Annotated in this window: 212 protein-coding genes, 6 tRNA genes and 1 other RNA gene (2 of these 219 running past the window's edge); 141 read left to right on the top strand and 78 right to left on the bottom strand. The window is 55.1% G+C overall.

What is annotated here, in order from left to right; genetic code table 11:
- A protein-coding gene (locus ABJ205_RS05645) for a protein adenylyltransferase SelO family protein (protein ID WP_348158670.1) crosses the window boundary here: on the bottom strand, positions 1-404 show its 5' portion. The gene continues 1,033 nt to the left of window position 1, outside the view; only the first 404 of its 1,437 coding nucleotides appear in the window; its start codon is at positions 402-404; its stop codon lies beyond the left edge, outside the window.
- 69 nt (positions 405-473) lie between these two features.
- On the opposite strand from ABJ205_RS05645, the gene ABJ205_RS05650 reads away from it, so the two are divergent.
- The 5 genes from ABJ205_RS05650 to ABJ205_RS05670 all read left to right on the top strand — a co-directional run bounded on the left by ABJ205_RS05650 (position 474) and on the right by ABJ205_RS05670 (position 6,417).
- The gene (locus ABJ205_RS05650) at positions 474-1,337 is read left to right on the top strand and encodes an alpha/beta hydrolase (protein WP_348158669.1); all 864 of its coding nucleotides are present in this window, start codon (positions 474-476) and stop codon (positions 1,335-1,337) included.
- Between the two features lie 10 nt (positions 1,338-1,347).
- Positions 1,348-2,487, top strand: coding sequence for a glycosyltransferase family 4 protein (locus ABJ205_RS05655; RefSeq protein WP_348158667.1), 1,140 nt, complete (start codon positions 1,348-1,350; stop codon positions 2,485-2,487).
- Positions 2,488-2,686: 199 nt separating this feature from the next.
- Positions 2,687-3,460, top strand: coding sequence for a tetratricopeptide repeat protein (locus tag ABJ205_RS05660; RefSeq protein ID WP_348158665.1), 774 nt, complete (start codon positions 2,687-2,689; stop codon positions 3,458-3,460).
- Between the two features lie 57 nt (positions 3,461-3,517).
- Complete coding sequence (locus tag ABJ205_RS05665) at positions 3,518-4,852, top strand: PQQ-binding-like beta-propeller repeat protein (RefSeq protein WP_348158663.1); 1,335 nt, start codon at positions 3,518-3,520, stop codon at positions 4,850-4,852.
- A gap of 92 nt (positions 4,853-4,944) precedes the next feature.
- Positions 4,945-6,417, top strand: coding sequence for a protein-S-isoprenylcysteine methyltransferase (locus ABJ205_RS05670; RefSeq protein ID WP_348158661.1), 1,473 nt, complete (start codon positions 4,945-4,947; stop codon positions 6,415-6,417).
- Between the two features lie 42 nt (positions 6,418-6,459).
- Here the strand turns inward: ABJ205_RS05670 and ABJ205_RS05675 are convergent, their stop codons facing one another.
- The 5 genes from ABJ205_RS05675 to ABJ205_RS05695 all read right to left on the bottom strand — a co-directional run bounded on the left by ABJ205_RS05675 (position 6,460) and on the right by ABJ205_RS05695 (position 10,784).
- Positions 6,460-7,686 (bottom strand): cytochrome c peroxidase, encoded by a 1,227-nt coding sequence (locus tag ABJ205_RS05675; protein ID WP_348158659.1) that lies wholly within the window; start codon positions 7,684-7,686, stop codon positions 6,460-6,462.
- A 147-nt stretch (positions 7,687-7,833) separates the two neighbouring features.
- Complete coding sequence (locus ABJ205_RS05680) at positions 7,834-8,136, bottom strand: putative quinol monooxygenase (RefSeq protein WP_348158658.1); 303 nt, start codon at positions 8,134-8,136, stop codon at positions 7,834-7,836.
- A gap of 18 nt (positions 8,137-8,154) precedes the next feature.
- Positions 8,155-8,457: a putative quinol monooxygenase gene (locus tag ABJ205_RS05685; RefSeq protein WP_348158656.1), complete on the bottom strand. Its 303-nt coding sequence runs from the start codon at positions 8,455-8,457 to the stop codon at positions 8,155-8,157.
- A gap of 78 nt (positions 8,458-8,535) precedes the next feature.
- Positions 8,536-9,918, bottom strand: a complete 1,383-nt coding sequence (locus ABJ205_RS05690; protein ID WP_348158655.1) for a glutamate--cysteine ligase — start codon at positions 9,916-9,918, stop codon at positions 8,536-8,538.
- Between the two features lie 80 nt (positions 9,919-9,998).
- On the bottom strand, positions 9,999-10,784 hold the full coding sequence (locus ABJ205_RS05695; protein ID WP_348158654.1) for a 16S rRNA (uracil(1498)-N(3))-methyltransferase: 786 nt from the start codon (positions 10,782-10,784) through the stop codon (positions 9,999-10,001).
- A gap of 38 nt (positions 10,785-10,822) precedes the next feature.
- On the opposite strand from ABJ205_RS05695, the gene ABJ205_RS05700 reads away from it, so the two are divergent.
- Genes ABJ205_RS05700 through ABJ205_RS05710 form a run of 3 tightly spaced genes read left to right on the top strand, consistent with a single transcriptional unit; the run spans position 10,823 to position 12,797 of the window.
- Complete coding sequence (locus tag ABJ205_RS05700) at positions 10,823-11,227, top strand: hypothetical protein (protein WP_348158652.1); 405 nt, start codon at positions 10,823-10,825, stop codon at positions 11,225-11,227.
- Complete coding sequence (gene ubiA / locus ABJ205_RS05705; protein WP_348158650.1) at positions 11,224-12,144, top strand: 4-hydroxybenzoate octaprenyltransferase; 921 nt, start codon at positions 11,224-11,226, stop codon at positions 12,142-12,144. Before ABJ205_RS05700 ends, ubiA begins: the two co-directional genes overlap by 4 nt.
- Positions 12,145-12,152: 8 nt before the next feature.
- Entirely contained in the window at positions 12,153-12,797 is a 645-nt protein-coding gene (locus ABJ205_RS05710) for an SOS response-associated peptidase family protein (protein ID WP_348158648.1), read from the top strand.
- Positions 12,798-12,852: 55 nt separating this feature from the next.
- Here ABJ205_RS05710 and ABJ205_RS05715 read toward each other — a convergent pair whose 3' ends face one another.
- Positions 12,853-13,254 (bottom strand): VOC family protein, encoded by a 402-nt coding sequence (locus ABJ205_RS05715; RefSeq protein ID WP_348158646.1) that lies wholly within the window; start codon positions 13,252-13,254, stop codon positions 12,853-12,855.
- A gap of 112 nt (positions 13,255-13,366) precedes the next feature.
- Here ABJ205_RS05715 and soxR point away from each other — a divergent pair, with 112 nt between their 5' ends.
- Positions 13,367-13,864: a redox-sensitive transcriptional activator SoxR gene (gene soxR / locus ABJ205_RS05720; RefSeq protein WP_348158644.1), complete on the top strand. Its 498-nt coding sequence runs from the start codon at positions 13,367-13,369 to the stop codon at positions 13,862-13,864.
- Between the two features lie 8 nt (positions 13,865-13,872).
- On the opposite strand, the gene ABJ205_RS05725 is transcribed toward soxR, so the two are convergent.
- The 6 genes from ABJ205_RS05725 to ABJ205_RS05750 form a co-directional block, all read right to left on the bottom strand.
- Complete coding sequence (locus ABJ205_RS05725; RefSeq protein ID WP_348158642.1) at positions 13,873-14,406, bottom strand: histidine phosphatase family protein; 534 nt, start codon at positions 14,404-14,406, stop codon at positions 13,873-13,875.
- A gap of 204 nt (positions 14,407-14,610) precedes the next feature.
- Entirely contained in the window at positions 14,611-15,567 is a 957-nt protein-coding gene (locus ABJ205_RS05730; protein ID WP_348158641.1) for a sterol desaturase family protein, read from the bottom strand.
- Positions 15,568-15,674: 107 nt separating this feature from the next.
- Positions 15,675-16,766 carry a helix-turn-helix domain-containing protein gene (locus tag ABJ205_RS05735; protein ID WP_348158639.1) on the bottom strand — a complete coding sequence of 364 codons (1,092 nt, stop codon included), beginning with the start codon at positions 16,764-16,766 and terminating at the stop codon, positions 15,675-15,677.
- Positions 16,763-19,423, bottom strand: a complete 2,661-nt coding sequence (locus tag ABJ205_RS05740) for an ATP-dependent DNA helicase (protein ID WP_348158638.1) — start codon at positions 19,421-19,423, stop codon at positions 16,763-16,765. Before ABJ205_RS05740 ends, ABJ205_RS05735 begins: the two co-directional genes overlap by 4 nt.
- Positions 19,424-19,787: 364 nt before the next feature.
- The gene (locus ABJ205_RS05745) at positions 19,788-20,858 is read right to left on the bottom strand and encodes a transporter (RefSeq protein ID WP_348158636.1); all 1,071 of its coding nucleotides are present in this window, start codon (positions 20,856-20,858) and stop codon (positions 19,788-19,790) included.
- A 36-nt stretch (positions 20,859-20,894) separates the two neighbouring features.
- Complete coding sequence (locus ABJ205_RS05750) at positions 20,895-21,269, bottom strand: hypothetical protein (protein ID WP_348158635.1); 375 nt, start codon at positions 21,267-21,269, stop codon at positions 20,895-20,897.
- A 192-nt stretch (positions 21,270-21,461) separates the two neighbouring features.
- On the opposite strand from ABJ205_RS05750, the gene ABJ205_RS05755 reads away from it, so the two are divergent.
- Complete coding sequence (locus tag ABJ205_RS05755) at positions 21,462-23,081, top strand: lysine--tRNA ligase (protein WP_348510018.1); 1,620 nt, start codon at positions 21,462-21,464, stop codon at positions 23,079-23,081.
- Between the two features lie 15 nt (positions 23,082-23,096).
- Here ABJ205_RS05755 and ABJ205_RS05760 read toward each other — a convergent pair whose 3' ends face one another.
- Positions 23,097-23,765, bottom strand: a complete 669-nt coding sequence (locus ABJ205_RS05760) for a 2OG-Fe(II) oxygenase (protein ID WP_348510019.1) — start codon at positions 23,763-23,765, stop codon at positions 23,097-23,099.
- Positions 23,766-23,867: 102 nt separating this feature from the next.
- The gene (locus ABJ205_RS05765) at positions 23,868-24,932 is read right to left on the bottom strand and encodes an RcnB family protein (RefSeq protein ID WP_348156487.1); all 1,065 of its coding nucleotides are present in this window, start codon (positions 24,930-24,932) and stop codon (positions 23,868-23,870) included.
- Positions 24,933-25,128: 196 nt separating this feature from the next.
- On the opposite strand from ABJ205_RS05765, the gene ABJ205_RS05770 reads away from it, so the two are divergent.
- On the top strand, positions 25,129-25,713 hold the full coding sequence (locus ABJ205_RS05770; RefSeq protein ID WP_348156485.1) for a pyridoxamine 5'-phosphate oxidase family protein: 585 nt from the start codon (positions 25,129-25,131) through the stop codon (positions 25,711-25,713).
- Here ABJ205_RS05770 and ABJ205_RS05775 read toward each other — a convergent pair.
- Complete coding sequence (locus ABJ205_RS05775; protein WP_348156482.1) at positions 25,710-26,204, bottom strand: hypothetical protein; 495 nt, start codon at positions 26,202-26,204, stop codon at positions 25,710-25,712. The two genes, ABJ205_RS05770 and ABJ205_RS05775, sit on opposite strands and share 4 nt — an antisense overlap.
- A gap of 52 nt (positions 26,205-26,256) precedes the next feature.
- Entirely contained in the window at positions 26,257-27,540 is a 1,284-nt protein-coding gene (locus ABJ205_RS05780) for a GGDEF domain-containing protein (protein ID WP_348156480.1), read from the bottom strand.
- Positions 27,541-27,746: 206 nt separating this feature from the next.
- Here ABJ205_RS05780 and ABJ205_RS05785 point away from each other — a divergent pair, with 206 nt between their 5' ends.
- Positions 27,747-28,079, top strand: a complete 333-nt coding sequence (locus tag ABJ205_RS05785) for a hypothetical protein (RefSeq protein ID WP_348156477.1) — start codon at positions 27,747-27,749, stop codon at positions 28,077-28,079.
- Positions 28,080-28,113: 34 nt separating this feature from the next.
- On the opposite strand, the gene ABJ205_RS05790 is transcribed toward ABJ205_RS05785, so the two are convergent.
- On the bottom strand, positions 28,114-28,248 hold the full coding sequence (locus ABJ205_RS05790; protein WP_348156475.1) for a hypothetical protein: 135 nt from the start codon (positions 28,246-28,248) through the stop codon (positions 28,114-28,116).
- Positions 28,249-28,500: 252 nt separating this feature from the next.
- On the bottom strand, positions 28,501-30,174 hold the full coding sequence (ettA, locus tag ABJ205_RS05795) for an energy-dependent translational throttle protein EttA (protein WP_348156472.1): 1,674 nt from the start codon (positions 30,172-30,174) through the stop codon (positions 28,501-28,503).
- Positions 30,175-30,405: 231 nt separating this feature from the next.
- On the opposite strand from ettA, the gene ABJ205_RS05800 reads away from it, so the two are divergent.
- Positions 30,406-31,623 carry a diguanylate cyclase gene (locus tag ABJ205_RS05800; protein WP_348156469.1) on the top strand — a complete coding sequence of 406 codons (1,218 nt, stop codon included), beginning with the start codon at positions 30,406-30,408 and terminating at the stop codon, positions 31,621-31,623.
- A gap of 215 nt (positions 31,624-31,838) precedes the next feature.
- Here the strand turns inward: ABJ205_RS05800 and ABJ205_RS05805 are convergent, their stop codons facing one another.
- Positions 31,839-33,458, bottom strand: coding sequence for a ShlB/FhaC/HecB family hemolysin secretion/activation protein (locus ABJ205_RS05805; RefSeq protein ID WP_348156467.1), 1,620 nt, complete (start codon positions 33,456-33,458; stop codon positions 31,839-31,841).
- 204 nt (positions 33,459-33,662) lie between these two features.
- On the opposite strand from ABJ205_RS05805, the gene ABJ205_RS05810 reads away from it, so the two are divergent.
- Together ABJ205_RS05810 and ABJ205_RS05815 are read left to right on the top strand one after the other, a co-directional pair.
- Entirely contained in the window at positions 33,663-35,294 is a 1,632-nt protein-coding gene (locus ABJ205_RS05810) for a FecR domain-containing protein (protein ID WP_348156464.1), read from the top strand.
- A 40-nt stretch (positions 35,295-35,334) separates the two neighbouring features.
- Positions 35,335-37,683 carry an EAL domain-containing protein gene (locus ABJ205_RS05815; protein WP_348156461.1) on the top strand — a complete coding sequence of 783 codons (2,349 nt, stop codon included), beginning with the start codon at positions 35,335-35,337 and terminating at the stop codon, positions 37,681-37,683.
- A 5-nt stretch (positions 37,684-37,688) separates the two neighbouring features.
- Here ABJ205_RS05815 and ABJ205_RS05820 read toward each other — a convergent pair.
- From ABJ205_RS05820 to ABJ205_RS05835, 4 genes are all read right to left on the bottom strand, one after another.
- Positions 37,689-37,765 (bottom strand) — tRNA-Pro (locus tag ABJ205_RS05820).
- Positions 37,766-37,840: 75 nt separating this feature from the next.
- Positions 37,841-37,916 (bottom strand) — tRNA-Ile (locus ABJ205_RS05825).
- 117 nt (positions 37,917-38,033) lie between these two features.
- A complete protein-coding gene (locus ABJ205_RS05830) occupies positions 38,034-39,020 on the bottom strand; it encodes a polysaccharide deacetylase family protein (RefSeq protein WP_348156458.1) in 987 nt (328 codons plus the stop codon).
- Positions 39,021-39,179: 159 nt separating this feature from the next.
- The gene (locus ABJ205_RS05835) at positions 39,180-41,288 is read right to left on the bottom strand and encodes a histidine kinase dimerization/phospho-acceptor domain-containing protein (RefSeq protein ID WP_348156456.1); all 2,109 of its coding nucleotides are present in this window, start codon (positions 41,286-41,288) and stop codon (positions 39,180-39,182) included.
- A 397-nt stretch (positions 41,289-41,685) separates the two neighbouring features.
- Here ABJ205_RS05835 and ABJ205_RS05840 point away from each other — a divergent pair, with 397 nt between their 5' ends.
- From ABJ205_RS05840 to ABJ205_RS05850, 3 genes are read left to right on the top strand one after another with little or no spacing between them, the layout of a single operon-like run.
- Positions 41,686-42,147 carry an Lrp/AsnC family transcriptional regulator gene (locus ABJ205_RS05840; RefSeq protein WP_348156454.1) on the top strand — a complete coding sequence of 154 codons (462 nt, stop codon included), beginning with the start codon at positions 41,686-41,688 and terminating at the stop codon, positions 42,145-42,147.
- Positions 42,148-42,171: 24 nt separating this feature from the next.
- A complete protein-coding gene (locus ABJ205_RS05845) occupies positions 42,172-42,621 on the top strand; it encodes a GFA family protein (RefSeq protein ID WP_348156451.1) in 450 nt (149 codons plus the stop codon).
- 48 nt (positions 42,622-42,669) lie between these two features.
- Positions 42,670-43,068 carry a hypothetical protein gene (locus ABJ205_RS05850; RefSeq protein WP_348156448.1) on the top strand — a complete coding sequence of 133 codons (399 nt, stop codon included), beginning with the start codon at positions 42,670-42,672 and terminating at the stop codon, positions 43,066-43,068.
- A 117-nt stretch (positions 43,069-43,185) separates the two neighbouring features.
- Here the strand turns inward: ABJ205_RS05850 and accC are convergent, their stop codons facing one another.
- The 4 genes from accC to ABJ205_RS05870 all read right to left on the bottom strand — a co-directional run bounded on the left by accC (position 43,186) and on the right by ABJ205_RS05870 (position 45,957).
- Complete coding sequence (gene accC / locus ABJ205_RS05855) at positions 43,186-44,535, bottom strand: acetyl-CoA carboxylase biotin carboxylase subunit (protein WP_348156445.1); 1,350 nt, start codon at positions 44,533-44,535, stop codon at positions 43,186-43,188.
- Between the two features lie 15 nt (positions 44,536-44,550).
- A complete protein-coding gene (accB, locus tag ABJ205_RS05860) occupies positions 44,551-45,039 on the bottom strand; it encodes an acetyl-CoA carboxylase biotin carboxyl carrier protein (protein ID WP_348156442.1) in 489 nt (162 codons plus the stop codon).
- A gap of 118 nt (positions 45,040-45,157) precedes the next feature.
- Positions 45,158-45,598, bottom strand: coding sequence for a type II 3-dehydroquinate dehydratase (gene aroQ, locus ABJ205_RS05865; RefSeq protein WP_348156439.1), 441 nt, complete (start codon positions 45,596-45,598; stop codon positions 45,158-45,160).
- Positions 45,559-45,957: a BLUF domain-containing protein gene (locus tag ABJ205_RS05870; RefSeq protein ID WP_348156437.1), complete on the bottom strand. Its 399-nt coding sequence runs from the start codon at positions 45,955-45,957 to the stop codon at positions 45,559-45,561. The genes aroQ and ABJ205_RS05870 overlap by 40 nt, the downstream gene beginning before the upstream one ends.
- Positions 45,958-46,092: 135 nt before the next feature.
- Between ABJ205_RS05870 and ABJ205_RS05875 the strand changes: the two genes are divergently transcribed.
- Both ABJ205_RS05875 and ABJ205_RS05880 read left to right on the top strand, forming a co-directional pair.
- Positions 46,093-47,229 (top strand): hypothetical protein, encoded by a 1,137-nt coding sequence (locus ABJ205_RS05875; protein ID WP_348156434.1) that lies wholly within the window; start codon positions 46,093-46,095, stop codon positions 47,227-47,229.
- 15 nt (positions 47,230-47,244) lie between these two features.
- A complete protein-coding gene (locus ABJ205_RS05880) occupies positions 47,245-47,688 on the top strand; it encodes a MarR family transcriptional regulator (RefSeq protein WP_348156431.1) in 444 nt (147 codons plus the stop codon).
- Positions 47,689-47,696: 8 nt separating this feature from the next.
- Here ABJ205_RS05880 and ABJ205_RS05885 read toward each other — a convergent pair whose 3' ends face one another.
- The 4 genes from ABJ205_RS05885 to ABJ205_RS05900 form a co-directional block, all read right to left on the bottom strand.
- A complete protein-coding gene (locus ABJ205_RS05885; RefSeq protein ID WP_348156429.1) occupies positions 47,697-48,110 on the bottom strand; it encodes a holin family protein in 414 nt (137 codons plus the stop codon).
- Positions 48,111-48,190: 80 nt separating this feature from the next.
- Complete coding sequence (locus tag ABJ205_RS05890) at positions 48,191-49,072, bottom strand: CoA ester lyase (protein WP_348156426.1); 882 nt, start codon at positions 49,070-49,072, stop codon at positions 48,191-48,193.
- 36 nt (positions 49,073-49,108) lie between these two features.
- Entirely contained in the window at positions 49,109-51,250 is a 2,142-nt protein-coding gene (locus ABJ205_RS05895; protein WP_348156423.1) for a TonB-dependent receptor plug domain-containing protein, read from the bottom strand.
- Between the two features lie 118 nt (positions 51,251-51,368).
- Positions 51,369-51,445, bottom strand: a tRNA-Pro gene (locus tag ABJ205_RS05900).
- A 297-nt stretch (positions 51,446-51,742) separates the two neighbouring features.
- On the opposite strand from ABJ205_RS05900, the gene yajC reads away from it, so the two are divergent.
- The 3 genes from yajC (at position 51,743) to secF (ending at position 54,739) form a co-directional block, all read left to right on the top strand.
- Positions 51,743-52,072 (top strand): preprotein translocase subunit YajC, encoded by a 330-nt coding sequence (yajC, locus tag ABJ205_RS05905; RefSeq protein WP_348156421.1) that lies wholly within the window; start codon positions 51,743-51,745, stop codon positions 52,070-52,072.
- A gap of 75 nt (positions 52,073-52,147) precedes the next feature.
- Positions 52,148-53,746, top strand: a complete 1,599-nt coding sequence (gene secD / locus ABJ205_RS05910; protein ID WP_348510020.1) for a protein translocase subunit SecD — start codon at positions 52,148-52,150, stop codon at positions 53,744-53,746.
- A gap of 15 nt (positions 53,747-53,761) precedes the next feature.
- Positions 53,762-54,739, top strand: coding sequence for a protein translocase subunit SecF (secF, locus tag ABJ205_RS05915; protein ID WP_348156415.1), 978 nt, complete (start codon positions 53,762-53,764; stop codon positions 54,737-54,739).
- Positions 54,740-54,751: 12 nt separating this feature from the next.
- Here the strand turns inward: secF and ABJ205_RS05920 are convergent, their stop codons facing one another.
- Together ABJ205_RS05920 and ABJ205_RS05925 are read right to left on the bottom strand one after the other, a co-directional pair.
- Positions 54,752-55,948 carry a glycosyltransferase gene (locus tag ABJ205_RS05920; protein ID WP_348156413.1) on the bottom strand — a complete coding sequence of 399 codons (1,197 nt, stop codon included), beginning with the start codon at positions 55,946-55,948 and terminating at the stop codon, positions 54,752-54,754.
- An 88-nt stretch (positions 55,949-56,036) separates the two neighbouring features.
- Complete coding sequence (locus ABJ205_RS05925; RefSeq protein ID WP_348156411.1) at positions 56,037-56,633, bottom strand: helix-turn-helix transcriptional regulator; 597 nt, start codon at positions 56,631-56,633, stop codon at positions 56,037-56,039.
- Between the two features lie 105 nt (positions 56,634-56,738).
- Between ABJ205_RS05925 and ABJ205_RS05930 the strand changes: the two genes are divergently transcribed.
- Positions 56,739-57,221 carry a DUF6456 domain-containing protein gene (locus tag ABJ205_RS05930; protein WP_348156408.1) on the top strand — a complete coding sequence of 161 codons (483 nt, stop codon included), beginning with the start codon at positions 56,739-56,741 and terminating at the stop codon, positions 57,219-57,221.
- A gap of 48 nt (positions 57,222-57,269) precedes the next feature.
- Here ABJ205_RS05930 and ABJ205_RS05935 read toward each other — a convergent pair whose 3' ends face one another.
- Entirely contained in the window at positions 57,270-57,863 is a 594-nt protein-coding gene (locus tag ABJ205_RS05935) for a uracil-DNA glycosylase family protein (protein ID WP_348156405.1), read from the bottom strand.
- Positions 57,860-59,680, bottom strand: a complete 1,821-nt coding sequence (locus tag ABJ205_RS05940) for an ATP-binding cassette domain-containing protein (protein WP_348156402.1) — start codon at positions 59,678-59,680, stop codon at positions 57,860-57,862. The genes ABJ205_RS05935 and ABJ205_RS05940 overlap by 4 nt, the downstream gene beginning before the upstream one ends.
- Before the next feature lie 103 nt (positions 59,681-59,783).
- On the opposite strand from ABJ205_RS05940, the gene ABJ205_RS05945 reads away from it, so the two are divergent.
- From ABJ205_RS05945 to ABJ205_RS05960, 4 genes are all read left to right on the top strand, one after another.
- Positions 59,784-60,515 (top strand): SIMPL domain-containing protein, encoded by a 732-nt coding sequence (locus ABJ205_RS05945; RefSeq protein ID WP_348156399.1) that lies wholly within the window; start codon positions 59,784-59,786, stop codon positions 60,513-60,515.
- 91 nt (positions 60,516-60,606) lie between these two features.
- Entirely contained in the window at positions 60,607-60,954 is a 348-nt protein-coding gene (locus ABJ205_RS05950; RefSeq protein WP_348156396.1) for a hypothetical protein, read from the top strand.
- 138 nt (positions 60,955-61,092) lie between these two features.
- Positions 61,093-61,770, top strand: coding sequence for a response regulator transcription factor (locus ABJ205_RS05955; protein ID WP_034959185.1), 678 nt, complete (start codon positions 61,093-61,095; stop codon positions 61,768-61,770).
- A 118-nt stretch (positions 61,771-61,888) separates the two neighbouring features.
- Positions 61,889-63,226, top strand: coding sequence for a HAMP domain-containing sensor histidine kinase (locus ABJ205_RS05960; protein ID WP_348156501.1), 1,338 nt, complete (start codon positions 61,889-61,891; stop codon positions 63,224-63,226).
- Between the two features lie 9 nt (positions 63,227-63,235).
- On the opposite strand, the gene ABJ205_RS05965 is transcribed toward ABJ205_RS05960, so the two are convergent.
- Entirely contained in the window at positions 63,236-63,520 is a 285-nt protein-coding gene (locus ABJ205_RS05965) for a chorismate mutase (protein ID WP_348156392.1), read from the bottom strand.
- A 66-nt stretch (positions 63,521-63,586) separates the two neighbouring features.
- Between ABJ205_RS05965 and ABJ205_RS05970 the strand changes: the two genes are divergently transcribed.
- From ABJ205_RS05970 to ABJ205_RS06010, 9 genes are all read left to right on the top strand, one after another.
- On the top strand, positions 63,587-64,597 hold the full coding sequence (locus ABJ205_RS05970; protein ID WP_348156389.1) for a polyprenyl synthetase family protein: 1,011 nt from the start codon (positions 63,587-63,589) through the stop codon (positions 64,595-64,597).
- A 19-nt stretch (positions 64,598-64,616) separates the two neighbouring features.
- The gene (gene hrpB, locus ABJ205_RS05975; protein WP_348156387.1) at positions 64,617-67,055 is read left to right on the top strand and encodes an ATP-dependent helicase HrpB; all 2,439 of its coding nucleotides are present in this window, start codon (positions 64,617-64,619) and stop codon (positions 67,053-67,055) included.
- 123 nt (positions 67,056-67,178) lie between these two features.
- Complete coding sequence (locus ABJ205_RS05980) at positions 67,179-67,457, top strand: ETC complex I subunit (protein WP_348156384.1); 279 nt, start codon at positions 67,179-67,181, stop codon at positions 67,455-67,457.
- Positions 67,458-67,509: 52 nt separating this feature from the next.
- Positions 67,510-67,604, top strand: an RNA gene (ffs, locus tag ABJ205_RS05985) — signal recognition particle sRNA small type.
- Between the two features lie 169 nt (positions 67,605-67,773).
- Positions 67,774-69,543 (top strand): DNA polymerase III subunit gamma/tau, encoded by a 1,770-nt coding sequence (locus ABJ205_RS05990; RefSeq protein ID WP_348156498.1) that lies wholly within the window; start codon positions 67,774-67,776, stop codon positions 69,541-69,543.
- Positions 69,544-69,560: 17 nt separating this feature from the next.
- The gene (locus tag ABJ205_RS05995) at positions 69,561-69,902 is read left to right on the top strand and encodes a YbaB/EbfC family nucleoid-associated protein (RefSeq protein ID WP_348156382.1); all 342 of its coding nucleotides are present in this window, start codon (positions 69,561-69,563) and stop codon (positions 69,900-69,902) included.
- A 9-nt stretch (positions 69,903-69,911) separates the two neighbouring features.
- On the top strand, positions 69,912-70,688 hold the full coding sequence (locus ABJ205_RS06000) for a hypothetical protein (protein ID WP_348156380.1): 777 nt from the start codon (positions 69,912-69,914) through the stop codon (positions 70,686-70,688).
- Between the two features lie 129 nt (positions 70,689-70,817).
- A complete protein-coding gene (gene lon, locus ABJ205_RS06005; RefSeq protein ID WP_348156377.1) occupies positions 70,818-73,214 on the top strand; it encodes an endopeptidase La in 2,397 nt (798 codons plus the stop codon).
- Between the two features lie 255 nt (positions 73,215-73,469).
- The gene (locus ABJ205_RS06010) at positions 73,470-73,742 is read left to right on the top strand and encodes an HU family DNA-binding protein (RefSeq protein ID WP_034959160.1); all 273 of its coding nucleotides are present in this window, start codon (positions 73,470-73,472) and stop codon (positions 73,740-73,742) included.
- Between the two features lie 108 nt (positions 73,743-73,850).
- Here ABJ205_RS06010 and ABJ205_RS06015 read toward each other — a convergent pair whose 3' ends face one another.
- Together ABJ205_RS06015 and rlmB are read right to left on the bottom strand one after the other, a co-directional pair.
- Positions 73,851-74,729: a hypothetical protein gene (locus tag ABJ205_RS06015; RefSeq protein WP_348156374.1), complete on the bottom strand. Its 879-nt coding sequence runs from the start codon at positions 74,727-74,729 to the stop codon at positions 73,851-73,853.
- 27 nt (positions 74,730-74,756) lie between these two features.
- Entirely contained in the window at positions 74,757-75,554 is a 798-nt protein-coding gene (gene rlmB / locus ABJ205_RS06020; protein WP_348156371.1) for a 23S rRNA (guanosine(2251)-2'-O)-methyltransferase RlmB, read from the bottom strand.
- A 160-nt stretch (positions 75,555-75,714) separates the two neighbouring features.
- Here rlmB and ABJ205_RS06025 point away from each other — a divergent pair.
- A tRNA-Tyr gene (locus ABJ205_RS06025) sits at positions 75,715-75,800 on the top strand.
- A 24-nt stretch (positions 75,801-75,824) separates the two neighbouring features.
- Here the strand turns inward: ABJ205_RS06025 and ABJ205_RS06030 are convergent.
- Positions 75,825-77,741, bottom strand: coding sequence for a cation:proton antiporter (locus ABJ205_RS06030; RefSeq protein ID WP_348156368.1), 1,917 nt, complete (start codon positions 77,739-77,741; stop codon positions 75,825-75,827).
- Positions 77,742-77,894: 153 nt separating this feature from the next.
- Here ABJ205_RS06030 and ABJ205_RS06035 point away from each other — a divergent pair, with 153 nt between their 5' ends.
- From ABJ205_RS06035 to ABJ205_RS06045, 3 genes are all read left to right on the top strand, one after another.
- Positions 77,895-79,076, top strand: a complete 1,182-nt coding sequence (locus ABJ205_RS06035) for a beta-ketoacyl-ACP synthase III (RefSeq protein ID WP_348156365.1) — start codon at positions 77,895-77,897, stop codon at positions 79,074-79,076.
- An 82-nt stretch (positions 79,077-79,158) separates the two neighbouring features.
- The gene (locus tag ABJ205_RS06040) at positions 79,159-79,908 is read left to right on the top strand and encodes a phosphatidylserine decarboxylase (RefSeq protein ID WP_348156363.1); all 750 of its coding nucleotides are present in this window, start codon (positions 79,159-79,161) and stop codon (positions 79,906-79,908) included.
- A 19-nt stretch (positions 79,909-79,927) separates the two neighbouring features.
- On the top strand, positions 79,928-80,788 hold the full coding sequence (locus tag ABJ205_RS06045) for a phosphatidylcholine/phosphatidylserine synthase (protein ID WP_348156361.1): 861 nt from the start codon (positions 79,928-79,930) through the stop codon (positions 80,786-80,788).
- A gap of 12 nt (positions 80,789-80,800) precedes the next feature.
- On the opposite strand, the gene ABJ205_RS06050 is transcribed toward ABJ205_RS06045, so the two are convergent.
- On the bottom strand, positions 80,801-81,073 hold the full coding sequence (locus ABJ205_RS06050; RefSeq protein ID WP_348156358.1) for a hypothetical protein: 273 nt from the start codon (positions 81,071-81,073) through the stop codon (positions 80,801-80,803).
- Positions 81,074-81,432: 359 nt separating this feature from the next.
- On the opposite strand from ABJ205_RS06050, the gene rpsB reads away from it, so the two are divergent.
- Both rpsB and tsf read left to right on the top strand, forming a co-directional pair.
- Entirely contained in the window at positions 81,433-82,218 is a 786-nt protein-coding gene (gene rpsB / locus ABJ205_RS06055; RefSeq protein WP_348156356.1) for a 30S ribosomal protein S2, read from the top strand.
- Between the two features lie 92 nt (positions 82,219-82,310).
- Complete coding sequence (tsf, locus tag ABJ205_RS06060) at positions 82,311-83,237, top strand: translation elongation factor Ts (RefSeq protein ID WP_348156353.1); 927 nt, start codon at positions 82,311-82,313, stop codon at positions 83,235-83,237.
- Positions 83,238-83,440: 203 nt separating this feature from the next.
- On the opposite strand, the gene ABJ205_RS06065 is transcribed toward tsf, so the two are convergent.
- On the bottom strand, positions 83,441-83,851 hold the full coding sequence (locus ABJ205_RS06065) for a hypothetical protein (RefSeq protein ID WP_348156350.1): 411 nt from the start codon (positions 83,849-83,851) through the stop codon (positions 83,441-83,443).
- Positions 83,852-84,138: 287 nt separating this feature from the next.
- Complete coding sequence (locus tag ABJ205_RS06070) at positions 84,139-85,023, bottom strand: hypothetical protein (RefSeq protein WP_348156347.1); 885 nt, start codon at positions 85,021-85,023, stop codon at positions 84,139-84,141.
- A gap of 363 nt (positions 85,024-85,386) precedes the next feature.
- On the opposite strand from ABJ205_RS06070, the gene ABJ205_RS06075 reads away from it, so the two are divergent.
- The 11 genes from ABJ205_RS06075 to rpmE all read left to right on the top strand — a co-directional run bounded on the left by ABJ205_RS06075 (position 85,387) and on the right by rpmE (position 95,705).
- On the top strand, positions 85,387-85,644 hold the full coding sequence (locus tag ABJ205_RS06075) for a hypothetical protein (protein ID WP_348156345.1): 258 nt from the start codon (positions 85,387-85,389) through the stop codon (positions 85,642-85,644).
- A gap of 427 nt (positions 85,645-86,071) precedes the next feature.
- On the top strand, positions 86,072-86,791 hold the full coding sequence (gene pyrH, locus ABJ205_RS06080) for a UMP kinase (protein ID WP_348156342.1): 720 nt from the start codon (positions 86,072-86,074) through the stop codon (positions 86,789-86,791).
- An 11-nt stretch (positions 86,792-86,802) separates the two neighbouring features.
- On the top strand, positions 86,803-87,360 hold the full coding sequence (gene frr / locus ABJ205_RS06085) for a ribosome recycling factor (RefSeq protein ID WP_348156339.1): 558 nt from the start codon (positions 86,803-86,805) through the stop codon (positions 87,358-87,360).
- Positions 87,361-87,443: 83 nt separating this feature from the next.
- Entirely contained in the window at positions 87,444-88,085 is a 642-nt protein-coding gene (uppS, locus tag ABJ205_RS06090) for a polyprenyl diphosphate synthase (RefSeq protein WP_348156496.1), read from the top strand.
- On the top strand, positions 88,072-88,842 hold the full coding sequence (locus tag ABJ205_RS06095) for a phosphatidate cytidylyltransferase (RefSeq protein ID WP_348156337.1): 771 nt from the start codon (positions 88,072-88,074) through the stop codon (positions 88,840-88,842). Before uppS ends, ABJ205_RS06095 begins: the two co-directional genes overlap by 14 nt.
- The gene (dxr, locus tag ABJ205_RS06100; RefSeq protein WP_348156334.1) at positions 88,842-90,005 is read left to right on the top strand and encodes a 1-deoxy-D-xylulose-5-phosphate reductoisomerase; all 1,164 of its coding nucleotides are present in this window, start codon (positions 88,842-88,844) and stop codon (positions 90,003-90,005) included. The genes ABJ205_RS06095 and dxr overlap by 1 nt, the downstream gene beginning before the upstream one ends.
- On the top strand, positions 89,998-91,131 hold the full coding sequence (gene rseP, locus ABJ205_RS06105; RefSeq protein WP_348156332.1) for an RIP metalloprotease RseP: 1,134 nt from the start codon (positions 89,998-90,000) through the stop codon (positions 91,129-91,131). The genes dxr and rseP overlap by 8 nt, the downstream gene beginning before the upstream one ends.
- 339 nt (positions 91,132-91,470) lie before the next feature.
- Entirely contained in the window at positions 91,471-94,158 is a 2,688-nt protein-coding gene (gene bamA / locus ABJ205_RS06110) for an outer membrane protein assembly factor BamA (protein ID WP_348156494.1), read from the top strand.
- Complete coding sequence (locus ABJ205_RS06115; protein ID WP_348156329.1) at positions 94,158-94,853, top strand: OmpH family outer membrane protein; 696 nt, start codon at positions 94,158-94,160, stop codon at positions 94,851-94,853. The genes bamA and ABJ205_RS06115 overlap by 1 nt, the downstream gene beginning before the upstream one ends.
- Positions 94,854-94,892: 39 nt before the next feature.
- On the top strand, positions 94,893-95,372 hold the full coding sequence (gene fabZ / locus ABJ205_RS06120) for a 3-hydroxyacyl-ACP dehydratase FabZ (protein WP_348156326.1): 480 nt from the start codon (positions 94,893-94,895) through the stop codon (positions 95,370-95,372).
- Positions 95,373-95,480: 108 nt separating this feature from the next.
- Positions 95,481-95,705: a 50S ribosomal protein L31 gene (rpmE, locus tag ABJ205_RS06125; RefSeq protein WP_348156323.1), complete on the top strand. Its 225-nt coding sequence runs from the start codon at positions 95,481-95,483 to the stop codon at positions 95,703-95,705.
- A 68-nt stretch (positions 95,706-95,773) separates the two neighbouring features.
- Here the strand turns inward: rpmE and ABJ205_RS06130 are convergent, their stop codons facing one another.
- A complete protein-coding gene (locus tag ABJ205_RS06130) occupies positions 95,774-96,409 on the bottom strand; it encodes a 2OG-Fe(II) oxygenase (protein WP_348156320.1) in 636 nt (211 codons plus the stop codon).
- A gap of 244 nt (positions 96,410-96,653) precedes the next feature.
- Here ABJ205_RS06130 and ABJ205_RS06135 point away from each other — a divergent pair.
- From ABJ205_RS06135 to ABJ205_RS06180, 10 genes are all read left to right on the top strand, one after another.
- Positions 96,654-96,730: transfer RNA gene (locus ABJ205_RS06135), tRNA-His, on the top strand.
- Positions 96,731-96,814: 84 nt separating this feature from the next.
- The gene (locus ABJ205_RS06140; RefSeq protein ID WP_348156317.1) at positions 96,815-97,849 is read left to right on the top strand and encodes a Glu/Leu/Phe/Val dehydrogenase dimerization domain-containing protein; all 1,035 of its coding nucleotides are present in this window, start codon (positions 96,815-96,817) and stop codon (positions 97,847-97,849) included.
- An 87-nt stretch (positions 97,850-97,936) separates the two neighbouring features.
- Positions 97,937-98,710, top strand: coding sequence for a heme ABC transporter permease CcmC (gene ccmC / locus ABJ205_RS06145; protein ID WP_348156314.1), 774 nt, complete (start codon positions 97,937-97,939; stop codon positions 98,708-98,710).
- Positions 98,710-98,850 (top strand): heme exporter protein CcmD, encoded by a 141-nt coding sequence (ccmD, locus tag ABJ205_RS06150; RefSeq protein WP_348156311.1) that lies wholly within the window; start codon positions 98,710-98,712, stop codon positions 98,848-98,850. The genes ccmC and ccmD overlap by 1 nt, the downstream gene beginning before the upstream one ends.
- The gene (ccmE, locus tag ABJ205_RS06155) at positions 98,847-99,308 is read left to right on the top strand and encodes a cytochrome c maturation protein CcmE (protein ID WP_348156308.1); all 462 of its coding nucleotides are present in this window, start codon (positions 98,847-98,849) and stop codon (positions 99,306-99,308) included. Before ccmD ends, ccmE begins: the two co-directional genes overlap by 4 nt.
- A gap of 6 nt (positions 99,309-99,314) precedes the next feature.
- The gene (locus ABJ205_RS06160; RefSeq protein WP_348156305.1) at positions 99,315-101,324 is read left to right on the top strand and encodes a heme lyase CcmF/NrfE family subunit; all 2,010 of its coding nucleotides are present in this window, start codon (positions 99,315-99,317) and stop codon (positions 101,322-101,324) included.
- A complete protein-coding gene (locus ABJ205_RS06165; protein ID WP_348156302.1) occupies positions 101,324-101,848 on the top strand; it encodes a DsbE family thiol:disulfide interchange protein in 525 nt (174 codons plus the stop codon). Before ABJ205_RS06160 ends, ABJ205_RS06165 begins: the two co-directional genes overlap by 1 nt.
- Positions 101,848-102,270 (top strand): cytochrome c-type biogenesis protein, encoded by a 423-nt coding sequence (locus ABJ205_RS06170; RefSeq protein ID WP_348156492.1) that lies wholly within the window; start codon positions 101,848-101,850, stop codon positions 102,268-102,270. Before ABJ205_RS06165 ends, ABJ205_RS06170 begins: the two co-directional genes overlap by 1 nt.
- Positions 102,267-102,911, top strand: a complete 645-nt coding sequence (locus tag ABJ205_RS06175; RefSeq protein ID WP_348156300.1) for a cytochrome c biogenesis factor — start codon at positions 102,267-102,269, stop codon at positions 102,909-102,911. Before ABJ205_RS06170 ends, ABJ205_RS06175 begins: the two co-directional genes overlap by 4 nt.
- A gap of 122 nt (positions 102,912-103,033) precedes the next feature.
- A complete protein-coding gene (locus ABJ205_RS06180) occupies positions 103,034-104,971 on the top strand; it encodes a potassium transporter Kup (protein ID WP_348156297.1) in 1,938 nt (645 codons plus the stop codon).
- A 101-nt stretch (positions 104,972-105,072) separates the two neighbouring features.
- Here ABJ205_RS06180 and ABJ205_RS06185 read toward each other — a convergent pair whose 3' ends face one another.
- The 5 genes from ABJ205_RS06185 to ABJ205_RS06205 are packed head-to-tail and all read right to left on the bottom strand — an operon-like array spanning position 105,073 to position 110,385.
- The gene (locus ABJ205_RS06185; protein WP_348156294.1) at positions 105,073-105,756 is read right to left on the bottom strand and encodes an inner membrane-spanning protein YciB; all 684 of its coding nucleotides are present in this window, start codon (positions 105,754-105,756) and stop codon (positions 105,073-105,075) included.
- On the bottom strand, positions 105,756-106,670 hold the full coding sequence (ftsY, locus tag ABJ205_RS06190; protein ID WP_348156291.1) for a signal recognition particle-docking protein FtsY: 915 nt from the start codon (positions 106,668-106,670) through the stop codon (positions 105,756-105,758). The genes ABJ205_RS06185 and ftsY overlap by 1 nt, the downstream gene beginning before the upstream one ends.
- Positions 106,667-107,842 carry a MiaB/RimO family radical SAM methylthiotransferase gene (locus ABJ205_RS06195; RefSeq protein WP_348156288.1) on the bottom strand — a complete coding sequence of 392 codons (1,176 nt, stop codon included), beginning with the start codon at positions 107,840-107,842 and terminating at the stop codon, positions 106,667-106,669. The genes ftsY and ABJ205_RS06195 overlap by 4 nt, the downstream gene beginning before the upstream one ends.
- The gene (gene dapF, locus ABJ205_RS06200; protein WP_348156286.1) at positions 107,839-108,648 is read right to left on the bottom strand and encodes a diaminopimelate epimerase; all 810 of its coding nucleotides are present in this window, start codon (positions 108,646-108,648) and stop codon (positions 107,839-107,841) included. The genes ABJ205_RS06195 and dapF overlap by 4 nt, the downstream gene beginning before the upstream one ends.
- A 60-nt stretch (positions 108,649-108,708) precedes the next feature.
- A complete protein-coding gene (locus tag ABJ205_RS06205) occupies positions 108,709-110,385 on the bottom strand; it encodes an EAL domain-containing protein (RefSeq protein ID WP_348156283.1) in 1,677 nt (558 codons plus the stop codon).
- A 239-nt stretch (positions 110,386-110,624) separates the two neighbouring features.
- Here ABJ205_RS06205 and ABJ205_RS06210 point away from each other — a divergent pair, with 239 nt between their 5' ends.
- The gene (locus ABJ205_RS06210) at positions 110,625-111,035 is read left to right on the top strand and encodes an EVE domain-containing protein (protein WP_348156280.1); all 411 of its coding nucleotides are present in this window, start codon (positions 110,625-110,627) and stop codon (positions 111,033-111,035) included.
- A 10-nt stretch (positions 111,036-111,045) separates the two neighbouring features.
- On the opposite strand, the gene ABJ205_RS06215 is transcribed toward ABJ205_RS06210, so the two are convergent.
- Complete coding sequence (locus ABJ205_RS06215) at positions 111,046-112,746, bottom strand: thiamine pyrophosphate-binding protein (RefSeq protein ID WP_348156277.1); 1,701 nt, start codon at positions 112,744-112,746, stop codon at positions 111,046-111,048.
- 187 nt (positions 112,747-112,933) lie between these two features.
- Here ABJ205_RS06215 and ABJ205_RS06220 point away from each other — a divergent pair, with 187 nt between their 5' ends.
- The gene (locus ABJ205_RS06220; RefSeq protein WP_348155704.1) at positions 112,934-113,227 is read left to right on the top strand and encodes a hypothetical protein; all 294 of its coding nucleotides are present in this window, start codon (positions 112,934-112,936) and stop codon (positions 113,225-113,227) included.
- Here the strand turns inward: ABJ205_RS06220 and ABJ205_RS06225 are convergent.
- The gene (locus ABJ205_RS06225; RefSeq protein WP_348155702.1) at positions 113,224-114,618 is read right to left on the bottom strand and encodes an MFS transporter; all 1,395 of its coding nucleotides are present in this window, start codon (positions 114,616-114,618) and stop codon (positions 113,224-113,226) included. The genes ABJ205_RS06220 and ABJ205_RS06225 overlap by 4 nt on opposite strands.
- A 179-nt stretch (positions 114,619-114,797) precedes the next feature.
- On the opposite strand from ABJ205_RS06225, the gene pgsA reads away from it, so the two are divergent.
- Positions 114,798-115,409: a CDP-diacylglycerol--glycerol-3-phosphate 3-phosphatidyltransferase gene (gene pgsA / locus ABJ205_RS06230; protein ID WP_348155700.1), complete on the top strand. Its 612-nt coding sequence runs from the start codon at positions 114,798-114,800 to the stop codon at positions 115,407-115,409.
- 72 nt (positions 115,410-115,481) lie between these two features.
- Here the strand turns inward: pgsA and ABJ205_RS06235 are convergent, their stop codons facing one another.
- Complete coding sequence (locus ABJ205_RS06235; RefSeq protein WP_348155697.1) at positions 115,482-116,840, bottom strand: hypothetical protein; 1,359 nt, start codon at positions 116,838-116,840, stop codon at positions 115,482-115,484.
- Positions 116,841-117,118: 278 nt separating this feature from the next.
- On the opposite strand from ABJ205_RS06235, the gene ABJ205_RS06240 reads away from it, so the two are divergent.
- The 10 genes from ABJ205_RS06240 (at position 117,119) to ABJ205_RS06285 (ending at position 133,323) form a co-directional block, all read left to right on the top strand.
- Positions 117,119-120,682: a hydantoinase B/oxoprolinase family protein gene (locus ABJ205_RS06240; RefSeq protein WP_348155695.1), complete on the top strand. Its 3,564-nt coding sequence runs from the start codon at positions 117,119-117,121 to the stop codon at positions 120,680-120,682.
- Positions 120,679-121,383, top strand: coding sequence for a DUF969 domain-containing protein (locus ABJ205_RS06245; protein ID WP_348155693.1), 705 nt, complete (start codon positions 120,679-120,681; stop codon positions 121,381-121,383). The genes ABJ205_RS06240 and ABJ205_RS06245 overlap by 4 nt, the downstream gene beginning before the upstream one ends.
- Positions 121,380-122,330 (top strand): DUF979 domain-containing protein, encoded by a 951-nt coding sequence (locus ABJ205_RS06250; protein ID WP_348155691.1) that lies wholly within the window; start codon positions 121,380-121,382, stop codon positions 122,328-122,330. The genes ABJ205_RS06245 and ABJ205_RS06250 overlap by 4 nt, the downstream gene beginning before the upstream one ends.
- On the top strand, positions 122,327-123,322 hold the full coding sequence (locus ABJ205_RS06255) for a DUF2891 domain-containing protein (RefSeq protein ID WP_348155706.1): 996 nt from the start codon (positions 122,327-122,329) through the stop codon (positions 123,320-123,322). The genes ABJ205_RS06250 and ABJ205_RS06255 overlap by 4 nt, the downstream gene beginning before the upstream one ends.
- A gap of 156 nt (positions 123,323-123,478) precedes the next feature.
- Positions 123,479-124,459: a hypothetical protein gene (locus tag ABJ205_RS06260; protein ID WP_348155690.1), complete on the top strand. Its 981-nt coding sequence runs from the start codon at positions 123,479-123,481 to the stop codon at positions 124,457-124,459.
- 29 nt (positions 124,460-124,488) lie between these two features.
- Positions 124,489-124,974 (top strand): hypothetical protein, encoded by a 486-nt coding sequence (locus ABJ205_RS06265; RefSeq protein WP_348155688.1) that lies wholly within the window; start codon positions 124,489-124,491, stop codon positions 124,972-124,974.
- A gap of 111 nt (positions 124,975-125,085) precedes the next feature.
- Complete coding sequence (locus ABJ205_RS06270; RefSeq protein ID WP_348155687.1) at positions 125,086-126,198, top strand: hypothetical protein; 1,113 nt, start codon at positions 125,086-125,088, stop codon at positions 126,196-126,198.
- 26 nt (positions 126,199-126,224) lie between these two features.
- A complete protein-coding gene (locus tag ABJ205_RS06275) occupies positions 126,225-131,486 on the top strand; it encodes an isopeptide-forming domain-containing fimbrial protein (RefSeq protein ID WP_348155685.1) in 5,262 nt (1,753 codons plus the stop codon).
- Positions 131,487-131,494: 8 nt separating this feature from the next.
- Positions 131,495-133,132 carry a hypothetical protein gene (locus tag ABJ205_RS06280; protein ID WP_348155683.1) on the top strand — a complete coding sequence of 546 codons (1,638 nt, stop codon included), beginning with the start codon at positions 131,495-131,497 and terminating at the stop codon, positions 133,130-133,132.
- Positions 133,129-133,323 carry a hypothetical protein gene (locus ABJ205_RS06285; protein WP_348155681.1) on the top strand — a complete coding sequence of 65 codons (195 nt, stop codon included), beginning with the start codon at positions 133,129-133,131 and terminating at the stop codon, positions 133,321-133,323. The genes ABJ205_RS06280 and ABJ205_RS06285 overlap by 4 nt, the downstream gene beginning before the upstream one ends.
- On the opposite strand, the gene ABJ205_RS06290 is transcribed toward ABJ205_RS06285, so the two are convergent.
- Entirely contained in the window at positions 133,307-133,765 is a 459-nt protein-coding gene (locus ABJ205_RS06290) for a response regulator (RefSeq protein ID WP_348155680.1), read from the bottom strand. The two genes, ABJ205_RS06285 and ABJ205_RS06290, sit on opposite strands and share 17 nt — an antisense overlap.
- Before the next feature lie 161 nt (positions 133,766-133,926).
- Between ABJ205_RS06290 and ABJ205_RS06295 the strand changes: the two genes are divergently transcribed.
- Positions 133,927-134,718, top strand: coding sequence for a tyrosine-protein phosphatase (locus tag ABJ205_RS06295; RefSeq protein WP_348155678.1), 792 nt, complete (start codon positions 133,927-133,929; stop codon positions 134,716-134,718).
- A gap of 61 nt (positions 134,719-134,779) precedes the next feature.
- The gene (trxB, locus tag ABJ205_RS06300; RefSeq protein ID WP_348155677.1) at positions 134,780-135,742 is read left to right on the top strand and encodes a thioredoxin-disulfide reductase; all 963 of its coding nucleotides are present in this window, start codon (positions 134,780-134,782) and stop codon (positions 135,740-135,742) included.
- A 38-nt stretch (positions 135,743-135,780) separates the two neighbouring features.
- Here trxB and ABJ205_RS06305 read toward each other — a convergent pair whose 3' ends face one another.
- The 3 genes from ABJ205_RS06305 to ABJ205_RS06315 all read right to left on the bottom strand — a co-directional run bounded on the left by ABJ205_RS06305 (position 135,781) and on the right by ABJ205_RS06315 (position 137,737).
- The gene (locus tag ABJ205_RS06305) at positions 135,781-136,218 is read right to left on the bottom strand and encodes an MAPEG family protein (RefSeq protein WP_348155675.1); all 438 of its coding nucleotides are present in this window, start codon (positions 136,216-136,218) and stop codon (positions 135,781-135,783) included.
- 22 nt (positions 136,219-136,240) lie between these two features.
- Entirely contained in the window at positions 136,241-136,696 is a 456-nt protein-coding gene (locus tag ABJ205_RS06310) for an MAPEG family protein (RefSeq protein WP_348155673.1), read from the bottom strand.
- Positions 136,697-136,780: 84 nt separating this feature from the next.
- Positions 136,781-137,737, bottom strand: coding sequence for a pyridoxal-phosphate dependent enzyme (locus tag ABJ205_RS06315; protein WP_348155671.1), 957 nt, complete (start codon positions 137,735-137,737; stop codon positions 136,781-136,783).
- Positions 137,738-137,966: 229 nt separating this feature from the next.
- On the opposite strand from ABJ205_RS06315, the gene ABJ205_RS06320 reads away from it, so the two are divergent.
- On the top strand, positions 137,967-139,190 hold the full coding sequence (locus ABJ205_RS06320) for a saccharopine dehydrogenase family protein (RefSeq protein ID WP_348155669.1): 1,224 nt from the start codon (positions 137,967-137,969) through the stop codon (positions 139,188-139,190).
- Positions 139,191-139,693: 503 nt separating this feature from the next.
- A complete protein-coding gene (locus ABJ205_RS06325) occupies positions 139,694-140,869 on the top strand; it encodes a carboxynorspermidine decarboxylase (RefSeq protein ID WP_348155666.1) in 1,176 nt (391 codons plus the stop codon).
- Here ABJ205_RS06325 and ABJ205_RS06330 read toward each other — a convergent pair whose 3' ends face one another.
- On the bottom strand, positions 140,870-141,799 hold the full coding sequence (locus tag ABJ205_RS06330) for a DUF3137 domain-containing protein (protein ID WP_348155663.1): 930 nt from the start codon (positions 141,797-141,799) through the stop codon (positions 140,870-140,872).
- Positions 141,800-141,826: 27 nt separating this feature from the next.
- Positions 141,827-142,867 (bottom strand): DUF3137 domain-containing protein, encoded by a 1,041-nt coding sequence (locus tag ABJ205_RS06335; RefSeq protein ID WP_348155662.1) that lies wholly within the window; start codon positions 142,865-142,867, stop codon positions 141,827-141,829.
- Between the two features lie 72 nt (positions 142,868-142,939).
- Here ABJ205_RS06335 and ABJ205_RS06340 point away from each other — a divergent pair, with 72 nt between their 5' ends.
- Together ABJ205_RS06340 and ABJ205_RS06345 are read left to right on the top strand one after the other, a co-directional pair.
- A complete protein-coding gene (locus tag ABJ205_RS06340) occupies positions 142,940-143,515 on the top strand; it encodes a LemA family protein (protein WP_348155660.1) in 576 nt (191 codons plus the stop codon).
- Between the two features lie 167 nt (positions 143,516-143,682).
- Positions 143,683-144,888 carry a type III PLP-dependent enzyme gene (locus ABJ205_RS06345; protein ID WP_348155658.1) on the top strand — a complete coding sequence of 402 codons (1,206 nt, stop codon included), beginning with the start codon at positions 143,683-143,685 and terminating at the stop codon, positions 144,886-144,888.
- Between the two features lie 115 nt (positions 144,889-145,003).
- On the opposite strand, the gene ABJ205_RS06350 is transcribed toward ABJ205_RS06345, so the two are convergent.
- The gene (locus ABJ205_RS06350; protein WP_348155656.1) at positions 145,004-146,977 is read right to left on the bottom strand and encodes a hypothetical protein; all 1,974 of its coding nucleotides are present in this window, start codon (positions 146,975-146,977) and stop codon (positions 145,004-145,006) included.
- A 321-nt stretch (positions 146,978-147,298) separates the two neighbouring features.
- On the opposite strand from ABJ205_RS06350, the gene ABJ205_RS06355 reads away from it, so the two are divergent.
- The 3 genes from ABJ205_RS06355 to ABJ205_RS06365 all read left to right on the top strand — a co-directional run bounded on the left by ABJ205_RS06355 (position 147,299) and on the right by ABJ205_RS06365 (position 150,279).
- Positions 147,299-148,252, top strand: a complete 954-nt coding sequence (locus ABJ205_RS06355) for a carbon-nitrogen hydrolase family protein (protein WP_348155654.1) — start codon at positions 147,299-147,301, stop codon at positions 148,250-148,252.
- A gap of 126 nt (positions 148,253-148,378) precedes the next feature.
- Positions 148,379-149,314 (top strand): tetratricopeptide repeat protein, encoded by a 936-nt coding sequence (locus ABJ205_RS06360; RefSeq protein WP_348155653.1) that lies wholly within the window; start codon positions 148,379-148,381, stop codon positions 149,312-149,314.
- Positions 149,290-150,279 (top strand): hypothetical protein, encoded by a 990-nt coding sequence (locus ABJ205_RS06365; RefSeq protein ID WP_348155651.1) that lies wholly within the window; start codon positions 149,290-149,292, stop codon positions 150,277-150,279. Before ABJ205_RS06360 ends, ABJ205_RS06365 begins: the two co-directional genes overlap by 25 nt.
- 9 nt (positions 150,280-150,288) lie before the next feature.
- Here the strand turns inward: ABJ205_RS06365 and ABJ205_RS06370 are convergent, their stop codons facing one another.
- The 4 genes from ABJ205_RS06370 to murI all read right to left on the bottom strand — a co-directional run bounded on the left by ABJ205_RS06370 (position 150,289) and on the right by murI (position 154,699).
- A complete protein-coding gene (locus tag ABJ205_RS06370) occupies positions 150,289-150,990 on the bottom strand; it encodes a nitroreductase (RefSeq protein ID WP_348155649.1) in 702 nt (233 codons plus the stop codon).
- A gap of 102 nt (positions 150,991-151,092) precedes the next feature.
- Positions 151,093-151,944, bottom strand: coding sequence for a TauD/TfdA family dioxygenase (locus ABJ205_RS06375; RefSeq protein ID WP_348155647.1), 852 nt, complete (start codon positions 151,942-151,944; stop codon positions 151,093-151,095).
- Between the two features lie 577 nt (positions 151,945-152,521).
- Positions 152,522-153,742, bottom strand: coding sequence for a 5-aminolevulinate synthase (gene hemA, locus ABJ205_RS06380; protein WP_348155645.1), 1,221 nt, complete (start codon positions 153,740-153,742; stop codon positions 152,522-152,524).
- 168 nt (positions 153,743-153,910) lie between these two features.
- Positions 153,911-154,699: a glutamate racemase gene (murI, locus tag ABJ205_RS06385; protein WP_348155644.1), complete on the bottom strand. Its 789-nt coding sequence runs from the start codon at positions 154,697-154,699 to the stop codon at positions 153,911-153,913.
- A gap of 121 nt (positions 154,700-154,820) precedes the next feature.
- On the opposite strand from murI, the gene plsY reads away from it, so the two are divergent.
- The 5 genes from plsY to ABJ205_RS06410 all read left to right on the top strand — a co-directional run bounded on the left by plsY (position 154,821) and on the right by ABJ205_RS06410 (position 160,213).
- Positions 154,821-155,417 (top strand): glycerol-3-phosphate 1-O-acyltransferase PlsY, encoded by a 597-nt coding sequence (gene plsY / locus ABJ205_RS06390; RefSeq protein WP_348155642.1) that lies wholly within the window; start codon positions 154,821-154,823, stop codon positions 155,415-155,417.
- Positions 155,414-156,553 carry a DNA-processing protein DprA gene (dprA, locus tag ABJ205_RS06395; RefSeq protein WP_348155640.1) on the top strand — a complete coding sequence of 380 codons (1,140 nt, stop codon included), beginning with the start codon at positions 155,414-155,416 and terminating at the stop codon, positions 156,551-156,553. Before plsY ends, dprA begins: the two co-directional genes overlap by 4 nt.
- Before the next feature lie 33 nt (positions 156,554-156,586).
- Positions 156,587-157,300, top strand: a complete 714-nt coding sequence (locus ABJ205_RS06400) for a glycerophosphoryl diester phosphodiesterase membrane domain-containing protein (RefSeq protein WP_348155638.1) — start codon at positions 156,587-156,589, stop codon at positions 157,298-157,300.
- Between the two features lie 115 nt (positions 157,301-157,415).
- Positions 157,416-160,019 carry a type I DNA topoisomerase gene (gene topA, locus ABJ205_RS06405; protein ID WP_348510021.1) on the top strand — a complete coding sequence of 868 codons (2,604 nt, stop codon included), beginning with the start codon at positions 157,416-157,418 and terminating at the stop codon, positions 160,017-160,019.
- Between the two features lie 11 nt (positions 160,020-160,030).
- On the top strand, positions 160,031-160,213 hold the full coding sequence (locus ABJ205_RS06410) for a hypothetical protein (protein ID WP_348155634.1): 183 nt from the start codon (positions 160,031-160,033) through the stop codon (positions 160,211-160,213).
- A 111-nt stretch (positions 160,214-160,324) separates the two neighbouring features.
- On the opposite strand, the gene ABJ205_RS06415 is transcribed toward ABJ205_RS06410, so the two are convergent.
- The 4 genes from ABJ205_RS06415 to lepB are packed head-to-tail and all read right to left on the bottom strand — an operon-like array spanning position 160,325 to position 163,426.
- A complete protein-coding gene (locus ABJ205_RS06415; protein ID WP_348155632.1) occupies positions 160,325-160,927 on the bottom strand; it encodes a hypothetical protein in 603 nt (200 codons plus the stop codon).
- On the bottom strand, positions 160,908-161,816 hold the full coding sequence (era, locus tag ABJ205_RS06420) for a GTPase Era (protein WP_348155631.1): 909 nt from the start codon (positions 161,814-161,816) through the stop codon (positions 160,908-160,910). Before era ends, ABJ205_RS06415 begins: the two co-directional genes overlap by 20 nt.
- A gap of 36 nt (positions 161,817-161,852) precedes the next feature.
- Positions 161,853-162,548 (bottom strand): ribonuclease III, encoded by a 696-nt coding sequence (gene rnc, locus ABJ205_RS06425; RefSeq protein ID WP_348155629.1) that lies wholly within the window; start codon positions 162,546-162,548, stop codon positions 161,853-161,855.
- The gene (gene lepB / locus ABJ205_RS06430) at positions 162,545-163,426 is read right to left on the bottom strand and encodes a signal peptidase I (protein WP_348155627.1); all 882 of its coding nucleotides are present in this window, start codon (positions 163,424-163,426) and stop codon (positions 162,545-162,547) included. The genes rnc and lepB overlap by 4 nt, the downstream gene beginning before the upstream one ends.
- A 49-nt stretch (positions 163,427-163,475) precedes the next feature.
- Between lepB and pgi the strand changes: the two genes are divergently transcribed.
- From pgi to ABJ205_RS06525, 19 genes are all read left to right on the top strand, one after another.
- Positions 163,476-165,038, top strand: a complete 1,563-nt coding sequence (gene pgi / locus ABJ205_RS06435; protein WP_348155625.1) for a glucose-6-phosphate isomerase — start codon at positions 163,476-163,478, stop codon at positions 165,036-165,038.
- Positions 165,039-165,101: 63 nt separating this feature from the next.
- Positions 165,102-165,689 (top strand): hypothetical protein, encoded by a 588-nt coding sequence (locus tag ABJ205_RS06440; protein WP_348155624.1) that lies wholly within the window; start codon positions 165,102-165,104, stop codon positions 165,687-165,689.
- A gap of 431 nt (positions 165,690-166,120) precedes the next feature.
- Positions 166,121-167,608 carry a DEAD/DEAH box helicase gene (locus tag ABJ205_RS06445; protein ID WP_348155622.1) on the top strand — a complete coding sequence of 496 codons (1,488 nt, stop codon included), beginning with the start codon at positions 166,121-166,123 and terminating at the stop codon, positions 167,606-167,608.
- Positions 167,609-167,738: 130 nt separating this feature from the next.
- Positions 167,739-168,767 carry a hypothetical protein gene (locus tag ABJ205_RS06450; RefSeq protein ID WP_348155619.1) on the top strand — a complete coding sequence of 343 codons (1,029 nt, stop codon included), beginning with the start codon at positions 167,739-167,741 and terminating at the stop codon, positions 168,765-168,767.
- Positions 168,768-168,855: 88 nt separating this feature from the next.
- Complete coding sequence (gene gorA, locus ABJ205_RS06455) at positions 168,856-170,208, top strand: glutathione-disulfide reductase (protein WP_348155617.1); 1,353 nt, start codon at positions 168,856-168,858, stop codon at positions 170,206-170,208.
- Positions 170,209-170,289: 81 nt separating this feature from the next.
- On the top strand, positions 170,290-171,315 hold the full coding sequence (locus ABJ205_RS06460; protein WP_348155616.1) for an NAD-dependent epimerase/dehydratase family protein: 1,026 nt from the start codon (positions 170,290-170,292) through the stop codon (positions 171,313-171,315).
- Positions 171,316-171,328: 13 nt separating this feature from the next.
- Positions 171,329-172,051, top strand: coding sequence for an SDR family NAD(P)-dependent oxidoreductase (locus tag ABJ205_RS06465; protein WP_348155614.1), 723 nt, complete (start codon positions 171,329-171,331; stop codon positions 172,049-172,051).
- A gap of 78 nt (positions 172,052-172,129) precedes the next feature.
- Positions 172,130-173,662, top strand: a complete 1,533-nt coding sequence (locus tag ABJ205_RS06470; protein ID WP_348155613.1) for an acyl-CoA carboxylase subunit beta — start codon at positions 172,130-172,132, stop codon at positions 173,660-173,662.
- Positions 173,659-173,958, top strand: a complete 300-nt coding sequence (locus ABJ205_RS06475; protein WP_348155612.1) for a hypothetical protein — start codon at positions 173,659-173,661, stop codon at positions 173,956-173,958. The genes ABJ205_RS06470 and ABJ205_RS06475 overlap by 4 nt, the downstream gene beginning before the upstream one ends.
- Before the next feature lie 88 nt (positions 173,959-174,046).
- A complete protein-coding gene (locus tag ABJ205_RS06480) occupies positions 174,047-174,265 on the top strand; it encodes a hypothetical protein (RefSeq protein WP_348155610.1) in 219 nt (72 codons plus the stop codon).
- A gap of 14 nt (positions 174,266-174,279) precedes the next feature.
- Positions 174,280-174,717 carry a methylmalonyl-CoA epimerase gene (mce, locus tag ABJ205_RS06485; protein WP_348155609.1) on the top strand — a complete coding sequence of 146 codons (438 nt, stop codon included), beginning with the start codon at positions 174,280-174,282 and terminating at the stop codon, positions 174,715-174,717.
- Between the two features lie 137 nt (positions 174,718-174,854).
- Positions 174,855-175,640, top strand: a complete 786-nt coding sequence (locus ABJ205_RS06490; protein ID WP_348155607.1) for an enoyl-CoA hydratase-related protein — start codon at positions 174,855-174,857, stop codon at positions 175,638-175,640.
- 66 nt (positions 175,641-175,706) lie between these two features.
- Positions 175,707-177,857: a methylmalonyl-CoA mutase gene (scpA, locus tag ABJ205_RS06495; RefSeq protein WP_348155604.1), complete on the top strand. Its 2,151-nt coding sequence runs from the start codon at positions 175,707-175,709 to the stop codon at positions 177,855-177,857.
- A 325-nt stretch (positions 177,858-178,182) separates the two neighbouring features.
- Positions 178,183-179,193: a biotin synthase BioB gene (gene bioB, locus ABJ205_RS06500; protein ID WP_348312281.1), complete on the top strand. Its 1,011-nt coding sequence runs from the start codon at positions 178,183-178,185 to the stop codon at positions 179,191-179,193.
- On the top strand, positions 179,190-180,029 hold the full coding sequence (locus ABJ205_RS06505) for an alpha/beta hydrolase-fold protein (protein ID WP_348510022.1): 840 nt from the start codon (positions 179,190-179,192) through the stop codon (positions 180,027-180,029). Before bioB ends, ABJ205_RS06505 begins: the two co-directional genes overlap by 4 nt.
- A gap of 64 nt (positions 180,030-180,093) precedes the next feature.
- Complete coding sequence (locus tag ABJ205_RS06510) at positions 180,094-180,834, top strand: DUF3445 domain-containing protein (protein ID WP_348510023.1); 741 nt, start codon at positions 180,094-180,096, stop codon at positions 180,832-180,834.
- A gap of 1 nt (position 180,835) precedes the next feature.
- Entirely contained in the window at positions 180,836-182,872 is a 2,037-nt protein-coding gene (locus tag ABJ205_RS06515) for an acetyl/propionyl/methylcrotonyl-CoA carboxylase subunit alpha (RefSeq protein WP_348155452.1), read from the top strand.
- A 203-nt stretch (positions 182,873-183,075) separates the two neighbouring features.
- Complete coding sequence (locus ABJ205_RS06520; RefSeq protein WP_348155450.1) at positions 183,076-183,336, top strand: hypothetical protein; 261 nt, start codon at positions 183,076-183,078, stop codon at positions 183,334-183,336.
- A 90-nt stretch (positions 183,337-183,426) separates the two neighbouring features.
- The gene (locus ABJ205_RS06525; protein ID WP_348155448.1) at positions 183,427-183,828 is read left to right on the top strand and encodes an MAPEG family protein; all 402 of its coding nucleotides are present in this window, start codon (positions 183,427-183,429) and stop codon (positions 183,826-183,828) included.
- On the opposite strand, the gene ABJ205_RS06530 is transcribed toward ABJ205_RS06525, so the two are convergent.
- Genes ABJ205_RS06530 through ABJ205_RS06540 form a run of 3 tightly spaced genes read right to left on the bottom strand, consistent with a single transcriptional unit; the run spans position 183,825 to position 186,279 of the window.
- The gene (locus ABJ205_RS06530) at positions 183,825-184,595 is read right to left on the bottom strand and encodes a cyclase family protein (protein ID WP_348155446.1); all 771 of its coding nucleotides are present in this window, start codon (positions 184,593-184,595) and stop codon (positions 183,825-183,827) included. The two genes, ABJ205_RS06525 and ABJ205_RS06530, sit on opposite strands and share 4 nt — an antisense overlap.
- Entirely contained in the window at positions 184,592-185,716 is a 1,125-nt protein-coding gene (aroB, locus tag ABJ205_RS06535) for a 3-dehydroquinate synthase (protein WP_348510024.1), read from the bottom strand. The genes ABJ205_RS06530 and aroB overlap by 4 nt, the downstream gene beginning before the upstream one ends.
- Positions 185,713-186,279 carry a shikimate kinase gene (locus ABJ205_RS06540; protein WP_348155443.1) on the bottom strand — a complete coding sequence of 189 codons (567 nt, stop codon included), beginning with the start codon at positions 186,277-186,279 and terminating at the stop codon, positions 185,713-185,715. The genes aroB and ABJ205_RS06540 overlap by 4 nt, the downstream gene beginning before the upstream one ends.
- Before the next feature lie 341 nt (positions 186,280-186,620).
- Here ABJ205_RS06540 and ABJ205_RS06545 point away from each other — a divergent pair, with 341 nt between their 5' ends.
- The 4 genes from ABJ205_RS06545 (at position 186,621) to ABJ205_RS06560 (ending at position 191,958) form a co-directional block, all read left to right on the top strand.
- Positions 186,621-188,528 carry a hypothetical protein gene (locus tag ABJ205_RS06545; protein WP_348155441.1) on the top strand — a complete coding sequence of 636 codons (1,908 nt, stop codon included), beginning with the start codon at positions 186,621-186,623 and terminating at the stop codon, positions 188,526-188,528.
- A gap of 8 nt (positions 188,529-188,536) precedes the next feature.
- Entirely contained in the window at positions 188,537-189,424 is an 888-nt protein-coding gene (locus tag ABJ205_RS06550) for a tyrosine recombinase (RefSeq protein ID WP_348155439.1), read from the top strand.
- Between the two features lie 10 nt (positions 189,425-189,434).
- Positions 189,435-190,379, top strand: coding sequence for an acetyl-CoA carboxylase carboxyltransferase subunit alpha (locus tag ABJ205_RS06555; RefSeq protein ID WP_348155438.1), 945 nt, complete (start codon positions 189,435-189,437; stop codon positions 190,377-190,379).
- A 103-nt stretch (positions 190,380-190,482) separates the two neighbouring features.
- A complete protein-coding gene (locus tag ABJ205_RS06560; protein WP_348155436.1) occupies positions 190,483-191,958 on the top strand; it encodes a M48 family metalloprotease in 1,476 nt (491 codons plus the stop codon).
- Positions 191,959-192,059: 101 nt separating this feature from the next.
- Here the strand turns inward: ABJ205_RS06560 and ABJ205_RS06565 are convergent, their stop codons facing one another.
- Positions 192,060-192,239, bottom strand: a complete 180-nt coding sequence (locus tag ABJ205_RS06565; RefSeq protein WP_348155433.1) for a Flp family type IVb pilin — start codon at positions 192,237-192,239, stop codon at positions 192,060-192,062.
- Between the two features lie 131 nt (positions 192,240-192,370).
- Positions 192,371-192,559 (bottom strand): Flp family type IVb pilin, encoded by a 189-nt coding sequence (locus ABJ205_RS06570; RefSeq protein WP_348155431.1) that lies wholly within the window; start codon positions 192,557-192,559, stop codon positions 192,371-192,373.
- A 97-nt stretch (positions 192,560-192,656) separates the two neighbouring features.
- On the opposite strand from ABJ205_RS06570, the gene ABJ205_RS06575 reads away from it, so the two are divergent.
- The 4 genes from ABJ205_RS06575 (at position 192,657) to ABJ205_RS06590 (ending at position 194,621) form a co-directional block, all read left to right on the top strand.
- Positions 192,657-193,070: a (deoxy)nucleoside triphosphate pyrophosphohydrolase gene (locus ABJ205_RS06575; RefSeq protein ID WP_348155429.1), complete on the top strand. Its 414-nt coding sequence runs from the start codon at positions 192,657-192,659 to the stop codon at positions 193,068-193,070.
- Between the two features lie 68 nt (positions 193,071-193,138).
- Positions 193,139-193,215 (top strand) — tRNA-Arg (locus tag ABJ205_RS06580).
- 307 nt (positions 193,216-193,522) lie between these two features.
- Positions 193,523-194,146 carry a GTP cyclohydrolase I FolE gene (gene folE, locus ABJ205_RS06585; RefSeq protein WP_348155428.1) on the top strand — a complete coding sequence of 208 codons (624 nt, stop codon included), beginning with the start codon at positions 193,523-193,525 and terminating at the stop codon, positions 194,144-194,146.
- Between the two features lie 31 nt (positions 194,147-194,177).
- Positions 194,178-194,621 (top strand): PaaI family thioesterase, encoded by a 444-nt coding sequence (locus tag ABJ205_RS06590; protein ID WP_348155426.1) that lies wholly within the window; start codon positions 194,178-194,180, stop codon positions 194,619-194,621.
- 52 nt (positions 194,622-194,673) lie between these two features.
- Here the strand turns inward: ABJ205_RS06590 and ABJ205_RS06595 are convergent, their stop codons facing one another.
- Positions 194,674-195,153 (bottom strand): peroxiredoxin, encoded by a 480-nt coding sequence (locus tag ABJ205_RS06595; RefSeq protein ID WP_348155424.1) that lies wholly within the window; start codon positions 195,151-195,153, stop codon positions 194,674-194,676.
- Between the two features lie 226 nt (positions 195,154-195,379).
- On the opposite strand from ABJ205_RS06595, the gene ABJ205_RS06600 reads away from it, so the two are divergent.
- The 9 genes from ABJ205_RS06600 (at position 195,380) to trxA (ending at position 209,099) form a co-directional block, all read left to right on the top strand.
- The gene (locus ABJ205_RS06600) at positions 195,380-195,964 is read left to right on the top strand and encodes an S-adenosyl-L-homocysteine hydrolase (protein ID WP_348155422.1); all 585 of its coding nucleotides are present in this window, start codon (positions 195,380-195,382) and stop codon (positions 195,962-195,964) included.
- 166 nt (positions 195,965-196,130) lie between these two features.
- Entirely contained in the window at positions 196,131-197,549 is a 1,419-nt protein-coding gene (ahcY, locus tag ABJ205_RS06605; RefSeq protein WP_348155419.1) for an adenosylhomocysteinase, read from the top strand.
- 142 nt (positions 197,550-197,691) lie between these two features.
- A complete protein-coding gene (locus ABJ205_RS06610) occupies positions 197,692-200,040 on the top strand; it encodes a PAS-domain containing protein (protein WP_348155417.1) in 2,349 nt (782 codons plus the stop codon).
- Between the two features lie 2 nt (positions 200,041-200,042).
- Positions 200,043-200,504 carry a tRNA (adenosine(37)-N6)-threonylcarbamoyltransferase complex ATPase subunit type 1 TsaE gene (tsaE, locus tag ABJ205_RS06615; protein WP_348155462.1) on the top strand — a complete coding sequence of 154 codons (462 nt, stop codon included), beginning with the start codon at positions 200,043-200,045 and terminating at the stop codon, positions 200,502-200,504.
- Positions 200,501-201,487 carry a phosphotransferase gene (locus ABJ205_RS06620; protein WP_348155416.1) on the top strand — a complete coding sequence of 329 codons (987 nt, stop codon included), beginning with the start codon at positions 200,501-200,503 and terminating at the stop codon, positions 201,485-201,487. The genes tsaE and ABJ205_RS06620 overlap by 4 nt, the downstream gene beginning before the upstream one ends.
- Positions 201,484-202,200 carry a nucleotidyltransferase family protein gene (locus ABJ205_RS06625; protein ID WP_348155414.1) on the top strand — a complete coding sequence of 239 codons (717 nt, stop codon included), beginning with the start codon at positions 201,484-201,486 and terminating at the stop codon, positions 202,198-202,200. The genes ABJ205_RS06620 and ABJ205_RS06625 overlap by 4 nt, the downstream gene beginning before the upstream one ends.
- The gene (gene addB, locus ABJ205_RS06630; RefSeq protein ID WP_348155412.1) at positions 202,193-205,222 is read left to right on the top strand and encodes a double-strand break repair protein AddB; all 3,030 of its coding nucleotides are present in this window, start codon (positions 202,193-202,195) and stop codon (positions 205,220-205,222) included. Before ABJ205_RS06625 ends, addB begins: the two co-directional genes overlap by 8 nt.
- Positions 205,219-208,728, top strand: coding sequence for a double-strand break repair helicase AddA (gene addA, locus ABJ205_RS06635; RefSeq protein ID WP_348155411.1), 3,510 nt, complete (start codon positions 205,219-205,221; stop codon positions 208,726-208,728). The genes addB and addA overlap by 4 nt, the downstream gene beginning before the upstream one ends.
- A 50-nt stretch (positions 208,729-208,778) precedes the next feature.
- Positions 208,779-209,099: a thioredoxin gene (gene trxA, locus ABJ205_RS06640; RefSeq protein WP_348155410.1), complete on the top strand. Its 321-nt coding sequence runs from the start codon at positions 208,779-208,781 to the stop codon at positions 209,097-209,099.
- A gap of 55 nt (positions 209,100-209,154) precedes the next feature.
- On the opposite strand, the gene ABJ205_RS06645 is transcribed toward trxA, so the two are convergent.
- The 3 genes from ABJ205_RS06645 to argJ are packed head-to-tail and all read right to left on the bottom strand — an operon-like array spanning position 209,155 to position 211,658.
- Complete coding sequence (locus ABJ205_RS06645) at positions 209,155-209,958, bottom strand: inositol monophosphatase (RefSeq protein WP_348155407.1); 804 nt, start codon at positions 209,956-209,958, stop codon at positions 209,155-209,157.
- 8 nt (positions 209,959-209,966) lie between these two features.
- The gene (locus ABJ205_RS06650) at positions 209,967-210,401 is read right to left on the bottom strand and encodes a hypothetical protein (protein ID WP_348155405.1); all 435 of its coding nucleotides are present in this window, start codon (positions 210,399-210,401) and stop codon (positions 209,967-209,969) included.
- 18 nt (positions 210,402-210,419) lie between these two features.
- Complete coding sequence (gene argJ / locus ABJ205_RS06655; RefSeq protein ID WP_348155404.1) at positions 210,420-211,658, bottom strand: bifunctional glutamate N-acetyltransferase/amino-acid acetyltransferase ArgJ; 1,239 nt, start codon at positions 211,656-211,658, stop codon at positions 210,420-210,422.
- Positions 211,659-211,812: 154 nt separating this feature from the next.
- Here argJ and ABJ205_RS06660 point away from each other — a divergent pair, with 154 nt between their 5' ends.
- The 4 genes from ABJ205_RS06660 (at position 211,813) to ABJ205_RS06675 (ending at position 216,510) form a co-directional block, all read left to right on the top strand.
- Entirely contained in the window at positions 211,813-212,091 is a 279-nt protein-coding gene (locus ABJ205_RS06660; protein ID WP_348155402.1) for a hypothetical protein, read from the top strand.
- 138 nt (positions 212,092-212,229) lie between these two features.
- Complete coding sequence (gene secA / locus ABJ205_RS06665; RefSeq protein ID WP_348155400.1) at positions 212,230-215,001, top strand: preprotein translocase subunit SecA; 2,772 nt, start codon at positions 212,230-212,232, stop codon at positions 214,999-215,001.
- Between the two features lie 16 nt (positions 215,002-215,017).
- A complete protein-coding gene (locus ABJ205_RS06670) occupies positions 215,018-215,770 on the top strand; it encodes a sulfite exporter TauE/SafE family protein (RefSeq protein WP_348155398.1) in 753 nt (250 codons plus the stop codon).
- A gap of 146 nt (positions 215,771-215,916) precedes the next feature.
- Positions 215,917-216,510, top strand: a complete 594-nt coding sequence (locus ABJ205_RS06675) for a hypothetical protein (protein WP_348155397.1) — start codon at positions 215,917-215,919, stop codon at positions 216,508-216,510.
- A gap of 274 nt (positions 216,511-216,784) precedes the next feature.
- On the opposite strand, the gene ABJ205_RS06680 is transcribed toward ABJ205_RS06675, so the two are convergent.
- Positions 216,785-217,573 (bottom strand): alpha/beta fold hydrolase, encoded by a 789-nt coding sequence (locus ABJ205_RS06680; RefSeq protein WP_348155395.1) that lies wholly within the window; start codon positions 217,571-217,573, stop codon positions 216,785-216,787.
- Entirely contained in the window at positions 217,570-217,755 is a 186-nt protein-coding gene (locus tag ABJ205_RS06685; protein WP_348312442.1) for a hypothetical protein, read from the bottom strand. The genes ABJ205_RS06680 and ABJ205_RS06685 overlap by 4 nt, the downstream gene beginning before the upstream one ends.
- A 239-nt stretch (positions 217,756-217,994) precedes the next feature.
- Between ABJ205_RS06685 and ABJ205_RS06690 the strand changes: the two genes are divergently transcribed.
- From ABJ205_RS06690 to ABJ205_RS06735, 10 genes are all read left to right on the top strand, one after another.
- Positions 217,995-218,624, top strand: a complete 630-nt coding sequence (locus ABJ205_RS06690) for a helix-turn-helix domain-containing protein (RefSeq protein WP_348155390.1) — start codon at positions 217,995-217,997, stop codon at positions 218,622-218,624.
- Between the two features lie 405 nt (positions 218,625-219,029).
- A complete protein-coding gene (locus ABJ205_RS06695; RefSeq protein WP_348155388.1) occupies positions 219,030-220,325 on the top strand; it encodes an integrase arm-type DNA-binding domain-containing protein in 1,296 nt (431 codons plus the stop codon).
- Positions 220,326-220,540: 215 nt separating this feature from the next.
- Positions 220,541-223,384, top strand: coding sequence for a DNA methyltransferase (locus ABJ205_RS06700; RefSeq protein ID WP_348155386.1), 2,844 nt, complete (start codon positions 220,541-220,543; stop codon positions 223,382-223,384).
- A gap of 358 nt (positions 223,385-223,742) precedes the next feature.
- Positions 223,743-223,931: a helix-turn-helix domain-containing protein gene (locus ABJ205_RS06705; RefSeq protein ID WP_348155384.1), complete on the top strand. Its 189-nt coding sequence runs from the start codon at positions 223,743-223,745 to the stop codon at positions 223,929-223,931.
- Positions 223,932-224,121: 190 nt separating this feature from the next.
- The gene (locus ABJ205_RS06710) at positions 224,122-225,006 is read left to right on the top strand and encodes a toprim domain-containing protein (protein WP_348155382.1); all 885 of its coding nucleotides are present in this window, start codon (positions 224,122-224,124) and stop codon (positions 225,004-225,006) included.
- Positions 225,003-226,496, top strand: coding sequence for a YfjI family protein (locus tag ABJ205_RS06715; protein ID WP_348155381.1), 1,494 nt, complete (start codon positions 225,003-225,005; stop codon positions 226,494-226,496). The genes ABJ205_RS06710 and ABJ205_RS06715 overlap by 4 nt, the downstream gene beginning before the upstream one ends.
- Positions 226,497-226,669: 173 nt before the next feature.
- Positions 226,670-227,296, top strand: a complete 627-nt coding sequence (locus tag ABJ205_RS06720; protein ID WP_348155379.1) for a hypothetical protein — start codon at positions 226,670-226,672, stop codon at positions 227,294-227,296.
- 559 nt (positions 227,297-227,855) lie between these two features.
- Positions 227,856-228,476, top strand: coding sequence for an Ig-like domain-containing protein (locus ABJ205_RS06725; protein WP_348155376.1), 621 nt, complete (start codon positions 227,856-227,858; stop codon positions 228,474-228,476).
- 103 nt (positions 228,477-228,579) lie between these two features.
- Positions 228,580-229,002: a hypothetical protein gene (locus ABJ205_RS06730; RefSeq protein ID WP_348155375.1), complete on the top strand. Its 423-nt coding sequence runs from the start codon at positions 228,580-228,582 to the stop codon at positions 229,000-229,002.
- Positions 228,999-230,142, top strand: the 5' portion of a protein-coding gene (locus ABJ205_RS06735) for a hypothetical protein (RefSeq protein ID WP_348510025.1). It continues 872 nt past the right edge of the window; only the first 1,144 of its 2,016 coding nucleotides appear in the window; the start codon lies at positions 228,999-229,001; its stop codon lies off the right edge, out of view. Before ABJ205_RS06730 ends, ABJ205_RS06735 begins: the two co-directional genes overlap by 4 nt.

The following is a 230,142-nucleotide window of genomic DNA, read 5'->3' on the forward strand; positions in this document are numbered from 1 at the left end:
CCTTTAAGCGTCAGCCGTCCATCGCCCGCTCTTGAAAAAGGGGTGGTGCCAGTACCCTTGGTGCCAAGGTCCATCAGGCGCCCATCGGCTCCGCGCATTTGCGCAAACAGAAATCCACGTCCATCGCCGATTTCCGGGTTGTAAACACGGAATTGGTGGCCGTGGTATTTGAGCGCAAGCGGGGCGGGGAGATTACCTTCCAGCGGCTGGAACCGCCCGAAATGCTGCGCCCACTGCTCATCGCTCAAATGGCTAAGCCCAACACTTGATGCAGCACGGACATTGCGAAACCTGATTTGCGTTTCAGGAAAATCCGCAGCCTCAACTTCAGCACCAAGCCATTCGGCAAGTGCCTCAATTTTAGGGTCGGGCTTGTAGATGGCTGCTTGCAGATTGTCGCTCATGGGGCGATAGTGGGGATGAACGCGGCGCGGCGCAAGCGCTGCTTAAACTACGGGAAATCAAAAGCCTTTATGGGCACATTGTATCAAGAGAAAAGCTGGACCAGCGCAGATGGCCTCAACCTCTACTTTCGCGATTATGCGGGGCCAGAAGGGTATGACGGGCCTCCGGTTCTGTGCATGCATGGTCTTACGCGTAACTCGCGTGATTTTGCCGATCTGGCGCGGCATATTGCCAAAACGCGGCGGGTCATTGTTCCCGAAATGCGCGGACGCGGCATGAGTGATTATGCGCCTGACAGCTCCACCTATAATCCTGCGCAGTATGTGGCCGATGTGGAACTGCTATTAAAACAGGAGCGCATTGACGGCTTTATCTCCATCGGGACGTCGATGGGCGGGTTGATGACGATGATGTTGGCGGCTGCAAACCCGGGACGTATCGCGGCTGTGGTCATCAACGATATCGGACCCAAGATCGAAATTGCAGGCTTGTCTCGTATTGGTGGTTATGTCGGGCAGGGGCGCATCTATCCCACTTGGATCCACGCTGCGCGGTCAATGGCATCGGTCCATAGCGAGGCATTTCCCGGATATGACCTCGAAGCGTGGATTGAGATGGCTAAGCGCACCATGGTGGTGAGCCAGAATGGCCGCATCAGCTATGACTATGACATGGCAGTCGCAGAACCATTCAAAGAACCAGGCAATGCGGCTCCCGTCGACCTTTGGCCTGCGTTTGACGCGTTAAAAGATGTACCGATGGTGTTGGTGCGTGGCGGACTTTCTGATTTGCTTTCTCCGGAAACAGTCGATGAAATGGGTAAGCGCAACACTGCGATGAGCCTTGCGACGGTGCCAGGTGTTGGCCATGCCCCGATGCTGAGCGAGCCAGAAGCCTTGAATGCGATTGGAGCGCTTTTGGCGAAGGTATGACCCGGCCATTATGATGATTAAACCTCCCGCGACACCCAAAGTACTACACTTGCATTCGACCTTTGCGGCCGGGGGAAAAGAGTTGCGCGCGGTGGGCCTGATGAACGCCTTTGGCGATGCGCTTGAGCATACAATTGTCTCTGGCCAACCTGATCATTTGCAGGCGCGCGCGCATATTGACGCCGCAGTGATTGCGGATTTTCCGGACGACTTTCCCTCTCTAACGGGACGGCCAACTCCGGGCAGGCTTGCGGCAATTGCCAAGGCGATGAAGCCGTTTGATCTGGTGCTCACTTATAACTGGGGTGCGATGGACGCAGTGCTCGCGCACCGTGTGTTTGCAAAGGTGATGGGCTTGCCTGCGCTTATTCATCATGAGGATGGATTTAACGAGGACGAAGCAGGCGGTCTTAAGAAAAGCCGCAATTGGATGCGTCAACTTGCTCTTCAAAATGCGCACAAGCTTGTCGTGCCCAGCAGCGTTCTTGAGAACATTGCGCTGCGGATATGGAAACAGCCTGCGCAAAAGGTCCATCGCATTGTTAATGGGATCGATACTCTCGCGTTTTCGCGCCGTCCCAAGCCAACTGCACTGCCCATCAAGAAGGGCGAAGATGAGATTTGGATCGGCACTTTGGCCGGCCTTCGCGGGGTGAAGCAGTTAACCTTGCTGGTCGAATCTTGCGCTGCAATTACTGAAGACTGGCGGCTTGTGATCCTGGGTGAAGGCCCCGAACGTGCCGCTATCGAAGCGAAAGCGTGCTCGCTTGGCGTTGAAAACCGCGTCCATTTGCCCGGCGCGCACAAGGAACCTGCCAAGGTTATCGGCCTGTTCGATATTTTTGCTCTATCCTCCAAGAGCGAGCAATTCCCTTTAAGTGTTGTTGAAGCCATGGCGGCAAGTTTGCCGGTCGCGGCACCTGACGTGGGCGATGTGAAGGCGATGGTTTCGGTCGCCAATCAACCGTTCATTGTTCCTTCGGGGCGCGCCGGAACTCTAGGTGAGGTTTTAGCTGATCTGGCGAGCAATGATAGCCTTCGCCGTGAAGTGGGCGCGCGAAATCGGGAAAAGGCGCAGGCGCATTTTGATGCGCAAACCATGATCGAAACCTACCGCGAATTGTATTGGGGGGCGATGAAAAAGACGTGAGTGAAGGGCATGCTTCACCTCCTTCTTTATACAACGCTTCGACACCCGCTTCACCGGGCGTTCAACTTACCAAAGCCAACTTAACCTCTCAACGGCCACTTTTGGCTGGGATTGGCGCTTACCCGCCATTGCGCGTTAGGCTCTCGCCCCTTAAAGAGCCGCGCTAGAGAAAACAATTGTAACGAGGAACATCCGCCCCGTGGCGCGTACTCCGACAAAATCCGATAAAGACCAACAGCCCGAAAACCCGGAAAATGGGCCCTCGCGCGAGGACGAAATCCTTATGCGCGAAATTGATGAGGCTGTGCGACAGGACGATACGGTCCAGTTCTTCCAGAAATACGGCACAGCGCTCGGCGGCGCGGTTGCGCTCATCATAGTAGGCATGTTCGGATATTGGTGGTGGGACAGCACCAATGAGGCAGCCCTTGAGGCGCAATCCGAAACCGTGATCAGCGCGCTTGATTCTGTTGAAGTAAGCGATTTTGCAGGCGCCGAAGAAAAAGTCTCTGAACTTGTCGATGACGGTTCGATTGGTGCGCGTACCATTTCGCGCTTCTTGCAGGCCGGCGCTGCTCTTGAGCAGGGCAAAGATGCTCAAGCGGTGGAACTCTACGCGTCTGTCGCCGCAGATACCGAGGCGCCGCAACCGCTGCGAGACCTTGCTCTGATCCGCGAAATTTCGACCAATTTTGATGATCGCGAACCGGCAGACATTATTGCTAAACTTGAAAGCTTGGCGGTGCCGGGCAATGCTTATTTCGGTAGCGCGGGCGAGTTGGTGGCGATCGCGCATCTCGAAGCGGGAAATCGCATAGAAGCGGGCGCGCTATTCTCTGCAATCTCTCAGGATGAAACAATTCCAGATACGTTGCGCAATCGGTCACGCCAGATGGCAGGGTTGTTAGGCGTTGATGCGATTACTGATGTTGAAGAATTGCTTGAGCAGCAAGGTGGCCCTGCACCGAATTAGGCATGGCGAGGCTATCAATGCCTGTGACAACGATATTTATGATTTGAGACTGGAATAATGATGCGAAACGGAAAAGTCGGACTGAAGGGCGTCGTCATAGCGGGGGCTTTGGCGATGGTTTTGACCGGATGCGGCGGAAAAGATCGGGCCACGCCAACGATTGGCGACCGCACCCCGATCCTTTCCCGGATCGAGAGTGGGGCGGCTGTTGATCCGGCACTTGCCGGAGTTTCCGTAGTGCTTCCGCCAGCTCAGGTGAACACCGAATGGGCACAAGTTGGCGGCTCTGCGAGCAAATCTTACGGGCACTTGGCATTGGCTGCGAGCCCTTCGAAGGTTTGGTCCCAGTCTGTTGCAGGATCGAGCAATGCAGAACGGCTCGCGGCGTCTCCTGTTACCGGTGCGGGCAAGCTTTTCGTAGCTGATACGGAAGGCGCGATTTTTGCGTTCGACAAGGCGACCGGCTCGGAAGTCTGGCGCAGCGAAGATAACGACATGAGTTCGGACATGCGTCCTTCTGCCTTTGGTGGCGGGGTCAGCTTTGAAAATGGCATTGTTTACGCAACCAATGGTGCTGGCGATGTGAAGGCTCTAAACGCTGATACGGGCGAGGAAATTTGGCGCGTCCATCCCGCAGGGCCATTGCGCGGCTCCCCGACAATCGCGTTTGGTCAAATCTATGTGATGACACAGGATAATCAGGTCATCGCTTTGAACGCGGCAGATGGAGAGCTTTTGTGGAATGAATCCGGCTCTACAGCACAATCTGGCGTGTTTGGTGTGGCCGCCCCGGCGGCAGGTCAGGGGACGATCATCGCCGGTTATTCTTCCGGTGAGCTTTCCGCTTACCGTTATGAAAACGGTCGCACACTTTGGGCCGATGCTCTGGCGCGGACCAATATTTCGACCAAGGTGAGCTCTGTTACCGACATTGATGCCGACCCAATTATCGATTCAGGCCGGGTCTATGCGCTTGGCCAAGGTGGCCGGATGGCAGCGTATGAGCTGGTAACCGGACAACGTATTTGGGAATTGAATCTTGCTGGGATATCCACACCGGCGATTGCGGGCGAGTGGATTTTCACTTTGACCGATGATGCTCGCCTGCTGGCGATTGCCCGTTCATCAGGCCGCGTGCGTTGGATCACGCAGCTTCAATCTCACCGCAATGTTGAAAAAAAGAAGAATCCAATTTTCTGGACGGGTCCGGTTCTGGCTGGCGGTCATTTGTGGGTAGCAAGCTCGCGCGGCGAAGTGTGGCAAGTAAGCGTCGGCGAAGGCTCATCGCAACTCTTCACGGACCTTGGCAAACCTGTAAGCCTCGCGCCGGTTGTCTCCGACAACATGCTCTATATTTTGGACGATTCAGGCACGGTCCACGCTTGGCGGTAAGGCCTCCTCAATCCCTGCCAATTTCAATGCAGGATAGAGACATGGCCATGTGCGCAGCAAATTAACCCTTTTGCCTTAATGGCAGAAGGGTCATGACTACGGCCACCAACGACAGCACGGTTGAGACCGCACCAGCGTCTGCTGCGGTGACATTGCCTAAGAGCGATGTCTCCTCGGGCGTCGGCTTCACTGGTCTGCTTGGATTGTTGTTGTGGATTTTGTTCTGCCGCAATTTCCCAATGGTAGCTGATTTGGCCGACTTAGAGGGTGAATATGGGGTTCTTTCGGGGCCTTACGCCTCATTGGCCGCCATGGTGTTCACTGCGGGTCCCATGGCCATTTGGTCATTGCTTGTGGACCGAGTGCACCTGCGCGCCTCAACTGGACTTGATTGGAGCCTTAAGCGCCCGATCGAGGAAACCATCGGTGTCTCTGCGATCAAGATCATTGGGCTTTGGGCCACTTGGGCAGTTTTGGCAGGGCTTTATGCATTGTGCCGGTGGTATTGGGGCGGGGACTATCTGTTTGCGATGGAAGTGCTGAGCACGGCCATTTTGCCGCTAATCGTGCTGAGCGTGCCTTATGTGATCTGGCTTGACCGTTACATGGTCGAACCCAAGGATGGGACATGGCATTTCGGTGCGCTTATCGCGACCAATCCTGCTCATGAAGACCGCAGCGACATTGATATGGCAGCCGTCAAGAAGCACTGGCGCGCATGGATCATCAAAGGGTTCTTTGGCGCGTTTATGATTTCAATCCTGCCGGGCGGGTTTGCAGTTATCGTTGAAGCCAATCCTCAGGCAATTCTGGGTAATCCGATTGAAATCGGGATGTTCTTGATCACATTCCTGTTTGTGGTCGATGTCCAGATTGGCACCGTCGGTTATCTCTTCACGCTGCGCCCCCTTGATGCGCATATCCGATCTGGCAATCCGTTTTTGAGCGGCTGGCTCGCAGCGCTTCTTTGTTATCCGCCATTTGTGTGGGGGATCATTGGCAACAACAGCCAAATCCTAAGTTATGAAGGCGGAGCAGCTGGGTGGGGGCATTGGTTGGCGGGACAACCGGGCCTCTTGTGGATTTGGGCCATCTGGTTGGTGTTCCTCACCTCCGTTTATGCGTGGGCAACGGTGGTATTTGGCATCCGCTTCTCAAACCTTACTTATCGCGGCGTTTTGACCAATGGTCCTTATCGATACACACGTCACCCGGCCTACCTATCGAAAAACCTTTTTTGGTGGTGCTCGGTGATGCCCTTTCTGGTCACCAATGGCTCTACGACCGACATGATCCGCAACTGTTTCTTCCTCGCGGTCGTGAACGCGATCTATTATTGGCGCGCGCGCACCGAAGAAGCGCATTTGCTGGCCGAAGATCCCAAGTACCAACAATATTATGACTGGATGGAAGAGAACGGAGTTATCACCGCAAGGCTTTCCAAGCTGAAGCGCGGGTTATGGGGGAAGGTCACTGGCCAAAGCCAGAAAAGAAGCCCGGATGCAACGCCGCAACAAATTGGAGGGGCGGCAGCATCGCACCCGGGCCAAGAACCCGCCGAGTAAGCGACTCCCATTGTCAGATGGGAGCCGCCGGGGTCACACAGCTCAGCGGATAAACGGGTCGCTGAATTTGGCATCATCGGCGAGGCTCTCATCAGTTAAGGTAAGCATGAAATCGACTAGAGCCTCCCTGTCGGCTTCGGAGAGATTGAGACGGCGCGGACTTCCGTTTTGCTGCAAGCGATTGTCGAGCGCAGGGCCATCTTGCACTCCGTCCGCATAATGATCGACCACCTGGCGCAATGTGGTGAAACGCCCATCGTGCATGAAGAAGCTGGAGACGCCCACGTTCTTTAAGGAAGGTGATTTGAACTCTGTCGCCTCGCCTGCATCGAGACCGTTGGAATCGCTATTGCCAACCAATGTAAAGGTTGGCGGACGGTGGCAGGCAGAGCATCCTCCGCCGCCATTGTTGACCCCGGTCATGAAAATCTCGCGCCCGCGGTCCTCGCTCGCTGAAAATCCAGGTAGCGCTTGGTCCAAAGCGCGGTTGGGCGCGCCTGCACCAAAGACCTGTGCGTAGGCCCGGTCCCAGCGGCTGTCGGATGAAATTATCGCGCGTTGGAAATGTGAAAGTGCCCGTTCCATCCGATCATCGGTGATTGCTTCATCACCAAACACAAAAGAGAACAGAGCAGGGTAATACTCCAACTCCTGCATCTTCGCGATCAGGGCATTGATCCCGCCATTTTCCGACCAACCCATTTCTGTGGCGTCGAGAATTGGTTCTAAGGCCTGATCTTCGAGGGACTCGGCGCGCTTATCCCAGAACATGTCTCCCGGGGCGAAATAGCGCACATTGGCAAGCCGCATTGCGTGCGCACCGGTTTGGCCGCCGTTAAAGCCTGACGAGAGCCGCTCATCATCGCCAAAGCCGATGCTCTGTTGGTGACATGTGGCGCAAGAGGTCGTGTCGTTGACGCTTAAAGAGGTGTCATAGAACAACACTCGGCCAAGCGTAGCGAGGGCATCGTTCACCTGATCGTCGTTTGGCGTGTTGTCGATGTCGTCAACGGTATTGTCATAGTAAGCAGGCAGTACAGGGTTTGCGTAATTGTCGAGCGCAGCCAGATCGAGTAAGAGGAATTGCTGAATGGTTTGGTTCGCTGTTGCAGTTGTATCGGTTGGGGTTGGCGTGCTTGTCGTGGTTCCCCCGGTGCCAGTAGTTGTGGCTGCGTCGCCGCCTCCACCTCCACAAGCTGCGAGTAAGGGTATGACGGCGCATGCCGCCAAAAGACCTAAATGCTTTTTTGATCCGGTTGATTTCATCATGTGGTTTCCCGTTCCTGATCCGCAGAATTTTCTTTCTGCAGACAAGGACGGAGCAGGCTTCATAAACCCGCACACATTATTGAAATTTAGTTCGCTAGCCGGCGAAAAATCAGTTGGCGGCGAGGGTCTAGGCCTGGAGCTTAAGTTCTAAAAATGGAATCCATCATCCATGGTGTCATAGCCGGTGAGTTCCCTTTCACTGATCGCCAAGGCTGAACTCTGCGCGCGCCATTCCGCGATATGCACAGTGCGCAAATGCGCCTCTAGCGCTGCTCGGTCGCGCCATTTCTCTAGAACTCGGACAAGGCCCGGATCAAAGATATCAAGCGCATAGGAATACTCGATGCAGCCTTCTTCTGCGCGGCTTCCTCGCATCATGGCTTCCATCGCAGGGCGAATGACATCGACCATGCTGGGCGGAATGCGAAAGCTCCCAATAACAACAATCATTGTGTTGCTCCTGGAACTTTATGAAAGGGGGGAGCCGTCATCGGCTTGGAATTTCTTGAGTTCAGTGATCGATATGTCCAACCCTGCAAGTGCCCCCTGAAAAGTGGCCATATGCGGGGTTCCAAAGTGGTGAGCGAGTGCAGCGTCATCGACCCATTTTTCAACGATGATGAGTTTTAAAGGGTCGAGCACATCGATCGCATAGGAATATGTGATACAGCCTTCTTCTTTGCGAGATGCCTCGATCATCGCGGTGAAAGCCGCGCGTCCTTCTTCGAGCGCCCCGGCACCCAATGTGGCTTCTGCCAACACGATAAGCATCTCATCTTCCCCCAAACATTGCAGTTTGGGAAGTATAACAAAGCTTCGCGCGTTTGCTATGGTGCAAAACGATTGGGCTTAAAACGAGTGTTTATATACTTGGCTAACGTCTTCGCCCCACTCGCCATAATAGGCATCGAGCAGACGTTGCGCTGGAACTTTGCCCGTTGAGATAATTTCATCGAGCGTTTCGAGATAGCCCGTTTCATTGTCGCCGCTGACGTTGAGACGGCCTCTTGCTGCAAGGCCTTTGTGCGCAATATTGAGCACTTCACGGCCCAAGTTTTGCATTGTTCCCCCACCAGGGATTTTCGCATCAAGACCAATTTTTGGCGCATCATTGCGAAGCGCCTCGCGCTCTTCCATCGACCAGTCTTTAACAAGATCCCATGCCGCATCGAGTGCACCTTGGTCATAAAGAAGGCCAACCCAAAGCGCGGGCAGCGCACAAATCTTGCTCCACGGCCCGCCATCTGCGCCGCGCATCTCCAAAAAACTCTTCAGGCGAACCTCGGGGAAGGCGGTGGAAAGGTGATCCCACCAATCGCTTGCCGTTGGCCGTTCGCCGGGAAGGACAGAGAGTTTTCCATCGATAAAGTCACGGAAAGAAAGACCCGCCGCATCGATGTATTTTCCGTCGCGGAAGACAAAATACATCGGTACATCAAGCATATAGTCCGCCCAGCGTTCATACCCAAAGCCATCCTCGAAGACGAAGGGAAGCATCCCTGTGCGATGGGGATCGGTGTCCGACCAGATGTGGGAGCGATAAGAAAGATAGCCGTTGGGTTTGCCTTCGGTGAAAGGCGAATTGGCGAACAGCGCGGTCGCGAGCGGTTGCAGTGCCAAGCCAACACGGAATTTCTTCACCATGTCGGCTTCGGATGAATAATCGAGATTGACCTGAATCGTGCAGGTCCGCAGCATCATATCGAGACCCAGATTACCCACTTTGGGCATATGGTTCATCATGATTTCATAACGGCCCTTTGGCATTACCGGCAGCTCTGCCCGCGTCTTATCTGGCCACATGCCAAGGCCAAGATAACCAACACCGCACTTTTCGCCGATTTCCTTTACCTGTGCGAGGTGCCGGCCGGTTTCATTGCAGGTCTCATGCAGGGTTTCGAGCGGTGCACCGGAAAGCTCAAGCTGTCCCGCAGGCTCAAGGCTCACAGCACCATCTTTGCCTTTAAGGGCGATAACGTGACCGTTTTCTTCAATCGGTTCCCAGCCAAACTGGCGAAGGCCCATTAGAAGATCGCGGATTCCGCACTCCTCATCATAAGAAGGAGCCCGCCGGTCGCCGCCTGCATCTATGCGCTTGTAAACCAGCTTTTCATGCTCGGTGCCAATGCGCCAATCCGCTTTGGGTTTTTCGCCTGCGCGCATGGGAGCGGTAAGGTCACCCATACTTTCGATGATGGGTTCATCGGTGCCTGAGGCTTCGCGTGTGCTCATTGAGGGGTCCTCTCTTGGGACGCGGCTTTATTGAAACAAGATGATATGTGGAAGTGTAAACTGGCTTTTGTTCGGCCAAGTCATTCTTTGCCTGAATGATCACTTTTTCCCCAATCACCGCAAACTGCCATCCAGACCGAAAGCGCAGAAATCGCAGCGGTTTCACCTCGAAGGATGCGCGGGCCCAGGGTGATGGGGTGCGCTTGAGGTAGGGAGCGGATCGCATTCCGTTCTGCGTCGTCAAATCCGCCCTCAGGACCAATAAGAATGGCAGCCGGGCCCGAGTGTTCAACAAATGTGTTTGTTACGGGCCCGCCGCCTTCTTCATCTGCGAAGTATAAGGTTCGTTCCTCTGGCCAATTTTTCAACAGATTATCGAGCTTTGTCGGTTCGACAATTTGCGGCAAGGCCGTGCGAGCGCATTGTTCCGCCGCCTCAGTAATGATTGTAATGGCTCGATCCGCGTTGAGCTTGTCTGCGACGCAGCGCCTCGTGACAACTGGCTGAATTTGAGCAACGCCCAATTCCGTTGCTTTTTCCAACACGAGATCAAATCGATCTTTTTTCAAAAGCGCAGCGCACAACCAAAGGTCAGGCACCTCTTCTCGCGGGCGGAGGCGCTCAGACGCGGTTACGTCAATCCGGCGTTTCGCAACCTGACCAATTCGGCCAGCCCACTCACCCGTCTGATTGTCACAAAGGATCACCGTATCGCCCACCTTCGCCCGCATCACCTTGCCAAGGTAATGAGCATGAGGCCCCTCAAGAACGATGGTGCAGCCTTCGGCAAGCGTATCCTCGACAAATAAGCGCGGCGCGCTTTTGGGCGGCCATGCTGGGGTTCTTGGGCTGGGATTTGCAGGCATGGCTTTTCCCTAAGCGTTTCTGCGGCTAGGGAAAAGCCATGCGTGCGCTCATCTGTCAGTTTGTGATTGCCTTTGTGTTTCTCGGGCTCGGTGGTTGGGCGCTATTCACCCCGCAAAGCGTTATCGATTTGGCGCTTATGCCGGAATACCGCGAAGATAGTTTTGTTCTGAGCTTCACCATGGCATGTTTTGGTTCTCAGGCCGTGATGTTTGGGATTATGGCGCTTGTAACGCGGTGGTCATCAAGAGCGTTTGCGACCTTCGCGGTGGTCCTTATCCCGTTCTTCGTTTTCAACTGGTATTTTCACTACGAAGTGCCGGTCCTGACCTCGATCGGAATGCTCGACTTTGCAGGTAATCTTATCATGTTTATCACCTGCCTTGTCGGCTGGCACGCTGCACGCAAAGATGAACAGGGGATCGGAGGGATCGTCCGGTTATGAACGAGAATGCTTCTCCAGACATCGTTCCAGATAGCGAGCACCGCGGGCTGATCGCTCGTTTGCCGCAGCTCCCCCGCGATTTGGCACAATTGGCGCGTTTTGATCGCCCGATTGGATGGTGGCTCCTGTTCTGGCCTTGTGTCTTTGGCGTGTGGCTTGCCGGGGCGGGGCCGCAATTTGCGCTGCTCGGCTGGCTTTTGCTCGGCGCGATTGCAATGCGCGGGGCAGCGTGTGTTTACAACGATATCGTCGATGCCAAACTTGACGCAAGCGTCGCGCGCACCGCTTTACGCCCGGTGGCGAGTGGAAGGGTTAGTAAGAAGCTTGCTTGGGGCTGGCTGATTTTCCTGTGCCTTATTGGGCTTGTCGTCCTCCTTCAGCTTCGCCTGAGTGCGCAAGTGGTCGCCTTGGCGAGCCTCGCCTTGGTTGCCGCCTATCCTTTCATGAAGCGCATTACATGGTGGCCGCAGGCGTGGCTTGGCATGGTGTTCAATTGGGGGTTGCTCGTCGGTTGGACTGAACTCAGGTTCGACAATTGGGACGCTTTGGGCGCGCTTTATGCTGGTTGTATCTGCTGGGTTATTGGTTTTGACACGATCTATGCGTTGCAGGATCGAGAGGATGATGCATTGGTCGGCATCAAATCTAGCGCACTTCGCATGGGAAAGAATGTGCACGCAGGGGTAGCGGCGTTTTACAGCGCGACCATTGGGCTGTGGGGGCTGGGCATCTGGCTCTACCGCCCAGATATATTTGCACTCTTGGCACTGCTTCCTGTGGCAGGTCATTTGCTGTGGCAAATCTCGACACTTGACCCCAATGACCCAGATAGCCCGCTCGAACGTTTCCGATCTAACCGATGGGCAGGGGCGTTAATGGCCGCGGCATGTTTTGTGGTTGGCAACGCAGGGGCTTAAGACGCGCGATGTGCAACCTCTATCGCATGACAAAAACTCAAGATGAGATTGCAAAACTGTTCGATGCAACTGACGTAGGTCCACCTGCGAACTTTGGTGAGGAGGTCTACCCCGGTTATCCGGGATTGGTCGTGGCGGCTAATGCTGCAGGGGCATACCAAGTCGGCACGATGAGTTGGGGGTTCCCTCTCGTAATGAAGGGCAAGGATGGTCAACCGCTCAAGCCCAAACCTGTCAACAACGCCCGCACAGACAAACTCGATGGGTTTTTCTGGCGTTCGTCTTTTGAGCGGCGACGGTGCCTTATACCGCTCACTGCATGGGCAGAGGCGCAAGGGCCGAAGGGAGCAAAAACCCGAACATGGCTCTCGCTCCCTGATGCCGAAACCTTTGCCTGCGCCGGTGTTTGGCGAAAGAGCGAGGAGTTTGGGACCTGCTACTCAATGGTTATGACAAACAGTGCAGGCTCAGCGGCTGAAAGCGTCCATAACCGAATGCCAGTAATCCTTGCGCAAGGGGACTATCGGCGATGGATTTTGGGCTCGCCCGATGAGGCAAAGGCCCTTTGCCAACCTTGGGATAATGCCATCACGATTGATGCAACAGACGAAGCATGGACACGTGGCAGCGCGGGTACAAACGGTCTTTTGTGAGTTCCGGCGTCTGACCGATCTGCAAACATGGGTTCGCGGGGTATGATCTCATTCATCACGCGTCTCCCTCATAGCTGATTACTTCAAATTCAATCCCGTCCCAGTCGACGAAGTAGAAACGCTGACCCGGGTCGTAGTTGCCGTGGCTCGTGGGCTCTAAACCGGCTTGAATAACAACAGTTTCTGCCGCCGCCAGATCATCAACAAGCAATCCGACATGGTTGAGTGGTTGCCCCTTTGTGTGGCGTCGCCCTGCTTCGGAGTGAACCTCTTCATTGGTGTATAGCGCCATATAGTTGGCCCCGTTTCCAGGTGCGCCGACATGAATGGTGTTGCCCCCCAATTGGGATTCGCCGCGCCAACGCTCTTCCCAACCGAGCAGATTTTTGAACAGCTCAGCGCTCCTTTCAGGGTTCGTCACAGTGAGATTTGCATGTTCAATTCGTCCTAAGGCCATTGGTATTTCTCCTTTTTTGCAAGAGCGTGATCCAACTGCGAATCACAATGTAGGACAATCATGCAACCTCAACCTAACTTGAGATCAAGCTATTCGTTTGCTATGGGTAGGTATGACTAAAACACCCTCCCAGAATCGTTTATCCCATAGGGACCTGATCCCGATCGGTGAGATGTCACGCCGCACAGGGCAAACCGTCTCCGCTATCCGCTTTTATGAAGATAAAGGCTTGCTGGAGCCGATCCGAACTGGTGGTAATCAGCGTCGATTTCTGCGGTCAGACATCAGGCGCGTTAGCTTCATTCTCATCGCGCAAAAGCTGGGGTTGAGCCTCGCGCAAATTCAATGGGTAATGCGTGACCTGCCCCATGGGCGAACGCCCACGGCCAAGGATTGGCAGCGAATTAGTAAAGCGATCAGGGCTTCGATTGACGCGCAGATTGCAGCGTTGGAACGCACCCGCGACCGGCTTGATGGGTGCATTGGGTGTGGGTGTCTCAGCCTTAAGAAATGCGCAATTTACAATCCGGATGACAGGCTTGGCCAAGAGGGCCCGGGGCCTCGCCAAATCCTAACGGACGCACTGGAGGCTGAACCGCCGCCTGCATAAACGCAGTCTCAATGGTCTCCGGGGCCGAGTGCCGGATCAAGATCACGCGGGCGCTTGAAATGGACCAATTTGCCCGTGAACTTTTTTAGGTCTGCCCAGCTTTCGATATTGCACTCAACAATTGCAAAAGAGCCGGTCGGAAATTTGATGATTAGCTCTTTGAATAGATCATTCTCATTCGAAGGTGAGACCAGTTCAAGCACAGTTTCATAAAGCCCTGGATTATGGCCTGAGATCAGGACCGCATCGGCGTCTCCGCCATGCTCCTGCACAACTTCAAAAATCGTATCGGGGCTCGCCAAATATAGCCGGTCATCAAACGTAAGGTCCATCTCAGGCAGGCCAACGTCGAAGGTTGCTTTTACGCGCTGCGCGGGGCTGGCGATGACTTTATCCCACACTTGCCCATCTTCGCGAATATGGTCACCCATTACCACCGCGCCATTGCGCCCGCGCTCGTTCAAGCCGCGATCAAAGTCGCGGCTTGCCCCATCGCTCCAATCGGATTTTGCGTGGCGCAGTATTCCCAATAGTTTTGCCAAGTGGCGGTCCCCAAAGCATGTCGGCGAAGTGAAGGATTCTTCATGCCACGACTTGAGGCCAAATGGAATGCGGCAGTCTCACGATTTTGCCTGTGGGCTGTATGCCGCGGGGAAGTGCAGAATCGCGAAGACTGCCGTTTTTGAGGTCGAGGTCACGAGGAGAGCCCCGACCCGCAAAACAAAATCTGTTTTGAACCGGGCTAATCAGACAAAGCTGGGATCGGCGGCTAAAAGTAAACCGTGCATCGTAGTCGCTGCGGCGAGCATAGCAGCAAGGATAACGCTGATGTTCTCCGCCTTGGTCCGTGCCAATTGAGGCAAACGCCTTTTGCCAAACAGAGGCTTAGCGTTTTTGCGGAATTCTTCGGCATATCGTGGGTGCTCTGTCCCCATCATCCTGTCCCAAAATGTGAAGTAGAACCCGTAATTGTAGCCGGACGAATGATGTAGATCATGGTGCGTGGTGGTGCTGATCCAACTCGTGAGCGGGTTGTCTACCCAGCCTGCCGGAAAAAGCTCGCTGCCAGCATGGGCCATCACATTGCGGATGATCATGTGCCAAAGGAAGAATAGGATCGCGAGGCCAGCATATTGAATGCCGATCGCACTGGTCACGATCAGGAAAATCGGCATGTAGATGGCTTCGACTACGGCTTCCAACGTCGCGAAACTGTAAGCAGTCCACGGTGTAGGCGTCCGCGATTTATGATGGTGCAGATGAGCGATCTTGAACAATGCCTTGGTATGCATCGCCCGGTGGATCCAATAGAAATAGGCATCATGAACCAGCACGATCAGAGCAAATTGCCATGCGATCGTGAAAAGCGGCGCGCTATCCAACTTGAACTCAATCAGGCCAAGCTCGCGTCCCACTAAAGTGATTAGTGTCACAAAGGCGAACACCAGAACCGTCCGGAATGATGAAAGAACTTCCCGAATATAGTCTTTGCGTGATGCGGAGCGTTTGCGCTGAATGCGCCGTGCATCTGACCAGCTGCGAAACACGAGGAGAAACACGGTGAGCGCGCCCGCCGCGATCAGATACCGCCCAAGATCGAAATATAGCACATTTGCAAAGTGTTCAGAGACACGGGCAACGGCGTATTGGAACGTCGGTGTGCTGGCCTGCTCAGCAGCTGTAAGGGTGGTCGGCGTCGTCATGCAAAAGCTCCCATTCGCTTGGTCGGCATATTGACTGCACGATACTGACCCTCAAGTCCCAGCAGCTTTACACAATCCCGCTCAATTTCAAAATTGAGCATGTGTTTTCAGTTTTGATCAGATTTGCTGATCTCGGGCCGAACCGGATTTCCAGCAAAGGCACGCTTGCGAAATTCACTTGGAGAGGAGCCGGTGAGTTCGCGAAATGCCCGGTTGAATGGGGGAAGGGAATTGTACCCCAAATCCATTGCGATTGTGAGCACAGGCAAATCAACATGTTCGCCAGATGACAGCATTCTTTGCGCCTCCGCGATCCGGTATCGGTTTAAGAATGCGCTAAAATTGCGATGGCCAAGGCGGCTATTGATAAGCGCGCGAAGGCGATGGGGAGGTGTATCGAGTTGATCGGCAAGTGCCGCAATAGTCAGACCGGGCGCATTGTAGGCACCCTCACTCATTGCAGCGGCAAGCTTGTCGTGAAGCACTTTTTCCGATGGCGAGAGGTCCAGTTCAGGGATTAGGTCATCATCACCCGCAGTACTTTGTTGTTCATCCCTTCGAGGAAGCAATTCGCGATTGGTGCGAAACAACGAGAGACTTGCAAAAAGCATGAGCATAAGGATGACAATGGAGTTCAGCAAAGAAAGGGCTGGACGCTTGACGTCAACAACCGAAATGAGCTCGAGCATCTCGACAGATAGAATTTGCCCAGCCTGCAGTGCGGCGAGCAAAGGGAGCCACAGGCGAACTACGCGCCGATCCTCCACGAGATCATCGTCGCGTTCGAAAACTCCGACACGTACAAGGTCGACTACCAAGGCAAGCGAGACCAGCTGGATTATGATAAAGCCGCCGCTTACAGCGAAGGGCACGAAACTCCGCAAAAACCAACCAAAGACCATCACAGTTATCACGCTCAGCATGATTCGACGTTCTGGTTCGCGTTCAAACAACCGGCGGCCAAAAAGCCATATCCAAAACGGCGTCGACAGTGATACAAAGATGAGCCATGGCTCCAGCAGGCTATTGGATGGTGTAAGCAAGGAAGAATTAAGCACGTAGCTGATCGAGCCAACCAACATCCCTATCAACGGGACCCGCACGGAAAGGCGCACTTCGCTTGCGACCACCATCGCGATCAGCGTCAAACCGCTGCCGATGGAAATCAACCGGATCAAATAGTCCCATTGCTCAATCATGCGAAACTATCTGGGATATTATCGTCTAAGATTCCAGTGTTCTGATCGACTTTCGGCTTGTCTTCGCCGATAAGACCGCCGCTAACCCTTTCAAGCGCTTCGTCCAGAGTTACCCGGCGCACCATCGTGCCTTCGGGAAACGCGGAGAGAAGCCGTGAGGGAAACGCAGAGGAAAGCACAACGAAATGGCCTGCGTCATCCTTGTTTCTGATGAGGCGCCCAAATGCCTGTGCAAGCCTGGCGCGGATGATACGATCATCATGGGAAGAACCGCCGTTTGCTGCGCGGCGCGCCTTATGCAGAATGTCAGGGCGGGGCCACGGTACGGCCTCTAGTACCACACAGCGAAGCGAGCGGCCGGGAACGTCTACACCGTCGCGCAACGCATCGGTGCCTAGCAGGCTCGAGCGCGGATCATCGCGGAAGATATCGACAAGCGTGCCCGTATCGATCGGGTCCACATGCTGCGCGTAAAGCGGGAGACCTTCGCGCGCCAATCTGTCGGCAATGCGGCCATGGACGGCACGCATCCGCCGAATGGCCGTGAACAGGCCAAGGACGCCTCCTTCGCTTGCCTCAATGAGCCTTGCATAGGCGCCTGCAAGTCCGGGGAGATCGCCCTTTTTCACATCGGTGACAATCAAGACTTCGGCGCGTTTGGCATAGTCGAAGGGGCTTTGAGCCGCGGTGAGGAGTGGCTGGCTTTCAATATGTGCAGCGCCGGAGCGAGCGATAGCACTTTCCCACTGGTCGCCTGCTTCCGCGCCAACGCGATCGGTCAGTGTCGCGCTGGTGAGCATGACGCCGTGAGCAGGTTCAAGCACTGCTTTGGCAAAGGGTTTCATCGGGTCAAGCCAGCGGCGGTGGATCGCCACGTCAAACTCGCGCGCATCAGAACGATCCACGGCAAGCCAATCGACAAATTCCGGATCTGCTGGGCCCCCGAGCCTCACCAATAGCGATTCCCAAGCAGCCAGTAGATCCGCCCGCCACGCAAGTGAGAAACGTGCCCCCTCAATCCGTGCTCGGCCTTGTCCGTCAAGCCAATCTGGCGGGTCTGCCATTACCGCTTCGAGCCGCGCACCCAGACGCATTAAAGGCGTCCGAACGCTTGCCAACGCTTCGGCAGCAGTATTGGCAGCCTCTATCACGTCACCGGGCAGACCGCTGGCCTCGGTCTCTATACCGTAACCTGCCTCTTGCCCCGTTTCATCGCGTGCATAGGTGACGGTGCGCACTGCCGATAACAAAGCCTCTGCTGGTCCAGAGGGTTCGTTTTCATGAAGCCGCTGGAGCCAACCTTCGCTGGGAAGGGCGGAGGCATTTTCGCAGGCCTGTTCAATCGCTTCGCCGCCTTCTTCATCATAGGACGCCACATCGGCGAGCCGTGCAGAAAGTCCGCGTCTTCGTCCGCGGTTCTTGCGCTCTGGTCCCATGATCCAGCGTCTGAGTTCGATTGCCTCTTGCCCGGAAATGGTCGCGGCAAAGGTCGAATCCGCGGCCTCAAAAACGTGATGACCCTCATCGAAGATAACTCGGGTGGGACGCTGTGCGTGGTCTCTGCCACGGGCTGCATTCACCATCACTAATGCATGGTTGGCGATTACAAGATCGGCTTGCGCGCTGTCTCTTGCTGCACGTTCGATAAAACACTTCCGGTAATGTGGGCATCCGGCATAGACGCATTCACCACGCTGATCGGTGAGTGCTGCAATCCCGCGTTTGCGGAACAGAGTACCCAACCATCCAGGCAAATCCCCGCCGATCATATCTCCATCGCGGGAAAAGCTCGCCCAGCGCGCGACCAATTGCGCAAGGATCGCAGGGCGTCCAGCAAAGCCACCTTGCAATGCGTCTTCGAGATTGAGGAGGCAAAGGTAATTCTCGCGGCCCTTGCGCACCACAACAGGCGGCGTTCCATCTGGGCGTTTCATCGGCCACGCTCGCCTGCTTTCTGTACGCAATTGCCGCTGAAGGTTCTTGGTGAAGGTCGAGACCCAAACAGTTCCGCCTGACTGCGTAGCCCAAAGCGAAGAGGGTGCGAGATAGCCAAGTGTTTTGCCAATACCTGTGCCCGCCTGCGCCAATGCGACATGCGGTAACTCGCTGCGCTGACGTGGAGCAAATATCTTGGCAACGTCGCTGGAATAATCTCGTTGACCCTCGCGCCGTTCAGCGGCCTCACCGGTTAGCTCATCAAGCTTTGCCAGCACATCCGCGGACGGCAAATCCACTTGACGTGGCGGCCCGCGTTCACCGGCTTCTTCCCATTCGGGCAATGCTGAAAATAGCCAGCGTTCTGCTTTTTCCGGCCGTGCGATGTGCGGTTTGATAACCTGTGCCCAAGGCCAGCGAAGCTTCTCCAACGACTGAAGTGAAGACCAAGCGCCGGCGCGTTCGAACCATTCCGGATCCTCGCAAGCCTCAGCCAGCGCGCCCGCAGCCTTTTGCAGGAAGGCAGGGACCGCCTCATCGCCCTCTGGCTCATCCAAGCCCAAGGCAGACGCAAGCCCGCGCGGTGTCGGCACGCAAAAACGTGCCGGATGTACGAAGGCGAAAAGCTCAAGCAGATCGAGCCCAGACAAATCTGGATAACCCAGCCGGTTGGCGACGAGTGGCGCATTTAAAAGCAGTACGGGCGTATCCGCCGCCGCCATAATTGCATCCCCTTTGGACACGGCTTTAGTCGACCCATTAGTTGCACGAAGCCAATTGCCAGAATGGCTGGCATGAAGCGCGGGAAGGGGGAGGGGGGATGGTTCGCTCACGGTGCCAATTTGATGGCGGGGCAAGGGGCCGTTGTAAACGCCTCAAGGGCAGACAACTGTGGCTTTGCCTCTCGAAGCTTGAAAAAGAGGGACGACCTGGCATCTCAGTCCCGAGATCGGATGCCAAGCCGCCCCTCCCTTGCGACCCTACGGGTGAACGCCCAAGGCGAAGCAAGGACGCATCATGGAGACCCGCATTTGAAAATTCGGTATTGCCGCCCGAAAGGTTACATTCCCGGGCGGCAAAGTTTGGTCAGAAACTCTTCTGAACTCCGACAGTGAGTGAGTAGTCGGTTGGCATTTGTGGGCCATTGAGATCTTGGACAATTGGGATACCGCCTTCGATGCCGAGCCGCCATCCTTTTAGTGTGCCACCGGTCGCAGCAAAATTCACTCCAACAAGTCCGGTTAAACTCTCTCCCCCTTGAAAATCGGGATTGGCGGTTTGGACAGGGCCAGCGATCAAGGGATCAATCCCGTCAACTCGCCCGATGGTTTCTGTTTGTAAGCGACCTGAAAGCGCAACACCTTCAACAAGCGAGGCGGCTACCCAAACCGTCGCAGATGCGCGGTTGCCGTAGGAATAGCCTTCGTCGTTTTCGCCCAGGCGCACAGTGCCTCTGATCTGCGCGCCCCATCCAAAGGCATCGTTCTGATCGCGGTAAGTAATCCCCGGCTCTAGATCGAAAGTGCCCGAACCCAATTGCATTGGGTAAGGTAGGCGGACAGTCGCAGTGGTGCCCATTGGTGTTAGAATATCATCGGTCTGCGTGTTTGAGCCTGTGGGAAGCGAAAGCCCGGCGTTGATATGAATATTGTCGGTAATCCCTATCAATGCTGCGACCTTCGTGTCGCCAAAGCCAGCCGCGCTGGTGCGGAAAGTTCCCAATTGATTGGTGCCCATGCCGCCTTGGAACGTGATGTGTTCCATCTCTTTCGACCAATAATTTGCCATCACCATCAAGGTGACTTGGTCCGAAAGCCCGTACATCACACCGGCCATATGCATGTCCATGCGCATGTCAGTTGGCACAATGCGCAAGGTCGGCGGTTGGCCGGGAGCGCCTGCAAAGCGATTGGGTATGGTTGTCGCGACAGTTTCGGGCGTGACGTTGTCAGTCCCGATTTGAATGCCGCCCATGTCCATATGCATGAGGCGATAACTCACCATCCATTCGCCTTTGGCATGGCGGTGATCGCCCATCACTCCGATTGGGGCGTGGTCAAGCGCGTTGATATGACCTTCATCCGCAGCAGCGGGGACGGCGCCAGACAAGACGCAAGTAAGCGCGAGCAGACTGCCCGCAACGTTAAACGGTTTCATTGATTAGTACTCCTAAGGACCTGAGAATGTGTGATTTCAGATCAGGAGTGGCGGACCTCTTGCATCATAGGCGGGGAATGGAGGACGCGTTTTTAGAGCGCGAACGGGCTCTGGCTCGGGAAGAGAGCGCTGCGTTTGCGGGACGTCAACAACGACAGACTCAGCTGGAAGGCTTGAACCACAAGCAGAACAGCAAGGCTGCGCGTTTGGGCCATCGGCATGCCCTTCATGCGATGTTTCATCATGGCTTTGATGAGCGCCGTCATGGGCGTAGACTTCATGCTCTATCGCTGATGCTTGGACCGGCTCGGTATTAAGCGGTGGGAGGCAGCACGGTGCACCAAAGGCGACCCGCACAGCAAAGGCGAGCAGCATGACGGTCAGCAGGAAAGGATGATTGTTTTTCGTCATCGCATCTTTGACAAGGCCGCTACCTAAGTGCGCCCCTTTTTTGCAAGTGCGAATGAGGACACACACCTTGCATTTAATGGGATCGTCGATGAACGCCTTGCGTGACCCGTTCAAACCAATGTTGGCGAACACCGTTCGCGCATGCACAAATTTGCTTCACACGCGCGCGCCATGCCGATATGCGCCCATCCTATGACTGACAACACACTCACCGATGCCGCACGTTCTTCCAAAGCCTGGCCTTTTCAGGAGGCTCAGCGTCTGCATAAACGCCTGCACGGCAAAGGCGGTAAGGGCAAACCGGACGGTGCGCCTGTGCTGTTTGAGACAGGCTATGGTCCATCGGGTCTGCCGCATATCGGCACGTTTCAAGAGGTCCTTCGCACGACCTTTGTACGCCGCGCTTATGAGGCATTGACGGGGGAGCCCACGCGCCTCGTCGCGTTTAGCGATGATATGGACGGCCTTCGTAAAGTGCCCAGCAACCTGCCCAACCAAGCGATGCTGACAGAACACCTTGGAAAGCCCCTTAGCCGCATTCCCGATCCGTTTGAAAAGTACGAAAGTTTCAGCGCGCACAACAATGCGATGCTGCGCGAATTCCTCGACCGGTTTGGGTTCGAGTATGAGTTTATCGCTAGCTCCACCCGTTATAATACTGGCGCGTTTGACGATGCGCTAAAGAACGTCCTTCGTAATAACCAAGCAATCCTCGACATCATGCTGCCCACCTTGCGTGCAGAGCGTGCGGCGACCTATTCGCCGATCATGCCGATCTCGCCAAAGACGGGCGTCGTGCTGCAAGTTCCGGTCGAGGTAGTCGATGCGGACGCTGGCACCATTCGGTTCACCGATGAAGACGGCGAAGTGATTGAGCAAAGCGCTCTTGGCGGGCAATCGAAGCTGCAATGGAAGGTCGACTTTGCTATGCGCTGGGTGGCGCTGGGCGTTGATTATGAGATGTACGGCAAGGATTTGACCGACACCGGCGTCCAATCGGGCAAGATTGCGCGCGTCCTTGGCGGGAATAAGCCTGAAGGCCTGATTTATGAGCTCTTCCTCGATGAGAAGGGCGAAAAAATCTCCAAGTCGAAAGGCAATGGCCTGACGATTGAACAGTGGCTTGAGTACGGGACCGAAGAGAGCCTTGGCTTCTACATCTTCCCCAATCCCAAAAGCGCGAAACAGCTTCACACCGGCGTGATCCCGCGTGCGGTCGATGATTATTGGCAATTCCGTGAGCGTTTGGCGGACCAGCCGCTGGACAAACAATTGGGCAATCCGGCTTGGCACTTGCTGCGGGCGAACCACTCGCTTGCAACGCCTGAGGCGCCCGGTGCAGGCGACACAGTTCCGGTTAGTTTTGGACTGCTTCTCAACCTTGCTAGTGTTCTTGGTGCAGAGGCTACCGCTGAGAATTTGGCTGGATATGTTGCGAGCTATCTGGGTGAGACCGAGAAGAATGCCGATCTTGAGCGGATGATTGAGGCAGCTGTCACCTACACCCGGGACTTTATCGTGCCGACTTTGAAGAAACGTGCGCCAGCTGGCGGCGAGGTTGAGGCTCTTCGTGACCTTGATGCAAGACTTGCCGAGGCGGCGAGCGATGCAGACGCCGAGATATTGCAAACCATGGTCTATGAGATTGGTAAGAACGAAGCCTATGGCTTTGAGAATCTTCGCGATTGGTTCAGGGCGCTTTACGAAACGCTGCTTGGGTCAGAACAAGGTCCGCGCATGGGTAGCTTTATCGCGCTTTACGGTGTCGAGCCCACGCGCAAGCTAATCGAGGATGCTTTGGCGAAGGCGTAATTGCCTTCGTTCAAATCACTTCCAAGCGCGCGTTCGGTACCATTTGGTGATGATGTATTTCGTGCCTTTAAGGACGGGCGTGCCCGCGTGAATGGTGCCTTCATTCGGGCTGCCATCGGGTAGGGCATTATTCCAGATCAATAATACGCCGGTCTTGGGCTCAACCTTAATGCCGATATCTGTGAAGTGGGTCTCTCCACCTTGTTCAACATCATTTAGGAAAACCATCGCAGTCCAGCTGCGTTGACCGCCGCGTTTCCTTTCACCAAGCCAGTATTTCTCGCTGGTGTAGAACCAGTCATTATGCGGCTTGAATTCTTGCCCAAGTGCGTACCTTTGACCTTGGATAGGTTCGCCTACGATGGAATTGACTCCAAGAACGTCATCAATGCGCTGACTGATCTCTTTGACGAAGCTATCATGCGGATTGAGGTCTCCTGAATAGGAGGTGCGAAAACCGCTGTCATAGGCGACCTCGTGCAAGGACGAGGGGCGGGCGGTATCGTCCACCATCAGGCATAACCGCTGACATTCGGCGGGTGTCAAAAAGTCTCCGATTGCGAAGAGTTCGGCCTTGTCAGATTCAATTTGATAGGCTTGTGGGTTGGCGGCCAACCGCTCGCGTACTTTGGTGCCCATGCGCCTTAATGCGTCTTGGTCAGGTATGTGCTGCTTTTTCGCCATAGAGGCCACGAGTAGCACCGACCCTCTGCCAAAGAAAACCCCCGAAGGATAAACTCCTTCGAGGGTCTTCCATCCCACTTGCACCTAAGTGATTTCGGGTATTTACCAGAAGAAGTCGTGGATCACATCGACCACTTCGCCAGTGTAGACATCGACCAGAACAACATCGTCGTAATAGCGTACCCAACGATAGGGGCCGTAAACGGGTGGGAGACGATAAGAGTATGGGTCGTTGATCCAATACCGCTGTCCAAAGAACAGGTTGTCGAGATAAAACCCAACACTCAGACGGCTATAGCTGTGCCCATAGAAGGGCGAGTAATAACGGCCTAGACGGAAGATGCTGCTGTTTGATCCGCGCCAGCTTCTCCACCCAAAGCGGCGGTCATTGCGCCAGCTACGACGGTTCCAACTGCGGAAGTCACGGCGAGCATTGCGAGAGCCGCGACCATATGCAAACCTGCGGTCACGCCAGCCGCGATCGCTGCGATAAAAACCGCGATTATTGCGAAGGCGGCGGTCGGTCCGGCGATCGGCCCTGCCTACAGCACGCCGGCCAGAACGGACGCCATCACGGAAACCTGCGCGTTCAGTGCGACTTACCCGGCGTGTGTCACGGCGATCAGTAAGCCGGCCATTGCGGACCCGATCTGACCGCCGGTCACCTCGGCGTTCAACACGGTCAGCTCTGTGGTCGCCCCGGCGTTCTACCCGGTCTGAGCGGCGCTCAGTGTTACGTTCAACGCGGTTTGCTGCGCGGCTATTACCGCGCCGATTCAAACTATCAGCCCTGCGATCACCACGGCGTTCAACGCGGTCACTGCGACGCTCGCTCCGGCGTTCTACCCGGTCTGCGCGGCCTTCGCTGCTACGTTCAACACGGTTTGCGCGCTGCTGCGTAGTACGGTTTTCTTGGCGATTTGAGCGGCTCTCACTGCGCTGCTCGGAACGGTTCGTGCCTCGTTCTTGGCGATTGCTCTGCCTATTGGCGCGGCGCTGCCCGCGATTGGCGCTCCTATTACTGCGTCGGTCCGCTCTATCTGGTTGTGTCGCCGCAGCTGAGAACTCAAGCACTCCTGCCTGCGCTTCCTCAGCCGGTGCAACAAACACAAGCGTTATGGCCAAGGCCGATAAAGCGCTTCCTCGCAAAAGTTGCGTTAAATCCATGATTTTGCCTTTCAGTGTCGCCGCCCCACCACTTACGGCCTTGTCTTCTCGAGCCTTCTAAATGTCTCGATGTGATCCTTTTAGAGCTGAGTCGCTGAGCCCAAGCTTAACCACTCGCTTGGGTCTACGTTCATGTTCGAGATAGTTTAGATGAACACCTTGACCGGACGTGTTAAAGCCTCAATGGCCTGTGGCCATGTTCGAAACACTCTCCGATGTAAAATCAGACCTAAAGCAGCGTTTGAACAGCGCAGCACAAGATCGCGGCTCCCCTATGCATGTGTCAGCGGTGGTCACAAGTGATGTGGATGTACGCGGTATGGTCCTGCGTGAATTCGACGCCGCTGCGTGGTCCTTGCGCTTTCATACAGATGCCCGTGCCCCCAAAGTGGCAGCAATTGAAGCCGACCCGCGCATGGCGGCTCTATTTTATGACCAGCCGTCAAAGATACAGATCCGCGTAAAAGGTATAGGCCGGGTCCTGCGCGATGACCCTGTAAGCGATGCTGCATGGGACGCAGGGGACAATTTTGCGCGTCGTTGTTACCTGGGAGAAGGGCCTGGAACGGTCAGCGAGACGCCAATATCGGGCCTTCCTGCCGAATTTGAAGGGCCAGAGCCGACCGATTCCCAATTGGCCCCTGCGCGTCAGAATTTCGCTGTATTATTGGTGGAGCTGACCGAGTTAGATTGGTTCTATCTCGCATACACAGGCCATATGAGGGCCCAATTCACAAAGGGTGATCAGGGGGAATGGCAAGGGCGCTGGGTTTCCCCTTAAGCGGCTTTGGCAACGCCGTCTTTGCCCGCAGAATGCGAAGGGGGAGGGAGCATAAGCACCTCTTCCCATGGGCTGGATTCCGCAATTTCCTGTTCCGTAGAGGCATCTACTTCATTTGTGTCCAATTCCGTACCGGCGCGCATTACCTTGGCCACATGCGCAAGGACAGCGGCATGATCAAAGCGTTCCGCATGGTGAGGAGGCACATCGGCTTTGTCAGAGGTATGCGCGGCGCGGCGTGCAAACATCTTTGCTCTGAAAGCAGAAGCTGCTCTATCCTTGCGCTCGGACAAAGCGTCAGGGTCTGCGATTTGCGATAGCTGACTATCCAGAGTGCCTCTTGCAAAAAGGCTTGATAGGGGATCGGCGTTCCGGCGCGGCTTGAGCGACCAGTGTTTAAAGCCAAGGGTGATGCAAACGCCAATCACGATCCCGCCAATAAGAGCAAGGACCGGATTAAGGGCGCTTATTGCTGCAACCAAACTTTCCAAATTTGCCCCCTCATATGGCATCGCTCGTCCCCACGCTCGATCTGAAACTCAACTAACCAGCGTATCTTTCACCACTGGGCGTTAAATCATCGTTAAGGCTGATCTTTGTCGGGAATTCGGCACTCTGCGGGGCGATGCGTTGCGATTGGGGCGAGCGCAGCGCCTCAGCTGAAGAATTTTCTGTTGCGGTCACGTCTGCTCGGCTGACGCAGTTTCGTCCAGCCTGTTTGGACGCGTAAAGCGCGCTGTCAGCCCTTGCGAAAAGTGTGCGGTACCCTTCGCCTTTTTCTTGCTGTGCGACGCCGAAGCTGGCTGTTAATCGCACGTCAAGCGTGTTGTTCCCAATCTCGAGCGAATTGGTGCGAATGCGCAAGCGTTCTGCAAGGCCTGCTGCGATATCCTCGTCTGCGTCCCATATGAGAATGCAAAATTCCTCGCCGCCAACCCGGCCGGCAATATCGCTAGACCGGATCATAGCCGCAACCATTTCGCCAAAGGCAGCAATAGCGCCATCGCCAGTCTGGTGACCCCAGATATCGTTCACTTGTTTGAAGTGGTCGATATCGCCAATGACAAGCGCGGTGTTGATGTCTTCAACATTGGCTTTGGCAAGGGCGGATTCGACCTGTGCTTCAAACTCACCGCGGATAAGTAGACCCGAAAGGTCATCGCGAGAGGTTTTGTGGTGCAGCGCGGTCACTTGATCTTTTACGGCGCCAGAAATCTGAGCGAGCCCAAACAATACTGAACCACAGGCAAAGACCCAATTGAACAAGAAATAGTAGGTGCTCTGCCGGTATGTTTCTGCTGCAATTGGGCCATCAAACATGAAAGAGACAATCGGCCTGATAAAGAATTGAGCGGCAGTCAGAATGAGCATCACAAGAAGGAAACGCTCAACCAAGTCACGGCCTGCTGATTGCGCAAACAGCTGCGTGGTGAGCGTTATCATTACTCCGCAGGCCAAATTGGTGATGTAGATATCCGTCACAATCGAATTGCCGACATTTTGCGCCAGCATCATTGTGGCAAAGCCGGTAGTCGCGATCCACAGTTGCGTAACGAGCGGCGGTTTGACCCCGATGCGGGTCAGAATTCCCCATGACATCGCGACCGCTGACAGCGTGTATGGAACATGAGTGACCGCCGGTATTGCACGGCCCCAATGATCCGGGCTGAAAAGGGAAATGGAAAAACCCGAGGTCATCATGAGCCAGCCAATGCTAAGCGCAAGATTCTCATGGCGGCGCCTATCGCGCACCCAGATCACAAGGAACGCGGTCGCAAATATCAAGGTCAACAACGGTGTTGAAAGAAAGAGCAACAGCTCGCGCAAAGTTTGAAATCCCCGTGAATCGAAGAGCGATTTTAAAAATGGAGAGTTAATTTGGGGTTAGGGAAAACTGGCAAGAGACTTGCTCCCTTTTTTTGACTAGCTAATCAGTTGTCTGATCGAAAGCTGCCCGCATTAGCAGCCGATTTTTTGAAGTGCTGCGAAGTCGTTCCCTGCACCCTTTATCGGAGAGTGGTTTGCCTGTGGGTATGCCGAATTCAGTCAATTGCTCTATTTCTGTGCCGGACTTTCGAGAGTGCGACGCTGTGCTTGCGGACGCGCTTGGGTTGACCACATGTTTGAAGCCTGAGGTTGCTTTGATGCTTGAGCTTTATGAAGCGGGCAATAAGGGCAAATCGGTGACGGTTTCAGTGTTAGGTTTGTCGGGCGGGATCGCACCGACTACGACCCTTCGTTACCTCGAAGCTCTACAAAAAAAGGGCGCGGTTCGCCGGGTTGCGCATGAGACCGACAATCGGATGACATATGTGGAACTCACCGAAAGTGCGCGGGCTGCAATGGATGCGGCGTTGCGGGTGTGAGGGCGCACACGGTAGCCGCTGCAATGACCGCAGGTTAGATCAGTCTCTTACGCAAAGAGCCTTCAATTCCTTCTACCACTAGAGCAAGCCTGCGATAGTCGAGCGTGTCCGGCGTATCGGTTAGGCGGTGGTAATGTGGGTTTCTAAAGGGCGCTGAATCGGTAATCATAAACACGGGTATCCCAAGGTTTCCGTACGCCCAATGATCTGACCAATTGATCCCCTGTACAAGGCTTGGCGCTGTTCCTCCGACTGATGGAACCTGAGCCACTGAACGAAACTCACCGATCCTTTCACGCAAAAAGGAACGCGAAGATATGGTACCTACAAAAGCGACAAAATCCCCCTTTGACCGAAGCAATCAAAAAGTATGCAGCGCGCAGTGCCCAACGTTCACGTTGTGCACTGCGCTCTACAAAACTCACCGCGTCAGCTTCTTATACGCCAACCTCGTAGGCCGATCCGCTGCATCGCCAAGACGGCGGCGTTTGTCTTCCTCATATGCCTCGAAGTTGCCTTCGAACCATTCGACATGGCTGTTGCCTTCAAACGCGAGAATGTGCGTCGCGAGGCGGTCCAAGAAGAAACGATCGTGCGAGATCACTACGGCGCAGCCTGCAAAGTTCTCAATCGCGTCTTCGAGCGCGCCCAATGTCTCAACATCAAGATCGTTGGTTGGCTCATCGAGCAGCAACACATTGCCGCCTTGTTTGAGCATTTTTGCCATATGCACGCGGTTGCGCTCACCACCTGACAATTTGCCGACGTTCTTTTGCTGGTCCCCGCCTTTGAAGTTGAATGCGCCCACATATGCACGGGTTGATGTGTCGTGGCCGTTGACCTGCATGTAATCGAGCCCGTCGGAGATTTCCTCCCACACATTGTTCGTCGCCGTCAGGTCATCGCGCGATTGATCGACATAGCCAAGGTGCACAGTGTCACCAATTTCAATGGAGCCGCTATCCGGGGTTTCTTGGCCCGTGATCATGCGGAAAAGCGTCGATTTACCCGCACCATTGGGCCCAATCACGCCAACAATGCCGCCTGGTGGCAACATGAAGGACAGGTTTTCGAACAATAGCTTGTCGCCATACGCTTTGGTAATGTTCTTGGCTTCGATCACCTTGCCGCCAAGGCGTTCTGGCACTTGGATAACGATTTGCGCTTTGCCAGGTGCCCGGCCTGCTTGTGCTTCCTGAAGCTCTTCAAATTTGCGGATACGCGCTTTTGATTTGACCTGCCGCGCGGAAGGCGTTTGCCTGATCCATTCCAATTCTCGGGAAAGGGCTTTTTGCTTGCCGCTTTCCTCCCGGCTTTCCTGCTCAAGACGCTTGGCCTTCTTCTCGAGATAGGTCGAGTAATTGCCTTCATAGGGGTAGTAGGTGCCGCGATCGAGTTCGAGGATCCATTCCACTACGTTATCAAGGAAGTAGCGATCGTGGGTGATCATCAGGACGGCGCCAGCGTATTCCTTGAGGTGGTTTTCCAGCCACTCAACGCTTTCTGCATCAAGGTGGTTGGTAGGCTCGTCCAAGAGGAGGATTGAAGGTTTTTGAATCAGCAGCCGAGTAAGAGCCACGCGGCGTTTCTCACCGCCCGAAAGGTTCTCAACCGGGCTGTCCGATGGCGGGCAGCGCAGCGCCTCCATCGCAATTTCCAGCTGGTTGTCGAGCGTCCACCCATCAACAGCGTCAATCTTGCCCTGTAGCTCTGCCATCTTGTCGCCAAGTGCGTCAAAATCCGCATCAGGTTCCGCCATTTGCGCGGATACGGCATTGAACTCTTCAACCAAATCAGCGGTTGCGCGCGCACCGTCTTTGACGTTTTCAAGCACCGTCTTAGTTGGATCAAGCTCGGGTTCCTGCGCGAGATAGCCAACGGTGATGTTTTCGCCGGCCCACGCTTCACCAGAGAAATCGCTGTCGATCCCCGCCATGATTTTCATCAGGGTTGATTTACCCGCACCGTTGGGGCCAACGATACCGATCTTTGCACCTTGGTAGAATTGCAGGTTGATGTTTGAGAGCACCGGCTTTTGAGCGCCTGGAAAGCTCTTGGTCATGCCTTTCATTACGAAAGCGTATTGCGCAGCCATGGGGCAGGTCCTTTGGATCGAGAATTTATGAAATATAGCTTTGCCGCCCAAATAGGCGTGTGAGCCGTCCGGGGCAAGCAGACATCGGAACAAGGCGCCTTTGGGTCCGGATAAATCCATATTTTGCAGAAAGTTGTGCGCAAAATGCAAGAATGTCACTACGAGGGTTTCTTCTAAAGGCACTGTTAACCTTATTAGCCTAGCTCTGAGCTACCGGGAGGTTTTGCGCGAATGCAAACTCAAATCTTAGGAATGCTGACACCCTTAATGGCGCTGCTGTTTGCGGCGACATTTGCAGTGTTCTGGAAGGTTGCGGGTATGAGGCGTCATGTGCTCGGCTTCGCCTTTGGTTATCTGTTTTTTGCAATGGGCTTTTTGGTGACCCACCTTTTGCCCGGCGATGCAATCTATACTTTCCACACAACTCAGCTTTTCTATTCGATCAGCTCTGCTTTGTTCGTTATTTCCACCTGTGAAAGGGTGGGGCAGCGTGCTCATATTCCGACATTGGTGGGAATCTATGTGATCAGCGCGCTGGTGCTTGCGCTGGCGATTTCTCTCACCAACGATGTTGGCCCGCGTGTGATCCTTTTGAACATCGGTTATGGCTGTATGTTCATGGTGAACTTCGTGACGCTTTTAATCGCGCAGCGCCGCGACTGGATCGATATCGCGATCCTATTTTCGACAGCGCTCCAAGCGTTGGACTTCTTCCTCCGGCCATCTTTGACGGTGATGTTTGAACAGACAATCCCGACCGAGGAGTATCGCCAATCGCTTTACTATTCGCTCATTGGTCTCTCGCTAGGCGTGAAGTCCATTCTGGGAGCAATGGTCTTGATCGGAGCGACTATGGTGGATTGGACAAGGGCACTGCGCGAGCGCAGCGAGAAAGATCCACTAACAGCGCTTCACAACCGCGCGGCATTTGAAGATGTAATGCGCACGTTGCTTCCTAAGGCGCACATGGAGAACACTCCGGTTAGTCTGGTGGTTGCCGATATCGATCATTTCAAACAGGTCAATGACATCTGGGGCCACCAATCCGGCGACCGTGCGATTGCTAGTTTTGGCAAGCTTATCAATGAAATGATTCGCGGTTGCGACACTGCTGGCAGGGTCGGCGGTGAAGAGTTCTGCATTGCGGTCTGGAATTGTCCCAATGAACCGGCTGAACGCCTGGCTGAACGCATTAGACAGGCGTTCGCGCAAGTCTCTCACGAGGGGCTTAACTGCGACATTCGTTTGACTGCGAGCTTTGGCGTTGCAACCCAGGTGGCAGATGAGAATTACGAGCGGCTTTTTGCGCGCGCGGATGAGGCACTGTACGAAGCAAAATCCAGAGGTCGCAACCGTGTCGAAAACGCGGAACGGTCTACTAGCTTTGCAGTTGCTCCAACGCCCCAAAAGCCGGATCAGCCCGATCTGAAAAGCGTAGCAGCACGCTGATTAGGGGCGGATCACCGCTTCGCAAAGCGTACTCCCCTTTAAATCTGCACCCTCGTTTGGAGTTATTCTGATGGATCAGCGCCGTCTCTTGTGGGACGGCCGCGCGTCGGTTTTTATGGAGAAGGAGGTATGCATCAGCTGCGAGCATCTTGCTGCTCGGGGCCTCAATCCTTTAGGTTAGAGAACCTTCGTAATAGGCCCTTGGTCGTTTCGATTTAAAACGCCTGGCCCACGCGCAGGTTGACCAATGGTCCCGAGCTTTCGCTGTCGCGCCGCTCTCCGGTTAGGGGAACCGCAACTTCCACGTCGAAATCTAGGTCGCGTGTTAGGTTAAGCCGCAATCCGCCACCCGCGGAGGCAAGCGATCCGCTGCCAAAGCCATCTTCGAGATTTGAAACAACGCCGCCATCGGCAAAAACGTAAGCTTGCGCGCGAGGCAGCCAAAAGCCTTCACCGCGCCAGTCATATCGCAGCTCCCCAAAACCCATGATGCCATTGTCGCCGGTTCTTTCGTTGAAGTCATATCCCCTGAGGAACGACGTGCCGCCAAGGCCGATATCTTCTGTTGCAAGGACTGGAGCACTGGTAACTTGACCGCGGGCGCCAAGCGCGATGCTAAGCGAATTTGCGAGCGTGCGCCGCCATGCAAACCACCCATAAATACTGCTAAAACGAGCCGAGGCATCATCGCGTGAGGCAAGCGGATCGCCAGGGTCGGTTGCCGACAGAATATCCAACCCTCGCGAGGCGATAAGCCTGCCGCTGAACCGGCCGCCTGCAAGTTTGCCCCGTGAGTATAGCCCCGTGCGAAGTGTTGGGGCTCGGTCGCGCCGAGCAAGCCCACCTTCGCTGTCTTGTCTAAGGTCGGTAACCTCAAACTCGCCGACCACCCAAATGCTAAGGTCGCGGCTCCGCTTGAGGGGATATTGCGCGCTGACGCCGGCGCGTAGAAAACGTCCTTCAATGTCGCGCTCGGACAGGAACGCGCCAGGCTCTGTTTGAGAGTATGAAAGATGGGCTCCCAGCTCCAAACCGCTTGCATCGACCACAATTTTGTATGAGCCGCGGGCAAATTGCAGTTCGCTTGGTTGCAGAGGCGTAGTGCCGATTGTGATGTCTACTTCATCAGCCGAACTTAAAAGCCCATTGAAATCGACATCGATGCGCGCCCGAATTGGGCCAACTTGCTTCGATCCATTGTTGCGGACCTCGGCATAGGCAGAAGCATTGGAACGACGGGTCTTTACGATCAGAACACCGCGCTCGCCCTCTTTCTCATATTGCGTGTCGAGGATGCGAACGCCGGAAATGTCGTCGGCCAACAAAAGGCGCCGTTCGAGCGCGGCCTGCGTCACCGGTCCCCCAGAAATCAGCGGTTGGAGCTGACGTGCAATCGACGCATCCTGCGCGCCGTTCAAGCGGATTTCGTCAATCCTCCCCTCATCGAGAGCCACCCGCAAGACACCAAGGTCAAGGTTCTGGGTTGGTATGCTGGCTGTCGCGAAGATAAAGCCGTTAAAGCGTGCCCTAACCGCAATTCGTGTAGCCAGTGTCGAAAGGTCATCTTTCGAAAGTGGCCGCGACGTGTATTCTTCGATGAGGTCGACAAAATCGGCGTCGCTCAGGGCTTGGTTGCCAGAGATGATAATCGAACTGATCTGATAGAGTTCATCTGGAGCAGAGCTTTGTCGCGGGGTTTCAGCAGCTAATCCGACTTCGCCCGGTCTGGGCTCTTCGCCGGATCGAAATCTGGCAGGGTCAGTCTCTTGCTGAAGCGGGCTGGCCAGTTCGAGGCTCGATTGCGCAGCCAATTCCGGACACAAAAGTGCCGTCAACAAACAGAAGCTAACGTAGCCCCGTACTGGGTGAGATTTCTTTCGAACCACCTAAGGGCTTTAACGCATGAGCCCCTAACAAATGGTCAAAAGTTCAATCTGTTATGTTTGTAACTTCTTGTAAAACTGTGAACTTGTTAAGCTTGTTTGCTTACCGGTCACTCAGGCACGCTAGTTAGGGGCAAGGTGCCTAGGAGACTATTCATGCCGATTTCACCCCGTACATTGCTGCCTTTGTCGCTCCTTTTGTCGAGTACCAGTGCGCTTGCGCAATCTGGACCTTGGACCGTGAGTGAAACACGCGGACCCGTTTTCATTCGCACAGCTGAAGGCGATCGCCCGGCCGAGCGCGGCGCGCAACTTTCGGCAGGGAACCAGATCGTCACAAATCGAGGCGGCAATGCGATCATCGTGCGGGGCAAGGAATTTGTCACCGTGCGTCCGAACACACGCATTACGATTGCGCCTCAGAAGCGTGAGCGCGGCGTCATTCAGATCATTCAGGACTTTGGCAGCGCGATTTTTAACGTCGGTAAGCAAGCTGATCCGCACTTCGGCGTGGATACCCCATATCTTGCGGCGGTGGTGAAGGGCACGACCTTTTCAATCACCGTTTCTGATGCGGGCGCCGCAATGCAAGTGACCGAAGGCGCGGTTGAGGCATCGACTTTGGATGGCGGGGCGGTTGACCTTATTCGCCCAGGCGAAGTTGCGATGATTGCGGCGGACGACCGCTTTCGGCTCAGCATCGAAGGTGATGTCTCCCGGCAGATCGATTCTCCGGAACGCGGCGAAGTCAACACGCCTTCCAAGCAGCAATCAAGCAGGCCAAACACGCTAACGGCACAAAACTCACCTCCGTTGATCGAAACGGTCTCGGTGATCCCGCAAGAAGAATCAGCGCGGCCGGTTGTGATTGACGTGAGTGTAGGCAGCGAGAGCGCGGACCTTGAAGAAATCACTGGCGGACTGGTGTCAGGCGAAGTTGGGGCGGATGTCGATAGCTTGGTCGCAGGGATCATAGAAGAGGAGCGCGCACCACCTTCGGCCACAGACCCGTTTGCAGTGCAACCGGCTTTGACGGATTCAGAGGCGTCTATTCCCGCACCTGAGCCTCAACCGGAACCTGAGCCTCAACCGGAACCTGAGCCTCAACCGGAACCTGAGCCTCAACCGGAACCTGAGCCTCAACCGGAACCTGAGCCTCAACCGGAACCTGAGCCTCAACCGGAACCAGAGCCTCAACCGGAACCTGAGCCTCAACCGGAACCAGAGACTCAACCGGAACCTGAGCCTCAACCGGAACCTGAGCCTCAACCAGAGCCAGAGCCAGAGCCTCAACCAGAGCCAGAACCGGTTGAAGCACCGCAACCTGTGCCTGAGCCAGAACCAGAGCCCGAACCGGTCGACGACGATGACGACGGTAACAGAGGCCACGGCAACAATGACGATGGGGATGATGCAGACAATCCTGGCCGCGGCAATGGCGGCGAAGAAGAAGAGGGCGATGATGAAGACAATTCCGGCCTCGTCTTTGCAGAGGATCAACCCGATGGCAGCTGCGCTGGCGTCCCCAATTGCTCTGGCGGACCAAGACCTTTTGAGGACGATGAGCTAGGTGACGATGATAGCGACGAAACTGGCGATGAAACCAGCACCGACGGCGTGCGTGGTGACCTTGATTCTATAGAAGACGACGCGGCCGAAGATGGCGACGAGTTTGAAGCCGGGGACGAGGGCGAAACCGCCGATGTCGACGATAGAAGTCCCTTTCGTCGGCTCCTCGATCGTCTACGTGACGCCTACGACAATTACAGAGATCGCGACAATGGCTAAGTAGGGTATGCTGTCAGGTTAAACGGAAGGCGCAATTCACATGCTCAATGCTATTTCAGGAACTTTGAAGAGCTGGGCGATCCTAATAGTCAGCCTTCTTGTTGCTGTGGGCGTTTCGCAAGCGGGTTGGCTGCGCATGTTCGAAGACGAACAGCGCGCAGCGGTTGGCCAAATCGCCTCGAAAACGGCATCCGGCGACCTGCACCTGATTGAAATTGATGCGGCCAGCCTTGCACAGTCAGGCAAATGGCCTTGGCCGCGCGACCATTATGCGCGGCTGATCTCTCAACTGAATGAGGCCGGCGCGCGCTCGGTCGTCTTTGACATTGATTTTTCATCCAACGCAACTGCCGATGGCGATGAAGCTTTTGCCAATGCCATCGCTCAGGCTGAAACGCAGGTTGTGCTGCCGACTTTTGCGCAAGGGGCATCGGAAAACGCGGATGAAGAGGTCGAAGCGTTACCCATTCCTACTCTTCGCCGAAACTCCAGCCTCGCCTCCGTTTCTGTGCGCCCCGATGCGGATGCACGCGTTCGCCGTATGGTGTTTGGCACCGTAACAATGGAGACACCTCGTCCCTCACTATCCGCTCAAATCGCTGGCGTTTCAGGCGCTGTGGGACAAGACTTCGCGATCGACTTTAGCATCGACCCAAGCACGATCCCGCGACACAGTTTCGTCGATATAGAGCGCGGCGATTTCGACAGATCTCAGCTTACCGGCAAAGACGTGCTGGTCGGAGCCACGGCGATTGAACTTGGCGACAGATACGGTGTTCCGACATACGGGGTGGTGCCAGGCGTAACGATTCAAGCGCTTGCAGCTGAAACCCTCAAAGCTGGAGCCATGACCGAACTTGGCTTTGTGCCGCTCGTGGTGCTCGCAATCCTTCTTTCGATCTTCGTGGTGCGTTCAGGAAGCTATCTCCAAGTCGCTGTTCGAACAGGCGTGGCATTGGTGCTGCTCATCACTGTTGAAGCTGCGGCCTATCACAGCGCGCGCATAGTCCTTGAGATCATGCCAGCAGCCCTGCTCCTAATCGTGGCCGCTCTGTTGCAAACCGCGTGGATCGTGCGAGTAATGCTACAAAAGGAGGCATTGCTCGACAGCGCGACCGGCATGCCCAACGCATTGGCATTTGAGAGGCGCGTGCATGACGGCGCCGAGTTTACAGTTACTGCATTCGTCAAAGGTTTCGATTCGATCCGCGCAGTCCTCGGGCAAGATGCGCTGGGCAAGTTCATGGATCGGTTGGTTGATCGTATGCGCTCCGCTCATCCGATTTCCCGGGTCTATCGAACTGATACTCGAATGATCTCGTGGGTTCACACTGGTGATTATCGCCACCTTATTGATGCATGCGAACAAATCGCTTTTGCGATGGAAAAGCCGTTGGATGTGGGCGGAAGACGTGTCGATGTTCACATGTCATTTGGCATCGCGTCAGGAGCTGATCTTGTCGCTGCCAGCCGCGCAGCCTCCCATGCGGGAGATGAAGGCAAGCTTTGGCATGCGCATGAGGATGCAGAAGCTGCGATCATTGAACAACGTGTGTCGCTTATGGGCGAACTTGATGAGGCAATTGATGCTGACCAGCTCAAAGTCGTCTACCAACCCAAATTGCGACTGGAGACAAACCGTATTGAAAGCGTCGAGGCGTTGCTGCGGTGGCAGCATCCGACGCGCGGGTTCCTGCGTCCAGACCTATTCATCCCGCTGGCAGAAGAAACGAACCGGATTGACCGTTTGACCCTCTTTGTTCTGCGCCGCACCATCTCTGACCTTTTAGGATGGATTGAAGAGGGTTTGGATGTGTCCGCAGCCGTCAACATCTCAGCAAATCTCATCACATCTGAGCGTTTCATTTCTGCGGCTGAGCGTGTCTTGAAGAACATGCCGGTGCCTTCTGAACGTTTAATCCTAGAAGTGACCGAAAGTGCGGCCATGCTTGATCCAGAAGTAGCTGCGCGCAATCTGGAACGGTTCAGGGCGCTAGGCGTGCTGATCTCAATTGATGATTATGGGACAGGCCAATCGACGCTGAGTTACCTGCAACAACTTCCGCTGAAAGAGCTCAAGATCGACCGCGCGTTTGTTCAAAACGCCCATAAGAACCGCAGCGATGGACTTATGGTCCGTTCAACGATTGATCTTGCCCATTCGCTTGGTCTGAGGGTCGTTTGTGAAGGCATCGAAGAGCAGGCGTGCTTGGACTTCCTGCGAGACAATGGCTGCGACTATGCACAAGGCTATCTCATCGCAAGGCCCATGCCGCCTAAAGATCTCACAGAGTTTTTACGAAGACGGACAGTACCCTTGCAGATCATACCTCTGCCGACTGAAAATCGTGACCTTGATGAGAAAAGGCCGCTTGGCCCTTCAAAATGATGAAATGGTCGGGGAGAGAGGATTCGAACCTCCGACCCCCTGTACCCAAAACAGGTGCGCTACCTGGCTGCGCCACTCCCCGACATTTCATCTGAGCCAGCAGTAAAACTGCTCTGCTCGGTTAGCCGCCAATGCCGCAATGGGCAATGGCTTAAACTGGTGGGCCCGGCAGGATTTGAACCCGCGACCTAGCCGTTATGAGCGGCCAGCTCTAACCACTGAGCTACAGGCCCTTAAAGGTTCGTTTGGCCAAACCCAAGGCTAAACTGGCGGTGCCTCTACAGCGACAATTCGAAAACCACAAGCGCGCTTTTCAGGTATTTTCAAAAGCTGGGGCTAGCTGTGCCAAATTAGCGCGTCGCCGCGGCTATTACGTCCGCCACTTTGGCCGATTTAACACCCGCTTCGTCAAGCTGGGCGTAGATTTGCGCAAACCAATCGTAAAGCGATTCTACCTCGCGTTCGCTACGTGTGTAGGGGGTGTATCCCGGAACAAGTGAAGGGCTGTGGAAGGAAAGCACCGTTAGAGGCACTTCTTCCTCAAGCGCCATCTTAAGCCCGCGTTGCGCTTCGGCAGTGCTTACCCCTTCGGGGGTGAGAGCGATTCGTTCAAACAAGCCAAGCCTCGACAGTAATCCCAATAGGTGTGGCACTTGACCGCCTAACCTTTGCAGTCGCTCTCCCATTTGGCGAAACGCGCCAGAATGGACGACTGTCATGGGCGCTTCGAGCAATTGATGCCCTGCATCCACCCAATAGGGATGGATTGGATGTTCGGAATAGTCAGGCCCCCCATGTACGCTATAATCGAAGAGGGGGCGGACCGATGTATCAATCTTGATTCCGGCTTCTTTGAGAATGTCGGCGCTGTTTGGGCCAAGGCCGTAACGTCCAGCACGGTAAATCAGGGGCGCTACTGCGAATGCCTTTTCGATCTGGTCGCGCAATGCCATGAACTTCGCGCGTTCCAATTCGCGTGGCAGGTTACCGGCAAATGAATTGTGCGTGCAGACAGCCTCATCAAACGGCGGGTTAACCCACGGATGAAGTTGCACACCGACATCTGCTGCGTCGCGCCTTACGGCGTCCCCTATAACTTCGACCGCCGCGGGGTTATTGGCGATGGGCCAATCCACCAAATAGATCGGATGTGCGCCAATTTTCTCACAAAAGCTCTGAAAACGGGGAAGGGCGCTGATATGGTTTAGTCCGTGTTCGCTCCGTGTGAATGGACCGTTCCAATCGAATTCTTCTTCGGTATCGACCGTAAGTAGTACGCGCTTGCCAAAGCTGGGATCGAATGCAGCGACTGTGCCTCGGGAAGGGGGTTTTGCCATTGAAACCAGACACGCCTCATGCTCGCTCGATGCCAGCGAATGTGCGTTAGAGGGCTTCAGGGTGGTCGAAGGCATGCAAGGACTTTAACACAGCAGTGTTTAGCGATGCCTTACCATACCCCTGGAAGGTGCCAGAAGACTGATATCATTAATTTTTTTCTATTGCGCGGCGCAGTCTGCACCTGAATTGCCCGAAGCGGTCTCGCGGGCACTGTTCATTTTGGGCAGGGTAAGGGCGATCGAATCGCTTTTGCGCAAAAGATCGCCGCCGCCTGCGCGCGCTTCTGCGCGGGCAAGACGCAAGGCAAAACCAGCACCAAACAACCCTGGACTGATCGCAGTGCTTGAAGGCCGCGCGTCAGCTGCAAACAGGTCGTCTTCACCCAGCAATTGCATCGGTAAATCGCAGGTGAGATGGATAAAATCGCCATGATCATGAAGCCGTGCTTGCAAGGTTTCACTCGCCGCACAGCCTCCGCCGACGCTCGCAAGAAAGCGCCACATCAAGCTTTCCGCGCTTTCCTCACCAATGGTGACGAAGAGCGGTGTCTCGTTTTTCCACGCAAGCTCAATCCCGGCCATACGTGCGTCGAGCACCTGAGCAAGCTGCCGGATGATACGCTGTGCTAGTCCCGCGATATCGGTTTGACCTTCGTCAACATCCATCGCGCCCGTTTCAAACTTTGCCAGCTGATCGAGTTCTTCAAAGCCTGACAAAATTCGCGCTGCATCGGAAGCGATCGCAGCTGCCAAAGCGCGGTATTCATGTGGGGCGGAACCAAACAGCTGTTGCTGTATGACTTCAGAGTATCCCTGAACCGCGGTGACGGGTGTGCGCAGTTCGTGAAGCAGTTGGCGGATGCGATCGGCTTCGCGCTCAGCAGGGCTTGGGCTGGAGGGAGCAGCCTCAATCGGCCTGCGCATCCTGCCGACATATCCTGCAAACCCGCCGATCTGGCTAAAGCGCGGCTGTGCATCGACAACCCAGTGGCCAGTGATTGCCCTCGCACCTGCAAGTTCGAACGGTTTTGACTTGATTGGCTGGCGCTGATTGAAGGCGATGGTCAGTGGGTTTTGCGTAATCCCAGTTTGTAGCCGGGCTGGCGCGATCAAACGCGTACCAACGACCATTGGTGCGACGCCTTCTTCTGCCCACTCAATTCGGCCTGCCGCATCAGCAGCAAAGGCGAACCCGCGCACAATGCGCGATCGGGGTGTATCTTCCTCACCCAGAGGGAGGCGCGGCATCAATCCATCGTTTTTAGCGGCATCTGATTCCGCTTCCCCTTCGGAAAGCAGTGTTTCTTCGCGTGAGCGCTGAAAGTTTGCGATACGTTCAACCAAAGCCGAAATTTCGCTGCGCCCGTCATTTTCCGTGAGGAGGTTGGGCGATGGAGCTTTAGTTCGAGGTTGATCGTGGTCAGCGGTCTCTGACTTTGAAACCTCCTCTTTTTTGGCTTCCTGATCGGAAGTCATGCCTGAGGTTGGTTCATCAATATTCAGTGGCTCTTCGGCAATCTCCCGGAGCTCATCGATTGTGAACGGCTGCGGTTCAAATTGCGCGTCACTTTCGGATCTATTCGATTTCGTCTTGGGGGCGGTTTCCTTGTTCTTGGGAAAGAAAATTGGCCGCTGTGACGTGCCGAATTCTCCAGAAGGGAGGTCAACCGGCGGGCTCACGACGGGTTCTTCGGGAATATCATCGGGCGCAATGTTTGCGCCTGGTAACTCATCAGAGGCGCCCAAATCCAAGGGTGTGTCATCCACCGATTGCGCGTCATCTCCGGCGTTCACCTGCGCAGTTTCCGGTTGCGGGGTGGGGAGACCTCGATCGTGGATGCCCAAGCGTTCCAGTGTTGCCTCGACATCTTCTGGTAGATCGCGCCTAAGGCGAAGAAAACCACGAGCTCTGACCGGCAGACGCGGAATGAGGGTGTTCCAATCTTCGCCGCGCAGCTGCGCCCGGGTCAATGCAGCGGATGCCACTTCGGGTTCGAAATTGGACAAATGGGCCACCAGTTCGGGATTGCGCAATCGCCAACTGGGTTCGGAAATGAACCGCGCTCTGTCCTTGGTGGAAATCGTTTCCGCCAATTTGTTCATACGCATCCATGCCGCCGCGACAAGGCTTGGATCGCGGCCGGAACTGCGTGCAGGGATCGGCTTTGACCCCATTAGATCAAGCAATTGCCGGTATTGGGTACGCCGCATTGCATCGCTCTGAGCGCGCTGTCTCAAAACTGTGGCAAGGCGATCGTCGAAGAACATTCAGGCTCCAAATTCGAAAAGGGCATGCCTAATTCATGCGAACACATGAACATCATGCGCTTTACCACGTCCAAACAAAGCGAATCGGCCGATGAAGTGAATCGGATCACCCAAGCACCGCGCATGGTTGTGCACTATGTTGCATAGCATTCGATGAACCGTGCGACAGGATGGCTTTGGAGTGCGTTGCAAAGCGGGACAATTGCTGGCACACATAATAAAATTAGGTTCAATGCCGATTTGTCAGGCACATTCTTGCAGAAGATTGTTGCCCTGTTAGCTGTCGCAAGCGCGGCACTATCCGAATCGGACGCGAATATTGGCTAGGGACCTGATTGGTGGATTTGAACGGGGGGCAAAGGTGCAGAGCGCCGCCCTTGAGGAGAAATAAGGGATCATGGCGAACTTGGACGAGATTGATCGCCGGCTTTTGAGTGAGCTTCAGGCTGAAGGCCGTGTCACTAATGTTGAGCTTGCACAAAGGGTTGGCTTGACCGCTCCGCCGTGCCTTCGCCGTGTGCGGGGCCTTGAGGACGATGGTGTCATCCGTGGCTATCACGCAGATCTGGACCCTTCGAAACTCGGCTTTGCCATCACGGTTTTTGCGATGGTGAGCCTGAAAAGTCAGGCCGAAGCCGATTTGCGTGAGTTTGAAGATCATATGGCGCATCTTCCCGAGGTGCGTGAATGCCATATGCTCAATGGTGAGATCGACTTTATCCTGAAGATTGTGAGTCAGGATCTGCAAAGTTTTCAAGAGTTTCTGACCAGTAAACTGACGCCTGCACCAAATGTGGCCAGTGTCAAAACCTCGCTAACAATCCGCACTGCAAAGCACGAACCAGGAGTGCCGCTTTAGAGGTGCTAAATCGAGAGGCACCTAATGAGCGAAACTGCCAATCACATTGACAAACCCGTGGCGGGCAAGTGCCTTTGCGGTTCTGTATCAATCATCATGCGCGAAGCTCACCGTGAAGTGGACGTGTGCCACTGCACCATGTGTCAGTCATGGACCGGATCGATGTATGCCGGGATCGAAGCGGATGACTTCATGATTGAAGGCGAAGAACACATCACAGCATATCAATCGAGCAAATGGGCGGAGCGCGCGTTTTGCTCCAAATGCGGAAGCCACCTGTGGTTTAAATTCTTGCCAACCGGCGCGCGAACATTTTTGGCAGGCCTGTTTGATTTGCCTAAAGGCATGCCGATCAAGCACCAGATTTTCGTCGATGAGAAACCCGATTGGTTCGACATTGCGCAGGAAAGCCCAATGAAGACGGGCCCCGAGATCATCGCCGAGGCCGAGGCGGCAGGCTTTAATTTTGACTAATTCTTAGAACAGGCGCAGAGAAGATTGAATATTGGTGAAAGATAATCAATGTTCGACCCACCACCCGAAGTGCCATCTAATAATGATCAAGTCATCATAGAAACGGATTCTTCAAATGAGGTGCAACCACATTTGCCAACCGACACGCAGGTTGATGGTGTGGTAGTCATCGATTTGTCTTCTCTTGGCCCACCTGCCGATGAATGTCTCGGGTATGAACCTGATCCCTTTAACCCAGAAATTGTTGTTTGCCGTGAGGTCGCGTTATCACCGCGATTGGATCCTACTTATGGGTCCAGCTCTGATGAGTTGATTGAAGGAAGTGCGGTACCGCGCGCGCAGGTTCAGTTATCCGAGGATGTAGAAGCAGAGGCGAATGTCACAAATAGCGGTGTTGGTGGATGGAAGGCTAGCGGCGGAGAGGTGAAGGCAAGGATCAAGTTCTGAATGAGTGCTATTCAACGGCACCCAATCGATCTCGCTTGAGCCTCGGTCGCACAGTCCGGTTCGCCTGAAACAATAGCTGCGTGCATATCGAATTCACGTGTTTGCGCCGGGAAGCTTTTAACCCTCACGCTCCTCCAGCCATTCTTCGAGCCATTTGATCGAATAATCGCCGTGAAGGACATCGGTCTGCTTGAGCAGCTCTTGATGCAGCGGAATGTTCGTCTTGACGCCTTCAACCACCATCTCTTCAAGCGCGCGGCGCAGGCGCATGATGCAACCTTCGCGGTCGCGGCCATAGACGATCAGCTTTGCGATCATGCTGTCGTAATAAGGCGGGATAGAATAACCTGCATAGAGCCCAGAATCGACCCGCACATGCATGCCGCCAGCTGGGTGATAGGACGTGACTTTGCCCGGGGACGGGACAAAGGTGAACGGGTCCTCTGCATTGATCCGGCATTCGATCGCATGACCACGAAATTCAAGGTCCTTCTGCTCCACAGACAGCGGTTTGCCAGCCGCAATGCGGATTTGTTCGCGCACCAGATCAACACCGGTTATCGCCTCGGTGACAGGATGTTCAACCTGAAGGCGAGTGTTCATTTCGATGAAATAGAATTCGCCGTTTTCCCATAGGAATTCAATCGTGCCCGCCCCGCGATAAGCCATGTCGCGCATCGCTTTGGAGCAAACCTCACCCATATGCATGCGTTCTTCATCATTGATGATCGGGGAAGGGGCTTCCTCAAGAACCTTTTGGTGGCGGCGTTGAAGGGAGCAGTCACGCTCACCCAAATGGATGGCATTGCCTTTGCCATCGCCGAACACTTGAAATTCGATGTGGCGCGGATTGCCCAGATATTTCTCAATATAGACGGTCGCATCGCCAAAGGCGGCCTTCGCCTCGCTGCCTGCCTGTTTCATAAGTGTTTCGAGCTGATCTTCGCTCTCACACACTTTCATACCGCGTCCGCCGCCGCCTGACGCCGCTTTGATGATTACCGGGTAACCGACTTCGCGTGCCACCCGTTTGCCCTCTTCAGGGTCATCAATTGCGCCATCCGATCCGGGAACTAGCGGGAGACCGAGGTCGCCAGCGGTCTTCTTCGCCTGAACCTTATCGCCCATTGTGACGATATGTTCTGGCTTTGGCCCGATCCAAGCAATGTCATGCGCTTCGACAATCTCGGCAAACTTGGCGTTTTCCGAAAGGAAGCCATAGCCGGGGTGGATCGCATCGCATCCCGCCACCTCTGCAGCAGATATGATCGCTGCGTGGTTGAGATAGCTGTCCGTCGCCGCAGGTGGGCCAATGCAGACCGCGTGGTCCGCCAGCCGCACATGCATTGCATCGGCATCAGCGGTGGAGTGCACCGCAACCGTTTCAATTCCCATTTCGTGGGCCGCGCGGTGGATGCGCAGCGCGATTTCGCCGCGATTAGCGATCAAGATGCGTTTAATGCTCATGCGTTTTTCGCCCGCTTAGCCAATAACGACGAGCGGTTGATCAAATTCAACCGGCTGCGCGTTTTCGACGAGGATCGCTTTGATCGTGCCTGCTTTGTCGGCGGTGATGGGGTTCATGACCTTCATCGCCTCAACGATCAGTAAGGTGTCGCCCTCGCTTACGCTGTCGCCCACTTTGATAAAGTTCGGAGCGCCGGGTTCAGCGGCCAAATAGGCCGTGCCGACCATTGGCGATTTGAACGCGTCTGCATGATCGTCCGCAGCTGGAGCCGCTGCAGGAGCGGGTGCCGCAGCAGGCGCTGTCGCTGCTCCAGGAGCCGCGGCTACAGGAGCAGCTGCAAGGTTTGATACCACACCGCCGCGTGCAACGCGGATCTTGCGATCATCATCCTCGACTTCGATTTCGGTAAGCCCAGTTTCGTTCAAAAGCTCCGCAAGTTCGCGGACCAGACTGGTGTCGATGTTCATGCCAGATTTACCGGCATTCGGCTTTTTATCAGCCATGCATTCCCTCTGAGGTGACCCAATTTAAGCTCGAGTGCCTATTCACCCGAATTGTGGCTGGCAAGTGGCAATTGCAATGAAACTGCAAAGTTTCTGTTCATGGGCTACGCTTTAAGGATCAAACTTCATCTGACGCTACGGCGTCCAAGGCCATGGTGTAGCTTTGTGCGCCGTGACCCTCGACCGTCTTTGCAGCAACCATTCCGACATAGGACAGATGGCGGAATTCCTCGCGCGTTTTAGGATCAGACAGGTGCACTTCGATCACTGGCGTTTTGATCGCCTTGATCGCATCGAGGATCGCTATTGATGTGTGGGTGTATGCTGCGGCATTGAGCAAGACAGCCCGCGCGCCTTCTGCCTGCGCCTCGTGCAGCCAATCAACCAGCATTCCCTCGTGATTGGTCTGCCGCATATCGATCGTAAACCCGTGCTCGCGCGCCTTATCTTCGAGCATTCCTGCAATTTCATCGAGGGTGGTGGAGCCGTATATCTCGGGCTCCCGCAGGCCAAGGAGGTTTAGGTTGGGGCCGTTGAGGACGTAAACTGTGTCTGACATGCGGGATAGCTTAGCTGTTTGTGCGAGCCGCGCAAAGCGAAGATACTCTTGGCAGCGGTCATATCTACAAGCTTTTCAGCAGCCGCTTTTATAGCTGCAGAAGCATCGGCAAGCAGGGGACTAGCTTGTGCAGGGTCTGTATCATCATCTGGCAGCGGATCCCGCTTCAATCGGTCTATCGGATCGTCGATAGCAGAATACAGGCCTTTTATGACCTGAAAAAACCGCCCGTTTGCGTAGATCAATAAGCCCGTAACTTGCACATGCACATTGTTTCTAACTGACTTTCCAATGATGTTGGAAACATCACCAGACCCAAAGCTGTCTGCGGCGTAGCTGATATAGGCCAATTGCATCATGCGGCTAACGCAAGCTCACGACATTGTAGGTACGTTAGCGTGCTCGAACACTCCAAGAGGGTCCATGTTCTTGACAAGATTTGATGTCTAACTACATCCATATAATTAGATATCAACTTAAATGGTGTAGCGCTGATGAATAGACGGATGGTTTTTGCGGCTGGCTTGGGCGGGACGGGGTTGGTTGCTGTCGGTGGAATCTGGCGTGTAACTCGAATGCCTGATGGCGCATTTGAACCTTGGGTGGCTGCTGGGAATGAGGTGCAAGATGTGCGGCTTGATGCATTTCGTCACGCGATCCTTGCGCCCAATCCTCATAATAGACAGCCGTGGCTGATCGAACTGGTTGGTCAAGACGAGGCGATTGTCTCCTGTGATCTCGAAAAACGCCTTCCAGTGACCGATCCCTTTGATCGACAAATCACGATCGGATTTGGCGCATTCTTAGAGGTCGCTCGCATTGCAGCGGCCCAAAGAGGGATCGCAATTGAGGTTGATCTGTTTCCGCAAGGAGAGGCACAACCTAGGCTCGATAGAACTCCAGTGGCGCGGCTCAGATTTGGTGGGCAGGAAATTGCAAATCCCGATCCCCTGTTCGATGCGATTGTGCATCGCCGTTCGAACAAGGAGGCTTACGACACGGCCCGCGTGGTTGAGCCCGCATTGCTTGACGACATTTTGAAGTCCGGGGGTGAGGGCACCGCTCAATCGGCCCGAATAGGCCCTATCAAAGATGAAATCTTAAGCTCGATCAACGCAGAGCTGGCAACACGCGATGCCTATATGGAAAGCGTCGATTTGATGCGGATAGGCCATGAAGAGGTCGCAGCCAATCCCGATGGAATCGATCTTACCGGACCAATGATTGAGGCGGGAATCGTGACCGGCCAAATCAGCCGTGAACAGCTCGCCGATATGCAAAGCAATGCGTACAAGATTGGCGTTGAACAGACGAACGAGACCCACGGCTCTGTCCCTTCGCTTATCTGGATTAAGACGCCGTCCAATACGCGCGCAGACCAAATTGAGGCGGGCCGTCAATATGTCCGGGCAAATCTGCGTGCGACCCAATTGGGCCTTTCAATGCACCCGATGAGCCAGAGCTTGCAGGAGTATTCGGAGGTCGCAGACAGTTGCCGCGCGGTGCATGAGCTTTTGGGGGCTAGCGGGGAGGAGCGTATTCAAATGCTTGCTAGGGTGGGCTACGGTCCTCGAACGGGCCCGAGCCCGCGATGGCCCATCGTTACATTTGTGATCCCTCAGACCAGCTAAGGTGAAAAGCTATCTATGACTGACCGTCCCGATCTCTTCGGTTTCTTCAATGAGATTGGGATAATCAACCAATTGGCGAGCGCTGCATTCTGCGCAGCTTTGCCAAAGGGTATGACGATTGCACAGTTCACCATTCTCAATCACTTCGCGCGCCTTGAGCCTGGGCCAACGCCGCCAAAGGATCTTGCGGCGGCTTTCCAAGTGACCCGTGCGACGATGACCAGCACATTGACCCGCATGGAACGCGCTGGGTTTGTCGCAATAAAACCCAATCCTGAGGATGGGCGGGGCAAGCTCGTTTCCATCACCAAAAAGGGCCGCGCAATGCGAGAGCAGTGTATCGGCCTACTTCAAAACCCCATCGCAGAGGCAGGAGCGGTTCTGGCAAGTGAGGACATCGAGGCGCTGCTACCTCAGCTCGCCTCAATCAGAGCAAAGCTTGATCGCGCAAGGGATTGAATTTGTGCCTATTTGTCGACGCCTTTGACCTTACCCCATTGCCGCGCGGCGGTGTAGCCGAGGTAGCCTGTACCAAATAGGGCGTAGAGGGGTTCTGGCAGGCCGGCGAGATAGGCGTTCATTCCGCTGGCGATGTCCTTGGCCGCTTCCGGGTTGAACGCGCTCAAGAGCCCCATTGGAAGCGCGGTCAGGATCAGGACGTACATCACATAAAGGAAACTTGGGCGCGCGCGGCTTGTCCATGGGTCATTGGAGTTTGCCTCCGCCACAATGGCTTGTAAGCGCGCCTCGATCATATCCATCTCTTGGGAGCCTTCGAGGCGGATGAGTTCAAGCTGCGCCTTTGCACGCGCTTCTTTGTCTGGGATGATTTTATCAAGCAGTTTGGTGATCGGGCCGATCAGCGAATTGAGAAGTCCCATGCAAAAGCGCTCCCTTTTTGCGAGTCGCTCAATCAAATAATCAAATCGGTTCGTGTAGGAAAATTCAATAACCTTATTGCTTAGTTTCCTGCCTCAGCCAAGAGCCGCTCAGCCAAAGCAAGGTGCGGGCGGTCGATCATATTACCGTCAAGCTGAAGCGCGCCTGCGGTGGGATTGTCGGCGAATGCTTGAACTATTGCGCGGGCATGTGCGAGTTCTTCCGCGCTTGGCGTAAACGCTGCATTGATTGGTGCGATCTGGGCAGGGTGAATGGCTAGCATCCCGCGAAACCCTTGCGCGCGCATGCTACGGGCCCGGCTTTCCAGCGCCTCAAGATCGCGAAATTCGGGTTGGACGGTTTCCAAAGGCATGACGCCAGCCTTGATCGCCCCAAGAAGGCAAAGACTGCGGGCCAATTCGAAGACATGGGTGTATTCGCCATCAGGTCCGCGTTGCTGGCTTGCGCCCAGTTCACTGGAGAGGTCCTCTGCACCCCAACTCATCGCGGTGAGGCGAGGTACGGCGTCATAGGTGCCAGTTGTGAACATTGCAGCCGCCGTTTCGGTCACGAGTGCTGCGACCTTAGTAGAGCCCGCCTCGATACCGGAGGCTTCTTCCAGCGGAGTGATCATAGTGTCGAGGGTTACGACATCATGCCCGCCTTCTGCTTTCGGCAGGAAAATACCGCCAGGCCCAGCGGCAATTACGGTTTCCAGGTCCCCTTGCGTCCAATCACCCGAAAGCGGGTTCACCCGGACCCAAACGCGGCGCTTGTCTGGCGCTGATGCAATGGCATCTGACACCATTTTGCGGGCCTCTGTTTTTTGGTCGGGCACGACCGAATCTTCAAGATCGAGAAGGGCGATATCGGCATCGCTTGCAATGGCTTTTGCCATCTTCTTCTCGCTGTCGCCGGGGGCAAACAGCCAGCTGCGCATCTTGATTGGGGCGGTGTCGCTCATTGTGGGTCCTCTTTTAAGAGCCCCGCGATAGTCCGCTTAAAAGGTTCCTTCAATCTCAAGCGTGAAGATCTGCCCAAAGGTGCGGTCCCGGTCTTCGCGAAAGTCGACAACTCCCGCCGCCCGGTCGAGGAAAACTATGCGGTCAACCTTGTTGGTCCGATCAAGGATGTTGCTGATCGCAAGGCGCACAACCAAGCCTTCGACATCTTTGTTTTCGACGTAATATCCAGCAAACCCAAAGGTTTCACGTCGATCCAGAATTTGATCTAGCCGAACACTTTCCGCTTGATCATTCCAAAATGCCGTCACACCTGTGGCCCAATCCGACGATGCGAAATCATGACGCAGTTCAAAGTCGATCAGCTTTGTTTCAAAGCTTGAAAGGTCACGGCTGACATCAAGCAGCGGGTCGCGCACTGAACTGCCCGCCAGACGGAACTCTGCGTCAAAGCGAGTTCCTTCCCATCCAAAGCCATCAGACAAAATCGTCACATCACCTTCGAAACCATAGGTGCGGGCAGATGGGATGTTGCCTGACGCCTGACCGCCGCCATCGATTGGGATCAAGTCCACGATGTCGGATGCGTCCTCATAAAACGGTCGCAAGGCAAGTGTACCCAGTGCGCCAAGTCCAATATTGGCCTCCATCTCGAAGCGCCAGAATTGCGGCGGCACCAGATCGACATTCGACACATTTGCGTTGTCGACATCCAGGTCGACCGAAGCGATGAAGTCAAAGAAATTGAGCTGACCCACCTGACGCTCGATCCGGCCGGACAGATTGACAGTGTTGCTTGCTTTCCAATCCAGCGCGACAAAGCCTTTGGGCCGGTAAAATGTTCGGGTTAACCCGGTTGGACCGTCTTGACTGATGCGCGAATATTCTGCCCCAAGGCTGGTTTGTAATTGCAAATTTGATGCAAGCGGACGGCTGTAGGTGACGGTTGCTTCTGCGCGGTCCTCTTCGACCCTGTCCGTTGCGCCTGTTAGGACTTCTGGCTGCAAAATGCCTTGATCATCGCGAACTTCGAGCGACGCGTTGATATCGAGGAAGTTTTTGACACCTTCAACCGCCAGTACAATATCGCCGCCGACCGCGCCGAAGTTAAACTCGCTCCGCAGAATCGTCTCGGCCTCATCTGCGTCACTAGTGAATAGGGTTCCTTCTGGCGGGCTGCCATCGGCAAACTCTGTAATGGCCGAGGATGTTGTGGGGCTGTCTTCATATCGGTGATAGCCGATAAGTTTCAAGCGTCCGCCGATCAGGGGGAATTCATAGTCTGCGCCGACTTCAAAATTGAACTCGTCCTCGGTATTGCGCAAGGTTCGAAAACGGTCGACCGGGTCAAGCGAACCAGACCGCTCAGAAGTTTCGCCGCTACGGCGAATGAACCCGTTCACCTCGCCTGTAAAGTTGAAGATGTTGCCATTGTCTGCGCTGCGTGAATAGGAACCCGACAAGCTAATTGTGTTGAACGAGGCATTCGTTTGTTCATCGCGCGTATCGATCAAATTGTCGGCGTCATCAAAGACAAATTCGAGGCCTTCGTCGCCGCGTTTGGTGGAATCGTTTTCAAACGAGAGTGTCCATTCGTTTTTTGCGCCGCTACCGGCCAAAGAAACGCGTCCTTCAAGAAGGCGGGGCGGGGTGCCACTGGTGCGGATTTGTGGGGCGTAGCGGAACGTTCCGGTGACACCGCCGTTTCGGGCGGTCACGACGTTTAGAACCTGACCCGTGAGCCCGCCAATATCTAAGCTTGCGCCATCGACAAGTTCCAATCGTACGACTTCTTCAACTGGAATCCGGCCAAGCGCCTCTACCGGGCCGTTGGACTTTCCCGAAATGCGCCGACCATTGATAAGCACATTGGTATCCGCCGCACCAAGGCCGCGTGCGCCGTCGCCTTCGCGAATGGAAAAGCCGGGCACTTGACGCGCCATATCGCCCGCGCTGCGCGGGGCGAAGCGCGCAAAGTCCTCTGGTGTGAATGTCGCCCTCGTCCCATTGTTGGCATCTGCGGCTTCGGGTTCGCCAGAAAGATTACCATCGGTTGCGAGCGTATCTGAAGTTTCGCTTTGCTCCTGCGCAAACACAGGGCTCGCGCCTAAAGCTAGCCAAGCAGCGCCGGACAGCAGCGTTGTTCGGATTAGGGGGCATTTTACAGGCGTTAGGTTCATGAAATTTCCTTGCGCGCGCCTGAAATCAAAAATCTCGTTGAATTGACAGCACCAAAGGACGAAGCGACCCTCTGTTTCGATTAACAGCTTTGAGATGAAATTTTTGGGGATGCTCCACTGGTCGGGAAGACAGGATTCGAACCTGCGACCCCCACACCCCCAGTGTGATGCGCTACCAGGCTGCGCTACTTCCCGAACCGGTGGAGAGGCGCGCCTATAAGCGGCTCCAATGGCGCTGGCAAGCGGGATGAAGGCGAAATCGAAGACTGGTTGTTCGGCATGGAAGAATATGGCCTGCTTTACCGCCTTAATTGCGGGGTTGATTGCGAGCGCCTTGCATTGCTGCTACGCGCGCCCACTTAGGCCCGATAACAATTGCATTCGGGAGCGGGATTAAGGGATTTAGAAGAGGCGAGGCCACCCGGTTTAGTCATATCCTATTTGATGCCGCTTGCGATTGCAGATCACCAAAAAACATAGGTTTTATAAGACATGCTTGAACTTCTAACCGCAGCTGCTGCAGGTGCAGGCGAAGCGCCGCCAGCTTGGATCAACTGGCTCCCGATTGTTGGTATGGTTGTGATCTTCTGGTTCCTGATCATCCGTCCTCAGATGAAGCGCCAGAAAGAGCATCAGGCAAAGGTCTCTGGCCTTAAAAAGGGCGATCAGGTGGTGACCCAAGGCGGTCTGGTTGGCAAAGTTATCAAAACCGATGACACCTATGCCGAGATCGAGCTTGCTAAAGATGTGCGCGTGAAAGCGGTAAAGCACACTATCGCCGACTTGATCGAGCCGGGCAATAAGTCCGCTGCCAACGACTAAAATGCTCCTGCGCGCCTTCGGATGACGGGGCGCGGTACATTTCCAAACCATCTCAAATAGGATCAAAGCGCACACATGCTTGATACCCCACTCTGGAAGAAAATCTCGCTTTGGACTTTGACCCTTGCGCTAGTCGCGGCGGCTTTGCCTTCGTTGTTATCTACATCGGGCATCGACCTCGGAGAAAACGCACCGCAGGTGAACTTGGGCCTTGATTTGGCTGGTGGATCGCACCTCTTGCTCGAAGCTGACCCGGATGATGTGGAGGCAGAGCGGCTTGAGAATATGGAAGAGTCGGTTGAAGCGGCTCTACGCGCAGCGAACCCAGAGATCCGGTTTGGCGATACTTCACGCAGCGATGGACGGCTTTCGCTTCTTTTGGATAGCGCATCTGACATCGACCGCGCGCGCGGTATTCTTGAGCCTTTGATGTTGGGTAACGATGGGTCGCTAAGGCCGGATTGGGAACTCGAAGTCATCGATACCCAGCGCCTTGTTCTGGTCCCCACCGATAGCGGTCTTGATGTCGCGGTGAACAATGCGATGGAAAGCGCGATCGAGGTTGTGCGGCGGCGTATTGACGAACTTGGCACGCGAGAGCCGACAATTGTGCGACAGGGCACAACACGTATCGTTGTTCAAGTGCCGGGGCTTGAAGATCCTCAAGCGCTGAAAGACTTGCTTGGCCAGACAGCTCAGCTTGAATTCAAGCTGGTCGATCAGCAGGCGCTGCCAAGCAACACTGAGGCGGGCGTTGCCAATCCGGGAAGCCAGATTTTCCCTTATGGTGACGATTCACAGTTTGCAGGCCGGTTCGAAGCGGTAAAGCGGCTGGGCGGTATTCGCGGTGACAGCTTGACCGGCGCGCAGGCCGGTGTTGACCCGCAAACCAATGAGAATGTCGTCAACATCCAATTCGACCAGCAAGGCGGACAAAGATTCGCTCAGCTTTCAACAGAGAACGTGGGCGATCGCTTTGCCATTATTCTTGACGGCGAGGTGATTTCGGCACCGTTCTTTAACGAACCAATCCTTGGCGGAAGCGCGCAAATCTCAGGCAGTTTTAATCCGGAAAGCGCCAATCAGCTGGCCATTCAGCTGCGTTCGGGTGCTTTGCCTGTGCCATTGACGGTAATTGAAGAACGCACGGTTTCCGCAGAGCTGGGTGAGCAATCCATACGTTCAGGCATGATTGCGATGCTGATCGGCAGCCTCGCGGTGGTCGCTCTTATGATTGCGACCTATGGGCGATTTGGCGTTTACGCGACTGGGGCCCTGATCATCAACGTACTGATCCTGCTGGGCCTGATGGCTATCGGCAACTTCACTTTGACCCTGCCGGGCATCGCTGGCTTCGTGCTGACGGTCGGTGCGGCGGTGGACGCCAATGTGCTCATCAACGAACGCATTCGTGAGGAGCGCAAACGCGGGCGTAAGGTCATCACCGCCGTAGAGAATGGCTATAAAGAGGCCAGCCGCGCAATTTACGATGCGAACATCACCAATTTTATCGCAGGCGCATTGCTGTTCTGGTTCGGTTCGGGGCCCGTGCGGGGCTTTGCGGTGGTTCTGGTCATCGGTCTTATCACATCAGTTTTCACCGCGCTCATTCTGACGCGCATGTGGGTCTCGGGCTATCTCGCTTCGAACCGCCCCAAAGACATCAACATTTAAGAGGGGCCAAAGACCATGAAACTTCTGAAACTCGTCCCTCAAGACACAAACATCAAATTCCTGCGTCTGCGTCTGCCATTCTTTATCGCAAGCATGCTTTTGATAGTAGCAAGCTGGGGCATTGTGGCTGTCAATGGCCTCAACCTCGGCATCGACTTCGCCGGCGGACAGGAAGTGCGCCTTACCTTTGAAGAGGGCAATGCTGCGCCTGTTAACGAGCTGCGTGAAACCGTCGCTACGCTTGGCTATGGCACGCCGGTAGTGCAGGAATTTGGTTCTCCCAATGAGGTGAGCATTCGTGTGCCACTGCCCGAAGGTGTCGAGGATACGCCCGGAGCAGCCACCGCTATCGGTAACGAAGTCGTGGCTGCGATTGAAAGCGGTTATCCCGATGTTCGCACCGACGGAAACCAAACTGTCTCGGGCAAGGTCGCAGGCGAATTCAGCCGCGATGCGGCGCTGGCCCTGTTGTTCGCTATGATTGCTGTCGCGCTTTACATTTGGATCCGGTTCGAATGGCAGTTTGGCGTGGGCGCGTTGTTTGCCCTGTTCCACGACGTATCGCTGACCCTAGGTATGTTCGCGTTGTTCCAGCTCGAATTTAGTCTTCAGATCATTGCGGCGATTTTGGCGATCATCGGTTATTCTTTGAACGATACGATTGTGATTTTTGACCGCATTCGTGAGAACCTCAAGAAGTACCGCAAGATGCCTTTGCCGGAGCTTTTGGATCTTTCTGTCAACGAAACGCTGGCGCGTACGGTGATGACCTCGCTGACACTGCTGGTAGCGCTTTTGCCGCTTCTCCTGTTTGGTCCTGCAAGCCTGTTTGGCCTTGTGGCAGCGATCACAGCAGGTCTCTTTATCGGGACATATTCAAGCGTTTATCTTGCATCGCCAATTCTCATTTGGCTGGGTGTGACTTCGGATAGCTTTGTTCCCAAAGAGACCGAGGCAGATATCCAAGAGAAGAAGGTTCTGGGCGAGTTATAATCTCGCGTGCACTTAGTGCTGAACCACTAAACCTTCATAGTATGCGGCAAGTTCAATCGCATTGGTTTGCCAGCTGAACTTTTCCGCCATTGCCGCCACAGCTTGGCGCATTGGCGGATTGTTCAGCACCGATTGAATGCCTGCCGCAACGCTTTCAGGATTGCGATCAACCAGCCGTCCTGCGGTGGAATTGGTGATGATCTCGCGCGCGCCGCCCACGTCACAGGTGACAACAGGCGTCCCGCAGGCAAGCGCCTCGACCCATGCATTAGCAAGACCTTCATTCGCGGTGGGCAGCACCATCACATCGGCTGCCGATAACACCAACGGCAGAATGTCGTGGTCGACAGAGCCTGCAAAATGCACCCGTTCTGCAACGCTCAAATCACGCGCAAGGTCGCGTAAATGTGCCTCGTCATCGCCTTTGCCAATAAGCACGAGGCTCGCCCCTTCGATCTTGGCCAAAGCGGCGATTGCAACATCCTGACCCTTACGTTCAATCAGCGCGCCAACGCACACAAGGAGCGGCGCATTGTCTCCAATTTGAAAACCCAACTCAGAACTAAGTTGCGCGCGCAATTGTGTATGCGTGAGAGGGCGAAAGCGGTCGCGATCAAGCCCAGTGTAATGCACTTGGATTTTGTGACGCGGCATGCCGACTGCCGCCATCTCTTCGGCCATCGAACCGCTAACCGCCAGCAGACCGTTTGCCCGGTTCGCAGCCTCGATCATTTGCTCGCGCGCAAAGTCCAGAGTGCCCCAATAGGTAATATCTGAACCTCGCGCCTTGAGAGAAAAGGGCAGTCCCATTTCTTGCGCGATCCACGCAGCGGCCGGGCCATCGGGAAAGAAGAATTGCGCATCAATGAGATCGATCGGGCTCTCGGCATGAATGCGTCGAACCACGGGCAAGGCTGCCTTCGCGATTGCTGATGCGTTGCGCCGCGCACCCACCGCAGGGATCAAGGTAAAGCGGGGACGGTGCACCGAAACGTCGTGCTCTTCGCTGTGCTCAGGAAGCTTGGCCAAAGCGCGGTAACGTCCCAATGCAACCGGGGGTAGGCCAATCGGATTGACGACGCTGACCTGCCAATCGCCCCGTTCAGCACCGCGCTTGGCCAACGCTTCCAATGAACGCGCCACAAAGGTCCCAAACCGCGGGTTTACCGCATTGGGATAGAGTGTGCTGAGGGATAAAACATGCTTCACAAGCGGGATGTTCTCCGATGGCTATGCGCAGAATAGCGAGGGGGAGTTAACGAGTTAATCGTTGAACCGTGTAATTCAAAGAGCCAGTTCAAAGGGGCCGCACCAGCATGACCGCGACAGCGATCCAGTCGGGGTTGTCGATTACCTGCTGCTTTTGTCCTGCCTGAGCGGGAAGAATGCCTATAAGCGGCCCGCGCCGATCAATCAGGCGTCCAAAGGCGAAACGCCCTCCTGGACGTGGAACAAGGCAGTCTCGGTTCATCGCGTTGAGGAAATCGGTATCCTTCGCGCTCCATGCGTCCATCTGCCGCAGCCAGACGGTATCCCCGGGCCGGTATTCGCCGATAGGCGAGGTCACCTCCAGGACAAGCATCGGTTCGTCCTCTTCCTGTGCTGCTATCTCGCTTGGCAGGATTGCGTCGCGCGGTGTTTTGAGCGGTTCTGGGTCAGAAAGTCCAAGTTGAACAATAACTTGCGCGCGGGGGGTTTTGTCAGAGCCGAGCAATACTTGCGGGTCAACGCCCAGCGCAGTTCCGATCCGTTCCAACCATTTCGTGGAAAGGTTGCGCATGCCTGTTTCAAGCCGGCCGATGGTTTGCGCGGTTGTTTCGGGCCGGCACGCGGCGGCCAGATCCGCGAGCGTCATTCCTCGTGCCTTCCTAACTTCGCGAATACGATTGATCATCCTGAGTACCTCAAAAATAACCTATTTGGACATTTTCCCTTTCCTACATCACCGGAGGCGATGCAAGCCCCGATTTCACCGCTGCGGTAAAATTGGAGTAGATATATGCGCAAACTGGCTGAGCGAGAACTGACATCGGAAGGACCCAAGCGTGCTGGCGGCGCTAAAGGTGGGCGGCGTAGCGTGACCGTTAATCTGGGCGAGTCCCCGATAGCTTGGCTGCATTCTCGTGGTCATTTGACGGATCGCCTATTTGATGCAGGCGAGGCATTGCGCAGCGATTACGAGCGGGCGCAATTGTCGCCCAATGTGACGATGCGTTGGGACCCGGTGCGTGTTAAAACGGGCAATAGAGGAAGTGCAGAGGCCGGGCTTTCTCCGAGTGAGAGGCAGGTGGCGGCAAAAATGCGCTTTGACGGAGCCATTGCGCAGGCTGGAAAAGGATTGGACGACGTTTTGTGGCGTGTGGTTTGCGCCGGTGAGGGGCTCCCGCAGGCGGAAAAGGCACTTGGCTGGCCAGCACGGAGCGGCAAACTTGTTCTGCAATTGGCACTGGAAAGGGTAGCGGATTTCTACCGCATCAGATGAGGCGCATTTTTTGCCCGTGGACAGTGTGTCAAGTGTGTCAAACGGACCTTATGAAAGCCGTTCAGCTATTTGTTTTTGAAGTCGAGGCACAACTTCATTTTGGTACCATGGATTGCGTCCCATCCACATTCGGACCCGCCAAGATGGATGAGGCAAAGGGATTGCGGGGCCAAGCGCATCACTAATGTGTTCACCGTTCTTAACCCGGTCTGTCAAAGAGGTTTTGCGCGTTTGCGGCAGATATTGCGCTTGGGCGTAACTGCCAACCAAGAGTGTCAGACGATTCTTGGGAAGAAGCGCAAGAATGCGGTCATGCCATTGCGGTGCGCATTCCTTGCGCGGAGGGGCATCGCCGCCTTTGGCTTTCCCCGGATAGCAAAAGCCCATGGGCATCAGGGCAACTTTTTGTGCGTCGTAAAATGCGTCTTTTGTAAGGCCAAGCCAATCGCGAAGTCGATCGCCGCTGTCATCGTCCCAAGGCACTCCGCTTTTGTGGACCTTTGTGCCCGGAGCTTGGCCGATTATGAGGATGCGCGCCTTTGCAGAAAATTGGACAACGGGCCTGGGACCGAGAGGCAAGTGATGGGCGCAGATTGTGCAAGCATTAATCTCTCGATGGAGCGTGTCTGCCAGTTCGTTCATCCCTCAACCTGTTCTGCGATTGTCAGCCATCGTTCTTCTGCTTCATCCTTTTGGGAGCGCGCGTTTTCAAGCCCTTTGGATATAGTGGCGAAGCGTTTTGGATCGGATGCAAACAATTCTGGATCAGCGAGTATGGTTTCTGCCTTGGTTATGGCGGTTTCAAGTTCTTCGATACGCCCGGGCAGAACCTCGTAATCGCGCTGATCTTTGTATGAGAGTTTGGCCGGCTTCGATTGCTCCGACGTGGGCGTGGCCGCTTTGACCGGCTCCGCACGGGATGCTTTGGCCTTGCCGGTAATCGGCTTTCGGCGCTTGGCCTCCCAATCCTCATAACCGCCTGCGACAATGTCGACGCGGCCGGTGCCGTCCAGACCAAGCGTCACAGTGACCGTCTTGTCGAGGAAATCGCGGTCGTGGCTGACTATCAAAACGGTGCCGTCAAAGTCAGCGATCACCTCTTGCAGGAGGTCCAATGTTTCAAGGTCGAGGTCGTTTGTTGGCTCATCGAGGACAAGCAGATTGGCTGTTCGGGCAAATTCACGGGCGAGCAGCAAACGCGATCGTTCACCGCCCGACAAAATACCGACCTTTGTGTCGACGATCTTGGGATCGAACAGAAAGTCCTTGAGATACGCTTGAACATGTTTGCGGCTCCCACGAACATCAATCCAATCGCCGCCCTCAGCCAGAATGTCGCGCACGCTGGAACCGGGTTCAAGCAAGCGGCGCTGCTGGTCGATCATCACACCGCTCAGGGTGCGGGCATGGCTGATCATGCCGCTGTCGGGCTCAAGTTCCTTGGTTAGCAGTTTGAGGAGGGTCGTTTTGCCTGCGCCATTGGCACCCACAATCCCGATTCGATCACCATTTTGGATACGCAAGGTGAAAGGTTTGATGATCGCCCGGCCATCATAGGATTTAGAAATGTCCTCAGCAACGATAACCGATTTGGATTTAAACTCTTCATCATTTGCAAGCTTGAGCTTGGCAGCGCCGCTATCGGAAATCATTGCCGCACGGGCAGCGCGCATCTGATGGAGTTTTTCAAGGCGGCCTTGGTTGCGTTTGCGCCGGGCAGTCACACCGCGTTCAAGCCAGTGAGCCTCAATTTTGAGCTTTGCATCCATCCGCTCAGCCGCGCGCGCTTCCTCGGCATAGACTTGCTCTTCCCAGGCCTCATAGCCGCCAAAGCCAACCTCTTTGCGGCGCATAGTCCCCCGGTCGAGCCACAAGGTGGCACGGGTCAGACGCTTAAGGAAAGTCCTGTCGTGGCTGATTGTGATGAAGGCGCCCTTATATCGCTTCAACCAATCTTCGAGCCAATCGATCGCGGTCAGGTCGAGGTGGTTTGTGGGCTCATCCAGCAAGAGCAGATCAGGGTCTTGTGCAAGTGCCCGGGCAATTGCAGCGCGGCGTTTCTCACCACCACTCGCAGTGCTCGCATCGGTTGCCATGTCGATGCCAAGTTGTCCTGCGATCGATTCAACTTCATGTGCGGCTGGTGCGTTTTCCCCTGCCAGCGCAAAGTCCATCAACGTATCAGCCGCGCTGAAGTCGGGTTCTTGTTCAAGAAACACGATGCGTGTGCCCGGTTTTACCCGCCGCATGCCCCGGTCCGCTTCGATCCGGTCTTCGATCAGTTTGAGCAAGGTGGTCTTGCCCGCTCCATTACGCCCAATCAGCGCAAGGCGGTCTCCGGGCAGGATATGCAGGTCAATCGGCTGGGCACCATCCCCGGGTTGAGGTCCGCCAAAAAGCCAGCGACCGCCTTGCTGCAGGGAAAGACCTTCCCAAGAGAGGATTGGTGGTTGTGCCATAGTTCCGCGCAACTAGGGGCTTGCGTCACACCTGCCAAGTCGGTTCAGTACTCGCTCATGCACAAAGCTGAAGATACCGCGTACATTTAGGAGGAATTTTTCGATGATCCGTTATGCATTTAGCATTGCTGCTGCCGCAGTTCTTATGGCTCCAATAACAGCCAATGCCCAACAGGTTGAAATTTCGGCCAATGGACCTGTGATCGAACTGTCCGTTTTTGAAAGCGTGACCGCAGAACCAGACCTTGTGACGATTGGGGCAGGGGTAACCAGCCAAGCGAAAACCGCTGTCGAAGCTATGCGGATGAACGCGCGGCAAATGCAGATTGTTGTCGACCGGATCAAGGCGTTGGGCGTGCCGGATAAGGATATCCAAACCACCGGCATCAACCTCAATGCGCAATATGATTATGACCGCGAGAATCAGCGCCAAGTGTTCCGTGGTTATCAGGTGTCAAACCGAGTGAGCGTCAAGCTGCGCGATGTTCAGGCAACAGGGGCTGTGCTTGATGCTCTGGTGGTGGCAGGCGCGACGGATTTGTCTGGCCCCAGTTTCAGCATAGAAGATGACACCGAAGCAAAGAATATTGCCAGAGAACGCGCGATTGAGGCAGCGCAAATCCGGGCAAATGCTTATGCTAAGCTGTTTGATTATGGCGGAATTAAAGTTCTCTCAATCAGCGAAACTCTTCGAAATGCCGGGCCTTCTACGCGTTCTGCGGGCTTTGCATCAATCGCCGAAGATGCTGCTCCCTCTGCGCCAGTGCAGCCAGGGCAAGTTAGCACAGGGGTGAGCCTTTCCATCAAATATGAGATGGTCCGCAGCAGCGAGTAGCCCTAGGCTTCAAAAAAAGATAAGTCTGAACACTCAGTCAGGGACACATTCACTACTTGTTCAAGGCGCGCAATCTAGGCATGGAACCAGAATGATAAAAGGTCGCTTTCTTTTTGCCGCGATGGGCGCTGCCGCCTTGACGGTTATGCTTGGCGCTGGCGGTGCAACCTCGGTGGTTGCCGCTGGCCTTACGCCACAGGAACAAAGCCTTTCCGATCAAGGAACCGCTCGCCGTGAAATGCGGGCAGGCAATCAACTCTCATTGAGCGAGATCGAAAACCGCATTGTCCCGCGCATGCAGCGCGGCGGCAGCGAGTATCTCGGGCCTTCTTATGACAGCACAGCGCGGGCCTACCGGCTCAAGTTCATCCGTGAAGGTCGGGTAAGCTATGTCGATGTCGATGCGCGTACTGGCCGTATCATCAACCGTTCACGGTAACGGCTGAATACGCTCACTTATTATGGATCTTTTCAATTCCTCGGGGACGAATGCGCTCTTGCGCTGTGGTGCTCGCTTGACGCGAGAGATGCAAACGCGCAGTCCTTTTGAGGCAAACTTACGTAAAGATGGTGGAATATGCGCATCCTAATCGTCGAAGACGAACCGACACTCGGACAACAGCTCAAGTCTACGCTTGAGCAAAACGGCTATGCGGTTGATCTGTCAACCGATGGCGAAGACGGCCATTTCCTTGGCAGCACTGAGGATTACGACGCGTGCATCCTTGATCTTGGCCTGCCGGAGATTGACGGGCTCAGCGTTCTCGGCATGTGGCGCAAGGAAGGGCGAACCTTCCCGGTTTTGGTCCTGACAGCGCGGGATAGCTGGTCTGACAAGGTCGCTGGCCTTGATGCAGGGGCAGATGATTATCTCGCAAAGCCTTTCCAGACAGAAGAGCTGATCGCTCGGCTTCGCGCGCTTATCCGTCGTGCTTCTGGCAACACTTCGTCAGAACTGACCGCTGGACAGGTCCGGCTGGATACACGCTCTGGCCGGGTAACGCTCGATGGTGAGCCGGTGAAGCTAACGGCGCAGGAGTACAAGCTCCTTTCTTACCTCATGCATCACAAGGGCAAGGTGGTAAGCCGTACAGAGCTTATCGAGCATATTTACGACCAGGATTTCGACCGCGATTCCAATACGATCGAAGTTTTCGTCACCCGCATCCGCAAGAAATTAGGTGCAGAGGTAATCACAACCATCCGTGGCCTCGGTTACAGCCTCGACGACCCAGCAGACCAGCCTCGAGCCTAAGGGCAAGGATGCGCCTGCAAGCGAAGTCACAAAAGGTGCATCTGTGCCTGGGGCAGAGGTGCAAGAAAAAGCGGTAACGCCGGCGAATCCCGAACCTCGCGCAAGCCTTGCACGGCGGATGGGATTGATCGCTGCGGTATGGATTATCGTGCTGCTTCTTGGTGGAGGCATTGCGCTTGAACGCACGCTAACCCGTCAAGTGGTAGCCAACTTCGATGAGCAGTTGGACTATCAACTGACTTCGATGATTGCCTCTGCTGAAATCGATAGTTTTGGCGAGGTTTGGTTCTACCGCACCCTTGGCGATCAACGGTTTTTGGAGCCCGGTAGCGGACTATATTGGCAAATCAGCGGCGAAGGGTACGAACCTTATCCATCGCGCAGCCTGTGGGATCGCACTTTAACATTGCAGGCCGATGGCCGCGACGTCAGCGCAAATGTAGAAGCATTCAATAGCGACGTAAGCATCTATGACTCAGCCCAATTCGAAGGTGAGCCGCTGCGAATTGCCGAACGCACGGTTATCTTGCCTGGGAGCGAGACAAGATGGACCTTTGCAGTTGGAAGCGCGACCGAACAGATCGACAATCAGATTCAGCAGGTCCGCCTGATTCTCACATGGAGTTTCGCTGTTCTGGGACTTGGGCTGATCGTGATGGCGCTGTTGCAGATTCGCTATGGCCTTTCACCGCTTCGCCGAGTGCGGGCAGCAATTCAGAAGCTGCAGACCACTGGCGACAATCGCATTACTGAACCTCTTCCGGCGGAGGTCGAACCGTTGGTCGACGAAGTTAACGCGCTGCTCGATCATACTGAAAGACAAGCCGAAGAAGCTCGGATGCATGCAGGAAATCTGGCTCACGCTTTGAAGACGCCGCTAACGGTGCTCACCAACGCAGCGACGGCGCGTGATCCTAATCTCAACGAAGCCGTGTTTCGCGAAACCCGCACAATGCAGCGCCATGTCGATCACCATCTTGCACGGGCGAGGGCAGTTGGAAGGCGCGCAGTGGGGCAGGCCCGCAGCGATCTGCGTTCTAGCGCAGAAGCGGTGCGCCGAGCGGTTGAGCGCCTTTATCCCAATGGCCGTCTCGACATCGCAGGCAGCAAAGACGCCTTGGTTTCAATCGAGCGACAGGATTTGGACGAAATCCTTGGCAACCTCATTGAAAACGCCGCCAAATATGGCGGGGGTAGTGTGTTCGTGACCCTCGATCTTGAACCGGGTTCAGAACAATGTGTCATCTGGGTTGAGGATGATGGGATGGGCATTCCTCAAGAGGAAAGAGACCGAATTTTCGACCGCGGTGCGCGGCTGGATACGGGCAAGCCCGGCACGGGACTTGGTCTTGCGATTGTGCGCGATGTCGCCGAGATTTACGGCGGTTCGGTTACTCTGGACGAGAGCGAAGACCTCGGCGGTTTGCTGGTGGAACTCAGCCTGCCGAGGGCATAGAGACTGACGTTAGCGTTCTTGCGCTTTCTGATGGTGACGGATCACCTCATCAATAATGAAACGCAGAAATTTCTCGCTGAATTCAGGGTCTAAATCTGCTTCTTCTGAGAGCTTACGAAGCCGTGCAATCTGGCGCTCTTCGCGCGCAGGATCAGCAGGGGGAAGGGTGACCTTCGCCTTGTATTCGCCAACGGCTTGCGTAATGCGAAAACGCTCTGCGAGCATGTGAATGATGGCCGCATCGATATTGTCGATGCTTTTTCGAAACTTCGTGAGTTGTGGATCGTCAGACATATGATGCAAACCTAGCAACAATTCAGCGCTTGCCAACAGGCTTGCGCGCGCCCTAAGGCGCAATTCATGACCGCTGATGTCATTCCTATGCCTCGCAAAAGCCCCACGCTTGAGCCCATGCTATCGCTGACCGCGAATGGCATGAACTCGGTCAACACCGTCATTCTTGAGCGGATGCAGAGCGAAATCCCGCTTATCCCGCGCCTTGCAGGGCACCTAATTTCAGGCGGAGGTAAGCGTCTTCGCCCGATGCTGACGCTCGCGGGCGCTGAGCTGGTTGGATATCAGGGCACCCGCCATCACAAACTTGCAGCAGCGGTGGAATTTATTCACACTGCAACGCTGCTGCATGACGATGTTGTGGATGGAAGCGAGTTGCGCCGCGGTAAGGCAGCTGCGAACATCATCTTTGGTAATCCTGCGACGGTGCTCGTCGGCGATTTCCTTTTCAGCCGCGCATTCGAATTGATGACAGAGGATGGGTCGCTCAAAGTGCTCAAAATATTGAGCCACGCCAGTGCGGTAATCGCAGAAGGCGAAGTTTCGCAACTGACTGCACAGCGTCAAATTGAAACCAGTGAAGAACGTTACCTGCATATCATCGGTGCAAAAACCGCAGCCCTATTCGCGGCCGCGAGCCAGATAAGCGCAGTTGTCGCCGAATGCAGCGAAGATGAAGAGCGTGCGTTGGAAGACTATGGCCGCAATTTGGGCGTGGCTTTCCAATTGGTCGATGATGCAATCGACTATGATTCAGATGCAGCTGAGATGGGCAAGGACCAGGGCGACGACTTCCGCGAAGGTAAGATGACTTTGCCAGTTATCCTTGCTCATGCCCGCGGTGATGCGGAAGAACGCAAATTCTGGAAAGACGCTATCCTTGGGCATCGTTCTTCAGACGATGATCTGGCACACGCCATTGGCCTCATTGAAAAACACAATGCCCTTAAAGATACCCGCGAAAAAGCGCGTCACTTTGCTCAGCGAGCAATTGATGCAATTTCGATCTTTCCAGACAGCAAGGCGCGCGCCGCAATGGCGGAAGCTGCAAAATTTGCAGTCGCGCGCGGATACTGATCGCGCTAACTGACTGGGCGTGGCGCCTGATCTTCCCATTTGTAATGTACTTCCCGGCTTGCGGGAGGCTTTGACGCGAAATGGTGCAGCGGTCCTGATTGCTCCGCCGGGCGCGGGCAAGACCACCGCTGTTGCACCGGATCTACTTAGCCAAGAGTGGTGCACTGGCCAGATAATCCTAACATCTCCGCGCCGGGTTGCTGCGCGAGCGGCGGCGGAGCGTATGGCGCAAATTCTCGGCGAGAAACCGGGTGAAACGGTGGGCTATATGACTCGCCTCGACAGCAAAACCTCTGGGAAGACGCGCATATTGGTCATGACAGAGGCGATCCTTGTGAACCGCCTGATCGACGACCCTGAACTAACCGGCGTTTCCGCGGTGCTATTCGATGAAGCTCATGAGCGCCATTTGGATAGCGACCTAGGACTTGCGCTCTCATTGGAGGTGCGTGAGGTCTTGCGCGAGGACCTTCGCGTATTGGTTATGTCAGCGACGATTGATGGTACACGTTTTGCGAGGCTGCTTGGCGATGACGCCTCCGTCATTGAAAGCGACGGGCGCAGCTACCCGTTGGAAATCAAATGGCTCGGCAGCGATCCAGCAGCGCGCATAGAGGACCAAGTCACCAAGGGCGTGATGACAGCATGGCGCGACGGTGCCGAACGAGATGGCGGTGATATCCTCGCATTCCTCCCGGGTGTCGGTGAAATTGAACGCACGCGTGAACGGCTAGAAGCGAAGCTCTCCGATACGCCAATTTTGCCATTACACGGTCAAGTTGAACCCGCCGTTCAACGCGCAGCGATCCGGCGCGATCCAGAAGGCCGCCGCCGAATTGTGCTTGCGACAGCCATCGCCGAAACGTCTCTCACGCTCGATGGGGTTAGCATGGTGGTTGATAGCGGCCTTGCGCGCATGGCCGAATATGACCGAGCAGCCGGAACAACCCATCTGGTAACCCGGCGTGCGAGCCAAGCAGCCTCCGCGCAAAGAGCAGGACGCGCAGCTAGACAAGGACCCGGCACGGCCTACCGCCTGTGGGAAGAGGCGGGACATTTGGGGCGCCCCGAATTTGCTCCGCCCGAAATTGAGACCGCCGAACTTACGGCCTTGGTGTTGAAGCTTGCGAAATGGGGATCGAGTGACCCTTCGTCCTTACGCTGGATCGATAATCCACCTCTTGCTTCTGTGGCTGCTGCAGTGGCGGCTTTAACGAAGCTTGGCGCGCTTGATGGAGAAGGGCGGATCACTCAATGGGGCGAATCGATTGCAGCTATGCCAATGGCGCCAGACCATGCCGCCTGCGTTTTGAGCGGGGTGCGCGCTGGTTGCGCAGAGGAATCGGCTCGGCTGGTCATGCTGCTGCAGGAACGCGGGCTTGGCGGACACGGAGAAGATCTAACGCAGCGCCAATCTCGCTGGCGGGGAGATCGGAGCAGAAGGGCGATAAACGCGGCAAGGATCGCGGCGGGCTGGGCGCAAATTGCGAATAGGTTTGCAAATAACGCTGCCTCTCTTGATTGCGAGGCGGTTGAATGCTTGGCGCTTGCGCGGCCTGACTTTGTGGCGCGCCGACGGGATGCGAAGGGCGAGAATTGGTTAAGCGCTGGCGGACGTGGTTTCCAGCTTGATCCAGCTTCGCCGCTGGCCCGTGCGGATTGGATTGTTATCGGCGATGCACAGGGGCAAGCGAAGGGGGCGAGGATCACTGCTGCGGCCGAGCTTTCGCAAGCGCGCGTGGAAGCGATTTTTGCTGATCAGTTGCAAGAACGCACGATAGCGCGCTGGAATTCAGAGAAAAAACGCGCTGAGGCGAGGCTCGAACGCCGACTGGGAGCGATTGTGCTGGCGAGTGGTCCAGACCCCGATCCTGATCCCAAAGCCTTTGTGGATATTCTTATGGACAAGGCTTTGGAAGATTTGGGAGCAGTTTTCCCGGTTGGTTTTCTCGCTCGGGCGCAGTTTGCAGGGATCGAAGCTCTAAGTGATGAGCATCTCATTGCAGAGGCGGGCACGTGGTTAGCTCCCCTTTTGGAAGGACGACGCGACCTTGATATTCAACCGGTGCGCTTTGCTGATGCGGCTCTGTTAATGATCGCTTGGAACGAACGCCAAGAACTCGACAAGAAAGCTCCAGTCCAGTTCACTTCGCCTGCCGCGACTCATCACAAGATCGACTACGCTGCTGATGATGCGCCCAGTGTCGAAGTTCGGGTTCAAGCCTTGTTTGGGCTTGATACTCAACCGATGATTGGGCGCACGCCGTTGCTCCTCAAGCTTACTAGTCCAGCAGGACGACCCATTCAGTCGACGCGAGATTTATCTGGATTTTGGCGTGGGTCGTGGGCGGATGTCGCGAAGGATATGAAAGGACGGTACCCCAAACACCGTTGGCCAGACGAACCATGGGGGGAAATCCCTAGCCTTCGGACTAAAAACGCCTTCAATCGCCGGTGATATTGGACTAAAGGCTGGTTCGACCAAAAGGGACCACATCGAGCCATATAAATGAGCCGCAAACGCGGCTGTGCGACCGCAGCGATGCGATCTTTGATCGTAAAAAGCGAGGATAGACAAATAATGACTGCCATCATCTATCAGCAACCCAAAAGTGCAATGCAATCGGGCAAGGCGAAAGTGGATACTTGGATCTTGGAGTTTGCACCAAGCGAGGCTCGGCGCGCGGATCCGTTGATGGGGTGGACAGGAAGCGGCGATACGCAGGTACAGGTGAAGTTGAAGTTCGAAAGCAAAGATGCCGCGAAAGCCTATGCTGAAGGACAAGGGCTCGCCGCGCGCGTGCGGGCAACACCTCCCAAAGGGCTTAAGCTTCAGTCCTATGCAGATAATTTCCGCTAACTGACGTCAAACAGTGACTTGAAACCCATAGCGGTACACGCCATATGGCGCTCCGGGAGTCGGGTGGACGTCTGCGTTCGCTCACCGGGTCAGGTCCGGAAGGAAGCAGCCCAGGTGGATTGCGACGGGTCGCTCGGCTCCTTTTTCACACAATTCGATTGCACAGTGCGATGACAAACGCGCGCCGAACGCCTAGCTTGTGCAGGTGACCGATTCAGACCCAGATTTGCCCGAAACGCAAGATGGCGCCCAAGAGGACGCCCAAGAGGATAAGGGCCCAAGCTCTGCTGAGCTAGAAGCGGCGGGGCAAAACTCCATGTTTGGTGGTGCGGATATGGGGGAAACAGGACCTGCGCCTTCGCCAACGCTTGCACCTGCAAGCAGTCCTCAGCAATCAGAAGCGGCGGCGGCAGTGCCGACCGTTCAAGCGGCGACGACAACCGAGGCAGGCCAGCCATACCGGGTGCTTGCGCGCAAATATCGGCCTCAGACGTTTTCTGAATTGATCGGGCAAGAACCGATGGTGCGCACGCTCGGCAATGCGATTGAGCGGGACCGGCTAGCGCACGCGTTTCTTATGACCGGGGTGAGGGGGGTTGGTAAAACCTCCACAGCGCGTTTGATCGCAAAGGCGCTGAATTGCGTAGGCGAAGATGGGCAGGGCGGTCCAACGATCGATCCATGCGGCAAATGCGAATATTGCACAGCTATCGCAGAAGGCCGCCATATTGATGTGATCGAGATGGATGCGGCATCGCATACCGGCGTTGACGATGTGCGCGAGATTATCGAGCAGGTTCGATATGCGGCGGTGTCGGCGCGTTACAAAATCTACATCATCGACGAAGTGCACATGCTTTCGCGAAATGCTTTCAACGCGCTTCTGAAGACTCTCGAAGAACCGCCCGCACACGTCAAATTTCTGTTTGCGACCACCGAGGTTGAAAAACTACCTGTTACTGTGCTCAGCCGGACACAGCGATTTGATCTTCGCCGTATTCCCGCTGAGCTTTTGGCAGAACACTTTGGCAAAGTGTGCTCGCTCGAAGGCGTTGAGGCAGAGGCCGAAGCGCTCAATATCATTGCAGCAGCAGCCGAAGGGTCTGTGCGTGACGGCCTTTCAATCCTCGATCAGGCGATTGCCCATGCGGATATGGACGCTGATCTGAATGGAGGCGGCGGGGTCAGCGCGGAGCGTGTACGCGATATGCTGGGTCTGGCGGATAAGGGTGCGCAAAGGCGCATTCTTTCCCACCTTCTTGTAGGTGACGCAAAAGGGCTCCTTGCTGGGATCGATGAGCAATATGCGCTTGGGGTCGAACCCCTCGCCTTGATGAGAAACCTAATGGACTTAGTGCACCGGGTAACGGTGGCGCAGGTTTCTGGCGGTGAACCCGATACACCAAGCGAGGAGGAGCGCGCCGCGCTGGCTGAGTTTGCGTCAAAACTTGGGGCTGGCGAGTTGCACCGATTGTGGCAGTTGATGCTGAAGGGGCATGATGAGGTCCGGCAAGCGCCCGATCCATTGGTCGCATTGCAAATGGGACTTTTGCGTGTGCTTCACGCAGCTGAACTTCCCGATCCAGGCAAACTTGCCAAACGCATCGAAGATATGGTTGAAAACGGCGCAGCAAATGCGGCCATTCCTGCGGGGGAGGGCGCTCCTTCACCTGCTGCCCCCACTTCAACGCGGGCATCTGTCAGTTGGAGTGAGCTTGTCGATCGCGTTGACGACAGCGGCCAGCTGCGTGTCGCGCAAATGATGCGTGACCGGATTCGCGTGATTGAATTTTCTGAAGAACATCTGATTTTCGAACAAGCTGACAACTATAGCGACGATCCGATCCCAGACATCCGCGACGCCTTGTTCAAGCTTACCGGCAAGCGCTGGCAAATTGAGCGTGGAAGCGGCGACGCGCAGCCGAGCTTGCGGGAGGCCTCGGAGGCCGAAGCCAAAGAAACACAGGATCGCATTCGCTCTCATCCGTTGGTACAAGTAACGCTCGAAGCTTTCCCCGAATGTGAGCTGATTGAAGCTGATGGAAAAGTTGCCCGCACTGCGAGTGCTGGGCGCAATTGGAATTAAAGAAGGACCCCTTTCTTATGAAAAGCATGGAAGAAATGCTGCAAGCCGCGCAGCAAGCCGCTGAGACCATCCAACAACAGATGGGCGATATGCAGGTTAAACTCGACGCCATCGAAGTCGAAGGTCAGGCAGGCGGAGGCCTGGTCAAAGTACGCGCTTCTGCCAAAGGCCGCATCTTGGGCGTTAGCATCGATGACAGTCTGATGAAGGTGGAAGAAAAAAACATCGTCGAAGACCTTGTGACCGCTGCATTCAACGATGCGCGCGACAAAGCGGACCGCGTTTCCGAAGAACAGATGAAAGAAATGCAAGGCGGCATGGGCCTGCCACCGGGCTTTAACCTGCCGGGCATGGGATAAGCGCATATCATGGGGCTTTTTGGCCCATCTCCGCCAATCGACCGCGAAGAGTTTGAATGGCTTCTCGCGTGCTTTGCGTGGATTGATAGAACGTTAGGGGCAAAGGACCGTGCTGACGGATTTGTGCCGGAGCTGGTTCTTCCAACCGATCCCGATCTGCTCAAGGCGTCTACGGCACCTCAGCTTTTTGAGGTGGTCAAGCGTAAGGCGGGTCTGGAACATTGGGAGTGTCGCCTGGAAAAGGGTGAGGCTCGCCGCGAACCAGTTGATATAGGGCTCGTAGGTGGTTTTACCCAGTCTTCGAACGTGCTGGGCACTTTTAGCCTCGAGGGAAACACTCCCGTCGTATGTTACGATCCGGCGTTGCTGCGAAACCCCGATGCCCTCATCGCAACTTTCGCACACGAGTTAGCGCACCTTTTGATCTACACTTTGGGAATGCCCCCGGGCGGTGAAACGCTGGAGGAGCATGCGACCGATTGTATGGCAGTCTACCTCGGTTTCGGCGTCTTCCTTGCCAATGACGCCCGTAATTTTAGCCAGTTCAGTGAAGCCGGCATGCATGGTTGGAGCTCCGAAGCCTCGGGCTATTTATCGGAGAACGCGCTCGTAACTGCGCTTGTCCTTTTTGAACGGCATTTTGACAAAGAAGAATGCGGCGCGGATGCGCTTAAGGACTATCTGCGTCCTGTTCATCGCAAGGCGGATCGATATCTAAAGAAACGCCACCCACATATTCGAGATGAGCTTGCTGGTATCGACTTGTCGATTTGGGCATCCAGCTGAAAAAGGGGATTGTGCAAAGGCTTTGCACAGCTTCGTGATCCTCCCCATTGCGCGGGTAGGGAAGCCTTCCCATATTCCAACAAACGGCGCGCTGCTCGCTTGTGAAGTGGCCACCTTGGACTGAGAATAATGACACAAACCTTCCCCCTTCTTCCTCTTCGCGACATCGTCGTTTTTCCCGGTATGGTCGTGCCCCTGTTTGTGGGCCGCGACAAATCCGTTGCGGCTCTCGAAGCTGCGATGGAGGATTCCAAGGATATCTTCCTTCTCGCGCAACTTGATCCAGCTTGTGATGATCCAGAAGGTGACGATCTTTACGATGTAGGCGTTGTTGCCGAAGTCCTGCAGATGCTCAAACTTCCCGATGGGACCGTACGCGTCCTTGTTGAGGGTAAAGAGCGCGCCAGTCTCGTGACCCTGCATAATGAAGACGGCCATGTGATCGCGGAGGTTGACGCGCTTGTACCAGAAACGGTTGCAGGCACAGAAGTGACCGCTTTGATGCGGCAAGTGACCGATCAGTTTGGCGAATATGCAAAGCTTAACAAGAAGATGGGTGAAGAAAACAATGTCGATTTGTCCGACATTGATGACGCTGGCCAGCTTGCCGATACTATTGCGGCCGCGCTGAGCGCGAAAGTTGCCGACAAACAATCTCTCCTGACCGAATCCAGCCCGCTTAAACGGCTTGAACTGGTTATGGCCTTCATGGAAGGCGAGCTTTCTGTCCTTCAGGTTGAGCGCAAAATTCGAGGGCGCGTAAAGCGGCAGATGGAGAAGACCCAGCGCGAGTACTATCTCAACGAGCAGTTGAAGGCGATCCAGTCTGAACTTGGTGACTCAGATGATGGGGAGGGCGATGAAATCGCTGGGCTCTCCGACAAGATTGAGAAGACCAAACTTTCGAAAGAGGCCAAAACCAAGGCGAAGGCCGAGCTAAAGAAGCTCAAGGGTATGCAGCCCATGAGCGCGGAGGCGACGGTTGTTCGAAACTACCTTGATGTTTTGCTCGGTCTGCCTTGGGGCAAAAAAAGCCGGGTCAAAAAGGATATCGCCAAGGCGCAAGATATCCTTGATGCAGATCACTATGGACTTGAGAAGGTCAAAGACCGCATCATCGAATATCTCGCGGTTCAGGCGCGTACCAACAAGCTTAAAGGACCGATCCTTTGTCTTGTGGGTCCTCCCGGTGTTGGTAAAACTTCGCTTGGTAAATCAATTGCAAGGGCAACGGGACGTGAATTTGTACGCCAATCGCTAGGCGGGGTCCGTGATGAGGCGGAAATCCGCGGCCACCGGCGCACGTACATCGGCTCCATGCCGGGTAAGATCGTGAACAATCTGAAGAAAGCAGGCACGAGCAATCCTTTGTTCTTGTTGGATGAGATTGATAAGCTTGGGCAGGATTTCCGCGGTGATCCGGCGTCTGCTTTGCTCGAAGTGCTGGATCCAGAGCAGAATGATAAATTCCAGGATCACTATCTTGAGCTGGACCTCAACCTTTCTGACATCATGTTCGTGACCACCGCGAACAGCCTCGATCTGCCGCAACCCTTGCTCGATCGGATGGAGATCATCCGCCTTGAGGGGTACACTGAGGATGAGAAAGTTGAGATCGCGACCCGTCACCTGATTGACAAGCAAGTGAAAGACCACGGTCTCAAGAAGAGCGAATTTGAGCTCACCGAAGAGGGCCTTCGCGACCTTATCCGTTATTACACCCGCGAGGCCGGCGTGCGTACGCTTGAACGTGAGATTGCTAGGTTAGCGCGCAAATCTTTGCGCAAGATCCTCGAAAAGGACGTCACAAGCGTTACCATTACACCTGAAAACCTTGGTGAATTTGCGGGCGTTCGTAAATTTAAGCACGGGATGAGCGACGACGAAGCGCAAGTGGGCGCGGTTACAGGCCTTGCATGGACCAGTGTTGGCGGCGAACTTCTCACTATTGAAAGCGTAACGACGCCGGGCAAAGGCGAAATCAAGACCACCGGTAAGCTTGGCGATGTGATGCAGGAAAGCGTGGCTGCTGCATTCTCTTTCGTGAAATCGCGCAGCCCCCAATACGGCATCAAGCCATCACTTTTCCATCGCAAGAACATCCACATCCACTTGCCCGAAGGGGCCGTCCCTAAAGATGGGCCGAGCGCTGGTGTGGGTATGGTTACAAGTATTGTCTCGACGTTGACGGGCGCCAAGGTGAATCCGGATGTCGCAATGACCGGCGAAGTCACCTTGCGCGGCCGCGTCCTTGCCATTGGCGGGCTGAAAGAAAAGCTCCTCGCAGCTCTTCGCGGCGGCATCACAAAAGTGCTGATACCGGACGAAAATGTAAAAGACCTTGCCGAGATACCTCGGAACGTCAAAGACGGGCTTGAGATCATTCCTGTTGCCCATGTTGATGAGGTGCTGGAGCATGCTCTGATCGATCGGTCATCGCCGATTGAGTGGACAGAGGCGGATGATCTTGCGTCTCAGCCTGGGGTTCAGGTGCATGCGGGCGGCGAGAATCCGACCGCGCATTGATTGCGAATTGAGCAGTCACGAAAAGACTAGGTGACGCTAGGGAAACTGGCGGTTTTGAAAAGTTTCAGGCTTCTTGCCGCCAATGTGCTGTGATTTTGGGCGTCAGTTCGTCGCAAATGGCCGTTTTGGGTCCTTTTTAGTGGTTTTTGACCCTGATTAGGCTTTGACAGTCCACCAAAAAACGGCTCAATTCCCGGTATTAGGAGGGGGACGATTCACTCTTACTGTTCTATGATGCACGAGGGGAAATAGCGAATGAACAAGAATGATCTGATCGGTGCGGTCGCTGAGACTAGCGGGCTTTCCAAAAGCGATGCGGCAAATGCCGTCGAAGGTGTGTTTGACGCAATCCAGAAAGCTCTTGCGGGCGGCGATGAAGTGCGCCTGGTCGGGTTCGGCACCTTTGCTGTTGCAAAGCGCAAGGCGTCGATGGGGCGCAACCCGCGCACCGGTGAACCAATGCCAATCAAGGCATCCAATCAACCCAAATTTAAAGCCGGTAAAGGCCTTAAGGACGCTGTGAACTAGATTTGTTCACGCGCTTGGGCGCGGATGTGTGATTGATGCAGGCAGCATCGAAAAAGAATTGAAGGCCCCGCTAGCGCTAAGCTGGCGGGGCCTTATTCTATGCACGGCTTACGAAGTAAGATCGATAAGCGCGGTTGGGGCGGTCTTGGTGCGCGGAGAAATCTCCCAGACCAAACGTTCACCGCTTGCATCTGCACGGGATCCTTCGTCCGTGTTATTGGCTTTAATCTGGCCATCGGTAACGATAGTAAAGGTTCCCTCTAGCACCGGAATGTTCGAGTTTTCTTCGCCGTCAGGTGATTGGCTGGCAAGAGATGACATTCCGCCAAGGCCAGCCATGCCGCCCACCATTCCGAAAATCGGATTTGCGCCATCTTGCGCGGCAAAGCCGGGGGCATTGACGCGCACCAGATTTCCTTCACGAAGAATGATTTGCACAAATGGATTGGTTGAAGGGAATCCTTCGACCAGCGGGAACATGAAGTCGTGGCTCAAGTCGCCGCTGGCTGAGTAACGCACGTCAAAAACGCCGTTACCTTTGTCGATGACCCGTTCCCAACCGCGTTGACGTGATAGCAGTTCAACAAGCTCGGCAGACGCTTGCGGATCGCTGGGATCAATTCCGCCCATAATTGCGCCCATCTGCTTTGCCTGTTCTTGCGCCTTGGCCGCACGAACAGGTGCATTCAATTCCCAAACTTCACGCTGTTCGGCAAGCTCTGTCTCCGTACAATCTCGCCCTTCAAACGTATTCTCATCGTAACATTCATCAGGTTCAAACTTTTCACTCGAAGCGCCCATTTCAGCCAAGCTGGAGAGGCCAAGAAAGAAGATTTCCCCATCGTAAGTGAAGGTGAACTGGTTATCTTGAGTTAGAACAAGCTCAGAATTGAATTTGCCCGGTGTGATGAAGCACCCGGTCAAAAGCAGTGATAGCCCAGCTATTAGAGCGGTTGCATAGGTGCGTGTCGACGTCACGATTGTCATTTGTTGTCCCCCTTGGGAAATGCCCACTTAGTCGGTTGAGCGGGTGGCTACGGCATATAATGCAATAGCTGCTGCATTCGAAACGTTAAGACTTTCGATATCTGATGAGATTGGAAGTCGCGCCAACGTATCACAATGACCTGCGATATTGTGGCGCATGCCTTCGCCCTCAGCCCCTAAAACTATTGCAAGCGGGCCGGTGGAAAGGCTCTCTGAAAGTGTCGTTTCGGCTTCTCCCGCAAGTCCGATGCGCCAATATCCCGCCTCAGCCAGTTCATCCATTGCGCGAGACAGGTTGACCACGCGAACCCAAGGCACGGTTTCCAGTGCGCCCGATGCAGATTTCGCAAGTACTCCGCCCTCAGGCGGGGCGTGGCGGTCTTGGGTGATTATACAGGCCGCGCCAAAGGCAGCGGCCGATCGCAGAATCGCTCCGACATTGTGCGGATCCGTGACCTGATCGAGAATGACCACAGGGTGCACAGGGTCACCCTTGGCCACTTCATCAAGAAAGACGTCCTCAAGAGGTTCACATTCGAGTACGAGCCCTTGGTGCGGCGCGTCTTTGGCGACCAGCCGTGCAAGATCGCTGACATCTGCATATTCGACCGGAAAATCAGCCGGTAGTTCACCGTCCAGCGTTTCGATGCCTTCGCGTGTTGCCCAGAGCTTGCGATGCTGACGGGTAGGGTTCTTCAAAGCTGCCTCGACCGGATGGCGGCCCCACAGGCGCACTGAACCAGCTGTGCCCTTGCCCGAACCGCGCCCGCCCTTCATTCGACCAGCACGACCTCGCAGCACGCGTTTGCGATCACCTTTTGCCATATCTTTCTCACTTAATGTGTGTTTCGAGTGCGCCTGTGCCAGTACCCCCATTGACAGGCAAGCACAGCTTCGCCAAAGGGGCGCCTCTCGGCAGCGGAGCTTTGGCTTTGCGCTCATTGATTGAGCAGCGTTATTGATGCTCTTTCCAAGGCCCATGTGTGGACAGGTGGCCGAGTGGTTAAAGGCAGCAGACTGTAAATCTGCCCGCGCAAGCGTACATAGGTTCGAATCCTATCCTGTCCACCACTGGCCGTTCTTCCGATTGTTGCGTTATTCGCTTTCTGACTTGGGTAGCTTGTCGAATTCGTCCAATTCTTCCAAGTCATCTTGGCCCATGATCTCGGCCATTTGGTGTTTGAAGAGTGGGTCCCATTCTGATCTCAGCTTCTTGATCAATGCGATCATTTCTTCATTTTCCCATGGCGGCGTTCCGAAAACGAAGGCCTGAGCCATTGGAAGCATCGTGCTTCGGTCCAATTCCTCGAACTTTTGCGCCATGGCGTCGGCTCGCTCGCGCGGTATGCCAAGCGCTTCGTAAGCGGAGCGGCCCAAGCGCAAGCTGCTGTCATAGGTCTCGCGAATAATGTCACGGCAACCAAGCGACCACAGCTCAAACACGTGACCGCGATCATATGCGCGCGCAACGATGTGCACGTAGGGAAAATTCTTCACGATGTGAGAGACAAGCTTGTTGGTCGCTTCTTTGTCGTCAATCGCAATCACGATCAGCCGTGCCTGTTCAATACCTGCAGATTTGAGTAGGTCGGGGCGCGCCGCGTCACCGAAATAGGTGCGGATGCCAAATTTACTCAACCTGTCGATCTGAGCAGAGGAATAGTCGATCACTGTCGTTCGGTAACCAGCGGTTTCGAGCATTCGGTCGACAATTCCACCGACACGTCCGCGCCCTGCCAAAATGATGTCTGATGGCTCGTCAATGTCATCAAAGGCGCGCTCGCGGCCCTTTTGGTAATGCCGCAAGATAACCTTGTCGTAAAAGATGAAGAGGAGCGGGGTGATTAGCATCGACATCGCAACGATAAGTAGTAGTTGATCCGCCAGCGTAACGGGCAGGACATGTGCGCCTACAGCAAAGCTCAACAAGACGAAGCCAAACTCACCAGCTTGTGCGAGGCCAAGTGAAAATAGCCAACGATCTTGCCCTTTGATGCCAAAGAATGTGCCGAGTGCGAAGAGGACTGCGATTTTGGTGCCGACTAAAACCGCGGTCCAACCAAGTACGCTGGCGTAGCTGTCAAACAGCAATGCGAAGTTGATGCCCGCACCCACTGTGATGAAGAATAAACCCAGCAAAAGGCCTTTGAATGGCTCTATGTCTGTTTCGAGTTCGTGCCGATACTCGCTGTTTGCGAGGACCACGCCTGCGAGGAATGTCCCCAAAGCAGGGGAAAGGCCAACTACGGACATCAATAAAGCGATGCCGACCACGACAAGCAATGCCGTCGCAGTGAATAGCTCGCGCAGGCCTGCCATGGCTATAAAGCGGAACAACGGACGGGTTAGGTAATTCCCGGCAAGAGCTACAAATGCAATCGCCGCAAGGGTCGCAAGCCCTGCCGCCCACGCAGGTAAGCCTTCAAGTATATTGATGCTGCCACTGTGATCGTCTGCGCCATGTTCACCTGCGGCGCTCGCGGCTTCAGCGGCAAGTTCTGGGACAGCCAGCAGCGGGATAATTGCGAGCATCGGGATAACTGCGATGTCTTGGAACAGCAGGACTGAGAAGGAAGATTGGCCGCCTTCTGTTTTCATCAGGCCCTTTTCGTCGAGAGTTTGTAAGATGATCGCAGTCGAAGACAGCGCGAGGATCATTCCAACGGCAAGGGCGGTTTGCCATGCACTACCCACCAAAAGCGCATAGACAGCCATAATCATCATGGTGATGAGGACTTGCCCACCGCCAAGGCCAAGAAGCCTCACTCGCAGCTCCCACAACTTGCGAGGCTCTAACTCAAGGCCGATCAGGAACAGCATCATCACGACGCCAAACTCGGCAAAATGTTGGAGCGAGATGACATCGACGCCAAGCGTCGTAAGCGCTGGGCTGATCGCCATACCGGCTATGAGGTAGCCTAGGACGGATCCAAGACCGAGGCGTGTTGCAATCGGTACCGCAACAACGCCGACCGCGAGAAGGATCGTGGCGAGCAACAAGAATTCTGTCATTCCAACGAGCTATGGGCAGCTTGAGAGAAACTCAAGAAGATTGCATTTCAAGCCTAATCAGTGGGGACTTCTGGATCAGTCGGGCGTCCCGATGGGACTTCGCTGCAAATGGTGGCTTGCAGCGCACCGTGAGCCGCCCTATTCGTGCGCATCATGCAGGATACAATAACAAACGAAACTTCGACGCATAGCGCGGTTGATGGCGCAGTTCTGACCGGGCGTCCGGTGATCTCCTCGACGGGTCTCTTTACGCCCGAAGAATCGATCACAAACGAAGAGCTGGTCGAGAGCTTTAACCAATATGTTAACCGTTATAATACGGCTAACGCTGAAACGATCGAGGCGGGCGAAGTAGAAGCGCTTACCTATTCCTCTGTCGGCTTCATCGAAAAGGCCAGCGGCATCAAGGCGCGCCACGTCATGAGCAAGGCGCCGATCCTTGATCCAGACATCATGAGCCCACGCTGGGACGAACGTTCCAACGACGAACGCTCTATGATGTGTGAAATTGGTGTGACTGCCGCGCTCCAAGCGCTTGAGAGGGCAGGGCGCAAACCTGAGGATGTGGACGCTGTGCTGTGTGCTGCATCCAATATGGAGCGCCCATACCCCGCCATGGCTATCGAAATTCAGCAAGCGCTGGGTATCGAAGGTTTTGGTTTTGATATGAATGTCGCGTGTTCTTCTGCGACTTTTGGTATCCAGACCGCGGCTGATTATGTGCGTGCAGGCAATGCGAAAAGCGTTCTGGTGGTGAGCCCAGAGATCACATCAGGCCACCTCAATTGGCGCGACCGGGACAGTCACTTTATCTTTGGCGATGTGGCCACGGCAGTTTTGGTTGAAGATGAAGCGATTGCCCCCGAGGCACATTGGGAAATCTTGAGCACTAAGCTCAAAACGGTTTTTTCAAACAACATCCGCAACAACTTCGGCTTTTTGAATCGTGCTGCGCCGGATAGTGCGAGTAATGCCGACAAACTTTTTATCCAAGAAGGTCGCAAAGTATTCAAAGAGGTGGTGCCGATGGTCGCGCAGATGATCATCGACGAAGCAAAACGGCTGCAGATGGACCCGACAACATTGCGCAGGCTTTGGTTGCACCAAGCAAATGCAGGAATGAACCGCCTCATCGCTCAGCGCGTATTGGGACATGAAGCCAATGATGATGAAAGCCCAACGGTGCTCGACACCTATGGCAATACGTCAAGCGCCGGTTCCATCATTGCCTTCCACTCGCATAGTGACGATTTGAGCGCTGGCGACACAGGGCTCATTTGCAGTTTTGGTGCGGGATATTCGGCTGGAACGGTTTTTGTTCGTAAGACCTCCTGAACACACACAAAAATGGGATAAGGCGCGTGCTTGGCAAAGGGGCAGTTGTCCCAAGGGCCAGCAGTGCCTAAATGGATGATCTATGGCAGGTGAAATTCTCGATAATCAGGGTCGCGGCGAGGCAAGCTGGGGTTGGCCGACTATTCATCCCGAAGGGCGCAAATATGGTGTGATCGCGGCAGCGATTGCGTTGGTGCCCCTCTTTTTCGGATGGCAGTTCATTGGCTGGCCGCTTCTGCTTTTGTCATTGGGGGTGTTCGCATTCTTCCGTGATCCGGAACGTGTGGTACCACAAGACGACAAATCCATCGTCGCCCCTGCTGATGGTCTTGTGACGTTGATCCAAACGATGGAGCCTCCGCGCGAGATGCTCGGCGATGATGGTTCAGGCGTCCCGGGCCTACCAAACGGCCCAGTGACGCGGGTCTCCATTTTTATGAGCGTGTTCGATGTGCACATAAACCGGGCTCCTATCGCGGGCACTGTGCAACGCGTGGTTTATATTCCGGGCAAGTTTGTGAACGCCGACCTCGATAAGGCGAGTGAGGAAAACGAGCGTCAACTTGTTCTGATCGAGCGCAGTGATGGTTTGATGATCGGTTTTACCCAAATCGCCGGCCTTGTGGCTCGGCGGATTGTGCCATTTGTGAAGCCGGGTGATACCGTGGCTAAGGGCCAACGTGTGGGCCTTATTCGGTTTGGAAGCCGGGTCGATGTGTATCTTCCTGCTGGTACACAGCCCAAGGTTCTTATGGGACAACGGATCGTTGCAGGCGAGACCATCCTTGCAGAAATCGGCGCGACGGCCCTTCTCGAAGGGATAGCGCAATAGCCGCGTCTCGGAGCCTTTCATGAGCGGTCCTTCGCACTCAACTGACGGCGCGGGCACCTCTGCCCCGCGAGTAGGCCCAAAGGCGGCTGAAGATGAGAACGCTGATCTGGCGGACCCCTTGCTGGATATTCCCGATGTCGCCGACGAGCGCACCGGTCTAAGCCTTCGCGCCATGCTTCCCAATGCGGTGACAGCTGCGGCTTTGTGCTCGGGGCTTACTGCAATTCGTTTTGCAGTCGACGAGAATTGGTCATTCGCGGTGCTTGCGATCCTGCTCGCCGGAATTTTGGATGGGATGGATGGCCGCATTGCTCGTATGCTGAATGCGCAATCGCGGTTTGGTGCGGAACTCGATAGCCTTGCTGATTGTGTGTCGTTCGGCATCGCTCCGGCACTGGTGTTGTTCATGTGGTCATTAAAGAGCTTGCCCAGCTTTGGGTGGTTTGCAGCTCTTGGTTTTGCGATTTGTATGGCACTGCGACTGGCGCGATTTAACGCCATGATCGACGTCGAAGATCAGCCGCATAAATCGGCCGGCTTCTTAACCGGAGTGCCTGCGCCAGTTGGGGGAGGGCTTGCTCTTGCTCCGCTGATTCTGTGGATCGAAATTAGAGAACCATTTTTGCGCGATCCGATCTTCCTTGCCCTTTGGGTATCGGTGATCGCTGCACTCCTGATTTCCAATATGGCGACGCTCAGTTGGACCGCTATCCGCCCTCAACGCGACGTACGCATATGGGTTATCGCGCTTGTTGGGCTATTATTTGCTGGCGTGTTGCTAGAGACTTGGTGGACGCTTACCGCGATCAGCGCAGGGTATCTTGCACTCATGCCCTACGCCCTGTTCAAATATGGTAAGATCAAGCGCGATCGGGCCTAGACGTAGTCTAATTCAACCAAAGACTTGGGTTGCACCAAGGTTGGAACGTTTTGCGCCGCCAAACCCACTCCTGCGAACACGAGCGCGCGGCGCACGCGGGGCCGTGCGGTGTAGGGGTTGACGAAGCCGTGTTTCACTCGCCTTGACCTGGGGAACAAACCCCGCATCCAACAATTGCTGCTCACGAAAAACGCTCCAGAATGCGGTGCGCGCTTCGAACCATGTGTCGAGCAAGGTAAGCCCGGCCGTCAATGCCGCAATGACAAAAAGGCAGGTTATGGTCATTGCAATCATCATATCGGTTACCTCATCTCTATTCCCGGCGATCAACTCTACGTTCTATCGGAAGTTGATATTGCGTTGACCGCATCGTTCGATCTTTGTTCCGCTCCTTTGTTCCCTAAGTGTTCCAGTTCGTCAAGCAGTTTGTTCCATTTGTGTTCTTTCTCTTGCACAAGGCACTAGATTTTGTGGGAAGAGGGTTCTATGTGGCCCGCACTCGTTTCGAATGGGGTGCGAATCACTCGTTCCGCAGGCGCAAACGAAATTCACATGGGTAAGCGCACATACCGGTGCCACGGCGGGATCTCCGCCAAAGGTCACAAAGGCTTGCTCAGAGGACTAACCGGAAAGGAACTATACCTATGGCGACCACTACCGTCACCATGCAGCAATTGATTGAGGCCGGCGCACACTTCGGCCACCAAACCCACCGCTGGAACCCACGCATGAAGCCGTATATCTTCGGCGCGCGTAATGGCGTTCACATTCTCGACCTTTCACAAACCGTTCCGCTTTTTGCGCGCGCACTCGACTTTGTTGAAAATACCGTTCGCGCTGGCGGCAAGGTTCTGTTCGTTGGTACCAAGCGTCAGGCGCAGGAGCCTGTGGCTGAAATGGCCCGCGCTTCGGGTCAGCACTTTGTGAACCACCGTTGGCTCGGCGGTATGCTCACTAACTGGAAAACCATCAGCGGTTCGATCAAGCGTCTCAAGACCCTCGAAGAGCAGCTTTCAGGCGACACTAGCGGCTTCACCAAGAAAGAAGTTCTGCAACTCACCCGTGAGCGTGACAAGCTTGAGCTTTCGCTTGGCGGTATCCGCGATATGGGCGGTGTTCCAGACGTGATGTTCGTGATCGACGCAAACAAAGAGGAGCTCGCTATTAAAGAGGCGGCTGTTCTGGGCATTCCAGTGATCTGCGTGCTCGACACCAACACCGATCCAACCGGCATTGCATTCCCAGTGCCCGGCAATGACGATGCCAGCCGCGCTGTGCGTCTTTATTGTCAGGCTATCGGTGATGCAGCGAATGCTGGCCGTGGTCAGGCTGTTGAGCAATCGGGCCAAGACTTTGGTGCGATGGACACGCCTCCTGCTGAAGAAGCAGCGCCCGCTGCCGCTGCTGAAGCACCGGCTGCCGAAGCGTAATTCAACGCCTCACAAACTCAATCTAGCGCGCCGGTCATGCTCCTTGCCTTAGGAGCTTTCCGGCGCCCCTAAACTATCAAAAGGAAATCACCATGGCTGCTTTTACCGCTGCTGATGTGAAGAAACTGCGCGAACTGTCTGGCGCAGGCATGATGGATGCAAAGAAAGCCCTCGTTGAAGCTGATGGCGACATCGACGCAGCGGTTGACGCTCTGCGCGCAAAAGGCCTTGCAACCGCACAAAAGAAGTCAAGCCGTACGGCTGCTGAAGGCCTCGTTGGCGTCGCCGTCTCAGGCACCCGCGGCGTTGCGGTTGAGGTTAACTCTGAAACCGACTTTGTGGCCAAGAACGACCAATTCCAAGCCTTCGTAAGCAACACCACCACTGCGGCGCTTGGCGTGGACGGTGACGATGTCGAAGCTCTGAAAGCTGCTGGCTACCCTGAGGGCGGCACGGTTGCTGACAAGCTGACCGATAACGTTGCGACGATTGGTGAGAACCAACAAGTTCGCCGGATGAAAACCGTTGCCGTAGAGAGCGGCGCGGTCGTTTCCTACGTTCACAACGCGGCGGCGGAAGGCCTTGGCAAAATCGGTGTGCTCGTTGCTTTGGAAAGCGATATTGCCGCCGACACGCTGACGCCGTTCGGTAAACAGCTTGCCATGCACATTGCCTCCATGTTCCCGCAGGCTCTCAACGCTGACGGCCTTGATGCTGACGTGATTGAGCGTGAGCGCGCGATTGCACAAGAGAAGGCAGCCGAAAGCGGCAAGCCTGAGAACGTGCAAGAGAAAATGGTCGAAGGCGCGATTCGCAAGTTTGCCAAGGAGAACGCTCTGCTCAGCCAGATGTTCGTGATGGACAACAAAACTACCGTCGAAGACACGGTTGCCAAGTTCGGTAAGGACAATGGCGGTTCGGTCGTTCTCAAAGACTACGTCCGCTTCCAGCTGGGTGAAGGCATTGAGAAAGAAGAGAGCGACTTTGCAGCAGAAGTTGCAGCTGCTGTTGGCGGCTAAGCGCTTCTCTCAATAAGCCAATTCAAGCGGCCGTCGGATCCAAGGGTTCGGCGGCCGCTTTGCTTTGCGAGTCGCAATAGGGCACGGCGGGGGTTTAGTTTATAAGATACAGCCGTGGCGCCGCATCAATGAAACAATTGGCTTGGCATTTGGATTAAAAGAGGGTCAAACGAAGCTAACAGCTAACGACCGTGTGGGAAAACTCATGGTGCCTCTTTAGGTCCAAGCCACATGAATATGACCAATCCAGCGATCAACCCGGCGATTGAGAAGGCGATATCATACGGGTCATAAACCTGCGCTCCGCCGACATGATGGAGCCCCAATTCCTGTGTGATCACATAGGTGCCTACTCCCAAAGTCGTGACGATGCATAGGCGAGGAAGAGTGAAGAAACGTCCAAGCAACTCCACTTTCCATGAAGCTTGCGTGAGCAACATTGCCGTCATAAGAAAACCGACAATTCCTTCCGCAAAATTTGGGAAGGAGTAGAGAAATATCTCAAACACTGGATTGGGAAAGGCTTCAAACAATATCTCGCGTGATTGTTTAAGGATAGCAAAGATCGCAACCGCGGCGAGCAGAGCGACAAGAGTCGGTCGAAAGCTCCTCATTGCACTGTTCTAGTGGAGCATGCGGTTCAATTGAAGCGGAGGTTTTGCTTATCAAAGCCAGTCGAGGATGGAATTTGAATGGTAATGGTCGGCCACCGGCCCTGCCTTTAGGAACGGCATGCTGTGGGTTTTGTGAAGTCCTGCGAATGCGGGATTCCAGTCTTATCTTGGCACAATTCAATCCTTACTTTCGCAAAAACTTATCGGTTCAACAAGAAAGGGTTTCCCGCAAGAGAGAGAATTCGGGGGCAGCTTTCAGTTCTAGTTATTGAGGCAATTGAGGTGCATCATGACGCATCGACCCGGTACAATTCGCCATCGCTGTCGAGGATAAATAGTCTGTCCATGTCATCGACGATGAATGCAACTGGCGAATCAATAGCGCCAACGTCCGGCTCAAAGTCTGAGGTTCTTCGGTCCATCTGTTCGGGTCGCAACAAAAAACCACTCGTTAAGTCATCGAATGGGACAGACCAGATTGTGCCAGATGCATCGCCAAAGACGTAGGCGTTATCAAGTTCAGTATCAGGGCCTGTAAAAACCCCCCCGAAAATGACACCAGTGCCCTGATCGAGCCCGGTTCCAAACTCATAGGCGATGGTAGGTCCAACGACAGACGCTGGAGGATTATTCCCAATTCCTTGAGTACCTTCTCGTCCTGGCCAACCAAAATCAAGTGGCCGGGCATTCTGGTCGAAGAAGTTCAATTCGTGTTCAACTGCCTCACCTTGATCACTCAAAAGGATTTGATTTCCAATCACACCAGCACCACCCGAATTGCGAATGCCGGTGCCGACAATGAGCGTGTTGAAGCCGCCACGACTAATGCTGGCACCTGAGAATGGATCTTGTCCTTCGAGTGAGATCAGCTTTCCACGCAGCGACATAAGATCTTGTGCGAATGACCCATTTTCGTCTGAAAGAGTTAGGAAAAAATCAGTAGTCCCTGAAAAATCGACCCCGTCAAAGATTTTGGCTGAGACAGGTTCAGACCCAGAAGGTAGCAATTCAACCTCATTGATTGGCGCTCGAGAATAGCGCTGGATGAATACCCTGCCGTTGGATTCCCTGACGACGCCATAGAGACCTGAATAGAAGTTCACCCGGCCTTTGTTGTTAAAACCAAGCGCCAAGAGTTCTCCGCGTGCCTGACCATTAAACACATCAGTCAATAGGGTCTGCTGCCCAGTGGTTCCGTCGACATCAAAAATCTCGCCATTGCTTTGGGCAAGAGCAATACGACCCTGAGGCTCGAGCCCTGTGACCCCTCTGAATTGTAAAAACCCGAGAGCAACGGGGTTATCGAACCCGGTTGCTATTCGAGTGACTGCGATCCCCTCTTTGTCGTTAGTAACCGAGATCGAGAGATTGAGAGATTGAGAGTATCTGAACCACCGCGTCCATCCGAGACTTGGAGAGCGATTTCATAGACATTGTCACGGTCGGCATCAGTCGGGCGCTCAAAATCCGGCGTTTGGGCAAATGAGAGTTCAGCGTTTGAAAGTGAGAAACTATCTGCATCGGGCCCACCGGAAATGGAAAACGTAAGTGTGTCACTATCCGGATCAGTTGCGGTCGCCGAATACGTGAAGCCGCTTGTATTCTCCGTCACGGAATCCGTATTTGCAGAAGAAAAAGAAGGCGCAGCGTTAGTCGCAACCGGAGTGGGTGTCGGCGCAGACCCGCCTCCGCCACAAGAAGCAAGTGAAATAGGTGCTGCGCAAATGGCAACGGATAATGCAATTCTATTACTTATGGTGCGCTTAATCACGATCTGCCTGTCTTTATTATGAGCAATCAATTCAGTAAACGATAACGAGGCCATGAAGGTACATAAATATGCACCTTACTGTTTTCCCCTAGATTTTGGCAGTCGGCCATAGTCAAAAGTGTGTGCATTTGTTGCCGTAAATTTTCTTAATCACGCTTGAGTAGCTGGTTTTTCGATTAACGCTTTGTTTTCCGAAGTTCGGCAGCAGACGGCTATTTGTGCACGTCCTGACCTGCCAAGTATGTCCGATGTCAAAATTCACACTTGGGTGGACAGAATCTGCATTCATCATCTGAGCAACATGAGCCGGAAAAGGCGCAGCTTTGTCCAAGCAGCGGATTCGCTGTATCATTTGTCCGGCTCTCGACATCATGCCCCTTGGCATTATGCTGCCCTGCCGATAAGGCCGCGTGCAGCTATAAACACGCCACAAGAGAGCACCGCTGCCTATGACCCTTCCTCCCATCAAACGCGTTCTCCTTAAGCTTTCAGGCGAAGTGCTGATGGGGAATCAGGAATATGGCATTGATCCGGAATATGTCGCGCGCCTTGCCGAAGAGGTGAAGGCGGCGAAGGATAGCGGCATTCAAGTGTGCCTCGTGATTGGCGGGGGCAATATCTTCCGGGGTATCTCGGCGGCGGCCAAAGGGCTCGACCGGACCACGGGCGATTATATGGGCATGCTGGCAACCGTCATGAACGCGCTCGCAATGCAAAATGCGCTGGAGCAGCTGGGTGTTCAAACCCGCGTTCAATCCGCAATCCCCATGGCCAGCGTGTGCGAAGCTTACATCCGCCGCCGTGCTGAACGTCACCTTGAGAAGGGGCGGATCGTGATATTTGCAGCGGGCACGGGCAACCCGTTCTTTACGACCGATACAGGCGCGGCGCTTAGGGCTGCTGAGATGAACTGCGATGCGCTGCTGAAAGGCACAAGCGTTGACGGGGTCTATGACAGCGATCCCAAGCATAACCCTGATGCGACGCGCTTTGACACCATCACTTATGACCAAGTACTGGCTGACAATCTTAAGGTTATGGATGCAACCGCCGTTGCCCTTTGCCGTGAGAACGCCATTCCGCTAGTGGTCTTTTCAATCCGCGAAAAAGGCAATGTCGCAAAGGTGCTCTCAGGCGAGGGCGTCCAGACAATTGTCCAAAAAGACTGAAGAGTACAATCATGCCAACATATGATAAGTCCGATATCGATCGCCGCATGAACGGCGCCGTTGAATCACTCAAAGGCGACCTTTCGGGTCTTCGCACAGGGCGCGCTAACACCGCTTTGCTCGATCCGGTGGTTGCTGAAGTGTACGGCGCGATGATGCCATTAAGCCAAGTTGCAACCGTCTCTGCGCCGGAGCCGCGTATGCTTGCCGTGCAGGTGTGGGACAAAAGCAATGTGAGCGCGGTTGAGAAAGGGATTTCTAAGGCAAATCTTGGCCTTAACCCCATGACCGATGGCCAAACGATCCGTTTGCCAATGCCCGATCTTACCGAAGATCGCCGTAAAGATCTGGCGAAACTCGCCGGGGAATATGGCGAAAAGGCCAAGATCGCGGCTCGCAATGTTCGCCGTGATGGGATGGAATGCCTCAAGGCTGATGAAAAAGCGAAGGACATCTCGGAAGATGAGCGCAAGCGTTTGGAAGATGAGGTTCAAAAGCTTACCGATAAATATGTCGCAGATATCGATGCGGCGATTGAGAAGAAGGTTCAAGAAATCCTGACCCAGTAAGAACGTTACGGGCTGAGGTTGGAACTGAGGGGTAGGGCTTGAGCAAGAGCTCAGACACAGGTGCCAAGCACGTTGCTATCATTATGGATGGCAATGGTCGCTGGGCGAAGAAACGGGCTATGCCGCGCGCGCTTGGTCATCAACGCGGGGTTGAGGCGGTGCGCCGTCTTGTGCGCGCTTTGAAGCCGATGAACCTCGACTGCCTGACGCTTTACGCTTTTAGTTCCGAAAACTGGAAGCGGTCTGAAGGTGAGGTGGATGACCTCATGAACCTCATGCGCAAATTCATCAAATCGGACCTTGCAGAATTTGTAGCGAACGATGTGAAGCTGAAGATTATCGGCGATTGGCACGGGCTAGCTCCTGATATCGTTGAAATGCTCGAAGAAGCATTGGAGCAGACCGCGAACGGCAAACAAACCCTGGCGGTGGCGTTAAACTATGGATCACAGAATGAAATAGCGCGCGCTGCGGCACTTGCTGCGAGTGCAGGCGAGGTGACGCCAGAGCGCATAGCAGCGAACCTTGATACCGCCGATTTGCCGCCGCTTGACCTGCTCATCCGTACAAGTGGCGAAATTCGCCTGTCCAATTTCCTTCTATGGCAGTCCGCCTATGCCGAAATGCTGTTTGTCGACACGCTTTGGCCGGATTTTAAGCCTGAGCATCTAGCTGAGGCCCTAGGAGATTTTGCGCAAAGGGAGAGGCGCTATGGGGGACGCTAAAGACAAAAATGTAAGCGGGCCTAAGGGCACTTCGGATTTGCCGGTTCGCTTCGTATCTGCAGTTGCGATGATTGCTGTTTCGGTCATCGCACTTTGGCTGGGCGGTTGGTTCTGGATTGGTTTCGTGATCCTGCTTGCTGGGCTTGTGCTGTGGGAATGGAACCTTCTCGCGCGCGGCTTTGGCATTTCTGCGGTTGGTGAAGTTGCTTGGCAATTTCTCGGTGCGATTTATGTGGGCGGTGCGGCCCTTGCGATGATTGCAGTGCGCAACGGCTGGGGGTTCTTGGTCGGAGAAGGAGCAACGCTTGGCTATGATATGTGGTCGGTTCTCTTCGCATTTTTCGTCCCTATTATCGCTGTCGACGTTGGTGCATACTTCTCAGGCCGGTTGATCGGCGGCCCCAAGATCGCCCCTTCGATCAGCCCTTCAAAAACCTGGGCGGGGTTTGTCGGCGGAGCAGGTGCTGCCGCTCTTGTCGCTTTAGCGGTGGAAGCTGCGGATTTTGGACCTGCGGCCGCGATGCCGGGGTACTCTATCGGTAGCCTCGCGGGAGCTGTTAGCGCAGGCATTTTGATCGCGGTCATCGCGCAAGCTGGCGACTTCTTTGAAAGCTGGATGAAACGGCGCGCTGGTGTCAAAGATTCTAGTAATCTTATCCCTGGGCACGGCGGTGTGTTTGATCGGCTTGACGGTTTTATCGCGGTGTTCTTTGTCCTTTTCCTCTTTGCTTTCGTGCCCGCAATTGTAGGTTACTGATGAACCGCACAATCACCGTTTTGGGTGCGACCGGTTCCATCGGGGCGTCCACCCTCGATCTTATCCGGCGCAATCCGGCTCAATGGCAGGTCGATACGCTGACTGCTCATTCTAGCGCGAAGGAGCTCGCCAAATTGGCCCGCGAATTTGCGGTAGAACTTGCGGTCGTGGGTGATGAAAACGCTCTGCCCGCATTGAAGGAAGCGCTTGAAGGCAGCGGAATTGAGGTGGCTGGCGGACCACAGGCTCTTTGCGATGCGGCGCGGCGTCCTGTCGATATGACTGTTGCTGCGATTGTGGGATGTGCCGGCCTTGCGCCAACGATGGCCGCGGTTGAGCGCGGCGGTACGATTGCGCTTGCCAATAAAGAGGCGCTGGTATCGGCAGGTGAGGTGATGACCGGCGCGGTGGCAAAGCACGGCGCGACAATTCTCCCCACCGACAGTGAACATAACGCCATTTTTCAATGCCTTGCCGGCGGAAAAATTGAAGACGTTGCGCGCATCACTTTGACAGCAAGTGGCGGTCCTTTCCGCACCAGTGGCGCAGCAGCGATCAATGCGGCAACGCCAAAACAAGCGGTGGCACACCCCAATTGGTCAATGGGCGCAAAGATCAGTGTCGACAGCGCGACCATGATGAACAAGGGGCTTGAGTATATCGAGGCGCATCACTTGTTTCCTGTTGGTCTAGATCGTCTGCGCATCGTTGTGCATCCGCAAAGCGTCATTCATTCCATGGTCGAATACCGAGATCGCTCTACGTTGGCGCAGCTTGGACCATCAGATATGCGCGTGCCGATTGCTTCGTGCCTTGCCTATCCAAACCGCATGGAAACCCCGCTTGAACCGCTGGACCTTGCGAGCATTGGTGAGTTAACGTTCGAGGCGCCCAATGAAGAACTATTCCCCGCCACCCGCATTGCTCGCGAAGCGATAGAGGCAGGCGGGGCAGCTCCAGCGATCCTGAATGCTGCGAATGAAGTGGCTGTAGAGGCGTTTCTCGCTGGTCAGATTGGGTTCAGTCGCATTACGGCAGTAGCACAAGCGACGTTAGAGCGTTATGACGCCCCGTCACCGAGCAATCTTGAAGATGTGCTCGCAATAGATAGCGAAGCGCGGATACGCAGCGCTGAGGCTTTGGAGAGCGCACCCCTTGTTTGAATCGCCCCCTTTCTGGATGTACTTTATTGGCTTCTTGGCTTTGCTGGGTCCGCTGGTGACTGTGCATGAACTTGGCCACTATCTGGTGGGCCGCTGGTTTGGTGTGAAGGCAGAGGCCTTTTCCATTGGTTTTGGCTCAGAAATTGCCGGCTGGACCGATAAACAAGGCACGCGGTGGAAACTGTCTTGGTTGCCACTTGGCGGTTATGTTCAGTTCAAAGGCGATATGAACCCGGCGAGCATCCCAAATGCCGATGCACCCGTTAATGGCCATGCCAATGACGGCAGTTTCCAGAATGCACCGCTTTGGAAACGCGCTCTGATTGTCGCGGCAGGGCCGGTCACTAACCTTGTGGTCGCGATAGCAATCTTTGCCGCGTTTTTTACGATTTACGGCAACCCGACCATTGTAGGTGTAGAAGATTCGCGGACCGTGGGTGAGTTTGGCGAAGAATCGGTAGCCCGTGATGCCGGGATGCAGATCGGCGATACGATTGTCGAAATTGATGGGGAAGCCGTCGGCGATTTTGAAGAAATTCGCAACAACATCGTTCTTTATCCTGACAAGGATATGGTTTTTACCGTCGTTCGCGATGGTAATGAAGTCGATATTCCCCTCACTACTGCACGGATCGAGAATACGGACACGTTTGGCAATGTAAGCGTCCTTGGCCAAATTGGCGTTGGACCTGCTGGCGGTCGGTATGAGTTTGAAGAAGTTGGCCTTCTTAGCGCAGTGCCACTCGCAGCCCAGCGCTGTTGGGAGATTACCGGCATGATGGTGACCGGTATCAAACAGATATTCACCGGAGAGCGTTCGATCAAAGAGCTGGGTGGTCCGCTTAAGATCGCAAAATATTCTGGTGAGCAGATGAGCCTTGGCTTTCTCGCCTTTGTGAATTTTGCTGCCCTCATCTCGCTTAATTTGGCATTCATCAACTTCTTGCCAATCCCTGCACTCGATGGCGGGCATTTGGCCTTTTACGCCGCCGAAGCGATCCGCCGTAAACCGGTTGGTCCGCAGGCGACTGAATGGGCCTATCGTGGCGGCATCGCGTTTGTGCTTTTGTTCATGGTGGTTGTGACCTGGAATGACATCACGGGAATGCTGCCGTTTGGCAGCTAACTTGGCCTGCATAATCGGGCTTGCTTCGTGAGCGTGCTGAGTTAGAGGCACAGGTCATCGAAGAAAGGGGGCGGGCAATCGTGTATTGCCCGGTCATAGTGCGCTTAGCCTTCTTGACCGTTGCGACCTGCATCGGGCAGAGGCGAAAGCTGTTTAATAAGCGGTAAGGCCGGACGGCCAAACCACAAGCGTTTGGGGCAGGCGCATTGACTACGGATTGGACGGGATAGATCATCCATGAATCTTTGTGAGCAAGTAGGCGTTAGCTTTGCGTCTTCTAAAAATACTGGTGCCAAATCTGCAGTGAGCCGTTTTGGCCTTGCGCTTTCTGGTGCCACCATGTTGGCCGGAGTCCCCGTTGCTGCGTTTGCCCAAGACGGAGCAGCACCCGCCGCGCAGCCTACGCCGGCACCTAAACCTGCAGCCGCAACCGCACCTACACCATCGGTGGACACAATCCGCTCGATCAATGTGGTGGGTGCGGAGCGCCTCGAGCCGACGACTATCCTTTCCTACATCCGCCTTCGGGTGGGTCAGGAATACACATCTGCTGGTGCGGATGAGGCGTTGAAGGATTTGGGCGCAACCGAGCTTTTTTCCAATTTCTCGATCCGCAATGAAAACGGCAATGTCGTCATCAATGTGACAGAAAATCCGGTGATCAACCGGATTGTTCTTGAAGGCAATGAGCGGATCAAGAACGACAAGATCCTGCCAGAAATTCGCCTTTCGCCGCGCCAGATATTTACCCGCTCCAAAGTCCGCGCCGACGTTGCGCGTATTATCGAGCTGTATAAACGACAGGGTCGGTTTGCCGCGACTGTGGAGCCGCAGCAGGTTTCTCTCCCACAGAACCGTGTCGATATCGTCTTTGAGATCACTGAAGGGCCGAAATCTAAAGTCCGTCAGATCAACATTATCGGGAATGAGGTTTTCTCAGACGGGGAACTGCGCAGCGAGATGGTGACGAAACAGTCGCGTATCTTCCGCTTTTTCAGCTCCAATACCAGCTATGATCCTGACCGTCTGGCCTTTGACCAGCAAAAGCTGCGTCAGTTTTATCTGACCGAAGGCTATGCCGATTTCCGCGTCGTCTCTGCGGTGGCTGAGCTTACACCTGACCAGCAAGACTTTATCATCACCTACGTGGTGGAAGAGGGCGAGCGTTATAACTTCGGCGACGTAGAGGTGGACAGCCAGCTGCGGGACTTTGATGGCGATGCGTTGGCATCGGGTCTGAGCATTCAGACAGGCGATTTTTACGATGCAAAGACCGTCGAAGACACGGTCGAATCGCTCACAGAGCTGGCTGGTCGGTTCGGTTACGCGTTTGCTGATGTGCAGCCGCGTTTTAATCGTAATCCCGAAGACCTGACGATGGATATCACCTTTATCCTGCGACAGGCACCTCGTGTTTATGTTGAACGTGTGGATGTGAACGGCAACACGCTTAGCCAAGATAAGGTTGTTCGCCGCGAGTTCCGTATTTCAGAAGGCGACGCGTTCAACTCTCTGGGTGTCCAACGGACGACCGCAAGGATCAACTCGCTGGGTTACTTCCAAGAGAATTTCGAAGTGAGTCAAGTAGAAGGCTCTGCGCCAGACCGGATCGTGCTTGAAGCCAATGTTGAAGAACAACCAACCGGCGAGCTCCAATTCTCCGCTGGTTTCTCTTCGATTGAGCGGTTCATTCTGTCTGGCTCCATCCGCCAACGTAACTTCCGTGGCCGCGGTCAAACCGTTGGTCTTTCGCTGAACTTCTCACAGTTTTCGCGTTCGGCGCAGGTGAGCTTTACTGAACCTTACCTGTTTGACCGGAATATTTCGGCAGGCGCGGATATCTATCGCCGCGACTTCAACAGCTTCAACACCTTTGATGGCGACCGTAACAATACCTTCGAACAATCCACCACCGGTGGCGCTATACGTGCCGGTGTGCCGCTTACAGAATTCATGTCGTTGATTGGCAGCTATACGCTGAACTATGACGAAGTGGCCTTGGATGAGAGTCTGTTCTTCACTGACTCTAACAACGACAATATTCGCGGCAATAGTCCAGAAGATATTTGTGATTCGGAAGTGGCAGGTCGCTTTCTTTGCGATCAGCTCGGCAATCGCCTGAGCTCGATTTTAGGTCTCAGCCTCAATTACAACACACTGAACTCAGGCTTCCGTCCGACCGCTGGGCGCCAAGTGTCGCTGAGCACTGAATTTGCGGGGCTTGGCGGCGATGTTCGCTACCTTCGTTTCCGAGGGAAGGGGACGCAGTTCTGGAACGCCTTCAATTCAGGTTTCATCTTCTCAGCCTCGCTTGAAGGCGGCGCTGTGATACCTTTACGCGAACGTACTGGTGAAGGGATTGATGATGTCTTTCTCACCGACAGGTTCTTCCTTGGTGAGCCCCAGTTCCGCGGGTTCGATATTCGCGGAGTTGGTCCGCGCGTCTTAAGGCAGGCGCCGCTTACAGATCCACAGAACGCACGCCTCGCTTTGTTGGATGACGACGGCAATGTCTTGTTCAACCAAGACCGTGACCTTCAACGTGACGATGCGTTGGGCGGCCGGTACTATTATCTGGGCCGTGCAGAGCTGGAAATTCCGCTGGGCACGGGTGCGCGTGAACTTGGCTTTCGCCCATCAATCTGGTTAGATGTGGGCGCGCTTTGGGGACTTGAGACACCGGCGTTGGTCGAAACTGCCTTCTTTGAAGAGTTGGTAGAAACCCCACGGGTTGACGGCAATGGTGACGCGGTGCTTGATGCGAATGGCAACCAAATCATCGACGTCGGGTTCTTTACAACTGAAAACCCCATCGCCGCCGACGGCGTGACCCCGAATGCTATCAGTAGCTCCAATTTCAGCGAGATTTTCGTTGGCGATTCGCCCAGCCCTCGCATCACAGCAGGGATCGGTGTGAACTGGAATTCACCCTTCGGTCCTTTCCGCATCGATTTCTCCCAAACGATCCGCAAGGTCGAAGGGGATGACGAAAAGACACTCACGTTTAACGTAGGAACACAATTCTAATGACCCGTTTTACAAAAACTCTACGTGCAGCAGGCCTTGCCGCTTGCGCCGTTTTCGCTGCTGCTGCGCCAGCAAACGCTCAGGTCGAAGGCCGCGTTGCAACTGCTGACGTTGCTTCATCAATTCTTGGCACGACTGCTTTCCAAACAGCTTCAAGCCAGATCAACACGACTTATTCTGCGCAAATCCAACAGTTGCAGACCAAGCAACAGGAATTGTCTCAGCTCATCCTTCCGTTTGACACGGACAACAACGGCCAGCTCGACGAGGCCGAACAGAATGCAATGCAGAGCGCTCCGAGTTTCTCGCAAATTCAATCGGTTCAAGGCGAAATCGCTGGACTCACTAGCCAGGTGAACGGTGCGACGATTTTTGCCGTCGAACAAATCCTTGTTCGTTATTCCGAAGCTTTGAGTGAAGTCGTTCAGCAGCAGCAAATTGTGATGCTGATTGCACCTGAGACGGTTCAATTTGTTGCAGAGGGTGGCGACATCAGCCCGCTGGTGTCAGCTTCTTTGAACGCTAAGATCCCAACTGTGCAAATCGTACCGCCAGCTGATTGGCGCCCATCTCGTCAAGGTGCGCAGGTTACGCAAACCATCCAACAAATGTTGGTTGCGATTCGCCAGCAGGCCGCTCAACAGCAAGCGCAGCAACAAGCCCAACAACCAGCTGCTGCGCCATCGGGCCGCTAAAAGCAGTACGCCAAGCAGCAACCGAATCAGGGGTAGGACATGAGTGAAGAGCAAACTTCGGCTCTGCCGATAACTGACTATGACATTCACAAAATCCTGAAAGCTCTACCGCATCGCTATCCGCTTTTGCTGGTGGATCGGGTGCGCGAAATTCATCTGAATGAGCGCATCCACGCGGTGAAGGCCGTGAGCATGAATGAGGAGTTTTTCCAGGGACATTTTCCTGGGGCTCCCATTATGCCGGGTGTCTTGCAGATAGAGGCGCTCGCTCAAGCGGCTGCGATCCTAGGGATTGAGACGCTTGGCCTTGCGGGGACGGGTAAGTTGGTGATTTTCATGGGCATTGACGGAGCAAAGTTCCGCGCGCCTGTGACACCGGGTTGTTTGCTCGATCTTGAAGTGGAGTTTCTTCAGCAACGCCGGACGATCTACAAGTTCAAAGGCAAGGCCAGTGTTGAGGGCAAGACCACGTGTGAATGCGAATTCACCGCGATGATTGCTGACCCTCCGAAGGATTGATTGCGCGAGACCGCTTGCAATTTTCAGGGGCGGCGTTATGTGCGCCGCTTCTCCCAGTTTTATAGCACCGCCGGTCGGTACCGGCGAACGCTCACAAGGATAAAGACGATGAAAGCCGAAGGGCACCCACAATATCACATGATCACGGTCAAAATGACCGATGGTACTGAATTCCAAACCCGCTCAACTTGGGGCAAAGAAGGCGACACACTCGCACTCGACATTGACCCAACAAGCCACCCTGCATGGACCGGCGGCAACCGCCAGATCCAAGAAGGCGGCCGCGTGGCAGCGTTCAACAAGCGCTTTGGTGGCCTTACGCTTAAGAAATAGCGTGCTTACATCGTGACATTCAAGAAGGGCGGCCTGTGTAAGGCTGCCCTTTTTCTTTGCCATATCCATCACCACGGCCATTCCCTTTCCCGGTACCATTTGGTGATGACGTATTTCATGCCTTTGCGCACCTTCATCCCGTGGTGCAGCGTATTGGGGTTTAGCTCGCCATCAGGGCGCTTGTTGTTCCAGCATAGGAGTTTACCCACTTCGGGTTGAATGGTTTTACCGACGACTTTGAAACGCGTTGCGCCGCCTGCCTCGACTTCATTGAGGTAAATCATAAAGGTCCATGTGCGCTGGCCGGAATCGCTACAGAATTTCTCGAAGTCCGCTGTGCCCGGGGTGAAATAGTCAGTGTGCGCTTTGAATTCTTGTCCCACGTCATATCGCTGCCCCTGAACCGGCTCGCCCAATGCGGGGTTGATACCGTTTAGGTCATGCAGCAGCGCATCGAGCTTTTGGACAACCGGGTCTTTGCGCGCGAGGTCGCAAGTTTCGCTGGTGCGGAAGTAATCGTCACCATTGGGGTCCGCGATGGTGCTGGGCCGCCGATTTCGGTCGATCATCTCAATCAATTGTGTGCAATGTTCTGCGGTAAGGAAATTCTTGACCTGAAACAGTTCGACCTTTGGGTGGGGCACGCGTTGGACGGCGCCTCGGCACGCAATGTTAATTGCAACAGAATCAGTGGTCACATCCATGATTTTGCGACTTTAAGTGCGTGCAGCTCCTAGGCAAGACTGCATAGAGCTCAAACAGCCGCGTAACATTATTGCGCAAAGTGCGATTGATGGCAGTTTTCGCTTCCAATGCTGCCAACATTGTGCAATTGGCTCGCGCCCGCCCAAAGCGGTCTTGACCTTGGCGGTTCTTCGAGCAATGGCGCGCATCGCAGCGCGACTTGGCAAAGGACCAAACGGTCAACCAAAAGGAGCGGAGCATGTGGCGATCGTAGCTCAGTTGGTTAGAGCGCCGGTTTGTGGTACCGGAGGTCGGGGGTTCGAGACCCCTCGATCGCCCCATTTTCCTCCTTTGGACTGTCCCTTCTTTGGGCTTGGCTAAGCAGCGCGCCGACACTGTGTCGATCATGCACGGGGCCTTGAATTATGACTGCTTTTTGGACCGAATCCGATTTTGATGACCATGAATTCGTGCACGTTGTGCGCGACCATGCATCGGGTCTTACAGCGATTATTGCGGTCCACTCCACCCATTTGGGACCGGGCGCTGGCGGTACGCGTTTTTGGCATTATCCCAACCCCAAGGATGGTCTTCGTGATGCTCTGCGTTTGTCACGCGGGATGAGTTATAAGAATGCGATGGCGGGCCTTCCTGCTGGTGGTGGTAAGGCGGTGCTTCTGGCTGATGACGCGCATACCAAGACAGCTGAAATGCTCGCGGCTTTTGCTCGCGCGGTTGAAGGGCTCAATGGCCGTTATATCACTGCGCAGGACGTGGGTATGTCGCAAGACGATATGGTTGCGCTGAAATCACACACAGATCATGTCGCGGGGCTTCCAGGGCAGGGCGGTGATCCGGGGCCTTACACTGCGCGAGGCGTGTTTTTGGGAGTGAAAGCTGCAGCTGAACGTGCCCTTGGCGTGGCTGATATGCGCGGCGTGCGGGTTGCAGTTCAAGGGCTGGGCAGCGTTGGCGGCGGCTTGGCACATTATTTGGCGAAAGAAGGTGCAGAGCTTATTCTGGCCGACATCAACCAAGACCGCGCGACTGCGATGGCTGAAAAGCTAGGAGGCATTGCCGTTTCAACCGATGCAATTTTGAGCGCAGAGGCCGACATCGTTAGCCCCAATGCATTGGGAGCCATCATAACCGAACAATCGATCGACGCGCTGAAAGCCAAAGTGATCGCAGGCGGTGCCAACAACCAACTTGCAACCGGCAGTGAAGGCAAGATGTTGCAAGAGCGCGGCATCCTATACGCGCCCGATTATGTCATCAATGCCGGCGGCATCATCAACGTGCTGCGTCATATCGATGATGCGGATGACGCGGAAATCAACGCAAGGATCGACCGCATTCCTGTGCGCCTAACGCAGGTTTGGGATAAAAGCCTTGCGACTGGCCAATCGCCCGATGTGATTGCTGACGGTATGGCTCAGGAACTTATTGGCCGCGCATAACCAAAAGTCACAAAAACTAATACGTGCATTGCACTCTTGCGAGGACTGCTGAGAGCAGTATGACGGGCGCTAAGAGGTGTATGTCCGTTGCATATTTACGCAAATCCAAAACGATTTTTGTCATTGGCAAGCTGGATGATGCCGCTCTTTTTTTGGAGCGGGTTTGCAATGGTCGCCGGGTCAATCGCATGGGGACTTTTGGTTGTACAGCCTGATCGCCTGATGGGTGAAACTGTACGCATTCTCTTTGTTCACGTGCCTTCCGCTTGGCTTGGCATGGGAGGGTGGACCGGAATAGCGATTTCATCAGCTGCATTGTTGATTTGGAAGCATCCGCTTGCTGGCCTGTCGGCGCGGGCGATTGCGGTCCCCGGCATGGTTTTTACCGCGGTTTGTCTGGCCACCGGTTCTATATGGGGCCGCCCGACTTGGGGCACATGGTGGGAATGGGATGGCCGATTGACCAGCATGTTGGTGCTGCTGTTCCTCTACGGCGGTTACATTGCGCTTGCACAAGCCACAGCGCGCGAGGGTGGCTCACCCAAGATCCCCGCAATCCTTGGCATTATAGGGGCGATTATCGTGCCCATTATCAACCGCTCGGTCGTTTGGTGGAACTCACTCCATCAACCGCCAAGCCTTACCGCCGGCAAAAGCTCGATTGATCCCGAGTATCTTTGGCCACTGCTAATTTCCACCTTGGGCTTTTCGCTTCTGTTCGGAGCCATCGTTCTGATGCGTATGCGCGCTTTGATAGCAGAGCAGCAAGTCGAAGCGCGTCTTCGCAGGAGGGCTCTCGACGATGATATATCTCAGGACAATGTGACAGGTGTCACACCCTCTTCGATGGAGACCGCGTAATGCGTGAGGCACTAGATCATTGGCCCTTTGTTGTAGGGGCTTATGCAGTTGCAGGCGCCGCGTTGGGGTTCCTGATCGCGTGGAGCTATCAAACCATGCGCAAAGCGGAAAAGCGCCGCGAGGAGATGAAGCGCAAATGAAGGCGAAGCATCAACGTATGACCTTGGTCATTCTTGCGCTGATTGCGATCGTCGCAGCGGGCTTGATCGCGGCTTGGGCTCTGCGGGCCCAAGCGAACTATTTCTACCTCCCTGAACAAATGGCCGCAGAGCCGCCAGCGGTCGGCCAAGCGGTGCGTTTGGGCGGTATGGTGGCAGCAGAATCTATCAAAACTGCTGAGGATGGCATCACCGTCAATTTTCTTGTCACTGGCAATACCGATGACATGATCCCCGTAACTTACAGCGGAATTTTGCCCGATCTGTTTGTCGAAGGCTCTGGCGTTGTTGCCGAAGGGTCTCTCCAGGCCGATGGCACTTTCCTCGCGACCAACCTTCTGGCCAAGCATGATGAAAATTATGTGCCACGTGAGCTCGAAGGGTTGGAAGGTCACAAAAATGGCGAGAATTACGCTGATACCGTGGCGGGGTTGAAATAAGGTCTCATGATCGCTGAACTCGGACACGCTGCCCTTTGGCTCGCCACCGCGCTTGCGGTTTTGCAAATGGTGGGCGGGGCGCTTGGCCTAAGAGATAAGAGCCTGCGTTCTGGGAACGATTCCATTGTGGCTTTGGCGAGGCCTGCAGCGGTGGTGCAGGCGTTCCTCGCGGTGCTGTCTTTCCTTCTGCTGCTATACGCATTCGCGATCACCGATTTGTCGATCAAGCTGGTCGCGACAAATTCTCACTCGATGAAGCCGTTTATCTACAAGCTAACGGGCACTTGGGGAAACCATGAGGGCTCGATGCTCTTGTGGGTGGCGGTTCTGGCGTTGTCGGGCGGATTGCTTGCAGGCCTTGAGCGGCGCCTTCCTGAAAAGACGATGTCCGCGACTTTGAGTGTGCAGGGCTTTGTGGCGCTTGGCTTTTACAGCTTCCTTTTGATCTCTTCGAACCCTTTTGAGCGCCTTCCTCTTCCGGCACCAGAAGGGTCCGGCCTGAATCCGCTGCTTCAAGACATCGGCCTCGCGATCCACCCGCCTACGCTTTACATTGGCTATGTAGGGCTGTCGGTCGCTTTCAGCCTGTGTATGGGCGCGCTAATCACGAAACAGGTCACGCCTGATTTTGCCAAGGTTTTGCGTCCTTGGGTGTTGGCGGCATGGGTATTTCTGACATTTGGGATCACCGCTGGCTCATACTGGGCATATTATGAACTTGGCTGGGGCGGATGGTGGTTCTGGGATCCGGTTGAGAATGCCTCGTTAATGCCATGGCTTGCGGCGACCGCTTTGCTCCACTCCGTTAGTGTTTTGGCCGCGCGCGATGCATTGCGAACGTGGACCATAATGCTGGGCGTGCTCGCTTTCTCGATGTCGATGCTGGGCACATTCCTCGTACGTTCGGGCGTTATCACCAGTGTCCATGCCTTTGCGGTCGATCCAGAGCGCGGGAGCTTCATCTTGGCGTTGCTGGGGCTTTATATCGGCGGAGCGCTTGTGATCTTCGCAATGCGGGCCGGGTACATTGCAGAAGGCAAGCGGTTCTCCGCGACGAGCCGGGAGGGCGCATTGGTGTTCAATAACGTCATGCTTTCAGCAATCCTTGCGATTGTGCTGCTTGGCACGCTCTACCCAGTGTTTACGGAAGTATTTGATGTGCGCGTTTCAGTCGGGCCGCCCTATTTCAATCCAGCAGGTGCGATATTCGCAATCCCAATGTTTGTCGTGATGGCGGTTGGACCGTTACTTCGATGGAAAGAAGACAAGCCTGCGCGTATCCAATTTGAGATGTTGCTACTTGCAGCGATCGCGGTTGCGGTCATCGCATTGGTCACTTTCATCGGAAGCTATAACATTCTCCCACTACTGGGTCTCGCATTTGCAATTGTTCTGGGTGTCGCATCGCTCCTGCCTTTGCGAAGGCGAAAACTATCGCGTGTTCCAACGGCCACATGGGGCATGGTGATGGCTCACTTTGGTGTCGCGGTGTCGCTCTTCGGCATGGCAAGCGAAAGCGCTTTCACCTCTGAAAAACTCGCGGCGGTTTCCACAGGGGGGCAAGAGCAATTGGCGGACTGGACAATTGAATTGGACAGCGTTGATCCCATCGCTGGGCCAAACTGGACCGCGGTTGAAGCGCGCATCATCGCAACACGCGGCGATGGTGAAAGTGTCCTTCTTACTCCGCAGGCGCGCAATTTCTGGGCCCCACCGCAGGCAACAAGCGAAAGCGCGCTTCTCACCACATGGGACGGACAACTTTACGCAGTGATCGGGGATCAAGCAGGAGTGGATGCCAATGGCAATCCGCGCTGGCAGCTGCGCATTTGGTGGAAGCCATTTGTGACTTTCATTTGGTACGGCGGGCTCCTGATTGCTTTTGGCGGTATCTTGTCGATTATTGGCCGTTTACGGGTCGACATCAAGCGGCGCAGCGCTGTCAAACGGGGTCAAGAACGCCGCGAAGATGCAAAAGCCCTAACGGGTGACACAGATCCGGAGCCAGCGGAATAATGCGCCCTCTTTACCTCATCCCGCTTGCTCTGTTTTTGTTCTTCGCAGGGGTCGCAGGCTATCAACTGACGCAGCCCAAGCAGACCGCGATCCCGTCGCAGATGATTGAGCAAGCCTTGCCTGCATTTCAGCTTCCGCCGGCGCTCGACGGCATGCCCGGGACATCGCGCACAGATTTTGTTGGTGGGAAGCCTAAGTTGCTCAATATCTGGGCCAGTTGGTGTGTTCCTTGTATCGCCGAAGCTCCACACCTTGAACGACTGAAAGAGCAAGGCGTTGAGATTATTGGTGTCGCTGTTCGTGACCGTCCTGAGGCTGTTTCGGCTTTCCTTAGCCGATATGGCAATCCTTATACCCGCATCGGCGCCGACGATATTTCCGAGCTGATGCTGGAAATCGGTGCATCGGGTGTTCCTGAAACCTATGTGATCGATGGCGAGGGCAATATCCGTTATCAGCACATTGGCGATATCCGCGCGGAACATGTCGATTTGCTCCTTGAAAAACTGGAGGAGGTTGGATGATGCGCCTGGCTGTTGCACTGCTTGTGCTTGTCGCTGCGCCGCTTGCTGCACAAAGCGGCATGCCGCCTGCCCCATATGCCTACACCCAGTTGGAGGACCCGGCGCTTGAGGCGGAGGCCACTGCGTTGATGTACACGCTGCGCTGCCTCAAATGCCAGTCACAGAGCATTGCGGACAGCGATGCGCCAATGGCTGGCGATATGCGTCACCAAGTCCGTTCGCGTCTCTTGGCGGGTGAAAGCCCCGATGAAATTCGGGATTGGCTGACACTACGTTATGGCGACTATGTGAGCTACGAACCTACCGTCAGTTCAACCACATGGCCGCTTTTTGCCATTCCGCTGCTTTTGTTGGCACTGGTGGGTTTTGTTCTTTTGCGCCGTTTGGGAAAGCGCGGCACGGATGAAGGGAAATCCGCATGATCGGCCAATGGCTTGCCATTTTGGCGCTCACTTTAGTCAGCTTTGCTGTTGCCGCCTTGTACCTGCGCATGCCCAAGCAAGGGTTTGCTGTGTTTGGGGCGGTCCTAATATTTGGATTAATCGGTTACACTTGGGCAGGTTCTCCCGGACAGGTTGGAAGCCCAAAGCAGCCGCAAACCAAGGTTGAGCAAGAATCGGGCGCGGCTATGGTCGAGGCGCGCCTTGCACTTTTCGATCCAACACGCGCCAAGCCTGATTATCTGACCTTGTCCGATGGATATGCGCGCCGTGGCAAGTTTGATGAGGCTGCTGGCCTTCTTCGCAAAGGTCTAGGTGACAATCCAAATCACCTCGAAGGTTGGCTTGCGCTTGGCATGTCTTTGACGGGCCATGCAGATGGCTTTGTCACGCCCGCTGCCAATTATGCTTATGGAAAGGCACGGGAAATTGACCCCACCAATCCGGGTCCTGATTTCTTCTTGGGCACGTCCTTGGTGCAAACGGGCCAGATTGTTGCGGGCCGAGAGGTGTGGGCTCGCCTGCTGGAAAACTCGCCTGATGACGCGCCGTGGAAAGCCGAGATTGAATCGCGCGTCGAACGGCTTGACCAGATGATCGCCAATGCGCCCATGCTCCAATAGGGGCTTGTCCCTAGGCCAGTGTTGCAGGGGCGCACCCTCGGTGGTAGAGCGCGCGACCTTGAACGGGCTCAGCGGTGTCTGAGTCCCGGCAATCGGGCCGGAAAACGGGACAGTCGCACACAATGAGCGAAACCTCAGCAGCACCAGACGGCTCTTCGCTGGATACGCATTCGAGCGGGCACGCGCACAGCGGCTCTAAAACCGCGCTTGCGGTGGGCGCGATCGGTATCGTTTTTGGTGATATCGGCACCAGCCCGCTTTACGCATTTCGCGAAACATTTGCTGGCACCGCCAGCGTGGCGATTGACCGGATGCATGTGCTGGGCGTGGTCAGCCTTATCTTCTGGTCGATGTTGCTTGTGGTGGCGATCCAATATGTGACCATCTTGATGCGCGCCGATAATAAGGGGCAGGGCGGCTCGCTCGCTCTCGTGGCGCTATTGTCACGGCATATGGGCAAATCCTCCTATGGGTGGCTCGTCGTGCTTCTGGGCGTGTTTGCGACCTCGCTGTTTTACGGCGATTCCATGATTACGCCTGCGATCTCCGTTCTATCCGCGGTTGAAGGTCTCACCGTGGTGGATGCGGGACTTCAACAATATGTGATCCCGATTGCGCTGGGCCTGCTTGTCTTCCTATTCATGCTTCAGGCAAGAGGGACCGCCAAAGTGGGCGCATTGTTCGCGCCTGTGATGATCGTCTGGTTCGCGGTTCTTGCCGGGCTTGGTGGGTGGCAGATCATCCAAAACCCCGACATTTTGTGGGCGCTAAACCCCTATTACGCAGTCATGTTCTTTGTGACCGATGGCTTTGTCGCCTTCTTGGCGCTTGGCGCGGTTGTGCTTGCAGTGACGGGGTCAGAGGCGCTCTATTCCGACATGGGCCATTTTGGCCGGGGACCGATGCGATTGTCGTGGTTTGGCTTTGTTATGCCGTGTCTCCTCCTCAATTACTTTGGCCAAGGGGCCATGATCGCAGGGCTTCCCGCTGAGCAGGCCGCCGTTGCGGTGCAAAACCCGTTCTTCTTGCTGGCGAGCGAAGAATGGCGTCTCCCGCTGGTTTTCCTCGCAACGCTTGCGACATTCATCGCCAGTCAAGCAGTGATTTCTGGCGCATTCTCGATCACGCATCAGGCCGTGCAAATGGGCTTTATGCCGCGCCTTTCGATCCTGCATACGAGCGAGACCGAGGGCGGCCAGATTTACATTCCCATCGTCAATTGGGCGTTGATGGTCGCGGTGATTGTGCTGGTGCTGACCTTCCAAAGTTCTTCCAATTTGGCGAGCGCTTATGGGATTGCAGTAACCGGTGCGGTCACCATTGATACGCTTCTCATGGGCCTTTTGTTTGTCAGCGTGTGGAAGTGGAAGTGGTGGTATGCGGCCCCTGTTGTTCTGCTCTTCCTGATCGTTGACGGCGCCTATTTTGCGGCCAACCTCACTAAAGTGCCTGATGGCGGCTGGTTCCCGCTCGCTGTTGGCTTTGTCGCCTTTACCTTGCTCACCACATGGGCGCGCGGGCGAAAATTGATGCGTGCTCGGATGAGCGAAGGGTCGCTCCCGATGGAGATATTCGCAAAGTCCGCCAAGAACTCTGCCTTGCGTGTGCCGGGCACTGCAATCTTCATGGCGAGCACGCAAGACGGAGTTCCTTCCGCGCTGCTTCACAATATCAAGCACAATAAGATCCTGCATGAACGCGTGGTGATCCTCACAGTAGACATTCAGGACGTTCCCTACGTCGATCCTGAAACCCGTTGCGATTACACCGATATGGGCGATGGATTTTACCGTGCGGTGCTGCGCTATGGCTTTATGGAAGACACCAATGTGCCCGAGGGCCTGAAAGGTATGGGGATTTATTGCGGCGGGCATTTTGACATGATGCACACCAGCTTTTTCCTCTCGCGCCAGACGTTGCTGGCCAGTGACAAGCCGGGCATGCCAATCTGGCGAGAGAAGATATTTGCCTGGATGCTGAGGAATTCAGCAAGCGCGATGGACTTCTTCAAGCTGCCTACAAACCGCGTGGTTGAGCTTGGCAGTCAGGTTGAGATTTAAAGCCTTAGGCTCACGATGGATTCGCCCCATGCCGACCAAAGTCGATTTCAAACGCAGGGTGCGTGATCACACTAAGATTGATGGCAAAGCCTAAAGGGGGATTACCCTTCAGCTTTTTCCTCATCATCCTGACCCACATCCAGCCCATGCTTCAACAGCATCGGGAGCTGTGTCAAGGTGAAGAGGAAGGTGAGGGGCAGGAACACCCAAAGCTTGGCCCAAAGCCAGCCTTCGAAATCGAGGTAAAAGCGTAGCCCTTCATTGAGCCCTGCAAGCATCAAGAAGAACACGCCCCAATTGCGTGAGAGTTTGAGCCAACCTTCTTCCGAAAGCCCTTCGAACGCGGCCTCGAGCAATATCTTAAGCAGCGCTTTCCCTTTGAAGAAACCGGCCAGCAAGGCCACTCCGAAAAAGGAGTATATGATGGTGGGCTTTAATTGCACAAACACCGGATCGCCGAAGAATATCGTGAGCCCGCCAAAACCGACGATCAGCGCAGTTGAAAGCCAGAGCATAGGTGAGATTTTGCCAAGGCGAAATTTTGAGAACAACAGCGCGGCAACGGCTGCGACCATAAAGGCGCCAGTGCCGTAGATAATCGCAAGGATCTCGCTTGCTGCATTGGGTTCTGCGGGCGCGTTCCAGCGGTACACTCCGAGAAATACGAGAAGCGGGCCGTAATCGACCGCGACATTGAGCCAGCCTGAGGCGGCTTTCTTGGGCTCTGCTTGAGTTTGAGTGGGTGTTTGCGTCGGTGTTTGCGCCGGTTTCTCTTGTTCAGCCATTACGCCACTCCTGCGATAACGCGCGCGACCAGATCAGGGTCAAAGGGGCGCAAATCTTCCATTTTCTCGCCGACACCAATTGCATGGATAGGTAGGCCATATTGTTCCGCGGCTGCTACCAAAACCCCGCCGCGCGCGGTGCCGTCCAATTTGGTCATGATGAGGCCAGTGACCCCTGCAACCTCTTTGAACACGTCAATCTGGGACAGCGCGTTCTGGCCGTTTGTCGCATCAAGCACGAGGACGACGTCATGCGGAGCCTCCTCGTTGAGTTTACCCAATACCCGGCGAATTTTGGATAGCTCTTCCATCAGCTCTTTTTTGTTCTGAAGCCGCCCGGCGGTGTCCACCACAAGTGCGTCAATCCCGGTGTCGGTTGCCTGTTTCACTGCATCGAATACGATGGAAGCCGGGTCTCCGCCCTCTGGCCCGCGCACAAGGTCTACTCCGGCGCGCGTCGCCCATGTGGCGAGCTGGCCAATGGCAGCCGCGCGGAAAGTGTCACCAGCGGCGAGGAGCACGCCGTAGTCATCCTCGGTAAAGAGGTGGGCGAGTTTGGCGATGGTGGTGGTTTTGCCAGAGCCGTTCACACCGATCACAAGGATCACTTGCGGGCGAGGGAAGGCGGTGATTTCCAACGGCTTTGCAACAGGGCGCAGTATCTCTGCGATTTCCTCTGCGACCGATTCCTTTAGTTCTTGCTGCGTGATCTCAAGGCCAAAGCTCTTGTCTGAGAGCCTTTGGCGAATGCGCGCGGCGGCGGCTGGGCCAAGATCGGAAACGATCAGAGCGTCTTCGAGATCATCCAACGTCGCATCATCAAGCCGCGTCGCAACGCCGGTCAAATTGCTCCCGATACGCTCGGATGTTTTGCGAAAGCCGCTAAAGAGCCGTTCGCGCCAACTTTGCGTCATATGAGCATGCCTCCTTCGAGCGAGCTTGGGGTGAGGGCGATGATTGTGCCCGGGAGGGCGTCTGCAGGACACTGAACCCGTGCGTAAGAAGGCGCATAGCCTGTGCCGTCCCTTTCGGCGAGCACTGGCATTGTTTCGCCCACAAGCGTGTTGAGCCAAGCTATGCGGCGGGACTTCACCGCATCTCGCAATTCCGCAGCCCGCGCCTTTACAACAGCGCGGTCAAGCTGCGGCATCCGGGCAGCGGGCGTGCCGGGGCGCGGTGAATAGGGGAAGATGTGGCCGTGGACGATATCCAACTCTTCGATGATCGAAAGGTTCGCTGCGTGGTGCTCGCCCGTCTCTGTCGGAAACCCTGCGATCAAGTCGGCGCCTATTGCGAGATCAGGGCGGCGAACCTTTAGGCGTTGCACCAGATCAACCGCATCACCGCGAAGATGGCGGCGCTTCATCCGCTTAAGGATCAAGTCGTGGCCATGTTGCATCGAAAGATGAAGATGCGGCATCAGACGTTTTTCTGTGGCGAAGAGTTCGAACAGCACCTCATCAATCTCAATCCCATCGAGCGAAGACATCCGCAGACGTTCGAGCGATGGGAATTGGATTAGGACAGCCTCAACCAGCGCGCCTAGAGGCGGTGCATCAGGCAAATCGTGGCCCCAACTGGTCACGTCGACACCGGTGAGTACGACCTCTTTTGCGCCCAAATCCAAATGATGGCCAACCTCGCGCAGCACCTCTGGGACCGTCATAGAGCGGCTTTTGCCGCGCCCTTGAGGGATCACGCAAAACGTACAGGCATGATCGCAGCCGTTCTGCACCGCAATAAAGGCACGGGTGCGTGTGGGCGGGGGCGGGGCCTCTGGCAGAGATACATTCCAGGCGCGCGGGTCGAGTTTTCGTTCATTGGCGATGAGGCCGTCGACTTCTGGCATATCGGCGATTTGATCGCGCTCAATATCAGCGGCGCATCCTGTGACCATAAGGCGTGCCTCTGGATGCTCGCGGCGGGCCTTTCGGATGGCTTGGCGGGTTTGGCGCACAGCTTCCGATGTGACCGCGCAGGAATTGATCACCACAACATCGCCGCTATCCGCAAGCATCGCTTTCATCCGCTCGCTTTCAGCGATGTTGAGCCGGCAACCTAAGGAGATGACTTCAGCACCGCTCACGCAAAGTCATCCCACTCAAACTCACCGCGGAAACTCTCTGCTGCAGGGCCGGTCATGCGAATATGCTCCCCTTCGCGCCATTCGATGGTGAGATCGCCGCCAGGCAAGGCAATGGTGACGCATTCGCCGACAAGCCCGCGCCTGATCGCCGCCACTGCCGTTGCGCAGGCTCCTGTGCCACAAGCACGCGTTAGGCCAGCGCCGCGTTCCCAGACGTGGAGCTTCAAATGGTCAGGGCCGATGAGACTCGCCACATTCACATTTACGCGGTTCGGGAAAAGCACATCATGCTCAATTTCAGGGCCGATTGTGCCAAGGTCCACCGCGTCCGCATCATCGACAAAGAAAATGACATGCGGATTGCCAAGATTGACCGCAGCAGGGTTTTCTAGCTCTCCCCAACCAACAGGCATGGAGAGCGTGTCCATTGGATAGTCCAGCGGGATCGCATCCCATTCAAAGCGGGGGCTTCCCATATCTACCGTTGCGCCGCCTTGCGACGGTTCCAATGACAGCACGCCGCCAGCGGTCTCAATCCTCGCCGCTTCGCCGTGCAATAGAGCCACTGCGCGCGTCGCATTGCCGCAGGCTTCGACTTCGCCGCCGTCGGAATTGTAGATACGCATAGTAAACGCATGAGCTTGGCTCGGCTCAAGGACGATTAACTGGTCGCAGCCGATCCCGGTATGGCGGTCGGCAATGGCACTTGCAGTTTTCGAACAGATCACAGGCAATGGCGACTCGCGCGCGTCAAGAACGACGAAATCATTGCCAAGTCCGTGCATCTTAATGAAGGGCGTACGCATAGTAAGAGCGCATCTATGCATCGCGCGCGCCAGCGTCCAGTCTTAGTGGCGAATTCGCCTCTACGCAGTGCGGGACTGTGTCCCTTTGTCGGCAGCAATTTCATCTTGAGGGCGGACCGCCTCATGCTGGGCAATATCGCTTTCATTGGGACTGGCTAGTTTTCCAGCCCGAGCCAACCTCTTACGGACCTGCTCGGCGCTTTCAGGACGTCCATAGAGGAAGCCTTGACCTTTGAGTTTGCCCATCTGTTTAAGCTGACCAAGGATCACTTCGTCTTCGATCCCCTCAACCGTCATTGGCAGATCGAGCCCGCGGCCAAGCGAGACGATTGCATCCACGATGGGTGACTTCGCCGTCGGTGAAGAAAGCTCACCCACGAATGACCTGTCAATTTTGAGTCGATCGAACGGCAAGGTGCGTAATTGCTCGAGTGAGGAATATCCGGTGCCAAAGTCATCTAGACTGATTTGGACGCCTTGATTGCGCAGGGAAATGATCATTCCCCGCACCATATCGACATTCTCATGCAGACAGCTTTCAGTGATTTCAACTTCGAGCCGATTGGGCGGGAAATTGTATGTCACCAACATTTTCAGAAGTTTTTGTGCAAACCATGGATCGCGCAATTGCACTGGCGAAATGTTGATCGATAAAGTGAGACTTTTGTCCCATTCGCGCGCATCGACAAGGGCATGCTCGATTAGCTGATCTGAAAGCTGAGAAATAGCCCCAATGTCTTCGGCGACTGGGATGAAAATCTCAGGACTCATCATACCCCAGTTTGGTGAAATCCAACGCGCGAGCATTTCAAAGCCCATAATTTCGCCGGTATCGAGATCGACCTGTTGTTCGTAATAGGGAACAAATTCGCCAGCTTGGAGTCCGTTGCGAATGCCCAGTTCAAGCTCATTGCGAAAGCGCAATTCAGTTTCCATGCTTGGTTCAAACCAGAAGTATCGGTTCTTTCCGTCCTTCTTGGCCTGATACATCGCGATGTCTGCGCGGTGCATCAATACGTCTGAGCTGCATGGCTCGGCATCTGGATCGTTCTGGTCATAATCGCTCGAAAGCCCGATCGAAAGGGTCGCATCGATTGTCACTTGATCAAGCTCAAATGGGGCTGACATTGCTTCGTAAAGGCGAATTACCAAATCATCGACGCGTTCAGGGTGGCGCGGGTCATATGACCATATAAACGCAAATTCATCGCCGCCAATTCGCGCCAGATGAGCATCATTAGGAAGTGACAATTTGATCCGCTTGGCCATTTCGATCAATGTGCAATCTCCGGCCGTGTGACCGTTCATATCATTGATCTGTTTGAAATTATCGAAGTCCACAAGACCGAAGACAACCGCTAGGCCTTGGCTTCTCGCCACTTCTCGCAATTCTTCCGTAACGCTCGCAATACTGCGCCTGTTTAGACAACCAGTTAACGGATCAGTTTCCGCCAGCTTGCGCGCTTGATTTTCCGCATTGCGCCGCTCGCCAATTTCAATTTTCAGCTCGCGATACCGCCGCCAACCGAAAATCACGAGAACGACATTAAGCAAAAGTGCATTGACGAGAAGTGCGTCAGGCCCCGCGCCGACGCCTCGTAAAGCGTTCATTGCCGCGGGAAGGACCGTGCCGCCTGTGCCAACAAACAAAATGATCGCAGCTGTAGCAATGCCAAGCGCGACCAAATCACGGTCCGCACTGCCTTTTAGTTCCTGAAATTTATTGCGTTCTGGCATTGTCAAGATGGCCTTATCGGACCTTTTCATTAACTCATTCACCGTGCGGATTATCAGCCTCGCCATAAAGATTGAGTTAATTCAGCCAGATATTACCTGATGGAGGGGGTTTTAGATTCGGTGCTTCAGTTCAATGAGGCTGGAAGAAATGGCCTTCATGCAGTAAAAGATGGGCAAATCCGAAAGGGTTGGATTGCCGCGCACCTGATGCCCGAATATGATGCAAGGAGATCAACGTTATGTCCCAATATTGGCTGATCAAATCCGAGCCTTTCAAATATGGCTGGGATGATCTGATTGCGGAGAAAGAAGGCGTTTGGGATGGGGTGCGCAACCACTCTGCAAAGCTGAATTTGCGCGCTATGGAAGTCGGCGATCAGTGCTTTTTCTATCACTCGCGAGAGGGCTTGGAGATTGTAGGCATTTGCGAAGTGAGCGTCGCAGGCATTCTCGATCCCACCGATGAGACCGGCAAATGGGCGGCCGTAAAAGTCAAACCGCTGCGCAAATTCGATAAGCCAGTGACCCTTAAACAGATCAAGGCAGAGCCAAAATTGGCGACATGCGAATTGGTACGGTTGTCGCGGTTGTCTGTTGCAAAAATCAACCCTGATGAGTGGCAGCTTATCTGCCGCATGGCTGAGGGTTAGTGAATGCGCGTTAGGCCTTTGCCCTAAGCCCACTCACTGTCGCGCCGCTTGCAGCGAGCTGTTCAACGTCGATTTTCATGTGAATCACACGAAGACCTTGCCGATTCTTGGCCTCGTTAAGAGCTGTCACAAATTGTTCGGTTGTGGCGGCTGCGGCGCTCCATCCGCCAAAACTCGCGCCCAGCATGGCGAAGTCGGGATTGGATAGGCCGGTCCCTGAAACACGGCCCGGATATTCGCGTTCTTGGTGCATACGGATCGTGCCATAGGCGCCATTGTCGATCACGCAGACAAGCAGGTTCACGCCGTATTGGGCCGCGGTTGCGAGCTCTTGCCCATTCATTAGGAAATCGCCGTCGCCGGCCACCGCGACGACGGTGCGTTCGGGATGGCGCAGCGCGGCTGCGACTGAGGCAGGAACGCCGTAACCCATGGCGCCAGCGGTGGGTGCAAGTTGACTTGGATAGCCCGCATAGCGCCAATACCGATGCCACCATCCGGCGAAATTGCCCGCTCCGTTGCAGATAATGCTGTCTTCTGGAAGGGCATCTCGCATAGCGGCAACACACGCAGCCATATCTAGGGCAGGGCCGGTATCTGCGGGTGCGTTAGGTGGCGAGTGGCTGGCCCAGGCTTGCCAATCGGCATTCGCCTGTGCGCCTGCATCAAACGGAATGATGGACGCATCTTCCCAAAGGCTGGCGGCTTCGGTGAATTCATCGACTGAACACGCCAGACCAAGATCGGCACGATAAACGCGGCCCAATTCATCCGGATCTGGATGGACATGGATCAGCAATTGATCAGGATGTTCAAGGGTAAGAACTTCGTACCCATCGGTTGTCGCTTCGCCCAGCCGTGCACCCACTGACAAAACAAGGTCAGCATTCTTCACCCGCTCGATCAGCTTGGGATTGGGGCCGTATCCCAAATTGCCAGCGTAAACGGGCGAGGTTGGATCAATCGCATCCTGCCTGCGAAATGCAGTGGCGACAGGTAGGCCAATACGTTCTGCAAATTGCTGAAACCCAAGGCGGGCCTTAGAATTCCAACCGGCGCCGCCAATAATCGCAATTGGGCTGGCGGCATCTGCGATCATGGCAAACATCGCCTGCATTGCGTCGGGGCAGACAGCTTGAGGAGGACGAGCAACAGCAGCGCGCGGTGAAATGTCGGCAGCGACAGGATCGCAAAGCATGTCCTCTGGCAAAGCAAGCACCACGGGCCCCGGACGCCCGCTCACGGCCACTGAATAAGCGCGCGCGATATATTCAGGCACACGGGTTGGATCATCAATGCGCGCAGCCCATTTGGCGATGGGTCCAAAGAAGGCTTCGAAATTGACCTCTTGGAACCCTTCGCGATCGCGCATGGGGCGGGCAACATCGCCGACAAACAGGATCATTGGTTGCGAATCCTGCATTGCGACATGGACACCGATCGACGCGTTGGTGGCACCCGGGCCCCGCGTCACAAAGGCGATGCCAGGCCGCAAGGTGTCGCCCGCAGCGCTCATCGCGCCATCCGCGCAGGCCATGAAGGCAGCTCCGCCTTCCTGGCGGCAAACCACCGTTTCAATGTTGCTCTTCCCGTGAAGCGCGTCGAGCACCGCAAGAAAGCTCTCACCTGGAACGGTGAAAATTCGGTCGCTCCCTTGCGCTTCAAGGCATTCGACCAAAAGTTCTGCTGCGGTTTTCGTCAATTGCGTCACGGTGTCGCCCTCTTTCGTTGCTGCTGGATTAGCCGGGGGCGGGGACAAGAGCAAACCTTGTGAGCCGGTTTTGCTTAGGACTTGGAGACATGTGGAGATTAACCACAACAAAGGCTTACTGTCCCGCTTCTGGTCAGCCTTAAATGGTCGATCGCTCAAAGGTTAAGAAAGTCTTAAAGCTTGTCCTATGACCATTGCATCTTTGACCGCCGACGGTTTCCTCAACGCTACACCCGCTCCCGAAATTGAGAGCAGGCGCCTTGCCGGTCGCAAACGTCGCGCCTTGGTCTTGACCGATGAAACGTCGCGTCATCCTTTTCGCGCAAGCTTGCCGCGCCATGTCACGCAAGCGCTCTACCTGTCAGAAGATAACGCCGAAACCGCTATGGAGGGTTTATGGCGTCTGACGCGCGATGATGTGCGCGGGTTTGCGAGCGTATATTTCGCGACTTTCGCAGCGGTGCTCGTTTTTATCCTTTAAGCCGGATCGCTAAGTTCGGCTTCTTTTTCAGCGCTATACAGCATCCATCCGAGCCAGGCCGAAACCACGGTCAAGGCAGCCACGAACAGCACCTGATCAACCACAGGAATGCCAATCGAGCTAAACCCGATGGCAATGGCTGAGCCCGTGACCATGCCGAGCGAATTGAGAATGTTGTTGGCCGCAATTGTTCGGCTCGCTGCATCGTCTGCACAACGGGTTGTGAGGAAGGCATAAAGTGGCACAACAAACATCCCTCCGGCCGTCGTCATTCCGAGCAATGTCAACGACAATGGCACCGCCATTGGCTCAAGAATCCAATCAGTCCAGGTGAGTAAAGCGCCAGTTTCATTGATGGGCCATGATTTTGAGATCAGGTAGAAGCCCAGCACGAACCCGCCCATCGCAACAACGGACGCAGCCGAATAACGCGCCGAAACCTTGCCCTTCAAAAGCGCGTTGATGCACACCGAGCCAATCGCGATCCCGAGCGAGAATATCACTAGAAACAAACTCGCAACGTCCTGTGCGGCTGAAAGCTGGTTTTTAGCCAAGGGCAGGAACAAAACGAACAAGACTGCGCCAATGCTCCAGAAAAAGCTGATTGCGATGATTGCGAGCCAAATTTCGCGGTTTTGCGTGGTTTCTTTAATCAGGCGGTAGCTCATGACTGCCTGATCGGCGATGGCTACAAATGGATATCCAAGCCAGCGCTCGATACGGCTTTTCGTCTTTTCTCGGTACGGTTCGAGCAAGGGAAAGTGCATTTCATAGTCGCTCTGTGGCGGGGCATCGGGTACGTATCGAGCCGATATATAACCTACTAAAGCGGTCACGATGATCCCGATAATCGCCCATTCGACAGGGATAACTCCAGCCAGAATGGTACCTGCCAAAATGGCGATATAGGTTCCCGCTTCGACCAGCCCCGTGCCTGCCAGCACTTCTTCTTTGTTCAAGTGTTGTGGCAAAATCGCATATTTTATTGGCCCAAGGAACGCGGACTGCGTGGCCGCGAGAAACGTCACTATCAAAAGCAGCGGAATAGCAATCTCGTAAACCGCAATCCCCATCCAAGCCATGTATAGTCCGACTGCTCCCAGTGCGACCCAGCCAATCTCGCACAGTTTCACAATGCGAATGATGGCGGCCTTATCTCGTGTGTCGGCCAATTGACCAGCAAGGGCGGAAAACAGGACAAACGGGAGGATGAAGATGAAGCTGGCAAAGCCTGAAAATGCGCCTTCAGTGCTCTCGTCATTGAAGATCATATACACCACGAAGAACAAGGCAGCGTAGCGGTACAAATTGTCGTTGAATGCGTTGAAGAACTGGGTGATCATCAATGGCAAGAAGTTCTTCTTGCGCATGAGATGCGTCGATGTTGTCATGTTTTACCTGGCGCCCCGGTCTCTCAGATGGTGTGACATGTAGTGCAATCGATGAGACGCACAAGGGTACAAGTTAGAGTCTGCCCCTATCCAAGGCGAAGAAGGGGGCTGAACCGCGCCTTGGGGAAATCTTGCCTATTTTGCTATTCGGAAATGGGCGCTAAGGACGCTTAAGTACTATGTTGACTTTGCCAAACATCCTTACTTTGTCTCGCATTTTTGCTGTGCCTTTGCTTGGCTTCTTTTTGTGGTGGCCTGATTGGCAGCTCGGTTATCTCATTGGTTTTGTGCTTTATTGTGTGATTGCCGTCACCGACTTTTTCGACGGCTATTTGGCAAGAGCGCAAGGGACCGTGTCGAAATTGGGCGTGTTCCTTGACCCGATTGCAGACAAGATCATGGTTGCAGCGGTGATCCTGATCCTGACCGCGCAAGGGTATTTGCGAGGACCATATGTCGGTGATCTGCATGTGATCGCGGGCGGCATTATTCTCGTTAGAGAGATAACGGTTTCGGGTCTGCGCGAATTTTTGGGCGGCATTCAGGTGTCTGTGCCAGTCACAAAACTCGCAAAATGGAAAACAACTTTCCAGCTGGTCGCATTGGGCGCGCTGATCTTGGGCGGGGCCGTGCATGGACAACCGTGTCAGTCGCTTGAAGCTCCCGACTGCGACACAATTGCGGAAAGCTGGGTCCATGTCGTTGGGCTTGTCAGTCTGTGGCTTGCCGCGGCCCTTACTTGCATCACTGGCTGGGATTATTTGCGGGTTGGCCTCAAACATATGGATTGAGCGCGCGTTTTCGAGGGATACCTCACGCGCGCTCGCCCAGAGCCACCCCCAGGTAGCCGTCAATATGTGCAACTATCGCCGCCTTATGCGCGCAACATTTGGGCTCGCCGAAGCTGTGGCCTTCACTTTGTCTTTGTGCATGCCTTCCATTGTCATGGCATTTGCGCTTGTGAGCATGATCGGCAAATCTCCGGTGCGTTCAGGGTCACGCCGGCGATCCAGAGATTGCTGCATTCGCGCCAGTTTTTCGTGCAATTCGGAATTCTCGCTCAAAAGTTGATCGAATTTATTGGCCTGCCTTTGCAACGTGACCGCGTCTTTCTTTGCGTCTTCCAATTGTGTCTCCAAACGTTGGATGTCGCCATGGGCGCAATCGATGCGGAGGTGCGCCTCTTTCAATTTGTCTCCGTATTCGTGCACCTGTGTCCGGGTTGCGGTGAGGTCGCGTTTGAGTTTTTGAGCGTCTCTCGATGAAATGACATTCTGATCTTTGAGAACGGCATTATCATCGTTCAATGTGTCATTGTTTGCTCGCGCTTCTTCAAGGAGTCTTAACGTCATCCGGTGGCTTTCGCGTTCCTGGCTAAGCCCGTCGTTCAACGCGAAAATTCGGGATTCCTGGGACACCTTAAGCTCGGAATATTTGTTGCCCAAGACGCGGATTTCTTCGCGTGAGCTTTCGGCATTCGATTCAAGGTCGGCAATCTTGTCTTTTGCAGCATCAACTTCCGCTGATTTCTCTAGAACCACCCGCTCTTTGCGCGAAAGGGCATCGGTGATCTCTTCATTTTGATTTTTCAATTGCGCCACTTGCATGCGCAGGTCTTGTTCCTGGCGCATAAGCGCAGCTTGCGCACGCTCACGTTCAACCAGATTGGTCCGCAGACACGAGGCTTCGACCTCGGCTTTGTCTTTTGCCTCTCGCAAGGCCTCAATATCGCGTTTGGCTTCGTTGAGCGATTCCAACGCAGTGTGCAAGCGATCGCCGATCCGTTCCGCTTCTAAAGCGTTGGCGTTCGCCTCGCGTTGGCTTTTTTCATAGTCGGTGCGAATTCTGCCGATCTCTTCTTTCATGCGGCCAACCTCACGTGAAGCCTCTTTGGCTTTGGCGACCTGTGCGATTGTTTCGCGCGATGCATCTTCTAATTTGTCACGCAGGCTTTCAGTCTCGCGGCGCAATGCTGTTGCTTGACCAGCGTCGACCTCGAGCGCGCTCATATCTTCGATCATCTGATCGGCCTCGCGCCGCGCATGCTCAACCTGACGCATAAGCACATCGAGGTTTTCACGCACCTGCATTGGGCGTGTAGTGCGCGGTTGAACGCTCATCGCGGCGCTAACATCATGGTGATTTTCAATATCATCGGAACTGGTGTCATCTTTTGCTTGGCCCATGCCAAGAAGGGATCGGAACTGGAAAGCGTTGGCCATAGTGTCCTCGCATTTAAGGGCTCTCTTGTGAGCAGTGCGCATCTCCGAAAAACTGTGGTGAACGCTTTGCTTAAGAAAAGGGTTACCCGAAAACTAACAAACACAATTGTACTTGAGACCTGAGGAGGAGCCCTGAGGAAGAGCTCTGAGGAAAGGGACTTAGGAGGACCTCGAGTCATTTGATCTGAGGACACGGCACAAGCCAGGGTTTGACCTTGCGGGCAGTGCTTGCGAAGGGTCACCCCAAGCGCGAAAGACCTAAAAGGATACAGCGGACCATGACAGCTTGGCGCTTTGCGATTGATCGCGGAGGGACCTTCACCGATGTGGTGGCGCTGACCCCCGAAGGAGCGCTTGTGACGGACAAGCTGCTTTCAGAAAATCCCGACCACTACGAAGACGCCGCAAGCGAGGCTGTTCGCCGGCTGATGATGGTACACGGGCAGGCCCCAATCGCCGAACTAAGGATCGGGACGACAGTGGCGACCAATGCCTTGTTGGAACGCAAAGGCGAGCGGTTGGCGCTGGTAATCACGCATGGGTTTGGAGACGCGCTTAGGATTGGTACGCAGGCGAGGCCTGAGATTTTTGCCCGGCATATCATCTTGCCTCAGCAGCTTCCTGATCGTGTGGTCGAGGTGAAAGAACGGGTCGGCGTGGGGGGAGATGTGCTTGTCCCGCTTGATGAAGAGGCGGCTCGAGCAGAGTTTTTGCAACTTCGCAAAGACGGCTTCGATGCGATTGCAATCGTTTTGATGCACGGCTGGAAATATCGCTCGCACGAGGCAAAGCTGGCTCAAATCGCGCAGGAGGTAGGCTTTTCCCAAACCAGCACCTCGCACGAAGTCGCTCCGCTCATTAAGCTGATCCCTCGCGGGGATACGACGGTGGTTGATGCGTACCTATCTCCCGTCCTTCGTCGCTATACCGACACATTGCAGGCAGAATTGCCAGGTGCGGAAGCGTTGCGCTTTATGCAAAGCAATGGCGGCCTCGCCGAGGTCGGCGCGTTCCGGGGTAAAGATGCGATTCTTTCCGGCCCTGCTGGAGGCGTCGTAGGGATGGCGGCTGCGTGCGAACCCTTGGGCCATTCAAAGCTTATCGGCTTTGATATGGGCGGAACCAGCACGGATGTTGCGCATTATGCGCAGCGATATGAATTGACCGGCGACAGCGTGGTTGCAGGTGTCCGTGTGGCGGCGCCGATGATGCAAATTCACACGGTTGCCGCAGGCGGTGGCTCGATCTGTGATTTCGACGGCGCGCGGTTTCGTGTGGGACCGCATAGCGCTGGTGCTGATCCGGGCCCAGCGTGTTACCGAAAAGGCGGGCCTCTCACCGTTACCGATTGCAATCTGTTTTTGGGCCGCATTGACCCGGCATTCTTCCCAAGCGTCTTTGGTTCAGGTGGTGAAGAGCCGCTCGATCCGCAAGCAGCGCGCGCTGCATTGGAGGCGGTCGCAGCCCGATTGCCTGAGCCCAAGCCCTTGGATGTGATCGCAGAAGGGTTCCTTGCAATTGCAGTCGACAATATGGCCAATGCAATCCGCAAGATTTCAGTCGCGCGCGGTCACGATGTGACTCAGTATGCGCTTGCCTGCTTTGGCGGGGCAGGGGGACAGCACGCCTGCAAGGTTGCCGACAATCTGGGGATGGCAACCGTTTTAATACATCCTTTGGCCGGCATATTATCGGCGTTCGGTATCGGTCTTGCGCCGGTCAAAGCCATTCGAGAGGTTAGCATTGTAAAACCATTGCGCGGCGGTTTTTCATCCGACCTTGCACAGCTCGAAGATGACGCACGCCGCGCTCTGATAGACCAGGGCATTGGCGCAGATGCGATCCAGATCCAGCACCGCGCAAGACTGCGTTTCGAGGGAAGCGATTCCATGCTTACCGTGGAATGCGGAGAGCTCGCCGGAATGGACGAAGCTTTCCGCCGCATGCACTTGTCTCAATTCGGCTATTCCGACCCAAAAGCTACGGTCATTGTCGAGGCATTAAGCGTAGAGGCCAGCGGCACTTCTGGCGGTTTAGGCATCGCAAAATCTGCCCCAGTATTGGTTGATGGAAAGCCAACCGGCGACTGGCCCACAATCACTCGCGCCTCCATGAACGAGGGGCAAGCGGCCAATGGCCCTGCGCTTATCATTGATCCGGGTTCCACCACGGTGGTCGAACCGGGCTGGCAGGCGGTTTTGGCGCATGATGCAAGCCTCATTTTGACCCGCACAGTGCCATTGGAACGAGAGCGCGCAGCAGGGACGAAGGTTGATCCCGTGCGGCTCGAGATTTTCAACAACCTGTTCATGGCCATCGCTGAAGAGATGGGCGTTGTGCTTCAATCCACTGCAACATCTGTCAACATTAAGGAGCGTTTGGACTTCTCCTGCGCTTTATTCGATGCAGATGGAGCCTTGATCGCGAACGCTCCGCATATCCCGGTGCACCTTGGCAGTATGGGCGATTCTGTCGCCCGTGTGATCGAGGCGAGAGGCGACAGTAGTGCAGGTCAGCCAAAGGACGGGCGCGGTTTCCTTAGAGGGGACGCTTATGTGCTGAACGATCCTTATCGCGGCGGCACGCATTTGCCCGACATCACGGTGATTGTGCCAATTTTTTACAATGATGAGAGCAATGCGCCCGACGCCTTTGTTGCCGCGCGCGGACACCATGCCGATATTGGCGGAATTGCGCCGGGTTCCATGCCGCCTGAAAGCCGGACAATCGAAGAGGAAGGTGTCTTGATCGACAACCTTCTGATGGTGGATCAAGGCGCGTTTCGCGAAGAGGCGGTGCGCGAAGTGCTGGCTTCGGCCAAATATCCCGCTCGTAGCCCTGATCGAAACCTGTCTGATCTTCGGGCCAAGCTTGCCGCCTGCACCAGAGGGGCGGAATTGTTAAGCGGCGCAGCACGCGATCAAGGCGCGGATGTGGTCGCAGCATATATGAACCATGTCATTGCCAATGCCGAAGAAAGCGTACGGCGATTGCTTGGACGTTTGGAAGACGGAGAGTTCACAACTCATCTCGATAATGGTGCTCAGGTCAAAGTTGCCATCCGCATCGACCAAGAAATGCGTTCAGCGGTGTTCGATTTCACCGGGACTTCAGGCCAGCTGTCTGACAATTTTAACGCACCGCGTTCAATCACAAAGGCCGCTGCGCTCTATGTCCTGCGCACACTGATCGATGATGCAATCCCGATGAATGATGGGTGTTTGAAGCCGGTCGAACTGATCGTGCCCGAAGGCTCCATGCTGAACCCGCGGCCCGGCGCAGCGGTGGTGGCGGGCAATGTGGAGACGAGCCAAGCGGTGACGGACACTCTGTTTGCCGCCACGGGCAGGCTCGCGCCCTCTCAGGGTACGATGAACAACTTCACCTTCGGCAATGACCGCCATCAATATTACGAGACCATCTGCGGGGGCTCTGGGGCTGGCCCAGATCATGATGGAACCAGCGCCGTTCAAACCCACATGACCAATTCGCGCCTAACCGATCCGGAGATCCTAGAGACACGGCTTCCAGTCAGGCTTGATGAGTTCTCCATTCGTAAAGGCTCTGGGGGAAAGGGCGGCCACACTGGCGGCGATGGGACAGTGCGGCGTGTGACATTCCTGGAAGAAATGCGTGCCAATATGCTCGCGAACCGCCGTGCTGTGCCGCCTAGCGGGCTTGCAGGGGGAGGTGATGCTGCGCCGGGCCGCAATTGGGTGGAACGCGTGGATGGTTCGCGCAAAGAATTGACCGCCACAGACCGCGCCGAGATGGGTGTGGGAGACACATTCGTCATCCTGACGCCGGGCGGCGGCGGATTTGGACAGGGAAGAGACACATGAATTATTGGCCCCTCCTGGGGATTGCGCTTGTCATCATCGGTTTTGCACTCAAGTTTAACCCTCTCCTTGTGGTGGTCGGCGCCGCGGTTGCGACAGGGCTTTTGGCGGGCATTGATTTCATTGGTGTTGTTGAGGCCTTGGGAAAGGCTTTTAACGACAACCGCTATATCTCTGTAACTTGGATCATTTTACCACTGATCGGCCTGCTTGAACGATACGGCCTTCAGCAGCGTGCGCGGGCCGTTATCGAAGGGATACGGGGTGCGACCATGGGCAAGCTGCTCACAGTCTATCTCCTGTTCCGCCAAGCCACCGCGGCACTTGGTTTGACCAGTATTGGCGGGCATCCGCAAACGGTGCGTCCGTTGGTGGCACCCATGGCCGAAGCAGCGGCAGTCAAGTCGCACGGTGATCTGCCAGACGAGGCGCGTGAAAAGGTCAAGGCCATGTCGGCGGCTACCGATAATGTAGGGCTGTTCTTTGGTGAAGATATCTTCATGGCTATCGCCTCTATCCTTCTGATCCAAGGCGTTTTTGAAAGCTACGGCTACCCGCTGACGCCTTTGCAGCTTTCGGTCTGGGCCATCCCGACGGCGATCTGTGCTTTCATCATTCATGGTTGGCGGATCAACGCTCTCGATAGGAGGCTGGCAAAGGTGCGAGCATCTGAACCGAGCCAAACCGAAGGAGGCGTATCATGATCTCCTATGAATGGCTCTACATCCTGCTTGGCACATTCTTTGCGGTGACATCATTTCTAAGCTTTCGTGGGCAAAATATTGGAAATGCAGCATTTTGGGGTCTGCTCGCGATCAGTTTTTTCTTTGGTTCCCATTTGAGCGATCTACTGAATGGGGCGATTGTGCTGGGACTTGTTGGGATTGCTGCAATGGGCGGATTGAAAAGATCTGACCCAGAAACCACAACGAACGAGCAACGAGAAAACTTCTCCGATAAGTTAGGTAATAGACTGTTTTTACCTGCACTAGTGGTGCCAGTGGTCGCAGTCGCTGGGACGCTTCTCTACAATTTCACACCTCTGGGAGAGCTTGGCCTTTTCGCAGAGCGACAGACGACACTGATCCTTTTTTGTATCGGCGCTATGATCGCGCTTGTCGGAGCGATGCTATGGCTCAAGCCTGCTGTACTTGCTCCAGCTGAAGAGGGGCGTAGGTTGCTCGATTCCATCGGGTGGGCGGCGATCTTGCCGCAAATGCTTGCCGCATTGGGGGCCGTCTTTGCCCTTGCAGGTGTTGGCGAAATCATTGGCGGAATTGCGGGGGCGGCGATCCCCGAAGGAAGCGTGTTCCTTACTGTTGTCGTCTTCGCGCTTGGCATGGCGCTCTTCACGATGATCATGGGCAACGCCTTTGCAGCTTTCCCTGTAATGGCTGCGGCCATTGGCATTCCGTTGTTGGTCGAAGGGTATGGAGGCAACCCGGCCGTTATTGGCGCGGTTGGGATGCTCGCAGGGTTCTGCGGTACTCTCCTCACGCCCATGGCGGCAAACTTCAACATCGTGCCTGCTGCTCTGCTTGAGCTCAAAGATCAGAACGCCGTAATCCGCCAGCAGATTGGCACCGCCGTGCCGCTGTGGGTCTGCAATGTCATTATCATCTATGTAGGAGCCTTCTTGCTATGGAGATGATCCATTCTTTGAATGAAGAAACGGCGCGAAAGTTTGCCCAGATTGCCCTTGGCCACGTGGGTCAAGAATACCCAAACGCGCCGGGCCATGTAATGGTCGAGGATGCCGATGCAAAAAAACCGCGCGCATTGCACCCTGCGTTTTTTGGAAGTTTTGATTGGCATTCATGCGTCCATTCCTGGTGGCTGTTACTTAGCTTGCGCCGCACTTTCCCCAATATGCATGAAGCTCAGGTAATTGGTGATCTGGCGGAAGTAACCTTGACTGAAGAAAACCTTGCTGTCGAACTTGCCTATCTTGATCGGCCCACTGCGCGCGGGTTTGAGCGGCCCTACGGTTGGGGTTGGCTGTTGTACCTTCACCATGAAGCAGAGCGACACAAGGATAAGGCATGGGGGGCGCGATTGGAGCCCTTGGCACGTGCTTTCGCAAGGCGGTTCGGCGAATTCCTGCCGCTTTTGACCTATCCTATTACCGTGGGCACTCATTTCAACACTGCCTTTGCTTTGACGCTTGCCCGTGAATGGGCGCAAGGGCGCGACGCTGAGTTGCTCGCCCTTGTCGATGATTGGGCAATGCGCACATTCGCACATCGGAGCGATTATTCAGGTTGGGAGCCTGGTGGCGATGAGTTTCTGTCACCTGTTCTAACCGCTGCGTGCTTGATGAGCGACGTCACGACGCCAGACGCTTTCCAGCACTGGTTTGACGCCCTCGTGCTCTCCAATGGTTGGATCGAGCGTGAATGCCATCCTGTAACCGTATCGGATCGCAGCGACGGAAAGATCGCGCACCTCGACGGTCTCAATCTAAGCCGGGCTTGGTGCCTTCTACGAACAGCGCGGGCTCTTGACGGTTCGCCAGCCTCTGAGCTTCTAAGGTCGCACGCTGAAGAGCACCTTACAGCGGCAATCCCGCACGTGGCTGGTGACTATATGGGTGAACATTGGCTCGCGAGTTTTGCTTTGCTGGCCCTACTGGAAACCTCTTAGAAACCCATTTTCCACATTGGTTGGACTGCCAAGGTATAAACGCCAGATTAACCCTAACCTTAAATTCACTAAACCCCCTGAAACATTTGAGTTTTACCGCGTGTTACATTTGATGCTAACGGCTTGCTAACCATTCCTGAGTAATTGCTCCTAGATATGGATACGCAAAAGCTCATCAGCTCGCTCTTCGCCACGTCTGTTTTGATGACATTTACCTTGTCCGCGCCGGCTATGGCCGAAGGCGTAGACGCAGGGTCGCTGATCGAAAACACGGCCACGGCGACCTTCGAAGATGGCGAGGGCAGCCGCACGGTGGATTCCAACACAGTGACGGTTCAAGTTGACGAATTGCTCGACGTCACTGTGACAACACAAGACAGCGGTCCGCTCCCATCTGAGCCGGGCCAGAGTGTGCTGACTTTCGAAGTGACCAATCAGGGCAATGGACCTGAGGAATTCACTTTGACTGCCAACCCGGATGTCGCCGGGAATGATTTTGACACCACTGTCACGTCGATTGCGGTCGATACCAATGGCAATGGCGTTTACGACGAAGGGGTCGACGCGATCCTCACCGGACCTGAGACAACGCCAACACTTGTAGCTGATGAAGCGATTACTGTGTTTGTGATCGTCGAAGTGCCTAGCGGTGTAAGCAATGACGAAACAAGCGATGTCGAGCTGCTTGCCGAAGCGGTCACAGGAACAGGTGAACCAGGTACAACATTCGCTGGAGCTGGAGTTGACGGCGGCGATGCAATCGTTGGAACAACAGGTGCAAATGGGACGGCTACTGGATCGCTTTTGATCGGGTTGACGAATGTCGATCTCACGAAAGCGGTCAGCCTTGTTGATCCGTTCGGCGGCACGAGCGCCGTTCCTGGATCCGTTGCGACCTTCACGATTACCGCAGAAGTGTTGGGCACTGGCTCGCTTGATAGCTTGGTGATCTCAGACGGAATTCCCGATGACACAACTTACGTGCTTGGCAGCCTCGCGCTGGACGGTGCGCCGCTCACTGATGCTTCGGGTGATGATGCAGGAGAAGCTTCTGCAGCCACTGGAATCGCAGTCGACATCGGCACCGTCAATGGCGGCGACACGTTCGCAGTCACGTTCGACGTCACGGTCAATTGAGCAAAGAATAAACCTAAAGGGTCGGAAAAATGAGCAATTTCAAACACGTTCTTATCACGGTAGCTCTTGCAGTTTCTGCGGCCCTAGCAAGCCCGGCGCTTGCGCAAGAGGCTGATCCAGTCTCGCTTTCGGGCGATGTCAAAGCGGTTGTGAATTCCGTTGATGATGAAGGCAATTCGATCACTCAATTGGTCGAGCCAAGCACAATCGTGCCAGGCGATCGGCTGGTGTTTGGGACAGATTATTCCAACACAGGCGAAGAGCCGGTGAAGAATTTTGTCGTGACCAACCCGCTTCCTGGACCTGTACGCCTTGCGTCGGATGCCGATGCTGATCTGACTGTTTCAGTCGATGGCGGAAAGACTTGGGGCATTCTCGCTGGACTTAACGTCACGCTCGAAGACGGCACCTCGCGCACCGCGCAGCATGCCGATGTCACTCATGTCCGATGGATCCTGGCCGAGATCGCGCCGGGCGAAAGCGGTCGTCTCGAATATCCCGCAATCATTCGGTGATCTGACCGGGAAACCAACTTCGTTCTTTCCAAACAGGAAGGAATGTTTGCCGCCAAGCCTTGTGGGCGGATTTTTTGACACTGGGCACACACTTGCAAAGGACCACTTGCAATGAGACAATCAACCCGATTGCTGGGTGCAGTAAGCGCAGGCGCGTTTGTTGCTATGTCCAGCACGCCGGCTCTCGCAGTCGGCACAACAGCAGGAGACACGATCACGAACTCCGTGTCCGTCTCCTATCAAGTTGGTAATGACCCCAACACAACACAAACTGTAACAGACTCAGACACCTTCACCGTCGACCGCGTGATTGATGTCAATGTCAACCTAACCAGTGCCTCGCCGGTATCGGTTTCACCTGGTCAGGTTCAGGCTGTTCTTGCCTTTGATGTCACCAACCTGTCGAACGACACGGTCGATCTTGATCTATCGACTGTCCTCACTGGCGGCACATCGGCCAACATTGAGAACATTACGATCTATCAAGATCTCAATGGTGACGGCGTCCTTCAACAAGCCGAGATTGACGCTGGTGCGATCACTTTCCTTGATGAAGTGGCCGCCGACGACGGTACTGGCAATGAAACGCTTGCCGTCCTGGTTGTTGCTGACATCACAACTGATGCAGTCAATGGTGACACCTTCGACATCGTTCTGGTTGCAGACGCACATGAAGCTGGCGCAGCTGGCCTTGGCGTTGAAATCAATGCGAACAACGGTGATGCTAACACCGCTGGCGTGGACACCGTGCTTGCTGACGGTTCAGGCACTTCTGAGGAAGCTGCTGCTGGTGGTGATCACTCTGACGAGGGTTCATTCGAAGTTGCTGGCGCTGTTGTGTCGGTTGTTAAATCAAGCCGTATCGTCAGCGATCCGGTAAACGGAACAACCAATCCAAAAGCCATTCCGGGTGCTGTGATCGAATATTGTATCGCAGTAACCAACGCGAGCGGCGCAGCTCCGGCAACCGCCGTGGCTGTGAACGATGACCTTCCCGGTGACGTGAACTTCACTGTCGGGTCAGGCATCTTCCTTGGCACAGCGACTGTCGATAGCTCGGGTACAATCCCAGTGGCGACATGTAGCGGTGGCACGGATGAAGAAGGCGGCGATGCCACCTTCACAGCTGGCGGTGCCAACGGTTCTGGTGTGATTGCGGGTACGCTCGCAGACATCCCAGCGGCGACCACCAGCTCGGTCTATTTCGAAGTCACGATCCGATAAGACCGAAGAACTGAGAAAATAGACTCATGCGTGTGTGCTCTTCTCTGAAGCGTCTGGCAGCAGGACTTGGTCTAGTCCTGCTGCCATTTGGCGTGCTTGGAGAAAACGCAAATGCGCAAACAACGACAACTGATGCCGAGGTTATCGGCACAGTGACAAATACGGCGGAGGCAAGTTGGCAGTTTGAGGGGCGCCAGCGCGAAACAGTCTCCAACACGATTGAGTTTGACGTCACATTGCCCCCTCCAACGATTCGGGCGTTTCGTCCGACCCCTCAGGGCGATGTGGACCTCAATTTCCGGGCACCAATATGTTCGGCAAGCGCGCAGCTTCCCGCATCAGGCAATGGCGGAACAGCAGGGGGCACAGTAGAGCTATCGCCTCAAGAAGGCATGGCCGCTGTCACCTCTACGATCACGCCTGGGCAAACCGTTCTGTTCGAAATCACTGCGCTTGCAGCCAATGTCGATAAGGATGCCGAAGATCGTCTTTCGGTTACCATCACTACGACCACCGGCGACGAAGAAACGCTCACAATCTTTGAAACAGGCGTCAACACTGGCGTTTTTGTCGGTCAGATTGGCACTGCGCGCATTCCGCTTCAACCTGCTTCTGGTGATTGCCGCCTTAGCATCAATGATGGCGCGACTATCTTTATCGAAGCAACTCTTCCCAATGAAACCACCGTTCTGGTTGAAACACAGGTTGAAGTGCTAGCCGATCCATTCGGCGTTGTTTTTGACAGCGAAACCGGTCAGCCAGTGTCTGGCGCGCGCGTTTCTTTGGTCGATGCGATTACCGGCGCCCCTGCAACTGTTTTTGCTGATGACGGTGTGACACCGTGGCCTTCGACCGTTACTTCAGGTGAACCGATCACTTTTGGCAATGGCCTCATCCAAAATCAGGAACCGGGCGAATTCTTGTTCCCGCTAACCAATCTTGGCGATTATCGCCTCGTTATTGAGCCGCCGGAGCCTTACACTGCGCCTTCAGTGGTTAGCCCCGCAGAGCTTGCTCGGCTCAGAAGGCCAGACGGACGCGAATTCGTCATTCTTGATGCATCATTTGGCAATGCCTTTACATTGGTTGATCCCACTCCCGTTCAGGTCGACATTCCGCTTGACCGTCCGGGAACTGATATAGGTCTTGTTAAGACTGCATCACGCGACCGCGTGCAGCCCGGCGATGTGGTGTTCTATTCGATCACTGCCACCAACGCAGACCCCTCCCGTCCAAGGCGCGGTGTGGTGCTCACGGATTCGCCATCGTCTAGCCTTCGCTTCCGCCCTGATACGGTGCGTGTGAACGGTGCTGAGTCGCCTGACACTGTGCAGTTTACGCCCGATGGCCGCACGCTCACCATTACAGTTGGCGATCTGGCGGGCGGCGAAAGCGTACGTGTGACCTACGCGATGACAGTGCGTCCAGATGCAAGCCCGGGTCAGGCGATTAACGAGGCTTTGACTGTAGACTCTGTTGGCCGGATCACCCGCGCTAGCGCAGTCGTCGACGTAGAGCGTGAAACTATCGCTGACCGCATGACGATTATCGGGCGCATTACCGCCGGTCCGTGTTCGGTACGCGGCACGCGTGACAACCCGCGTTTGGGTGTTCCCGGTGTCCGTGTCATCATGGAAGATGGTTCATATGCGATCACCGATGCCGATGGCCGCTATCACTTTGAAGGCGTTGTTCCAGGTACCCACGTTGTGGCGGTTGCTGGCATGACAGTTCCTGAAGGCGGCAAGTTGGTAAACTGCCACCGCGACACTCGTAACGCTGGCAGTGCAAGTTCACGTTTTGTCATCGGGCAAGGCGGCACTTTGGCCGTTGCCGATTTCCACATCGCTTTCCCTGAAAGCTCGCAAGCGCAAATCGATGAGGCACTAGCTGTCCTGGTTGATGAAGCTCGCCCACGCGGCGAAGGCGATAGTGCGCGCGCCGTGAATGCGATTGCTGGCGGCTCGGGCCGCTCTGAAATCGACGGTGTTGCACCTCCGGTTGAGGCAGATGACCTCACTCGCGCCGGTGTTCTTGAAAGTACCGCAGAAGCCGCAGAAACAGTTTCGGCTAGCTATGCGCCTAACACAGACTGGATTGCGCTTGGCGATGGTGAAGATGGTTTCCTTACACCGGGCCTTACCGCGAACCCACGTGCGCCGGCTATCCGGGTGGCTATCCGTCACCGACGCGGCCAAACGATCAAGCTTCGCGTAAACGGCGAAGAGGTTAGCGGTCTGTCCTTCGACGGCACGTTGAACCCAGCGCAAGGGCGGTTTGCGGTCAGCACATGGCGCGGGATCGTCCTTGAAGGCGAGCGGACCGTTCTGGAAGCAGACGTTGTGAACTCATTTGGCGGCGTGAATGAAACCTTCACACGCGAAGTGTTCTTCACCACCACGCCAACCCGTGTTGAATTGGTGCCCGAACAATCGAACCTCGTGGCCGATGGCCGGACGCGTCCTGTTGTCGCGATCCGGGTTCTTGACCGAAACAACCGCCCACTCCGCGAAGGCGTGTCGGGCAACTTCACCCTGAATGCGCCTTATGAAAGCGCGGAGCAGGTCGATCGTCAGCAACTGAATCAGCTTACCGGCTTTACGCCGAGCCAAGCGCGCTGGGTCGTCGAAGGCACCGATGGCATCGCAAAGATCGAATTGGCACCAACTATGGTGTCTGGTTCGCTGCGTCTCGATTTTGATTTCAACGATGGCGAGCTTGTTCGGGAGCAGCAGCTTGAGACTTGGATCACGCCGGGCGATATCGAATGGACCATTGTTGGTCTCGCCGAGGGTACCGTGGGCGCTCGTTCGGTTGCGGAAAACATGGAACGCGAAGGCCGCTTTGACAGCGATCTTGGCGATAATGCGCGCGTTGCGCTGTACGCCAAGGGCCGCATTTTGGGCAAATTCCTGACCACTATCGCTTACGACAGCGCCAAGCAGCGCGAAGATCAACGTGTCCTCGGCCAGCTTGATCCGAATGCATATTACAGCGTCTTTGCTGATGCTTCCTCGCGCCGGTTTGACGCAGCGTCACGCGAGAAGCTCTACGTCCGGATCGAGACCGCGACTTTCTACGCGCTCTACGGCGATTTTGAGACTGCTTTCGACCAGACCCGTCTTGCCCGTTACAATCGCACCGCAACCGGCGTGAAAGCCGAAGCGCGCGTTGGCCAATTCAAGGCAAGCGGCTTTGCCGCAGACATCTCCAGCCGCCTCCAGCGTGAAGAGATACAAGGGCAGGGCATCACCGGTCCTTATCAATTGGGCAGCCGCCGCATTCTTGCAAACTCAGAGCGTGTGACGCTTGAAGTGCGCGACCGTTTTCGCCCAGAACAGATTGTTGGCACAACCACGCTCACACGTTTTCTCGACTACGATGTTGATCTTCTTACAGGTACGATCACATTCACGCGCCCAGTTCTGAGCCGCGATGAAAACTTGAACCCGCAATTCATAGTCGTCGAATATGAAACCGATGGATTTGGCGAAGGTGAATTGAACGCAGGGCTTCGTGCTGATTGGACCAGTGAAAATGGCCGCATCCGTGTCGGTGCCAATGCTATCACCGACAAGGGTGAAGGCGCGCGCACAGATATCGGCACGGTCGATCTTCGGGCCAACATTGGTGACAGCACCGAAGTTCGCGGCGAATTGGCATTAAGCCGGCGTGAAGGTGAAACTGCAACCGGTTGGCTTGCTGAAGTCCAACACCAGACCGGCAAAGTTGACGTCTTGGCTTACGCTCGCCAGCTCGACCAAGATTACGGTGTGGGCCAACAAAACGGTGTTGATCTTGGTCGCCGCCGCTTTGGTGTTGATGGCCGTGTGTTCCTTGGCGATAACCTTAGCCTACTGGGCAGCGTGTGGCAGGACGACAGCTTGGAAGACAGCTCTCGCCGCCGCGCTGCGCAAACACAATTGAACCTGACGCGCGCGAACACTGATTTCCGGCTTGGCCTCACTCATTTCAATGATCGTTTGGCCGACGGCACCACAAACACTTCGACTGTGCTCGAAGGCGGTGTGACACAGCGCTTGCTTAACAACTCGCTTGAGCTGTCTGCATCCACCGCCATCGCCTTGGACGAGGCGGAAAGTCTCGACTTGCCAGCGCGTCACCGCATTGGCGCACGCTATGCAATTTCGAATGGCGTTCGGCTTGTGGGTTCCTATGAGATCGCTGACGGCGAGAATTTCGACGCGCGTACGCTGCGCGGCGGCATTGAGCTTACCCCATGGCAGGGCGGGCAGGTGATCACCTCCGTTGGTCAAGAAAGCATCGGCGAACTTGGCAATCGTACATTCGCCGCCTTCGGTCTTGCCCAAACGCTTCAGATTAGCCCTGAGTTCTCGCTTGATGCGACGCTTGATGGCAACCGCACTCTAAACGGTGCACCGGACGCAACCGACCTTGTGAATGTGGCTCAACCAGCGGCATCTGGTGGTCAATTGAACGGTGGCCAGCTCTTCGAGGATTTCACCGCCGTCACCTTTGGCGGCGCATGGCGCAAGGATCGTTGGAGCTTGACTGCGCGCGGCGAATATCGCGATGGCGAGCAGGCTGATCGTTATGGCGCAACCTTTGGCGGGATTCGCCAACTGGGCGAGGGCAGCATTGTCGGTTCTGGCATTACATGGACACGTGCCATGGATGAAAACGGCCCAGAGGTAGAGATCGTGGACGCGGCGATTGCATTCGCACACCGTCCGGACGCTTCGGAAATCGCTATGCTTGGTAAGCTCGAATATCGCAGTGATAAGATCACCGGCGGGATCGCCGGTGAAGCAGGCGGTGCGGGCGTGAGCGCTCTTATCGTGGATGGCGACGCAGTCTCGCGCCGCGTCGTTGCCAGCTGGTCCACCAATTGGAGCCCGCGCGATTGGGGCAAGGACAGAAATGGCATCACCCGCCAGACACGCCGCAATGAACTCGGCCTTTTCGTCGGTGGACGTTATAACTTTGATGAGTTTGAAGGCACTGAGTTCTCCGGCACGACGGCCTTTGTAGGAGCGGATGGACGCATTGGCATTGGCGAGAAGTTTGAGATCGGCGCAAGCGCTACCGTGCGCGCCAACCTTGAAGACAATGTGACCAGCTTCTCTTATGGCCCCACGATCGGTTTCACTCCGGTGGACGGCATGTTGGTCACGGTTGGCTACAATGTCGAAGGGTTCCGTGACGGAGATTTCTCCGAGGCACGTAACACTGACAAAGGCGTCTTCGCCGCCGTCCGTTTGAAATTCGATGCAAGCAGCTTTGAGTCTCTGGGGTTAGGCCGATGATTGCGCCGATGACCGTCAACTCTTGTAACGAGACAGCCAAGGTAAAGACTGCGTTTACCATAAGCGCCTATGGACGCGGTATGTTTGTACGCCTTTCGAAACTTCTGCGAATTTTCGGCGCTTTCTTAGTGCTAAGCGTTCTCTCATTGGGTGCGCCCGCAGCTGCGCAGAACTTTAGCTTTCAGTTCACGACAGGTGATTTTTCAGCGGTGTTTGCGGATGGCTCCGGGCGCACGATTACCGTCACACTTGAGCCTGAAGACGTGGACTGCGCTGCATTTGACACCAGCGGCCGAGCAACAATCTACGCTCGTTCCAGTGTAGCTGCCTGTGATCGGCACATTGAGCTGACCTTCACCGCTATTGGCTTTGATATCGAGCGCGTAAACTTCAGCGATATCGACGATATGGATGGTACCGCCCCGCGTGATAGTTTTGCCGGAACCGTTGCAGGGACTTGGAACTCACCAACTATTGAGGTGTTTTCCCTGAGCTCTCCGCCAGCTTTTGCCGACGAAGTTGCAAGGCTGACTTCTGTGGGCGCAGTTGGGACCTTCCTTGCCAACCAGTCAGGCGAAAACCCGGTCGATGAAACCGCCAGTTTTACTCTTGCGGTTCCGACCTCGTCTTTCTCAATTGTCTTTGACGACAGCGAGGGCGGAAGGGATGCCCGCAACCAGTTTAACCTAGGCATTATCGAAGCCGAGGCGCCGCCACCGGGCGGTGGCCCACCAACTAGCGCGGATTGCATTGACTTTGAAAGCGGGCTTGGTGGTTTCCAGGTGAGCAACTCAACTTTCGTTGGAGTGAATACGCTAACCTCCAACTCCGGTAACAGCTCAATGTTCCTGCACGACTCAGCATCAAGCGCGACCTCGCCTGTCTTCAACGGCGTTGGGGTTACCAATGTGACAATGTGGGTTAGACGCGGCGCTGACAGCTTCAGCGAAAACCCCGATGCGAACGAAGATCTCGTGATTGAGGCATTGAACTCGAGCGGCGCATGGATTCAATTGGCCGAGTTCCCTGGATCGGGCACACAGGGTCAAATATTTGATCTAAGCCTCCCGCTCTTACCTGAATTTCAACATGCTGGACTACAAATCCGGTTCCGTTTGTTAAGCGGCAGCGGCACAAATTTCGACTTCTGGCACGTAGATGATGTTTGCGTTGAAAGCCCATCATTGCCCGAACTCACGGTTTCCAAAGTTTCATCGCTCATTGCCGACCCGGTAAACGGCTCCACCAATCCTAAAGCCATTCCTGGTGCTACGGTCGAGTATCTTATTACCGTGACCAACATTGGTGATGGACCTGCGAGCGATGTGATCATTCTCGATAATGGACCAGCTGACGCCAAATTGTGCCTTCTTGCTCGATCTGGCGGGCCTATTATCTTCGGAGAACCGGGCGGTGCATCTGGGCTGACATACAATTATGGCGGCGCGGGAAGTGTGACAGACGATTTGGCTGTCTCGACGGATGATCTTGAATTCTCGGAAGATGGAGGCATCGACTTTGGCTATACGCCCAATGATGACGGGACCGGCTGTGACGTCGCGGTGACCGATTTCAGAGTTCGGCCAAGTGGCACCTTATCAGCCGGCGCGACGATCACGATAACCGTTCGATTTGAGATCATGTGATCGCGCATCGCTATAACCAATGGTGCGCGTTCAGAAGCGGACCAGTTGCCATTCGCTCTATGAACCAAGGCTATTCCCACGCAGAGCTTTACAGGTTTTTCAGCGCATCCAAGATTGGCTGCGTCACCCCGCTGCGCGATGACAATGTGGGATCACATGGCCGAGAGTTGATCCTCAAAGAACGCGCCTAAGCCCAACGATATCGCTTTTGATCCCGGCGCTTTGTTCAAGGTGTGTTTGGAGATCTTTGTGGCGCAGCCTTCCTGTGCGCTTGGCAAGGACGCGTTGAACACGGGTTGTCAGTCCCCTTGGGTCGAATGGCTTCCGGATGAAACCTTGAGCCCCCGCATAGATCGCCTGCGTCTCGTCTTGAACACCGCTCATTGCTGTAAACATCAAGACGGGAAGGTCGTAAAAATCGGCGCTTTGTCGCATTCTGCGTAAGAGCGACAGACCGCTCATTCCCGGCATGTCTTGATCAAGCAGTACCGCGTCTGGACGGCGGGCTCTAAGTAGCTCCCAGCAGTCCTCGGCGCTTGTTACCCAGCCGCAAGCATGGCCTGCGTCGATCAAAGCTTGGCTTGCCAGCTCTGCGATAAGTTCGTCGTCATCAGCGATAAGGATAAAAGGCATTGCAGCGGCACCAATAAGAAGGAGTTACACGATTCCAGAGTTCATTGTTCTTATTGAACGGATGAAAATGCTGTGTTTGAAGGACCCTCCGAGGCACTACTTACGCATCACGGCGCAGAGCTGCTTGCCGCCGGACAGATGCGCTGCCACAGCCTGTATCCATGATTCGCGAACCCTTTCCAGAACCCTTCCTGACCACAGATGGCATCCATAATCTGCGCGATTATGGCGGCTACGAGGGCGCTGATGGCGCCCATGTGCGTAAGGGACTGCTCTATCGTTCGGGACAACACATTGAGGCCAGCGAAGCCGATCTCGATCTTGTCCAAAGCCTCGATATCCGCACGATCGTGGATTTCCGAGGGTTGAGCGAACGCACGAGTTTCCCATGCGCACGGCATTCCGACTTTTCAGCTGAAGTCATCGCTTTCGAAGGTGAAACCACCAGCTCCCCGCCGCATGAAGGTGGCTTGGACAAGACAGATATGACCGCTGAGAAAGGGCGTCAGCGGATGATTTCAGTCTATACGCGCATGCCGGTGAACCCGGCGATGATTGGAATGTTTAAGCGTTATTTCCAATCCTTGGAGACCCGTGGCGGCGGCAATCTCATCCATTGCTTTGCCGGCAAGGACCGCACGGGTGTGGGGGCTAGCCTTCTGCTCCATGTGCTTGGCGTTCACTATGATGACATTGGGACCGAATTTATGCTGACCAACGATGCGCCAACACAGCACATCCTTGAGCGCCAGTCTCTGCCCCGGATGGAGGCGCATTACGGCGAGATTGAACCCGAAGCGATCCGTAACCTTATTGGCGTGCGCGAAGAATACATTGGCACCTACTGGCAAGAGGTCACACGCGATCACGGATCGATCGATAATTATCTGGCACAAACATTAGGTGTGGATGAGCAAAGGAAAGCTCGCCTCAGAGACCGTCTGTTGGCGTGACAAGGCACAGCTTCCTCCCCATATCTGCACCAACTAAGAAACAAATCTAAGAGATATTCCTATGGCTACCCATCGCACCAAGATGCTTATCATCGGTTCTGGCCCCGCTGGCTATTCCGCCGCGATTTACGCTGCGCGCGCTATGCTTGAACCTATTGTGGTTCAAGGCCTGCAACCCGGAGGTCAGCTGACGATCACAACAGAGGTTGAGAACTATCCCGGTTATCGTGATGTGGTGCAGGGCCCGTGGATGATGGAAGAGATGAAGGCGCAGGCCGAAAAGGTCGGTACGCGCATGATGTTTGACATTATTACTGAAGTAGACCTCGATAATGGTTCTCCTTTCCGAGCTGTTGCCGATAGCGGCGATGAATTCATCGCTGACACCATTGTGATCGCGACCGGTGCACAGGCCAAATGGTTGGGCGTGCCGGGAGAAGAAGCACTCGGCGGCAAGGGTGTGTCCGCCTGTGCGACCTGTGATGGATTTTTCTACCGCGGCAAGAAGGTCGCGGTTATCGGCGGAGGCAACACTGCCGTTGAAGAGGCGCTCTACCTCACCAACCATTCAGATGATGTGACTGTGATCCACCGCCGCGACGAATTTCGGGCTGAGAAGATCCTTCAGAACCGGGTTTTCAAGTCCGATAAGATTAACGTCATGTGGAACAAACAGGTCGAGAGTTTTGAGGCAGGCGAAGATGGAACTCTTGGTCACCTCAACCTTAAAGATACGGTGACGGGTGAAAGCTCAACCCTTGAAGTCGACGGTGCATTTGTCGCTATTGGCCACGCGCCATCAACCGAGCTGTTCGAAGGCAAGTTGCCGATGCATTCGGGCAAATACCTAGAGGTTGAACCCGGCACACCCAAGACCACCATCCCCGGTGTTTTTGCTGCGGGCGATGTGACCGATGCGGTCTACCGCCAAGCGGTCACAGCGGCGGGCATGGGCTGTATGGCGGCGCTTGATGCAGAGCGGTTCTTGGCCGAACTCGAAGACGCACGTGAAGCGGCAGAGTAAGCTGGAGGGGCAGCCCGCGGGCCGCCCCCTCAGATACTTTAAGCAAAGACGATCATCGCCGCTTTAGCGATCAGAACGATCAGCACCACGCTCGACAATGCGAACAATACAAAGCGCACCATCACGCGGTTTGCGGTGACCTGCACAAGACTGTGCGCGACGCGAAGGCCAGTGTAAATCCACGCTAGAAACGCGTTCATCCCGTCACCGTGACCAAGGATAGCGAGCACAATCGCAACTGCATAAAACAGCGTAGGTGCTTCGTGCAGGTGGTTGTAATTATGGGCTTTCCATTGGACGTGCTCAGGTAGCACGGCGTCCAGATCTGGTCCTTTACCCCCTTTTAGCTCAGAAATTGGGGGAACTTGCTCTGATTTGCTCATGGCTGGGATGCGGGTGGCGTACATCCATGCCCACATCACCATCGTCCAAATCATCAGCGCGACCGCTGGAGCGAGTATTTCCATGCCAATCATAATTGGTCCTTTGGTTCTTTAATTATTGTGGAGCTAAGCTTGGGTCGGCAAAGGCGGTGGCCATCACGGCGCGTACCGCCAAAATGATGAGCACAATCGAACTGGCCAAGAACAGCACAAAGCGAATGGGCACCTTGTTAACGAGGATTTGCCAAAGCGAGTGCAAGATACGCACGGCGACATAAATCCAAGCCAGCGTCACATCAATTGCGCCCGCGCCGACAATCGCCAGAATTGCGGTCACCGCATAAAACAAGGTGGGTTGTTCATGCAGGTGCGTGTGGTTGTGTGCAGGCCAATTGGCCTTGTCGGGGATTTTCCCTTCAAGGTCCTGACCGCGCCCACCTTGTTTACCGGTAAAGACGGATTTGTCTTCCACCTTGGCAATCGCGCCAAAGCGCACAGGCACAATCCACAACATCACGATAAGTGTCCACGCCACCAATACGGCAGCGGGCGCTAGTATTTGAGCTTGCATAATGACGATCCCTTCACCCTAATTACGATTGTTCCTGCGAGAGGCGCAGACGATTGTCAAACCCAGCGATTTGTTGATCGGGGTTCAACCTCCGATTGTACCGGCAAATGCAACCGGATCAGCATTGCCGCCGGTGATCATAATGACTGTACCTTCATCAACTGGAACCTTGCCGGCAAGCGCTGCGGCAAGGGCTGCTGCTCCGCCCGGTTCAACGACCATTCGCAAGTTTGCAAAGGCCCAACGCTGCGCTGCGCGCACTTCTTCATCGGTCACGGCGACCCCAACTTCGGCGCGGCCTTTAAGAAGTTCCAAATTGATCGCTTTGGTCGCGGTTGGTTGGAGTGCGTCGCAGATGGTCTTTGGCGCATCCGCGCCCGCTTCAACGATTTTCCCTGCGCGAAGGGCCTGTCCCACCATGTCCCACCCCTCGGGCTCCACCACATGCACGGCGGCATCGGGGCAGCTAAGCGCAAGGCCAGCCGCCAATCCCCCACCGCCGCAGCAAGCGACGAACCGGCTTGGCGCGGTGCCAAGCTGCGCTTTGGCTTCGATCCCTGCTGACCCTTGCCCTTCGATCACCCATGGATCGCCAAATGCATGGACGAGAGTGCCGCCTTGCTCTTCGATCAGCTTAGCCGCCACTGCGTCGCGGTCTTCTCCCCCCTGTTCTTTGGGGGCGCGATCATAAAGCACGAGCTCAGCGCCCAGCGCCTTTGTGTTGGCCAGTTTAACTTCGGGCGCATCGCGGGGCATGACGATGGTCGCTTTAATGCCCAGGCGTCTCGCCGCCCAAGCAACCCCTTGTGCATGATTGCCAGAGGATACGGCGACCACACCTGCGCCGCGTTCGTCGGTTGAGAGGTTGGACAATCGCCACCATCCGCCGCGTATCTTGAACGCGCCAATGGGTTGGAGGTTTTCTGCTTTGACATAGGCTTTCACCCCGCCAATCTCCACCGGCAAAAGCGGCGTTGGTGGGAGAATAGCGGCGATGCTGTCTGCTGCTGCAATCACGCCCTTTTGAGTCGGTAGTTTCATTACTTAGCTTCCCAAATTTGGATAAAGTTTGACACACTTGACACACTGTCCAGAGGCAAAAAACGCACCCTTCCGATTCCCGCAAAAAAACGGGCAATAAGAGGGGGATGGATAGATCATGGGGTCCTTACTATGCCATCTTGTTCAAGTAGGAAATGTAGGAATGTTTGAGCGCCCTGATGCAATCGCCTAATACGCGCGCAAGATTCGAATTTGAAAGGCCGTAAATATGTCGAAGGTACTGGTAATCGGGGCAGGAGGGGTAAGCTCGGTTTGCGTCCACAAAATGGCTCAATTGAGTGGAGAGAACGCTGCTATTTTCCCCGAAATCCACCTCGCCAGCCGGACCTTGGCAAAATGCGATGCCATTGCGACCTCTGTAAAAGCACGCACCGGCGTGGTGGTGCCGACCTATGAAATCGACGCCGAGGAAGTGCCCGCAATGGTGAACCTCATCACGCGTTTGGGCGCAACTCATGTGATCAACCTGGCGCTACCGTACCAAGATTTGCCGATCATGGACGCATGTTTGGAAGCGGGCGCGCATTACCTCGACACCGCCAATTACGAGCCCAAGGATGAGGCCAAATTTGAGTACCACTGGCAGTGGGCCTACCACGACCGTTTCAAGGACGCGGGCCTTATGGCTCTGCTTGGATCGGGCTTTGACCCGGGTGTGACATCCGTTTTCACCATGTGGCTGAAAAAGCATAAGCTGAAGACCATCCGCACGCTCGACATCCTCGACTGCAATGGCGGCGACCATGGACAGGCGTTTGCGACCAACTTCAATCCAGAAATCAACATCCGCGAAGTGACCGCTCCCGCTCGTCATTGGGAGAACGGCGCGTGGGCCGAAACCCCTGCGATGCAGGTTTCCACCCCGTTTGATTTTGACGAAGTGGGCACGCGGCAAGCGTATCTGATGTATCACGAAGAGCTTGAAAGCCTTTCCAAGTTCAACCCCGAAATGGAACGCGCGCGTTTCTGGATGACGTTCGGTGATGAATACATCAAGCATCTTACCGTGCTCCAAAACGTAGGCATGACCGGGATTGAGCCGATCAAATATCAAGGTCAGGATATCATCCCGCTGCAATTCCTCGCCGCCGTCCTGCCTAAGCCAGAGACTTTGGGTGAGACCACCAAGGGCAACACCAATATCGGCTGTATCGCGACAGGCGAAGCGCTTGATGGATCAGGTGAAAAGACCTTCTACATCAACAATATCTGCTCCCACGAAGCGGCTTACGAGGAAACCGGAAACCAAGCGGTCAGCTACACCACCGGCGTGCCTGCGATGATCGGTTCTGCGATGATGGTGCTGGGCACTTGGTCAGGGAAGGGCGTCTTCAACATGGAAGAGATGGACCCTGATCCCTTTATGGAAATGCTGAACCAGCACGGCCTGCCATGGCAGGTGAAGGAGCTTGATGGGCCGGTTGGGTTTTAAAGAGAATGCAACATTCTGACCTTCCACTTTGGCTCGAGTATGTTCGGGCTATTGCTCCCGCATTCATAGCAGCAGGCCTCTGGTTTGCTGCTCTAAATTATCGCCTGGCAAGAAGTAAATCAGCAGTCGATGCTTACCAAAAGTACTCTGATCTTATGATGCAAGTCCGATTGCTTCAAATCAGTGATCCAGACATTAGGAGCATTTGGGAAGATGGGCCTGAAAGCCAGCTCGAAGGCATCGATCCAAAGCACTTCTATTTCTCGAAAATACTCTTTCAAGCAAATGAAATGATATTTTTGGCCCTAGATGATCCAGCGTCTGATACGAAGCGACTGCCTTTTAACCTAACTGGTTGGCGTGGTAATTTTCGCACTGACCTCGAGTCCCCCAGATTTCGGCGTGTATGGGAGGAGTTTGAGCATGTGACGCGATCGTACTCACCAAAGTTCCAGCGTGAGGTGAAGTCAATACTCGATGAAATAGATAGGGATGCTATGTAGATGCAAACCCAAGCCGGAAATCCGGGCGCTTTCGCCCAATTCGATCTCGCCCGTGTCGATAGCCCTGCTTTCGTAGTAGACGCAGCGAAAATCCAAAGCAACTGCCAGATCCTTGCCGGCATTCGCGATCAGGCTGGTTGCAAAGTGTTCGCCGCGCTCAAGGCGTTCTCCATGCACTCGGTCGCGCATATCATGGGCGAATATCTCGACGGGGTCTCGACCAGCGGCCTGTGGGAAGCACGGCTTGCGTCTGAATTCTACGACGGCGAAATCGCGACCTATTCTGCCGCCTTCAAGCCCGAGGAATTGGACGAGATTTGCAGGCTTTCGGACCATGTGATCTTCAATTCGCCCGCTCAGATGAAGCGGGCCGCGCTGATCCTCGATCAAGCCTCGGTGACTGGCGGCGATGTCTCGGTGGGCCTCAGGCTCAACCCCATGGTCGCAACCGGCGAGGTGCCAAAATACGATCCTAGTGCGCCCGGTTCGCGTCTCGGCTTTCCTATCGATCAATTGACCGAAGAGCATATGGAAGGCGTCGATGGCATCCACTTCCACAATTTGTGCGAGCAGACGTTCGAACCGCTGCGTGCAACATGGGACCGCGTGTTTGACGCGATTGAGCCGTGGTTTGGGAAATTGAAATGGATTAATATGGGCGGCGGGCACCACATCACCCGCGCCGATTATGAGCGCGGTGAGCTGATCGAATTCCTGAAAGATGCGGCCGATGACACGGGCGCTGAAATCATCTTGGAGCCCGGCGAAGCGGTGGCTTTGGACGCAGGCATTCTGGTGGGCACATTGCTTGACACAGGGTTCAACGAAGTGCCCGTCGGCATCGCGGATGTATCGGCAACCTGCCATATGCCCGACGTGCTGGAGGCGCCGTATCGCCCCGCAATGCTTGGCGAGCTCAATGATGACAGCGTGCCTATCCGGCTTGGCGGGCCGTCATGCCTTGCCGGCGATGTGATCGGTGATTACCGCCTGCCTGTGCCAGCAGAGCCGGGCGCGCGTTTCGCTTTCCTCGATCAAGCGCATTATTCGATGGTGAAGACAAACACCTTTAACGGTGTGCAATTGCCCAGCATTTACCTTTGGGATTCGGACACAGACGCGCTCGAATGCGTGAAACGCTTTGAATATGAGGATTTCCGCGACCGCTTGAGCTGATCACACCGCGCGGCAAGCTTCGGCGATTGTCGCAAACTGCAGGATTGCAATCTCAACCCTCTCGCGGTCAGTGCTTTTGGAGTAAGAACCGCTCTCGAACAGGTTGCCGCTTTCGATGAACATTGCGAAATGTCGATCATGAAAAACGGCGCTTATGCTGCGGCTTCCAAAACGTTTGGTTAAACGTCCAATTTCATTCATGACGTCGGAAGTGACAAGGCGCCTTGCTTCTTCAGGGTCTTCGGAATGACATTCAAAATGCTCGTCGAACAAGGCATTGCCAGTGGCGACCGGATCCATCCCAAGCGCAATAGGTGAAGGCGGTCCATCGACGACATAGGTCTCTGTCCAATCACGAATTCCGCACTTTTGCCGGATCAAAGTGGCGCCGGAAAATTGTGAGCGGGTTTCGATCGAAAGCAGAGCTCCGCGAAAGACCGTGCGCCAAGACCGTCTGTTCTTGCGTTGGTGTTCTTTTTGAAGATGCACTTCGATGAGTTCGAACGCACGGCCTTCAAATTCTCCGATCCACAAGCTTTCAAAAAATGAACGATCATGGTGCGGAAGAAGGCTGAAATAGGTGCCGCAATCAAATGCGAAATTGGAGCTGGGGTGGGCTTGATATTCAAGCTCCAGCTCTTTGGCGATTTGCGTGTTAAGTTCCGTCTTGATCGAGGAGAATAAAGCTTTTCCCGGTAACTGAGCCCAAAAGAAGATCAGCCCAGTCACCGGCAATCCGAGCACCACAATGGCTTGCCATTCTCCGTCAAACCCAAAGATGTCAACTAAGATTGCGATCCAAAGGACAGGGAGGATAAGGGCTAGCCGCCAGAGCCCTTTGCGCGTAGCGGCCCTCCGCTCGCCATCGACCCATTCGAGCCAATCGCCGAGTTCACCTGTGAGAATTTCGTCGGGATCAGGATATTGCATTGAAAGCCTGCGCCATTGCGCGGACGGTTATAGCCCCTTGCGCCCAAATCCGCCAGCGGCCCTAGGGGCGCTTTCACGGGTATGCTCTGAAATGCCGGGATGCTGCGGCTTGAGGTTGATCGGTTCGACCTTGCCGCGGTCGGTTTGGTTGATAGCCATGATCAACCGAGCAAGCGCGCTCAATTGGTCAGCGGTCTTTTGCGCGCGCCGGTTGTCTTCTTCGGCCTTCATTGAACCGCTTTCAAACATGTTTTCGCTCTCAACCACGACAACCAAGTGTTGATCGACGAAAAGTGCGCGGATGGACTTTCCTTGAAACGCTTTTTCAAGCGCGATGAGATGCTCGACATAGGATGGATGGATCAACACGCGCGCTTCGACCTGGTCATCGCTGAAGACTTCGAAGACGTCTTCAAATGCCGGATGGACCTGATCGACATATTGCATCCGGTGGCCGTCCAGCTCGATTACATCTTTGACGCTGCCAAGCCCTAACCATCTGTTATGTTTGCCCTTGCGTTGAAGCAGGGTGGTCGAACGAAACTCTCGGCCAAAGGGGACAGAGATGATCGCGCCGCGAAACACCGTGACCCAGCGTCTGTTCTTGCCTGAACCTTTGCGTTTTTCCAGATGCGCTTCGTAAAGATTGAAAGCGTGGCCGCCCAACTCGCCGTACCAGCAGTCTTCAAACGCATCGCGGCTATAACTGGGGACGAGCCCATATGAACGGGCCTTGTGAAATTCGACGCCGGGTTCAACTTCGGGGTCATATTCAATCCCCAAATCCCGCGCGATTGCTTCGTTGATGCCAATTTTGATCGCCAATTTGGCCTCATGGATCGGCTTATAGCCCCATGCCCCGGCGGCCATGATCGCGACCACTCCGAGAAACAACTTCACCGAACCAAGGGGCACGAACCAAAGAAAGGCCATCACCGGCAGAAGCACAATTCCACCGAGAAACCAGCGATCAAACGCCTTTTTTTGAGCATTACCGCGCATGTCGGCCTGCTCAGCAAGCCAATTGCCAAGCTCTCCGCGCATTAATCCCTGAACATCCGCCTGCATGACCCCTAAAGTTCCCTATCTCTTAACTATTGGCTGCTAAGTTACTCGCAGAAAGTAAAAGAGGGATGGACGATGGTTGATATTTTTGGATGGTTCTGGACTTCGGCGGTGTTCGTCATCGCCTTTGGAAGTCTTATTGGCGTCATCTCAATCTACAACTCGCTTGTGCGCCTGCGTCAAAATGTGAACCAGGGCCGTGCGGATATTGATGCGCAATTGCGCCAACGCCACGACCTTATTCCTAACCTTGTGGAAGCGGTCAAAGGCTATGCAGGCCATGAGAAATCGACGCTTGAGAATGTGATTAAGGCACGTAGCACGGCTGCTAAGGGCGAGCCCGATAGCGGCAGCGAACAAGGACTTAAGATCGCGCTCGACAATCTGCTTGCTCTTGGTGAGGATTATCCTGACCTTCGCGCGTCAGAGAATTTTCAAGAACTTCAGTCGGAACTGGCTGATATTGAAGACAAGCTTGCGGCGGCTCGCCGCGCATTGAACGCAGCAGCAGCTCAGTTCAATTCAGCACGCGAAGCATTCCCTGCCGTCCTGTTTGCAAGCCTCCTTGGTTTCAAAGAAGCCGACTTCAACACGCTTGATCCGTCAGAGCGCGGGGTCGTCGATCAGGCACCTAAGGTTGCCTTTTCATAAATATCACGTCTCCCGGGAACTTATCCGGGAGGTAACGATTTTGATTGCAGGCCTGCGCAGATGTTGTATTTGCGCAGGCCTTGCTGCCCCAAGGGACGATTTCTACCGCAAGGCAGCCCTGTTGAAACGCTTACGGTTTGCGAACCGTTTTAAGGGGGCCCCTTGAGTTGTACGTTTATCCTGACGCAAAGGCTGTAGCGCGGGCCCTAGAGCCCGACGAGCCCATCATCCTAAATCGACCACACGCAGCCCGCCGCGCTGCAAGGTTCTTTGTCGAGAAATTTCCCGGCAAGACTCTCTATGCCGTGAAGGCAAACCCTGCGCCTGATTTGATTCAAGTGCTGTGGGAGGCGGGCATTACCCACTATGATGTCGCCTCAATCGCTGAGGTTCGTTTGGTGCGCGAAGCTCTGCCGGATGCTGAACTTTGTTTTATGCACCCGATCAAGCGCCGCCGGGTTATTGCCGAGGCTTACCACACACAAGGCGTCAAAACCTTCAGCCTCGACACCATGGAGGAGCTGGAGAAGATCGTAGAGGCCTGCGCGGACCCGGAAACAGGCGAACCTGCTCAGGACCTGCGCCTTTGCGTGCGCATTCGTGTGTCGAGCGAATATGCAGAGCTTTCGCTTGCGGCGAAATTTGGCTGCGACCTCAGCGAGGCACCAGAGATCCTTCAAAAGGCTCGCCAGCATTGCGATTGGCTGGGCGTGTGTTTCCACGTCGGCAGTCAGGCGATGACGCCGTTCGCCTTTGTCCAAGCGATTGACCGCACCCGCGCAGCGATTGGTGAGGCGAGCGTGGTGATCGACATGATTGATGTGGGCGGGGGCTTTCCCAGCATCTATCCGGGCATGGAACCACCTCCACTCGAAGATTACTTTGCGCTGATCCACCAACATTTCGAGGCGCTTCCGGTCGCCTATAACGCGGAACTTTGGTGCGAGCCGGGTAGGGCGCTTTGTGCGGAATACTCCAGCATGATCGTGAGCGTTGATAAACGCCGCGGCAATGAGCTTTACATCAACGATGGCGCATATGGCGCGCTGTATGATGCAGCGCATGTGGGCTGGCGTTTCCCTGTGACGGCGCTTGAAGACGATTTGATTGAGCCGCTGGAGGATTTCGCCTTCTACGGTCCAACCTGCGATGATGCGGACTTTATGGCGGGGCCATTCGCACTGCCTGCGGACATTCAAGCAGGCGATTATATAGAGGTCGGCATGTTGGGTGCATATGGCGCAGCGATGAAGACGGGCTTTAACGGCTTTGGCGATGCCGAGGTTGTTACCGTGGCAGACGAGCCGATGGCGAGCCAGTTTGACGGTTCTCGCACACGGCCTGAGGCGGATAATGTGGTGAGCTTGCGGTAAGCGTACGAACGTCGGCTTTGTTGAAGAGAAGCTTGATCGGCTAGTGTCTGAAATTGGGGGGTGGGAGCCGACCTACGAATTTCGCATGAATTGAACGAGAGTGTTTTGTCATCGATCAACGTAACCAGTTAGCCATCGTTCTTACGAAGGGAATACGCTCGATTACCCGATTTCCTACTGAACGGACCACAGAATCTGCATAACCAGGAGCTGACAGGATCGTGTTCACCCTTCTAGCAGCGGAAATGGCGCGCTGTTCCGCGGCTTGATCCCCACCGATAGCGTCTCGAACATCGACCAGCGCATCCGCACTTGCTCGAACTCCAGCAATCGTATTGTCCAGTAAACCGGTGGCTATCGCAGCAGGAAATTCGAACGCTGATATAGGCCCAGGGACGCGCCCGGACCGTACGCCGATGTTGCGAATTCCGTCCATCAATGATCCGGCTGTTTGATTGCGCGGATTTCCAGCAAGTGTTGCGATCCCCTGCAATCTTGCCAAAGCTGCCGTCGTCCTGGACATGTTGCTATTGGCTAAGGCACCGCGCGCATCGCGCAAATCATCCTGCAATGTCGAGGCATAACGCACCACGCGGAACATTTGCGCTGCGGCTTGTTCGTCATAGTCATTGCCGCGAATAGGTTGGGAAAAATGTGCACCGCTTGCTGCCATATGGGCAACGAGAGTTTGCCATGCAGCTGCTTCGTCGGCTGAATGGCTGCTTTGTTCCAACGTATTGATAGCGTCAGTCAATTCAGGATTGTCACGCAATGCGCCGCGTTCGTTCAATAACGCTAGCATCTGAGCTGCACGCTGAGCATCTATAGAACTAGCTGATTGCGAATTCAGCGCATCGATGGCCGATTGCACTAACTCCAACCGCTCGGTACGTGCTCCCGCTTCATCCAGCGAGGCGGTTCGCTCATTGTATTCTGCGATAATACTATCAAGCGCTGAGGTATCGGGTCTCACTAGCGGATTGGTGAAATTTGCAAGACGATTTTTCAATAATGGATTAATTGAGACGTTAGCTCTATTTTTTGGAAGAAACATGACACCGCCCTCGATCCATCTTGCTGTGCCCCAAGTGTCGCCTGGCCCTCTATCGGGATATTGAGCAGAGAACACCTCTCCACTGTTCGCCCAATATCTCCATGTAACTCCGTCAGTTCCGGCCATGCGGAATCCACGCGCGACTTGCATGCCAGATACATACCCATGATCAATCATGTGCTGATTGGTAGCGGCGATATAGGCAGACAGGGTGCCATCTGCCTCCACCCTAAATTCTATCTGTCCACCAATGCCATCAATATCCCAAAGACCGACGACCCAAGACCATTGGCGTTCCAAATCATCCGTAGGTGCAGCCCCTGCTAAAAGGCCATCTGGCCCGCTGCCAATGTCAGCAATCTCAATCGTGTCGCCGCCGTCATCGATATCGCCGGAATTGGGTAAGTTTGAGTTGGGCGGTGGCTCTTCACAATCCGATGGCCTGTAACTGCTAGCGTCTTTATAGTTCTTGAGCGCGGCCTCATACTCAACCAGCGCTTTGCGAGACGAAATGGTGCTGTTGCCGCCTAGCGCTCGTGCAGCTTCGGCTCGTTGCTTGTAAAGGCCTACGACCATCTGAAGCTTTGCCAGTTTTTCACTTGTATAATCTGGAGCACAAACTTCCTTGAAGAAAATGACTGAACGTTCAAGCGAGGCGGGATCGCAGGAACCGTACAAATTTTGGTCATAGTCACGCAGCAGGATTCCTGCGTGGTAAAGGTCTTGGCGTCTATCAGCACGATCCCTGCGCTGATTAGCATCTTGAGGTTGCGGCGAAGTAGAAAGCAGGGTGTGATTGTCCGACACTGTGTCTCTTGTGCTACGCAACTCGGCTCTAAGTTCAGCATATTGCCCGAGGTGGCACGTGCGCATGATCGTAACGACCCGGGCCTCAAATAGACGCTTCATTCGTTGCATAGTCGGACCATCTTGCGTCGAAACCCCTGGCTGCGCAGCAGCTCCGCTGCTTATCAATGATGCACTGATAGCCAACGCGATCATTGTCGACCGGACTATCGATTTTGGATTGCCCATGCTGATTGTTCCCTCTGCTGCCGTGACGCTGTACAATGCACGTTGCGACAAAAAGGCTAGGCGGACGTATTTTCCCGCACATCATGCAAATTGATTACATGGGTAAGTTCTGGTGGAATGTTGTCAGACTAACTGAAACTTTCCCCTCATTGCGCACAGATGCCAAAGTCCGCACTTGGGTCGGAAGCTGAAGGACCGCATTCAGGCTTCAACTACCGGCACGCAGTTTTGACACAAAACTTCGCATAGATTCGCTAGCAATTACGCAGCTTAGTCAGATTGAAACTTGCTCTTCGTTCGATGCGTGGCCATTGCTCACAAATGACCAAAGCCACACTCGCCGCCCTCCAGATCGGCTCTGACCCTAAAGGCAAAACCGAAACGCTCGCCAAGATCCTTGCACGAGAACCAGAATTGGCCAGCGCCTCACCCGACATTCTCGTCATGCCCGAAGCACTGCTTGGCGGGTATCCCAAGGGTTCGGATTTTGGCACTCGCTTGGGGTATCGCTTGCCAAGAGGGCGCGAAGATTTTGAGCGATATTACAACAATGCGGTTGATCTGGACGGGGCAGAGATTGCGGAACTAAGCGATCTGTCCAAACGCCTTGGCACGATCATCGTTCTTGGCGTGATCGAGCGTGGCGGAAATTCGCTATATTGCACCGCGCTCTTTATCACGCCTGATGAAGGGCTGGTTGCAAAACACCGCAAGCTTATGCCCACGGGCGCTGAACGGCTGATCTGGGGCCTTGGTGATGGTTCGACCATGCCAGTAATCGCCACCGATTTTGGCCGGATTGGCGCAGCGATTTGTTGGGAAAACCACATGCCGCTTTTCCGGGCGGCAATGTATGCAAAGGGCGTCGATATCTGGTGCGCACCCACGGTCGATCACCGCGATGTATGGCAGGCTTCCATGCGTCATATCGCCCATGAAGGGCGCTGCTTCCTTGCCAGCGCCTGCCAGTACCAGCCGAGCCCAGAGGCGCTTGGGGTCAAGGCCGACGGCTGGGGCGATGAACGCGATCTGATCGCCGGTGGGAGCTTGATCGTAGGGCCACTGGGCGATGTATTGGCCGGACCTGCCGAGGCAGGCGCGGGACTGGTCACAGCAAAAATTGACCGGGATGAGCTAGTCCGCGCCCGCTATGACTTTGATGTTGTCGGTCACTATTCTCGCCCGGACATCTTTGAACTTCGGGTGGATGAGACACCGCGCCCAGGTGTGCAATTTGTCTCCCAGCACGGCACAGAAAGTTTGGAGAAAGATTGAACCTTTTTATGCTCCCCCTGCACTTACCTCTGATAGGTGAGTAACCAAAGCCCGTCTTCGAACGTACTCAAGACATATGTCTTGCTGATTTCGTGCGCAGGACAGTCTGGTACGGAGAGAATGGCAATGACGAAACGCTTCCAACCCGCAAAGCTCGCAGCTGCACTTTTGATCACGGGCGGCCTTATGGCTACACCGGTCTCGCTAGTTTCGGCCGCAGGTGGAGGAGGCGGTGGCGGCGGCGCAGCTCCCAGCGCGAGTGGACCGCAATACGACCCGGCCGAAGAATATCGTGAGGGCGTTGCCGCATACAACGCAGGCGATTTTGATCAGGCGGCGAGTCATTTCAAAAGGGTCACGCGTGTGGCGCGCCGCAATGGCGAGGCGCATTATCTTTTGGGTGCTTCTTATATGCAGGCAGGCAAACCAAAACGCGCCCGCAAACCGCTTGAAAACGCGGTGAAGTATTCACCTGATCGGATCGAGGCGAAACGCGATCTCGCGCTTGCTTACATTCAGCTTGAGCGCATGGAAGATGCGCGGGAAATGCTCGCTGAACTCAATGCGCTCAATGCGAATTGTGGCGGTTCATGTGCAGATCAAGCTGTCCTGACCCAATCCGTTGCTGCGGTTGAGAAAGCGATGGGCGGCGAAGCACAAGCCAGCCTTGGACCTTCGCTCAAGGAATTCGCTGATCTCAGCGCCAATGATGCGCTTTATTATCAAGCCGTCAGCGCGATCAACCGTGATGAGCATGAGGAAGGCCTTCGCTACCTTCGCAAGGCCGCCTTGGCGTTTGGCCCACACCCCGACATCCTCACATATCAGGGCTTTGCCAACCGTAAACTTGGCCGTTTTGATGCGGCGCAATCCTATTACGACCGCGCTTTGAACGTTGCGCCAAATCATCTCGGCGCGCTTGAATATTACGGCGAATTGAAGGTTGAGCGCGGCGATATCTCCGGTGCGAAGGATAATCTCGCCAAGCTTGATGCCATCTGCGATTTTGGCTGTTTTGAAGCAGAGGAACTGCGCACTTGGATCGTAAAAGCGCAATCCTGATAACCTTTGCTGCCGCCGCGTTTGGCCTTTCGGCCTGCGCGGCGCAGCATTCACAGTTGAGTTTGCGCGAAACTGCCTGGCTTGCTGCTGATGGACAGTTGGAGGCGCTTTCGAGCGAACCCCATGTTGATCGCGAGGCGCTCTTTGTTGCAGCAATGGATAGTGAGCTGGCGGATCACTATGCGTCGCCCGAGTCCTTGCGCAATGATCTGTTGGTGGGCGAATTCTTATTTGAGGCACCGCTCTTGCTTGGCGGGCAAGCAGCGAAGGCGGGTATTTCGTGCCATTCGTGTCATGTGAACGGAACCGACAATCCGCATTTCCTGTTTCCTGCGATCTCAGGAGAAGCAGGGACGGCCGACACCACCCACAGCTTCTTTAGCAAATCACTGGGAAATCAAACGTTCGACCCTATTGTCATCCCTGATTTGACGATGGCCGACAAGGTCGATCACAGTATGAAGAGCGGTGAACTCGAAGCCTTTTTGACCACAATCATCATTGGCGAATTTTCAGGCGCTGCCGCACCTTCCAGCACACTCGCCCCGATTGCGACCTATGTGAGGGCCCTGCGCCTCTCCGGCCCGCGACAAGAGCCCATCCGAAACCCGCGTAGTTTGACGCAGGATTTTGCCGATCTTCGTTTGGCCGTTGATCAAGCGATGCACCGGGCACGCAATGCTGAGAGTGAATTGGCCGCCTTGCTGCTTTCCAGCGGGCAGAGCCAAATACGTTCAATCCACGAGCGAGTGAACCGCACAAGCCACACCCATTTGCGTAATTGGCTGATCGAGCGTTCGCGAGAGATGGGTGCGCTGAGACAGCGGTTAAATGCGCGCGATCCTGACGCGCAAAACCAACTCGCCGCGTTGCAAGAGCGACTGCGATCAATGCCCGATATCACAGATGCCGAGGCTGACAGCCTCTACAATCCAGAGGTGTTAGCCAAAGCTCTTAGACAATAGAGCAGCGCGTCATTCAAACCCCACAAACCGCGCAGCCTCGCTCACCTCGCGGCGCACGATCTTCACTGGGTTCGCGGGAAAATCCGGATCGGGCCAGCCAAGGGCAACCGCTTTCATGATGACTTGGGTTTCTGGAATGCCTGCATGTTCGCGCACCACGGGACTTTGCATAATGCCTTGTGAGTTGATCACGCAGCCAAGGCCTTTTGACCATGCGGCATTGACCAGAGCGGTTGTGGCCGCGCCGCAGTCGAAGACGGTGTCGTCGGCGTCTTCCAGCTCTTTGTCATAGGTGATGATGACGCACACGGGCGCGTCGAATTGCCTAAACCCACGCAGCACCCAATCCTGACGTTTTTCCTTATCATCGCGGCCAATGCCCATGGCTTCGAACAATTGGATTGCGCAGCCCACTTGGCGGTCACGGTGAACGCCTTGGAAAGCGTGACCTTTGCGGAATTCACGGCTGTCGGGTTCACCGGCAAGAATGCGCTCCGTATTGCCTTTGCGAATGCGATCAAGCGGCTCACCGGTAATGACATGCCAATGATAGGGCTGCGTATTCATCGACGAAGGCGAGCGCATGGCCATTGCCAGCACCTCTTCGAGCAATTCTTGCGGAACGGGCTTATCGAGATAGCCCCTGATTGACCGCCGCCCGTTTACAACTTGCGCGTGAGTTTGTGTTTCATCGCCGTATTCATTGGCCACTGTAGGCTCTCCCGTACTCTGTTTGGTGAGGAGGGGTAGCGCAGCTTTGGCCAAGCGCAAAGGACGCTACGGAAGCGGGACGCCTATGGAGTGAAATATGGCCTAAAAGTAAGGGCGGTCGCCTGCAATCGTTACCCGTTCCATCACGCGCTTTGCGGGGAAATAGTCAGAGACCGCCAAATGTTGGCACACGCGGTTGTCCCAAAACGCGATGGAGCCCTTTTGCCAGCGGAAACGGCATTGGATTTCGACATCCCATGCGGTCTTATACAGCTGGTCGAGGACCCATTCGCTTTCTTGCTTGGAAAGCCCCTCAATATGGCTGGTGAAGCCATTGTTGACATAGACCACCCGCTCACCCGTCTCGGGATGCGTGCGGATTACGGGGTGGCGGATGGGCGGATATTTCTCGTGGAGGTCGGCGGGCGCCTTATCGAGGCGTTTGGCAAACACACGGGCAATATCGTGCACCGCGGTCAGGCCTTCGCAAAAGCGCTTCATCTGTTCGCTTAGGCGTTCATAGGCGAGGTGCATATTGGCAAAGCAGGTGTCGCCTCCGCATTCGGGCACTTCGCGCGCCATAAGGATGGAGCCCAAGGACGGCTCCTCGCGCCATGTCACATCAGAGTGCCAATTGTTCTCCTGACCCCGGCTTTTGGGACCGTGAGCGATGCGCAGAACTTCGGGGTTGGGTTGACCTTTGGGAGTGGCAGGGTGCACCTCCAGATCGCCAAAATGCCGCGCAAAGGAGATGTGCTGTTCCTGCGTCAAATCCTGATCGCGGAAGAAGATTACGCCATATTTCAGGAGGGCTGCGCGCACTTCCGGTACACGGGACGCGATGTCCGATGCACCAAGATCAATGCCATGGATCTCTGCCCCAATCGCTGGTGTCATCGGTCTGATATCAAGCGCGCCGGTGTCGAGTTTTGCCCGATCAAATGTGGTGGCCATTTGTGTCTCTCCCTCTCGTGCAGGGGAGTGTGCCGTTTCGTTCTTGCTACATCAAGTGTATAGCCAAATTGATCGCATTGAGGCTGATTTGACAAATCAGGGTTGAATAGCTTTATGAAGCAATGCTTGAAATTCTCTCCGTTTTTGGATCTCTTAGCTCGATCGCTGCCTTATTGAATCAGCGCAGAGGCCAATTGGGCTTCGCTCAGAACTTGGATATTCCGGCGCAGATTGAAGCAGTAGAAGATGAATTGAATGACAGGCAACGTCGGGCCCTTTCTTTGCAAGGTGCCGAGGAGATCATCAGTCTCCTAGTCATTGATGAAGATCTGCTTCGAGATCTTACTATGCAAATTGAAAAGTGCATTCATTCTTATCGGATGGCTTTGAGGGGACCTAACAGAAGGTATAGAGAACGTGCCGATAGACAGGCTGAACGATGCGTTTGTGAGGCACTCAATCGGATAAGACAGAGGAATCAAGGAACACTTCCGCCTGGGAGATTCTCGGATTGGTGGATTTCCTACCGCTGCCTAGAAGATAATGACTACTGATATTCAGCCGTGTATTGATTTGCTCAAGCCGCCTCGGCGAGCTCCATATCGAGCCGGTCCCAAATCTCGACAAGAGCCTCGGTTAGCTCGGTCATCATCGCTTCGGTGTGATGCGGGCCGGGGGTGAAGCGCAGGCGCTCTGTTCCGCGCGGCACGGTTGGGTAATTGATCGGCTGGACGTAAACGCCGTATTCGGCGAGCAGAATGTCGCTGATCTTCTTGGCGCGCGCTGGATCGCCCACCATCAGCGGCACGATATGCGTGACCGAATCCATCACAGGAAGGCCCGCTTCTGCAAATTGCAGCTTGAGCGTTGCGGCGGCTTGTTGCTGCGCGTTGCGCTCTACGTTGGAGGATTTGAGGTGCTTCACTGAGGCAAGCACGCCTGCAACCAGAACCGGTGACAGCGAAGTCGTGAAGATGAAGCCGGGCGCATAAGAGCGCACGCAGTCGATTACCTTGGTGCTGGCGGTGATGTATCCGCCCATAACGCCGAAGGCTTTGCCCAAAGTGCCCTCGATAATGTCGATGCGGTGGGCTGCGTTATCGCGCTCCGAAATGCCGCCACCGTGTTCGCCGTACATGCCAACCGCGTGCACTTCGTCGATATAGGTAAGGGCGTTGTATTTTTCAGCCAGATCACAAATCGCATGGATTGGGGCGACATCGCCGTCCATGGAATAGACGCTCTCAAAAGCGATCAGCTTAGGCGTGTCGGCGTCTTCTGCGGCCAGAAGCTCTTCCAAATGCGCCAGATCATTGTGGCGGAATACACGTTTTGCGCAACCGGAATTGCGGATGCCTGCGATCATACTGGCATGGTTCAATTCGTCCGAAAAGATCACACAACCGGGCAGCAATTTGGCGAGCGTTGAAAGCGTCGCATCGTTGGAGACATAGCCGCTAGTGAAAAGCAGCGCGCCTTCTTTGCCGTGCAGTTCCGCCAGCTCTTTTTCAAGCTCTACGTGAAGGTGGGTGTTGCCCCCGATATTGCGCGTGCCGCCAGAGCCCGCGCCTACATCGTGCAGCGCGTCTTCCATCGCGCCGATGACAACATCGTGTTGACCCATGCAAAGATAGTCATTGGAACACCAAACCGTGATAGGCTTTGGCCCATTGTGGCCGTGGAAACAACGCGCATTGGGGTAGGCGCCTTTGTTGCGCATGATGTCGATAAAGACGCGGTAACGGCCCTCTTCGTGAAGGCGGTCAATCGCTGAATCAAAAATCTGATCGTAATTCATATGACAGGTTCTTTATCCCAACTTCGCGGCCCGTCTTCAGGCTCGTCGATGTCTCATCTTTATCTCATTCAGGACCATATAACCCGCCAATGGTCCAAAAGTTTCACAGGCGCTGTTTAGCAGGCGATACGCGGATTAAAACCCGTGATCTTTGCGAATGGCTTGCGATTAAAACTGTTCAATCTGATCGATTCCATAGGTTGATAGCACGGGTTTGAGCGCCAAAAAGTGATCCAGATCACCCGTGGTCACTGCGCGGTCAGGCCCGGACCGTTCAAACGTTTCGCCGTCCAGAAGATGCGCGATGCGCCGCGCGATGCCTGCCGCGCCGTCGATAAATTGCACATCGGCAGGCCAGCCAAGGTCAAACACAGCCACATCCGCCAATTCCTCGCGAACAAGGGGGAAGTGGGTGCAGCCAAGGATGACCTGGTCCATGGCCATCGCTTCATCCCTTTCGGTCATAGCGTTAAGCGCCGCGGCCAGCACTTTGCGGTCCGGGGTGCCCCCGCGCAATTTGGTTTCTGCCTCGTAGACAAGCTCGGGTGCAGCATGGCGCAGCAGCGTTTTGTCACTGGCAAAGTTGCGTTCAAGCTCATCGACATAAGGTTGGCGAATGGTGCCAGCGGTGCCGAGCAGGCCGATAACGCCCGTGCGCGTGTTTTCCGCCGCTGGTTTGATTGCAGGGACCGTTCCGACAATCGGAATTTCCAGAACTTCGCGCACCATGCCAAGCGCAATCGTGCTCGCCGTATTGCACGCGATGCAGGCAAGGCGAGGGTGATAACGCTCCGTTATCCGGCCAAGGAGCCCCGCGACCCGCGCGGCAACCTGCGCTTCGGTTTTCTGGCCGTATGGCTGGCCCGCATAATCGGCGGCGAAAAGGATCGGCGCACCGGGCAAAGCTTTGCGCACTTCGCCCAGGACACTCAGGCCGCCGACGCCGGTGTCGAGCAAAAGGATCGGGGAGGCGGGGTCAGAAAGGATTGCTTTTTCTCGACTGCGAACTTGAGGTTCTGTGGTCTATTACTTAGGCATTTGGAAAAGGGAAGCCGCGCAGTGCGGCAGAAAGTGGATCATGGAACCAATACTTGCCGCGATTTTGGGCTATTTGTCGGGCTCAATCCCCTTTGGGCTTTTGCTCACCAAAGCTGCCGGAATGGGCGATGTGCGCGATATTGGTTCGGGCAATATCGGCGCAACCAATGTGCTGCGCACGGGCAATAAGGGGTTGGCCGCGGGCACTTTACTGCTCGACCTTTTGAAAGGGTTTGCGCCTGTTTTTGCCGCAAGTATCATCTGGGCAGGCGATGCGAGTGATGTTGCCAAAGCCTTTGCTGCTGGCGGCGCGGTTATCGGACATTGTTACCCCGTTTGGCTGGGTTTCAAAGGCGGTAAGGGCGTTGCCACCAATGCGGGCGTTTCGTTCGGCCTTGCTTGGGCAATTGGCGGGGCATATGCGCTGATTTGGCTGTCCATGCTCGGCATTTTCCGCATCTCAAGCCTTGCCGGGATGAGCGCCGTTGTAGCTTCTGCGGCGGCCGCTGCCCTGTTTGGGTTCCCACAATTCTTCCCCGTGCTCGCCGCGATTGCAGGCCTCATCATTTATCTCCACCGAGAGAATATCGGGCGTCTGATGAAGGGCGAAGAACCAAGGATTGGCGGCAAGAAGTGAACGATGAGGTGGGGCTTTCGCAGGCAGAAGCCTTCGCCCGCATCCGCCTCCTTCGCTCGCCCAACATTGGCCCCGTTTCCTATCGCCAATTGCTGGCGCGTTTTGGCAATGCGGTTGATGCAATCGACGGCCTGCCTGACCTGGGTTCACGCGGCAAAAAGGCGTACCGTGCAGCGCCCAAAGAAAAGATCGAGCGCGAGATTGAGGGCGTGATTGCCTCAGGCGCGCGCTACCTGTTCCACGATCAAGATCACTATCCAGCGCTGCTTGCCGAGATCGGCAGCTCGCCTCCGATTATCACATGCCGTGGTCATCTCGCCCTCGCGAGCGGGCCTTGCGTTGCCATAGTGGGCGCGCGCAATGCTTCGGGTGCAGCGACGAAACTGGCGCGTGATTGGGCGCGGGAGCTTTCGCAAGGCGGGCTCACCGTGGTCAGCGGCCTTGCGCGCGGTATCGACGGCGCAGCGCACGAAGGCAGCCATCCCAAGACGATCGGCGTGATCGCAAGCGGCATCGACATTGCTTATCCGCCGCAGCACAAAGAGCTTCAAGAAAAGATCGCATCCGAGGGCCTTCTGATCGCAGAACAGCCCCCCGGCACAGAGCCGCGTGGTCGCCATTTCCCCAGCCGCAACCGCATTATCGCAGGTCTCGCAAGCGGCACATTGGTGGTGGAGGCTGCGCCGAGGTCAGGCTCGCTCATCACTGCAAGGTTAGCAGGCGAAGCGGGCAGGGAGGTTATGGCGATCCCCGGCTCCCCACTCGATCCGCGCTCAGCCGGTTGCAATCAGCTCATCCGCGATGGAGCGGTGCTGGTATCCGAACCACAAGATGTGATTGAACTGCTGGAAACCTTCACCGGAGCCCCGCGATCAACCTACCGCGTGGCCGAAGAGGCCAGCGACTTTAACTACGAAGAGCTAAGCAAGCTGGAGTGGGGTGAGGCGAAAGCTTCGGGTGATGAAGCAGACACGATTGGCCGCTTGCTTACCAAAGCTCCCATTGGAGTGGATGAACTCATCCGCCAATCTGGCTCGCAGCCCGCTGCGGTGCAAATGGTGCTGCTTGAATTGGAGCTGTCGGGTGAGCTGGAACGCCATGACGATGGCGGCGTGAGCCGGATGCAGCGTGAATGAGCGAGATCACGGCAACTGTAAAATGGGGGCTAAATGAACGACAGAGCAGGTCTTTCGAGCTTTCTCAACGGAACCGTTGACGAGCTTCGCAACAACAGAAACATCGCATTGGTTTACCTTGCGATCATGATCCCTCTGGGCGCTCTTTCGGGATACTTCAATCCGGAAGACGTGGGGGACTCGTTCGGTATGGGGTTGGTGATTGATGAGGCTTTGCTTTCGCAAGGTCCTTTGGCAGTTATTGTTGTGTTTGCCACATTTGTCGTTGGACTTGTCGCTCACTACTGGCTCATCGCAGCCATGACCTGGCAGACCTCATCTCCCAGTTTCGATCGTTTCCTTCCGTTCGTCGGTATCACCATCCTGTCTTGGATCGGTATTGGGCTTGGCTTGATTGTCTTGCTGATTCCCGGCATCTACCTTGCTGTGCGTTGGGTCGCAGTCTTGCCATTGGTGCTAACACGCGATGATCAGGCAATGGATGCATTTGGCGACAGCAACCAGCTCACCAGAGGTTACGGCTGGTCGATTTTTGGCGCAAGTCTGATCTTGTTTCTTGCCGTTGGTGCCTTCACAATTGTGGTCGGGGTCTTCTCTGTCAGTTTGGCTGGCATTGGTGCGATTGTTACCGCATTATCGGCGGCTGTCCTCGAAAGCATCTCCTCAGTGATCTTTGCGGGCTTTACCGTGACTGTCTATCGCCAGCTGGGCACCAATCAGGAAGAGCCCGCAGACGCCTTCAAATAATCGCATTCGAACAGGGCTCTTGCCGTGAGCCCCTCATAAACCTACTTGACGCGAAAGCGAACGAGGTCCCACCCTCGCGCGTACGTACACGTGTAAGGAAATCGAACCCTCTCTCATGCAGCTTGTCATTGTTGAATCGCCCGCGAAGGCGAAGACTATTGAGAAATATCTCGGCGGCGACTTTAAAGTCCTCGCCTCATACGGCCACATCCGCGATCTGCCGCCTAAGGACGGCAGCGTGGTGCCAGATGATGGCTTTTCCATGAGCTGGGAGGTGTATTCCGACAAGCGCAACCGCGAACAGGTCAAAGCGATCTCTGACGCGGCGAAGGGCGCATCGCGCCTTGTTCTCGCGACCGACCCTGACCGGGAAGGGGAAGCGATCAGTTGGCATGTTATGGACGTTTTGAAGAAACGCAAAGCGCTGCCCACCAAGGTTGACCGGGTGACGTTCAACTCGATCACGAAGAAGGCTGTGACCGAGGCAATGCAGGCCCCGCGCGAACTCGATCAACCTTTGATTGACGCCTATTTGGGCCGCCGTGCGCTCGACTACCTGTTTGGATTTACGCTCTCGCCCGTTCTTTGGCGCAAGCTGCCGGGAGCAAAGTCCGCTGGCCGTGTGCAATCGGTGGCTTTGCGTTTGATTGTTGAGCGTGAGCGCGAGATTGAGGCGTTTAAGCCTGACGAATATTGGTCGGTGCTTGCCAAGCTTGAACATGCCGGAACCGAGTTTGACGGGCGGCTGGTGCGGTTCAAAGGCGAAAAGCTGGAGAAATTGAGCCTTGGCCAAGAGGCACAAGCGATGGAGGCGAAAGCCGCTGTCGAAGGCGGGCGCTTTACTGTCGAGAACGTTGAGAAAAAGCCGCTCAAACGCAATCCGGCCCCTCCGTTCACAACATCGACCATGCAACAAGAGGCCGCGCGTAAACTCGGCTTCTCCGCCAGCCAGACCATGAGCGCAGCGCAGCGCCTTTATGAAGCCGGTGCGATCACGTACATGCGGACCGACGGCGTCCAGATGGATGGCAGCGCGATTGCCGCGTGTCGCCATGAAATTGGTGACCGGTATGATGCGGGATATTGCCCTGAAAAACCGCGCTTTTACTCAACCAAAGCCAAGAACGCGCAAGAAGCGCACGAGGCGATCCGACCAACGAATTTCTCGAAAGACCGCGCCGGTAGCGGCGATGAGGGCAAGCTTTATTCGCTGATCTGGAAGCGGGCGATGGCGTCGCAAATGGCAACCGCGCAATTGGAGCGGACGACCGTTTCCATGGTGGATGCCACGGGCCAACATGAACTGCGCGCGACGGGTCAGGTCGTGGTCTTCCCCGGCTTCTTTGCAATCTATCAAGAGGGCTTTGACGACAAGGAAGAGGATGAAGATGGCCTCCTCCCGGCTTTGAAAGCGGGCGATACGCCAGCGAAAAAATCGGTCGAAGCCACGCAGCACTTTACCCAGCCACCGCCGCGTTTTTCCGAAGCTAGCCTTGTTAAGCGGTTGGAAGAATTGGGGATTGGCCGTCCATCGACCTATGCCTCGACCATCCAAACATTGCGTGACCGCAATTATGTGCGCGTCGAAAGCAAGCGGTTCTTTGCCGAGGAATCAGGGCGGCTGCTCACATCCTTCCTCGAACGTTTCTTCCCGACATACGTCGCTTATGACTTCACCGCAGGGATGGAGGATGAGCTCGACACGGTTTCCGATGGGCGCGAGGATTATAAAGCGCTGCTGGCGAAATTCTGGGAAGATTTCAAACCCAAGGCCGATGAGGTCATGGAAAAACTGCCTTCGGAAGTGACTGAGGCGTTGGACGAATACCTCTCCGACTACCTCTTCCCACCGCGCGAAGACGGCAAGGATGCGCGTCACTGCCCATTGTGCGAGACCGAGGGCCGCGAAAATGGCCGCCTGTCGCTTCGCGGCGGCAAATTCGGCGCGTTTATCGCGTGTCAGAATTACCCCGAATGCAAATTCACCCGCCGCTTTGCACAGCCGGGCGGAGACGATGGATCAGACGATGGCCTGATGGGCGTGCACCCAGAGACGGGCGCGGAAATTCACCGCAAATCCGGGCGCTTTGGCCCTTACGTTGAGATGGAGCATGAGGATAAAAAGTCGCGCGCTTCGATCCCAAAGGACCTCGATGATTTCAACCTAGAGTGGGCAGTAAAACTGCTCGACCTGCCGCGCATCATCGGCCCGCACCCTGAGACGGGTAAGGACATTGAAGCCGCGATTGGCCGCTATGGCCCCTATCTTCGCCACGATGGCAAATATGCCAATATGAAGAACACGATTGATGTGTTTGAAACCGGCATGAACCAAGCGGTTGTGCTGCTCGCAGAAGCGGCCAATCGCAAAGGTGGCCGCGCGAAGGCGGAGCCGATTAAGACGCTGGGTGAACACCCAACCTCTGGCGGCGAGATCAAGGTGATGCCGGGGCGTTATGGCCCTTACGTCACCGATGGCACGACCAATGCGACGATCCCCAAGGACATTAAGCCTGAGGATATTGAGGCGGCCAAGGCGATTGAATTGATCGACGCACGCGCTGCCAAGGGCCCTGCGAAGAAGAAAACTCGCAAGAAGGCTCCTGCCAAGAAGAAGGCGGCGACTAAAAAGGCTCCGGCGAAAAAAGCAGCGGCAAAAAAGCCCGCAGCCAAGAAGAAGGCGCCGACAAAGAAGAAGGCCGCGCCCAAAGCGGAATAGGGGGCGGAGACATGGGCAAAGAGCACTTTGAAAGGCACAAACAGCCGTGGAACGCGGAAGAGGCGGGCCGCTTAAAGCTACTCGCGTCTAAAGGGCAGGGCCTGAAACAAATCGCCAAAGCTTTGAACCGAAGCGAAGATTCCACCAAGAGCTTTGCCAAACAGCAAAAGGTCAAGATCGCTAAGAAGCGCTGAGGGTTGATGCCGCCCGGACCGTCAAGTTCTGGGCCGGTGATGAGCCAAGGTCGGTCACCAGAGCGCTGTATCGTTCTGGATCCCGGATCAAGTCCGGGATGACGGTGGTTCTTAACTGACCCATGATGTGTCGCTGTAAGCGACGCGCCAGACTCCTGTTTCGTCTTTCATCATTAAGACACTCACTCCCTCACCATCTTCGCCTGCATAAGTCACGTGAGCCGAAACTAGAGCTAGCCCTGCATCTGGCGAAACGGCCGGAACTACCATTCCAAAAAAGATCACATTGAAAACGCCATGTTCATCGGCGACTGGTTCGAAACCAGACGGGCTTCTGAAAATATGAGGAAATCGATCTAAGGTTCCGGGGCAAACGTCGGAGAGATGCTCGTCTTGGCGTTCCAGCAAGCCAAAATACAAGGGAAGCAAAGGATTACTGCGATCAGATGGCAGAGCGCTGTCCGACCGAAGAAACTCTCCTAAATCAGCGTCATATCCATGACCTTTCATGAGGTAGATGGGCTTGTCTCCTGTGAACCATTGACCATCTTGCACCACTGAGGTGATAAAATCATGAGCAACCCTGCACTCAAGAGAATCCGTGGGACGTTCAGCATGTTTGAACATTGCCATCACTGCGAAAGAGGTGGCGACTAGAAATAGGATTGTTGAAGGCGGATGCAGTCTCATCACTTCACCCGAAATCCAAGCCAATTTCCTCGTAAATCTCTTTGTCTTCGTCCCAGTTCTCGCTCACTTTTACGTGCAAAAACAGGTGGACCTTAACGCCTAAAATCTCGGCCAATTCCATACGCGCTGCTTCGCCGATAGCTTTGATTTTGCTGCCTTGTTTGCCGAGGATTATCGGCTTTTGGCTGGATTTAGCGATCACGATTTGTTGGCGCACTTCGACGCTTCCGTCTTTGCGCATCTCATAGCTTTCCGGGCGCACCGCTGCATCATAGGGCAGTTCTTCGTGGAGCTGCGCGTAGAGCTGTTCACGGGTAATCTCGGCGGCTAGTAAGCGCTCTGAGGCGTCGGAGACTTGGTCCTCGGGATAGTGCCACGCACCCTCTGGCATAAGGTTCGCAAGAGCAGCCTTCATTTCGGGAACGCCGTCGCCAGAGAGCGCCGAGATGAAGAAAATCTCGTCAAATTCGACCTCGCCTGCCAATTCTTCGGCTAAGGCAAGAAGCGGTTCTTTCTTGGCTTTGTCGACCTTATTCAGGACCAATATCTTGCGTTCAGGGCGCTTGGCCAAAGCCTCAATCAAAGGCAGTAGTTCGTGGCGGCGCTGTTTGATTGGGTCGACGATTAGGAGGACCGCATCGGCCTCACTGGTCGAATCCCAAGCGGCTGAAACCATTGCTCTATCAAGTTTGCGGCGGGGAGCGAAAATGCCGGGTGTATCGACAAGGATCATCTGCACCCGGTCCAGCAACGCAATGCCCAGCATCCGCGCGCGGGTTGTCTGAGCTTTGGCCGAGGTGATCGCGACCTTCTGCCCAACGAGCTGGTTCACTAGTGTCGATTTGCCCGCGTTAGGTGCACCGATTACGGCAACAACGCCGCATTTGATGTCAGTGGTTTGTGTGTCTGTCATAAGTCCTTTTGCCCTCATCAGAGGGGATGGTTTGTCTCAGCCAAATTTTTCAAGAAACGCCTTAGCTGCGAGTTTTTCCGCTTCGCTTTTGCTCGTTGCGTCGGCCTCAGCTTCGCCCACATTGTGGATGCGCACCGTCACTGTAAAACGAGAGGCATGGTCAGGCCCGCTGCGCCCAGTCACATCGTAATGCGGCATGGCGCGTTTGTTATGTGCAGCCCATTCTTGCAGCGCGCTTTTGGGGTGCTTTGCTCTTCCGGCATCACCCGAAAGGTCGCTTTCCCAAAGGGCGAGAATCACATCGCGCGTGTTGTCAAAACCGTTGTCGAGGAAACTTGCTCCGATCAGGGCCTCCATCACATCGCCAAGGATATTATCACTATCGGCCCCGCCATCTTCGCGCGCCTGTTTTCCAAGGCGCACATGATCGGGCATGCCAATACCCTTGGCAATGCGAGCACAGGTTCGCCCACTGACCAGAGCATTCAATCGCTGAGAGAGTTGTCCTTCGTCCCGGTCACTTGCGCGGAAAAGCCAGCTGGCAACTGCCAATCCAAGGACGCGGTCGCCCAAAAATTCCAGCCGTTGATAATCGCGGGCGTGATCGGTTTGCGACGGGCTGCCCGAGTTAAAACTTCCATGGGTGAGCGCTTCGAGCCAGATTGCCTCTGTCTTGACCGTAAAGCCTGCTGATTTGAGCCAGACTTGAGTTTCTTTGGAGAGTTCACTCATAGCAATGTTCCAATCCTGTCCCATCGTACGGTCGAAAACCAGCTAATCGGGTTATACCAAACTGCGCTGCCATCGCTCGACCATAAGATGATTGAAGCCTCGCCGACTAGCAGGTCTTGATTGACGATACCCACTGCATCTCCGCTACGGGCTGCAAAGCGGCTGTCGCGTGAGTTATCGCGGCTGTCCCCCATCACGAACATATGGCCATCGGGTATAATGGTGGCGGCAAAATTGTCGCCTCCATGACTTCCAAAATCGAGGACATTAAATTCGCGTCCGCCCGGCAGTGTTTCACGGTATTGGGCATAGCGGCAAAGCACAACGTCATCTGCGCCGCGCTCTTCGTGTCCGCCCCAAGCGCATCCCGTATTAGGGGAAAGCTCAATTGCAAAATCGGACAAGGGTTCAAGCGGCAAAGGCGCTCCATTAAGGATCACTACCCCATCCACGACCGCTATACGGTCGCCGGGCAAAGCAATCACGCGTTTGATATAATCGGCCCCGTCCACAGGGTGTTTGAATATGACAATATCACCGCGTTCCGGCTCACCAGCAAAAATCCGTCCCGGAATGATGGGCGCGTCAAACGGAAGGGAGTGATTTGAGAATCCATAAGGCCATTTTGCAGCAAGCAATAGGTCACCATTCATAAGGCGTGGTAACATGCTTTCTGACGGAATTGAGAAGGGTGCAAAGATGAAACTGCGGAAGATCAGGACCGCGATTAAAAGCTGAATCAGGAAAAGTGCGAAGCTTTTTGGGGTCTCTTTCTTCGCCGCTCTTTGGGCGACCAGCGCAGACGTATTCGCGCTTTCCCCATGGGACTGGAGGGAAGACGAAGATGCACTTTCTTGTGTATGGGCTTTACCATCCATAATCGTCCCCTTACTCGCACCTATCTCCTGCGCATAGAGGTTTTGCCCAATGATTACTTCGCCAAGCTCACTTACTTCCGCCAAAGCAATTTGGGCGCGCCTTTCACAAGGCGAAAGCAAGACGCTCGCTGAAATATTTGCGAGCGATGAGAGCCGCCTCTCCAAGATGAGCCAGCGGCTTGAATTTGACTTGGGGGATGCGGGGCCGATGGGGATTTTGCTCGATTGGTCGAAGACGCATTTGGATGACGCTGAGCTTTCCGCGTTTGAGGAGCTTGCCGAGGTCATGGGCTTTGCCGATTGCAGAGAGGCGCTGTTCGGCGGCGGGATTGTGAACCCGACGGAAGGGCGCCCTGCGACCCACGGTGCGATGCGAGGAAGCGGGACTGAGGCGGATTGCGAAGAGGCGGATCAACTGCTGCAACGCATGGGTATGCTAGTGGGCGCGATCCACGAAGGCGCGTTTGGTAAGGTTGAACACCTCATCCACATCGGCATTGGCGGCTCTGCCCTGGGGCCAGACCTTGCGATTGACGCGCTCACCCGCGATTTGAAGCTGGTCGATGTGCATGTGGTGTCGAACATTGATGGCCTTGCTTTGGAGCAGGCTTTTGCCGCGTGTGACCCAGAGACAACGATGATTGCGATCGCGTCCAAGACGTTCACGACGACTGAGACGATGACCAATGCGTCCAGCGCGTTAAGGTGGCTTGCCGACAACAAAGTCGACGACCCTAGCGGGCGCGTTGTGGCTTTGACGGCGAACCCTGAAAAGGCGGTGGAGTGGGGCGTTGATGAAACCCGCATCCTGCCGTTCCCAGAAAGTGTTGGCGGACGGTATTCGCTGTGGTCGAGCATTGGTTTCCCGCTCGCATTGGCGGTGGGCATGGACGACTTCACCGCGTTTTTGGCGGGCGCGCAAGGAATGGACACCCATTTCCGCGAAACCGAGGGCAGGGCGAACGGGCCACTGCTCGCAGCATTCGGGGACCTGTATTATTCGCGTGTCCGCGGTTGTCAGACCCGCGCCGTGTTCGCCTATGACGAACGCTTGGCGCTGCTCCCCGATTACCTCCAGCAGCTGGAGATGGAGAGCAATGGCAAGTCTGTGACGTCATCTGGCGAGCCCGTCGATGCGCCGACAGCCGCGATCACATGGGGCGGGGTAGGCACCGATGCACAGCATGCGGTGTTCCAGCTCCTCCACCAAGGGACGCATTTGATCCCAGTAGACTTCATCGCCAGCATCGCGCCCGGAGACGAACTAGACCCCGCGCACCACAAGGCGCTGTTGTCGAACTGTTTTGCCCAAGGCGCGGCATTGATGGCAGGCGGCAATATGAGCGCGGATGGGAAAGACCCGGCGCGCGGATTTGCGGGCGACCGGCCTTCTGCGACGATCTTGGTCGATGACTTGGATGCTGCGACTTTGGGCGCGCTCATCGCCTTCCACGAACACCGCGTGTTTGCAGGCGCGGTCCTCATGGGCATCAACCCCTTCGACCAATTCGGCGTCGAGCTGGGCAAGAAGATGGCGAAAGAGGTTGAAAGCGGGGAAGGGGATTTGGATGCGAGTACTAGGGCGCTGATGGAAGCGGCGGGGTTGGGTTGATAAGAGTTTCGTTTTCGAACACGGTGTAAGGTGAAAAATAGCCTGATTCGAAGGGGAAGAGAATTGGCAAAAGTTATCCAAACAAGCTCGGGAACTTTCGCATCAGATGGCCTAATCGGCATGCAAATCGAGAATCCCCTGATTACGGTTATTCCACGGGTTGTCGGATTGCCATTGATCTTGTTTGGACTGTTGATGTTAGGTGTCGGGGTTTATTTTGTGTTCACGGACACCGTCCCTGACATCGGTGAGGCAGTTGGCTTTTGGGGCGTCACCGGAGCAATTTTCTTAGCTCTTTTTGCTCTCTTTATGTTCTTGGGTATCGCTACGATAATTGGAAGCGTAGGGCTGGATCTGCTTTTGTTGAGAAAGCCAGATACTATCTACATCGTTCTTGTGGGATTGTTCCTCTTTGCGGCTGCGATCAGTTCGTGGACTAGTCCTATGGGGAGCAACCCTAACGACGCCACTGGATTCTTCGTCCTGCTTTACACGATCGCGCTGGGAAGTTCTTATTTTATAGTGACACTGAGAAACTTGCGATTGAAGTACGCCGGTAGTGATATGGTCGCAAAGCACCTGCAAGAAGCTGAAGCCAAAGCTTTGGTTACGGACCATCAACATCTCATTGGACAAAAAGCGACAGCATAATGAAGTTGAGCATTCTCGAATAGCCTCTCGCAAGATTGGCTCTTTCGTTCTCTTGCGGCTTATTCGAGCCCGCTAAGGTATCGCGTTGCAGCTTTTAATGTGACCGTTTGGTTTGTGCGCTGCCGCGCTTCGCTTATTGTAATGGTGAAAGGGCGGTAGTTACAATTTGATTGGCTCAGGGCGAACGGCTGGTGTTGACCAAGCGCTTGGACCGATTTTCTTTGACTTTTTGCGCTGCAACATCCATCTGGGCCGCCAACACGAAACGCACACCTAAGGCAGCGTGAAGCGGCGGCTCTCATTTGAACCCGCCCCGGCCAAGCGTTTCACCACAAACCCCTACAGCTTCCCATTTCACGCGGGCGGTTCTTTGAACCCGCGCTTCGCACCGCCACTTTTGCGCGTGCGCATCGCACATATTGCGAGTCATTATGACCACAACTGATACAAAAACTTTCGACGACCTCGGGCTGTCACAGCCCATTCTTCAGGCCCTCGACCTTCAAAATTATACCACTCCCACACCGATCCAAGCACAGGCTATTCCGCCCGTCCTTGAGGGGCGCGATCTTTTAGGGATTGCGCAAACGGGCACCGGGAAAACGGCGGCCTTTATGCTGCCCTCCATCGACCGGCTGCGCGAGAGCGATAACCAGATCCCGTTCAAATCCTGCCGCATGTTGGTGCTTGCGCCAACGCGTGAGCTGGTTCAGCAAATCGCGGTCTCTGCCAAAGACTATGGCGCGCTTGCAGGGCTGAAGGTGCAAAACATCGTGGGCGGCACTTCGGTCAATAAAGACCGCAACAAACTCCACCGCGGCACCGATATTTTGATCGCGACACCGGGACGCTTGCTCGATCTGATCGATCAGAAAGCGTTTAACCTGAACAGCGTCGAAGTGCTCGTTCTGGACGAGGCGGATCAGATGATGGACCTTGGGTTTGTCCATGCGCTTCGCCGGATTAACGAGCTTGTGCCCAAAGAGCGCCAGACCCTGTTTTTCAGCGCCACAATGCCCAAGGCGATTAAAGAGCTGGTCAAGAACTATTGCCGCAATCCGGTGCAGGTCTCTGTGACGCCTGAGAGCACAACAGCCGAGCGAGTAGAGCAATACATATTCATGGTGCAGAAGGATGAGAAGCAGTCGCTTCTCGATATGATCCTTTCTGGACGCCACCGTGTACCGGGCAACTTTGAGCGTATCCTGATCTTCACCCGGACAAAGCACGGCGCGGACCGTGTTGTGAAGAAATTGCGCCAAAGCGGGATTGAATCGAATGCCATTCACGGCAACAAATCCCAACCTCAGCGCCAGCGTGCGCTAGATGAGTTTCGCCGGGGTAAAACCAGCGTTCTGATCGCCACCGATGTGGCCGCACGCGGGATCGATATTCCGGGCGTCTCCCACGTCATCAACTATGAACTTCCCAATGTGCCGGAACAATATGTGCACCGCATCGGCCGCACAGCGCGAGCGGGTAAAGACGGCGTCGCAATCGCGTTTTGTGGTGAGGATGAACGTTCTTACCTCAAGGACATTCGCAAAGTCACCAAGGTGGAATTAGATCGGCTTGATCTACCGGAGAACTTCCGTGCAGTGGTCGAAGGCGAAGGTCCGACAAAACCTGAAACGCGCGGCGCAACGCGGGTTTCAAAGAAAAAAGTCAGGCCGAGGCCTGCCGGGCAAAACCCAAGCAAAGGTCAGGGCGCCGGTGATGGATCACGCAAATCTAAGAAGCCAAAGCCCAAGCACGGCGCTCGTAAGGGAAAACCTCAAGGAAAACTGGGGGGACGTCCACAGGGCGGCAAACCCGGAGGCCAGCGCCCTGGCGGAAAGCCCGGCGGCAGCCGCAGGCGTCATAGTGGTGGCGGTGGCGGTGGCGGCGGCGGTGGTGGCGGTCGTCCACGCCAAGGGTAAGGCTAACTCCTTGTCACATTGGGTAAAATTTATTCAATGCATTGGCAGAATTTAAACTGAAATTAAGCATAAGGCCTCTAACTGGCGCTTCACAGTAGAAGCACGCCATTTAGGGACCTTTTTTGCGCTTATGATCCGCACCGATACAACATTGATTATTGGCGCCGGGGCAAATCGCGAGATCGAGATGCCTGACGGTACTGAACTGCTTAACAAGATCGCCTCGGGATATGAGTTTGAACGGCTCAATTCCGAAGTTAAATCGCGTGACCTTGTAAGCTTGGCTCACCTGTTTGAACGCGTCGCCCCGGAATTCGGGATGACCTATGACCAATTGGTCGACGGGGCAAAGGCCATTCGCGACGCGACATTGGTCAGTACCAATATCGATGCGATCCTTGAACAATATGGTCATGATCCAGCGGTTCAAGCCGCTGGTAAACTCGCCATCGTTTATTACACACTTCAGGCAGAATCGAAGTCGACGCTTGCAGTAGAGCCTCGTTCTGCCGAAGAATTGCCTTTGAGGGGTTCGGAAAATTGGTTGTTCCAACTGGGCCAGCTTATCGTTAAAGGCGTGCCGCGGGCACGCGCGGAAGAGTGCTTTGAAAAGCTCTCTATCGTTTGCTTCAACTACGACCGCGCAATCGAACATTATCTGCCATGGGTGGTACAACGCGCATTCGGCATGTCGATTGAAGAGGCGCAAGAATTGGTCGCTGGGCGGCTTCGTATTGTTCACCCTTACGGTGTTGCCGGACGTTTGCCGTGGCAGGGCGACGATGAAAATGGTGCGGTTTGGGGCGATGTGGATGCAGACAATATTGTCGCGCTTTCCCGCCGGATTTTCACCGCAAGCCAACGCGAGAAATCGCGCCAGTTCCGTTCGTATTTGCGTGCAGAGATGTCTCGCGGGAAACGGCTCGGTTTCCTTGGCTTTGGTTTTGACCCGATGAATGTCGCCATGCTTTTTGATGAGCTGGAACACGAAAACCCCGATATGCTTATCACGCTGATGAATATTGGTGATGTGGAGCAAAAGGCGATACTTCGCCTGATCCATCGGCTTACCGGGATCACGGATGATGGCCTCATCACGCTTGAGAATATGAAGGCTTTTGAGCTCTTGCGCGATTATGGGCGTTTCCTCGAAAGCTGAGGCCTGAGGCTTGAGGCTTGAGGCTTGAGGCTTGGCAATCGGCTAACGGACCGCCATATCGCTTTCCAACACCAAGGGAGCGCTTTGAATGGCTGACACTACCTACGATTTCGATCTTTTCACGATTGGCGCAGGCTCAGGCGGCGTCCGCGCTAGCCGGATTGCGGGCGGGTACGGCGCGAAAGTCGGGATTGCGGAAGAGCACCGCTACGGCGGCACCTGTGTCATTCGCGGCTGCGTGCCGAAGAAGATGCTGGTGAACGCATCCATGTTCGCTGAGGAGTTGAGCCATGCTCATCACAAAGGCTGGACGCTTAAAGACAACAGTTTTGATTGGGCCACTTTGCGCGATTTTGTGAACGGTGATGTGGACCGTTTGGAAGGACTTTATGGTCAAACTCTTGGCGGGGCCGGCGTTGAAAGTTTCTCAGAACGCGCAACAATCACTGGCCCGCATACGGTGCGCCTTGCCAGCGGCCGTGAGGTTACGGCGAAATACATCCTTGTCGCAACCGGGGGTGAACCTGTGGTGCCTGCATTCGAGGGTTCTGAGCATAGCATCACCTCGAACGAAATCTTCTACCTCGACGAATTTCCTAAACGCCTGATGGTGATGGGCGGCGGCTATATCGCGCTTGAATTTGCAGGCATATTCAACGCGCTTGGCGCGGATGTAACTCTTGTGAACCGGTCTGACACAATCCTGCGCACTTATGAGCAGGAGATCGTGAAGCGCCTGCCTCCGGTTATGGAAGCGCGCGGGATTGACCTGCAATTGGGTGCACAAATCGAGAAAGTGGAAAAAGCCGAAGACGGCTCGCTCAATGTCACCCTCACGAATGGTACGACCAAACAGGTCGACCAGATCCTTGTCGCAACGGGCCGTCGCCCGCGTGTCGAAGGCTTGGGCCTTGAACATGCTGGGATTGAGCTTGGCGCCAAAGGTGAAATTCCGGTCGACAAGTTTTCGAAAACGTCGTGCGACAGCATCTATGCCGTGGGCGATGTGACGGACCGCGTGCAATTGACCCCAGTTGCGATCCGCGAAGGTCACGCGCTGGCTGATAGCCTGTTTGGCGGGAATGAACGCTATGTCGACCATTCCTGCATCGCGACTGCTGTCTTCTCTCAGCCCTCTATCGCAAGTGTGGGTATGACCGAAGAAGAGGCCCGTGAAGCCCATGGTGAGATCAATATCTACAAATCGGATTTCCGTCCGATGAAGAACATATTCTCAGACCGGGCGGAGCGCGGGCTCTACAAGATGATTACCGATGCTGCGACAGATAAGGTCGTTGGGCTTCACATGATCGGCCCGGAAAGCGCTGAGATTATTCAGGCAGCAGCGGTGGCAATCAAAGCAGGGTTGACCAAGGCTGACTTTGACGCGACGACGGCGATTCACCCAACCATGGCTGAGGAATTGGTGCTTCTAAAATAGAAGTACTTTCTTCGTTCATTTGCCGATTGGCACTCACAGCGCTAGCTCTCTTCTTCGAGAGAACTAAGGGAGGGTCCGACCATGGCAAAAACTGCACTCGTTACCGGGGGAACAGGCTACATCGCTGGCGAGCTGATCCGGCAATTGTTGGTGAAGGATTGGACTGTGCACACCACCGTGCGCAACAGGGCCAAAAGCGAAGAATTGCTTCGAAGGCGTTTGGGCAATCCTGGCAAGGATAAGGTCAAAGTCTTCGAAGCGGAGTTGATGTCGGATGATGGCTGGGCGCAGGCTGTCGCTGGTTGTACACATATGGCCCACGTCGCCTCGCCCATTGCAGCATCAACCCCCAAAGACGAAAACGATATGATCGTGCCTGCACGTGAAGGCACTTTGCGGGCGCTGCGCTTTGCAAAAGAGGCAGGCGTTAAACGCTTTGTCCAAACAAGTTCGATGGCCGCGGTCGCTTATGGTCGCAGCGAAAAGGACTACACCGTTACCGAAGCGGACTGGACCGATATTACCCACCCCGATGTCTACCCTTACGTCAAATCTAAAACCATTGCAGAACGTGCTGCGCGCGATTGGATGAAGGCGGAAGGCGGAGATATGGAGTTTGTTTCGGTCAACCCATCCATGGTGATTGGCCCGGTGGACGATCCCGATTTCTCGCCCTCCGTCGAAGCTGTCCGTCAATTGCTTGCAGGGGAGGTGCCGATGGCGCCCGACCTTGGTTTTGCCATTGTTGACACACGAGATACCGCCGCCTTGCATGTCAAATGCCTCGAAGAACCGGGCCTTGACGGCGAGCGCTTCCTCGCAGCGGGCAAGTTTTACAAGTTCATTGATGTCGCCGAGATGCTGAAAGATGGCTTGCCGGCTGAGCACACAAAGAAGGTGCCAACGCGTGTCATGCCCAATTTCCTTGTCCACATTCTTAGCCTGTTCAACGCAGGCATTCGCTCGATCAAAAGCGAGCTTGGCAAAAGCCGTCATTGCAATGTGGATCACGCGAAAGAGCGGCTAGGCTGGGAAACACGGTCCGCCAAAGAAAGCGTGGTCGACTGTGCCAAGTCATTGATTGAGCATGGCGTAGTGAAAGTGTGAGGCTGGCAAGCGTATGAACATTGTTGGAAAAAAGGTCCTGCTTACCGGCGGCAGTGCAGGGATTGGCAAGGCGCTCGCGTTCCAGCTGCAAGCGGGAGGCGCGGATGTCACTGTCACTGGTCGCAACGTCCAAAGGCTTGCTGAACTGCGCACCCAAGGCTTTGGCGCGATTGAGGCGGACCTGTCCAATGCACAAGGGGTCGACGCTCTGATTGCGGAATGGGGTAAGAAGGATCTCGATATCCTCATCAACAATGCGGGGATGGGGGTTGAAACCAACTATGCGGAAGGGAAGGTCGATCCAGACGATGCCGATGCATGCTTTTACGCCAACCTGTCCGCACCGGCGCGTTTGACCGGCGGATTGCTAAGATGGCTTAGGAAACGTCCAGAGGCCTCGATTGTTTTTGTAACGTCGGGCCTTGCACTTGCCCCGAGCAAAGACGCGGCGGTCTATTGCGCGACAAAAGCGGGACTTCGCAGTTTTGCGTTTTCTTTGCGCGCACAATTCAAGAATGAACCTGTGCATGTAATTGAGGCGCTGCCGCCAATGGTCGATACGCAAATGACCTCTGCTTACGATGTGTCCAAGATGAGCCCAGAGCACTGCGCAGGCGATATTCTTGATGCGATAAAGCGGAACAAGGCCGAGGTGCACATTGGGCAAACCCGTCTTTTGCGCTTTGTTCAAGGGATATCGCCGTCGCTCGCACGGCGGATAATGCTGAACCTTTGATAAGTTGACGCTTAGCTGCCGCTGCGGCAACGAGCATCCAAACATTCGAATATCCAAACAGAGACAGGGGCCTCTTTAATGTCTGCCAATATCGCTGAAATGGAACGCAAACGCGAAGCTGCCAAAATGGGCGGCGGGCAAAAGCGCATTGATGCACAGCACGCCAAGGGCAAGCTGACCGCGCGCGAGCGTTTGGACGTGCTCCTGGACGAAGGGTCTTTCGAAGAGATCGACACTTATGTTGAGCATGATTGCGTCGACTTTGGCATGGAAACGCAGAAGATCCCCGGCGACGGCGTGGTCACGGGTTCGGGCACGATCAATGGCCGTCTTGTCTATGTCTTCAGCCAAGATTTCACCGTCTTCGGCGGCTCTTTGTCAAAACGTCACGCAGAGAAAATCTGCAAGATGATGGACACCGCGATGAAAGTGGGTGCGCCCGTAATCGGCATTAACGACAGCGGCGGTGCGCGTATTCAGGAAGGTGTGGCCTCGCTTGGCGGATATGCCGATGTGTTCCAGAAAAACGTGCTGGCCAGCGGCGTGATCCCTCAGATCAGCCTTATCATGGGCCCATGTGCAGGGGGCGCTGTGTACTCGCCTGCCATGACCGACTTCATCTTTATGGTGAAGGACAGCAGCTACATGTTCGTGACCGGTCCCGACGTGGTGAAGACCGTCACAAATGAGGAAGTCACGCAGGAAGAGCTAGGCGGGGCGATTACCCACACGACCAAAACTTCCGTTGCCGATATCGCGTTTGAGAACGACGTTGAAACGCTGCTCGCGACGCGCGAATTCTTCAACTACCTGCCATTGTCCAACCGTGAGGAAGCGCCAGAGCTTCCCACCAATGACCCGTGGGACCGGTTGGAACCATCGCTCGACACGATCATCCCGGACAATGCGAACCAGCCTTATGACATGCATGAGGTGATCAAGAAGACTTTGGATGAGGGCGAGTTTTTCGAAATTCAGCCTGCGCATGCCGCCAATATCATCTGCGGCTTTGGACGGGTTGAGGGACGCACAGTGGGCGTTGTTGCAAACCAACCGATGGTGCTTGCAGGTGTGCTCGATATTGCATCCTCGAAGAAAGCGGCGCGCTTTGTGCGGTTCTGCGATGCGTTTGAAATTCCGATCGTGACCTTTGTCGATGTCCCCGGCTTCCTGCCCGGCACAGCCCAAGAAATGGGCGGCATCATCAAACACGGCGCAAAGCTGTTGTTTGCATACGGCGAGGCAACCGTGCCCAAGATCACGATCATCACCCGCAAAGCTTACGGCGGCGCATACGATGTGATGGCGTCAAAGCACCTTCGCGGCGACCTCAATCTGGCATGGCCCACCGCAGAGATCGCGGTGATGGGCGCGAAAGGCGCGGTGGAGATTATCTTCCGCCAAGACCGCGGCGATGCGGAGAAGATCGCGGAAAAGACCAAGGAATACGAAGACCGCTTTGCCAACCCGTTTGTCGCGGCGAGCCGTGGGTATATTGACGAAGTAATCCACCCGCATTCGACGCGGCGTAGGGTTGCACAGGGGCTCAGAAGGCTGCGGACCAAGCAGTTGGAGAACCCTTGGAAGAAGCATGATAATATTCCGTTGTGACAACTGTTGAAGCCATCTTATTCGATCTGCTCGCCGATAAGAGCGAGTGGTGGGCTGGTGAGTTGCAGACTGTCACTGGATTTTACATCGCCGAGTATGAAGGCTTGTCCAGCCGAATTTCTGATCCGCACTATCAACTCAATGCGTCGGACCGGATGTTACTTCACGGAGCGTCGACCGGGCTGATTTACAGTGATCCGCCTTATCTTGAAGCTCGGGAAGTTAAGTCTCTTTTTGGAGAAGATTGGATCCAAAAGGTAGATGAATTCGGACAGTTGATGAGCGGAAAGCGATGATCATTCATTGTCATTGTGAGCGCAGCGAAGCAATCCAGAGTGGCGTGCGCAACGCTCTAGATTGCCACGTCGCCTATGGCTCCTCGCAATGACGAACGACATCATGCCTGAGCTCTCACTTCCCATCGCAACATTCCTTGCCACCTCCGCCTGCGCCATCATCGCCTATCGCATCCGTCGAAGCCCGGACAATTGGCACATTGATGAAGAGACAAAGGAACTGCGCTTCCACAATTGGCCCAGCATCGCCATTTTCGCTTGCATTGGCATCATGTGCGCGCTCACTGGCTACCTACTAATTCTCTGACCGCCGGAGCACAAATGAAACTAGGCCGCCTAAACCACATCGGGATCGCAACCCCCTCTATCGCTGACAGCATCGCGCATTACCGCGATTGCTTGGGCGCGACCCAAATTACCGAGCCCTTTGATCTGCCTGAACAGGGCGTCAAAGTCTGCTTTGTCGACACTCCCACCGACAGCGGCCTCAATGGCACGCAGCTGGAACTCATCGAGCCGTTTGACGAAAGCTCCCCCATCAACGGCTTCCTTGCCAAGAACCCGGCTGGCGGACAGCACCATGTGTGCTTCGAAGTGCCCGATATCGAAGCGGCGCGCGCTGAATTTGAGGGACAAGGCAAGCGCATCCTTGGCCCAACGCGCATTGGCGCGCACGGCACGCCGATCTTCTTCCTGCACCCAAAAGATATGCAGGGCATGCTGACCGAGATTATGGAAACGCCAAAAGAGGGACACTAGGCGGCCTAAACAATCAAAGGCGGCACACTCAAAATTGACGTAGCGCGTCCCTGCGCACTTGTGTTGACGCCCACGTCAAGGCAAACAGTTTCCAAACGAAACGCAAAAAATCGAAGATTCTGGGAGAGAGCCAAGCCATGACATACGAAACCATCAAAGTGGAGCGCGAAGGCCCGCTGATGATCCTGACGCTGAATAAGCCGGATCGCTTGAACGCGATGGCCCCGCAAATGGCGGACGAAATCGGTCAGGCATTCTATGACTTGGGTGATGCACGCGCGGTTCTGATCACAGGTGAGGGCAAAGGCTTTTGCTCTGGCGCGGATCTTTCGGCACGCGGCGACGGGAGCGCTCTAGGCTCCAAAGGCGGCAGTCACGAAGCGCTCACCATGCATTACAGCCCCGCGATTAGTCAGCTGATCCGCGCTGAGGTTCCGGTGATCTGCGCGGTCAATGGTCCTGCTGCGGGTGTGGGGTGCTCACTTGCTCTGGCGGCGGATTTCACAATCGTCTCTAAGAAAGCCTATTTCCTTCAAGCCTTTGTCAATATCGGTCTTGTGCCTGATGGCGGCTCCACATGGCTTTTGACCCGCGCCATTGGCCGCGCGCGCGCGACCCGTATGATGATGCTGGGCGAGAAAATTGGCGGCGAACAGGCTGAGGCGTGGGGCCTTGCTTACAAATGCGTTGAGCATGATGACTTGATGACCGAGGCCCGCGCATTGGCTGAAAAATTGGCCAATGGCCCAACGCTTGCGATCAGAACCATGAAGCGCAACATTGCTCTGGCCGCAGACGGCAGTTTGGAGCAGGTTTTCCTCGCCGAAGCAGAGGGCCAACGCCTTGCAGGTGCCAGCCAAGACGCGATGGAAGGCGGCATGGCCTTCCTGCAAAAGCGCAAGGCCGAATTCAAAGGCCAATAACCGCCTGTCAAACGAAAAGGGAGCGGTGCCTTTGCGCCGCTCCCTTTTTGATTCTAGAGGGTGCGCATGACTAAAAAACCGACTCCCGCTGATTGGAAGGCCCTCGCTGATAAAGAAGCCAAGGGCCGCGATCTCAACACGCAAACGCCTGAAGGGTTTGAGGTAAAGCCGCTTTACACAGCAGAGGACCATGAGGGCTGGGACCCTGGGCTTCCCGGATTTGCGCCATTCACGCGCGGGGTGAAGGCATCGATGTATGCAGGGCGCCCGTGGACGATCCGGCAATATGCAGGGTTCTCAACCGCTGAGGAATCGAATGCGTTTTACAGGCGCAATTTGGCGGCAGGGCAAAAGGGACTGTCGGTGGCTTTCGACCTTGCAACGCACCGCGGCTATGACAGCGATCACGGGCGCGTGGTGGGCGATGTCGGCAAGGCGGGCGTTGCGATTGACACGGTCGCGGATATGGAAATCCTGTTCGATCAAATCCCGCTCGACACCATGAGCGTTTCCATGACAATGAACGGCGCGGTGATCCCGATTCTGGCATTCTATATCGTCGCGGCTGAGCGTTCGGGCGTGAGCCAAGAGAAGCTCTCTGGCACGATCCAGAACGATATTCTCAAAGAGTTCATGGTCCGCAACACCTATATCTATCCGCCTGAACCTTCGATGCGGATTATCTCGGATATCATCGGATATACCTCGGCCAATATGCCGAAATTCAACAGCATTTCGATTTCCGGCTATCACATGCACGAAGCGGGTGCGACGGCCGTGCAGGAGCTTGCCTTCACCATTGCCGACGGCAAGGAATATGCGACCCGCGCGATGGCGACGGGGCTTGATATTGATGCCTTTGCAGGGCGTCTCTCGTTCTTCTTCGGCATCGGCATGAACTTCTTCATGGAGATCGCCAAACTGCGCGCGGCGCGCACGCTTTGGTATGAAGTGATGGATGGGCTGGGTGCAAAATCCGAACGCTCCAAAATGCTGCGTACCCACTGCCAGACCTCTGGTGTGAGCTTGCAAGAGCAAGACCCTTACAACAACGTTGTGCGCACGTGCGTTGAGGCAATGGCGGCGACGCTGGGCGGCACGCAGTCGCTCCACACCAACGCGCTTGACGAGGCGATTGCACTTCCCACCGACTTCTCCGCCCGCATTGCGCGCAACACCCAATTGGTGCTGCAAGAGGAAAGCGGGATCACCAATGTGGTCGATCCCCTTGGCGGCTCGCACTATATCGAAGCGCTCACTTCCAAACTTGTCGAGGATGCGCGTGTTCTCATGGCGGAAGTCGATGAAGCGGGCGGCATGACCAAATATGTCGGCACTGGCGCTCCTAAGGCTGAGATTGAGCGGGCGGCCGCCGAGAAGCAGACCATGATCGATCAGGGTAAGACCGTGATCGTGGGCGTGAACAAGTATAAGCCTGGCGAAGAAGAGCCGATCGACACACTCGAAGTCGATAACGCAGCAGTGCGGACGGGGCAGATCAAATGCCTCGCTGATGTGCGTAGCAAGCGTGATGAAGCGGCGTGCAGGGCAGCATTGAAGGCTCTGACCGAGGGCTCGGCGGGCAGCGCCAATGTTTTGCAACTGGCCGTCGATGCTGCGCGCCATGATGCGACTTTAGGTGAGATTTCTTCAGCTATGGAAGAGGTCTTTGGACGCCATGATGCCACGCCAAAGCCGGTCTCTGGCGTCTACAAAAGCGCTTACGAATTTGACCAGCGCTGGGCGCAGGTGACGGACGGCGTAGAGGCCGTGAGCCGCCGCTTGGGCCGAAGCCCTCGCATGATGGTCGCCAAAATGGGCCAAGACGGCCACGACCGCGGCGCGAATGTCATCGCTAGCGCCTTTGCCGATATGGGCTTTGAAATTGTTTCCGGCCCCTTGTTCCAAACACCTGAAGAAGCCTGCAAAATGGCTTTGGATAAGGATGTAGACGTGGTGGGCTGCTCCAGCCTTGCCGCTGGGCACAAGACGTTGATCCCGGAGATCATCCGTCACTTACGCGAGGCAGGCCGCCCCGATATCAAAGTCACCGCAGGCGGAGTGATCCCGCCGCAGGACTATGATTTCTTGCGCGAAGCAGGGGTGCAGGGGATATATGGACCGGGTTCCAATGTGGTGGAGTGTGCGGCGGATATTCTCACAATGCTGGGTCACAATATGCCGCCGCTCGGTGAGCTTGATGAGGCAGCGGAGTGAAACTCTTTGGAGGCGTCCTCTTTCTATTCGGCATGCTCTTTTCGCCAACAAAGCACTTTATGCTCAAATGTCACTGGAACCCGTGGGAGATCGGAATGGCGCAGTGTGAACAATTCAGGTTGATCTACTCAGCGTGGGGTTTCTTACCACTTGCTTTGGGAGCCTTGATCCTGCTTTGGCCAAGACGCAAAAATGAGCCAAGCGACTAATTTACGGGACAAACAATGACTGACCTACCCGAAAGCACCCGCCCCGAGACCCTCTCCATCCTCACTGGTCAGCAATTAGAACCGAAGCTTTTCGGCGAAGAAAGGCCAAAATTAACATGACCCATATCCGCAACGACTGGACCCGCGAAGAAATCGCGGAGCTGTTTGAACTTCCATTTACAGAGCTGCTTTTCCAAGCGGCCAGCGCGCACCGGGAAAGCCATCCGCCAGAGCAGATCCAGCTGTGCACGCTGCTGAGTATCAAGACCGGCGGTTGCCCAGAAGATTGCGGCTATTGCTCGCAGTCGGTGAAGGCCGACAGCGGCGTTGAAGCGACCAAGCTGATGGATGTGCAAGCCGTTCTGCAACGCGCCGCGCAGGCGAAGGATCAAGGCTCACAGCGGTTCTGCATGGGCGCCGCTTGGCGCAATCCCAAGGACCGCGATATGCCCGCAATCGTCGAGATCGTGAAAGGCGTGCGCGATATGGGGCTTGAAACCTGCATGACCCTTGGCATGTTAGAGCCGCATCAAGCAGGCATGCTGGCCGAAGCTGGCCTCGATTATTACAACCACAATATCGACAGCAGTCCGGAATATTACGAGCGCGTGATTTCAACCCGCGATTTCCAATGCCGCCTCGACACGCTCGACCACGTGCGCAAGGCGGGCATCAATGTTTGCTCTGGCGGGATTGTCGGCATGGGCGAAACGCGCGAGGACCGGGTGGGTTTTGTGCATACGCTTGCGACCCTTGAAGAGCATCCAGAGAGTGTTCCGGTGAACGCACTGGTGCCTGTGAAGGGTACGGTTTTGGGCGATATGCTGGCCGATACGCCGATGGCGAAGATCGACGATATCGAGTTTGTGCGCACGGTTGCGGTGGCACGGATCACTATGCCGATGAGCATGGTTCGCCTTTCCGCTGGCCGCGAGAGCATGAGCGAGGCGACGCAGGCGCTGTGCTTCTTGGCTGGCGCGAACTCGATCTTCACAGGGGACAAGCTGCTAACCGCGCCCAATGCGGGCGATGACAGCGACGGTGCTTTGTTTGCGAAGCTTGGTCTGACCGCGCTGCAACAGGAAGAACCGAAACGTGCATGCAAAAAACTGGAACCTGCTAAATGATAACTGAGATCGCTGCCCTACTCCTCGCCGCGCAAGGGACGCCGGAATTTGCGCCTCTTGTGGCAGGCGAAACTGCAAAAGCAACGGTCCTCGATGCCGAGCGAGAGATCAATGTCATTCTCCCTCCTGACTACGCAGACGAACCCGAACGCCAGTGGCCCGTTGTCATCACGCTTGATGGAGGAATTCAGCAAGATCTGATGCTGGGTGTGGGCATCCACAATTGGAATAGGCTTTGGGGGCGCAGCAAGAGCGCGATTTGGGTCGGGATCGAAACCAAGGACAGGCAGCGCGAATTGTTGCCGCCAACCCAGGATGCAAACGAGGAGGCCCGCTACTCAACGGCTGGGGAAAGCGCTGTGTTTCGTAAATGGCTAGTCGACGAAATCCTGCCGCTCATCGCCTCACGCTATCGCGGGAATGGCGAGGTTTTTCTGGTTGGTGAAAGCGCCGCGGGACACTTTGTGGTTGAGACATGGGCCACGGGCACCAAGGCATTCTCAGGTTACGCAGCGATCTCTCCCAGCCTTCAATGGGATGGGCAGTCTTTATCCCATCAAATCACTGAAAGGGCTGCGAACATTTCACCACTGTATCTCTCTCTCGCGGATGAAGGCGGGGCTACCCAAGAGGGCATCCTGCGCCTGGTGGAAGCGCTTCCAGATGATCAAAGATGGTGCTTTTCTGATCGGCGCGAGGAGCTTCTCCATTCCAACAGCCTGCACGGCCTGCTTCCAGAGGCGCTGCAATTCTTGATGCCTACGCCGGCAGATTGGTTGGAAGAATTTGGCTTTGTGTTGAGATGCGATCAACAAGGTAAGGCTTCTGGCGACTAAGCCCACCCTCGGTTTTTCCGTCAATTCTCTCCTCCCCAAAGCGCGTGGGGGAGGGCAATTGCGGATGGGGCTTGTTCGGCTTTCTGAGGGTGACTGGTTGCAGGCGGGTCCTGACCTTGAGGCAAGAGCGCAAGGCTTTACCGATTGGCCAGAAGGTGTGCAGATTACACCGGAGGCCGAGGCTCCTGCTCGCGAATTGGCGCAAATGTTGGGGGTGGAGGGCGCTCTGCACGAAGCGGCTTTGGCCCGGCACGAGGATATGTGTCTCCTGACCAAGACGCCGGGTGATGACCAATACCGATTGATCGGCGCAGCCGTCGCATGGCCATCTGATTGGCAGCCCAAAGACAAAATCGGATTGCCCTTGCGCGCGCTGCATGCACCGATTGCCGGATATGAAAAGCAGCTTGCGACCGGGGTGGACCGTTTTATGGAAATGCTCAAGCCGGGTAGCATTTATGGCCGGTGCAATTGGTTTATTGCGGCCACTGGCGAGCGGCGCTGGCTTGCTCTGGGTGACCCACAAGAGCAGTTCGCGCATGTGACTAAAGAAAATGCGGGTGAGGCGCTTTTCATTCGGTCCGAGCGCCAGACCTTGCGCCGATTGCCTGAAACGGGCGCGATCGTCTTTACGATCGGGATATATGTTGAACCGCTCAGAGCTTTAAACGCTTCCAACCTCCATTATCTGGCCAAGGCGGCCGGTTCACTTGTAAGGGGCGAGGGCGAAAGACGGGGCGTGGGGGCTTACGCAGACACGTTAATCGGCTATGCGGACGCGCAAGAGATGAAAAACAAAGGCTGATATGTTTTCAAAGATTTTGGTAGCTAACCGTGGCGAGATTGCATGCCGTGTGTTCCAGACTGCTCGCAAAATGGGCATTGCGACCGTCGCTGTGTATTCTGATGCGGACCGCAATGCGCCGTTTGTGCGTATGGCTGATGAAGCGGTTCATATCGGTGCATCCCCTGCGGCCGAAAGCTATCTGATCCCTGAAAAGATTATCGCCGCGTGTAAGGAAACGGGCGCAGAGGCTGTGCATCCGGGCTATGGCTTCCTGTCCGAACGCGCGAGCTTTGTGGAAGCTCTTGAGGCGGAGAACATCGCATTCATCGGCCCACCTGCTGGCGCGATTGCGGCGATGGGTGACAAGATTGAATCGAAGAAGCTTGCGAAAGAAGCAGGCGTGAACGTCGTCCCAGGCTTCGTTGGCGAAATTCGCGATACCGATCACGCGGTCGAGATCGCAAATGAGATCACCTATCCGGTCATGATGAAGGCTTCTGCTGGCGGCGGGGGCAAGGGTATGCGTTTGGCGTACTCTGAAAAAGATGTGCGCGAAGGGTTTGAGGCGACCAAGCGAGAAGGATTGAACTCCTTTGGTGATGACCGTGTTTTCATTGAGAAATTCATCGAAAATCCGCGCCATATCGAAATCCAGATCCTTGGCGATAAGCACGGAAATGTGCTCTATTTGAACGAGCGCGAATGCTCGATCCAGCGGCGTCACCAAAAGGTTGTCGAAGAGGCACCTTCGCCTTTCGTTACAGAGAAGATGCGCAAAGCCATGGGCGAGCAATGCGTCGCTTTGTCCAAGGCGGTGGATTACCACTCCGCTGGCACGGTCGAGCTGATTGTATCGGGCGCAGATAAGACGGGCGAGAGCTTTTATTTCCTCGAAATGAACACCCGTCTTCAGGTGGAGCACCCTGTCACAGAGGCGATCACCGGGGTCGATCTGGTCGAACAGATGATCCGCGTGGCCGCCGGTGAGAAATTGGATCTGACCCAAGACGACATTGGCATTGATGGTTGGTCGATTGAGAACCGCGTCTATGCCGAGGACCCCTATCGCGGGTTCCTGCCCAGTACAGGCCGCCTGATCGAATATTCGCCTTCGATTGAAGGTTGGAGCGATGATGGCGAAGTGGCGGGCAAAGAGCGCCGCGGTGTGGCCCGCGGTGCGGGCTCAATCCGTGTCGATGACGGCGTCTTTGAAGGCGGCGAAGTCTCCATGTTTTATGACCCGATGATCGCCAAGCTGATCACTTGGGCACCGACCCGCGAAGAAGCAGCCGACCTTCAGGTCGAAGCGCTCGATAGCTTCCGCATCAAAGGCCTTGGCCATAATGTCGATTTCCTGTCGGCGATCATGCAGCACGAACGGTTCCGTTCAGGCGAGCTCACCACGGGCTTTATCGCTGAAGAATATCCCGAAGGGTTCGAAGGCGCACCGGCAAGCGATACGCACCTTCGCCAGCTCGCCGCTCTGTTCGCAGGGGCAGAGTTCGACACACAGTTTCGCGCGGGCAAAATCACTGGGAAACTCGCCGGCATCGACAACCCGCCATCGCATTGGATGGTGAAGATCGGCAGCCAAAGCTTTGACGTTATGCTCGAAGAGGGCGGTGCGACTGTTGATGGCGTTCGGTTGAACGGCACTTGGGATTGGCGCGTAGGACAGACTTTTGCCAATGTGACCGGCGACAATGAAATGGTGATTCAGATTGAGCGGCTAGGCGTTCGCTGGCGCATCACCACACGCGGGGCAAGCCATGAGGCGCTTGTATTGCCTGCAAGGCTCACTGCCCACGAAGGGCACATGATTGAGAAAGAGCCGCCTGACCTTTCCAAGATGCTGATCTGTCCAATGCCCGGCATGCTGGTGAAGCTGCATGTGAGCGAAGGCGAAACGGTTCAACCGGGCCAACCGCTTGCCACTGTCGAAGCGATGAAGATGGAAAACATCCTTCGCGCCGAGAAAGAAGCGGTGATTGGCAAGATCAACGCAGAGGAAGGCGAAAGCCTTGCGGTGGACGCGGTGATTTTGGAGCTTGAATAGCCCCAAGGCCAAAAAGAATGCAATGTGCTTTTTTTATGCAATAACTTGACTACGTGTGGAAATAATTCGTGCGCCGAAGTTGCTCGATTGGTCAAATAACACAGTTTTACACAAGGGTTCTAGCTACAAACCCCTAATTGATGGAGAATCGCCAGGCCGAATCGGTGCAAGAGCGAAAGTTCATTATCAAGGAGGACTGTGTTGTGGCTAAAAAAGGGACGGGATATTTCGACCGCAAGGGCCATTTCTTCAAATCGGCTCGAGAGGCAACTGCCAGCGACATCGCGGGCTTGCTCGGTCAGATAGGCGATGGTGAAAGCCTTGCGCCAGGTATCGCTCAAATGCTTCTGGAAAAACGCAGCGAGATCGAGCGGCTCTTTGCCGATCATGACGTGATGATGGAAGATGAGCTCGCAGGTGATGCCTCGGGAAAAGTAACGCAGCTGCCGCGTTCAGCGGGCTAGGGCCGCACCTTTGCAATGGGGCAACCTTTGGGTGAGCAAATTGCAGTACGGCGACCTCCTGCTACACATTGATCTTTAAGGGAGAGATCAATGCCATTGCCAATCACATCGACCACAGCTGCGCTCCTTGCGCTCCTTTTGTTGTTGCTTGCCATTTTGACTGTGCGCCAACGCTTGCGTTTGAAAGCGGCCTTTGGCGATGCGGATGATACCGCGCTGATTGCGGCCAGCCGCAGCCACGGAAATCTGGCTGAGCACGCGCCGATCGTCCTGATTATGCTGGGATTGCTCGAATATGCTGAGGCTAATCCGACGCTATTGATGGTGATTGCTGGCGCATTTGTGCTTGCGCGGATTGCCCATGTGATTGGGCTTCATACGCCAGCTGAGCCGGGCAAGTCGCCGATTCCCCGTCAAATCGGGGTGGTGCTGACGTGGCTTAGCATGCTGGTTTTGGCAGTGCAGATTTTGATCGGTGTGTTTGCGCCTTAATCTTCAACTATCGCAACCGCGCGGATCCATCCGGCGCTTGCGCGTTCGATCTTCACTGGGAAACAGCTGAAAGTGAAGCCGTGCGAGGGTAGGCTTTCCAAATTGGTGAGCTTTTCGATCTGATAATACGGGCGGATGCGGCCTGCCTTGTGGCCTTCCCAGATAATCTTGGGGTCGCGGGTTTCGGCCCAGCGCCTCGCCGTGTGGCTAAACGGCGCATCCCAGCTCCACGCATCGGTGCCAACCACTTCAACGCCGGCTTGCGTCAACCAAAGGGTTGCCTCTGCACCAAGCCCGACGCCTTGGTCGGTGAAATTGTCGGTGCCGTAAACTGCGCCTGATTGAATAAGCACAATATCAAGCGGTTGCAGGTCGTAGTTGATCTTCGTAAATGCTTCTTCCAGCTCGCTTGCGCTGACCACATGGCCGTGCGGCAGATGGCTGAAATCAAGTTTTACACCGGGGCGGAGAAAGCGGTCGAGGGGCGCTTCATCAATGCTTGGCGCAGGAACCGCTCCATCCTTGGTCGTCGAGTGATAGTGCCACGGCGCATCCATATGGGTGCCGTTGTGAGTGGACAGTTCCAGCATCTCCACAGCCCAACCTTCACCGTCGGGAAGGTCGCCTTTTTCAAGGCCGGGGAAGAACATGGCGATTTGCTCCCACGTGTTTTCGTGGGTCATGTAAGTGACCTTGGGCCGCATGACCTCTGGATCGGAAATCACATCATTGGTGATGGGTATCGAAAGGTCGATGAATTTGGTCATGCGAGCTCCTCGTCCAAAAACGCCGCGACATCATTAAGCTCAACATCACGCGCCATATACGCCTCTCCAAGGCCTTTTAAGAGCAGGAAGGGAAGAGTGCCGGAACCTTCCATCTTCTTGTCATGGCGCATGTGGTCAACAAGACGCGAACCATTGCAGGAAAGATCCAGATCAGGAAGTTGTGCAGGCAATCCGCTGGCCCCAATCGCGATGGCGGCGCGGCTCGCATCTTGGCCTGATATATCCCCGCGCCGTGCAGAGAATTTCGCGGCGAGCACCATCCCCAGTGCTACTGCTTCCCCGTGCAAGAGACGGTTCGAAAAGCCTGTTTCGGCTTCCAAAGCATGGCCGAATGTGTGCCCGAGGTTAAGCAAAGCCCGCACGCCGGAGGTCTCGCGTTCGTCCTCTGCAACGATGCGCGCTTTGGCCCGAATGCTCGTCGCAATGGCATGTTGGAGCGGTTTGGCTTCCCGAGCGACGACGGCGCCGACGTTTGCCTCCAACCAATCGAAGAAATCGCGGTCACCCAAAAGGCCATATTTGATGACTTCGGCATAACCTGCTCGCATTTCGCGGTCGGGAAGGGTGGCAAGCGTATCCATGTCGGCCAGCACCAGCGAAGGCTGATGAAACGCACCGATCATGTTTTTGCCCGCGGAAGTGTTGATCGCGGTTTTCCCGCCGACTGAGCTGTCGACTTGGCTGAGCAAGGTCGTAGGCAATTGCACAAAGCCGCACCCGCGTTTGAGGATGCTGCACGCAAAGCCCACGAGGTCTCCGACTACGCCGCCGCCAAGCGCAAAGACATGATCTGAGCGCGTCACCCCAAGGGCGAGCAGCCAGTTCGTAAGCTCTTCGAGCCCAGCCCAACTTTTGGATGCCTCGCCAGAAGGCACATCGTACCAAACGGCCTCATATCCAGCCCTTGCCAAAGAAGCTTCGATGCGGGCGCTGTGATGTTCCCTCGCGTTCACGTCTGCCACGATTGGCACCGGACGCGCGCTGTAAGATTTGAGAAACGGCTCTGCCAGAATTGCGATCTGGTCGAGTAAGCCTTCATCGACAATCACATCATATGAGCGTCCGCCAAGTTCAACTCTGATCGTTTCAGAACGGTTCATATCCATCTATCAATCGCCTCAAGGATGGCTTCGGCAGCTTCTGAGTGAGGTGCGTTTTCGCTTTTCACACGGATTTGTGCCTGAGAATAAAAGGGCTCGCGGCTCTTATAAAGGCGCGTCAAGACTTCCTTGGGATCGCCATTTCGCAGCAACGGACGGGTGTCACGCCGCGAAGTTCGTTCAACCAAAATGTCGATATCAGTGTCGATCCATACCGCAATCGCTTTGTCGAGAATCAGTGTCCGGGTTTCGGGATCTACGAACGCCCCACCACCAGTAGCAATCACACCGCCGCTCTCCTCGATCAAGCGTCCAATGACGCGTCTTTCGCCATCGCGAAAATACGCCTCGCCGAACTCTTCAAATATCTCTGCGATTGATCGCTGGGCTGCATTTTCGATCGCGTCATCAGCGTCGATGAAATCGCGCTCTAACATTTCTGCAAGCTTGCGTCCGACAGTCGACTTGCCAACGCCCATCAACCCAACCAATACAATCGGCCGGTCAATGCGCGCAGCTATTCGGGCAATTTCGCTCGCATCGATCGCAAGGTGGTCAGTCATAAGTTATTCAATATTCCCGGCGCCGGTTTCGACGTTTCGATTTTCGTGGTTCATGTGGGCCTAGACTTGGGGTAAGCCGTGCGCAATATGTCTGGCAATCCAATGATACACTCAGCTCAATCCAAATCCCGCCGTGAAACACGCAATTCGCCCCTCTTACAAGCGAAGGACCGCTCGAAGAAGCGGTTGGCAATTTATGCAATTGGAGCGCTGCTTGTGGTTTTGACACTGGCATACATTGATGGCGGGGAGGAGCCCTTGCATCCAATTGTGCAATCGGTCTCGTCTGCGACTAAGCAGGAACAGCAATCTTGAAACGCTCGAAAATGGTAGGCCGAAGAATGAAAGATCGGAAAATAACGGGCTGGAAATCAGGCGTTGCTGCGCTTGCCATCGCAGGCGCGCTGGGCGGGGCATTGGCAAGCGGCCTTGCGACTGCGCAGGATGCGCCCGAATCGCTTCTTCCGCCTGGGTTTGACGATCCGGCACCTGCTCCAACGCCCGCCCCTCAACCGACAGCCGCACCTCCCGTGGCGCCTGCACCCGGATCAGTAACGGCGCCGGCTGGCGCACCTGCGAATCCGACAGGGTCAAATTCTGCGCCTTCGCTCGGAAATTTACCCGATGTACCTCAACTCTCAGATGCGGAACGGTCCGAATTGCCCAGTCTTGAGGAATTGGAGGAGCTTTCAACCGATGAGTTGGACGATCTTCTGGGGTTAAAGCCTCAATACGACATTCCACCTGCCGCGCGCAGGTCGTTGGCGCAAGTAGGGGTGCTGGCCCCGTCTGAAGGCGGCTTGGCGACCAATTCGCTGACCAATCAACCGGAACGGTTAGTCAAAGCCATATTGGCAGGGACCAAGGGACCTCTTGTCTCGCGTTGGGGGCACATAATGGTTCGCCGCGCGCTCGCCAGCCGGCTTGAAACGCCTGACGGCATGAACCCGGTGGAATTCGCGGCACTGCGCGCTGGGGTCTTGAACTCCCTTGGTGAATTCACAGTGGCTCGCGCCTTGGTTCAGGACATCGATACAGGCAATTGGAACGAAGCGCTTACGGCTGAGGCAATCACCTCATACATCGGGGCAAGCGACCTTGTCGGGGCGTGTCCGGCTGTGCGGTTGAACCGATCAGGTACTGAAAGCCCGCAATGGGTTATGCTTTCAGCTATCTGTAACGCATATGCAGGTGAGGGTGCGCTTGCCTCTCGCCAACTGAATACCGCGCAAAACGAGGAAATCGCACCGGAAATCGACCTTCTTCTGGCCCAACGTTATGCCGGCGCTGCTGGACGCGGACGGGGCGGAACAACAGTTGAATGGGACGGGGTAGAAGAGATAACTCCTTGGCGTTTTAGCCTCGCGAAAGCGGTCGGCGAGACTATTCCAGCAACGATCCTTGATTCCGCATTAGAAAGCCCATCGGGTTCCTACTACAAGCTGGCCGGAGCAGGCGCGTCTGCGGTTCCGCTGGCTGAACGTTTGCCCTATGCCGAATATGCTGCAACTCGCGGGGTTTTTTCGGCAAGCGCATTGGTTGGCCTTTATAGCGAGCTGTACAATAATGAAGGCGTTGGCGGTGACGCAGCGCAGCGTGCTGCACGTTTGAGAGAAGCGTATGTCGCCATTGACCCCAATGCTCGGATCACCGCCATGCGCGGGCTTTGGGGTGAAGGCGAGAACGGTTTCGCCGGCCAGATTGTCACTGCATATGCCGCAGCCCGTATCCCGCCGGCGAAACAAAGCCTGGACGATGCATCGCAATTGATCGGTTCGATGCTTAGCGCAGGCCTTGACCGCGATGCATTGGCTTGGAACGCATTTGTTGAAGAGGGCTCTTTGAGCTGGGGCCTTTTGGCGCTTGCCAATCCGAATGCGGAAACTGCCAGCATTACCGGTATGGATGGTTTCCTTAGCAATGACGCCAGCCAAGAGGCGCGCAAGTCAGCATTTCTAATCGCGGGACTTGGCGGCCTTGGCCGTTTGCCAGGCGGCGATGTTAGTGGATATGGGGCACAGATAGGGGTCGATTTCGATCGCCAAACGCGGTGGACTCGAATGATCCAGCGGGCTGCCGATGTGAACAACACGGCGATGGTTTCGCTTCTTGCCGGGCTTGGGATGCAAGGAGAAAGCTGGAGCCAGATGACCCCGGTGCACCTTTACCACTTGGTATCTGCGATGAGTAAAGTTGGTCTTGAAGCAGAAGCTCGAATGATCGCGGCCGAGGCGGTCGCGCGCGGATAGCCTGACCCATGTCGGCTGCGACGCGAGACTTTCTCGATATGCTCGCCGCCCAACGCGGCGCTTCGGCGAACACTCTTGCTGCTTACACCCGGGATTTGGATGGGGCGGAAGAACTTCTGGGCGATCTTGCCGAAACCCCGCGCACATCTGTTGCAAGATTGGCGGGTGCCTGGCGCGATCTTGCCCCTTCAACCATTGCGCGAAAGACATCGGCATTGAGGCAGTTTTTCGGCTTTGCTGTTGAGGAAGGATGGCGTGAGGACGATCCATCGGGCGCGCTTCCACGCCCGCGTACTCGCCGTCCGCTTCCAAAAGTGATGAGCCATGAGGTCGTCGATACTTTGTTTAAACGCGCCGAGTTGGAGGCGCGGAGTGGAAGACCTGCAGCGATAAGAGATCTGGCGCTGCTTGAACTCCTTTACGGTTCAGGTCTGCGGGCCACTGAGCTGGTGAGTTTGCCATTGAACGCTGTGCCGCGTGATGCTCCTTTGCTGACGGTAATGGGCAAAGGCGGGCAAGCGCGCATGGTGCCAGTCAGCGAAAGAGCAAAAGAGGCGCTATCTGCATGGATAGTCGTACGTCCTAAAGAACCCGCATCGCGTTTTTTGTTCCCTTCGCGAGGAGGTAAACCGCTTAGCCGTGTGCGCCTTTTTCAGCTTTTGAAGGAGCTCGCGGCGCGCGCTGATCTGGACCCAAAAGGAATTTCTCCGCACGTTCTGCGTCATGCTTTCGCGACCCATTTGCTTGAAGGCGGGGCGGACCTGCGTGTCCTGCAAACGCTACTTGGGCATGCCGATATCGCCACCACACAAATCTATACCCATGTTGATGCTGCGCGGCTCGTTGAGTTGGTAAACTCACGCCACCCTCTTGCCCAGAAGCGCGGGAAGCACTAGCGCAAATCGCATGATTTCTTATCTCGAATTTGAAAAGCCCGTTGCGAGCTTGGAACTGCGCATCAAAGAAATGCGTTCGCTCGAAAGCGATAACGGCGTTGATGTGGCTTCAGAGATTGAGCGGCTCGAAGTCAAAAGCGGTGAATTGCTTGCATCGACCTATGCTTCGCTATCACCGTGGCAAAAGACGCAGGTCGCCCGCCATCCGCAGCGTCCACATTTTCGCGACTATATTGAGCATGCTTTTACCGACTTCATGCCCTTGGGCGGTGATCGCAATTTTGCCGACGATGAAGCCATTATGGGAGGCTTTGCCAAACTTAATGGTCGCCGCGTAATGGTCATTGGGCATGAGAAAGGTCACGATACCCAAACACGGATCAAACACAATTTCGGGATGGGCAAGCCTGAGGGGTATCGCAAAGCGATCCGTCTGATGGAGCTTGCCGGGCGTTTTGGACTTCCGGTTGTGACTTTGGTGGATACATCGGGCGCGTTCCCAGGGATCGAGGCCGAAGAGCGCGGTCAAGCAGAAGCGATTGCTCGTTCAACGGAAGCATGCCTTGCGCTGCCAACTCCAATGGTCTCGGTTATTGTGGGTGAGGGTGGTTCAGGCGGCGCGGTCGCGTTGGCCAGCGCCGAGCGCGTTCTTATGCTTGAGCATTCTGTGTATTCTGTGATTTCACCTGAAGGGTGTGCGTCAATCTTGTGGCGCACATCTGAAAAGGCCGCGGACGCTGCGCAAGCGATGAAGATCACAGCGCAGCATTTGAAACGCCTTGGTGTGATCGACCGTATTGTCCAAGAACCGGTCGGCGGTGCGCACCGGGACCCTCAAGGGATGGCTGTAACGCTTGGCAATGTCATCGGTGAAGAGCTTGATAAACTTGGACATATGGACAGCGCAGAGATTTTGGCTCTACGCGAGAAGCGGTTCCTCGAACTGGGGGGCTAACCCCCTCGATAAACCGGGAACCCAAATGCGCAGGGCTTGCTCGTAAGGTATATTTACCGTTAACATCGATCCCAAGGGGTTATTCCAAGGCGGGAGATGTTAAATGGCGAAGTTCAGGCGCACAATTGGGATGGTAGGGTCGGCGACACTCGCGCTTGCGCTGACCGGGTGTATAGGCGGAGGCGAAATTCCTTCGGCATCAACACCGATCACCACTTCTGAGGCGCAACAGGGGGCTGAATTTCACCCTCAATTGTTGAACCAATTTGGCGGCGCGATGACCGGATCGCAGGCCCAATATGTCGAACTAGTCGGTAAGAATATCGCAGTTCATTCGGGCCTTGGAAATGCGCGCGAGAGTTTTACCGTCAGCCTTCTTAATTCCCCGGTGAACAACGCTTTCGCGGTCCCCGGCGGTTACATCTACACCACGCGTCAACTCGTCACTTTGATGAACAATGAAGCGGAACTTGCTGCGGTTATGGGTCATGAGGTCGGCCACGTGGCCGCGCGCCATTCGCAAAGACGCCAACAAACAGCACAGCGCAATTCGATCCTCGGTGTTTTGGGGGCAATTGGGTCTTCTGTGCTTCTCGGTGACAGCTCGATCGGCAACACCGTGTCGCGTGGGTTTATGCAAGGGTCAGAGCTACTGACTTTGAGCTTTTCCCGTTCTCAGGAAACGCAGGCTGATGACCTAGGCATCCAATATCTTACCAGCGCAGGCTATGACCCTCGCGCCATGAGCACAGTATTGGCCAGCCTTGCTGCGCAAAACTCGCTCGATGCAAGTCTTCAAGGGCGCAATGCCAGCGTTCCCGCGTGGGCATCGACCCACCCAGAACCAGCGAGCCGGGTGCAGCGCGCGCTTGCAGGATCGGGGGGATTGCCGGGGACTGTCACGAATCGCGACACTTTCCTCGCTCGAATCGACGGCCTCATTTATGGCGATGATCCAAAACAGGGCGTTATCGAAGGCAATCAGTTTATTCACCCCGAGCTACGCTTGAGTTTTACCGCGCCGCAGGGCTTCTACATGGTCAATTCATCGAGCGCGGTGAGCATCAATGGGCAAGGCGGGCAGGGACAATTGACCCTCGCAAGCTATTCGGGAGATCTTGCCAGCTATGTGAGACAGCAATTTACCGCCCTTGGCGGGGAGAATAATCAACTCGCCCCGCAAACTTTGGAGCGTACCACAGTTAACGGGCTCTCAGCAGTATACGGCCAGGCGAGAGTGAATAATGGCGATTCACAAGTCGATGTGACCGTTTTTGCGTATGAGTTTGCCAATGATCGGGCCTACCATTTTGCCACTATCACACCCGCAGGAAGCACAAATCCATTTGGATCAATGTTCCAGTCGATGCGGCGCATCACTGCTAGCGAGGCCGGGCAGGTGATTCCTCGCCGTTTGGACGTCGTAACAGTGCAGCGAGGCGATACGATTTCGGGACTTGCCCGCCGGATGGCCTATGAAAATGGGCAAGAAGAACGCTTTCGCGTGCTCAATGGTTTTAGTCAGGGTGATGTTTTGCGCGCAGGGCAAAAGGTGAAACTGGTCGTGCGATCCCGGTAAATCGGGAGCAAGAAATCGCAGTTCAAATTTGCGTTAGACAAAAGAAAAGCGGCGGGGAATTTCCCCGCCGCCCTCTTTTTAAACCTAACGGTTTATTCGACTTAGCTAGCGTCCAGCGGAGCTTGCATGTCTTCTTGAACCGTTTCGAAGGTGTTGGTGAGCGTGCCACCGAGTGCACCCATTGCGGTGATTGCAGCAACAGCGATCAGAGCAGCGATAAGGCCGTACTCAATTGCAGTTGCGCCAGCTTCGTCACGTGCGAGTTTGTTGATGAAAGTCATTTGTAGTCTCCTGGTTTTGGTCTTCGGTACCCGTGTCCGCCTTGTTCCGAGTAAATTGGAACCTCTTGGACGATCAGCGGTCTAAACGATAAGCAATTGAGAAATTCCTAATGCGGAACCTTTCAATTTGGTTACTGATTACTCATTGCCTCCACTGAGCGATCCCGAACGAGATCCCATGTTTCATCAGTTACCTGGGCAACGCCCTGTAATGATGCGATCATGGTGATCACGACGAGACTCGCAATCAGAGCGTACTCCACGGCTGTGGCGCCAGAATTGTCGTTCCCAATGTGCTTAAGGAAGTTCGTCAATTTCATGATGTCACCCGTAAATACGTTCCTGACGAGACAGAAAATGGTTCGAACCCATTAAGAAAAGACTAATGAGAGAGCCGAAGATGGAAAAAAATCCGACATGAATGATGCTCCGCTGTTTGTAGTCGCAGGCGCGTTGGCGGGTTCTGACGGGCGCTGGCTTATGCAACGCAGGCCTTTAGACAAGGCGCATGGCGGTCTTTGGGAGTTCCCCGGCGGTAAGGTGGAGGGCACTGAGATTCCAACAGAATCTCTTGTGCGCGAATTGCAAGAGGAGCTTGGGATTGTCGTCGAGCTTGCCGATTGCACACCCGCTGGTTTCGCCAACGAATCGCGCAAACCGGACAAAAGACCGATTGTCATATTGCTTTACACAATCAGCGATTGGGTGGGTTTGCCGCAAGCTTTGGAAGGCGGAGAGGTTGGTTGGTTCTCACCGCGAGAGGTAATGAAGCTGGAAAAACCGCCTCTAGATCAGCAATTGATGGCGCAATTGTTCGAAAAACGAAAATAGAGCGAGATTTTGAGCGATCTAGGGATTGCCAAGCCGCTCACACCCTCTTATGTGCCGCACCTCAATGCGCGCCAGTAGCTCAGCTGGATAGAGTACCTGACTACGAATCAGGCGGCCGGAGGTTCGAATCCTTCCTGGCGCGCCAAGAAAGCCCATCCTCGAAAAGAGGGTGGGCTTTCTTGGTTTTGGGCTTCTGTCTATAGCATACGCGGTCACCGATCCGTGTCGGAAGAACGTGCAATCGGCAAATTGCTGACTATATTGACCAACAAGGCCAGCCCAATGGGACCGGGACCGTCCCATTGCTTTGATAGTTGTAAAGTTTGCAGGGAACTATCTGAGCGTACAGTGATTCTTACCCTTAAGATCACGAAAGGAAGTATAACGGGCCATCACCGGGTCCGCGTGCTTGCCATGAATATGCCGCTTTGCGGCAACAGAAAGGTAATGCGATGAATGACACGTACGGCGAGAGCAATGGCGATCTTGACCCGGATAACCCGTTGAACAAACCTGACGTTCCTGAAAATGTACAAGAAGCAATCCGAACCTTGCTACGCTGGGCGGGCGATGATCCGAAACGCGAAGGCCTTTTGGATACGCCCAAGCGTGTAGGCCGGGCATGGCTGGAATATTGCCGCGGCAATCAGGAAGACCCTTCGATCCATTTGGCGCGCATCTTCGAAGAGGTGGGCGGCTATGAAGAGATCGTTCTTCTTAAAGGTATCCCGTTCCAATCGCATTGCGAACACCACATGGCGCCGATTACCGGCAAAGCTCACATCGCTTACCTGCCTCACAAGAAGATCGTCGGCATTTCCAAGCTTGCCCGTGTGCTTCATGGCTATGCCAACCGCCTACAGGTGCAAGAGCGTCTGACTGCTGAAGTTGCTGAGTGTATTTGGGACAATCTTGATCCGCGCGGTGTCGCAGTTGTGATCGAAGCAGAGCACGGCTGTATGACCGGTCGGGGTGTCAAAGTGCACGAGGTCGAGATGCTGACCAGCCGCATGATGGGCTGTTTCCTCGATGATCCGGCAAGTCGCAAAGAAGTCCTTAGCCTTATGGGCTTTTGAGCTTGCTTTGAATTGTCGCTAGAGGGTGGGAATGACCATAAAGCCCAAACCCGTTCCCGAACCTGTTCTAACCGCTGACCAATTGATCGACTTTTTCTGCGAAGCTTTCCCCGGCCAAGACAGGTCGGCACATGACTTCGTTGAGATTACGCCCGGTTTTCTGAGGCTGCGTAATTCCGCAGAGCATGCGATGCTGCGGCCCGGCGGAATTATCTCTGGTCCAACTCAAATGGCCGTCGCGGATCGCGCCGCCTATGCGGTGATCCTAGCCCACATCGGGATCGTCCCGATGGCAGTGACCAGCAATCTCAATATGAGTTTCTTGCGGGGGGTCGAAGCGCGTGACTTCTATGCCGATGCGCATCTCATCAAGTTGGGGCGCAGGCTGGCAACGGTTGATGTGCGGCTTTGGCAAGATGATGAAAGCACCGTGTTGGCGCAGTCGACAGTGACCTACGCGATACCCGATCAATAAAAAGGGCGCCGCAGTCATGGCGCCCTTTTCAATAAACTGCTTTTTCAGTTTCTTACATTTGGCCGAGCATATGCTCTGCGCTTGAAACTTTGAAATCGCCGGGCTCTTCGATGTTGAGCTGGGTAACGGTTCCGTCCTCAATCACCATCGAAAAACGCTGCCCGCGCTTGCCCAAGCCAAAGCCGCTGCCGTCCATCGTGAGACCAACAGCTTCCACGAATTCACCATTGCCATCGGCTAGCATGGTGATGTCGCCAGAACCGGCTGCATCGTTCCACGCGCCCAAGACAAAGGCATCGTTGACAGCGGTGCCAACAATTTCATCAACGCCTTGCGACTTCAGGTCTTCTGCTTTTTCAACAAAGCTGGGAAGATGTTTGGCAGAGCAGGTTGGGGTGAAAGCTCCTGGCACAGAGAAGAGTGCTACTTTCTTGCCAGCAAAATACTCTGACGCTTTGACCGGTTGGGGGCCTTCTGCCGTAGCTTTTACCATGTTCACTTCTGGAACTTTATCGCCAACTGAAATTGTCATCACTGTCTCCATCGGGGTCTAAGGACTCGTACCTAGGCGCGCTGCGTGCCACGGTTTCATCACCGATATAGGGCTTGTGAGCAGCACGACAATGTCCGATTTCACTCTGATTCTTTTGGGAAAGCTTGGTTTAAATCGCTTAACTTCACATGTTGAATACCGAGTAAACACAAGTCGCGAACTTCATAGCCGTGGTGGAACACATTTGGCTTTGGGGACTAAGACGATGAAAAACGGCACAGTCATTGGCGGCGAAACAGACAGAAGCACAGGTTTAGATACTCAGGACAAGGGGTTCTGGCGCGGTGCAAGATCAACTGGAACTATAATGGCATTCGCGCTTGGCGCGTTTTTGACTAGCACGCCTGCAAAAGCGGACAGCAGATTTGAAGATGCGCATACTCTGCGAAGCCTCGACATTATGTTGATGGTAACTGCATTGCGCTGTCGATCAGGCCCGCATGACTTTCAAAGCGACTATCGGCATTTCTCGGCGGCCCATTCGCATGACTTAGGTGCAGTTGGACGCACTCTAAGGCATTCTTTCACTGCAAGTTATGGCGAGGAAAAACCTGAGAGGGCGCTTGATCGAATGGGGGTCAGGATTGCCAATTCATACGGGGATGGCCACCCGTGGCTCAATTGCGCAGAATTGCAGCAAGCCACACGAGAATTGACGCAAAGTGCAAACGCTGAAAACCTCATAGTCAAAGCGCGGTATTTGCTCAGCGCGTCAAGGCCCGCGGAACAGCAAAGCATGGCGCCTCAGATCACCTACAATATGACTGCGGATTGGGAAAAACGTCCGTAGCCGCCGCGAAATCGCATGCGACAGCACTGGTCACATAGCTGCATATAAAGAAAACTTTATATTGTGATTGCCCGTGTGATGCTGGGCGGCTATGAGCGCGCCCAGCATTTAGGGCGCGGCCTGGTTATTGACCTGCGTCCAACGACCCAACACGAGGAAATAGTTCATGGCTACCGCAGCTCACACTCATGAATTTGTGATCAAAGATATCGCGCTTGCCCAATTTGGCCGCGATGAAATCGCAATCGCAGAAACCGAAATGCCGGGCCTTATGGCCCTGCGTGAAGAATATGGTGCAGCACAACCTTTGAAGGGGGCTCGCATCACTGGCTCGCTTCACATGACCATTCAGACCGCGGTTCTGATTGAGACATTGGTTGCTCTTGGTGCAGATGTTCGCTGGGCAACCTGCAATATCTTCTCCACCCAAGATCACGCAGCAGCAGCGATTGCGGATCAAGGCATTCCTGTATTCGCGATTAAAGGCGAGACGCTCAGCGACTATTGGGATTATGTTGGCCGTATTTTCGATTGGTCAACCGACAGCGATCCTGACCTCACAGCCAATATCATCCTGGATGATGGCGGCGATGCGACTATGTTTGCACTCTGGGGTGCTCGTATTGAGGCAGGCGAAGAAATGCCTGCACCCGCGAACGCAGAAGAGATCGAATTTCAACGCGCTCTTAAAGCCTATGTCGCGGCAAAACCGGGTTATCTCACCAAGAGTGTCCAGAACATCAAAGGCGTTTCAGAAGAGACGACCACCGGTGTTATGCGCCTTTACCAGATCGCTAAACAGGGCAAGCTTCCGTTCCCAGCGATCAACGTCAACGACAGCGTCACCAAGTCGAAGTTCGACAACCTTTATGGTTGTAAAGAATCGCTCGTTGATGCGATCCGCCGTGCAACCGATGTGATGCTTGCCGGTAAAGTTGCCTGTGTTGCGGGTTACGGCGATGTGGGTAAGGGTTCGGCCGCTTCTCTGCGTGATGGCGGGGCTCGTGTGATGGTGACAGAGATTGATCCGATTTGCGCCCTTCAAGCGGCGATGGACGGTTACGAAGTTGTTTCTATGGAAGAAGCCACAAGCCGTGCGGATATTTTCGTGACTGCAACTGGTAATGAAGACGTCATTACCGGTGAGCACATGAAGAACATGAAAAACATGGCGATCGTGTGCAACATCGGCCACTTCGACAGCGAGATTCAAATCTCTGCTCTCGACAATTACGATTGGAAAGAGATCAAAGAGGGCACCGACATGGTGACTTTGCCGGATGGCAAGAACCTTCTGATCCTTGCGAAGGGCCGGCTTGTGAACCTTGGTTGTGCCACCGGTCACCCAAGCTTTGTGATGAGCGCAAGTTTTACCAACCAGACGCTTGCGCAAATCGAACTCTTCACCAAATCGGATGAGTACAAGAACGACGTCTACGTTCTGCCTAAGCATCTCGATGAGAAAGTGGCCGCACTTCACCTTGAAAAGCTTGGAGTGCAATTGTCGCAGCTCAGCCAGACTCAGGCCGACTACATCGGCGTGCCCAAAGACGGTCCGTTTAAACCGGATCACTACCGTTATTGATCCGCGCGATTAATCGGTTTTGGGTGTAATTGCCCCGAAAATCAGCCCCCGGACCCTTTCAGGCACTCGGCCTGTGGGTTTCCGGGGGTTTTTGCATCAGTTGCCCGTTGCAAGCTGGCGCACGCGCGCATAGCTCAGGCTGATGGAATTGACTCCGCTTGCCTTGATCGTGATTGCGCTGGTGCTTGCCGCTTGGACGGTTGCGGCGGCAGTGCTTGTGCTGCGGGCGGGTGCTAAGACAAGCCGGGCAAAGGCACTGCAGACCTCTTTGCGGCGGATGCAGCATTTAATTGATGTGGCGCCAGCGATCCCGCTTTTGGTTCGCACTGACGGACGAATCGAAGCGCCAGAACGACTGGCTCGTTGGTTGGGGCTGTCGCAAATACCCGCCTATCTTTCAGAGCTCGCAGAAGAAGATGGAGAAGGTCTCTCCAAATCGCAGGTCGATGAGCTGTGGGAGAAAATCCGCACGACCCAGAAAAGCGCATCGCCTTTCTCAATGACGGTTACGCCTTCAGGTTCTGGACGCAGCCTTTCGATGGAAGGCTCGCTGGCGGATTCTCAAGTTTCGCCCGGAGGCGCTGCAATCGTTTGGGTGTTCGATTTCACATCCAGTGAAAGTGAGCTTTCGCGTCTTAGTGCAGAGGCGAGTAATGCCAAATCAGATTTTGCGAGCCTGAGCGGGCTGATTGCGGCGGCACCAACGCCGATGTGGATTCGTGACACAGATATGCAAATACGGCTCGCGAACGAGGCTTATATTGAGGCTGTGGGTGCGAATAGCCTTGAGGCTGTGATCGATGGTCAGATCGAGCTGCTTGAAGCGCGCGATGGCCAGTCCCCAGCGCAGATCGCTCAGGACGCTTTTCAACGCAAAAAGCAGTTCGACCGCATTGATGGCGTGACGATTGATGGGGAGCGCCGTTCGATGCGAGTGACCGACCTGCCTTTGGGGGAGGACGGCGTTGCTGGCTATGCGATTGACGTTGAAGAACAACAGCAATTGGCGCGTGATTTCCGGGCATTTCGTGATGCACAGCGTACTATGCTCGACCAACTCTCTGTGGGCGTTGCGCAGTTTGCCCCCAACGAGATTCTGAGTTTTGCCAACCGACCGTTCCGTCGGCTTTTTGGTTTGTTCTCGAGCGATACGCTCGAAGGCAAACTTCAATTCACCCGCTTGCTTTCCGATGCGCGTGAACGGGGACAGACGCCAGAAGTTCGCGACTTTCCCGACTGGCGCGAGGAGCGCCGCGCATGGTTTGACGCTGCCGAAACTCAAGAAGAATATTGGCCGCTTCCTGGTGGAATGCATCTTCGCATTGTCGCACAGCCGATGCCCGACGGCGGATTGGTCATGATCGCCGAGGATCGGACAGAGCAATTGGCGCTTTCGGCAACCCGCGATACGCTCCTTCGGACCCGAACTGCGACGCTCGATAGTTTGATTGAAGCGCTCGCCATTTTTGCCCCGGACGGGTCGGTCCAGCTTTGGAACCGAAGCTTTGCAGGGACATGGGGCCTGTCAGGGGAGTTTCTCGATACTCATCCAAGCGCCGAAGACTTGCTGGGTGCGATCGGGAGCAATTTGAAAGACCCTTATGAAACCGAAGCGATTGGCGCTGTGGTGCGCGCAGCGACCTTGGATCGGCGTGAAAAACAAGGGCAGGTGAGCCTTTCTGATGGCCGGACCCTTCGTTTTGCAGGGGCGCCATTGCCCGATGGAAATGGCCTTTTGACAGTGCTCGACATCACCGATTCGCAGAAAGCTGAACAGGCGCTTCGCGACCGGGCGCAAGCTTTGGAGGAGGCGGACGCGGTCAAGGCCCGTTTCCTTGCCAATATGTCCTACGAATTCCGCACGCCTCTCACCACAATTGGCGGCTATGCTGAATTGCTGGCAAGCGGAGTAGCGGGCGAGTTGAACGCTTCTGCGGACGAATATGTCGAGGCGATCCTGACCTCTGTTGCGCGATTGACAGAGCAAGTTGAAAACGTCCTCGATCTATCGCAAACCGAAGCGGGTCTAATGCCGATCACTAAAGAGGATGTGGACTTATTGCCATTCCTCACCAGCCTTGTTCGCGAGCGCGAGACAGCGATTGTGAAGGCGGGTGTTGGCCTTGATCTGAAAGGCAGGCGAGGGCGCGTTGTGGAAGCCGATAGGCGGCAATTGGGGCGTGCGGTTGGGAACCTTATCGACAATGCGATTGCCGGCACTCCTGCAGGCGGCAAGATAACCATTAATCTCCCAAAACCGGGACGTGGTGAAGAATGGCGCGGGCGCATCATCATTGAAGACACCGGTCGAGGAATACCGCGCGACCAGTTGGAGCGTTCAATGGGTGCAGCGCCTAAAAATGACGAATCGGGCGAAGGTTCCGGCCTTGGAATACGGCTCGCTCACCAATTGGTCGCCGCGCACGGTGGTACCCTTGAACTTGATAGCCAAGAGGGTGTTGGCACAATTGCGATGATTACGTTGCCGTGAGCGTGTCCTATTCGAAAGAGCTGCCCGATTTGGAAGCGATGACCCAATGGGGTGCACAAATCGCGGAAGTTTTGCAGACCGGTGATGTTGTAGAACTTGAAGGCGGGCTGGGCGCTGGCAAGACCACGCTTGCAAGGGCGATCCTTGGCGCACTTGGACATGCGGGCGAGGTTCCTTCGCCGACTTTTACAATTGTCGAAACCTATGATGCGCCGCCGTTGCGCGTGGCCGTCGCTCATGCCGATTTCTATCGGTTGGAAGACCCATCAGAGGCAATAGAGATTGGCCTTGATGATTACCGCGAAGGTGCGGTTCTTCTTGCAGAATGGCCCGATCATGCTGGCGGGTTTTCCCACGAGGCGGCGTGTTTGACGATTGTGTTGGAAAGACACGGAAAAAGCATGGGCAATGGCCGAATAGCGACTGTGAAACCGGGCAAAGATTGGTTAGAGCGATGCCCATGAGCGATCTTCCCGAAGGATTTCACGATTTTCTTGCAAGCGCTGGCTGGGGTAAGGCTGCGATTGAACCGATCCCCGGTGACGCTTCTTTCCGGCGCTATTTCCGTCTGCGGCGCGAGAGCGGTGAAACGGCCATGCTGATGCATGCCCCTCCACCTGAAGAGGATCCCGCTCCCTTTCTGGATGTTGCGGCATGGCTATGCGAGCACGGGCAGCGTGCGCCCGCTATCTTAAGTGCGGATAAAGGCAAGGGCTGGGTACTCACAGAGGACTTTGGCGATGACCGGATGCGTGAATGGCTGGATGCGCGACCTCAAGACGAGAATGCAGCGTATGACGCGGCGGTCGATGCATTGGTGGCTTTGCACCGGGAACCTGCGGGCCCTTTTGCGGCCTACGACATGCCAACCTATCTGCGTGAGACGGCTCTTTTGACGCAGTGGTATTGCCCGGCGCAATCATTGGATGTGGATGCAGCCGGATATGATGCAGCTTGGGAGGAGGTTCTTGCCCCGATGATCAAACGGCAATCGAATGGGATTTCGGTGCTGCGCGACTATCATGCAGAGAACATTATGCTTCTAGGCGGACGGCCCACTGCGCCTCAGGGGTTAATCGACTTCCAAGACGCATTGGTGGGACACCGTGCCTATGACCTTGTATCACTGCTGCAAGACGCACGGCGCGATGTGCCGCTTGAGCTCGAAGAGGCGATGCTTGCTCGTTATATCGCCGCAAGCGATGCGGATGAACATTTCCGCGCCGATTATGCGCGGCTGGGCGCTCAACGAAATGCCAAGATTGTGGGCATTTTTACCCGGCTCGCAAAGCGTGATGGAAAGCCAAGATACCTGGCAATGATACCGCGCGTCTGGGCCGCGATGGAACGGGATTTGGCGCATCCAGCTTTGACGCCAGTCGCAAAGTGGTTTGATGCAAATATTCCAGATGACCTGCGGCGCGCTGGCGGTGGCACCTTCGTATGAAGGTGCTTGCCAGTGACACAGCCATGGTGATGGCCGCAGGGATGGGTAAGCGCATGCGCCCGCTTACCGCGGCAATGCCAAAGCCGATGGTGCGCGTTGCGGGAAAGCCGCTGATCGACCACGCGCTAGACAGGCTTGCTGATAGCGGGGTGAGCCGTGCGGTTGTCAATGTCCACTACCTCGCCGACGCGTTAGAAGCGCACTTGCAGAACCGCGATAGTCCCAAAGTTGTGATCTCCGATGAGCGCGATGCTTTGCTCGAAACAGGTGGCGGGCTGATCAAGGCGCAGGACCAGCTTCCAGATCCATTCTTTTGCCTCAACGCCGATAACATTTGGCTCGATGGGCCCAAGAGCGCTTTTTACGACTTATCGGCAAGATGGGACCCTGAAAAAATGGACGCGCTTCTACTGCTAGTAAGCCATGCGCGGGCCGAGAATTTCAACGGTAAAGGCGATTTTCATATGGATGCGTTGGGCCGGCTTAAGCGCAGGACCTCTGGCAGGGTTGCTCCCTTTATCTACACCGGCATCCAATTGATCTCCAAACGGCTGCTTCGTGATGCACCGGAGGGGAAGTTTTCGACCAATATCTTATGGAATCGCGCCATGGAAGAGGGGCGCCTTTATGGCCTTTCCTTCACTGGTCTTTGGTTTGAAGTTGGCACGCCAGAGGCGATTGAACCCACGCAAGACGCATTAAAGCGTGGCTGAGGCGCAGACCCCGAAAATCTATTCCATTGCCGCGCACCGCGGTTTTGCTGATGCGCTGGTTGCAGGGCTTGTTCCGCGTTACGCAGATGAAGAGATGGGACTTGCACGTTTGACCCTGCTTGTGCCCAGTTCACGGGCGGCGCGCACGATCTCCGAGGCATTTATCCGTCATGCAGGAGAGACGGGCAAAGCGGGGATGCTCATGCCGCGCATGGTCGCCATCGGTGACCTTGATCTGGACGAAGCTTTAGGCGCTCTGCTTGATCCGCTTGGAGCAAGTGAAATCCCACCTGCGGTTGAGCCGACGCGGCGATGGCTCGAACTTGCGCAATTGATTGAAGTTGAGCGCAAAGAGCTTGGCGAACAAACACTGCCCGGCGCTGCTCGCCTGCGATTGGCGCGTGAGCTTGGACGCACAATGGATAGGCTGCTCGTCGAGGAAAAAGACCCGGACGACCTCCTGAGCGAAGCTGTCCTCGATATGCTCGGCGATTTGTCGGACCATTGGAAACAGTCGTTGCGCTTGTTTGCGCGCGTGCAAGAGCGCTGGCGCTCCCGGCTGCAAGAACTGGGCGAGGTTGACGCGGCAAGACGGCGCAACCAATTGTTCGATAGGGCGAGCGCAAAGTGGAAAGTTCAAGCGCCAACAACTCCGATTGTCGCCGCAGGCGTGACCAGCGCCTCGCCCGCATTGGCGCGGATGCTGCGCACGGTTGCGGATTTGCCGAATGGCGCGGTGATCCTGCCCGATCTCGACCTTAAGCTCACTGATGAAGCGTGGGAGGAGTTGGGTAGGGCAGGTGCATCTTGCGAACCGGGCGGCGAGAGATTTGGCGCCAAAGACGCGCTCACCCACCCGCAATACCACCTAAAGCTCCTTCTGAGCCGAATGGGGATCGCGCGCGAAGAGGTTCGTGCGTGGCATCGCTCTGGCATTAGCGCGGCCGAACCAGCGCGTGCAGTCGCGATCAGCTCACTGTTTTTACCGCCCAAGGCCAGCCGCTCCTGGGCGCAGCTTGAGCCTGAGAAACGCCGACTTAAAGACGTCCGCCTAATGACGGCTGCGACAGCCGAAGAGGAAGCGCAGGGCATTGCGTTGCTGGTTCGCGAGGCTTTGACAGTGCCCGAAAAACGCGTTGCGGTAATTAGCGCAGATCGCTCGCTTGCACGGCGCGTTGCACAGAATTTGCAGCGCTGGAATATCGAGGCTGATGATACGGCTGGCCGCGCATTGTCGCTTACGCCTGCTGGAAGATTGCTAGGGCTTTTGGCTGACCTCATCTCGCGAGGTTTTGGTCCAGCGCAGCTTATCGGAGTTCTCGGGCACCCCTTGGTGCTTCGCGATGAGCCGGAGGCGAGGGCCGAATGGTTGCGCTCCCTTCGTCGATTTGACCGAAAATTGCGCGGGCCGTCGCCTGCTCCGGGCCTTGGCCCATTGCGTGAAATTGCGCGCAAGGGTGGTGTTTGTGAATGGTGGGAAAAGGTTGAGCAGGTGCTCGCCCCTCTCACCGATTTACCGGAGCAATTGCCGCTGGCTGATGCGTTGGACCTGCTGGCGCAAGCGGGTGAGGCGTTGGCTGGGGAAGCTTTGTGGTCGCGTGAGGATGGCCGTGCTCTTGCAAGTCTAATCGAGGATGTGCGACCTCACGCTCGATTGCTTAGCACACAAATTGAACCCACCGATCTCGCTGGGACTTTGCGCGATTGCATGGATGAGGTTGCAGTGCGCCCGCCGTATGGGGGGCACCCGCGCGTTGCAATCTACGGCCTTTTGGAATCGCGCCTTGCAAGGGCTGATCTGGTCATTTGCGTAGGTCTTAACGAGGGTAGTTGGCCTCAGGCTCCAGGGTCTGAGGCTTTGCTTGCGCCCGGTGTGCTGCGCGCATTGGGTGTGCCCGGAGCAGAGTTTCGTATTGGTCTTGCAGCTCACGATCTCGCAGGGGCACTTGGCGCCCCTGAAGTTGTGCTTAGCCGGGCGCAGCGCGATGCGGAGGGGCCGACTTTGCCATCGCGTTTTCTTTTGCGGGTTGAGGCTTTGCTGGGAGAGCTTGCCGATGAAAGCCGCGAGAAACGAATGCCAGCGTTTCTGGCAAAGCTCGACCGCGCGCCTGAACCAGCAAAAGATTATCCTCGCCCCAAACCATATCCAAGCCCGAAACAGCGCCGCGTTGATATTAAAGTTACTGCGCTGGACCGACTTTTGGGCGACCCTTATCAGTTTTATGCAAGCGAGATATTGGGCCTGCGCAAACTTGATCCGCTCGCCGCTGACCCGTTTAGCGACCCTGCGCTTCGCGGCACATTGGTGCACGATATCTTGGATGCGTGGCACCAGGCGAAGTCGGTTGATGCCGCGGTTTCTATCGCAGAGTTCGCCGCAAGGAAATTCGCAGAAGCCGAAGTGCATCCATTGTTCAAAGGGCTGTGGCAGCCGAGGCTAATCGCCGCGATGGAGCGGTTTGAGGCATGGATTGAGCGCGGCATCATTGAAGGGCGCGATGTTCTTGCTACCGAGACGGATGGCTCGATGATGGTGCAAGGTGTCAAAGTGCGGGGCCGCGCGGATCGTATCGACAAGCTTGCCGACGGCTCTCTGGCAATCGTTGATTACAAAACAGGCGGTCCGCCGACGAAAAAGGAAGTCGCTGCTGGGTTCCGTTTGCAGCTGGGACTGCTCGGAATGATCGCGCGCGACGGGGCGTTTGAGATCAGTGATGGGCTGCTCACGGGAGAAGCGAGCCGTTTCGAATATTGGTCTGCGCGAAAGAAAGATGGAGAATTTGGCGAGATTTTTGAGCCGCTGAAGAAGAGCGAGAGACAATCAGGCCTAAGCCCAGATGAATTCCTCCCCGAGCATGAGAGGTACCTCCACCAAGCAATCGACAGGTTCATCTTAGGCGGCGATCCTTTTACGGCGAAGGAGAACCCCGATTATCCCGGCTATTCTGACTACGATCAGCTTATGCGGCTTGAGGAATGGATCGTCCGTGTGAGCAATGCGCAGGAGGAGAGTGACCAATGAGCGGCGCCGTCTTCCCTCTACAGGACAATCAATTGGACGCGGCAAACCCACGCGACAATGTCTGGCTGTCGGCTTCTGCTGGAACGGGCAAGACACAGGTTTTGTCTGCGCGGGTTTTGCGTCTGCTTTTGACGCCGGGTGTGGATCCGTCGCAAATCCTGTGTCTTACTTTCACAAAAGCGGGCGCGGCAGAGATGGCGACGCGGATCAATTCTGTGCTCGCGCGCTGGGTACGGCTTGATGACGTAAAGTTGATGCAGGAATTGGGTCATCTTGGCGCGTCCAAAAGTCCCGAAGCCCGCGACCATGCGCGCACCTTGTTTGCGAGCGTATTGGATTGTCCGGGTGGCGGGCTCAGGATTGATACGATCCACGCATTTTCCCAATGGCTCCTTGCAAACTTCCCGGAAGAAGCAAAGCTGACGCCGGGCGCTCGGCCGATGGAAGACCGTGAGCGCGAGCTTCTAGCGCGCGAAGTCTTGGGCCAAATGCTTAGCGAGGAGGATGAGACCTTTAGTGCGGCAGTCGCAAACTTTGCGATGGTCAAAGAGCCCGATGGCCTTCGCCAATGGTTGATGCGCTGCGCGAAGTCGGCGGACATGTGGGAAGGCCCGACCGGCTGGCAAAGCCCGATGGATGCGCGGGTTCGTTCAGTGCTTGGCATGCCAAGCGATGCAGGCGCCGAATGGGCCGCCGAAGCGCTTCACCCTGATACGTTCCCTGATCATCAACTGACGGTGATGCTTCCTTTGATGCAAAGTTGGGATACCAAAGGGGGGCGAGCATGCGCCGAGTTTATTCCTCTTTGGCTTGCGAGCGAACCTGACGCGCGACCTGATCTGGTCGCAAGGTTTTATGAAACGATTCTCGTCAAAGCAGGCACTCCGCGGAAAATGGCGAATCCGGCAAAGGCTGACCCAGCATTGCCAGAACGGCAGGAGGAAATAGCGCAGGCAGTTGCCCTTTATCAGGAACGCCGAACGCTCGCAGAACTCTCACGTTTTCTGACCAGCGCGCTCGAGATGGGGCGACATTTTTGGGCACGTTGGGAGGAGGAAAAAGCACGCGAGGGTTATCTTGATTTCGATGATTTGATCCGCCGTGCAGCCCGGCTTTTGGGCAATACCGATGCCTCCGCGTGGATCCGATACAAACTTGATCGCAGTTTTGATCACATCCTTATCGATGAGGCGCAAGACACCAATGAAAGCCAGTGGGACATCGTCTTTGCCCTGATTGATGATTTCTTCTCGGGCGAGGGCGCGCGGGGGGACAAGATCCGCACCATCTTCACCGTGGGTGACTACAAACAGGCGATTTTTGGTTTTCAGGGTACCAGTCCAGAGAACTTTGAAACCGCCAAGCAAGCGGTGAAAACACGCATTGAGGCAGCGCAGGCAAATGCTCATGAACTGCGCGATCATCGGCTTTTGCCGACGTGGAATGACCTTGATCTAGGCCGTTCGTTCCGTACCGCGCTTCCGGTTTTAGACTTCGTCAATCAGACGATGGATGCGATTGGTTATACTGAGTTTGGGCTTACCAAGCCATCAGAGCCCCATGTAGGCGATGACCGCGCGGGACTTGTCACTTTATGGGACCCAGTTACCGGCGGCGGCGAAGAGGTTGATCACGTAAACGACCATGGGGAAAGCAACCAAGATTGGTTGCCAGCGCATGACACCCAAATGGCCGATAACATTGCCGAGCAAGTGCGCCGCTGGGTGAGTGATGAAGAACCTTTTGTCTTGGAAAAGGATTTTGAAAGGACAGGCAAACGCCGCCATGCGCGCGCGGGCGATGTCATGGTGCTGGTGCGCAAGCGCAAGGATTTGGCGCGTCAGATTGTGGCTAAACTCCATTCCAAGGGCGTGGCAGTTGCCGGCGTTGACCGGCTAAGGTTAGGAGAGCCACTTGCCATCAAAGACCTGATGGCGGCTTTACGCTTTGCATCGCAGCCGCTGGACGATTTGTCGCTTGCCAATTTGTTGGTTTCCCCCCTCGTCCGATGGACACAAGACGAATTGCTTGAGTTTGTGCCGCGCGCTCGGGACAAGCGTCTTTGGGACCATCTTCGCGAACATGAAAACACGCGAGTGGCCGAGACAGCAGAAATACTCAAAGCGCTCCTCGCAAGGGCTGATTTTGAAACACCGCAAGCTTTGCTTTCTTGGGTTCTTACCGGACCATGGGCGGCTCGGCGTCAATTGATCGCGCGGTTGGGACGCGAGGCGAACGATCCGATTGATGAACTCATCAATTCCGCATTCGCTTATCAATCCTCGCATACTCCAAGCCTTGCAGGTTTTATCGAGTGGTTTGATGCAGGCACCGCTGATCTGAAACGTGATGCAGATGGAGCAGGGGGACAGGTTCGGGTGATGACCGTGCATGGTTCAAAGGGTTTACAAGCACCCATCGTTATCCTTGCAGATGCGACAGGCGATCCCGACACCAAAGGCGATCTGACCTTGCAAGATGACCCTCTTGGACAAGATGGTCAAAACACGCGCAAAGTGCCGCTGCCATCGCTCAAAAAAGAAGAACAAGTAGGTCCGCTTGAGGCCGCAAAAGGGGCGTCAAAAACGGCCGCCATGCAAGAGCATTGGAGGCTGCTGTACGTGGCGATGACGCGGGCAGAGGAGGCATTGTTTGTCGGCGGTTCCTTGGGCAAATCTCGCGCTGAGAAGGGCCCGCATGAAGACAGCTGGTACGCCCGACTTGAGCCGCTCTTCGATGGGCCGCTTGGGCAAGATGACATCTGGAAAGCAAGCCGAGAATTTGGCGTGCGCGCCGATCCGATGGTGCACGATGATGAGATAAAGCCGAGCGGGGAAATCCCCGAAATTCCGGCATGGTTGCACACTCCTGTAGGATTAGAGCCCAAGCCGCCAAGACCACTTGCGCCAAGTTCTGCGGGCGAAGACCAGGGCGCTAACCCGCCGCTTGAACCAGAGTTCGCCAAGGATGCGGCGCGGCGCGGTACGTTGATCCATGCCTTGCTTGAACGATTGCCGGATGTACCGCCACACGATCGGCAAGCAGAGGCAAAAGCATGGCTTGCGCGGCGCGCGGCAGACCTTGATGAAAGCATGCGTGATGAGATGGTCGAAAGCGCCCTTTCGGTCCTGCTCAATCCAGATTTCAAGGCCATTTTCTCTGATCGAGCCCTCGCCGAAGTGCCCTTGACGGCGCAGGTGGATGGGGTCGTGATTGCAGGCACAGCGGACCGTCTGCTTGTGACCGATGAGGCTGTCACAGTGGTCGATTTCAAGACAACCCGGCGGCCACCAATCGGCGCTGATCATATCCCCGTGGGCACGCTCAAACAGATGGCGGCTTATGTCTGTGCACTTCAAGTGATCTATCCAAGACGGACCGTGAGAGCTGCCGTGCTTTACACCCATACACCTGCACTGTTTGAGGTTTCGTCAGTCGCAATCGACACACACAAAAGAAGTTTGGGGGGCACACAGGATAAGTTTGTGCCCCTTGATATTGAGTGAGGCACACAGACACCCTACTTCAATACCAACAACATTTAAGGAGTAGCCCCATGGCCACCGTCAACGTCACCGATGAGAGCTTTAAAGCTGATGTACTTGAGAGCGATAAGCCTGTCCTTGTCGATTTTTGGGCCGAATGGTGCGGTCCATGCAAGATGATTGCCCCGGCGCTTGAAGAAATCAGCGAAGAGCTGGGTGGAAACGTCACTATCGCGAAGATGGACATCATGGAAAACACCGGTATCCCGGCGGATATGGGGGTGCAGTCCATCCCGTTGATGGTTCTGTTCAAGAACGGCGAAGCTGTGGCCCGAAAAGTCGGCGCAGCTCCAAAAAGTCAGCTAAAAGAATGGATTGAAGGCGAAATCTAAGGTTCTTTAGATTTTTCGATCTTAAAGGCGGTCAATCGGGAATGTTTGGCCGCCTTTAACTTAAGTTTCCTTGGATCCGCGCGGCAAAAGCTTCCCATTGATCGGGACTAGAGGCTCCAATTAAGCCTGTGCGATCACGCTCATCGACGCGATATTCGCTTCCGTCGTAGCGAGCGGCTTTCCCCCCAGCTTCGTTGAGCCACAAAGCGCCTGCGGCGTGGTCCCAGGCAAGCGTGCGCTTGAACACGGAAATATCATTTTCGCCAAGCGCAAGCCGCGGGTACTGCTCAGCTGCGCAGCGCGGAATATCCACCATCGTGTAGTGCGGTGCGATCCGCTCATTGATCTGAACGCGTTCTTCTTCATCCAGAAACAGCGTGCTGATCCCTGCCACAGGCGGCGTGTGTCCTGTCGTCCGTGCGCGCACCCGTTCGCCATTGATAAATGCGCCTTCGCCTTTGCGCGCGTGGCACAAGCGGTCCTTGTGCGGGTCATAGAGCCACCCGGCGACAGCTACGCCTGCATCAGCGAGCGCGATAATGATCCCAAATGGTTCCTTGCCTTCGGTGAAGTTGGCCGTCCCATCGAGCGGGTCAATGATCCAGCATGCCTCAGAGAGCTTTTCCAAAACGGTTGCGTCCGCCGCGACCGCTTCCTCACCGACAACCGCCACATCAGGGGCAAGCTTGGTGAGCGCTTCGGTGAGGAATTGCTCAACTTCGCGGTCAACGATTGTGACGGGATCATCCTTGCCCTTCATCTCAATCTCATCGTCCGCCAGCGCGCGAAACCGCGGCATCATGGATCGTTCTGCGGCGAAGCGCATGAGGTCGCGAATTTCGGCGTCGAGCGGGCTCATCGTGGGAGTTAGAATCCTTGTTTTTCAAGATTATGGGCAATTTCACGCAAGTGAATCGCAAGTTCGCGAAAAATTCGTGCCTGTTCGATGAGCCAGTAAATCTCCCTCAATTTGACGTGCCATTCAACCTTCAAATTGTGCGCGTCGACCATCCGTTCGAGCATATCGGTCCCTTTCTGGATGGTCTTTGAGCGCCTCATAACGTGCCACCGCTGTTTTGTGTATTCTAGGTGCAAGCGATCGAGCAAGATTTCGAGGTCGACAAGATCACCGATTAGATCATCTCTGGTCAGCATGTCATTCAAGTCGTCGAGATAGGGCTGATTGATCTCTTGCCCTCGCGTGGTCAACTCTGTGAGACCTGTGGTCGCTTCTTTCAGCAGGTCATCCGCTTTCATATCCTGAACGTTGGCATCGTCTCTTAGATTTTGCGAAGTTGGCACGATCTGTCTCCCCTTGAGTTAACTACGGTAGTCGGCATTGATAGAGATGTAGCCGTGAGTGAGGTCGCACGTCCACACCGTCGCGCTGCCTCCGGTCCCGCTGGTGTCCATTCCCATATCAACGGCGATGTCGATTTCCTGACCTTTCAGATGCTTGGCCACGGGCGCCTCGTCATAGTCATCCACCGGAACACCGTCACGCGCCGCCCATACGCCGCCAAATCCGATGGAAAGGCGGTCACGGTCAGCCGGTTGGCCCGCTTTGCCTACTGCCATTACAACCCGGCCCCAATTGGCGTCTTCGCCTGCAATCGCCGTTTTGACGAGTGGAGAATTTGCAATGGCAAGGCCGATGCGGCGGGCGCTGTCATCGTCCACTGCACCAGAGACGCGTATTGTGATGAATTTGGAAGCGCCTTCGCCATCGCGAACGACCAATTGCGCAAGGTTCCGGCAAACATCATTCAAGGCCGCTGCAAATGCATCTGCGCCGGGACTGTCCCAACCCGTGATCTGCGCATTGCCTGCTTTCCCGGTGGCGAAGACCAATACCGTATCACTGGTCGATGTGTCGCCATCAACGGTGATGCAGGAGAAAGTCTGCAAGTTTGCCGCGTTTAAAAGCTCTTGCAGGAATTGGGGCTCAACATCGGCATCGGTAAAGATATAGCCCAGCATGGTTGCCATATCGGGCGCGATCATGCCGGAGCCTTTGATGATCCCGCAAAGCTCCACCCGCGTGCTGCCCAGCATTGCGGAGGCATGGGCGCCTTTGTTAAAAGTATCAGTGGTGTTGATCGTGGCGGCAGCATCCTCCCAACCGCAAGGTTCTGCAGTAAGGGCATTGGCAACGCCTTCGCGCGCCTTGTCCTTGGGAAGCGGCACGCCGATTACACCGGTGGAGGAGACAAGAACGTCGCTCGCGGCGCAGTCGAGCCGGTCCGCCACTTGAGTTTGAATAGCCTCTACCGCCTCGCGTCCGCGAAAGCCGGTAAAGGCATTGGAATTACCAGCGTTGACGACCAATGCGCGCGCTGTGCCGGTTTGAACCTGCTCCCGGCCAAGTTCGACCTCCGAAGACGCACAGGCGCTTTGGGTGAAGACACCGGCAAGGCTCGTACCCTCGGCGAGCTCCACAAAGGTCAGATCACAGCGGTCCCATTCCTTATACTGCGCCCTTGCAACACGAAGGGTCACGCCTTCGATTGCGGGCATATCGGGAAAGGGCTGGGCGAGGGGTGATGCTGCGAGGTCCATAATGCTGCGCCCTAATGGTCTTTTTGCCCTCCTGCAATTGGGGAGGGGCAAGGTTCTTGCTTACCAATTATTCACCATAAAAGCTCAAAGCACCGTGTAACCACTGTCATGACGGTGGACGAACCTAACTGAAATGCTTATCTGCAAGTCCTCTATGGTCAAACGCCATCTCTTGACGCTCTTTGTGCTGCTTAGCGGTCTTGCCGCTTTGCAAGCGCCTGCGCATGGCAATGCGGCTGAGACATTTGCGGCCCATTCGCGAGTTATCGCGGGCGTGTTGGAGGCTTCCGAAGCCACTCACGCGCGCTGTGCCTTTGCTGCTCAGGCGGAGGCGACGGGCCGTGCAAGTGAGACATCGGCGACGCTCGATGCGGCGCCATTGCCTGTTCTTGCTGCTCCTTATGTTTTCGGGGTTGAGCGCGCGCTTGAATAGCGCTTCCTAACTCTCAAACTCTGCGCCAGCGTGAGCAATCGGCGCGGCACTTTCATCAAAATTCCTGTTTTGCGCGAAGCGGTCTTTTCGGATCGCCGGGTGTGCAATTCACAATAGTTACAAGGCTTTTTTTGCCCCATGTTTAACAAAATCGTGAAATCGGTCTTTGGTTCGTCGAACGACCGTTATGTCAAGAAAATCAGCAAGGTGGTCGACAAGATCAATGCGCTGGAATCCATCATTGAAGGCCTCTCGGATGAGGCTTTGAAAGCGCAAACTTCCAAATTCCGTGACCAATTAGACAGCGGGACTGCCCTTGATGACATCCTGCCTGAAGCCTTCGCCACAGTGCGTGAAGCGTCAAAGCGTGTGTTCGGCATGCGCCATTTTGATGTGCAGATGGTTGGCGGCATCGTACTTCAACGCGGTGAGATCGCCGAAATGCGCACGGGTGAGGGTAAGACCCTCATGGCGACGCTGGCGGTGTATCTGAACGCGCTCGATGGCAAAGGTGTTCACGTTGTAACCGTCAACGATTACCTTGCACGCCGCGACGCTGAGTGGATGGGACAGCTCTACACATGGCTCGGACTGAGTGTGGGCGTGATTGTTCCTAACATGATGGAGGCGGACAAGCGCGACGCTTACAATGCCGACATCACATATGGCACGAACAATGAATTCGGTTTTGACTACCTTCGCGACAATATGAAGCACGAGCGCTCGCAAATGGTGCAGCGCCCGTTTAACTACGCGATCGTCGATGAGGTGGATTCGATCCTCATCGATGAAGCGCGGACGCCGCTCATCATTTCGGGCCCCACGGAAGACAAATCCGATCTCTACGTGAAGCTCGATGAGGTCGCGAAAGAAATCCCTGAAGATTGGTACGACAAGGACGAGAAGAGCAAAAGCATTCAGTTGAATGAAGATGGTCTTGACAAGGTCGAAGCGCTTCTGATGGAGAAGGGCCTGCTGGAAACAGACAACCTCTATGATGTTGAGAATACGCAGGTTGTCCACCACCTCGACCAAGCACTCAAAGCCGTGCACATGTTCAAACGCGATGACCACTACATCGTGAAGGACGACAAGGTCGTGATCATCGACGAATTCACTGGCCGGATGATGGACGGTCGGCGTTGGTCCAATGGTTTGCACCAAGCGGTTGAGGCCAAGGAAGGCGTCAAGATTGAGCCTGAAAACCAGACGATGGCCTCGATCACCTTCCAAAACTATTTCCGCATGTATCCAAAACTCGCCGGGATGACCGGTACGGCTGCGACTGAGGCGGCGGAATTTTGGGACATTTACAAGGTCAATGTGGTTGAAATTCCAACCAATCTTCCCGTCGCCCGGATCGATGAGGAAGATGAGTTCTACAAGAATACGATGGACAAGTTCCAAGCGATTGCCAAAGCGATCCGCGAAAAGAACGAAATCGGTCAGCCTATCTTGGTGGGTACGGTTTCGATTGAGAAATCCGAACTCCTTTCAAAATTCCTTGATGAGGAAGGCGTAGAGCACGCGGTTCTAAACGCGCGCCAGCACGAGCGCGAGGCCCATATTGTGGCGCAAGCGGGCCGCATCGGCGCGGTGACGATCGCTACCAATATGGCAGGGCGCGGCACCGATATTCAGCTTGGCGGCAACCTCGATTTCCGGATTGATGACGAATGCGGCGATATGGCCGAAGGTCCCGAGAAAGAGGTGGCCATTGGCAAAATTACAGAAGAAGTCGCGGCTGAGAAAGCGAAGGTTCTTGAAGCTGGCGGCCTCTTCGTTTTGGGAACAGAGCGCCACGAAAGCCGCCGCATCGACAACCAACTTCGCGGCCGTTCGGGTCGGCAAGGCGATCCGGGCTTGTCACGCTTTTACCTCTGCCTCGAAGATGACCTTTTGCGCATCTTTGGCCCCGACACATTGTTCGCCAAGATGATGAATTCCAACCTTGAAGATGGCGAGGCAATTGGGTCCAAATGGCTATCAAAAGCCATTGAAACCGCTCAGAAAAAGGTTGAGGGCCGCAATTACGATCAACGTAAGAGCGTGGTTCAATACGATGATGTAATGAACGACCAACGCAAGGTCATCTACGAGCAACGCGGCGAAATTCAGGAGTCTGAAACAGTCGATGATGTCGTCGTCGACATGCGCCACGACAGCCTTTCTGCGATCATCTACGCGAATTGCCCCATGGGCTCTTACCCCGAACAATGGAATGTTCAGGGCCTCAAAGACAAGGTCGAAGAAGTCTTCGGCCTCACCCCGCCAATCGATGCATGGTTGGAAGAAGACGAAGTTGAGCAAGAGATCATCGAAGAGCGCATTAAAGCCGAAGCTGACGCTTTGATGGAAGCTAAGATCGCTAAGAATGATCCTGCGATCTGGCGCATGGTTGAAAAGCAAATCTTGCTTGAGCGCCTTGACTTCCACTGGAAGGAACACCTCGCAACGCTCGATGCGCTGCGTCAGGTGATTTGGATGCGATCAGTCGCGCAAAAGAACCCGATCAATGAGTATAAGCAAGAGGCGTTTGGCCTGTTTGAAAGCATGCTCGATACCTTGCGCGAAGATGTGACCAAGCTGCTGCTTAAGTCAGAGCTTCGCATCGCCGAACCTGAGCCTGAAGTGCTACCAGACCTTCCCGATTTCCTTACCAGTCATATCGATCCGCTGACTGGGCTCGATAATTCTAACGATGGTGATGGATCAGAATTGCGCGGTGATATGATCGGTTCGCTCGCGCCTTCGACAACACCCGAGGCGGGTACAGGCGGCGCGATCACTGAAAACCCCTATGCTCACCTCGATCTGTCACGCAATGCCGTGTGCCCGTGTGGTTCGGGTAAGAAGTATAAGCACTGCCACGGCGCAGCTGGTGTTCCTCCAGTAGCGGCGCCTGTATAAAGGGCTCTAATAGTAGATGCCGCTGATCCTGCTCCTTGTGGCCGGATTTTTCCTCGCCGCGCTGCTTTATGCCAGTGTGGGGTTTGGCGGCGGGTCAACCTATGCGGCGCTTCTGGCAATAGCGGGTACGGATCACCGCGTGCTGCCGCTCATTGCATTGGCGTGCAATATTGTGGTGGTGGCGGGTGCGACAGTGCGGTTCGCCCGGGCGGGGATAACGCCGTGGAAGGGAGCTTTGGCGCTGACCGCGCTTGCGGCTCCTGCGGCCTTTGTCGGCGGTTTGATCTCAATAGAACGCGAGGCGTTCTTGCTCCTTTTGGGCGCAAGTCTTGTGCTGACCGCTCTCACCATGCTGATCCCTGTCAGAGAAAAAGCGGGGGAGGGTGCGCGCGGCCAATGGGCAAAAATGATGCCGTTTGCGGCTGCACCCATCGGGTTTCTCGCAGGTCTGGTTGGGATAGGCGGCGGCATATTCTTGGCGCCTCTTCTCCATCTGACGCGCTGGCACGGCGCGCGCGAAATAGCGGCGACCGCTAGCTTCTTCATCCTTATAAACTCAGCCTTTGGCCTTGTTGGACAGCTGTTGAAGAACGGCCCTGCGATGTTCGCTGGCGCAATGGTCGAGGTTTTGCCGCTGCTACTCGCCGTAGTGGTCGGAGGGCAGATCGGCAGCCTGATGGCGGTTCGGGTGCTCCCGGCGCGCTGGATCAGATGGGTCACTGCGGCGTTAGTGCTTGTTGTGGGGGTGAGGTTGTTGGCGGGGGGCTAAAGGGCTCTGGATAAACAACTTTCCGCCCCGCCTATACCATTTGGGATATTCGAAAGTGCGTGGCTCACGAATAGTTCGATCCTCGTTGTCAATCAGACCAGCCTGCCAAAGGGGCAGAGCCGGGGTTGGCGCTAAGGATCGAATACATGAAAAATCTTATTTGCACTCTCGTAGGCACATCGCTTGCGCTTGGCGCCCTTGCTTATGCTGACCCTGCTTCTGCGCAGTTTCGCGGGCTTCGTGATGCAGTTCGCGACGTGAAGAAAACGACCGACGACGCAGAAGAAGTCGCTGACACTGCCGAAGACGTCGTTGAGACCGTCTGTGGCAAGCGCCAGGGCCGCCGTTCAAGACGTTCTTCTGGACAAGTTAACTTCTCTCGTGGAAGCCGATCTGCAATTGCGGAAACAGCAGCCGCACCTGACAATGCAAGCGGTTTAAGCCGTGCGCCGTCACGTCTTTCAAGCCAAGTTTCCTGCGCAAATCTGAGCATCGGCAATGCCTTTGTGGGGCGCGATGGCGAATACACTTTTGCGCAAGGCATCAGCACTCAGAAACGCAGCGGTATTATCGACCGCCGCCCGGTCACAGCCTCCAACGGTTGCATCTATGAAGGGCTGGCAGTGGGCGATGTCCTGTACGTCGAATTTGACGCAGCACGCTTCAAGAAAACGACTACAAAATACAGTGCGTCTCATATGACGGCTCTGAGCAACTCACCAATACGAATGGCCCTATGATTCACAATTCGGGGCGTGCGATCATGCTGCGCAGTGGAAATTCGCTGGGTTGCACACGGACCGCTTCGGACGGCAATTCCGACCTCGGCCGCGCTTATACCGACTACATGAAGAAAAGAGGCCGCGATTTTGCAACCTCCGCATTTCCGGCTGATCACAATGACAAGGGCACTGATTTCTTCTGCCAGTGGTACAATGCAGACAGCAGACATTTAGCCGAGCCTTACACTTCCGCTGCCGATGGGTGCTTTGCGGCCTTCGTTGCCCAGATCCATTATCCTCCGTTCCCGGGGTCAAGCCAGTGCAATATCTGCCCTGCGGCCGCCTCCCACTGGGTATCGCACATGATGTCGTGTGCGGTCGGAACGACAATATGATCGCCCCCATAAGCCAAAGCGAGCTTCTCATTTTTATATCGCGGTATCGACCAGTCCTTTTCGCCAGACGCCACAAGAACCGGCATTTCGGTGAGGCTTGGCTTAGGTGGGTCCGAGTAAAAAGCCTCGTCTACCGCTAAAAATGAGGTCATTCCATCGAGGCGAGCGACAATTCGTGTGCGCTCTGTTTCCGGCAAATCATCGGACAGGAAAAACGAGAGAAAGGCTGGCAGAGCCAGCGCCATATCCTTTGTCTTTATAGCTTGAAACATTGCGCCAGGATTTGAAAACAGCATCCGAATTGCAGCGCGGTTCGATCCACCAATAGGCGATGGAGCGAGCAACACCAGTGCTGGAAAATCGTCCTCAGCCATCACTTTTTGCGCGATAGTGCCGCCTAGCGAATGACCGACAAGGATCGGCTTTTCATCAAGCTGTTGAACAGCCCATTTTACGTCCGTCACATAGTCGCGCAAATGCCAGCTGGCATGGTTTCCGGTGCGATGGTTGCCACCATGATCGCGCAAGGAAATGGCGTAACAATCAAAACCGCGCGCGGCGAACCACGGCATAAAATGATCCTTCCAACACCATGCCCCGTGAAAACCACCGTGGATGAAGAGCAAGGGCGATTTACGTCTTTCACCATGTGCCGGTTCATGCAGCAATTCCAGATTGTTGCTCATACCGCTGCCTCGTTGGAAATGTCTGTAAGTCCAGACTGCTGGAGCAGAGCAAACAGCGCTACGAATGCGGGGGGCACGGCGATCATTGCAGCGCCTAAGTTGTCGACCTCCCGCCAATGGAGCAGAAAATAGGTGAGTGCTATGGCGACATAGCACCAGTCGAGAACTATAATTGTTCGCACGAGCCAAGCCAACGGCCGCGCAGCTGCAAACAACAACATAGGTACAAACCCAAGCAGCAGGATTCCCAATCCTATGATCCAGAATTGCTCTGGGACTAGGGTGTTGGCGGTAACGAAATCAGTCCTCAGCAGGCATATAAGTGCACACAATGCGGTGAAAACTGCGTTTGCACGCAAGGTCGATGATAATTCCATAGCACGATTCACTTTAATTATATATAGCGATTTCATTGCTAAGCGTGATCGAGAAGGGTTGCAACTTGAAAGTCCGAAATTACCGCCAGAATTGCGCTCTTGCCCGAGCATCCGATCTCTTGGGTGAGCGTTGGACGATGCTAATTGTGCGAGACTTGCTTGTATCACCGCGCCGGTTTTCCGAACTCGAAAAGCGCCTCAAAGGCATGGGGGCTAACTTGCTGACTAGGCGGCTTAAGGACATGGCGGTTGCCGGCTTGGTTGAAACTGGCGAAGCCCGCGAGCCTTACCGGCTCACTGAAAAAGGGAGGTCGCTCGAGCCGATGGTGCTCGAGATGATCAATTGGAGTTTGCGCTGGGCTCGATCGCCCGCCGACCCGGATGGCTTGCATTTCCCCGATTGGGATTTGCTCGCACTCAAGGCACTGTTTGTTCCCAATGATGATCTGAAATCACCGGTGCTGGCGCAATTTAGGCACGAAGACTGGAGTGCTTGGGTTCGGGTTACTTCTGATAATTATAGCAGTGGACTTGGAGAACCTGTTGCCAATGGCGACGTCCTGTTCCCCTGCTCTATTTCCCATTTGCGCCACTCAAGCATAGTTCTGGAAAAGCTACCCGAGAATCAACTCGAAGCAGCAGCTTGCTTCATGTCCGCGTTCTCGCTCAAATAGGTGCGCAAACGAGTGGGTCTACAAGTCAGCAACGCATGGAGTTGTGTTCCTGCTAATATCATTTTCTGACTTGAAGCCGCCATTCCGCTTTCACCCACAATCTCAGACATTTATCTATCGCCGACGGATTTGCAAAAGCCGACACCTGAATTTTCTGACGATCAGACAAATGGGCTAGTCAGTAAACAGTCAAATCGCGCCAAGTCTTTCGACCAGCTCAAATTTCGAACATATCTTGAGAAAAAATGGCTCCCCGAGTTGGATCAAAAAGCGCTTTCAATCTTGTTCGCTTGCTTACTAGACAGTCCTTATAAAACAGTTGTATAATACCTATTGCTGTTCAAAGTCGTTCATTGCCTTTCATCCTGAACCGCTCTAAAGTGTGGGAAAGAATGTGGGAGCGCTATGGGTAAATTGACAGCCTCTAAGGTGCGTGGCGCAAAGCCAAGGATTGGCCCGAATGGCCAGCCGGTTCGAACAACATTCCAAGACGGTGACGGTTTGATTTTAAGCTGCGCGCCCACTGGTGCGAAGTCTTGGGTTTTGCGGGTTCAAGTCGAAGGCAAGCGGCGCGACATAGGGTTAGGCGCGGTTGATGTTGATGGTGCAGGGCGAAAGGCATTCGGGGCGGAAGATGATAGGCTTGCGGCTGCTCCCTTGATGCTTAAACGCTCGCTTACATTGGCAGAGGCGCGGGAAAAGGCTGCTGCGCTTCGCAAGCTTGCAAAAACAGGTGCGGACCCCGTTCTGGAGAGAGACAGGGAGAGAAAGTGCGTTCCGACTTTCGCAGAGGCCGCCAAAAAAGCCCACGCCGAACTCGCAAAGGGCTGGAGCGCGAAGACTGGGAAGGCATTTCTCGCTTCACTTGAGCAGCACGCGGTTCCGAAGCTGGGGTCGCTTAAGGTCAATGCAATTGGCAGTGCAGAACTGATTGCCTCGCTCGCACCAATCTGGACAGATAAACCCGTTATGGCGCGCAAAGTGCGCAGTCGTATTGGCCAAGTGCTCGCATATGCCAAAGCGCAAGGCTGGCGCTCTGAGGCGTTGCCCGACATGCGAGAATTGCGCTCTGGCCTTTCTAAGCAAAAGAGGGGCGGGCACTTCGCTGCAATGCCTTTTGCCGACTTGCCAGAGTTTTTCACGAATGAATGCGCCAAGGACAATGCGGCCAGCCGTTCTGCAGTGCTTTTCGCGATCCTAACAGCCGCGCGGTCTGGAGAGGTGCGACATGCGACATGGGAACGAATTGACTTAGGGGCGCAGACATGGTCGCGGCCTGCCGAGATCATGAAAATGAGCGAACCCCATATTGTTACGCTTTCCAAGGCAGCCATTGCCCTACTGGAGAATTACACGCCTAAAGACATGCGTAGCGGCTTGATCTTCGCTGGTCCGCGTGGTGGTCCGCTTTCTGATATGGCCCTTACAAAATTACTGCGAAGTGCAGGGCGGACTGAGACGGTCCATGGTTTCCGCTCCACCTTCCGTGATTGGGCTGCCGAGAAAATGCCCACAATCCCTGCGATGGTGGCCGAAATGGCTTTGGCGCACAAAGTCGGCACAGCAACCGAACAGGCTTATCTGCGCAGCGATCTTAGGGACATGCGGCGCGATCTTATGGAGGCGTGGGGCCGCTATGTGTCACCCTCGCTTTCGGGCGTTGCGGATAACGTGACCGCAATCTCGAAGGCGGCTGGCTAACCAAAGGGATGGACTGAGGGTAGGGGGGTGGTCAAATCTCTGATGTTTTCCAGCCGGACACCGGTGCGACAATGCTACACAATCGCTAAACCAGTTTCTCACCCGTGCGCGAAAGGGTTTATTCCGCGCTCACAAAAAGAGGCGCTTAGCATTAGTTCTGCTTGCTGTTCGCAGTTGTTCGCAGGTAAGCGCATGTCTTGATTGGAGGCATTTTAATGCGGCTTGGCTGGGACGAAATAAAAAGACGCGCAAAGACTTTCAGCGAAGAATGGAAAGATGCTCACTACGAAAAGGGTGAGACACAGACATTTTACAACGAATTTTTTGAGTTGTTCGGCATTAAGCGCAAGCAGGTGGCGATATACGAACAGCGGGTTAAGCTGCTTTCCGACAAGCACGGTTTCATTGATCTGTTTTGGCCTCGCACGCTTCTAGTTGAACAGAAATCCAGCCGCTTGGACCTTCGTAAAGCACAAGGGCAGGCACTCGACTATGTCGAAGGCATTCACGCGACTGAACAGCCGCGCTTTGTGCTCACCTGTGATTTTCAGCGCTGGGTTCTGCTCGATCTGGAAAAGGGCGAAGAGCTCAAGTTTCATCTCAAAGATCTGCACAAGCACATCACCGCCTTCGATTTTATGCTTGGGCGCAAAGTCAATTTTGAAACGCAGGCCACCGTCACGATTAAAGCGGCGGAACTCATGGGGCGGCTCCATGATGGATTGGAAGCCTCTGGATACACGGGGCATGATCTGGAGCAATTCCTAGTCCGCACCCTGTTCTGCCTGTTTGCGGATGATACCGGCATATTCCAGCCTAAAGACATTTTCCTGCAATTCTTGGAAAATGACACAGCTCCAGACGGCAACGATATGGGGCGCAAGCTTAGCGAGCTGTTTGATATTCTCGATACGCCAGAGGGAAAGCGGCTGGCTGGCACAGATGCGGAACTTGATGCCTTCCCTTATGTGAACGGCGAATTGTTTGCGGGCCGTTTGCGCATACCCAGGTTCGATGCGGACATGCGCGAGGCTCTAATAGACGCCTGCCGCCATGATTGGTCCGGCGTTAGTCCAGCAATCTTTGGTTCGCTGTTCCAATCCGTTATGGATGCCAAGCAGCGCCGCGCTAAGGGTGCGCATTACACGTCTGAGGATAATATCCTCAAAGTGATAGGGCCGCTGTTCCTTGATGATCTAAAGGCGGAATTGGCAGCAATCACGAAGCGCAAGACAGAGCGCACGCGCGAATTGGATAAATTCCTAACGAAACTGGCCAGCCTAACGTTCTTTGATCCGGCGTGCGGGTGCGGGAATTTCCTCGTTATTGCTTACCGGGAAATCCGGCGGCTGGAATTGGAGGCGTTAGAGGCGCGCTGGCCTAAAGAGATGACGGATATTGGCGATGAACGAAGGCAAGGGGTTCTGGACCCCACTTTGCTTTCCCGCGTCACTGTCGATCAATTCTACGGCATAGAATACGAGGAATTTCCGGCGCGCATTGCCGAGGTTGCCATGTGGATGATGGACCACATCGCCAACAATGCGCTGAATGAGAGTTTTTCGCTGAACTATGCCCGCATTCCGCTGAAGGATTCTGCGCACATTTTGCATGGCGATGCGCTTGAGACGGATTGGAGCGAATTGCTGCCGCCAGAGAAATGCAGCTACATTATGGGCAATCCGCCTTTTATTGGTCAGAGCTATCAGTCCAAATTTCAGCGAGAGCAAATGGCGCGGGTAATCGCCGCACCTTCAGGCAGGGCAGGGTCGCTCGACTATGTGGGGGCTTGGTTCATCAAAGCGGGGCAGTATTTGCAACCCAACAAGCTTGTCAGAGTTGCATTTGTTTCCACCAATTCGATCACTCAAGGTGAACAGGTCGCGCAGCTTTGGCCAATTCTATTTGATCAACACAAGCTCGAAATAGCGTTTGCGCACCGCACCTTTTCTTGGGGCAGCGAGGCGCGCGGAAAGGCGCATGTCCATGTAGTCGTCATTGGATTTTCTCACCGCGATTTTGAACCAGCAGAGAAGCGGTTGTTTTCCTATCCAGATATCAAAGGTGATCCGGTTGAGACGCGGCACAAGGCGCTAACGGCTTACCTCTTTGATGCTAAGGGAGTTTCTAATCGACACCTTGTGGTGAGAGACACTCGCAAGCCAATTGGCGCTGCTAAGCAGATGCGTATGGGCAGCAAAATTGTTGACGGTGGTCACCTGATTTTCGAGCCTCATGAGAAAGCCGAATTTCTTGCAAAGGAACCTGGTTCAACAGGCCACATGGCTCCGCTAATTGGCTCACACGAGTACATAAACGGGACGCTGAGGTGGATTCTTTCTCTTTCAAAAGTCTCACCAGCCGAGATCCAGAAGCTGCCTAAAGTCCTTGAGCGATTAAAATTGGTACGCGCATTCAGGCTGGCGAGCAAAAAGGCTGCCACTCGAAAACTCGCTGATTTTCCAACTGAGTTCGAGGTCAAAACGATCCCTGAAAGGAGCTTTCTGGTATTTCCGGAGGTAAGCTCAGAACGTCGAGATTATGTGCCAATTGGTTGGATAGAACCTCCTACGATTCCCTCAAACCTTGTTCAAACATTGTTAGACGCAGAAAAGTATGATTTTGCGCTTTTGACCAGTCGGATGAATATGGCATGGCTCGCTCACATAGGTGGTCGCCTTGAGAGCCGTTTCCGCTACTCAATTGGCTTAGTCTACAACACCTTCCCTTGGCCCGATGCCAGCGCCGCAAAGCGCAAGAATGTCGAAGCCTTGGCGCAGGCCGTGCTGGACGCGCGCGCTACGCATCCCACGTCCAGCCTTGCGGACCTCTACGATCCTGACACAATGCCAGCCGATCTGCGCCGTGCGCACAATGCGCTGGATAAGGCCGTAGACCGTCTCTATCGCGCAGCACCCTTCGCAAGTGACCGCGATAGGGTGGAGCACCTTTTTGGCCGCTACGAAGCGCTTGTAAATCCACTAGAGCAGCTTGGACCTGCCAAGAACAAACGGATTAGTCGCAAAGCAAACGCCAAGAAAACGTCCAAAGAAAACTGAATTTCAGGAGTTTCTTGGTCCTGTTCGGACTGTTTGGGTGCGCGCGCCGCGAATCGACCCACATTTTGCACGGTTTATCCCCACCGAATCATCCACGCATGTCTATGGTTCGGTCATTGGTTTCTCTATATCCTATGAATGCAAACGCACGTGTTTGCGTCCAAAAACATAAGGAGAACCGCGATTTTCGACCCTAAATAAACGAAACCCCCGCCGAAAGGGCAGGGGCTCCGTGCGAAAGATTGGCGTCTCCTCGCACGGAAGTTTCTATCCACTCCGGCGGGTTTCTACAACCACAAAACGTGTGCTGGCGAACAATCATGGTCGCTGGCGAACGCTGCCAAAGGATAGAACAAAAATGGCACTTACCTCTCCCAATCCCGAACCGCTCGCTTACAGCGTGGCGGATGCCTGCCGCGTCTCCAGTATCGGACGCACCCGCCTTTACTCGCTCATCAAAGAGGGCCGACTCGAAGCTCGCAAGATTGGCAAACGCACCCTAATTCCAGCCGCAAGTTTGCGCGCCCTGATTGATGGGGAGGCGTAAACGATGGTCTCTTGCGAAAAAGAAACCCCGCTGGCGGTAACCGGCGGGGCCTTTTGCGTTGGTTTGGAAAGCCCTTCGCATGCACTCTCTACCCTCACTGCGCATCGCGCGCAATTCCAGATGCAGTCTTATGCGGTCCCACCGATGCGGGCTGAGATGTTGGCAACAATGATCTTTGAGGGGGCGAGCAATGACTGACGCGCGTGAATTGACCCTATCGCTTAAAGGCCGCTGGTATGGCGAATACGGCGCTGCGCCTTGCCCGGTGTGCCAGCCTGCATCGCGCCGAACTCAAAACGCTTTGACGCTAGCAGATGGAAAGAACGCCCTACTGTTACACTGTAAGCGATCAGGCTGCGACTTTCGCGACATATTGGCGGCGGCAAGCTTGGGCTCTGGTGACTACTGCGCGCCCGATCCAGCTTTGACCGCAAAACGAAAAGTGAAGGCAAAGGCCGATGCCCTGCGCAAACACGAGGCGGCAAAGCGGCTTTGGCAAGAATGCCAACCCATAACAGGCACAATTGCGGAAACCTATCTGCGAAGCCGAATGATTGATTGCGCTTTGCCCGACACCTTACGCTTTCACTCGCGATGCTGGCACGGGCCAAGCAAGAGCCGGTGGCCTGCGATGGTTGCTCTGGTGGAAGGCGGCCAAGGCTTCGCAGTGCATCGCACCTATTTGTGTCCCGATGGCAGCGGCAAGGCTAGGTTGGCTGGCGGTGATAAGCTGATGCTTGGCGCAACCTCCGGCGGGGCTGTAAGGCTTTCTGAGGAGCCTTCGCGCCTTGCGGTTGCCGAGGGGATTGAAAGCGGACTTTCGCTTCTGTGTGGGCTTCTAGGGAGTCCTGCGAGCGTATGGGCTTCGCTTTCGACAAGTGGAATGCGCTCGCTTCGGCTCCCGGTCTCAACTGACCACCTAATCATCGCTGGCGATGGTGATGTGCCGGGGCGTGAAGCTGGATATTCATTGGCACGGCGCGCAAGCGAGCGCGGCTGGCAAGTCTCCACCCTTAATCCCGGAGATGGTGCCGATTTCAATGATATTTTAGCGCGACAGGCGGTGGCAGCATGAACGCTCAAGCCGCAATGGAGGAAACCCCCTTCACACCGGAAGGACCGCAACCACTGGTGCGAGAAATTCCGCCGGGCGCTCGCTATCCGGTCAATGCGCTTGGCCCGCTTAAAGAGGCGGTGGAAGCGGTGCAGGGCATGACGCAAGCGCCGGTTGCGATACCTGCGCAATCGGCTTTGGCAGTGGCTTCGCTTGCCGTGCAGGGCTTTGCCGATGTGGAGATGCTTGGTGGGAAGCGGCCAGTCTCGCTCTACGCTCTCACAATTGCCCGCTCTGGCGAACGCAAATCCGCCTGCGATGCCCCGTTCATCGAAGCCTTGCGCCTACATGAGCGTGAACAATCCAAATTGCATATAAAGCAAAGGCAAGAGTGGCATCGGCGGCACGCGGTATGGAAAGCCAAGCACGACCGCATCCTTACTGATGCCAAGAAATCCAAGTCTAGCGATAGCGCCGAGGCAGAGGCCACCCTGCGAGCAATAGGGCTAGAACCTCAAGCACCGCCTTCCCCTGATCGAACCGTGACCGAACCGACTTTTGAAGGGCTCACTAAGCTTTTTGCGACCGGGCAACCAAGCCTCGGCCTTTTCTCAGATGAAGGCGGTCAATTCTTGGGCGGCCATGCGATGAATAGCGAGAACAGGCAAAAGACGCTCGCTGCGTTCAACGATCTTTGGCAGGCAAACCCGATAAGGCGGACAAGGGCAGGTGATGGCCATTCGACACTCTACGAGCGGCGGTTAGCGGTTCATTTGATGGTGCAGCCAACTGTGGCGCGCACTTTCATGGCAGACCCGCTGGCGGCTGATACCGGCTTTCTGCCTCGTTTCTTAGTTTGCGAACCTGCAAGTGCAATTGGCACGCGGCTGCACCAAACCACTCGCAGCAATTGGGCTGCAATATCCAGCTTTGGCAATCGGCTGCGCTCTATTCTTGAAAGCGAAATGTCGATGGATGCAGAAACCCGGGAACTCCAGCCACGATGCTTGCCGCTAAGTGACGGTGCGCGGGAAACTCTGGTGCGGTTTGCTGATAAAGTGGAGCAAGCACAAAGCCCCGGCGGCGATATGGCGCACATCACTGGCACGGCTTCAAAGGCGGCTGAACAGGCGGCGCGCATTGCAGGTGTGATGACTTTGTGGCGTGATCTGGAAGCCAAGCAGGTGGAGCCGGTCGATATGAACAATGCAATCGAACTTGCGCGGTTCTATCTGTTGGAAGCAGCAAGGCTTGCCGATGCAGCGCAAATATCAGCGGCGATAGATCAAGCGGAAAAGTTACGGCGCTGGCTGCTGGACACTTTTGCAGAAACCCAAGTGCTGGTGCGCGATGTGGTGCGGCGTGGTCCTAACTCACTTCGCGAAAGCCCAAAGGCGCGCGCTGCGTTGGTAGCTCTCGAACAGCACGGCTGGCTTATCCCGCTTGAGAAAGGATCCGTTGTGCGCGGCTCTGCACGCAAAGAGGCATGGCAAATTGTGCAGGCAAGTTAGCAGGAAACTTGAGGTCAATACCCCTGCGACTTCCGCGACTTCTGCGACACGCGCCAAGCTGAGCCGCAATTTGTCGCAAGTGTCGCGATTGTCGCGGGGGGCATCCGTTTTCGAACAATATGACGAAAGGCGATATTGAAATGACTGCAAAGCGCAAAAGGGCAAAACCAACAATGCCGGGGAACAAAGACCAACTTAGTGTCGAAGCGGAACCCGGCAAAAGTGGCGAACGCCGCTTGGCCGATGTGTCGCTTGATCCGGCAGCAGGTGCGATGACTACAACCCGCGCCTTTATCACTGGCAGCTTTGGGAAGCAGAATACGACCGAAGTTTATTCATCGCTTCGCGAGAAGGGACAGGCTGCGACTGCTGGTGAGCTAGACCATTACAAAGCGATGTTGGCCGCACAGGCTGACACCCTCAATTCAATCTTTAACGAGACGGCTCGGCGCGCTGCCCTAAATATGGGCGAATACATCGAGGCGACGGAAAAGTACTTGCGGCTAGGCCTAAAGGCGCAAGCGCAATGCCGTGCAACAATTGAGGCTCTGGACAAGATCACAAACGGGCGGGTGCAAACGGTTCGGCATGTCCACGTTAATGAAGGCGGGCAAGCTGTTATCGCTGACGAATTTCACAACCATACTGGGGGCATGGAAAATGCTAAATCAAACGAACAACCCCATGCAACCGGCGCGGTTGGCAAGCGCGCCGAGATGCTTAGCGCGGACGCGGGCGGGGACGGAGTGCCAATCTCCAGCGGTAAAGGGTCAGAAAAGGTGCAGGATGCACGGGGGTAAAGGAAGCGGCGCACCAAACGGCAATCGTAACGCATGGAAGCATGGCGTGCGATCTGCAGAAACGGAGGCCGCTTCACAGCTCATTAAGCGGTTCGCGAAACTGACTGCCCGCTTAGAAGTGGACTGACCGCTAACGACCCAGTTTCAGACATAACCTGCGCCGTGTTATGAGAGGTTGCGTCAATCCGCCCGATAGAATCGCGGTCTAATAAGTCGTTTCGCTTATCAGTCTCTCATGTGCCATCAGCATCGATACTTGATTGTTGATCATGCACAAGCACCTGAACTCCTAGAGACGCAGCAAGATCTGATTTCTTGATTCTGTCAGGAAATAAAAGATGGCATTTCTGTTGCCGCTTCTGCTGCACTCTTGATAAACAACCGACAAAGTAACTGTGGATAACCTCCATAAACAATCACTCCGTTTTTTGATCTAGAGCCTCTTTCACCCGAGTAGGTAAGGGAATTTTACTGGCCGTTCCTGTCTAATGCAACAACACTTGCTTTTTTGATGAAATTTCTAATACCACCCATGTTATAAATGGGGACTTACATAGAAATGCGCAGTAAATTTTTCTTCGCGAGTACGTCACTTGCCGCAATTGCTTATGCTGGATTGGCACATGCGCAGTCTAGCATAGAAACGTATGACTATGATGCTCTTGGTCGCTTGATAAAAGTCGAGACTGTTAGTGGCTCGAACGATGGCGAGGCACGTGAGATCGAATATGATGATGCGGGCAATCGGGTGAACTATGAGGCGACGACTGCCGGTTCGCCTCCCCCGCCTCCGCCGCCGCCACCACCTCCTCCGCCTCCGCCTCCGCCGCCTCCTCCGCCGCCTCCGCCGCCACCTCCGCCGCCACCTCCGCCGCCAAATGGGCCTCCGGTGGCCAATAGCGATTTTGCATCAGGGGCCTGTAATGGCACTTTGCTTGTCAATTTGACTGCGAACGATAGTGACCCAGATGGCGATCCGTTGACCCTTGTCTCGATTGTGAAAAACAGTGGGGGAGGGTCTGCGACAATCGGCAGCGCAAGTTCGGTCAATGTCGTATTCCCGAGCTGGAACTTCGGTGGTGCCTCATACACCTACACCGTGAGGGATCCGTCTGGTGCCACGGGCACAGCCAGTTTCTCAACACTCGCAACGTGTGGTGGCGGGCTTCCGTCAGAATAGCCATGCGAATGAAGAGAGGTTCAATCGGTCGATCCGCCTCCAAAGCAACATGAGCCAAAGCCATCAATTCACACCTACTCGGCCAACTTGCCGGAGATTTTAGATGAAAAATCCAATTGCAATCGTTCAATCTGCAACAGGGGTTTCCGCCGAAACGTTGCGTAATTTTGATCTATCAAGGTATCTGGCTTTTCTGGGGGTTGCAGCCACTATCACGCTTTCTGCAATTGTCGCGCCTTTGGGCGGTCATCAAGCAAAAGCGCAGTCAAATCCTGCGCCGGTTTGCCTGGTAAGCACGGGCTCTGCGCAGCCGATCGCAGTAATGGTTCCGCAGGCACGAGCGTCGTTGCTCTTAGGCCAAGGCTTTGCTGCTACATCGTGCAGCGGGATGGGGGATGTTGTGGGCTATCGCAATCAGATTTGCGGTCTAGCCCAAACAGCCACGCCGCAGCTTAAGTCGGGTTTTGCTGCGGCTTACGGTGTCACACCCGACTTACTTTGCTCATACGCGCAGGAGATCGCATGATGGCGGATTTCATGATAATCGGGAGTCAAAGCTCTCCTAAACCTGCGATGTTGCTTGGTGCTATTGCTGGGTTTGCGTTCATCTCTTCGACCGCTGGAATGGCGCAAGATGAGCCTGGCGGCCCGCCTCCTGCGGATGCTGTACCTCCGTCGCCTGCAGAGCAGTATTCAATGAGCAAAGGCGGTGTGGATATGCGCACCGGTCAATACGTCTATAACAAGACCGATTTGTCGATTGATGCGCTTGGCGGGATGTCGCTTTCTCGCAGTCGTGGAAATACCCCATCAGGTGGGCAATCGCCATGGCACCCGATGGGGCAGTTCACGCACAATTGGCATATCTATGCAACATACATACCGATCAAAGGAGGGGAGGCCAGTTTTTCTGTGAGAGGCCTGCGAGGTGCGGGTTTTCGGGCTGGTAACACTCAGAATTTCATAGCCCGCTCGCAAGATTACAGATCGCGTTTAGTAGGCGTTCCCAATGGGCCAGAAGTGCTCGATCGATATTTTCTTTACACGGCTTCAGATGGCACGAAAATAACATTTCGGCCTCAAAATATGACCCACAGAGATCGTCCAAACAGAGGTCATGGCCGCACAGGCATTGGGTTTTATGCTTCAAAAGTGGAAGAGCCCAATGGGGTTACTTATACACTGAGTTATGATGAGCCAACCTCCACCACACCAGCTTTTTTGCGGCGTGTTACAAGTAGCACTGGCTATGTACTAATCTTTGAATGGGTCAATAACGCCATCGACAAATATGTCAGTGCTGCTTGCCTGTTTAATTCTGCAACTGAGAATGTTCCAACCACCAATTCTTGTTCGGGGGCATCCTATAAGGTCAGTTACGCCTATGGATCGAACGGCCATATGAGCTCTGCTATAGATTCGGGCAATAATGTTTGGAGTTATTCTTCTACGTACAGCCCTTCAGCCTGGGATGCCGCGATTGATAACTGGCCAAATAGCAATTATACTTGGACTGAGGGCTTTTATAACCCTGGTGAGGCCACGCCCTACTTAGTGAACACGCAATTTCGTCATCCGTTCTACTCCTATACGTCCGACCAAGCATTTTCCGATGGAACCTCGTATTCTTACAGTTGGAATGTGACGGAACACAATGAAATGGAGA

Source organism: Erythrobacter sp. (assembly GCF_039988855.1).
In the GTDB taxonomy this organism is placed as follows: Bacteria; Pseudomonadota; Alphaproteobacteria; order Sphingomonadales; family Sphingomonadaceae; genus Erythrobacter.

Bases quoted from the DNA above. Each gene is read 5' to 3' on its own strand.
- ABJ205_RS05650 (WP_348158669.1), top strand. From the start codon at position 474: ATGGGCACATTGTATCAAGAGAAAAGCTGGACCAGCGCAGATGGCCTC.
- ABJ205_RS05655 (WP_348158667.1), top strand. From the start codon at position 1,348: ATGATGATTAAACCTCCCGCGACACCCAAAGTACTACACTTGCATTCG.
- ABJ205_RS05665 (WP_348158663.1), top strand. From the start codon at position 3,518: ATGATGCGAAACGGAAAAGTCGGACTGAAGGGCGTCGTCATAGCGGGG.
- ABJ205_RS05670 (WP_348158661.1), top strand. From the start codon at position 4,945: ATGACTACGGCCACCAACGACAGCACGGTTGAGACCGCACCAGCGTCT.
- ABJ205_RS05675 (WP_348158659.1), bottom strand. From the start codon at position 7,686: ATGATGAAATCAACCGGATCAAAAAAGCATTTAGGTCTTTTGGCGGCA.
- ABJ205_RS05680 (WP_348158658.1), bottom strand. From the start codon at position 8,136: ATGATTGTTGTTATTGGGAGCTTTCGCATTCCGCCCAGCATGGTCGAT.
- ABJ205_RS05685 (WP_348158656.1), bottom strand. From the start codon at position 8,457: ATGCTTATCGTGTTGGCAGAAGCCACATTGGGTGCCGGGGCGCTCGAA.
- ABJ205_RS05690 (WP_348158655.1), bottom strand. From the start codon at position 9,918: ATGAGCACACGCGAAGCCTCAGGCACCGATGAACCCATCATCGAAAGT.
- ABJ205_RS05695 (WP_348158654.1), bottom strand. From the start codon at position 10,784: ATGCCTGCAAATCCCAGCCCAAGAACCCCAGCATGGCCGCCCAAAAGC.
- ABJ205_RS05700 (WP_348158652.1), top strand. From the start codon at position 10,823: ATGCGTGCGCTCATCTGTCAGTTTGTGATTGCCTTTGTGTTTCTCGGG.
- ubiA (WP_348158650.1), top strand. From the start codon at position 11,224: ATGAACGAGAATGCTTCTCCAGACATCGTTCCAGATAGCGAGCACCGC.
- ABJ205_RS05710 (WP_348158648.1), top strand. From the start codon at position 12,153: ATGTGCAACCTCTATCGCATGACAAAAACTCAAGATGAGATTGCAAAA.
- ABJ205_RS05715 (WP_348158646.1), bottom strand. From the start codon at position 13,254: ATGGCCTTAGGACGAATTGAACATGCAAATCTCACTGTGACGAACCCT.
- soxR (WP_348158644.1), top strand. From the start codon at position 13,367: ATGACTAAAACACCCTCCCAGAATCGTTTATCCCATAGGGACCTGATC.
- ABJ205_RS05730 (WP_348158641.1), bottom strand. From the start codon at position 15,567: ATGACGACGCCGACCACCCTTACAGCTGCTGAGCAGGCCAGCACACCG.
- ABJ205_RS05735 (WP_348158639.1), bottom strand. From the start codon at position 16,766: ATGATTGAGCAATGGGACTATTTGATCCGGTTGATTTCCATCGGCAGC.
- ABJ205_RS05740 (WP_348158638.1), bottom strand. From the start codon at position 19,423: ATGGCGGCGGCGGATACGCCCGTACTGCTTTTAAATGCGCCACTCGTC.
- ABJ205_RS05745 (WP_348158636.1), bottom strand. From the start codon at position 20,858: ATGAAACCGTTTAACGTTGCGGGCAGTCTGCTCGCGCTTACTTGCGTC.
- ABJ205_RS05750 (WP_348158635.1), bottom strand. From the start codon at position 21,269: ATGACGAAAAACAATCATCCTTTCCTGCTGACCGTCATGCTGCTCGCC.
- ABJ205_RS05755 (WP_348510018.1), top strand. From the start codon at position 21,462: ATGACTGACAACACACTCACCGATGCCGCACGTTCTTCCAAAGCCTGG.
- ABJ205_RS05760 (WP_348510019.1), bottom strand. From the start codon at position 23,765: ATGGCGAAAAAGCAGCACATACCTGACCAAGACGCATTAAGGCGCATG.
- ABJ205_RS05765 (WP_348156487.1), bottom strand. From the start codon at position 24,932: ATGGATTTAACGCAACTTTTGCGAGGAAGCGCTTTATCGGCCTTGGCC.
- ABJ205_RS05770 (WP_348156485.1), top strand. From the start codon at position 25,129: ATGTTCGAAACACTCTCCGATGTAAAATCAGACCTAAAGCAGCGTTTG.
- ABJ205_RS05785 (WP_348156477.1), top strand. From the start codon at position 27,747: ATGCCGAATTCAGTCAATTGCTCTATTTCTGTGCCGGACTTTCGAGAG.
- ABJ205_RS05790 (WP_348156475.1), bottom strand. From the start codon at position 28,248: ATGATTACCGATTCAGCGCCCTTTAGAAACCCACATTACCACCGCCTA.
- ettA (WP_348156472.1), bottom strand. From the start codon at position 30,174: ATGGCTGCGCAATACGCTTTCGTAATGAAAGGCATGACCAAGAGCTTT.
- ABJ205_RS05800 (WP_348156469.1), top strand. From the start codon at position 30,406: ATGCAAACTCAAATCTTAGGAATGCTGACACCCTTAATGGCGCTGCTG.
- ABJ205_RS05810 (WP_348156464.1), top strand. From the start codon at position 33,663: ATGCCGATTTCACCCCGTACATTGCTGCCTTTGTCGCTCCTTTTGTCG.
- ABJ205_RS05815 (WP_348156461.1), top strand. From the start codon at position 35,335: ATGCTCAATGCTATTTCAGGAACTTTGAAGAGCTGGGCGATCCTAATA.
- ABJ205_RS05830 (WP_348156458.1), bottom strand. From the start codon at position 39,020: ATGGCAAAACCCCCTTCCCGAGGCACAGTCGCTGCATTCGATCCCAGC.
- ABJ205_RS05835 (WP_348156456.1), bottom strand. From the start codon at position 41,288: ATGTTCTTCGACGATCGCCTTGCCACAGTTTTGAGACAGCGCGCTCAG.
- ABJ205_RS05840 (WP_348156454.1), top strand. From the start codon at position 41,686: ATGGCGAACTTGGACGAGATTGATCGCCGGCTTTTGAGTGAGCTTCAG.
- ABJ205_RS05845 (WP_348156451.1), top strand. From the start codon at position 42,172: ATGAGCGAAACTGCCAATCACATTGACAAACCCGTGGCGGGCAAGTGC.
- ABJ205_RS05850 (WP_348156448.1), top strand. From the start codon at position 42,670: ATGTTCGACCCACCACCCGAAGTGCCATCTAATAATGATCAAGTCATC.
- accC (WP_348156445.1), bottom strand. From the start codon at position 44,535: ATGAGCATTAAACGCATCTTGATCGCTAATCGCGGCGAAATCGCGCTG.
- accB (WP_348156442.1), bottom strand. From the start codon at position 45,039: ATGGCTGATAAAAAGCCGAATGCCGGTAAATCTGGCATGAACATCGAC.
- aroQ (WP_348156439.1), bottom strand. From the start codon at position 45,598: ATGTCAGACACAGTTTACGTCCTCAACGGCCCCAACCTAAACCTCCTT.
- ABJ205_RS05870 (WP_348156437.1), bottom strand. From the start codon at position 45,957: ATGATGCAATTGGCCTATATCAGCTACGCCGCAGACAGCTTTGGGTCT.
- ABJ205_RS05875 (WP_348156434.1), top strand. From the start codon at position 46,093: ATGAATAGACGGATGGTTTTTGCGGCTGGCTTGGGCGGGACGGGGTTG.
- ABJ205_RS05880 (WP_348156431.1), top strand. From the start codon at position 47,245: ATGACTGACCGTCCCGATCTCTTCGGTTTCTTCAATGAGATTGGGATA.
- ABJ205_RS05885 (WP_348156429.1), bottom strand. From the start codon at position 48,110: ATGGGACTTCTCAATTCGCTGATCGGCCCGATCACCAAACTGCTTGAT.
- ABJ205_RS05890 (WP_348156426.1), bottom strand. From the start codon at position 49,072: ATGAGCGACACCGCCCCAATCAAGATGCGCAGCTGGCTGTTTGCCCCC.
- ABJ205_RS05895 (WP_348156423.1), bottom strand. From the start codon at position 51,250: ATGAACCTAACGCCTGTAAAATGCCCCCTAATCCGAACAACGCTGCTG.
- yajC (WP_348156421.1), top strand. From the start codon at position 51,743: ATGCTTGAACTTCTAACCGCAGCTGCTGCAGGTGCAGGCGAAGCGCCG.
- secD (WP_348510020.1), top strand. From the start codon at position 52,148: ATGCTTGATACCCCACTCTGGAAGAAAATCTCGCTTTGGACTTTGACC.
- secF (WP_348156415.1), top strand. From the start codon at position 53,762: ATGAAACTTCTGAAACTCGTCCCTCAAGACACAAACATCAAATTCCTG.
- ABJ205_RS05925 (WP_348156411.1), bottom strand. From the start codon at position 56,633: ATGATCAATCGTATTCGCGAAGTTAGGAAGGCACGAGGAATGACGCTC.
- ABJ205_RS05930 (WP_348156408.1), top strand. From the start codon at position 56,739: ATGCGCAAACTGGCTGAGCGAGAACTGACATCGGAAGGACCCAAGCGT.
- ABJ205_RS05935 (WP_348156405.1), bottom strand. From the start codon at position 57,863: ATGAACGAACTGGCAGACACGCTCCATCGAGAGATTAATGCTTGCACA.
- ABJ205_RS05940 (WP_348156402.1), bottom strand. From the start codon at position 59,680: ATGGCACAACCACCAATCCTCTCTTGGGAAGGTCTTTCCCTGCAGCAA.
- ABJ205_RS05945 (WP_348156399.1), top strand. From the start codon at position 59,784: ATGATCCGTTATGCATTTAGCATTGCTGCTGCCGCAGTTCTTATGGCT.
- ABJ205_RS05950 (WP_348156396.1), top strand. From the start codon at position 60,607: ATGATAAAAGGTCGCTTTCTTTTTGCCGCGATGGGCGCTGCCGCCTTG.
- ABJ205_RS05955 (WP_034959185.1), top strand. From the start codon at position 61,093: ATGCGCATCCTAATCGTCGAAGACGAACCGACACTCGGACAACAGCTC.
- ABJ205_RS05960 (WP_348156501.1), top strand. From the start codon at position 61,889: ATGGGATTGATCGCTGCGGTATGGATTATCGTGCTGCTTCTTGGTGGA.
- ABJ205_RS05965 (WP_348156392.1), bottom strand. From the start codon at position 63,520: ATGTCTGACGATCCACAACTCACGAAGTTTCGAAAAAGCATCGACAAT.
- ABJ205_RS05970 (WP_348156389.1), top strand. From the start codon at position 63,587: ATGACCGCTGATGTCATTCCTATGCCTCGCAAAAGCCCCACGCTTGAG.
- ABJ205_RS05980 (WP_348156384.1), top strand. From the start codon at position 67,179: ATGACTGCCATCATCTATCAGCAACCCAAAAGTGCAATGCAATCGGGC.
- ABJ205_RS05990 (WP_348156498.1), top strand. From the start codon at position 67,774: ATGTTTGGTGGTGCGGATATGGGGGAAACAGGACCTGCGCCTTCGCCA.
- ABJ205_RS05995 (WP_348156382.1), top strand. From the start codon at position 69,561: ATGAAAAGCATGGAAGAAATGCTGCAAGCCGCGCAGCAAGCCGCTGAG.
- ABJ205_RS06000 (WP_348156380.1), top strand. From the start codon at position 69,912: ATGGGGCTTTTTGGCCCATCTCCGCCAATCGACCGCGAAGAGTTTGAA.
- lon (WP_348156377.1), top strand. From the start codon at position 70,818: ATGACACAAACCTTCCCCCTTCTTCCTCTTCGCGACATCGTCGTTTTT.
- ABJ205_RS06010 (WP_034959160.1), top strand. From the start codon at position 73,470: ATGAACAAGAATGATCTGATCGGTGCGGTCGCTGAGACTAGCGGGCTT.
- ABJ205_RS06015 (WP_348156374.1), bottom strand. From the start codon at position 74,729: ATGACAATCGTGACGTCGACACGCACCTATGCAACCGCTCTAATAGCT.
- rlmB (WP_348156371.1), bottom strand. From the start codon at position 75,554: ATGGCAAAAGGTGATCGCAAACGCGTGCTGCGAGGTCGTGCTGGTCGA.
- ABJ205_RS06030 (WP_348156368.1), bottom strand. From the start codon at position 77,741: ATGACAGAATTCTTGTTGCTCGCCACGATCCTTCTCGCGGTCGGCGTT.
- ABJ205_RS06035 (WP_348156365.1), top strand. From the start codon at position 77,895: ATGCAGGATACAATAACAAACGAAACTTCGACGCATAGCGCGGTTGAT.
- ABJ205_RS06040 (WP_348156363.1), top strand. From the start codon at position 79,159: ATGGCAGGTGAAATTCTCGATAATCAGGGTCGCGGCGAGGCAAGCTGG.
- ABJ205_RS06045 (WP_348156361.1), top strand. From the start codon at position 79,928: ATGAGCGGTCCTTCGCACTCAACTGACGGCGCGGGCACCTCTGCCCCG.
- ABJ205_RS06050 (WP_348156358.1), bottom strand. From the start codon at position 81,073: ATGACCATAACCTGCCTTTTTGTCATTGCGGCATTGACGGCCGGGCTT.
- rpsB (WP_348156356.1), top strand. From the start codon at position 81,433: ATGGCGACCACTACCGTCACCATGCAGCAATTGATTGAGGCCGGCGCA.
- tsf (WP_348156353.1), top strand. From the start codon at position 82,311: ATGGCTGCTTTTACCGCTGCTGATGTGAAGAAACTGCGCGAACTGTCT.
- ABJ205_RS06065 (WP_348156350.1), bottom strand. From the start codon at position 83,851: ATGAGGAGCTTTCGACCGACTCTTGTCGCTCTGCTCGCCGCGGTTGCG.
- ABJ205_RS06075 (WP_348156345.1), top strand. From the start codon at position 85,387: ATGGAAAACGTAAGTGTGTCACTATCCGGATCAGTTGCGGTCGCCGAA.
- pyrH (WP_348156342.1), top strand. From the start codon at position 86,072: ATGACCCTTCCTCCCATCAAACGCGTTCTCCTTAAGCTTTCAGGCGAA.
- frr (WP_348156339.1), top strand. From the start codon at position 86,803: ATGCCAACATATGATAAGTCCGATATCGATCGCCGCATGAACGGCGCC.
- uppS (WP_348156496.1), top strand. From the start codon at position 87,444: ATGGATGGCAATGGTCGCTGGGCGAAGAAACGGGCTATGCCGCGCGCG.
- ABJ205_RS06095 (WP_348156337.1), top strand. From the start codon at position 88,072: ATGGGGGACGCTAAAGACAAAAATGTAAGCGGGCCTAAGGGCACTTCG.
- dxr (WP_348156334.1), top strand. From the start codon at position 88,842: ATGAACCGCACAATCACCGTTTTGGGTGCGACCGGTTCCATCGGGGCG.
- bamA (WP_348156494.1), top strand. From the start codon at position 91,471: ATGTTGGCCGGAGTCCCCGTTGCTGCGTTTGCCCAAGACGGAGCAGCA.
- ABJ205_RS06115 (WP_348156329.1), top strand. From the start codon at position 94,158: ATGACCCGTTTTACAAAAACTCTACGTGCAGCAGGCCTTGCCGCTTGC.
- fabZ (WP_348156326.1), top strand. From the start codon at position 94,893: ATGAGTGAAGAGCAAACTTCGGCTCTGCCGATAACTGACTATGACATT.
- rpmE (WP_348156323.1), top strand. From the start codon at position 95,481: ATGAAAGCCGAAGGGCACCCACAATATCACATGATCACGGTCAAAATG.
- ABJ205_RS06130 (WP_348156320.1), bottom strand. From the start codon at position 96,409: ATGGATGTGACCACTGATTCTGTTGCAATTAACATTGCGTGCCGAGGC.
- ABJ205_RS06140 (WP_348156317.1), top strand. From the start codon at position 96,815: ATGACTGCTTTTTGGACCGAATCCGATTTTGATGACCATGAATTCGTG.
- ccmD (WP_348156311.1), top strand. From the start codon at position 98,710: ATGCGTGAGGCACTAGATCATTGGCCCTTTGTTGTAGGGGCTTATGCA.
- ccmE (WP_348156308.1), top strand. From the start codon at position 98,847: ATGAAGGCGAAGCATCAACGTATGACCTTGGTCATTCTTGCGCTGATT.
- ABJ205_RS06160 (WP_348156305.1), top strand. From the start codon at position 99,315: ATGATCGCTGAACTCGGACACGCTGCCCTTTGGCTCGCCACCGCGCTT.
- ABJ205_RS06165 (WP_348156302.1), top strand. From the start codon at position 101,324: ATGCGCCCTCTTTACCTCATCCCGCTTGCTCTGTTTTTGTTCTTCGCA.
- ABJ205_RS06170 (WP_348156492.1), top strand. From the start codon at position 101,848: ATGCGCCTGGCTGTTGCACTGCTTGTGCTTGTCGCTGCGCCGCTTGCT.
- ABJ205_RS06175 (WP_348156300.1), top strand. From the start codon at position 102,267: ATGATCGGCCAATGGCTTGCCATTTTGGCGCTCACTTTAGTCAGCTTT.
- ABJ205_RS06180 (WP_348156297.1), top strand. From the start codon at position 103,034: ATGAGCGAAACCTCAGCAGCACCAGACGGCTCTTCGCTGGATACGCAT.
- ABJ205_RS06185 (WP_348156294.1), bottom strand. From the start codon at position 105,756: ATGGCTGAACAAGAGAAACCGGCGCAAACACCGACGCAAACACCCACT.
- ftsY (WP_348156291.1), bottom strand. From the start codon at position 106,670: ATGACGCAAAGTTGGCGCGAACGGCTCTTTAGCGGCTTTCGCAAAACA.
- dapF (WP_348156286.1), bottom strand. From the start codon at position 108,648: ATGCGTACGCCCTTCATTAAGATGCACGGACTTGGCAATGATTTCGTC.
- ABJ205_RS06205 (WP_348156283.1), bottom strand. From the start codon at position 110,385: ATGCCAGAACGCAATAAATTTCAGGAACTAAAAGGCAGTGCGGACCGT.
- ABJ205_RS06210 (WP_348156280.1), top strand. From the start codon at position 110,625: ATGTCCCAATATTGGCTGATCAAATCCGAGCCTTTCAAATATGGCTGG.
- ABJ205_RS06220 (WP_348155704.1), top strand. From the start codon at position 112,934: ATGACCATTGCATCTTTGACCGCCGACGGTTTCCTCAACGCTACACCC.
- ABJ205_RS06225 (WP_348155702.1), bottom strand. From the start codon at position 114,618: ATGACAACATCGACGCATCTCATGCGCAAGAAGAACTTCTTGCCATTG.
- pgsA (WP_348155700.1), top strand. From the start codon at position 114,798: ATGTTGACTTTGCCAAACATCCTTACTTTGTCTCGCATTTTTGCTGTG.
- ABJ205_RS06235 (WP_348155697.1), bottom strand. From the start codon at position 116,840: ATGGCCAACGCTTTCCAGTTCCGATCCCTTCTTGGCATGGGCCAAGCA.
- ABJ205_RS06240 (WP_348155695.1), top strand. From the start codon at position 117,119: ATGACAGCTTGGCGCTTTGCGATTGATCGCGGAGGGACCTTCACCGAT.
- ABJ205_RS06245 (WP_348155693.1), top strand. From the start codon at position 120,679: ATGAATTATTGGCCCCTCCTGGGGATTGCGCTTGTCATCATCGGTTTT.
- ABJ205_RS06250 (WP_348155691.1), top strand. From the start codon at position 121,380: ATGATCTCCTATGAATGGCTCTACATCCTGCTTGGCACATTCTTTGCG.
- ABJ205_RS06255 (WP_348155706.1), top strand. From the start codon at position 122,327: ATGATCCATTCTTTGAATGAAGAAACGGCGCGAAAGTTTGCCCAGATT.
- ABJ205_RS06260 (WP_348155690.1), top strand. From the start codon at position 123,479: ATGGATACGCAAAAGCTCATCAGCTCGCTCTTCGCCACGTCTGTTTTG.
- ABJ205_RS06265 (WP_348155688.1), top strand. From the start codon at position 124,489: ATGAGCAATTTCAAACACGTTCTTATCACGGTAGCTCTTGCAGTTTCT.
- ABJ205_RS06270 (WP_348155687.1), top strand. From the start codon at position 125,086: ATGAGACAATCAACCCGATTGCTGGGTGCAGTAAGCGCAGGCGCGTTT.
- ABJ205_RS06275 (WP_348155685.1), top strand. From the start codon at position 126,225: ATGCGTGTGTGCTCTTCTCTGAAGCGTCTGGCAGCAGGACTTGGTCTA.
- ABJ205_RS06280 (WP_348155683.1), top strand. From the start codon at position 131,495: ATGACCGTCAACTCTTGTAACGAGACAGCCAAGGTAAAGACTGCGTTT.
- ABJ205_RS06290 (WP_348155680.1), bottom strand. From the start codon at position 133,765: ATGCCTTTTATCCTTATCGCTGATGACGACGAACTTATCGCAGAGCTG.
- ABJ205_RS06295 (WP_348155678.1), top strand. From the start codon at position 133,927: ATGATTCGCGAACCCTTTCCAGAACCCTTCCTGACCACAGATGGCATC.
- trxB (WP_348155677.1), top strand. From the start codon at position 134,780: ATGGCTACCCATCGCACCAAGATGCTTATCATCGGTTCTGGCCCCGCT.
- ABJ205_RS06305 (WP_348155675.1), bottom strand. From the start codon at position 136,218: ATGATTGGCATGGAAATACTCGCTCCAGCGGTCGCGCTGATGATTTGG.
- ABJ205_RS06310 (WP_348155673.1), bottom strand. From the start codon at position 136,696: ATGCAAGCTCAAATACTAGCGCCCGCTGCCGTATTGGTGGCGTGGACA.
- ABJ205_RS06315 (WP_348155671.1), bottom strand. From the start codon at position 137,737: ATGAAACTACCGACTCAAAAGGGCGTGATTGCAGCAGCAGACAGCATC.
- ABJ205_RS06320 (WP_348155669.1), top strand. From the start codon at position 137,967: ATGTCGAAGGTACTGGTAATCGGGGCAGGAGGGGTAAGCTCGGTTTGC.
- ABJ205_RS06325 (WP_348155666.1), top strand. From the start codon at position 139,694: ATGCAAACCCAAGCCGGAAATCCGGGCGCTTTCGCCCAATTCGATCTC.
- ABJ205_RS06330 (WP_348155663.1), bottom strand. From the start codon at position 141,799: ATGCAATATCCTGATCCCGACGAAATTCTCACAGGTGAACTCGGCGAT.
- ABJ205_RS06335 (WP_348155662.1), bottom strand. From the start codon at position 142,867: ATGCAGGCGGATGTTCAGGGATTAATGCGCGGAGAGCTTGGCAATTGG.
- ABJ205_RS06340 (WP_348155660.1), top strand. From the start codon at position 142,940: ATGGTTGATATTTTTGGATGGTTCTGGACTTCGGCGGTGTTCGTCATC.
- ABJ205_RS06350 (WP_348155656.1), bottom strand. From the start codon at position 146,977: ATGGGCAATCCAAAATCGATAGTCCGGTCGACAATGATCGCGTTGGCT.
- ABJ205_RS06355 (WP_348155654.1), top strand. From the start codon at position 147,299: ATGACCAAAGCCACACTCGCCGCCCTCCAGATCGGCTCTGACCCTAAA.
- ABJ205_RS06360 (WP_348155653.1), top strand. From the start codon at position 148,379: ATGACGAAACGCTTCCAACCCGCAAAGCTCGCAGCTGCACTTTTGATC.
- ABJ205_RS06375 (WP_348155647.1), bottom strand. From the start codon at position 151,944: ATGGCCACCACATTTGATCGGGCAAAACTCGACACCGGCGCGCTTGAT.
- hemA (WP_348155645.1), bottom strand. From the start codon at position 153,742: ATGAATTACGATCAGATTTTTGATTCAGCGATTGACCGCCTTCACGAA.
- plsY (WP_348155642.1), top strand. From the start codon at position 154,821: ATGGAACCAATACTTGCCGCGATTTTGGGCTATTTGTCGGGCTCAATC.
- ABJ205_RS06400 (WP_348155638.1), top strand. From the start codon at position 156,587: ATGAACGACAGAGCAGGTCTTTCGAGCTTTCTCAACGGAACCGTTGAC.
- topA (WP_348510021.1), top strand. From the start codon at position 157,416: ATGCAGCTTGTCATTGTTGAATCGCCCGCGAAGGCGAAGACTATTGAG.
- ABJ205_RS06410 (WP_348155634.1), top strand. From the start codon at position 160,031: ATGGGCAAAGAGCACTTTGAAAGGCACAAACAGCCGTGGAACGCGGAA.
- era (WP_348155631.1), bottom strand. From the start codon at position 161,816: ATGACAGACACACAAACCACTGACATCAAATGCGGCGTTGTTGCCGTA.
- rnc (WP_348155629.1), bottom strand. From the start codon at position 162,548: ATGAGTGAACTCTCCAAAGAAACTCAAGTCTGGCTCAAATCAGCAGGC.
- lepB (WP_348155627.1), bottom strand. From the start codon at position 163,426: ATGGATGGTAAAGCCCATACACAAGAAAGTGCATCTTCGTCTTCCCTC.
- pgi (WP_348155625.1), top strand. From the start codon at position 163,476: ATGATTACTTCGCCAAGCTCACTTACTTCCGCCAAAGCAATTTGGGCG.
- ABJ205_RS06445 (WP_348155622.1), top strand. From the start codon at position 166,121: ATGACCACAACTGATACAAAAACTTTCGACGACCTCGGGCTGTCACAG.
- ABJ205_RS06450 (WP_348155619.1), top strand. From the start codon at position 167,739: ATGATCCGCACCGATACAACATTGATTATTGGCGCCGGGGCAAATCGC.
- gorA (WP_348155617.1), top strand. From the start codon at position 168,856: ATGGCTGACACTACCTACGATTTCGATCTTTTCACGATTGGCGCAGGC.
- ABJ205_RS06460 (WP_348155616.1), top strand. From the start codon at position 170,290: ATGGCAAAAACTGCACTCGTTACCGGGGGAACAGGCTACATCGCTGGC.
- ABJ205_RS06465 (WP_348155614.1), top strand. From the start codon at position 171,329: ATGAACATTGTTGGAAAAAAGGTCCTGCTTACCGGCGGCAGTGCAGGG.
- ABJ205_RS06470 (WP_348155613.1), top strand. From the start codon at position 172,130: ATGTCTGCCAATATCGCTGAAATGGAACGCAAACGCGAAGCTGCCAAA.
- ABJ205_RS06480 (WP_348155610.1), top strand. From the start codon at position 174,047: ATGACGAACGACATCATGCCTGAGCTCTCACTTCCCATCGCAACATTC.
- mce (WP_348155609.1), top strand. From the start codon at position 174,280: ATGAAACTAGGCCGCCTAAACCACATCGGGATCGCAACCCCCTCTATC.
- ABJ205_RS06490 (WP_348155607.1), top strand. From the start codon at position 174,855: ATGACATACGAAACCATCAAAGTGGAGCGCGAAGGCCCGCTGATGATC.
- scpA (WP_348155604.1), top strand. From the start codon at position 175,707: ATGACTAAAAAACCGACTCCCGCTGATTGGAAGGCCCTCGCTGATAAA.
- bioB (WP_348312281.1), top strand. From the start codon at position 178,183: ATGACCCATATCCGCAACGACTGGACCCGCGAAGAAATCGCGGAGCTG.
- ABJ205_RS06505 (WP_348510022.1), top strand. From the start codon at position 179,190: ATGATAACTGAGATCGCTGCCCTACTCCTCGCCGCGCAAGGGACGCCG.
- ABJ205_RS06510 (WP_348510023.1), top strand. From the start codon at position 180,094: ATGGGGCTTGTTCGGCTTTCTGAGGGTGACTGGTTGCAGGCGGGTCCT.
- ABJ205_RS06515 (WP_348155452.1), top strand. From the start codon at position 180,836: ATGTTTTCAAAGATTTTGGTAGCTAACCGTGGCGAGATTGCATGCCGT.
- ABJ205_RS06525 (WP_348155448.1), top strand. From the start codon at position 183,427: ATGCCATTGCCAATCACATCGACCACAGCTGCGCTCCTTGCGCTCCTT.
- ABJ205_RS06530 (WP_348155446.1), bottom strand. From the start codon at position 184,595: ATGACCAAATTCATCGACCTTTCGATACCCATCACCAATGATGTGATT.
- aroB (WP_348510024.1), bottom strand. From the start codon at position 185,716: ATGAACCGTTCTGAAACGATCAGAGTTGAACTTGGCGGACGCTCATAT.
- ABJ205_RS06540 (WP_348155443.1), bottom strand. From the start codon at position 186,279: ATGACTGACCACCTTGCGATCGATGCGAGCGAAATTGCCCGAATAGCT.
- ABJ205_RS06545 (WP_348155441.1), top strand. From the start codon at position 186,621: ATGAAAGATCGGAAAATAACGGGCTGGAAATCAGGCGTTGCTGCGCTT.
- ABJ205_RS06550 (WP_348155439.1), top strand. From the start codon at position 188,537: ATGTCGGCTGCGACGCGAGACTTTCTCGATATGCTCGCCGCCCAACGC.
- ABJ205_RS06555 (WP_348155438.1), top strand. From the start codon at position 189,435: ATGATTTCTTATCTCGAATTTGAAAAGCCCGTTGCGAGCTTGGAACTG.
- ABJ205_RS06560 (WP_348155436.1), top strand. From the start codon at position 190,483: ATGGCGAAGTTCAGGCGCACAATTGGGATGGTAGGGTCGGCGACACTC.
- ABJ205_RS06565 (WP_348155433.1), bottom strand. From the start codon at position 192,239: ATGACTTTCATCAACAAACTCGCACGTGACGAAGCTGGCGCAACTGCA.
- ABJ205_RS06570 (WP_348155431.1), bottom strand. From the start codon at position 192,559: ATGAAATTGACGAACTTCCTTAAGCACATTGGGAACGACAATTCTGGC.
- ABJ205_RS06575 (WP_348155429.1), top strand. From the start codon at position 192,657: ATGAATGATGCTCCGCTGTTTGTAGTCGCAGGCGCGTTGGCGGGTTCT.
- folE (WP_348155428.1), top strand. From the start codon at position 193,523: ATGAATGACACGTACGGCGAGAGCAATGGCGATCTTGACCCGGATAAC.
- ABJ205_RS06590 (WP_348155426.1), top strand. From the start codon at position 194,178: ATGACCATAAAGCCCAAACCCGTTCCCGAACCTGTTCTAACCGCTGAC.
- ABJ205_RS06595 (WP_348155424.1), bottom strand. From the start codon at position 195,153: ATGACAATTTCAGTTGGCGATAAAGTTCCAGAAGTGAACATGGTAAAA.
- ABJ205_RS06600 (WP_348155422.1), top strand. From the start codon at position 195,380: ATGAAAAACGGCACAGTCATTGGCGGCGAAACAGACAGAAGCACAGGT.
- ahcY (WP_348155419.1), top strand. From the start codon at position 196,131: ATGGCTACCGCAGCTCACACTCATGAATTTGTGATCAAAGATATCGCG.
- ABJ205_RS06610 (WP_348155417.1), top strand. From the start codon at position 197,692: ATGGAATTGACTCCGCTTGCCTTGATCGTGATTGCGCTGGTGCTTGCC.
- ABJ205_RS06620 (WP_348155416.1), top strand. From the start codon at position 200,501: ATGAGCGATCTTCCCGAAGGATTTCACGATTTTCTTGCAAGCGCTGGC.
- ABJ205_RS06625 (WP_348155414.1), top strand. From the start codon at position 201,484: ATGAAGGTGCTTGCCAGTGACACAGCCATGGTGATGGCCGCAGGGATG.
- addA (WP_348155411.1), top strand. From the start codon at position 205,219: ATGAGCGGCGCCGTCTTCCCTCTACAGGACAATCAATTGGACGCGGCA.
- trxA (WP_348155410.1), top strand. From the start codon at position 208,779: ATGGCCACCGTCAACGTCACCGATGAGAGCTTTAAAGCTGATGTACTT.
- ABJ205_RS06645 (WP_348155407.1), bottom strand. From the start codon at position 209,958: ATGAGCCCGCTCGACGCCGAAATTCGCGACCTCATGCGCTTCGCCGCA.
- argJ (WP_348155404.1), bottom strand. From the start codon at position 211,658: ATGGACCTCGCAGCATCACCCCTCGCCCAGCCCTTTCCCGATATGCCC.
- ABJ205_RS06660 (WP_348155402.1), top strand. From the start codon at position 211,813: ATGGTCAAACGCCATCTCTTGACGCTCTTTGTGCTGCTTAGCGGTCTT.
- secA (WP_348155400.1), top strand. From the start codon at position 212,230: ATGTTTAACAAAATCGTGAAATCGGTCTTTGGTTCGTCGAACGACCGT.
- ABJ205_RS06670 (WP_348155398.1), top strand. From the start codon at position 215,018: ATGCCGCTGATCCTGCTCCTTGTGGCCGGATTTTTCCTCGCCGCGCTG.
- ABJ205_RS06675 (WP_348155397.1), top strand. From the start codon at position 215,917: ATGAAAAATCTTATTTGCACTCTCGTAGGCACATCGCTTGCGCTTGGC.
- ABJ205_RS06680 (WP_348155395.1), bottom strand. From the start codon at position 217,573: ATGAGCAACAATCTGGAATTGCTGCATGAACCGGCACATGGTGAAAGA.
- ABJ205_RS06695 (WP_348155388.1), top strand. From the start codon at position 219,030: ATGGGTAAATTGACAGCCTCTAAGGTGCGTGGCGCAAAGCCAAGGATT.
- ABJ205_RS06700 (WP_348155386.1), top strand. From the start codon at position 220,541: ATGCGGCTTGGCTGGGACGAAATAAAAAGACGCGCAAAGACTTTCAGC.
- ABJ205_RS06705 (WP_348155384.1), top strand. From the start codon at position 223,743: ATGGCACTTACCTCTCCCAATCCCGAACCGCTCGCTTACAGCGTGGCG.
- ABJ205_RS06710 (WP_348155382.1), top strand. From the start codon at position 224,122: ATGACTGACGCGCGTGAATTGACCCTATCGCTTAAAGGCCGCTGGTAT.
- ABJ205_RS06715 (WP_348155381.1), top strand. From the start codon at position 225,003: ATGAACGCTCAAGCCGCAATGGAGGAAACCCCCTTCACACCGGAAGGA.
- ABJ205_RS06720 (WP_348155379.1), top strand. From the start codon at position 226,670: ATGCCGGGGAACAAAGACCAACTTAGTGTCGAAGCGGAACCCGGCAAA.
- ABJ205_RS06725 (WP_348155376.1), top strand. From the start codon at position 227,856: ATGCGCAGTAAATTTTTCTTCGCGAGTACGTCACTTGCCGCAATTGCT.
- ABJ205_RS06730 (WP_348155375.1), top strand. From the start codon at position 228,580: ATGAAAAATCCAATTGCAATCGTTCAATCTGCAACAGGGGTTTCCGCC.